The 230686-nt window shown below is 53.1% G+C and carries 196 protein-coding genes, 1 tRNA gene, 2 pseudogenes and 2 other annotated features (2 of these 201 only partly in view); of the genes and pseudogenes, 120 read left to right on the plus strand and 79 right to left on the minus strand.

Annotated elements, in window-relative coordinates; all coding sequences use genetic code 11:
* On the plus strand, positions 1 to 240 hold the 3' portion of the coding sequence (locus G544_RS0101605) for a type II toxin-antitoxin system HicB family antitoxin (RefSeq protein WP_027272966.1). Its footprint begins 93 nt before the window's first position; only the last 240 of its 333 coding nucleotides appear in the window; the start codon falls outside the window, past its left edge; its stop codon occupies positions 238 to 240.
* A 47-nt stretch (positions 241 to 287) separates the two neighbouring features.
* Here G544_RS0101605 and G544_RS19710 read toward each other — a convergent pair whose 3' ends face one another.
* From G544_RS19710 to G544_RS0101655, 10 genes are all read right to left on the minus strand, one after another.
* Complete coding sequence (locus G544_RS19710) at positions 288 to 1337, minus strand: DUF695 domain-containing protein (protein ID WP_036023051.1); 1050 nt, start codon at positions 1335 to 1337, stop codon at positions 288 to 290.
* Between the two features lie 270 nt (positions 1338 to 1607).
* Complete coding sequence (gene hisIE, locus G544_RS0101615; RefSeq protein ID WP_027272967.1) at positions 1608 to 2228, minus strand: bifunctional phosphoribosyl-AMP cyclohydrolase/phosphoribosyl-ATP diphosphatase HisIE; 621 nt, start codon at positions 2226 to 2228, stop codon at positions 1608 to 1610.
* Positions 2222 to 2998 (minus strand): imidazole glycerol phosphate synthase subunit HisF, encoded by a 777-nt coding sequence (hisF, locus tag G544_RS0101620; protein WP_027272968.1) that lies wholly within the window; start codon positions 2996 to 2998, stop codon positions 2222 to 2224. The genes hisIE and hisF overlap by 7 nt, the downstream gene beginning before the upstream one ends.
* Positions 2980 to 3717 (minus strand): 1-(5-phosphoribosyl)-5-[(5-phosphoribosylamino)methylideneamino]imidazole-4-carboxamide isomerase, encoded by a 738-nt coding sequence (gene hisA / locus G544_RS0101625; protein WP_027272969.1) that lies wholly within the window; start codon positions 3715 to 3717, stop codon positions 2980 to 2982. Before hisA ends, hisF begins: the two co-directional genes overlap by 19 nt.
* 6 nt (positions 3718 to 3723) lie before the next feature.
* On the minus strand, positions 3724 to 4311 hold the full coding sequence (hisH, locus tag G544_RS0101630; RefSeq protein ID WP_027272970.1) for an imidazole glycerol phosphate synthase subunit HisH: 588 nt from the start codon (positions 4309 to 4311) through the stop codon (positions 3724 to 3726).
* A complete protein-coding gene (gene hisB / locus G544_RS0101635) occupies positions 4311 to 5378 on the minus strand; it encodes a bifunctional histidinol-phosphatase/imidazoleglycerol-phosphate dehydratase HisB (RefSeq protein WP_027272971.1) in 1068 nt (355 codons plus the stop codon). Before hisB ends, hisH begins: the two co-directional genes overlap by 1 nt.
* A gap of 12 nt (positions 5379 to 5390) precedes the next feature.
* On the minus strand, positions 5391 to 6452 hold the full coding sequence (hisC, locus tag G544_RS0101640; RefSeq protein ID WP_027272972.1) for a histidinol-phosphate transaminase: 1062 nt from the start codon (positions 6450 to 6452) through the stop codon (positions 5391 to 5393).
* Complete coding sequence (gene hisD / locus G544_RS0101645) at positions 6446 to 7756, minus strand: histidinol dehydrogenase (RefSeq protein ID WP_027272973.1); 1311 nt, start codon at positions 7754 to 7756, stop codon at positions 6446 to 6448. The genes hisC and hisD overlap by 7 nt, the downstream gene beginning before the upstream one ends.
* Positions 7757 to 7760: 4 nt before the next feature.
* Entirely contained in the window at positions 7761 to 8660 is a 900-nt protein-coding gene (hisG, locus tag G544_RS0101650) for an ATP phosphoribosyltransferase (protein ID WP_027272974.1), read from the minus strand.
* A 50-nt stretch (positions 8661 to 8710) separates the two neighbouring features.
* Positions 8711 to 8837, minus strand: a sequence feature (His leader region).
* Positions 8838 to 9033: 196 nt separating this feature from the next.
* Positions 9034 to 9666: a glycoside hydrolase family 19 protein gene (locus G544_RS0101655; RefSeq protein ID WP_027272975.1), complete on the minus strand. Its 633-nt coding sequence runs from the start codon at positions 9664 to 9666 to the stop codon at positions 9034 to 9036.
* A gap of 383 nt (positions 9667 to 10049) precedes the next feature.
* On the opposite strand from G544_RS0101655, the gene G544_RS0101660 reads away from it, so the two are divergent.
* A complete protein-coding gene (locus tag G544_RS0101660) occupies positions 10050 to 10868 on the plus strand; it encodes an SDR family oxidoreductase (protein ID WP_027272976.1) in 819 nt (272 codons plus the stop codon).
* 39 nt (positions 10869 to 10907) lie between these two features.
* Here the strand turns inward: G544_RS0101660 and G544_RS0101665 are convergent, their stop codons facing one another.
* The 6 genes from G544_RS0101665 to G544_RS0101690 all read right to left on the minus strand — a co-directional run bounded on the left by G544_RS0101665 (position 10908) and on the right by G544_RS0101690 (position 17792).
* The gene (locus G544_RS0101665; protein WP_027272977.1) at positions 10908 to 13643 is read right to left on the minus strand and encodes an autotransporter outer membrane beta-barrel domain-containing protein; all 2736 of its coding nucleotides are present in this window, start codon (positions 13641 to 13643) and stop codon (positions 10908 to 10910) included.
* A 531-nt stretch (positions 13644 to 14174) separates the two neighbouring features.
* Positions 14175 to 14840, minus strand: a complete 666-nt coding sequence (artM, locus tag G544_RS0101670; protein ID WP_027272978.1) for an arginine ABC transporter permease ArtM — start codon at positions 14838 to 14840, stop codon at positions 14175 to 14177.
* 2 nt (positions 14841 to 14842) lie between these two features.
* Positions 14843 to 15544, minus strand: coding sequence for an arginine ABC transporter permease ArtQ (artQ, locus tag G544_RS0101675; RefSeq protein ID WP_027272979.1), 702 nt, complete (start codon positions 15542 to 15544; stop codon positions 14843 to 14845).
* A gap of 12 nt (positions 15545 to 15556) precedes the next feature.
* Positions 15557 to 16288: an arginine ABC transporter substrate-binding protein gene (gene artJ / locus G544_RS0101680; RefSeq protein ID WP_027272980.1), complete on the minus strand. Its 732-nt coding sequence runs from the start codon at positions 16286 to 16288 to the stop codon at positions 15557 to 15559.
* A gap of 17 nt (positions 16289 to 16305) precedes the next feature.
* Positions 16306 to 17034, minus strand: a complete 729-nt coding sequence (artP, locus tag G544_RS0101685; RefSeq protein WP_027272981.1) for an arginine ABC transporter ATP-binding protein ArtP — start codon at positions 17032 to 17034, stop codon at positions 16306 to 16308.
* A gap of 167 nt (positions 17035 to 17201) precedes the next feature.
* On the minus strand, positions 17202 to 17792 hold the full coding sequence (locus G544_RS0101690; RefSeq protein ID WP_027272982.1) for a phosphatase PAP2 family protein: 591 nt from the start codon (positions 17790 to 17792) through the stop codon (positions 17202 to 17204).
* 296 nt (positions 17793 to 18088) lie between these two features.
* On the opposite strand from G544_RS0101690, the gene nikR reads away from it, so the two are divergent.
* Both nikR and G544_RS19715 read left to right on the plus strand, forming a co-directional pair.
* Positions 18089 to 18571, plus strand: coding sequence for a nickel-responsive transcriptional regulator NikR (nikR, locus tag G544_RS0101695; protein WP_027272983.1), 483 nt, complete (start codon positions 18089 to 18091; stop codon positions 18569 to 18571).
* A gap of 34 nt (positions 18572 to 18605) precedes the next feature.
* Complete coding sequence (locus tag G544_RS19715; protein ID WP_051155523.1) at positions 18606 to 19520, plus strand: tetratricopeptide repeat protein; 915 nt, start codon at positions 18606 to 18608, stop codon at positions 19518 to 19520.
* Between the two features lie 58 nt (positions 19521 to 19578).
* Here G544_RS19715 and yqhD read toward each other — a convergent pair whose 3' ends face one another.
* Complete coding sequence (yqhD, locus tag G544_RS0101705; protein ID WP_027272984.1) at positions 19579 to 20736, minus strand: alcohol dehydrogenase; 1158 nt, start codon at positions 20734 to 20736, stop codon at positions 19579 to 19581.
* 232 nt (positions 20737 to 20968) lie between these two features.
* Between yqhD and G544_RS0101710 the strand changes: the two genes are divergently transcribed.
* A complete protein-coding gene (locus G544_RS0101710; RefSeq protein WP_027272985.1) occupies positions 20969 to 21181 on the plus strand; it encodes a YccJ family protein in 213 nt (70 codons plus the stop codon).
* Between the two features lie 48 nt (positions 21182 to 21229).
* Here G544_RS0101710 and ade read toward each other — a convergent pair whose 3' ends face one another.
* From ade to G544_RS0101725, 3 genes are all read right to left on the minus strand, one after another.
* Positions 21230 to 22969: an adenine deaminase gene (gene ade / locus G544_RS0101715; protein ID WP_027272986.1), complete on the minus strand. Its 1740-nt coding sequence runs from the start codon at positions 22967 to 22969 to the stop codon at positions 21230 to 21232.
* A 70-nt stretch (positions 22970 to 23039) separates the two neighbouring features.
* Positions 23040 to 24845, minus strand: a complete 1806-nt coding sequence (locus tag G544_RS0101720; protein WP_027272987.1) for an adenine deaminase — start codon at positions 24843 to 24845, stop codon at positions 23040 to 23042.
* A gap of 17 nt (positions 24846 to 24862) precedes the next feature.
* Positions 24863 to 26173, minus strand: a complete 1311-nt coding sequence (locus G544_RS0101725; protein ID WP_027272988.1) for an NCS2 family permease — start codon at positions 26171 to 26173, stop codon at positions 24863 to 24865.
* 339 nt (positions 26174 to 26512) lie between these two features.
* On the opposite strand from G544_RS0101725, the gene G544_RS0101735 reads away from it, so the two are divergent.
* Complete coding sequence (locus G544_RS0101735) at positions 26513 to 27403, plus strand: VanW family protein (RefSeq protein ID WP_245614579.1); 891 nt, start codon at positions 26513 to 26515, stop codon at positions 27401 to 27403.
* A gap of 46 nt (positions 27404 to 27449) precedes the next feature.
* Here G544_RS0101735 and G544_RS0101740 read toward each other — a convergent pair.
* Positions 27450 to 27659 (minus strand): annotated as a pseudogene (locus G544_RS0101740) (2-hydroxymuconate tautomerase family protein); the annotation flags it as partial.
* A 164-nt stretch (positions 27660 to 27823) separates the two neighbouring features.
* Between G544_RS0101740 and G544_RS0101745 the strand changes: the two are divergent.
* Genes G544_RS0101745 through cobT form a run of 5 tightly spaced genes read left to right on the plus strand, consistent with a single transcriptional unit; the run spans position 27824 to position 32370 of the window.
* A complete protein-coding gene (locus G544_RS0101745) occupies positions 27824 to 29371 on the plus strand; it encodes a cobyric acid synthase (protein WP_027272992.1) in 1548 nt (515 codons plus the stop codon).
* The gene (gene cobU / locus G544_RS0101750) at positions 29368 to 29928 is read left to right on the plus strand and encodes a bifunctional adenosylcobinamide kinase/adenosylcobinamide-phosphate guanylyltransferase (protein ID WP_027272993.1); all 561 of its coding nucleotides are present in this window, start codon (positions 29368 to 29370) and stop codon (positions 29926 to 29928) included. The genes G544_RS0101745 and cobU overlap by 4 nt, the downstream gene beginning before the upstream one ends.
* Positions 29929 to 29933: 5 nt before the next feature.
* Positions 29934 to 30686 carry an adenosylcobinamide-GDP ribazoletransferase gene (gene cobS / locus G544_RS0101755; RefSeq protein ID WP_036023052.1) on the plus strand — a complete coding sequence of 251 codons (753 nt, stop codon included), beginning with the start codon at positions 29934 to 29936 and terminating at the stop codon, positions 30684 to 30686.
* Positions 30687 to 30689: 3 nt separating this feature from the next.
* On the plus strand, positions 30690 to 31298 hold the full coding sequence (locus tag G544_RS0101760; RefSeq protein ID WP_027272995.1) for a histidine phosphatase family protein: 609 nt from the start codon (positions 30690 to 30692) through the stop codon (positions 31296 to 31298).
* 22 nt (positions 31299 to 31320) lie between these two features.
* Positions 31321 to 32370, plus strand: coding sequence for a nicotinate-nucleotide--dimethylbenzimidazole phosphoribosyltransferase (gene cobT, locus G544_RS0101765; protein WP_027272996.1), 1050 nt, complete (start codon positions 31321 to 31323; stop codon positions 32368 to 32370).
* 236 nt (positions 32371 to 32606) lie between these two features.
* On the opposite strand, the gene G544_RS0101770 is transcribed toward cobT, so the two are convergent.
* Positions 32607 to 33317 carry an autoinducer binding domain-containing protein gene (locus tag G544_RS0101770; protein ID WP_036023053.1) on the minus strand — a complete coding sequence of 237 codons (711 nt, stop codon included), beginning with the start codon at positions 33315 to 33317 and terminating at the stop codon, positions 32607 to 32609.
* Between the two features lie 281 nt (positions 33318 to 33598).
* On the opposite strand from G544_RS0101770, the gene G544_RS21525 reads away from it, so the two are divergent.
* Complete coding sequence (locus G544_RS21525; protein WP_071783227.1) at positions 33599 to 34006, plus strand: DUF4902 domain-containing protein; 408 nt, start codon at positions 33599 to 33601, stop codon at positions 34004 to 34006.
* Positions 34007 to 34107: 101 nt separating this feature from the next.
* A complete protein-coding gene (locus tag G544_RS0101780) occupies positions 34108 to 34665 on the plus strand; it encodes an acyl-homoserine-lactone synthase (protein WP_027272999.1) in 558 nt (185 codons plus the stop codon).
* 62 nt (positions 34666 to 34727) lie between these two features.
* Here G544_RS0101780 and cobO read toward each other — a convergent pair whose 3' ends face one another.
* Positions 34728 to 35327: a cob(I)yrinic acid a,c-diamide adenosyltransferase gene (gene cobO / locus G544_RS0101785; RefSeq protein ID WP_036023055.1), complete on the minus strand. Its 600-nt coding sequence runs from the start codon at positions 35325 to 35327 to the stop codon at positions 34728 to 34730.
* 270 nt (positions 35328 to 35597) lie between these two features.
* On the opposite strand from cobO, the gene G544_RS0101790 reads away from it, so the two are divergent.
* The 4 genes from G544_RS0101790 to G544_RS0101805 all read left to right on the plus strand — a co-directional run bounded on the left by G544_RS0101790 (position 35598) and on the right by G544_RS0101805 (position 42564).
* Positions 35598 to 36794, plus strand: coding sequence for an amino acid aminotransferase (locus tag G544_RS0101790; RefSeq protein WP_027273001.1), 1197 nt, complete (start codon positions 35598 to 35600; stop codon positions 36792 to 36794).
* A gap of 587 nt (positions 36795 to 37381) precedes the next feature.
* The gene (locus G544_RS0101795) at positions 37382 to 38476 is read left to right on the plus strand and encodes a NapC/NirT family cytochrome c (RefSeq protein ID WP_027273002.1); all 1095 of its coding nucleotides are present in this window, start codon (positions 37382 to 37384) and stop codon (positions 38474 to 38476) included.
* Positions 38477 to 38533: 57 nt separating this feature from the next.
* Entirely contained in the window at positions 38534 to 40975 is a 2442-nt protein-coding gene (locus tag G544_RS0101800) for a trimethylamine-N-oxide reductase 2 (protein ID WP_027273003.1), read from the plus strand.
* Between the two features lie 272 nt (positions 40976 to 41247).
* On the plus strand, positions 41248 to 42564 hold the full coding sequence (locus tag G544_RS0101805) for a M20/M25/M40 family metallo-hydrolase (RefSeq protein ID WP_027273004.1): 1317 nt from the start codon (positions 41248 to 41250) through the stop codon (positions 42562 to 42564).
* A gap of 84 nt (positions 42565 to 42648) precedes the next feature.
* Here the strand turns inward: G544_RS0101805 and G544_RS0101810 are convergent, their stop codons facing one another.
* The 4 genes and pseudogenes from G544_RS0101810 to G544_RS0101825 form a co-directional block, all read right to left on the minus strand.
* Positions 42649 to 44370 carry an amidohydrolase gene (locus tag G544_RS0101810; RefSeq protein WP_027273005.1) on the minus strand — a complete coding sequence of 574 codons (1722 nt, stop codon included), beginning with the start codon at positions 44368 to 44370 and terminating at the stop codon, positions 42649 to 42651.
* Between the two features lie 151 nt (positions 44371 to 44521).
* Entirely contained in the window at positions 44522 to 45874 is a 1353-nt protein-coding gene (locus tag G544_RS0101815) for an APC family permease (protein WP_027273006.1), read from the minus strand.
* A 539-nt stretch (positions 45875 to 46413) separates the two neighbouring features.
* Positions 46414 to 47190, minus strand: a pseudogene (gene phsC / locus G544_RS19720) (thiosulfate reductase cytochrome B subunit); the annotation flags it as partial.
* 13 nt (positions 47191 to 47203) lie between these two features.
* The gene (locus tag G544_RS0101825; RefSeq protein WP_027273007.1) at positions 47204 to 47842 is read right to left on the minus strand and encodes a 4Fe-4S dicluster domain-containing protein; all 639 of its coding nucleotides are present in this window, start codon (positions 47840 to 47842) and stop codon (positions 47204 to 47206) included.
* Positions 47843 to 48515: 673 nt separating this feature from the next.
* On the opposite strand from G544_RS0101825, the gene G544_RS0101830 reads away from it, so the two are divergent.
* Both G544_RS0101830 and ccmI read left to right on the plus strand, forming a co-directional pair.
* The gene (locus G544_RS0101830) at positions 48516 to 50477 is read left to right on the plus strand and encodes a heme lyase CcmF/NrfE family subunit (RefSeq protein WP_027273008.1); all 1962 of its coding nucleotides are present in this window, start codon (positions 48516 to 48518) and stop codon (positions 50475 to 50477) included.
* Positions 50474 to 51367, plus strand: a complete 894-nt coding sequence (gene ccmI, locus G544_RS19725) for a c-type cytochrome biogenesis protein CcmI (RefSeq protein WP_051155524.1) — start codon at positions 50474 to 50476, stop codon at positions 51365 to 51367. The genes G544_RS0101830 and ccmI overlap by 4 nt, the downstream gene beginning before the upstream one ends.
* A gap of 246 nt (positions 51368 to 51613) precedes the next feature.
* Here ccmI and G544_RS19730 read toward each other — a convergent pair whose 3' ends face one another.
* The gene (locus G544_RS19730; RefSeq protein WP_071783231.1) at positions 51614 to 52081 is read right to left on the minus strand and encodes a rhodanese-like domain-containing protein; all 468 of its coding nucleotides are present in this window, start codon (positions 52079 to 52081) and stop codon (positions 51614 to 51616) included.
* Positions 52082 to 52353: 272 nt separating this feature from the next.
* Positions 52354 to 54369 carry a cytochrome c3 family protein gene (locus G544_RS0101845; RefSeq protein ID WP_027273009.1) on the minus strand — a complete coding sequence of 672 codons (2016 nt, stop codon included), beginning with the start codon at positions 54367 to 54369 and terminating at the stop codon, positions 52354 to 52356.
* A gap of 799 nt (positions 54370 to 55168) precedes the next feature.
* Here G544_RS0101845 and yajD point away from each other — a divergent pair.
* Complete coding sequence (yajD, locus tag G544_RS0101850) at positions 55169 to 55510, plus strand: HNH nuclease YajD (RefSeq protein ID WP_027273010.1); 342 nt, start codon at positions 55169 to 55171, stop codon at positions 55508 to 55510.
* 37 nt (positions 55511 to 55547) lie between these two features.
* Here the strand turns inward: yajD and G544_RS0101855 are convergent, their stop codons facing one another.
* From G544_RS0101855 to dsrO, 4 genes are all read right to left on the minus strand, one after another.
* Positions 55548 to 56039 (minus strand): hypothetical protein, encoded by a 492-nt coding sequence (locus G544_RS0101855; RefSeq protein ID WP_027273011.1) that lies wholly within the window; start codon positions 56037 to 56039, stop codon positions 55548 to 55550.
* Positions 56040 to 56169: 130 nt separating this feature from the next.
* Positions 56170 to 59262, minus strand: coding sequence for a tetrathionate reductase subunit A (locus G544_RS0101860; RefSeq protein WP_027273012.1), 3093 nt, complete (start codon positions 59260 to 59262; stop codon positions 56170 to 56172).
* Positions 59255 to 60349, minus strand: coding sequence for an NrfD/PsrC family molybdoenzyme membrane anchor subunit (gene nrfD / locus G544_RS0101865; protein ID WP_027273013.1), 1095 nt, complete (start codon positions 60347 to 60349; stop codon positions 59255 to 59257). Before nrfD ends, G544_RS0101860 begins: the two co-directional genes overlap by 8 nt.
* On the minus strand, positions 60346 to 61095 hold the full coding sequence (dsrO, locus tag G544_RS0101870; RefSeq protein ID WP_027273014.1) for a sulfate reduction electron transfer complex DsrMKJOP subunit DsrO: 750 nt from the start codon (positions 61093 to 61095) through the stop codon (positions 60346 to 60348). Before dsrO ends, nrfD begins: the two co-directional genes overlap by 4 nt.
* Positions 61096 to 61318: 223 nt before the next feature.
* Here dsrO and G544_RS0101875 point away from each other — a divergent pair, with 223 nt between their 5' ends.
* Entirely contained in the window at positions 61319 to 63115 is a 1797-nt protein-coding gene (locus G544_RS0101875; protein WP_027273015.1) for a sensor histidine kinase, read from the plus strand.
* Between the two features lie 11 nt (positions 63116 to 63126).
* Positions 63127 to 63726, plus strand: a complete 600-nt coding sequence (locus tag G544_RS0101880; RefSeq protein WP_027273016.1) for a response regulator transcription factor — start codon at positions 63127 to 63129, stop codon at positions 63724 to 63726.
* Between the two features lie 106 nt (positions 63727 to 63832).
* Here G544_RS0101880 and G544_RS0101885 read toward each other — a convergent pair whose 3' ends face one another.
* Positions 63833 to 64975: an alanine racemase gene (locus G544_RS0101885; protein ID WP_027273017.1), complete on the minus strand. Its 1143-nt coding sequence runs from the start codon at positions 64973 to 64975 to the stop codon at positions 63833 to 63835.
* 91 nt (positions 64976 to 65066) lie between these two features.
* Here G544_RS0101885 and G544_RS0101890 point away from each other — a divergent pair, with 91 nt between their 5' ends.
* From G544_RS0101890 to G544_RS0101905, 3 genes are all read left to right on the plus strand, one after another.
* Entirely contained in the window at positions 65067 to 65978 is a 912-nt protein-coding gene (locus G544_RS0101890) for a LysR substrate-binding domain-containing protein (RefSeq protein ID WP_027273018.1), read from the plus strand.
* Positions 65979 to 66408: 430 nt separating this feature from the next.
* Positions 66409 to 66837: a universal stress protein gene (locus G544_RS0101895; RefSeq protein ID WP_027273019.1), complete on the plus strand. Its 429-nt coding sequence runs from the start codon at positions 66409 to 66411 to the stop codon at positions 66835 to 66837.
* 458 nt (positions 66838 to 67295) lie between these two features.
* Entirely contained in the window at positions 67296 to 67688 is a 393-nt protein-coding gene (locus tag G544_RS0101905; protein WP_027273020.1) for a hypothetical protein, read from the plus strand.
* A gap of 145 nt (positions 67689 to 67833) precedes the next feature.
* Here G544_RS0101905 and uriT read toward each other — a convergent pair whose 3' ends face one another.
* From uriT to G544_RS0101925, 4 genes are all read right to left on the minus strand, one after another.
* Positions 67834 to 69246, minus strand: a complete 1413-nt coding sequence (gene uriT / locus G544_RS0101910; protein WP_027273021.1) for a uridine transporter UriT — start codon at positions 69244 to 69246, stop codon at positions 67834 to 67836.
* Positions 69243 to 70190, minus strand: a complete 948-nt coding sequence (uriH, locus tag G544_RS0101915) for a uridine-preferring nucleoside hydrolase UriH (protein WP_027273022.1) — start codon at positions 70188 to 70190, stop codon at positions 69243 to 69245. The genes uriT and uriH overlap by 4 nt, the downstream gene beginning before the upstream one ends.
* Positions 70191 to 70226: 36 nt before the next feature.
* The gene (locus G544_RS0101920; protein ID WP_027273023.1) at positions 70227 to 71453 is read right to left on the minus strand and encodes a PfkB family carbohydrate kinase; all 1227 of its coding nucleotides are present in this window, start codon (positions 71451 to 71453) and stop codon (positions 70227 to 70229) included.
* A 178-nt stretch (positions 71454 to 71631) separates the two neighbouring features.
* On the minus strand, positions 71632 to 71862 hold the full coding sequence (locus tag G544_RS0101925; protein ID WP_027273024.1) for a DNA polymerase III subunit theta: 231 nt from the start codon (positions 71860 to 71862) through the stop codon (positions 71632 to 71634).
* A 779-nt stretch (positions 71863 to 72641) separates the two neighbouring features.
* Between G544_RS0101925 and G544_RS21955 the strand changes: the two genes are divergently transcribed.
* The 7 genes from G544_RS21955 to G544_RS0101970 all read left to right on the plus strand — a co-directional run bounded on the left by G544_RS21955 (position 72642) and on the right by G544_RS0101970 (position 80235).
* Positions 72642 to 75296 carry an autotransporter family protein gene (locus G544_RS21955; RefSeq protein ID WP_161624098.1) on the plus strand — a complete coding sequence of 885 codons (2655 nt, stop codon included), beginning with the start codon at positions 72642 to 72644 and terminating at the stop codon, positions 75294 to 75296.
* Between the two features lie 299 nt (positions 75297 to 75595).
* Entirely contained in the window at positions 75596 to 75748 is a 153-nt protein-coding gene (locus tag G544_RS22065; protein WP_154656325.1) for a hypothetical protein, read from the plus strand.
* 144 nt (positions 75749 to 75892) lie between these two features.
* Positions 75893 to 76243, plus strand: coding sequence for a purine nucleoside phosphoramidase (gene hinT, locus G544_RS0101950; RefSeq protein ID WP_027273028.1), 351 nt, complete (start codon positions 75893 to 75895; stop codon positions 76241 to 76243).
* A gap of 10 nt (positions 76244 to 76253) precedes the next feature.
* Positions 76254 to 76829: a penicillin-binding protein activator LpoB gene (lpoB, locus tag G544_RS0101955; protein ID WP_027273029.1), complete on the plus strand. Its 576-nt coding sequence runs from the start codon at positions 76254 to 76256 to the stop codon at positions 76827 to 76829.
* Positions 76830 to 77016: 187 nt separating this feature from the next.
* Positions 77017 to 78051: a beta-N-acetylhexosaminidase gene (gene nagZ, locus G544_RS0101960; RefSeq protein WP_027273030.1), complete on the plus strand. Its 1035-nt coding sequence runs from the start codon at positions 77017 to 77019 to the stop codon at positions 78049 to 78051.
* Positions 78052 to 78122: 71 nt separating this feature from the next.
* Entirely contained in the window at positions 78123 to 78662 is a 540-nt protein-coding gene (gene ycfP, locus G544_RS0101965) for an alpha/beta hydrolase YcfP (protein ID WP_027273031.1), read from the plus strand.
* 268 nt (positions 78663 to 78930) lie between these two features.
* The gene (locus G544_RS0101970; protein WP_027273032.1) at positions 78931 to 80235 is read left to right on the plus strand and encodes an NAD(P)/FAD-dependent oxidoreductase; all 1305 of its coding nucleotides are present in this window, start codon (positions 78931 to 78933) and stop codon (positions 80233 to 80235) included.
* Positions 80236 to 80279: 44 nt separating this feature from the next.
* On the opposite strand, the gene G544_RS0101975 is transcribed toward G544_RS0101970, so the two are convergent.
* Positions 80280 to 81164, minus strand: a complete 885-nt coding sequence (locus G544_RS0101975) for an endonuclease/exonuclease/phosphatase family protein (RefSeq protein ID WP_027273033.1) — start codon at positions 81162 to 81164, stop codon at positions 80280 to 80282.
* Between the two features lie 224 nt (positions 81165 to 81388).
* Entirely contained in the window at positions 81389 to 84835 is a 3447-nt protein-coding gene (gene mfd, locus G544_RS0101980; protein WP_027273034.1) for a transcription-repair coupling factor, read from the minus strand.
* Positions 84836 to 85252: 417 nt separating this feature from the next.
* Here mfd and lolC point away from each other — a divergent pair, with 417 nt between their 5' ends.
* Genes lolC through G544_RS0102025 form a run of 8 tightly spaced genes read left to right on the plus strand, consistent with a single transcriptional unit; the run spans position 85253 to position 92000 of the window.
* Positions 85253 to 86455 (plus strand): lipoprotein-releasing ABC transporter permease subunit LolC, encoded by a 1203-nt coding sequence (gene lolC, locus G544_RS0101990; protein WP_027273035.1) that lies wholly within the window; start codon positions 85253 to 85255, stop codon positions 86453 to 86455.
* The gene (gene lolD / locus G544_RS0101995) at positions 86448 to 87152 is read left to right on the plus strand and encodes a lipoprotein-releasing ABC transporter ATP-binding protein LolD (protein ID WP_027273036.1); all 705 of its coding nucleotides are present in this window, start codon (positions 86448 to 86450) and stop codon (positions 87150 to 87152) included. Before lolC ends, lolD begins: the two co-directional genes overlap by 8 nt.
* Entirely contained in the window at positions 87152 to 88405 is a 1254-nt protein-coding gene (lolE, locus tag G544_RS0102000; protein WP_027273037.1) for a lipoprotein-releasing ABC transporter permease subunit LolE, read from the plus strand. Before lolD ends, lolE begins: the two co-directional genes overlap by 1 nt.
* A 24-nt stretch (positions 88406 to 88429) precedes the next feature.
* Positions 88430 to 89341, plus strand: a complete 912-nt coding sequence (gene nagK, locus G544_RS0102005) for an N-acetylglucosamine kinase (RefSeq protein WP_027273038.1) — start codon at positions 88430 to 88432, stop codon at positions 89339 to 89341.
* A gap of 51 nt (positions 89342 to 89392) precedes the next feature.
* Positions 89393 to 90244, plus strand: a complete 852-nt coding sequence (gene cobB, locus G544_RS19735) for a Sir2 family NAD+-dependent deacetylase (RefSeq protein ID WP_051155525.1) — start codon at positions 89393 to 89395, stop codon at positions 90242 to 90244.
* 29 nt (positions 90245 to 90273) lie between these two features.
* Positions 90274 to 90726: a GNAT family N-acetyltransferase gene (locus tag G544_RS0102015; RefSeq protein WP_211218891.1), complete on the plus strand. Its 453-nt coding sequence runs from the start codon at positions 90274 to 90276 to the stop codon at positions 90724 to 90726.
* 11 nt (positions 90727 to 90737) lie between these two features.
* Positions 90738 to 91307: a transglycosylase domain-containing protein gene (locus G544_RS0102020; protein WP_051155526.1), complete on the plus strand. Its 570-nt coding sequence runs from the start codon at positions 90738 to 90740 to the stop codon at positions 91305 to 91307.
* A gap of 48 nt (positions 91308 to 91355) precedes the next feature.
* The gene (locus tag G544_RS0102025) at positions 91356 to 92000 is read left to right on the plus strand and encodes a YcxB family protein (protein ID WP_027273041.1); all 645 of its coding nucleotides are present in this window, start codon (positions 91356 to 91358) and stop codon (positions 91998 to 92000) included.
* Positions 92001 to 92069: 69 nt separating this feature from the next.
* On the opposite strand, the gene G544_RS0102030 is transcribed toward G544_RS0102025, so the two are convergent.
* The 3 genes from G544_RS0102030 to G544_RS0102040 are packed head-to-tail and all read right to left on the minus strand — an operon-like array spanning position 92070 to position 94760.
* Positions 92070 to 93413 carry an MFS transporter gene (locus tag G544_RS0102030; protein WP_027273042.1) on the minus strand — a complete coding sequence of 448 codons (1344 nt, stop codon included), beginning with the start codon at positions 93411 to 93413 and terminating at the stop codon, positions 92070 to 92072.
* Between the two features lie 10 nt (positions 93414 to 93423).
* Positions 93424 to 94065: a 4-carboxy-4-hydroxy-2-oxoadipate aldolase/oxaloacetate decarboxylase gene (locus G544_RS0102035; RefSeq protein ID WP_027273043.1), complete on the minus strand. Its 642-nt coding sequence runs from the start codon at positions 94063 to 94065 to the stop codon at positions 93424 to 93426.
* 23 nt (positions 94066 to 94088) lie between these two features.
* Positions 94089 to 94760 (minus strand): RraA family protein, encoded by a 672-nt coding sequence (locus G544_RS0102040; RefSeq protein ID WP_027273044.1) that lies wholly within the window; start codon positions 94758 to 94760, stop codon positions 94089 to 94091.
* A gap of 86 nt (positions 94761 to 94846) precedes the next feature.
* On the opposite strand from G544_RS0102040, the gene G544_RS19740 reads away from it, so the two are divergent.
* Positions 94847 to 95740: a LysR family transcriptional regulator gene (locus G544_RS19740; protein WP_071783233.1), complete on the plus strand. Its 894-nt coding sequence runs from the start codon at positions 94847 to 94849 to the stop codon at positions 95738 to 95740.
* An 87-nt stretch (positions 95741 to 95827) separates the two neighbouring features.
* On the opposite strand, the gene G544_RS0102050 is transcribed toward G544_RS19740, so the two are convergent.
* The 6 genes from G544_RS0102050 to potA form a co-directional block, all read right to left on the minus strand.
* The gene (locus G544_RS0102050) at positions 95828 to 97069 is read right to left on the minus strand and encodes a Zn-dependent hydrolase (RefSeq protein WP_027273045.1); all 1242 of its coding nucleotides are present in this window, start codon (positions 97067 to 97069) and stop codon (positions 95828 to 95830) included.
* Positions 97070 to 97268: 199 nt separating this feature from the next.
* On the minus strand, positions 97269 to 98192 hold the full coding sequence (gene rihC / locus G544_RS0102055; RefSeq protein ID WP_027273046.1) for a ribonucleoside hydrolase RihC: 924 nt from the start codon (positions 98190 to 98192) through the stop codon (positions 97269 to 97271).
* 124 nt (positions 98193 to 98316) lie between these two features.
* Positions 98317 to 99363, minus strand: coding sequence for an extracellular solute-binding protein (locus tag G544_RS0102060; protein WP_027273047.1), 1047 nt, complete (start codon positions 99361 to 99363; stop codon positions 98317 to 98319).
* 64 nt (positions 99364 to 99427) lie between these two features.
* Positions 99428 to 100204, minus strand: coding sequence for a spermidine/putrescine ABC transporter permease PotC (potC, locus tag G544_RS0102065; RefSeq protein WP_027273048.1), 777 nt, complete (start codon positions 100202 to 100204; stop codon positions 99428 to 99430).
* Positions 100201 to 101076 (minus strand): spermidine/putrescine ABC transporter permease PotB, encoded by an 876-nt coding sequence (gene potB, locus G544_RS0102070; protein ID WP_036023216.1) that lies wholly within the window; start codon positions 101074 to 101076, stop codon positions 100201 to 100203. Before potB ends, potC begins: the two co-directional genes overlap by 4 nt.
* Positions 101060 to 102178 carry a spermidine/putrescine ABC transporter ATP-binding protein PotA gene (gene potA, locus G544_RS0102075; protein WP_027273050.1) on the minus strand — a complete coding sequence of 373 codons (1119 nt, stop codon included), beginning with the start codon at positions 102176 to 102178 and terminating at the stop codon, positions 101060 to 101062. The genes potB and potA overlap by 17 nt, the downstream gene beginning before the upstream one ends.
* A gap of 415 nt (positions 102179 to 102593) precedes the next feature.
* On the opposite strand from potA, the gene pepT reads away from it, so the two are divergent.
* The gene (gene pepT, locus G544_RS0102080; RefSeq protein WP_027273051.1) at positions 102594 to 103823 is read left to right on the plus strand and encodes a peptidase T; all 1230 of its coding nucleotides are present in this window, start codon (positions 102594 to 102596) and stop codon (positions 103821 to 103823) included.
* Positions 103824 to 103898: 75 nt separating this feature from the next.
* Here pepT and G544_RS0102085 read toward each other — a convergent pair whose 3' ends face one another.
* Positions 103899 to 105023 carry a ribosomal protein uL16 3-hydroxylase gene (locus G544_RS0102085; protein WP_027273052.1) on the minus strand — a complete coding sequence of 375 codons (1125 nt, stop codon included), beginning with the start codon at positions 105021 to 105023 and terminating at the stop codon, positions 103899 to 103901.
* A gap of 285 nt (positions 105024 to 105308) precedes the next feature.
* Here G544_RS0102085 and rnm point away from each other — a divergent pair, with 285 nt between their 5' ends.
* The 15 genes from rnm (at position 105309) to G544_RS0102160 (ending at position 119544) form a co-directional block, all read left to right on the plus strand.
* The gene (rnm, locus tag G544_RS0102090; RefSeq protein WP_051155528.1) at positions 105309 to 106190 is read left to right on the plus strand and encodes an RNase RNM; all 882 of its coding nucleotides are present in this window, start codon (positions 105309 to 105311) and stop codon (positions 106188 to 106190) included.
* Positions 106191 to 106253: 63 nt separating this feature from the next.
* Entirely contained in the window at positions 106254 to 106874 is a 621-nt protein-coding gene (locus G544_RS0102095) for an L-threonylcarbamoyladenylate synthase (protein WP_027273054.1), read from the plus strand.
* Positions 106875 to 106891: 17 nt separating this feature from the next.
* Positions 106892 to 107257 carry a DUF5071 domain-containing protein gene (locus G544_RS21225; RefSeq protein ID WP_134389057.1) on the plus strand — a complete coding sequence of 122 codons (366 nt, stop codon included), beginning with the start codon at positions 106892 to 106894 and terminating at the stop codon, positions 107255 to 107257.
* A 198-nt stretch (positions 107258 to 107455) separates the two neighbouring features.
* The gene (gene rluB / locus G544_RS0102105; RefSeq protein WP_027273055.1) at positions 107456 to 108325 is read left to right on the plus strand and encodes a 23S rRNA pseudouridine(2605) synthase RluB; all 870 of its coding nucleotides are present in this window, start codon (positions 107456 to 107458) and stop codon (positions 108323 to 108325) included.
* Positions 108326 to 108751: 426 nt separating this feature from the next.
* Entirely contained in the window at positions 108752 to 109084 is a 333-nt protein-coding gene (locus G544_RS0102110; protein ID WP_027273056.1) for a hypothetical protein, read from the plus strand.
* Positions 109085 to 109107: 23 nt separating this feature from the next.
* Entirely contained in the window at positions 109108 to 109473 is a 366-nt protein-coding gene (locus G544_RS0102115; protein WP_027273057.1) for an SFCGS family glycine-rich protein, read from the plus strand.
* Positions 109473 to 109769, plus strand: coding sequence for a DUF4312 family protein (locus G544_RS0102120; protein ID WP_027273058.1), 297 nt, complete (start codon positions 109473 to 109475; stop codon positions 109767 to 109769). Before G544_RS0102115 ends, G544_RS0102120 begins: the two co-directional genes overlap by 1 nt.
* A 32-nt stretch (positions 109770 to 109801) precedes the next feature.
* Positions 109802 to 110599, plus strand: a complete 798-nt coding sequence (locus G544_RS0102125; protein WP_027273059.1) for a DUF4311 domain-containing protein — start codon at positions 109802 to 109804, stop codon at positions 110597 to 110599.
* Between the two features lie 24 nt (positions 110600 to 110623).
* Positions 110624 to 111274 (plus strand): DUF4310 family protein, encoded by a 651-nt coding sequence (locus G544_RS0102130; RefSeq protein ID WP_027273060.1) that lies wholly within the window; start codon positions 110624 to 110626, stop codon positions 111272 to 111274.
* Positions 111275 to 111300: 26 nt separating this feature from the next.
* The gene (locus G544_RS0102135) at positions 111301 to 112440 is read left to right on the plus strand and encodes an amidohydrolase/deacetylase family metallohydrolase (protein WP_027273061.1); all 1140 of its coding nucleotides are present in this window, start codon (positions 111301 to 111303) and stop codon (positions 112438 to 112440) included.
* Positions 112424 to 113536: a DgaE family pyridoxal phosphate-dependent ammonia lyase gene (locus G544_RS0102140; protein WP_027273062.1), complete on the plus strand. Its 1113-nt coding sequence runs from the start codon at positions 112424 to 112426 to the stop codon at positions 113534 to 113536. The genes G544_RS0102135 and G544_RS0102140 overlap by 17 nt, the downstream gene beginning before the upstream one ends.
* A 3-nt stretch (positions 113537 to 113539) precedes the next feature.
* Positions 113540 to 114280, plus strand: a complete 741-nt coding sequence (gene dagF / locus G544_RS0102145; protein WP_027273063.1) for a 2-dehydro-3-deoxy-phosphogluconate aldolase — start codon at positions 113540 to 113542, stop codon at positions 114278 to 114280.
* Between the two features lie 105 nt (positions 114281 to 114385).
* Complete coding sequence (locus tag G544_RS0102150) at positions 114386 to 116323, plus strand: BglG family transcription antiterminator (protein WP_027273064.1); 1938 nt, start codon at positions 114386 to 114388, stop codon at positions 116321 to 116323.
* A 591-nt stretch (positions 116324 to 116914) separates the two neighbouring features.
* On the plus strand, positions 116915 to 118222 hold the full coding sequence (gene dcuC, locus G544_RS0102155; RefSeq protein ID WP_027273065.1) for a C4-dicarboxylate transporter DcuC: 1308 nt from the start codon (positions 116915 to 116917) through the stop codon (positions 118220 to 118222).
* A gap of 50 nt (positions 118223 to 118272) precedes the next feature.
* On the plus strand, positions 118273 to 119544 hold the full coding sequence (locus G544_RS0102160) for an amidohydrolase (RefSeq protein WP_027273066.1): 1272 nt from the start codon (positions 118273 to 118275) through the stop codon (positions 119542 to 119544).
* A gap of 77 nt (positions 119545 to 119621) precedes the next feature.
* On the opposite strand, the gene G544_RS0102165 is transcribed toward G544_RS0102160, so the two are convergent.
* Positions 119622 to 120383: a YciK family oxidoreductase gene (locus tag G544_RS0102165; protein WP_027273067.1), complete on the minus strand. Its 762-nt coding sequence runs from the start codon at positions 120381 to 120383 to the stop codon at positions 119622 to 119624.
* Between the two features lie 311 nt (positions 120384 to 120694).
* Between G544_RS0102165 and sohB the strand changes: the two genes are divergently transcribed.
* Positions 120695 to 121741, plus strand: coding sequence for a protease SohB (gene sohB / locus G544_RS0102170; RefSeq protein WP_027273068.1), 1047 nt, complete (start codon positions 120695 to 120697; stop codon positions 121739 to 121741).
* A 298-nt stretch (positions 121742 to 122039) separates the two neighbouring features.
* Positions 122040 to 122246, plus strand: coding sequence for a Blp family class II bacteriocin (locus tag G544_RS0102175; RefSeq protein WP_027273069.1), 207 nt, complete (start codon positions 122040 to 122042; stop codon positions 122244 to 122246).
* 125 nt (positions 122247 to 122371) lie between these two features.
* Here the strand turns inward: G544_RS0102175 and G544_RS0102180 are convergent, their stop codons facing one another.
* Entirely contained in the window at positions 122372 to 122620 is a 249-nt protein-coding gene (locus tag G544_RS0102180) for a YciN family protein (RefSeq protein WP_027273070.1), read from the minus strand.
* Positions 122621 to 123009: 389 nt separating this feature from the next.
* Here G544_RS0102180 and topA point away from each other — a divergent pair, with 389 nt between their 5' ends.
* Positions 123010 to 125595 (plus strand): type I DNA topoisomerase, encoded by a 2586-nt coding sequence (gene topA / locus G544_RS0102185; RefSeq protein WP_027273071.1) that lies wholly within the window; start codon positions 123010 to 123012, stop codon positions 125593 to 125595.
* Between the two features lie 213 nt (positions 125596 to 125808).
* Positions 125809 to 126783, plus strand: coding sequence for an HTH-type transcriptional regulator CysB (gene cysB / locus G544_RS0102190; protein WP_027273072.1), 975 nt, complete (start codon positions 125809 to 125811; stop codon positions 126781 to 126783).
* Positions 126784 to 126840: 57 nt separating this feature from the next.
* Here the strand turns inward: cysB and ribA are convergent, their stop codons facing one another.
* On the minus strand, positions 126841 to 127431 hold the full coding sequence (gene ribA, locus G544_RS0102195; protein ID WP_027273073.1) for a GTP cyclohydrolase II: 591 nt from the start codon (positions 127429 to 127431) through the stop codon (positions 126841 to 126843).
* A 206-nt stretch (positions 127432 to 127637) separates the two neighbouring features.
* Between ribA and pgpB the strand changes: the two genes are divergently transcribed.
* The 9 genes from pgpB (at position 127638) to htpX (ending at position 135590) form a co-directional block, all read left to right on the plus strand.
* A complete protein-coding gene (gene pgpB / locus G544_RS19750) occupies positions 127638 to 128369 on the plus strand; it encodes a phosphatidylglycerophosphatase B (RefSeq protein WP_051155531.1) in 732 nt (243 codons plus the stop codon).
* Between the two features lie 206 nt (positions 128370 to 128575).
* The gene (locus G544_RS0102205) at positions 128576 to 128884 is read left to right on the plus strand and encodes a LapA family protein (RefSeq protein ID WP_027273074.1); all 309 of its coding nucleotides are present in this window, start codon (positions 128576 to 128578) and stop codon (positions 128882 to 128884) included.
* A 6-nt stretch (positions 128885 to 128890) separates the two neighbouring features.
* Positions 128891 to 130060 carry a lipopolysaccharide assembly protein LapB gene (lapB, locus tag G544_RS0102210; RefSeq protein ID WP_027273075.1) on the plus strand — a complete coding sequence of 390 codons (1170 nt, stop codon included), beginning with the start codon at positions 128891 to 128893 and terminating at the stop codon, positions 130058 to 130060.
* Positions 130061 to 130121: 61 nt separating this feature from the next.
* Positions 130122 to 130829 carry an orotidine-5'-phosphate decarboxylase gene (gene pyrF / locus G544_RS0102215; RefSeq protein WP_027273076.1) on the plus strand — a complete coding sequence of 236 codons (708 nt, stop codon included), beginning with the start codon at positions 130122 to 130124 and terminating at the stop codon, positions 130827 to 130829.
* Positions 130826 to 131146 carry a stress response translation initiation inhibitor YciH gene (yciH, locus tag G544_RS0102220; protein ID WP_027273077.1) on the plus strand — a complete coding sequence of 107 codons (321 nt, stop codon included), beginning with the start codon at positions 130826 to 130828 and terminating at the stop codon, positions 131144 to 131146. Before pyrF ends, yciH begins: the two co-directional genes overlap by 4 nt.
* A gap of 57 nt (positions 131147 to 131203) precedes the next feature.
* Complete coding sequence (locus G544_RS0102225; protein WP_027273078.1) at positions 131204 to 131668, plus strand: GAF domain-containing protein; 465 nt, start codon at positions 131204 to 131206, stop codon at positions 131666 to 131668.
* Between the two features lie 128 nt (positions 131669 to 131796).
* Positions 131797 to 132456, plus strand: coding sequence for an RNA chaperone ProQ (gene proQ, locus G544_RS0102230; RefSeq protein ID WP_027273079.1), 660 nt, complete (start codon positions 131797 to 131799; stop codon positions 132454 to 132456).
* 19 nt (positions 132457 to 132475) lie between these two features.
* Positions 132476 to 134512, plus strand: a complete 2037-nt coding sequence (gene prc, locus G544_RS19755) for a carboxy terminal-processing peptidase (protein ID WP_036023059.1) — start codon at positions 132476 to 132478, stop codon at positions 134510 to 134512.
* Positions 134513 to 134717: 205 nt separating this feature from the next.
* Positions 134718 to 135590: a protease HtpX gene (gene htpX, locus G544_RS0102240; protein WP_027273080.1), complete on the plus strand. Its 873-nt coding sequence runs from the start codon at positions 134718 to 134720 to the stop codon at positions 135588 to 135590.
* A gap of 59 nt (positions 135591 to 135649) precedes the next feature.
* Here htpX and G544_RS0102245 read toward each other — a convergent pair whose 3' ends face one another.
* From G544_RS0102245 to purR, 3 genes are all read right to left on the minus strand, one after another.
* Positions 135650 to 137473 (minus strand): aryl-sulfate sulfotransferase, encoded by a 1824-nt coding sequence (locus G544_RS0102245; protein ID WP_027273081.1) that lies wholly within the window; start codon positions 137471 to 137473, stop codon positions 135650 to 135652.
* A 268-nt stretch (positions 137474 to 137741) separates the two neighbouring features.
* Positions 137742 to 138185 carry a hypothetical protein gene (locus G544_RS19760; RefSeq protein WP_051155532.1) on the minus strand — a complete coding sequence of 148 codons (444 nt, stop codon included), beginning with the start codon at positions 138183 to 138185 and terminating at the stop codon, positions 137742 to 137744.
* Positions 138186 to 138336: 151 nt separating this feature from the next.
* A complete protein-coding gene (purR, locus tag G544_RS0102255; protein ID WP_027273082.1) occupies positions 138337 to 139353 on the minus strand; it encodes an HTH-type transcriptional repressor PurR in 1017 nt (338 codons plus the stop codon).
* Positions 139354 to 139663: 310 nt separating this feature from the next.
* Between purR and cydH the strand changes: the two genes are divergently transcribed.
* The 13 genes from cydH (at position 139664) to btuD (ending at position 151342) form a co-directional block, all read left to right on the plus strand.
* On the plus strand, positions 139664 to 139753 hold the full coding sequence (gene cydH / locus G544_RS22070) for a cytochrome bd-I oxidase subunit CydH (protein ID WP_134389056.1): 90 nt from the start codon (positions 139664 to 139666) through the stop codon (positions 139751 to 139753).
* A 178-nt stretch (positions 139754 to 139931) separates the two neighbouring features.
* Entirely contained in the window at positions 139932 to 140477 is a 546-nt protein-coding gene (locus G544_RS0102265; protein ID WP_027273083.1) for a YniB family protein, read from the plus strand.
* A 173-nt stretch (positions 140478 to 140650) separates the two neighbouring features.
* Positions 140651 to 141523 carry a fructosamine kinase family protein gene (locus tag G544_RS0102270; RefSeq protein ID WP_027273084.1) on the plus strand — a complete coding sequence of 291 codons (873 nt, stop codon included), beginning with the start codon at positions 140651 to 140653 and terminating at the stop codon, positions 141521 to 141523.
* Between the two features lie 781 nt (positions 141524 to 142304).
* The gene (gene thrS / locus G544_RS0102280) at positions 142305 to 144233 is read left to right on the plus strand and encodes a threonine--tRNA ligase (protein WP_027273086.1); all 1929 of its coding nucleotides are present in this window, start codon (positions 142305 to 142307) and stop codon (positions 144231 to 144233) included.
* Positions 144234 to 144236: 3 nt separating this feature from the next.
* Entirely contained in the window at positions 144237 to 144779 is a 543-nt protein-coding gene (gene infC, locus G544_RS19765; RefSeq protein ID WP_071783235.1) for a translation initiation factor IF-3, read from the plus strand.
* A 94-nt stretch (positions 144780 to 144873) separates the two neighbouring features.
* Positions 144874 to 145071 carry a 50S ribosomal protein L35 gene (gene rpmI / locus G544_RS21530; RefSeq protein WP_034861980.1) on the plus strand — a complete coding sequence of 66 codons (198 nt, stop codon included), beginning with the start codon at positions 144874 to 144876 and terminating at the stop codon, positions 145069 to 145071.
* A gap of 38 nt (positions 145072 to 145109) precedes the next feature.
* Entirely contained in the window at positions 145110 to 145466 is a 357-nt protein-coding gene (rplT, locus tag G544_RS0102295) for a 50S ribosomal protein L20 (RefSeq protein ID WP_027273088.1), read from the plus strand.
* Between the two features lie 131 nt (positions 145467 to 145597).
* Positions 145598 to 145721 (plus strand) — a sequence feature (Phe leader region).
* Positions 145603 to 145647, plus strand: coding sequence for a pheST operon leader peptide PheM (pheM, locus tag G544_RS22075; RefSeq protein ID WP_134389264.1), 45 nt, complete (start codon positions 145603 to 145605; stop codon positions 145645 to 145647). It overlaps the preceding feature by 45 nt.
* A 93-nt stretch (positions 145722 to 145814) precedes the next feature.
* The gene (pheS, locus tag G544_RS0102300; protein WP_027273089.1) at positions 145815 to 146798 is read left to right on the plus strand and encodes a phenylalanine--tRNA ligase subunit alpha; all 984 of its coding nucleotides are present in this window, start codon (positions 145815 to 145817) and stop codon (positions 146796 to 146798) included.
* A gap of 16 nt (positions 146799 to 146814) precedes the next feature.
* Positions 146815 to 149202 (plus strand): phenylalanine--tRNA ligase subunit beta, encoded by a 2388-nt coding sequence (gene pheT / locus G544_RS0102305; protein WP_027273090.1) that lies wholly within the window; start codon positions 146815 to 146817, stop codon positions 149200 to 149202.
* 4 nt (positions 149203 to 149206) lie between these two features.
* On the plus strand, positions 149207 to 149503 hold the full coding sequence (ihfA, locus tag G544_RS21535) for an integration host factor subunit alpha (protein ID WP_071783237.1): 297 nt from the start codon (positions 149207 to 149209) through the stop codon (positions 149501 to 149503).
* Between the two features lie 92 nt (positions 149504 to 149595).
* The gene (gene btuC, locus G544_RS0102315; protein ID WP_036023064.1) at positions 149596 to 150600 is read left to right on the plus strand and encodes a vitamin B12 ABC transporter permease BtuC; all 1005 of its coding nucleotides are present in this window, start codon (positions 149596 to 149598) and stop codon (positions 150598 to 150600) included.
* Complete coding sequence (gene btuD, locus G544_RS0102320; protein ID WP_027273465.1) at positions 150584 to 151342, plus strand: vitamin B12 ABC transporter ATP-binding protein BtuD; 759 nt, start codon at positions 150584 to 150586, stop codon at positions 151340 to 151342. The genes btuC and btuD overlap by 17 nt, the downstream gene beginning before the upstream one ends.
* Positions 151343 to 151375: 33 nt before the next feature.
* Here the strand turns inward: btuD and G544_RS0102325 are convergent, their stop codons facing one another.
* From G544_RS0102325 to G544_RS0102335, 3 genes are all read right to left on the minus strand, one after another.
* Positions 151376 to 152047 (minus strand): MmcQ/YjbR family DNA-binding protein, encoded by a 672-nt coding sequence (locus tag G544_RS0102325; protein WP_027273092.1) that lies wholly within the window; start codon positions 152045 to 152047, stop codon positions 151376 to 151378.
* 133 nt (positions 152048 to 152180) lie between these two features.
* Positions 152181 to 152256, minus strand: a tRNA-Thr gene (locus G544_RS0102330).
* Positions 152257 to 152434: 178 nt separating this feature from the next.
* On the minus strand, positions 152435 to 153295 hold the full coding sequence (locus G544_RS0102335) for a hypothetical protein (RefSeq protein WP_027273093.1): 861 nt from the start codon (positions 153293 to 153295) through the stop codon (positions 152435 to 152437).
* Between the two features lie 746 nt (positions 153296 to 154041).
* On the opposite strand from G544_RS0102335, the gene G544_RS0102340 reads away from it, so the two are divergent.
* The gene (locus G544_RS0102340; RefSeq protein WP_027273094.1) at positions 154042 to 154431 is read left to right on the plus strand and encodes a DUF1090 domain-containing protein; all 390 of its coding nucleotides are present in this window, start codon (positions 154042 to 154044) and stop codon (positions 154429 to 154431) included.
* A 47-nt stretch (positions 154432 to 154478) separates the two neighbouring features.
* Here G544_RS0102340 and G544_RS19770 read toward each other — a convergent pair whose 3' ends face one another.
* A complete protein-coding gene (locus G544_RS19770) occupies positions 154479 to 154946 on the minus strand; it encodes a hypothetical protein (protein WP_051155534.1) in 468 nt (155 codons plus the stop codon).
* A gap of 55 nt (positions 154947 to 155001) precedes the next feature.
* Positions 155002 to 156081 (minus strand): AI-2E family transporter, encoded by a 1080-nt coding sequence (locus G544_RS19775; RefSeq protein WP_051155535.1) that lies wholly within the window; start codon positions 156079 to 156081, stop codon positions 155002 to 155004.
* A 219-nt stretch (positions 156082 to 156300) separates the two neighbouring features.
* Between G544_RS19775 and G544_RS0102355 the strand changes: the two genes are divergently transcribed.
* Both G544_RS0102355 and yidD read left to right on the plus strand, forming a co-directional pair.
* On the plus strand, positions 156301 to 157446 hold the full coding sequence (locus G544_RS0102355) for an HD domain-containing protein (RefSeq protein WP_027273095.1): 1146 nt from the start codon (positions 156301 to 156303) through the stop codon (positions 157444 to 157446).
* A gap of 212 nt (positions 157447 to 157658) precedes the next feature.
* Complete coding sequence (gene yidD, locus G544_RS21540) at positions 157659 to 158015, plus strand: membrane protein insertion efficiency factor YidD (protein WP_071783239.1); 357 nt, start codon at positions 157659 to 157661, stop codon at positions 158013 to 158015.
* 30 nt (positions 158016 to 158045) lie between these two features.
* Here the strand turns inward: yidD and ltaE are convergent, their stop codons facing one another.
* Complete coding sequence (gene ltaE, locus G544_RS0102365; protein WP_027273097.1) at positions 158046 to 159107, minus strand: low-specificity L-threonine aldolase; 1062 nt, start codon at positions 159105 to 159107, stop codon at positions 158046 to 158048.
* Between the two features lie 425 nt (positions 159108 to 159532).
* Between ltaE and G544_RS0102370 the strand changes: the two genes are divergently transcribed.
* The 4 genes from G544_RS0102370 to lplA all read left to right on the plus strand — a co-directional run bounded on the left by G544_RS0102370 (position 159533) and on the right by lplA (position 162299).
* Positions 159533 to 160000 carry a C40 family peptidase gene (locus G544_RS0102370; RefSeq protein WP_027273098.1) on the plus strand — a complete coding sequence of 156 codons (468 nt, stop codon included), beginning with the start codon at positions 159533 to 159535 and terminating at the stop codon, positions 159998 to 160000.
* 9 nt (positions 160001 to 160009) lie between these two features.
* Entirely contained in the window at positions 160010 to 160699 is a 690-nt protein-coding gene (locus G544_RS0102375; RefSeq protein ID WP_027273099.1) for a helix-turn-helix transcriptional regulator, read from the plus strand.
* Positions 160700 to 160799: 100 nt separating this feature from the next.
* The gene (locus G544_RS0102380; protein ID WP_027273100.1) at positions 160800 to 161165 is read left to right on the plus strand and encodes a VOC family protein; all 366 of its coding nucleotides are present in this window, start codon (positions 160800 to 160802) and stop codon (positions 161163 to 161165) included.
* Positions 161166 to 161279: 114 nt separating this feature from the next.
* Positions 161280 to 162299 carry a lipoate--protein ligase gene (lplA, locus tag G544_RS0102385; RefSeq protein WP_027273101.1) on the plus strand — a complete coding sequence of 340 codons (1020 nt, stop codon included), beginning with the start codon at positions 161280 to 161282 and terminating at the stop codon, positions 162297 to 162299.
* A 59-nt stretch (positions 162300 to 162358) separates the two neighbouring features.
* Here lplA and G544_RS0102390 read toward each other — a convergent pair whose 3' ends face one another.
* Together G544_RS0102390 and ppsR are read right to left on the minus strand one after the other, a co-directional pair.
* Positions 162359 to 163405 carry a 3-deoxy-7-phosphoheptulonate synthase gene (locus G544_RS0102390; RefSeq protein ID WP_027273102.1) on the minus strand — a complete coding sequence of 349 codons (1047 nt, stop codon included), beginning with the start codon at positions 163403 to 163405 and terminating at the stop codon, positions 162359 to 162361.
* A gap of 195 nt (positions 163406 to 163600) precedes the next feature.
* Entirely contained in the window at positions 163601 to 164422 is an 822-nt protein-coding gene (gene ppsR / locus G544_RS0102395; protein WP_027273103.1) for a posphoenolpyruvate synthetase regulatory kinase/phosphorylase PpsR, read from the minus strand.
* 301 nt (positions 164423 to 164723) lie between these two features.
* Here ppsR and ppsA point away from each other — a divergent pair, with 301 nt between their 5' ends.
* Together ppsA and G544_RS0102405 are read left to right on the plus strand one after the other, a co-directional pair.
* Entirely contained in the window at positions 164724 to 167114 is a 2391-nt protein-coding gene (gene ppsA / locus G544_RS0102400; protein ID WP_027273104.1) for a phosphoenolpyruvate synthase, read from the plus strand.
* A 326-nt stretch (positions 167115 to 167440) separates the two neighbouring features.
* Positions 167441 to 170329: an autotransporter outer membrane beta-barrel domain-containing protein gene (locus tag G544_RS0102405; RefSeq protein WP_027273105.1), complete on the plus strand. Its 2889-nt coding sequence runs from the start codon at positions 167441 to 167443 to the stop codon at positions 170327 to 170329.
* Between the two features lie 84 nt (positions 170330 to 170413).
* On the opposite strand, the gene ydiK is transcribed toward G544_RS0102405, so the two are convergent.
* Positions 170414 to 171517 carry an AI-2E family transporter YdiK gene (gene ydiK, locus G544_RS0102410; protein ID WP_027273106.1) on the minus strand — a complete coding sequence of 368 codons (1104 nt, stop codon included), beginning with the start codon at positions 171515 to 171517 and terminating at the stop codon, positions 170414 to 170416.
* Between the two features lie 299 nt (positions 171518 to 171816).
* On the opposite strand from ydiK, the gene ydiJ reads away from it, so the two are divergent.
* The 3 genes from ydiJ to zntB are packed head-to-tail and all read left to right on the plus strand — an operon-like array spanning position 171817 to position 176334.
* The gene (ydiJ, locus tag G544_RS0102415; protein WP_027273107.1) at positions 171817 to 174870 is read left to right on the plus strand and encodes a D-2-hydroxyglutarate dehydrogenase YdiJ; all 3054 of its coding nucleotides are present in this window, start codon (positions 171817 to 171819) and stop codon (positions 174868 to 174870) included.
* 23 nt (positions 174871 to 174893) lie between these two features.
* Positions 174894 to 175316, plus strand: a complete 423-nt coding sequence (locus G544_RS0102420; RefSeq protein ID WP_027273108.1) for a hotdog fold thioesterase — start codon at positions 174894 to 174896, stop codon at positions 175314 to 175316.
* Positions 175317 to 175350: 34 nt separating this feature from the next.
* Entirely contained in the window at positions 175351 to 176334 is a 984-nt protein-coding gene (gene zntB / locus G544_RS0102425) for a zinc transporter ZntB (protein WP_027273109.1), read from the plus strand.
* Between the two features lie 50 nt (positions 176335 to 176384).
* Here zntB and ttcA read toward each other — a convergent pair whose 3' ends face one another.
* Positions 176385 to 177308: a tRNA 2-thiocytidine(32) synthetase TtcA gene (gene ttcA / locus G544_RS0102430; RefSeq protein WP_027273110.1), complete on the minus strand. Its 924-nt coding sequence runs from the start codon at positions 177306 to 177308 to the stop codon at positions 176385 to 176387.
* A 459-nt stretch (positions 177309 to 177767) separates the two neighbouring features.
* On the opposite strand from ttcA, the gene G544_RS0102435 reads away from it, so the two are divergent.
* Positions 177768 to 178055 carry an IS1-like element transposase gene (locus G544_RS0102435; protein ID WP_027273111.1) on the plus strand — a complete coding sequence of 96 codons (288 nt, stop codon included), beginning with the start codon at positions 177768 to 177770 and terminating at the stop codon, positions 178053 to 178055.
* A gap of 126 nt (positions 178056 to 178181) precedes the next feature.
* Here G544_RS0102435 and nifJ read toward each other — a convergent pair whose 3' ends face one another.
* Complete coding sequence (nifJ, locus tag G544_RS0102440; protein WP_027273112.1) at positions 178182 to 181718, minus strand: pyruvate:ferredoxin (flavodoxin) oxidoreductase; 3537 nt, start codon at positions 181716 to 181718, stop codon at positions 178182 to 178184.
* A gap of 524 nt (positions 181719 to 182242) precedes the next feature.
* Here nifJ and G544_RS0102445 point away from each other — a divergent pair.
* The gene (locus tag G544_RS0102445; protein ID WP_081650716.1) at positions 182243 to 182482 is read left to right on the plus strand and encodes a DUF333 domain-containing protein; all 240 of its coding nucleotides are present in this window, start codon (positions 182243 to 182245) and stop codon (positions 182480 to 182482) included.
* Between the two features lie 58 nt (positions 182483 to 182540).
* On the opposite strand, the gene G544_RS0102450 is transcribed toward G544_RS0102445, so the two are convergent.
* Both G544_RS0102450 and G544_RS0102455 read right to left on the minus strand, forming a co-directional pair.
* Positions 182541 to 182972, minus strand: coding sequence for an META domain-containing protein (locus G544_RS0102450; RefSeq protein ID WP_027273114.1), 432 nt, complete (start codon positions 182970 to 182972; stop codon positions 182541 to 182543).
* Between the two features lie 70 nt (positions 182973 to 183042).
* The gene (locus tag G544_RS0102455) at positions 183043 to 184029 is read right to left on the minus strand and encodes a 2-hydroxyacid dehydrogenase (protein ID WP_027273115.1); all 987 of its coding nucleotides are present in this window, start codon (positions 184027 to 184029) and stop codon (positions 183043 to 183045) included.
* A gap of 186 nt (positions 184030 to 184215) precedes the next feature.
* Between G544_RS0102455 and G544_RS0102460 the strand changes: the two genes are divergently transcribed.
* From G544_RS0102460 to G544_RS0102470, 3 genes are read left to right on the plus strand one after another with little or no spacing between them, the layout of a single operon-like run.
* Positions 184216 to 186840: a YdbH family protein gene (locus G544_RS0102460; protein ID WP_027273116.1), complete on the plus strand. Its 2625-nt coding sequence runs from the start codon at positions 184216 to 184218 to the stop codon at positions 186838 to 186840.
* Positions 186841 to 186850: 10 nt separating this feature from the next.
* Complete coding sequence (locus G544_RS0102465) at positions 186851 to 187027, plus strand: YnbE family lipoprotein (protein WP_027273117.1); 177 nt, start codon at positions 186851 to 186853, stop codon at positions 187025 to 187027.
* Positions 187028 to 187036: 9 nt separating this feature from the next.
* Entirely contained in the window at positions 187037 to 187360 is a 324-nt protein-coding gene (locus G544_RS0102470; protein ID WP_027273118.1) for a YdbL family probable chaperone protein, read from the plus strand.
* Positions 187361 to 187411: 51 nt separating this feature from the next.
* Here G544_RS0102470 and G544_RS0102475 read toward each other — a convergent pair whose 3' ends face one another.
* Positions 187412 to 188017 (minus strand): FMN-dependent NADH-azoreductase, encoded by a 606-nt coding sequence (locus G544_RS0102475; RefSeq protein ID WP_027273119.1) that lies wholly within the window; start codon positions 188015 to 188017, stop codon positions 187412 to 187414.
* 205 nt (positions 188018 to 188222) lie between these two features.
* On the opposite strand from G544_RS0102475, the gene hrpA reads away from it, so the two are divergent.
* Positions 188223 to 192110, plus strand: coding sequence for an ATP-dependent RNA helicase HrpA (hrpA, locus tag G544_RS0102480; RefSeq protein ID WP_027273120.1), 3888 nt, complete (start codon positions 188223 to 188225; stop codon positions 192108 to 192110).
* Positions 192111 to 192182: 72 nt separating this feature from the next.
* Here the strand turns inward: hrpA and ydgH are convergent, their stop codons facing one another.
* A complete protein-coding gene (ydgH, locus tag G544_RS0102485) occupies positions 192183 to 193139 on the minus strand; it encodes a DUF1471 family protein YdgH (RefSeq protein ID WP_027273121.1) in 957 nt (318 codons plus the stop codon).
* 467 nt (positions 193140 to 193606) lie between these two features.
* Here ydgH and pntA point away from each other — a divergent pair, with 467 nt between their 5' ends.
* The gene (pntA, locus tag G544_RS0102490) at positions 193607 to 195139 is read left to right on the plus strand and encodes a Re/Si-specific NAD(P)(+) transhydrogenase subunit alpha (RefSeq protein ID WP_027273122.1); all 1533 of its coding nucleotides are present in this window, start codon (positions 193607 to 193609) and stop codon (positions 195137 to 195139) included.
* 14 nt (positions 195140 to 195153) lie between these two features.
* Complete coding sequence (gene pntB, locus G544_RS0102495) at positions 195154 to 196560, plus strand: Re/Si-specific NAD(P)(+) transhydrogenase subunit beta (protein WP_027273123.1); 1407 nt, start codon at positions 195154 to 195156, stop codon at positions 196558 to 196560.
* 76 nt (positions 196561 to 196636) lie between these two features.
* On the opposite strand, the gene uspE is transcribed toward pntB, so the two are convergent.
* The 3 genes from uspE to fnr all read right to left on the minus strand — a co-directional run bounded on the left by uspE (position 196637) and on the right by fnr (position 200148).
* On the minus strand, positions 196637 to 197581 hold the full coding sequence (uspE, locus tag G544_RS0102500) for a universal stress protein UspE (protein WP_027273124.1): 945 nt from the start codon (positions 197579 to 197581) through the stop codon (positions 196637 to 196639).
* A gap of 165 nt (positions 197582 to 197746) precedes the next feature.
* The gene (locus tag G544_RS0102505; RefSeq protein ID WP_027273125.1) at positions 197747 to 199204 is read right to left on the minus strand and encodes an AMP nucleosidase; all 1458 of its coding nucleotides are present in this window, start codon (positions 199202 to 199204) and stop codon (positions 197747 to 197749) included.
* Between the two features lie 194 nt (positions 199205 to 199398).
* Complete coding sequence (gene fnr / locus G544_RS0102510; protein WP_027273126.1) at positions 199399 to 200148, minus strand: fumarate/nitrate reduction transcriptional regulator Fnr; 750 nt, start codon at positions 200146 to 200148, stop codon at positions 199399 to 199401.
* A gap of 666 nt (positions 200149 to 200814) precedes the next feature.
* Between fnr and G544_RS0102515 the strand changes: the two genes are divergently transcribed.
* The 10 genes from G544_RS0102515 to G544_RS0102560 all read left to right on the plus strand — a co-directional run bounded on the left by G544_RS0102515 (position 200815) and on the right by G544_RS0102560 (position 210900).
* Positions 200815 to 202725, plus strand: coding sequence for an FTR1 family iron permease (locus G544_RS0102515; protein ID WP_036023067.1), 1911 nt, complete (start codon positions 200815 to 200817; stop codon positions 202723 to 202725).
* Between the two features lie 94 nt (positions 202726 to 202819).
* Positions 202820 to 203347 (plus strand): iron transporter, encoded by a 528-nt coding sequence (locus G544_RS0102520; RefSeq protein ID WP_027273128.1) that lies wholly within the window; start codon positions 202820 to 202822, stop codon positions 203345 to 203347.
* 133 nt (positions 203348 to 203480) lie between these two features.
* Positions 203481 to 204851, plus strand: coding sequence for a Fe-S-containing protein (locus G544_RS0102525; RefSeq protein ID WP_027273129.1), 1371 nt, complete (start codon positions 203481 to 203483; stop codon positions 204849 to 204851).
* Positions 204852 to 204853: 2 nt separating this feature from the next.
* On the plus strand, positions 204854 to 206134 hold the full coding sequence (locus G544_RS0102530; RefSeq protein ID WP_027273130.1) for an ABC transporter permease: 1281 nt from the start codon (positions 204854 to 204856) through the stop codon (positions 206132 to 206134).
* Between the two features lie 10 nt (positions 206135 to 206144).
* Positions 206145 to 207257 carry an ABC transporter permease gene (locus G544_RS0102535; RefSeq protein ID WP_071783270.1) on the plus strand — a complete coding sequence of 371 codons (1113 nt, stop codon included), beginning with the start codon at positions 206145 to 206147 and terminating at the stop codon, positions 207255 to 207257.
* A gap of 5 nt (positions 207258 to 207262) precedes the next feature.
* Positions 207263 to 207982, plus strand: coding sequence for an ABC transporter ATP-binding protein (locus tag G544_RS0102540; protein ID WP_036023229.1), 720 nt, complete (start codon positions 207263 to 207265; stop codon positions 207980 to 207982).
* On the plus strand, positions 207972 to 208478 hold the full coding sequence (locus G544_RS0102545) for a TlpA family protein disulfide reductase (protein ID WP_245614578.1): 507 nt from the start codon (positions 207972 to 207974) through the stop codon (positions 208476 to 208478). Before G544_RS0102540 ends, G544_RS0102545 begins: the two co-directional genes overlap by 11 nt.
* On the plus strand, positions 208475 to 208792 hold the full coding sequence (locus G544_RS0102550) for a c-type cytochrome (protein ID WP_051155537.1): 318 nt from the start codon (positions 208475 to 208477) through the stop codon (positions 208790 to 208792). Before G544_RS0102545 ends, G544_RS0102550 begins: the two co-directional genes overlap by 4 nt.
* A 267-nt stretch (positions 208793 to 209059) precedes the next feature.
* Positions 209060 to 210043 (plus strand): helix-turn-helix transcriptional regulator, encoded by a 984-nt coding sequence (locus G544_RS21230; protein WP_027273135.1) that lies wholly within the window; start codon positions 209060 to 209062, stop codon positions 210041 to 210043.
* A gap of 194 nt (positions 210044 to 210237) precedes the next feature.
* Positions 210238 to 210900 (plus strand): DUF3313 domain-containing protein, encoded by a 663-nt coding sequence (locus G544_RS0102560; protein WP_027273136.1) that lies wholly within the window; start codon positions 210238 to 210240, stop codon positions 210898 to 210900.
* A gap of 859 nt (positions 210901 to 211759) precedes the next feature.
* Here the strand turns inward: G544_RS0102560 and G544_RS0102570 are convergent.
* From G544_RS0102570 to G544_RS0102590, 5 genes are all read right to left on the minus strand, one after another.
* Positions 211760 to 212371: a response regulator transcription factor gene (locus tag G544_RS0102570; RefSeq protein WP_027273137.1), complete on the minus strand. Its 612-nt coding sequence runs from the start codon at positions 212369 to 212371 to the stop codon at positions 211760 to 211762.
* Positions 212372 to 212815: 444 nt separating this feature from the next.
* On the minus strand, positions 212816 to 214381 hold the full coding sequence (locus G544_RS0102575; protein WP_027273138.1) for a TolC family protein: 1566 nt from the start codon (positions 214379 to 214381) through the stop codon (positions 212816 to 212818).
* The gene (locus tag G544_RS0102580; protein WP_027273139.1) at positions 214382 to 215596 is read right to left on the minus strand and encodes an HlyD family type I secretion periplasmic adaptor subunit; all 1215 of its coding nucleotides are present in this window, start codon (positions 215594 to 215596) and stop codon (positions 214382 to 214384) included.
* Between the two features lie 41 nt (positions 215597 to 215637).
* Positions 215638 to 217731 carry a type I secretion system permease/ATPase gene (locus G544_RS19785; RefSeq protein WP_051155538.1) on the minus strand — a complete coding sequence of 698 codons (2094 nt, stop codon included), beginning with the start codon at positions 217729 to 217731 and terminating at the stop codon, positions 215638 to 215640.
* A 111-nt stretch (positions 217732 to 217842) separates the two neighbouring features.
* The gene (locus G544_RS0102590) at positions 217843 to 221445 is read right to left on the minus strand and encodes an Ig-like domain-containing protein (RefSeq protein ID WP_027273140.1); all 3603 of its coding nucleotides are present in this window, start codon (positions 221443 to 221445) and stop codon (positions 217843 to 217845) included.
* Between the two features lie 1038 nt (positions 221446 to 222483).
* Between G544_RS0102590 and G544_RS0102595 the strand changes: the two genes are divergently transcribed.
* From G544_RS0102595 to G544_RS19800, 7 genes are all read left to right on the plus strand, one after another.
* A complete protein-coding gene (locus G544_RS0102595) occupies positions 222484 to 223569 on the plus strand; it encodes an HlyD family secretion protein (RefSeq protein ID WP_161624100.1) in 1086 nt (361 codons plus the stop codon).
* 21 nt (positions 223570 to 223590) lie between these two features.
* Complete coding sequence (locus tag G544_RS19790; RefSeq protein ID WP_071783241.1) at positions 223591 to 225771, plus strand: peptidase domain-containing ABC transporter; 2181 nt, start codon at positions 223591 to 223593, stop codon at positions 225769 to 225771.
* A gap of 88 nt (positions 225772 to 225859) precedes the next feature.
* Positions 225860 to 226390 (plus strand): hypothetical protein, encoded by a 531-nt coding sequence (locus tag G544_RS0102605; protein WP_027273142.1) that lies wholly within the window; start codon positions 225860 to 225862, stop codon positions 226388 to 226390.
* A gap of 1 nt (position 226391) precedes the next feature.
* Positions 226392 to 227936, plus strand: coding sequence for a TolC family protein (locus G544_RS0102610; RefSeq protein ID WP_027273143.1), 1545 nt, complete (start codon positions 226392 to 226394; stop codon positions 227934 to 227936).
* Positions 227937 to 228199: 263 nt separating this feature from the next.
* Positions 228200 to 228487 carry an IS1/IS1595 family N-terminal zinc-binding domain-containing protein gene (locus tag G544_RS19795; protein ID WP_036023075.1) on the plus strand — a complete coding sequence of 96 codons (288 nt, stop codon included), beginning with the start codon at positions 228200 to 228202 and terminating at the stop codon, positions 228485 to 228487.
* Positions 228488 to 228644: 157 nt separating this feature from the next.
* The gene (locus G544_RS0102620) at positions 228645 to 230573 is read left to right on the plus strand and encodes a peptidase U32 family protein (protein ID WP_027273144.1); all 1929 of its coding nucleotides are present in this window, start codon (positions 228645 to 228647) and stop codon (positions 230571 to 230573) included.
* 53 nt (positions 230574 to 230626) lie between these two features.
* Positions 230627 to 230686, plus strand: the 5' portion of a protein-coding gene (locus tag G544_RS19800; protein WP_081650717.1) for a DUF3772 domain-containing protein. 2391 nt of this gene lie beyond the right edge of the window; only the first 60 of its 2451 coding nucleotides appear in the window; the start codon lies at positions 230627 to 230629; the stop codon falls past the right edge of the window.

Raw genomic sequence — 230686 nt, forward strand, 5'->3', positions numbered from 1 at the left:
TTTGTCGCCGATAGCATTAGCGCACTAAAACGCGAAGGCGAGATTTCTCTACATGAGTATCTGGAAGACTGTAAAGTGCACGGGATCGAGCCGTATGCCCGAAAGGAAAAGCAAAGGACGTTTACGCTGCGCTATCCTGAATGGTTCGGCGAGCAGTTGGAGCATGCCGCCGCCGCGTCTGAAGTGTCGTTGAATTCGTTTATTGTTGAAGCGTTGAAAGAGCGGCTGTCGCGCCATTGAGGATAGTGAAATTGTCCCCCGAAGGGGACGTCTATTTCTTGTAAGGCTTAAGCATCGCGAGGAACGTGCACCGCATAGCCGAAATACTGCTGCCACGACGGATCGTATTCGCTGTTCAGCTCAAACTGCTCAATGCCCGCCCGCTGCAGGGCCTGACGGATAAGCCGCTCGGTTTTCGCCGCGTCGCCGGAGTAATACGCCGCTTCGCGAAAGGGCGCCTGCAGCTGCGAATAGGCCATCACGCCTTCGCGTTGAGATTCCAGATAGGCGTCAATTTCGTCCTGTAGGTCCTGAACGGTTTCCAAGCCGTTATCCGCCACGTCGATTTGTAGCCGCGTGACCCAGCCAAGGTCGGCGCGCATGGCCACGTTTCTGGCGCTGTCGTGTACCGTCACCAGCAGCTCGCCGTCGTCCGTTTCCGCCCGCAGGCCGCACCACCTGCGCTCTTCGCCAACGGGGAATACGCCGGTATAACCGGAAACGCCGCGCCAGAAGCGGTCAAAAATGGCGGGAAGCTGACCGAGCGGCGTCCAGGTGAGGCGCTGCTGCTGTTCTTCACTGAGATCGAACTCGACAAAGCCGGTCTTAACGGCGAAGTCGTATTCACCAAGCACGTGGTCGAGAGTGATATAAGCCATATTCTGTATGCGATTGCGCATATCGTACGGCACCTCAAAGTCGAACTTCAGGTACAGGCCGACCTGCCCGCCGTCCGCCTCGCAGGCGAAGCTCATCTTTTCTGCGCTCAGTTCAAACGGGTTATCCATCATTCGAAAGGCAAAGCGTTCAGGATTCGCCATCCGTTGACGAAAGGCGACGACCTGATGATATTGCAGCGTCGGCGCTCCTGCGACGAGTTCCATCACTAGCGGAAAGCGATCGCGCACGCCGTGAGCGGTGAAAATCATCTCCATCGGTTCATGTTCCGGCGAACCGGCCATTTCCAGCGCAATGTCGGAGAAATAGGTCGCCAGAACCTCATTGGCTTTGTCAAAACGCTCCCGCGAAGAGAGGCCCTTAAGAGAGGGTTCAAGCGCGACGAAATCCCGCCAGAATTGTGCGACTGCGTCGTTTGTGTCGTTTGTGGTTAATTCCATTTTTTATTTAACTCCGTTTTTAGATTCCTGGCTTAACGTAATAAATAATCAACCAATGTGCAATTTATCAAATGGATTCTGTCGTCCTAGATATTATTGTGAATTTGAAAAGACGGCTAGAGTAAGTGGCTTAAAAAGGGATTTGAAGGGAATGATATTCGTCATGCTATGAGTATGTACGGCTAAGAATATCCAAATGGCAGCAGGTGTTGGAAAAGCAGAAAATAAAAACCGGCGGCGTTCCATAACCCCAAAACGCCGCCCGTTCCATCAACTATGCCTTTCCCTCAGCCTTCCTATCACCGCACTGAGATCCAAATCCTGATCCTGCAGCAGAACCAGCAGGTGGTAGACAAGATCGGCGGCTTCGTTGGTCAGCTCTTCGCGGTCGTGCACGGTGGCGGCCAGCGCGGTTTCTACGCCTTCTTCACCCACTTTCTGCGCGATGCGCTTGGTGCCGCTGGCGTAAAGCCTTGCGGTGTAGGAGCTTTCCGGCGAGGCGGTTTTGCGATCGGCCAGAAGCTGTTCCAGCTTGTAGAGGAACGTCCACTCCGGCTCGGCGGGCGCGAAGCAGCTGTCGGTGCCGTTGTGGCAGGTAGGGCCATGGGGTTTGGCCAAAACCAGCAGGGTATCGTTGTCACAGTCCGGCGTAATGCTGACGGCGTCAAGAAAGTGGCCCGAGCTTTCGCCCTTGGTCCACAGCCGCTGCTTGGTGCGCGAGAAGAAGGTGACCTTTCCGCTTTGTTCGGTGGCGTGCAGGGCTTCCTGATTCATATAGCCCATCATCAGCACTTCGCCGGAAACGGCGTGCTGTACGATGGCGGGCATCATGCCGTCGGTTTTTTCCCAGTCGAGCGCCTGGCGCTGTTCTTGCGTTAATTGCGTTAACATAGGCGTATCTCCACTTTCTTATCGGCCAGATAGCGTTTCAGCTCGCCGATATTGATAATCTGTTTATGGAACACCGAGGCCGCCAGCGCGCCGTCGACGTTGGCGTCGCTAAAGGCGTCATAGAAGTGTTCCATCGTGCCCGCGCCGCCGGAAGCGATAAGCGGTACGTTACATACGCTCCGCACTAGCCTTAGCTGCTTGAGGTCATAGCCGTTGCGAACGCCGTCCTGATTCATCATGTTTAGCACAATTTCGCCCGCGCCGCGCGCCTGCACTTCCTGAACCCAGTCGAGAGTTTGCCAAGCGGTTGCCTTGGTGCGGGCTTCGTCGCCGGTAAACTGATAAACCTGATAGCTTTCCTGCTCGGCGTTGTACCAGGTGTCTATGCCTACGACGACGCACTGAACGCCGAAGCGATTGGCAAGCTGAGTTATCAGCGACGGGTTGGCCAGCGCCGGTGAGTTGATGGAAATTTTGTCCGCGCCGAAGGCGAGAATTTGCCCTGCGTCCTCAACGCTTTTTATGCCGCCCGCGACGCAGAAGGGGATATCTATCACCTCCGCAACCTTGGATACCCAGCTTTTGTCCACCACGCGGCCGTCGGAAGAGGCGGTGATGTCATAAAACACCAGTTCGTCAGCGCCTTCTTCGGCGTAGCGCTTGGCCAGCGGCACAATGTCGCCGATGATCTCGTGATTGCGAAACTGAACGCCTTTAACCACCTGGCCGTCCCGAACGTCCAGGCAGGGAATTATCCGTTTTGCCAGCATGAGATGGCCTCCTCTACGGTAAATTTGCCTTCCAGCAGGGCGCGCCCAACGATAACCCCGGCAACGCCGCTGCCCGTGAGCGCCGCAATGTCGTTTAGGTCGCCGATGCCGCCGGAAGCCTGAAAGGCGATATCAGGATAGCGGGCACAGGTTTCGCGATACAGCTCAACGTTAGAGCCGGCAAGCGTACCGTCGCGGGAGATATCGGTGCACAGCACGTGCCGCAGCCCGTAGGGGCGATAGCGCTCTATGACTTCCTCCAGCGTTTGGTCGGAATTTTCCTGCCAGCCGCTGACGGCGACGCGCTTTTTGCCGTCTTCGCCGATGCGAACGTCCAGCGCCAGCACCAGCGCGTCTGCGCCGAAGCGCTTAAACCAGCCGGTGACTAGATCGGGCTGCTTCACTGCGGTGGAACCGATTACGACGCGGGTAGCGCCGGCGTCCAGCAGGGCGCAGACGTCCTCTAGGGTGCGAACGCCGCCGCCGACCTGTACTGGAACGCTGACGCCGGCCAGCAGCTTACGCAGCAGGGGAATTTGTCTGGCGCTGGGATCTTTGGCGCCGGTCAGATCGACTAAGTGAAGCAGTTCGGCGCCCTGTTGCTGATAGCTTTGCAGACGCGGCAGCGGGTCGTTTCCGTAGTCGCGCTTTTGTCCGTAGTCACCCTGATGCAGGCGCACGACGGCGCCGTCAATCAGGTCTAGTGCGGGTATGATCATCTGGGCTTACATCTCCAAAAAGTTTTTCAGCAATTGAGCGCCGGCCTGACCGGAGCGCTCCGGGTGAAACTGTACGCCGAAGAAGTTGTCCTGTTCGACCGCAGCGGTAAACGCGCCGCCGTAGTCGCTTTGCGCGATCGTCGCCTCACAAACCGGCATGGCGAAACTGTGGACGAAATAGAAGTAGGCGTCATCGTCGATGCCGCGAAACAGATGATGGCCCGCCAGCGGCGTAACGCGGTTCCAGCCCATGTGGGGCAGGGGAAGGCCGCCGGTCTCCATCCGATTAATAGGCGCGTCGATGATGCCGAGCGTATCGACGTTGCCCTCTTCGCTGCGCGCGGCCAGCAGCTGCATGCCGAGGCAGATGCCCAGCACGGGCTGGGTGCAGGCCTTAATCAGCGTAATGAGGTCGCGCTCTTGCAGCATGTTCATCGCCGCCGGCGCAGAGCCGACGCCGGGCAGAAACAGCTTGTCGGCGCGCAGCACCACGTCAGGCTCGCGGCTGACGGTGGGCTCATAGCCCAGCCGTTTGATGGCGTAAGCCACCGAAGCCAGGTTGGCGCAGCCGGTGTCCAGAATGACGACGTCCATCACAGCACTCCTTTTGAGCTAGGCAGCGCGTTGCCCTCAACGCGAATGGCCTGGCGCAGCGTGCGGCCGAAGGCCTTGAACAGGCTTTCGACCCGGTGGTGATCGTTTTTACCTTTGGTTTTCAGGTGCAGGGTGACGGCCATCGAATAGGCCAGCGAGTGGAAGAAGTGTTCGACCATCTCGGTGCTCATATCGCCGACGCGCTGGTGCTTAAATTCGGCGTTGTACTCAAGCCACGGGCGGCCGGAGATGTCCAGCGCGCAGCGCGCCAGGCATTCGTCCATCGGCAGCACGAAGCCGAAGCGGCCGATGCCGCGCTTGTCGCCCAGCGCCTTTTTCAGCGCTTCGCCCAGCGCCAGCCCGGTATCTTCAATCGAGTGGTGATCGTCGATAATCAGGTCGCCCTTCACGTTGACGTTCATGCGAAAGCCGCCGTGGGTGGCTATCTGGTCCAGCATGTGGTCAAAGAAGCCGATGCCGGTGTTGATTTGGCTACCGCCTTCGCGGTCGAGCCACACTTCAACGTCGATGGAGGTCTCTTTGGTGGTGCGAACGACGTGAGCATGGCGGTCCGGCTGGGTGAGCTGCTTGACGATTTGATTCCAGCCCGCCTCATCGCGCTGGTAGCGGATACCGCCGATGCCCATGTTGGCAGCCAGCTGAAGGTCGGTTTCCCTGTCGCCGATGACCCAAGAGTTAGCGTAGTCCATTACCTCACTGTTCAGATAGCGTTCGACCAGCTTGGTTTTCGGCTTGCGGCAGTCGCAGCCGTCGGCGGGCATGTGCGGGCAGATAAGCACGTCTTCAAAGCGAACGCCCTGAGATTCGAAGATTTGCATCATCAGGCTGTGGGGCGGCAGAAAGTCTTCTTTCGGAAAGCTGGCGGTGCCCAGCCCGTCCTGATTGGTGATCATCACAAGCGTAAAGCCGGCTTCCTGCAGCTTCAGCAGGGCGGGAATGGCGAACGGCTCCATCGCCAGCTTGTCCAGCCGGTCGACCTGAAAGTCGACGGGGGGCTCGGCAATCAGCGTGCCGTCGCGGTCAATAAAGAGGTATTTTTTACTCATTGGCGCTTTTCCTTACAGGGCTTTCAGGGCGTCGATGACGGCGTCGCATTCGCGCTGCGTACCGATGGAAATACGCAGGCATCCCTGCAGACCCGGCTGTTTGTTCTGATCTCTAAGTATAATCCCCTTATCCCACAGCGCTTTAAATACGCGCTCGGAATCCGTGAGCTTAAACAGCAGATAGTTGGTTTCGCTGCCGTAGGTCATCGTTACGTCGCCGCACTCTTTCAACTGCTGCTGTAGGCGGTCGCGGCGAGCGTTGAGGGACTCGACGCGCTTTCTCATGGTGGATATGCCCGCTTCGGTCAGCGCCTGGGCGGCGATGTCGGCCACCGGCGTGGAAAGCGGATAGGGGGCGATAACCTTAAGCAAAATGCCGATGATTTCTTCGCTTGCCAGCGTAAATCCACAGCGCAGCCCGGCCAGGGCGAAAGCTTTAGAGAGGGTGCGCAACACCACTAAATTCGGATATTGCTTCAGCCAGCTTACCACGCTGGCCTGCGGGCAGAACTCAATATAGGCCTCGTCGACCACCACCAGCGCGCGGCCTGCTGTCATGTCGAGCAGCGTGCGGATATCGTCCGGGTTGATGAGGTTGCCGGTCGGGTTGTTGGGGCTGCAGACGTAAAGGAGCTTCACGCCGTCGAGCGCGCGCTCAATGGCGGGAATGTCTAGCTGCCAGTCGGCGGTGGCGGGCACCGTGCGGCGCTCTACGCCTAACGTTTCCGCGCTGACGCTGTACATGCCGTAGGTCGGCGGGCAGTAGAGCACGGCGTCTTTTCCCGGTTCGCAGAAGGCGCGCATCAGAAGTTCAATGCCTTCGTCGGCGCCGCGGCTGACCAGCACCTGCTGGGGCTTGACGCCCGCATAGGCGGCGTAGCGTTCAATCACCTTAACGGGCTGGCACTCCGGGTAGCGGTTAAGGGTCTGTTCCGTCAGCTGGTAGGCCGTCGCTTCCGGATATTCGTTGGCGTTGAGCCACACGTCGCCTTTACCGCCAATGCGGCGGGCGGACTGATAGGGAGTCAGTTTTCTGACGTTATCACGGACAAGCTGCTCAATGTTACTCACGATGACGCCTCCTGATTTAGCTGATTTAATTTTTCTACCCGCAGCGAAACGGCTCGACGGTGGGCGGTAAGCTGTTCTGCCTGCGCCAGCGTTTCTATCGTCGGCGCTAGCGCCATAAACCCTTCGGCGGTAAGCTTTTGTACGGTCATGCGCTTTTGAAAGTCGGCCAGGCCCAAACTGGAGTAGGTTGCCGTATAGCCATAGGTTGGCAGCACGTGGTTAGTGCCGGAGGCGTAGTCGCCGGCGGATTCCGGCGACCAGTCGCCGAGGAACACCGAGCCGGCGCTTGTGATGCGCTCAACCAGAGATTCGGGATCGCGGGTCTGCAAAATCAGGTGCTCAGGCCCGTAGCGGTTGCTGATTTCAACGCACTGATCCAGGCTTTCCGTGACGATAAGGCGGCTTTCCGCCAGCGCCTGAACGGCGATTTTTTTTCGTGACAGTGTCACTAGTTGTTTATCCAGCTCTTCCGAAACCGCCTGAGCGATGTCTTCGTCCGGCGTCAGTAGGATGACCTGCGAATCCGTGCCGTGCTCCGCCTGCGACAGCAGGTCGGCGGCGATAAATGAGGGCGTTGAACCGCCGTCGGCGATCACCAGCACTTCTGACGGCCCGGCAGGCATGTCGATGGCTGCGCCGCCGACCGCTTGGCTGACCTGGCGCTTGGCTTCGGTAACGTAGGCATTGCCGGGGCCAAAAATCTTATCGACTTTCGGCACGCTTTCGCTGCCAAAGGCCATGGCGGCAATCGCCTGCGCGCCGCCAACTTGGAAGACGTCTTGAATTCCGCACAGCGTCGCCGCATAAAGAATCTCATCGGCAATGGGCGGCGGCGAGCAGAGCACCACCTTACGACAGCCCGCCAGGCGTGAAGGAATGCCGAGCATCAGTACCGTTGAAAGCAGCGGCGCGGTGCCGCCGGGGATATAAAGGCCGACGGCGTCAATGGGGCGCGTCACCTGACGACAGCGCACGCCCGGCTGGGTTTCAACGTCAACGTCGGGCAATACCTGTGCGCGGTGAAAGGTTTCGATATTGCGTGCGGCGATGGCCATCGCCTGCTTGATATCATCGCCCAGGCGGGCCGCTGCGGCGTCGATTTCCCGCGGGCTCACTCGCAGGCTGTCGGTCTGGATCTTATCAAAGCGGGCGCTTAACTCTAAAAGCCCGCGATCGCCCTGAGACTTCACCTTTTCAATGATGTCGCTGACGGCGTCACTGATGCGCGCTGACGCATTGACCGCCGGGCGCGACAGCAGCTCGCGCTGCTGCTGTGGGTTACACTGCTGCCAGTATGTCAGTTGCATGTTGTTACTCCATCATCTTCTCGATTGGCAGTACCAGAATGGAGCTGGCGCCGAGGCTCTTGAGACGCTCCATCGTTTCCCAAAACAGGGTTTCACTGCTGACCATGTGCATCGCCACGCGATTTTGGTCGCCCGCCAGCGGCAGGATGGTGGGGCGCTCAGCGCCCGGCAGCAGCGAGACGATTTCGTCTAAGCGGTCGTTAGGCGCGTGCAGCATGATGTACTTGGATTCTCTGGCTTGAATGACGCCCTGAATGCGGGTCAGCAGCTTGTTGATAAGCTCCTGTTTGTCATCGGACATTTCGCCTTCGCGCTGAATCAGCGTTGCCTTGGAGCGATAGATAACTTCGACCTCGCGCAGGCCGTTGGCCTCAAGCGTAGCGCCGGTGGAGACCAGATCGCAGATGGCGTCAGCCAGGCCGGCGCGGGGAGCGACTTCAACGGAGCCGTTTAACAAACAGGACTTGAAGCGAACGTTTTGTTCATCCAGATAGCGTTTCATCAGGTGAGGATAAGAGGTAGCGATACGTGAGTTTTGCAGGCTTTGCGGGTCGGTGTATTCGGCGTCCAGCGGCATGGCGATAGAGAGACGGCAACCGCCGAAGTCGAGGCGGCGCAGGGTGTTGTAGCGAGGATCTTCGCCCTGGGCGCGGCGGTTGAGCAGCTCTTCTTCCAGCACGTTCTCGCCGACGATCCCCAGATCGACCACGCCGTCCATCACTAGCCCCGGAATATCGTCATCGCGCACGCGCAGGATGTCCATCGGCATGTTTTCAGCGAAGGCGATCAGGCGCTGCTGCTGAAGGTTGATTTTGATGCCACAGTTGGCAAACAGCTTTTGTGATTCTTCGCTCAAACGGCCTGACTTTTGAATGGCTATCCGTAAACGGCTTTTGTCTAACATGGTAATCCTCTTCTTATCGCTCTGTAGGTTGTGATGTTAAAACGGCGGACATAAAAAAACCCTCGGAAGAATTCTTCCGAGGGCTCTCTTTGTTAACGCTTGTCCGCCGCTGGAAGAATCGAGTCGTCTCCCAGCACCAATCGCCTGAAAGACTAGTCAGGGTGATGGTGATGATGGTGGTTGAACAAAACGCTGAACATGATTTTTTGCGCCTTTAAACGTAATAACGGGGTTAATAATTATGCACTGCCGATTAACCTACTCTATATCGCCCCATAATGGCAACCGTTTTTTTCATTCTTTTTATTTTTGTTTGGGTTAGCGCGTAAAAGAGGAACCGACTAGGGGGAACCGGGCGTTCCCCACGCCCGTTCTATTTAGTTGGGAGCAAAACGCTCTCGGCCAGCTTCCATCTTTTTATCCTGTCTTCCTGTCCGTTAAGGCCGCCATTGATAGCCTTGGTAATCTTGGTGAACTCTCCCTCGTCTGCAAACGCGTTTAGCTTCCTCGAGTCCCAATACCATCCGGCAGAGCGGGCGGCATATTCTTCCCATTCAAGCAGTTCTGGCTTGCTTATGAGGTCGACGCCCAAGCCTTTACCACAGTCAGCATAGTTATTTTTGAAGGTGATCTGGATTAGTCCCCGGCCTCTGAACTTCCAGCCTTCGTCTGCGCCGTTGCCATAACGATTGCCATAAACCAGATTGGCGATTTTTATCTGCCGCTCTTTAGGCACGGTTTTCTCTCGAGTCTGGCGGCCTAATTCGTTTCGCTGTGCTGGCGTAAGATATTTACTGAAAATGCTTAACCCGGAAACGCTGTAGTTAAAGCTTTCCGCTATTCTGGAAAAGCCTCCGGATTCATGGCCAACCTGCGCCAGAAACGCCGCCTGCCTTTGTGGCGTGGTTATTTTGAATTCATTCATAGCCGAAATAATGCTGGGATACCACCTGTCGGCTAAAGCGTCGCTGATGCCTGCCGCTTTCCTGAACTGGTCGCGAGTCATTGGATTTCCTCCATAATAGCCATTCTTAAGGGCTGTTAATAATTTATCTATATGAAAATATTTATGATTTATTCAGCCTTGATGCTTTTTCCTACCGTTTCAGCATATAGCGTTTGAACTTATATTTTGCGATGGAGTTCAAATGTACACAGGAAGAGTGACTAAATTTGGCATCGATTTTTGTCGTTAAATCAAATTGATACGTTAATCTTATAAAACGGAAGAAAGGAATGGGTGCGTTCTCACTTTAGGCCGCTCGTTAAAGGCGCCTGTTCTGTCCGCAATGTCATGTTATTGATTGAAAAACAGGGGATTTGTAGTTTAGAGGCTATAGTATATAAAATGAACTCATGGCCAACCAAAAACGAGACGGGCAACAGACGATGAAAACAATTTCAATTATTGGACTGGGGTGGCTCGGCATGCCGCTGGCACTGACTTTAATGGGGCAGGGATATCGCGTTGTCGGCAGCAAAACGACGGCGGACGGCGTGGAAGCGGCGCGGCTGTCGGGCATAGAGGCCTATCCGCTGGTCATGGAGCCCCAGCCCTTATGCGAAGAAGAGGACTGGCAGCAGCTGATGGCGTGCGACGTATTAATCATCACGCTTCCCGCGGGCAGGGATGAAGAGAGCGCACAGGCCTATCGGCAGTCCGTTCAGCTCTTGGTCGACGGCGCGCTAAGCCAGCGCGTGGGCCGGATTATTTTTATCAGCTCTACGTCGGTATACGGCCGTGAAGAGGGGGAAGTGACCGAAGCGTCGCCCAGGCATCCACAAACCGCCAGCGGCCGTGTGCTGGCTTCGCTGGAGGACTGGCTGCACGGTCTGCCCCATACGTCGGTAGACATTCTTCGCCCCGCAGGGTTGGTGGGGCCGGAGCGACATCCTGGGCGCTTTATGGCGGGTAGGCAGGAACTGCCGGAGGGTAACTGCGGCGTAAATCTAGTGCATCAGGAGGACGTGATGGCTGCCATCGCGCTGTTGCTGCGACAGGAGAACGGCAGCCGGATTTATAACCTGTGCGCGCCGGACCACCCCCGCAAGCGTGACTTCTATCCCGCCGCGGCGAAAAGCCTGGGGCTGGCCGAGCCGACCTTTACGCCGACGGAGAAAACCTCTTTGGGGCGTATCGTTAACGGGCAGGCGATTTGCCGCGAACTGGGGTTTGAATACCGCTTTCCGGATCCGATGAGAATGTAAGGCCGACGGGAAGACGGCCTTACGACGGGCGCTTTGGGATTAAAACGACCATGAACCGCCAACGCCGACGGCCCACGGCGACTCTACGCCGCTGCCCTGCATATATCCTGCATCAACGTGCAGCGACAGGCTCGGCGTTAGCCGCGCGTTGACGCCGAACTGATATACGCCGCGCGTGCCGCTGAGGTCGTTAACGAAGCGATCGTCATTGACCTTTACGTCGTTGCCGTTAGCAAACTCTTGAACCGCCGCAAGCTTTAAATAAGGAATAACGCTGGCGCTTTTCACGCTGAACTCATGCCCCACGTTGATGCCGCCTTCCGCCAACAGCGAGCGTTGGGCGTCTATGCGAGCCTGCATGCCGTTAGAGAGCCGATAGCGGCTGCTGTCAGTCATAAATCCAGTGATGGACAGATAGGGGGCGAAGTAGGTTTTACCCGCATAAAAGTATTTCCCACCCTGAACGCTTGCGCCGATCCCGCTGGAGTTGTAGCTGCCGTCGGCGGAAGCGCCGCTGGTCATTCTTGCGTTAACGTCGTTTTCAAATCGGTTGACCTTAACGATGCCGTCGAGATAGAAGCCGTCGTTGTGAAGGTAGCTGGTATAGGCGCCGATAGAATAGGCCGTGACGTCGCCGCTGCCCTGACGATCGAAATCGACGTCGGAGCGGCTATAGGAAAAGAATATGCCCTTGGTCAGTGCGCCGCTGTCGGTATCCAGGGTTGCGTCAGCGCCGACGGCGAGGCCGTTGAGATCCATATCGTAACCAGCGCCAGCGCCGCTGTTGACGCTGATTCGACGCGTAATATAGCTTCCCCATGCGTCAGCGCCGTGCGCATGCGTGCGCGTTTGGTCGAGGCGCGCTCGCACCGGATTTAGTTCGGTTTCAAATATCATCGGCGCCGTTGTCGCCATTGACAGCACCGCCGCCGTACTGGGCGTTATTGAAGGAGCTGGCGGTGTTAGAGGCGCAGGGGCGGGATCCGGAACTGAATCGCCGTCTGACGCGGGATCTGGCTCTGGCTGCGGCTCTGGCGTCGGAGCCGGGGGCGCGTAGGCCGTCAGCGTCCAGGCGCCGTTTCCATCACCCACAAGCCGGTATTGGTAGGTCCCCAGATCGACAGCGGCTCCGGCGTTAGCCAGCGTAAAATCGGCGTTTCCTCCGCCGGTTTTAACCAGCAAAAGGCCTGCGTCTGAGGTAGGGCTTACGCCGGTATCGGCGACGTGAACGCCGAAGCTCCCGTTGGCCTGGCCGGTGACCTTCAGCAGGTTGCCCCGCAGGCCGGCCAGGCTGGTGTTCATTATGAATTGCCCCGAGCCGCTCAGGCTATCGAGCGTCAGGGTGGCGTAATTTGCAGGCGTATTGCCGCTCTTCGGTTGCATAAAGACGATGCGTCCTCCGTTAAGCGTTACTGCGTTTAACGCATGAGTCACCGTGAAAGCGCCGTCGCTGAGATAAATGGCGCCGGAGTCGGATACCGTAAAGTTTGCTCCCAGCGCGTTGATGCCGGATGACAGGTTGAGCGTCCCGCCTTCGTTCACCGCGAAGTGGCCGAGCAGGGTAGACGTACTTTCGGGCGCTGAGGGGTCTGCGGTGACAAACATTGCGCCGCCGATCTCGGCGTCCGTCAGCGTACCTGAATAAACGTCGGCGCGGCCGCCGTCGTTAACCGTAAGGTGAGAGGACGATGCGCTCAACGTACCGCCAAGCGAGTACGAGCCGCTGTTCACCACGGTGTTGACGTCTTGGCCTGAAACATTGCGCATGATGCCGCCGTTAATGACGATGCCGTTTGCCGTACCCTGTGTTATTTGCAGGCTGCCGCCGTTAACCGTACTGTCTTTAATCGAGGCCGTCGCGCTGTTAACGTCGGCGCGGCCCTGAATGTTCCAGCCCGCGGCTACCGCGTCTTTATACAGCGTAGCGCCTCCCCCAGATTCGATGACGGCATCATAGGAGGTGGCTATTCTGTTGTCGACTGCGTTTCCCGTCGCTGTATACTGGCCGCCGGATTTAATAACCGTCGCATTGTCTACAGCGCCGCTATTGTTCATCACGCCGTAGACGATGGAACCGTTAGCCGTACCGTATTGCGTTCCGGCAGTATCCCAGGAAAATTCTTTATGGGTGTCGTATTTGACGGTAAGAACGCCGCCGACGTTAACCGTGCTGCCGTTGCTGGTTCCGCCATTGTCCACCGTTTGTCTGCCGTTTGCGTTTATGACGGCGTTGTTGGAAATAGCGCTGTTTTTCCAGCCGTAGTCCGTGGTGGTGCCTGTTTCAAGCAGGCCGCCTGCGTTGACAACGGTGTCGTAATCAATGCCGAAGCGGTTAACCAGCTGGGCTGCGTTTGATAGTACGGCGTTGTGAAGCTGGCCGGCCGCATAGGGATTCGTTGCGCCGCCTTGACCCGCGTTAACGATGACCTTTCCTCCCGTCGCCGTAATTCCGTTGAGCACGCCGTTAATCTGCACCATTCCACCGTTCAGGATGACTTCATTTGAAGTTCCACCTGCATAAATACTCTGCTGGCCTGCGTTAATGGTCGTATTGTTGGCGACGCCTCCGGTTTGGATAGACTGCGTGCCCATCATAATCGTCGTGTCGTTGGCCGTACCGTGTACGTTCTGGACTGCGTTTGTGCTTCCGGTAATGGTCTCACCGTAAACCGTAGCGCCTTTAGCGACGGTGGCGGTATAGGCTAATGCGGGGCATTCAAAGAGTATTGAACTTATGGCAATAGATAATAAAACGGGTTTTGTTTTCAGGTTCATATAATGACTAAAGAATAATTCCATTAAATAATAACTTGTCATCCGGCCGAATTTAAAAATAAAACCTTAACGCTCAATGTGTTAATTGAACGCTTTTATTAATAAATTTTGGGGCCTTTATCCTGCTGTGGAAGCGCCGCGAGAGCAGCCTTAGCATGGGCGAATTATACTTATTTATGCTGTGTTGTCTCTTTGTGTTGGATGTTTACCAGTATATCTATGTAACCAATCGTTAATGGCAGTGTGAGTTAATGAATGGATTAGTCCATTTTTGGATTTGTATTTTTTTTGTTTTATTTAAGTGAATTGAATTGAGATTTATTTTTTAATGCGTTTGATATTTTATTAATTCATTTTGTTTGAATTAATAAAAATAACTCTTTATGAGTATTTCCGTTTAATGAAAAGTAGGACGGATAAAAAATACGATGACGTTTCGGATGTGCCGATCGTATAGGAGAGGCGCTTAAAATAACGGCCCGGAACAGGGTTCAGGGCCGTTAGCGGGGGGAAGATAAACCGAAAAACTATCTAACGTTGTTCAAACGCCAGCGCTTTTTTCTCAATCACGCGCATCATCAGCGTTAGCCCGCCGTTGACGCACAGGTAGATAAGGCCCGCCGCGCCGTAAACCATCACGTCATAGGTGCGGCCATACATCAGCTGGCTGTAGCCCATGACGTCCATCATCGTGATGGTGAATGCCAGAGAGGTGCTTTTGAACACCAGCACGACTTCGTTGGAATAGGACGACAGCGCGCGCTTAAAGGCGTAGGGCAGCAGGATGCGCAGCGTTTGCCCGCGAGACATCCCAAGCGCATGGCAAGATTGCCACTGGCCGTCGGGAATCGCCTTGATGGCGCCGTGAAACAGCAGTGTCGAGTAGGCCGCGCTGTTAAGCGCCAGCGCCACTATAGCGCAAAGCCAGGGCTGAGATATTATGAGCCAAAGCTTGGGATAGTCCTGTAGGCTTTCGAACTGACCGGGGCCGTAATAAATAAGAAAGATTTGTACCAGCAGCGGCGTTCCGGTGAACAGCGCGATGTAGCCTTTGACCAGCTGAGTTATCACCGGCGTTTTTAGCGTGAGTACGACGGTGAACAGCAGTGCTAAAAACAGGGCGAGAACCAGTGAAATCAGCGTGAGCAGCAGGCTGACGTGCAGGCCTTGCAGGACGTCGGGTAAATATTTCAACATGGTTACGCCCTCCGCTCAAAGCGGACGATCCGCCGTTCTATATAGGCCAAAAGGCGCTGGCTTATGAGCGTAATGACCAGATAAATCAGCATGGCGATGATGAACCAGTTGAAGGGTTCCTGAGTGCGGATAGCAATGCTTTTGGTTTGCATCATCAGATCGTTAACGCTGATAAGCGACACCAGCGCCGTATCCTTTAGCAGCACCAGCCACTGGTTGCCTAATCCGGGCAGGGCGTGGCGCCACATCTGGGGCATGATTAGGCGAAAGAAGATCGCCGCCTTACTTAGCCCCAGCGCCTGACCCGATTCCCACTGGCCGCGCGGAACGGCCTTAAGCGCGCCGCGAAGCGTCTGCGAGCCGTAGGCGGCGTACAGCAGAGAAAGGGCGATAACCCCGCACAGGAAGGGGCTAACGTCGAAGTTTTCAATCTCAACCTGAACGGTGACGCCAAACAGCGTGAAGCCGTCGGCCAGCGTGATTAAAAGCTGCGATGCGCCAAAGTAGATAAACAGCACGACCAGTATCTCGGGCAGGCCGCGCAGCACCGTGACGATTACCGTGGCGATAAGCGCGACGACGCGCACGCGCGCCAGTTCCCAGACGGCGAACAGCATGGCCAGCGCCAGTCCTAATACCAGCGAACAAACGGCAAGGCCAACGGTCATGCCGGTGGCGCTTGCTAGGGGCAGTATTTCATTCATCTATGGGCTTACTTACTTTTGAAACCATTTATCATAAATAGCCTGGTAGGTGCCGTTTTGCTTAATTTTTTCCAGCGCCCCGTTTAGCTTATCGCGAAGGTCCGTGTTCTTTTGGTTGACCGCGATAGCGAAACCGGTGCCAAAGTAGGTGTTGTCATTGATCTTGTCGCCGACGGTTTCAAGGTCGTCGTTTTTCTTCAGCCACTCGGCGACGACGGCGGTATCGCCGAAGACGGCGTTAACGCGGCCGCTTTTTAGGTCAAGAATGGCGTTTTGATAGCTGTCATAGGCAACGGGAGTCATCTCGGTGTGCTTGTCCAGCAGGTACTTCTGATGAGTTGTACCGTTTTGCATACCTACGCGCTGGCCTTTCAGCGCGTCAATGCTGGCGACCTTGCCCTTGATAGCAATAAACTGCGCGGAGTTGTCATAGTAGGTATTAGTGAACGCAACCTGCTGTTGGCGCTCCGGTGTGACGTCCATTGCGGCGATCGTGGCGTCAAAACGGCGGAACTTCAGGCCGGGGACCAGGCTGTCAAAACCTTGGTGGGTAAAGGTGCATTCCGCCTGAAGTTCTTTACACAGCGCGTTAGCCAGGTCGATATCAAACCCCTGAATTTGGTTATTGGCATCCATAAACTCAAACGGAGGGTAGGAGGCTTCGGTTGCAAAGCGAATTTTTTCCGCAGCGGCGGCGGAGAGGCTCATTCCGGCGATTAGCGTAGCGATCAGCAGTTTTTTCATAACGAGCTCCAGAGAATTTAGTGAGAAAGATATCCGGCAAACGCCTCGGTTTGCGGGTGGGTAAACGCCTGGGCGTCGCCGTATTCGACAATGTGCCCCTGCTCCATATAGACGACGCGGCTGGCGGTCTTCTTGGCGAATTCCACTTCGTGAGTCACGATAACCTGAGTAATGCCAGTATCGGCCAGTTCGCGAATAATGCTAACAACCTGTGCGGTGATTTCTGGGTCCAACGCCGCGGTGGGTTCGTCAAACAGCAGAATTTGCGGTTCCATCATCAGCGCCCGCGCAATGGCGACGCGCTGCTGTTGGCCGCCGGAAAGGTGTAAAGGATAGCGTGCGCTAAATTCACCCAGCCGCAGGCGGGCTAACAGCTTTTCCGCTCGATTGATGGCTACGTCTTTAGACAGGCCAAGCACGCGGCAGGGCGCTTCAATCAGGTTTTGCATTACCGTCAGATGGGGCCACAGGTTATATTGCTGAAACACCATACCGACGTTACGGCGTAACTCGCGAATGGCGCCTTCAGAAGGCGGCACGCTGAAGTTAAAGTCGTTGCCGGCAATGGAAAGCTGGCCTGAACGCGGCATTTCCAGCAGGTTAAGCACGCGAATCAGCGAGCTCTTGCCGGCGCCGCTCGGGCCAAGCAGAACCAGCGTTTCACCGCTTGGGCAGTCTAACGAGATGTCAAACAGCGCCTGATGGTTGCCGTAGAAGCAGTTAATGTTTTTTAAGTGAATACTCATGCGACATTAATGAATAGTAATGAATGCGGTAATGGTATCGTCGACGGGATGGGGATGCAATCAAAGCCGGATAAATTTTATTGCTATTTGATGAAAAGCGGTCTTTAGGAAACGGACGGTATGAAAGAAATAACGGCAGCCAACGACGCGGCCGCCGATAAAGAAGGTTACATAATCAGGCAGTGGATCTCATAAGCAGCCCAGCCCAGCGCGGCGCCTGCCGGCAGGTCGAGGAGGTAATGCTGCTTGGTAAAGGTGCACGAAAGGGCTATAAGCACCGGGAACAGGAATACCCACGGGCCTAACGTACCGTAAGCCAGCAGCGCGGTCAGCGTAGCGACGGAAACGTGCATGCTGGGGAAGCAGTTGGATGAATCGTCAAACTTCTGAACGAACAGCAGGAATTTTTCCGACCAGCTTTTGCCGGTGTTGATGCTCCGCCAGTGCTTGGGCGTTGAAACCGGGAACAGGGAGAAGAACGTCATCTGCATCACCAACAGGATGATGTAGCTAAAGACTATCATGATGAAGTGGCGAGAGTCTTCTACGATCCAGTTGATATAAAGAATGGCCGGATAGTAAAGAAAGCTGTAAATCCACGACCACCAGGGCCAAAAAGGGATTTTTTCATCAATGGTGGAGTTGAATTCACGTGGCTTAACCAGCATGTGTCGTTGGGTGAAAAAGTAAAACTGATAAACGCCAACGATCAGAATTCCGCTAAGTATTAAGTGAATAGCATAATCAATGGGACTCACGGGTTATTCCTTTAACTTGATTTAATGTTATAGAGCCGAGTAGATCCGACGATGGTATATAAATCCTCGGAACTTGGGTATTAAAATCCCTTAAATGGAGAAATAAAGAAACGTGTTATTTGTTTCAAAATATAAAAATTGTTTATATTTACAATAGGTTAATTTTTGTAACATGAGTCGCTCATTTTTATGCCGCTGTAAACGCGACAAATAGGGTTCGAACCTCGACGGCCCCGGCGGCAAAGGCTATGATATCCGTTACTTTATGACGGTTCCCTACGGCAGGAGGAACGGAAATGCAGCGCATTACGATTTCTATCGATGACGATCTGATGGAAGAGATTGATAACATCATCAAGAAAAAGAACTATCAGAATCGCTCAGAGGCTATTCGCGATTTAGCGCGTGCGGGCATTCAGCACTCGTCCTCTGCGGTAGAGGGGAATCCGCCCTGCGTGGGCGCACTGGTGTATGTATACGATCATGAATCCAGAGAGCTCTCCAAGCGGCTGACGCGTACCTTCCATGAGCAACACGATCTGACGCTGGCCAGCCTGCACGTGCACCTCGATCACGGCAGCTGTATGGAAGTGTCGATGCTAAAAGGCGAAGCCGATCGGGTTAGCCAGCTGGCGGAGCAGGTGATCACCGAGCGCGGCGTCAGGTACGGCAAGCTTATTTTAGTGCCGGACAACACCGGCGGACACGAGCATTCTCATCACGGACATTCCCATTCTCACCATCATCATGAGCACGATGTGCCTGAGGCTGACGACTAGGAACGTTGGCTGTTTCTATAAGGACTGTAGAACTATGATCTTTCTCTCTTCTATTGCAGCGCGTGGCTTCAAACACGTGGCCGCCGCGCTGGCGCTTATTGGTGCGTTGCTGAGCTTTTGCTCGTCGGCGCAAGAAACGCTGGATGAACTACAGCGTCAGGCCGATCTGGGAAGCCCCGTCGCACAGTACAACCTGGCGCTGAAATATCGTCACGGAGAGGGCGTTGCGCAAGACGACGTGCGGGCAGTTGAATGGTATCGAAAGGCGGCGCAACAGGGATATGTCGACGCACAGTACAACCTCGCGATTATGTACCGCAAGGGGGTGGGCGTTGAGCAAAACAATGAGCAGGCGGCTGAATGGTACCGAAAAGCGGCCGAGCAGGGAGATTCGTATGCCCAATTTAACCTCGGGCTGATGTTCCGGCGCGGGACTGGCGTGGTACAGGATGACGTTGAGGCCGTAAAGTGGTATCGAAAGGCGGCCGAGCAGGGACTTGGACGGGCGCAAAGCAATTTGGGCTTTATGTATGAAAATGGGTATGGCGTTGAGAAGGATGAGGTCATGGCGGCAGAGCTGTATCGCAAAGCTGCCGAACAGGGGACTATCGACGCTCAGTATAATCTCGGCGGGCTTTATAGCAGCGGCCGCGGCGTCCCCAAAAGCGACAGGTTGTCGATGATGTGGTATCTCAAAGCGGCGGAACAGGGTGATACCGACTCTTGTTACAATGTTGGCATTTGTTACTACAACGGAAGAGGCGTAGACAAAGATTACGCACAGGCCTACGTCTGGTTCTCGCTGGCGGCCCAGAGCGGAGATGAAGACGCATTGACGATGGTTAAGCGCTGTGAAGAAAAGATGACGGCGGATGAGCTGAGTAAGGCGAAGGCCGCGCTTGCCGAGGCGTCGAAAAGGGCTAATAACGGCGCGAAGGGCACTGAATAAATAACAACGCCGCCGAGGATAACCCAGGCGGCGTTTCTTTTACACTTCGCTTATGCCTTTAGCGAGCCGCCTCATAAATCTTCCGGCTCTCTTCCAGCGTAACGTCGCGTCGTTCCCCGAGCTGGGTCATGCCGTGCTCTTCCAGCTTTTTCACCAGCGCCGGGATGGTGCTGCCGTCCAGGCCGTAGTCGGAAAGGCGGGTCGGTGCGCCCATCTGCTGGAAAAATTTCTCCGTCGCCTTAATGGCGGCCTCGATGCGCTCGTCTTCGGTCCCGGTATCAATTCCCCAGACGCGCTCGGCATACTGCAGCAGTTTTTCCCACTTCTGGGCCTTTCTCGCCCGGAGCATTGACGGCAGCACGATGGCCAGCGTCTGTGCGTGGTCAAGGCCGTGCATGGCGGTCAGCTCGTGGCCCAGCATGTGGGTCGCCCAGTCTTGTGGTACGCCGGCGCCGATTAGCCCGTTAAGCGCCATCGTTGCGCTCCACATGATGTTGGCGCGCACCGCGTAGTTTTCCGGCTCTTTCAGCGCCTTGGGGCCTTCTTCAATCAGCGTGAGCAAAAGCCCTTCTGCAAAGCGGTCCTGCACTTTGGCGTCAACCGGGTAAGTCAGGTACTGCTCGACGGTGTGGATAAACGCGTCCACTACGCCGTTAGCGACCTGACGCGGCGGCAGGGTGTAGGTGGTCAGCGGATCCAGAATGGCGAAGCGCGGCAGCACGTAGGGGGAATGAAAGGCCTGCTTGTCGCCGGTTTCTCTACGGCTGATGACTGCGCCGCTGTTCATTTCGGAACCTGTTGCCGGTAGCGTCAGTACGCTGCCGATGGGCAGCGCGTCGGCCACCTTTCTTCCGCCGCTGCTGATAATGTCCCAGGTGTCGCCGGCATATTTTGCCGCCGCGGCGATAAACTTGGTGCCGTCCAGCACGGAGCCGCCGCCGACCGCCAGCAGATAGTCTACCTTGTTGTTATGAACCGCTTCCACGGCCTTCATCAGCGTTTCATAGGCCGGGTTAGGCTCAATGCCGCCGAACTCGAACAGCTGGTAGCCTTCCAGCGCGCGATGGACCTGATCGAGCACGCCGTTGCGCTTGATGCTGCCGCCGCCGTAGGTAATCAGTACGCGGGCGTCAGCAGGAATAAGCTTGGGAAGCTGGGCTATCTGCCCTTGGCCAAAGACGACTTTCGTGGCGAGATGAAGCGTGAAGTTATTCATACGATAGGCTCCCTGATGGAGAAAAGGTGATAAGGCACGGGGTGTCCATAGTGGATTTTATGCCTTTGATAGTACGTTGACTGCCACAAAGTATGGGGGTCGGCAGGTGGAATTTCAATGTCGAAAGGTGGCTTTTTCCTAAGGAAAGCATGTTATGCCCGTGCAAATTCCGCTGATTGGGCAATACTTTATAGGGGTACATCCTAACTATGATTTTTCAGGAGAAGATGGAATGCCGAATACCAACGTTAAAGAATGGGCCAAAGTACGCGAAACCTCGATTGAGATAGCGGAGGCCATTTTCGAACTGGCGAATAATGATGAAATAAAGGCTCAGCAAATTTGGGAAGAGGGCGTAGATGAAGTGCTGCCGCTGGCCTTCAGTAAAACCAAGGCTGACGTGCTCTATTGGGGTGAAGAAACCGTCGAACGTAAAAACGTTTAACGCCTGAATCCTTAAGGGCCGCCGGCATGTGTCGGCGGCCTTTTCGCTTTAATCCGCCAGAGAAACTTCGACCGGTTGGAACTTAACCACGTCAAACAGCCCGTTGGACGTTAACTTGAGCTGCGGGATCACCGGCAGCGTCATAAATACCAGCGTCATCAGCGGCTGGATTTCTTTGTTAATGCCAAACTCATTGCTTGCAAGCAGCAGCATGCGCTCGATTTGCTCGGCCACTTCCTGCGCGCTTTTGTCCGACATCAGACCGCCTACCGGCAGCGGCAGGTGCGCTAAAATCTTGCCCGCTCGGCACAGCGTAAAGCCGCCGCCCATCGCCTCAACGTCTTTAACCGCTGCCAGCATGTCAGCATCGTTATCGCCGACGACCACGATGTTGTGGGAGTCATGCGCGACGGAAACTGCGATTGCGCCGTTCTTAAGGCCGTAATCGGCCAGAATGCCCAGCCCCATGTTGCCGGTAGCGTGGTGGCGCTCAATGACCGCCAGCTTGTTGAGGCCGGGATTACGTTCGCAGGTGAACTGACTCCGCTCGTCAAGATTGACCTCCATCGACAGGCCTTTAGTGACGACGCTCTTGGGGATAACGCCGATAACGCGGGCCTGACGGCTGGTTAACGTTAGCTGGAAGTCTGCCTCGCAAAGCGGCGCCAGGCGTACGGTGTTTAGCACGGCGTCGGAAACGTAGTTGGGCAGCTCGACCAGCATTTTACCGTCGCGGGCGACTTCCTTACCGGCGGTCAGCACGTGTTTGGCGCTGAAGTTCTTTAGGTCGTCGACGATAAGAATATCCGCATCATAGCCCGGCGCCAGCGCGCCTTTGCCGCGCAGGCGGAAGCACTCGGCGGCGTTCAGAGTCGCCATGGTGATGGCCAGCATCGGATCCAGACCCGCCTCGACCGCCAGGCGCAGGTTTTTATTGATGTGCCCGGTAGTCAGAATGTCGGACGGCTCGCGGTCATCGGTACACATCACGCAGCGGCGGGCGTTGGCCGGGGTGATTTCCGGCAGCAGGTTGAGCAGGTCTTTGCAGGTTGAGCCTTCGCGCAGCAAGATATACATCCCCAGCCGCAGGCGGGCTATCATTTCTTCGCGATGGCTGCATTCGTGGTCGGTCATGATGCCGGCCATCGCGTAGGCGGTCAGGTCTTTGCCCTTGACGCCGGGGCTGTGGCCATCAATCACTCGGTCATGGCGCTTGGCCATCATGAGTTTTTCCATCATCGACGGCGCGTGGTTGATGACGCTGGGGTAGTCCATCACTTCGCCAAGGCCGAGAATGCCGTCTTCGTCGATAAGTTTGACCAGATCTTCCGCTTCAAGCACGGCGCCTGCCTGCTCAAACGGCGTAGCGGGTACGCAGGAGGGCAGCATGACCTTCACGTTCAGGGGAAGCTCGCGGGAAGCGTCCAGCATGTAGCGAATGCCGTCAAGGCCGCAGACGTTGGCGATTTCATGCGGATCGGCAATGATGGTGGTGGTGCCGTGAGGCAAAATGCAGCGGGCGAACTGCGGCGGCGTCAGGGAGGAGGACTCGATGTGCACGTGGCCGTCGATAAGGCCCGGCATTACGTAGCCGCCTTTGGCGTCGAGAATCTCTTTGGCTTCGTAGTCGCCACAGCCGACGACTTTACCACAGCCGATGGCCAGCGGGCCGTCTATCAGCGTTTGGTTGAATACGTCGACGACTTTACAGTTAACGATAAGCAGGTCTGCGGGAATGCGGCCCGCAGCCATATCTATCAGGGTTGCCAGCTGGTCTTTATCGCTCACGGTGTACCTCGGGGAATGCGTGTAGAATTTGCGGCGCACCCAGGCGCGCCGCGGTTAAAACAAATGATGATTAGTGCTTGTGCAGCTTGCCGTGGCTGCAGCCGCAGCGTAAGACCGGGTCGAAGGTCTTTTGCTGGTGGAAGTCAATCACGCCCAGATCGGTAATGGCATAGTCCGGAATGGCGGTAATCTGTAGACAGCACATGTAGAACAGCGGGTCAGGCAGATCGCAGCCCAGCTCGCGGGCAATTTGCAACAGCTTCTCTTCTTCTGCCGCCATGACCTCCGGCTCAAGGTCGGACACGATACCGCAAATGGGCAGCGGCAGGAAGCCAAGAATGTTACCGTCGCGAACGATAACCTGACCGCCGCCGTTCTCCGCTAAATGGTTTATCGCCAGCGCCATATCTTCCGAGTTGGTTCCGATGCAGATGACGTTGTTGTCGTCAGGCGCGCAGGAGCTCGCCATCGCGCCGGCCTTTAGCTTCCAGCCGGAGCAGAAGCCGACCGCCGGCTTAGTGCTGGTTTTGCCGAAGCGCTCGACCACGGTAGCATACAGCACGTCGTTGGCGACGTCCGGCATGACTACGCCGTCAACCACGTCCAGCTCGACGTTGCGGCCCTTGCGAACGAACGGCACGTTGAAGTCGACGTCCAGCGACAGGGCGTGAACGCGCGGCGCGTCGAGCGTCGTGCGCACCTTCATGTCGGCGGCCGCGACCGGCTTAAGCTTCATGCTTTGCAGCAGCGTGGCGCTGCGAACCGGAGGCTGGAGATCGTAGGCCATCTTGCCGCCTTCTACCGTAAGCTTGCCTTTAGCGATCACGGTATCGATGTTGAATTCGCGCAGGTCTTCTACCAGCAGGATGTCGGCGAAGCGCCCCGGAGAGATGGAGCCGACCAGGTGGTCTATACGGTAGGCCTCTGCCGAGTTGATAGAGCCCATCTGGATGGCCGTAATGGGGTCTACGCCGCAGGAAATCGCCATGCGGATAAGCTTGTCCATGTGGCCGTTAGTCATAATGTCGGAGGCGATGACGTCGTCGGTACAGAAGCTGACGCGGCGAGAGATACGCGGATTCAGATGCGTCACGATCTTCATGTTTTCACGCATGAAGTGGGAGATGGAGGATTCGCGGATCAGCACGTACATGCCTTTGCGCACTTTCTCCATCATCTCCTGATGATCGTAGCTTTCGTGGTCCAGACGCAGGCCAGCGCACAGGACGGAGTTCAGCTTCTTGCCGCGGGTCATCGGCGCGCAGCCGAATACAGGCAGGCGGTTTTCGCGCGCCAGCTCAATGGCCTTCATCACGTCGTCGTGCTGGTTTTCTACGAACTCGGATACGGTTTCCCATACGCCGAACACTTCCGGCCACTTTTGTACTTCGCGGTGGGTTTCAGCCGTGACGTTAAAGCCGACGTTGCTTTGGGGCAGGGTGTAGGGCGTGATGAACGGCAGCCCCCAGAATACCTTCAGCGGGCCTTGGTCGATTTCGTCAAGCACTTCGCGAATGCCCTCAAGCCCGGACGTGACAACGTACTGATCCAGACCGGAAATAATGCTGGTGGTGCCGTGTGGTACTACCGCCTTGGCGAAGCTGGTCATGGAGAGCTTGCTGCATTCGATGTGCAGGTGGCCGTCGATAAGCCCGGGGACCAGATACTTGCCCTTGGCGTCGATGCGCTGGGTATTAGGGCCGATATAGTCGGACACATCGCCGGTGGCGACGATTTGCGAGCGATAGATAGCCACGTCGGCCGGATAGATTTCCGCAGAGTTTACGTTGACCAACTGGCCGTTGCAGATAACCAGATCCGCAGCGCGCTTGGCGGCGCCGGCGTCGATCATTTCACGTAAGTCTTCTTGTAACATGCCTGATACTCCAGTTTTTATAAAAAGATGTAGCGTCCTAAGAACAAAAGGGTCATTACCGCGGTGCAGGCGGAGACTTCACGCCAGCGCCCGGTACCGAGTTTCATAAACGAGTAGACGACGAAGCCTGCGGCGATCCCTTCGGTAATGGTGAAGCTAAACGGCATCATTACGGTCGCAACGAAGGCCGGGACCGACTCGGTCAGGTCGTTCCAGTCAATGCGGGTCAGGTCGGACATCATCAACACGCCGATGTAAATCAGGGCGCCGGCGGTCGCGTAGGCGGGCACCATTTCCGCCAGCGGCGAGAAAAAAATCGCCAGCAGGAACAGCACGCCGACGCCGACCGCCATCAGGCCGGTACGGCCGCCGACAACGACGCCGGAGGTGCTTTCGATATAGGCGGTCACCGCAGACGTGCCCATAAAGGCGCCGCCGACGGAGCTCAGGCTGTCAATGCACAGGGACTTTTGCTGATTCGGGTAGCAGCCTTTTTCATCGGCCAGGCCCGCTTTATCGGTGACGGCGATAAGCGTACCGGAGGATTCGAACAGATTAATCAGCATCACAGAGATGATGATGCCCGCCAGCGTCATATTGAGCGCGCCGCTCAGATCGAGCTGGCCGACGACCGGGGAGATATCCGGCGGGACGCTCAGCACGCCTTTGTATTGTACGTCGCCCAAAAGCCAGCCGATAAACGTGACGACGGCGAAGGAAATCAGCACCGCCGCGTGCAGGCCGCGATAGGCAAGAACGGCAATCAAGAGAAAGCCCAGGCTGCCCAGCGCGAAGGGGATGGACTTGACGTTGCCGATGGTGACCATAGTGTCGGGGTTAGCGACGATGATGCCGGCATTATGAAGTCCGATCAGCGCAATGAGCAGGCCGCATCCGCTGCCGATGCCGATACGCAGCGAGAGGGGAATATTCGATACCATCCAGTAGCGAACGCGGAATATGGACAGCAGGAAAAAGCCGACCGCGCCGAGAAAGACAATCGTCATCCCGGTTTGCCAAGCAAGCCCCATACCGGCGACCAGCACGTAGGCAAAGTAGGCGTTGATGCCCATGCCCGGCGCTACGGCTATCGGAAGGTTGGCGATAAAGCCCATCAGAATGCAACCCACGGCGGTGATAAGCGCGGTGGTAACGAACACGGCCTTCATGTCCATGCCGGCGGCGCCGAGGATCTGCGGGTTGACGAAAATCACGTAAACCATCGTGATGAAGGTAGTAAAGCTGGCGATAAGTTCGGTTCTTACCGTTGTGCCGTGTTCTTCGAGCTTGAACAGGCGCTGTAAAAGCGAACGCTTTGGCTTGATCATGGATACGCTGCTTGCGACATCGGCCACTTTTTTTCTCCGTAGGCTGTTTGAACCGGGTGTGCTATTTCCCTGATTTCAGAGGCCTTAAAAAAGAAAAATGCCGCTACACATAGTGTAGCGGCACGACCGTAATCAGGGAGATTAAGTTTTTATAAAACCAACCAAAAGGACGGTTTTCATCGTTTTTTTATCTTCTGCGCGTAGCATAGCAAACGTTTTCGTAAAAATGCAAACGTTTGCTTTCAGTTTATGAGATAGATGTCTGAAGATGCTATGAAACAATTTGATGTATAAGACATTATTTCTTTTTGAAACAAAGAACCGCGCCAAAAAGGAGATTTGACCGGCGTACTTCATGCCCAGCACACAAACGTCGGCCAGTATGCCTCACCGCTTCCCGTTAATGGACTAACGCCCGTGCGCAAACCGCTGTCTTCTTATCATCCCGTACTTTATCGGCTAAGGGTCGAACAGCGCAGGCTGTTTCGGCGGTTAAGCTGGCGCTTCTCCTCTCGCCGGTATGCAAGCCGCATCGATCCCAATCGCCTTGAATATCGCTTTATCAAGCATACGTCCAAGCTTATCCGCAGGCTGGGAGACTGCGACATGGCGTTGCAGCATAACAAAGTAATTAACCTGCGCCTGGCGACGGCAGCGACCAGCGGCATCGTTATCGGCCCCGGTGAGTACTTTTCTTTCTGTAAACTGGTAGGGAAGCCCACCCGCAGCCGCGGCTTTGTGGAAGGCATGGAGCTGTCGTTTGGCGAAGCGAGGAGCGGCGTCGGCGGCGGAATTTGCCAGTTAAGCAACCTGATTCACTGGATGGCGCTGCATTCGCCGCTGAAGGTGGTTGAGCGAGCCAATCACAGCTTCGATCCTTTCCCTGACGAAGGGCGCATTTTGCCGTTTGGCTCCGGCGCCGCCATTTTTTATAACTATATCGATTTGGTGCTCTATAACCCAACGCAAGACACCTTCCAACTGGTGTTTAACGTCGCCGAACATCAGTTGGAGGGCGAGCTGCTGTGTACCGTGCAAAGAGACGTTAAATATCACGTTTATCAAAAGGAACACCGGTTCGTGCGCGAAGGGAAGGCGGTGTATCGTCACAACGAGATCTGGCGGGACATATCAACCAAAGGGCAGGATCCGCAGATCCTGACGTCAGAGCGCCTGTACCACAATCGCGTCATCGTTAAGTATTCGGTTGATGACGCGATGCTTTCCTGAAACCGCCGCGCTTGCGCGAGGTCGAGAAAGCGCGACGGTGGTTAACTCAGCGCGGGATTTTTCTTAGCTCGGTAACGGGAACGCCGCCGATACCCCAGTTGTCGGTATCGACCTCGTCAATCACGACGACGGTCGTGGCCGGATTTTTATTCAGCACGTCCACCAAAAGCTGGGTGACGCCTTCTATCAACTGCTTTTTCTGTTCCTGAGTTGCGCCTTCGCGCGTGATTTTGATGTTAACGTAGGGCATGAAAAGGCTCCGTTTAGTTGTATAACACTTTCTTTTGAAGTATGACTAAGGAGGTCGCGTTTCTCCATAGCTGGCTGTGTCAGTTGGGCGGTAGCGCAAAAAACGGTATTCTAACGTTGAGACCACGCTTTCATTTTGTATTTTTCTTAGCGCAAGGGTAGCCGCTTTTTATGACCTTATCCATCATGTTGCAGGGAACCGCGTCGGACGTTGGTAAGAGCGTCTTGACCGCAGGCCTGTGCCGTATTTTCCGACAGGATGGCCTTCGCGTTGCGCCGTTTAAATCGCAAAATATGGCGCTGAATTCAGGCATTACGGCCAGCGGGGAAGAAATGGGGCGAGCCCAGATCTTTCAGGCCGAAGCCGCAGGCATTGCCCCCGACGTGCGAATGAACCCCATATTGCTTAAGCCGACCAGCGACTGTCGGGCCCAGGTTGTGCTGATGGGGAAAGCGCTTAGCGATATGGAAGCCCAAAGCTACCACCAGAGCAAACCGCGCCTGATGGAAATCGTTGAACGGGCCTACCGCAGCCTGGCGGATGAATTCGACGCAATCGTAATCGAAGGCGCAGGCAGCCCGGCGGAGATCAACCTGCGCGAAGGCGATCTGGTCAATATGGGGCTGGCCGAGCGAGTCGATGCACCGGTTATTTTAGTCGCCGATATCGATCGCGGCGGCGTTTTTGCCGCCATTTACGGCACGCTGGCTTTGCTGTCGGAAGAGGAACGCACCAGAATTAAGGGCGTTATTATCAATAAGTTTCGAGGCGACATCGCACTGCTGGCGCCCGGCGTTGACGCCATTGAAAAGCTGACCGGCGTACCGGTACTGGGCGTAATGCCGTTTATGACGCTGTCTTTGGAAGACGAGGACAGTGTAGGCGTTAGCCAAAACAAGTACCGGCAACTGCGGCGAGCCAAAGGCGAAGAGCTGGACGTTGCCGTCATTCACCTGCCGTATATGTCTAACTTCACCGATTTTAATGCACTGGCCGCTCAGCCTGACGTCCTTTTGCGCTATGTGGCGCGCGGAGAGACGATTGGTTATCCGGATCTGCTGATTATTCCCGGAAGTAAAAATACGATAGGGGATCTGAACTATCTGCACGACAGCGGATTGGCGGATGAGGTACGCAGGCTTTCTACGCTCGGCGTACCGATCGTGGGCATTTGCGGCGGCTATCAGATGCTGGGGCGGCGCGTATTCGACGGCGTGGAGTCCGGCATTGAGGAATGCGAGGGGCTGGGGCTGCTGCCGATTGAGACGCGTTTTTTCCCGCAGAAAACGACGGCGCAGGTGAGTGCCACAATTGATTCACCGAAGGGAACGGGCATTTTTTCCTCGTTTGGTGAAATCCCTATTACCGGTTATGAAATTCACATGGGGCAGACGGTGGGCTGTGCGCCCTTATCTTCATTCTGCCGCCTGAACGCCCGTAACGGAGCGGCCGTTTGCGAGACGGACGGCGCGATAAACGCGGAAGGCAACGTGATGGGCAGCTATCTGCACGGCCTGTTTGACGAAGGGCCGTTTGCCAGAACGTTGCTCAACCGGCTTCGACTGCGCAAGGGGCTCGCGCCGCTTGCGCAGGATAGCGGCTTTAGCGCCTTCAAAGAGCAGGAGTACGAAAGGCTGGCGCGCCAGATGCGCGCCAGCATCGATATCGAACGGATCTATCGTATTATGCGACAAACCGCCGCGGTGGAGCGGTTATGATTTTGATTACCGGCGGAGCCCGAAGCGGAAAGAGCAAAACGGCGGAGCGACTGGCTAACGAAGCGGCTGCAAGGCTCGGCCGAGACGTACTGTATATCGCGACCGCGCTGCCTACTGATGAAGAGATGGCGGAAAGGATTGCTCGCCACAGGCGGTCAAGGCCGCAGGGATGGCATACTTATGAAGGCCATAGCCGGTTGGGCGATGCGGTGCGCGAACGGTCAAATACCCATTCGGTTATCCTTTTGGAATGCGTGACGACCCTGCTGACGAACCTGCTGTTTGACTGGGCGGACGGGCGAGATCCGCAGTCGTTGGACTACGGGGCTCTGGAGCGCTGGCTGGCGGTTGAAATTGACGATCTGCTGGAGGCTTGCCGTACGGTGGACGGCGAGGTGATTATTGTCACTAACGAACTGGGGTGGGGCGTCGTACCGGATAATACGCTGTCGCGGCGGTTTATCGACATCGCCGGGCGAGTAAACCAAAAGATGGCGGAACGGGCGGACGAGGTCTACCTGACGGTGTCCGGCATCGAGGTAAAAATAAAGGGCTAATTATCATGAGAGCATTCTTCAGGCTGTTTTTACTGTCGCTACAGTTTCTTACTCGAATCCCCGTTCCAGGGCGCTATACCGATCCGGTCCCGCTCGCTGACTATCGCCAAATGATTAAAGCGTTTCCCCTCGCAGGACTGGTTGTCGGCCTGTGCAGCGCGTTTGTGTTTTCAATCACTCAACTGTGGTGGGGGAACCTGCTGGCGGCGGCCTTTGCGGTGCTTACCGTCGCAATGATAACCGGCGCTTTCCACTTGGACGGCCTAGCGGATACGGCTGACGGCATTTTCTCTTCCCGCCCCAGGGAACGCATGTTGGAAATTATGCGCGACAGCCGTATCGGCACGCAGGGCGCGCTGGCGCTGATTTTTAAGGTTGTGTTACACGTGCTGGCGATTTATCAGATAGCGGAAAGTAAACCTTCCGCTATCGGGCTACTGATTGCCGCGCCCGTGGTCGGGCGTTCGCTTGGCGCGTTGCTGATGTATCGGCAGCGCTATGCGAGAGAAAGCGGCATGGGAAATCTGTTTATCGGTAATATCAGCGCAGGTGAATTTTACACGGCGCTTATTTTGGGGGCGATGTTGACGTTCCTTTTCGCCGGTGGCTACGGCGTGCTGATGGCGGCGGCAAGCGGCGTTTTCCTGCTGGTGTATCGCGCCATGATTCAGAATAAGCTGGGCGGCCAAACCGGAGATACGGTGGGCGCCGGTATTGAAATTTCGGAACTGGTGTTCCTTTTGCTGATGGCGCACTGACGGATGCGGATTTACTTTGTGCGCCACGGCGAGACGCAGGTCAATCAACGCGGCGTTTATGCGGGCCTAACCGATTACGGACTTAATGAAAGCGGCGTAGAGCAGGGGAAGCGCTTGGCGAAAGCCATCGGCCACCTGCCGTTTGACGTCGCCGTTGCGAGCGGCCTGCGGCGAACCCGGCAGACGGCGTTTCTGATTGCGCCGGACGCGCGCTGTGAGCCGATTGAAGAATTCAACGAGATAGCCTTTGGCGAATGGGAAGACCGTCACTATCAGGAAATTGCGCTTAACGACGCAGAGAACTATGAAAAATGGTGCGCCGACTGGCAAAGCGTCGCGCCGCCTGCGGGCGAAAGCTTTGAGCATTTTTCCGCGCGTATTGCACAGACCTTTAGTGCATGGTTAAAACGGGCGGAAGAGGCCTCGTTCGAAACGGTGCTGTTCGTCGGGCACCAGGGTACGCTGCGCTGTATTCTTCTTTCCCTATTGAACATGCCGCCGGGCGCGTTCTGGCACTTCACCTTTTCTCATGGCGCTTACAGCGTCGTGGACATTCATCATGGGCACGCGGTTGTTCGTCAGCTAAACGTTGACGCCTTACCGCACGCTTAACGCAACATGAAGGCGACCGTACATGCAAACGCTTAACCACATTATTAACGCGATTAACACACCGAGCGACGCCTGTGAAAAGGGGATGGCGGAACGCCTGAACGGCCTGGTTAAGCCGATTGGTAGCCTCGGAAGGCTGGAGTCGTTAGCCATTCAACTTAGTGGGATATCTCATACGCTTGCCCCCGCTTACCCACGTAAACAGATTATCGTAACGGCGGCCGATCATGGCGTATATGATGAGGACGTATCGAGCGCGCCACAGGTCGTTACCCGCATGCAAATGGTCAATATGGTTGAGGAAAAGGCGGGCGTAAACGTGTTGGCGAAGCAGGCCGGCGCGGAGGTGCTGTTGGTGGATACCGGCATCAAGGGCGATACGATTGACCGCGTGCTTGATTTTCGGGTTAGACAGGGAAGCGACAATATTGCGATGGGGCCAGCGATGCGGCGCGATGAGGCATATTGTTTAATCGAGCGGTGTGCGAACCTGGCTATTGCGCAGGTCGAGAAAGGCGTAAGCCTGATTGGCGTGGGCGAATTGGGGATGGCGAACACGACGCCGGCGGCGGCGATGGTTAGCGTTATGTGCCACGCCGCACCGGAGCTAACGGTGGGCGTCGGCGCTAATTTTCCCGAGCGGCGGTTGCAGCATAAGGTTGAGGTCGTGAACCGAGCGATAGCCGTTAATCGCCCGGATGCGCAGGACGGCGTTGACGTTCTGGCGAAGGTGGGGGGATTCGATCTCTGCGGCATGACTGGCGTCATTATCGGCGCGGCGGCAGCGGGCGTCCCCGTCGTTCTGGACGGATTTCTTTCCTATGCGGCGGCGCTGGCGGCGGTGAAAATTACGCCACGGGTCTATCCTTATTTAGTGCCGTCTCATTCTTCGGCTGAAAAAGGAACGCTGATTGCGTTAGCGGCGTTGAAACTGCACCCGGTGCTTAATATGGGTATGAGGCTGGGAGAAGGCAGCGGTGCGGCGCTGATGTTTCCTATTATTGATGCTGCGTGCGCAATTCCTGCAAACATGGGAACGCTGGCGTCGGGTGATATCGCACTGTCCAAGTAGCCATGCATTATTGGGCGAATGCCCAATAAGTGGGGAAAAAAATTCACCTTTCTGCCAATTGCGTTTTGAGGGTTTTAATTAATTTATTATTTTTATTGATTTATTCGATCGATTCGATCGTTATAATTAATAATATAGATTATTATGCTATTTTGTTTGGGCGGGCGTGAGAGTCCGTAGGAATATTTTGATCCCGATAATGGAAAAGAGTTTTTCTTTTTCGGCAATAAGGCGCCTTAAAGAAGATTAAGTACTAACGCTTTTACCGCCGCCGCGGTTTTATTTGGAACGGATAGTTTCTTAATAATATTGTTTATATGGAAATTAACGGTTCTGTCGCTGATAGACATAACGATAGCAATCTCATTTGACGTTTTGCCTTCCGCAGTCCAGCGCAGAATATCTTTCTCGCGCTTGGTGAGCTGATAGTCGGTTTCACCATTTTCCAGCGGCATTAAATAATCGGACAGACGGGCATGGGCTATCTGGGAAAGCCAGATAAGAGAAGGCGCATGGACTAACAGACTTTTGGCGTCCATATGGTTGTTTGCGCTGGCGAAGGAAAGCATGCCGATACGGCCAAAGGCATCTTTCTGGGATTGCGACATGCCATAATTGATACCAAAGGCTTTCGCCTCTTCCCAAAATATGGGAGCTTCCTTGTGGATGCTTTCCTCCCACAAAAAGGCTTGGGTAGAGCGCAGGCCGTGATGTACGGTAGGGTCGATCTCAAAATAGTTATTTAGCTGGTACGTCAAGTTCCAGTCGTCTGGATAATTATTTATCACGTGGGTCTTATTAGACGAAACGGGATAGGTAGATCTAACGCCATAAGCGCAATACTCGAATCCCAAATTCTGCGCCGCTTTTTGAAGCGTAGAGAAAAATGCATCCTTACTTTTAGACTTTGATAGGCTCTCATAAGTCTTATATAAATTGATTTTCAATATCAGTCCTTTTGTAGCTGTACAGGCGGTAGGCCAAAGAGAAACGCCAAACGCCATTATATTATAACCGATATAGCCAATGTGTTACTTACTCTATAGGTAGTATAAGTATTGTGCAAATTCACAAAACTGGTTTTACATATTCTCGACGGTAATAATTGAACGAGTGACATATTAAGGTTACTAGCATACTAATATCATAATTGAGAGCTGTAAACGAAGGAAGTTACAATAGTCACATTTGTTATGTAGGATCTCAGCAAACCGTAGGAGAGAGTTCATTGGAGAGTCAGCGAGAGGTGGAACAGAGAGGATGTGGGCTGGATTGCCGCGTATATATCAACGTGGATGATTTTTACAACCTTCAGTTCTCTCATCTGTATTCTGCCGCCTATGAAGAACCAGAATGGTTGCATTCTACAGGAGGCGTTGTTACAACGATTGGCGGCTATACGGAGTGGGTCAGCGGCGATTCCCCAACAGTATCTCTTGGATGGGACTGGGAGCTGCGCTATGAAAACGCAGTCTGTAGATTTGTAAAATCCGGCCCGGTGTTTAGCAACGTAGCCTTTCAACGATATGAAGGCGAAGGGCTTATCCTTTGTGATGAAGAATACCTGCAGCGAGTTTTGACCAGTAAGCTTGATACGATGAGATGGGAGCACGAAATATTTCATCATATCACCTGATAATTGCGATTTATAGCTAGTAAAACTGTCAGGTTACCATTGGTAATGCGATGTTATTAATATGTTTTTTCCCAACAGTTAATAATATTGGAGCATTTACAATGGAATTTTTAACCGGTTCTACAAGCACACTACCCCGCGGTTTAGAACATGAACTGGCCGCCTATCGGTATCGCGTTTTTGTCGAAAAATTGGGCTGGGAACTGGACACCCCGGTCGGATACGAAAGGGATCAGTTTGATAAGCCCGATACCATTTACGTTGTAGCCAGAAATGAAAAGAAAGAGATCGTCGGATGTTCAAGACTTCTACCTACCAGCGAACCTTATCTTCTCAGCGAAGTTTTCCCCCAGCTGCTTAACGGCAATCCACCTCCTCATTCCCCCTTCATCTGGGAGATATCGCGCTTTTCCGCACTGGATTTGAATGCGCCAAGTTTAGAAAAGCAGAAAGGGAGCCTTTCTTCAACGGTAGCCGCAGGGCTATTAAAGGCATCGGTTGACTATTTGGCAAGGTATAACATCACGACCATCGTTACCGTTTCACCGCTGGCGGTCGAGCGGCTGATCAGGGGATTAGGTTACAAGGTACACCGGGGCGGGGCTCCGGTGAAGGTCGACGGCCAACCGGTTATCGCCTGCATTATTGATTTAACTTAACGAGGTATTTTTAAGTCGTTTTTCGATAGCCAGCCGGTGAAAAAGGCTGGCTATCGTCGTTTCTACCAGTCAATGCCGCGTCGTGCCGCTAATCCGCTATCGAACGCGTGTTTTATCGGACGCATTTCGCTAACCGTATCGGCCATGTCGAGCAGAGTGCGGTGGCAGCCGCGACCGGTAACGATGACGGTTTGTTCTGTCGGGCGACGTTGAACGGCGTCGATGACTTCATTAAGATCGACATAGTCGTAGGCGACCATATAGGTGAGCTCATCGAGCACGACCAGGTCAAGGTCGCTGTCGCTCAACATGCGCTTGGCGTGCTGCCAGACTTCCTGCGCAGCCTGACGGTCCGTTTCTTTATTTTGGGTTTCCCAGGTAAAACCGGTAGACATAACCTGAAACTCCACCCCGCACTTTGCCAAAAGGTCACGTTCGCCGCACGGCCATTCGCCCTTGATAAATTGAACGACGCCGGCTCGCTGACCGTGCCCTACGGCACGGGTCACTGTACCAAAGGCTGCGGTGCTCTTGCCTTTTCCGTTGCCGGTGAAAACGATAAGCAGCCCGCGCGACTCGGTTGCGTCGGCGATGCGCTTGTCGACCTGCTGCTTGATTTTCTGCTGGCGCAGCTGATGGCGTTGCTGGTTTTGCGCATCCATAAATATAGGCTCAAAGCTCCTGAATAAGGATTGAAGTAAACGTTGCTGTATACCGCTTGCGGTTTACGATTTACCGTGCGGTATCGTCTAAAGGGTAGCATGAAGGCCAAAAAGAGAAACGATTTCTGAACATTATTAGCGGCGGGGCTATCGCTCTGGCGGGCTCTTATGGTATTAGAATGGAACGTGTTTCGTAGGGGCGAAGGTCTGAAAGATTAAAAACGGCGTAAATGAGCCTGCCGTCTATACATATAAGGAAAGGGGTAAGGAATGTTTGAACATGTTAATGCGTATGCCGGGGATCCAATACTGTCCCTGATGGAAGCGTTTTCTAAAGACGAGCGGCAGAATAAGGTCAATCTGAGCATCGGCCTTTACTATGATGAGCAGGGAAGGGTGCCGGTGCTGAGTTCCGTTGCCGAAGCCAGGGAGCGCCTGTTTAAGCAGCGGGATACGCCGCTGCTCTATCTGCCGATGGACGGCATGCCGGCCTATCAGGCCGTAACCCAACGCCTGCTGTTGGGAGAAGAGAGCGCAGCGCTTGAGGCGAAGCGCGTAGCGACAATCCAGACGCTGGGCGGCTCCGGCGCCTTGAAGGTTGGCGCTGACTTTCTTAAGGCCTATTTCCCCGATTCTCAGGTGTGGGTGAGCAACCCCACTTGGGATAACCACGTAGCGATTTTCGAGGGGGCAGGCATTAAGGTTAACCGCTATCCCTATTTTGACAGCAAGACCGGCGGCGTGGATTTTGAGCAAATGCTGGCGACGTTGGAAACGCTGCCGCCAAAAAGCATCGTTCTGCTGCATCCGTGCTGCCATAACCCGACCGGCGCCGATATTTCTCCCGCGCAGTGGGATCGCGTCATCGCCGTACTGGCCAACCGTGGCCTTATCGCCTTTATGGACATCGCCTATCAGGGATTTAGCAAAGGCCTGGACGAAGACGCCTACGCCATTCGCGCTGCGGCTGACGCCGGTATTCCTTGCCTGCTGTCTAACTCCTACTCTAAAAACTTCTCGCTTTACGGCGAGCGCTGCGGCGGGCTATCGGTATTCTGCGACAGCGCCGACGAGGCTGCCAGAGTTCAGGGGCAGCTCAAGGCAACGGTGCGCCGCAACTATTCCAGCCCGCCGATTAACGGGGCGCAGATCGTCGCTACCGTGCTGTCCGACCCGGAGCTGAAGGCCGTGTGGGTAGACGAAGTGGCGCAGATGCGTACCCGCATTTTGGCCATGCGCCAGCGAATGGTTGACGTGATGGCCGAAACGCTGCCGGGTCTGGATGCTTCTTATTTGGTGAAGCAGACCGGCATGTTCAGCTATACCGGCCTTTCGCCTGAACAGGTCGATCGTCTGAAAGAAGAGCACGCCATCTATCTGGTCAGAAACGGGCGTATGTGCCTGACGGGGCTTAATGGTCGTAACGTCGATCGCGTCGCGCAGGCGTTTGCCGCCGTTCTGGCGTAATTACTTTTCTTTTCTCTATCGGCGGCCCGGCAAATTTGTCGGGCCGTTTTATATAGGGCTTCATAAATGATAAAAATGAATTCAGGTGAAATTATATGTTGAGAGCACCTGACTGTTTTTTATTATAAATTATTAATGCTGACCATAAGGAGGTTAGATATATTTATACGGTTTTAATCTTCGTGCTGTTGTTATTTTGTGATTCAAATGTTTTTTTATCAACACATTTTAATACACTATGGAAAACATCCGTTTCTGAAAAATTGTGATGAATGTCACATTCATTTGATTTAATTTAATTCACAATAATAACAATTATTACTAATAATTATTGTTTTATATCAATTAATAACGAATTTTTATGGCCATGAGAATGAAAGGGAGATAGCCTATGTGATCCTTCTGGTGATTCCGTCAGGCACAAGGAAGTTAAAAATGATTTTATATGTAAAGTAGTTTTTATATGTCAAATATATCCATCTTCAATTCCCGCCTGTAAAAATCAATAGAAGTTAGATCTGTTATTTATAGCCCGACTGTCATATTCAATCATGGGCATTTTATTAATGAAAGAGAAGAGCTTTATTATGAAAATAAGGAAGTCCAGGCTTGCCTTTGGCATTATATTAGGGATCGTTATTGGCGTACTCGGATTTGGCGGCAGTTCTTATATGCTGCACAAAACGTCAGAAACCAGCTTCTGCCTCTCCTGCCACACCATGCAGGCGCCGTATGAGGAGTATCAGGGCTCCGTCCACTTCAAAAATCAGAAAGGCATTCGCGCCGAGTGTTCCGACTGTCATATTCCTCAAGCGCCTCTCGACTTCTTCGTCGCCAAGATGAAGGCCAGCAAAGACGTCTACCACCAGTTCGTCAGTAAAAAAATCGACACGCCGGAGCTTTATGAAGAGCATCGTTTGGCGATGGCCCAGACCGTTTGGGACCAGCTAAAGGCGAACGACTCCGCCACCTGCCGCTCCTGCCACACCTTTGATGCTATGGATCTTGCTTCGCAAAGTCAGGACGCGCAGAAGATGCACAATCTTGGTATCAAAGAGAGGCAGACCTGCATCGACTGCCACAAGGGCGTTGCTCACTTCCCACCGGAAATCAAAATGGACGATAAGGCGCTGGACGAAGTGATGAACGTCGCCAAGCAAACCGCTGCCGACGCCAGAGTGGTCTATCCAGCGACGCCCGTCAAAATGGGCGACCTGGCGACCGTATACCCGGCTACTGCGCTAAAGGTAATGAAGGCAAACGGTGCTACGCGTGAAGTGGAACTGAGGGGCTCCCAGATGAAGGGGGCAGAGCAGGTTATCTATCTGGAAAAAGGCCAGCGTCTGATCCTCGCAAGCTTAAGCGAAGCAGGGCAGGCGGCACTGAAGGTGCAGGGCGACTACGTTAAGGATGATTATGGCAACGAGTGGCGCCCGGTCAGCCTGGCGGGAACGATTATCGAGCCGGTATTGGCCGACAGAAAAGCGCTGTGGGGCTATGCGGAAAATCTGGACACCGTTTACTGCTCCGGCTGCCACGCCAAGATTTCATCTAAACACTATACCGTTAACGCCTGGCCTGCCGTAGCCAAAGGTATGGGGGACAGGACGGACATTACGCCACAGAATCTGGACATTTTGACCCGATACTTCCAGTACAACGCGAAGGACATGAAACAGTAAGAAAATCAGTAAGAAGTAAGACATGAAGTCATTATTAATAATAAAAGAGGATAACCTATGAACGTAACGCGTCGAGGTTTTATTAAGGGTGCAGGAGTAACGGCTGGGGCTATGGCGATATCCTCAGCAATCCCTCTTCCGGCATGGGCCGAGGCCCCTGCCGGAACCGTACTGACAGCCGCTCACTGGGGGGCAATGTACGTAGAGGTCAAAGACGGGAAGGCGGTTTCTTCCAAAGGCGCATTGGCGAAGACGATACCAAACAGCATGCAATCGACCGTGGTCGATCAGCTTTATACTAAAGCGCGCATCAAGTATCCGATGGTGCGCAAGGGCTTTATGGCGAACCCAACCACGCCGGACGGCAAGCGCGGCAGCGACGAGTTTGTCCGCGTCTCCTGGGATGAGGCGTATAAACTCATTCATGAGCAGCATATGCGTATTCGTAAGGCGTACGGCCCTGCGTCCATATATGCCGGTGCGCCAGGATGGCGTTCCAGCGGCGTACTCCACAAGGCGCAACCGTTGATGCAGCGCTATATGAGCCTGGCGGGCGGTTATTGTGGCTATATGGGAGACTATTCAACGGGCGCGGCGCAGGTCATTATGGCACACGTGGTGGGTTCCGTTGAGGTTTACGAACAGCAGACCTCTTATCCGCTGATCCTAGAGCATTCTCAGGTTGTGGTGCTGTGGGGCGTTAACCCGCTCAATACGCTGAAAGCGGCGTATTCGATTACCGATGAGCAGGGGCTGGAGTTTTTTAACCAGCTCAAAAGCTCGGGCAAGAAAGTGATCGCCATTGACCCGATGCGCTCTGAAACGATTGAATTTTTCGGTGATAACGCTCAGTGGATTGCGCCTCACGTCGGTACCGACGTAGCGATGATGCTGGGTATTGCCCATACGCTGGTCACCAAGTCGATGCACGATAAGGCGTTTCTGGATAAGTACACCACCGGTTACGACAAGTTCGAAGAGTACCTGTTGGGCAAAACCGACAAGACGCCGAAGACCGCGGCCTGGGCGGCTGAGATCTGCGGCGTGCCGGCCGAGCAGCTTGAGCTGCTGGCGGAAATTTTCAGCAAGAACCGCACTATGATCATGGGCGGTTGGGGTATTCAGCGCCAGCAGTACGGCGAACAGAAACATTGGATGCTGGTGACGCTGGCGGCGATGCTGGGCCAGATCGGTACTGAAGGCGGCGGTTTTGGCTTCTCCTTCCACTATGCGAATGGGGGCAATCCAACTCGCGTCGGCGGCGTGTTGCCGTCAATGTCCTCTTCTGTCGCGGCGGGGAGTGACTGGCCGGTGACTGAAGTCGTCGCGAGTTTTCCGGTAGCGCGTATCGTCGATGCGCTGGAAAAGCCAAATACAAAAATTCAGCATAACGGCCATGAAGTTACGCTTCCTGACATCAAGATGATTTGGTGGACCGGCGGCGCGAACTTTACCCACCATCAGGACACTAACCGTCTGATCAAGGCCTGGCAGAAGCCGGAGATGATCGTAATCTCTGAATGCTACTGGACGGCAGCGGCCAAGCATGCGGACATCGTGCTGCCGATCACCACCTCGTTTGAGCGCAACGACTTGACCATGAGCGGCGACTACAGTAACCAGCACCTGGTGCCGATGAAGCAGGTTGTTCCTCCGATGTACGAGTCGCGCAACGACTTTGACGTGTTTGCCGATATGACCGAGCTGCTCAAGGCTGGCGGCCGCAAGGTCTTTACCGAAGGCAAAGAGGAGATGGATTGGCTGAAAGAGTTCTATGACGCAGCGCAGAAGGGCGCACGCGCTCAACGCGTGGCGATGCCGATGTTCAGCCAGTTCTGGCAGGAAAACAAGCTGATTGAAATGCGCAAGAGCGACAAAAACGCAAAGTTCGTGCGCTACGCCGAGTTCCGCGCCGATCCGGTAATGAACCCGCTGGGGACGCCGAGCGGCAAGATAGAAATCTACTCCAAGACCATTGAAGGCTTCGGCTATAAGGACTGCCCGGCGCACCCGGCTTGGCTTGAACCTAAGGAATGGAAAGGCTCGGCAAAAGAGGGACAGCTGCAGCTTATTACTTCGCATCCGCCGCATCGTCTACACAGCCAGCTAAACTATGCGACGCTGCGAGAGCAGTATGCCGTAGCCGGTCGCGAACCTATCGTGATTAATGCTGACGATGCTAAAGCGCGTGGCATCGCTAACGGCGATCTGGTTCGTGCGTATAACGATCGCGGCCAAGTATTGGTCGGCGCGGTGGTTACCGACGGCATTAAGCCGGGCGTCGTTTGTATTCACGAAGGGGCCTGGCCCGATCTGGATCCGGCGACGGGAATTTGTAAGAACGGCGGCGCTAACGTGCTGACAGACGATATTCCATCCTCCCAACTGGCCAACAGCTGTTCTTGCAATACTTCGCTGGTTTCCGTTGAGAAATATACCGGCCCGGCGCTAGCGGTAACGGCGTTCGATCCTCCGAAAGGTGAACCAGTATCCGCTTGAGGTTTTAACCTGACGTAACGTCAAAGCCTTTTGGCATTTAGCCAAGAGGCTTTGTCTTATCTGATGGAACACCTTTACAGGCGTTGGTCAGCCACCGCATCCCATCCATTCTCGGTATGTTCAATATTTGCTCTTATGATTTATTTGTCATTAAAAATAAATTTATATTCACCATTTGCCATGATATAAACATAAAAATTCGCCGATGTGGAACATTCGTTACCATCGGCGAAAAAACAACAATAACGATACGGAGAATCAAGTAAGTGAAAATGCATAAGCTGGCGGTGGCGCCTTTGCTGTTGGGCCTGAGTTTTTCCTCTTTTGCCGCGCTGGAGGCCGAGCGCGTCAAGCAGGTGGTCGGCGACGCGTTCCCCGCCTATCTGGCCGATCATAAAACGATTACTGAAATTGAATCGCCTACCGGTAATCTGGAAGGCAGCAAAAAAATGGCCGAATGGGTGAAGGCGCAGTTTGAAGCGCTGGGTTATCAGGTCGAGTTTCGCCAGAACGAGCAGGGAACTCACGTTATCGCCAATATTAAGGGCAACGGCAAGCTGCGCGTGCTGCTTCTGGGGCATACGGATACCGTACAGCCGGTCGGCAGCCTGGCAAAGCAGCCCTACGGCTATGATGAGTCTACCGGGCTAGTGAAAGGGCCAGGGGCTGGGGACAGCAAGGCATCCGTTGCGCAGCTGCTTCACTTTGCCAAATCGCTCAAGCAGCTCGGCTTCACTAATTTTGCCGAGATGACCTTCTACTTTGACGCTGAAGAAGAAACCGGCTCCGCAACGGAAGACAAGATCCTCGAAGAGCTGGCCAAGCGCCACGACCTGACGCTGTCCGTCGACTCCTCTCCGACCGGATGGGGCATGAACACCCAGCGTAAGTGGGTGGTGAACTATGAAATCAACGTCGAAGGGCTGACGGGGCACGCGGGCAACAGCGCGCAGTCAAGCGCCAGCGCAACCGTTGAGCTGGCTAATCAGATTACCCGCATCATGAAGCTGGCGACGCCGCTGCCGGGAAACCCCGCTGATTACACCGCCGAGGCGCTGAAAAAGCGCGGCGTTGTCGACCATGGCCAGTTCCTGCCTGAGATTACTATCAACGTCGGCGTTATCAAAACGGGCAATACCAAGGTCAACGCCATTCCGAAAGATGCCTACGCCAAGCTGGATATCCGCGGCTTCAAGAGCGCGGATCGCGACAGAATCGACGCCGAACTTAAAAAGATTGCCGCGTCGCCGACCGTGAAGGGGGCGAAGGTAACGCTGGTTGGGCCGTCAAACTCCATGCCTGCAATGGAAAAAACGCCTCAGGCGGCCAAGCTTGCGGATATTTACAAGAGCATTGCCCACAAGCAGTACGGCGCCAACGTGGTTGAATGGGCGACCGGCGGCGTTTCTATCGGCAACTTTACCTCTCGCTACATTCCTACCATCGATGGTCTGGGCGTAGAGACCAGCAATGCGCACGATCTGGAAAACGAGCGTGCCGACGTGCGCACCTTCGTTCCCCGTACGGTGGTGATGATCATGACGCTGGATAAAGTCGTTGAAGAGGGCGTGATTGCTCCCGCCAAGTAGGGCATAGCTTTTCTGCCAACGTAAAAAAACCGCCTCTGCGAAAACGCAGGGGCGGTTTTTTATTTATTAGCTACTTGATGCGCATTACTCCGCGCGGTATACGGTCTTTCCACCCACGACGGTGCAAAGCACCTTCACGTTCTCGATGTCGGCCGCGGGAATTTGGAACACGTTGCGGTCAAGTACGATCATGTCGGCGAACTTGCCGGGTTCCAGAGAGCCGATAACGTCTTCTCGATGCTGAGCGTAGGCTGAGTCGATAGTCGCTGAACGTAAAACTTCGGTTACGGTCAGATTGCGATCGTTATCCAGACGCGGCGGCGTTACGCCGTTTACCGTACGGCCCTGACGGGTAGCGGCAACTTTCAGGTCGAACCACTCGTCCAGCGCGTCGATTGGCCAGTCGCTGCCGAAGGCGACGACCGCGCCGGCGTCAACAAATTTGGCGATGGGCTCCAGGTTTTCCATGCGCTTTTCTCCCAGCATCATGGTTTCCGCAGCGATAAGCTCCGTCGTCGGCGCAGCCCACTGGAAGGACAGGCAGGCGATAGCGCCAAGGCGGGCAAAGCGCTCAAAGTCTTTCTCGTGAACCAGCTCGTTGTGGGCCAAACCGGGACGGATGTCCTTACCGGGATGGGCCGCTCGCATCTTTTCAATAGCATCCAGGGCAATGGACACTGCGCCTTCGCCGACCGTATGAAGATGAGGATCAAAGCCTGCGGCTGCGATTTTCACCATCAGCTCGTCGAGGATCTCCGGCGTGAAGTAGAGATCGCCGTAGCGTTCGGTCTTTTGCCAGTTTGGTTCAGCTTCGGTTCCGAAGTTGATGGTGTAGGGCTCAAGCAGCGAGGCGGTCATGGTCGGCGGCTGAAGCACGCCGTCGACAAACATCTTGATGTTGCGCAGGCCAATGCCCGGCGCCGGCGTCCACTCGGCCTGATGGTAGCGGTTTGCGAAGGCTACGGCGTTATCCACCGCTTTACCGACCGCTTCAACGCTGTAGGCGTCGTCCGGCGTAATTTCTTTCGCCGCTTGGAAACGAACCGTCAGCTCGCCGGACTTTTGCAGTTCGCTGAAAGCGTCCAGTTGAAGGGGGGAAACGCGGGCGTCCATGACGGCGGTTACGCCCTGTTTGTTCAGCTCGCGCTGCACCATGGCGGCAACCTTGACGGCCTGAGCGGCGTTGAGAGACGGAATGCTGTCGGCGGCGCGCATGGCGGGCGCGTCTTCCAGAATGCCGTTAAGTTCGCCGTTTTCGTCTTTGCCGATTTTGCCGTCGCTTGGCTCCGGCGCGTTTTTATCGATGCCAAACAGCTCCAGCGCCCGGCTGTTTGCCAGCAGGGTGTGGCAGTCGTTGGAAAACAGAATAACGGGGCGTTTGGTGTTTAGGCGGTCCATGTCCGAACGGTACATGTTAACGCCCGCGGGCAGCATGCCCTGACGAAGCCAAGCGGTTACTTTCAGCCAGTCGTTTTCGCCTTCTAATACGTCTTTGTCCAGGTGCTGCTGCACGCGCTCAAGAATTTGTTCGATGGTGAGCGATTCATAGTTTAGGTGGCATCCGGAAAGCTGTTCACCGCCCCAGAAGGGATGCATATGGCCATCGATGATGCCCGGCATCATCATTCTTCCCTGTAAATCGATTTGCTCGGTATGTGAGCCGGCGAATTGACCCATCTCTTCGACGCTGCCACAGGCAAGCACTTTACCCGCTGCGATAGCGATAGCGTCGACAACGCGGTTTTGCGCGTCGGCAGTATAGATATAGCCATTATGATAAATGGCGTCGGCCACGGTTTTCGTCATTATCGAAAGTCCACTTATGTCAATGTTGATACCCACCGGCAGGGCGACAGGGCTACCGGCGTTTCCCGCGACAGGGCGGGTGTCTTAAATAGTAAAACGGGGGGAAACTGAATTCCCCCCGTTAGGCTTTACTGGCGTAACCGCAGGCGGATTAGCCGATAATCAGATCGACTTCTTCAGCGGAGATTGACGGCGGCGTCTTGCGGAAGCCGCGCGTAATAAACGTGAGATACGCCGTACCTATCGCTAGCCAGATAATTCCCACCGTCAGCGCTTCTTTATCAAGACTGGTCCAGAGCCACAGCGTGAGCAGTACGCCGATGGAAGGCAGCACCAGACAGGTAAACAGCTTTTTCACGCCGTGGCGCTCTTTGCTGTCGATGATAAAGTGCTTGATAACCGACAGGTTGACGAACGTGAAGGCGATAAGCGCGCCGAAGCTTATCATTGACGCAACCATGCCGAGCGACAGCACCAGAGAGAACAGCGAGACCAGGCCGACGAAGATAATCGACAGCACCGGCGTCTGCAGCTTCGGGTGTATATAGGCAAATACCGACTTGGGCAGTACGCCTTCGCGGCCCATGGCGTAAAAGATGCGTACGATGCTTGCCTGAGACGTCATGGCCGAAGCGAAAACGCCGATCACGTAAGCCATGATGAAGCTGAACGCCAGCATCGTTCCGCCTACGCGTTTCATCACCTCAATGCTGGCGGTGTCCGCGTTCGGAATGAAGTCCTGCCACGCCGGGTAGGTCAGGTGGGCGAAGTAGGAGATGACGATAAACAGCGCGCCGGCGATAAATACGGTGTACATAATCGCACGCGGCAGGGCGCGTTTGGCGTCCTTCGTCTCTTCGGCCATGGTTGAAATGGCGTCAAAGCCCAGGAAGGCGAGGCACAGCACCGCCGCACCGGCAAACAGGCCTGAGACCTGATCGGTCGCGAACAGAATCGGCCGCAGCAAAACTTCCGGATCGAAGGTGAATGAAGTCTTCACGCAAAGATATAAGAAGATGCCGATAAAGACGAGCTGCATAACGATGATCAGCATGTTCATCATCGTGACGAGTTTGATGCCGAGAATGTTCAGCATGGTCACGACGAAAATCGTACTGCAGATAATGACGCTCATCGGTATCGAGGGGAAAGCCTCGTGCATATAGATGCCGATAGCGATGTAGTTAATGATCGGCAAAAACAGGTAGTCGAGCAGCTGAGTCCAGCCGACCAGAAAGCCCAGATTGCCGCCAAAGGTCTTTTGTACGTAAGAGTAGGCTGAACCCGACAGTGGGAGCGCGCTGGTCATACGACAGTAGCTGAGTGCTGTGAACAGAACCGCAGCGAGCGTAATCACGTAAGCTACGGGCAGGTGGCCTTCGCTAAGTACGGTGACTTGTCCGTAGGTAGTAAAGATGCCGAGGGGAACCATATAGGCCAGTCCAAAGAATACCAGCGCGGGGGCTGTAAGTACTCTTTTCATTCGTACCGCGTTTTGTTGCATTATTTTCCAAGCCCTTCCCAAAAGCCCTATTCAATGTGGGTAAAGATGTTATTCATCAATATCCACACCTGAAATAATCAATTCCGCACTCATTTTCAGAGAACCTCCGAATTATCGGCGTCAATCGTTTACCGATAAGACATGCTTCAATGAAACGTCGGTGATAGCGATGCTATCTCCATCCGCTGGGGTGAGCGCAGGGGGCGTACCATATAGCACTTATTACGCTTTGGCAATCCTTCACAATGGCAAAAATTACCTCCGCTAGCGCAGGTTGCCTTCAGGCCAGGCGTAGCAAGGCTTTGCGCCGGATTCATTTTGTAAATAAATGTTGTTGTCTCAGAATAAAATATTGGACTAAGGCTTCTTTTTCTATGAAATATCTTTCTTGTAAAGCATCGCGCCAGATACGTATGAAGTACCTGGCGCGGCGGCTTTTTTGTTTGTTTACGCTTACGCTACGGCGTCACCGTTTGGCCGGTAGCGCGCCGTTGCGCCGCTTCCACCGGCTTATTTTCACTGATAATTTCAATGTCATGATGGCGATGATAGCCGTCGATCATTGAGTGAAAAGAGGTGGTCGGCGTATCGCCCGTCGTACAAAGATACAGGTGGCCCAGCATAAACATCAGGCCCGCTAGAGCCAGCACAAAGTGAAGCTTCAGCGCCCAAAATCCCATTCCCGCAGCCAGCCCTAAGGAGGGATACAGGCACAGAAAACCGGTTAGCAGCAGCGCGGGCACCAGAAGATACATTATGGCGACATAGGCCGCCTGTTGCAGAGGATTAAACTTATTTTCCTCATTGGATTCGAAAGGGTGGGGTTCTCCTTTCATGATGCCGAAAAGATAGAACCGGGTTTGTTTAACCGCACGGCCCACAAATCCTTTGAAGCGAACGATATAGTGGTGGCCGTTTCCGCCGTAGGCGTTGATTAGCACAAAACCTATCCAGCTTATTAATAGGAGGAAGCCGGCGATTTTATGTACCTGAACCAGCGTCGCCATGAGCTGATAGGGGCCTACCGCGAAGTGGTTAAGCAGGCCGCTGGCCAGCAGTACGACGAACAGCGCCGCGTTGCTCCAGTGCCAGGCCCTGACGCTGATGGGGTACAAATAGCTTTTATGCTGATGCCCAAGCCTGATTTTGGGGGCAAGCTTATAGCGTAAAAAGGCGTGAAGCCCCAACGCGGCCAGCATGCCGACTATCGCCAACGCGATTAAAATCAGCCAGGTAGGCCAATAGTCGGGCGTATACACCGTAACGTGGGAGGAGAGTTGAGACTGAAACTGCTCGGCGTTCCATGAGTGGCTCATCGTTTGCCTCCTTTTATAAAGAAACGATGCGGTAAATATGGGGCTTACCGACGTTTTTCAGCTGATGGACATAGTAGGTGCCGACGCGCAGCTGGCGCTGAACGTCTGCGCTTTCTTCTTCGCCGAAAAACAGCGCGTTTTTCGGGCAGATTCTGACGCAGACCGGCATAAATCCCTGACTCAGGCGCTTTTCACTGCAAAAGTCGCACTTATCGGCGACGTGCTTAACCGGATCGATATAGCGCACGTCGTAAGGGCAGGCCGAAACGCAGTAATCGCATCCTAAACACAGCGCCTTATTAATTTGTACGATGCCGTTTTCATCCCGATAGGAGGCGCCGGTCGGGCAGACGCTGATGCAGGGCGCATCGTCACACTGTTGGCAGGAGTGGCGAAAGTAGCGTTCTTCATTGTCGTTCTGCTCGGATTTGGGCAGAGGGATCATGCTAAGGCGCGAGTAGCCAGCGGTAACGTCGTTGGCCTTGGCGCAGGCGACGGCGCATTCATTGCATCCGATACAGCGGGTTTCATCGTGAATTAACGCGTAGCGCTTGCCCTTTTGAGTTATGGCGTTGGCGATCGCTCTTCCCGAACCTGCTATTAATACGGCGGATCCGACGGCCAGTAAAAAACGGCGGCGAGAGTGGCTCATGGCATTCTCCTTTTACCGGTTTTGGCGAGTTCCTGCGCTTGCTCTACGATCCTTGGCGGAAAAGGGGAGGCTGTAGGTATTGACGACAGAGGCTTAAATAGAAAAACGGGGGTCATTGTTTTTTCCTCTTAACACGATTCCAGTCTTTTTTAATTTTTATAAAATAGTGAAAAATAAAAATGACTACTCCATAAAGGAATAGAAAAATGCGTTATAGGGATAATTGTTATCCGCATTTCATATATTGGCTTTACTTGTTTTGGCACCTGTTTTTGGTATTAAAAGCCAGTTAGTACTTTAGAGTTATTTATAGCGACTTTGATTGATCTATCTCAATTTAACATTTGGTATGAAAAATAAACTTCATTCATCCAGGATGGGCGGATTTATTATTTGATGTGGAGCAATAAAGCGAAATAATGCGGTTTAAGCATTTTGCCTTTGCCGATACTATCTCAAAGACAATTTAATATATTAGATAAAGTGGTTAGTGTTATCGATTTTACTAAGATTTGGCCAGAATTGAACCTCGACTGGACCAAAATAATAATGAGATAAAAGATTCTATATCGATTTTTTTAATAAATACTTTTCTGTGAAGGAAGCGATAGATGAAGCACTCTGCGTATATCTGTGTCAGCAAAAAGCGTGTTAACTCCGGGAGAGCGCCGTCATGATACCGGAAACGGGCCACTTTTTCCTGGCGCTCTCTTTAGCCTTGGCGGCATTGCTTAGCGTTTACCCTCTCATCGGTGCCTATCGCCAACATCAACAGATAATGAATACGGCACGGCCTTTGAGCTATGCGCTGTTCGCATCAACGATGATTTCCTTCTTGTGCCTGGTTTATTCACTGATTAACAATGATTTTTCGGTGGTATACGTCGCTAACAACTCCAACAGTGAACTCCCGGTATATTACCGCATTGCCGCCGCCTGGGGGGCGCATGAAGGATCGCTGCTGCTTTGGGTCGTTCTGCTGTCGTCCTGGACGCTGGCCGTTGCGCTGTTCAGCCGCCGCATGCCGCTTGAGGCGGTTGCCAGGGTGCTTTCGGTGATGGGAATGATCAACGTTGGCTTTTTGCTGTTCGTGACGCTGACCTCTAACCCGTTTGAGCGTTTGCTGCCGTTTTTCCCTATCGACGGGCACGATCTGAATCCGCTGCTACAGGACGTCGGGTTGATTTTCCACCCGCCGCTGCTCTATATGGGATACGTCGGCTTTTCCGTCGCGTTTGCCTTCGCCATCGCTTCGCTGATGAGCGGGCGGCTCGACACCGCCTGGGCCAGATGGTCAAGGCCTTGGACGCTGGCCGCCTGGATATTCCTGACGTTGGGCATCGTGCTGGGGTCGTTTTGGGCCTATTACGAGCTTGGCTGGGGTGGATGGTGGTTCTGGGATCCGGTGGAAAACGCCTCGCTGATGCCGTGGATTTCAGGAACGGCGCTGCTGCACTCGTTGGCCGTCACCGAAAAGCGCGGAACCTTCAAGGCTTGGACGGTGCTGTTGGCGATTGTGTCGTTTTCGCTCTGCCTGCTGGGAACGTTTTTGGTGCGTTCGGGCATTCTGGTGTCGGTTCACGCCTTTGCCTCCGATCCGACGCGCGGCATGTTCATTCTGGGCTTTCTGGTGCTGGTTATCGGCGGCTCTCTGCTGCTGTACGCCTTTAAGGGCGGGCAGGTGAACAAGAGCCGAGTACGCTATGACCTGTTTTCCAGAGAGACGATGCTGCTGGCCAACAATATTCTGCTGACGGCCGCCATGCTGGTCGTACTGCTGGGAACGCTGCTGCCGCTGGTGCATAAGCAGCTGGGATTGGGCTCGATCTCTATCGGCGAGCCGTTTTTTAACACCATGTTTGTCTGGATTATGGCCCCGTTTGCGCTGCTGTTGGGCGTTGGCCCGCTGGTGCGCTGGCGCAGAGACTCTCTGTCACCGCTGACCAAGCGGCTGATGATTGGGGGGCTGCTAACCGTCGGCATCTCCTGGGGCCTTTTGCTGACCGAATCCCGCTTTTCGGTGATTGCGTTTATCGGGCTCATGATGGCGATATGGGTAGCCACGCTCAGCTGCTTTGCCTTTTACGAGCGCATTACCTATCGGCATTCGTTCTGGCAAGGCGCCCGCAGGCTGTCGGCCGGCCAGTGGGGTATGTTTCTTGCCCATATGGGACTTGCGGTAACGGTTATCGGCATTGCTTTCAGCCAAAACTACAGCATTGAAAGAGACGTGCGCATGAAGCCCGGAGACAGCGTGGCGCTGGAAGGATATAGCTTTAAGCTCGTCGACGTTAAGCTTATCGACGGCCCCAACTATACGGCGGACGTGGGTACGCTGGTCGTCACAAAAGGCGACGGTCAGGTTGCGACGCTGACGCCTGAAAAACGCTATTACGCAACGACTAAAATGGTGATGACGGAAGCGGCCATTGACGCCGGCATTGGCCGCGATCTTTACGGCGCGCTGGGAGAAAATCTGGGTGACGGGCAGTGGTCCGTTCGATTGTACTATAAGCCCTTTATGCGCTGGATTTGGTTTGGCGGCCTATTTATGGCATTGGGCGGCATTCTGTGCATGCTGGACGCCCGATATCGTCCCCTTAAGGCGGCAAAAAGAGAGGTAGTCGCATCATGACGTCACTGATATTGACCATCGTACTGGCGCTCTTGATAGGCGTTTTTGCCTTTGTCTGGCCCCTGTATCGTCGCAGTGAAAAAGCGCAATCATCGCTGGCGCGAGACGAACTGAACAAGCGCTTCTATCAGCAACGGCTGGACGAACTTGCCCGCGAAGAGGGGCAGGGTCTGGTTGCGGACGCTGCGCCGATGGTAGAGGAGCTGCAGTTCAACCTGTTGGAGGACGTGCCGCAGAAGGAGAAAAAGGCGGGGCCTTCCTCATCCTCGGCAAACCACCGGCTTATGCTGGCGCTTCCCGGCGTGGCGCTGCTGCTTGCGGTTTCTATCGGCGTTTATTGGCTAAACGGCAGCTATCAAAAGGTGGACGAATGGCGCCAGGGGGTGAACCAGCTTCCCGCGCTGCGTCAAACGCTGATTGAATCCGGCGTTGAGAGTATGGACAGGCAGCAGCTGGCGACGCTGGCCGTAGGGCTTCGCAGCGAGCTTGCGGAGCATCCTGAGCGGGTTGACGACTGGGTTATGTTGGGAAGACTGGGGCTGTATATGCGCGACATGACCACCGGCATAGAGGCGTTTGCCGAAGCCAGCCGCAGAGCGCCGGGAAACGTCGATATCCAATTGGGATATGCGGAGCTTCTGGTGCGCTCCGAAGAGCGTAATGACAATATACTCGCCAGCGAGGTACTGGTCGGCGTATTGAACAAGGATGGCGATAATATTCAGGCGCTTAGCCTGTTCGGCTATAACGCTTACGAACTGCAGGATTACGTGCAGGCTGTTCGCGCCTGGAAGCGTTTACTGCATCTGCTGCCGCCAAATGACAAACGCATCGCGGCGATAGAAGAGAGCATACGTCTGGCGCAGTCCGGTGGAAAAGCGCGCCCTTAACGCCGCATAGCGTGAGAAACATAAGGCCATTCGTGAATGCGAGTGGCTTTTTTCTGCCCGCGCATTATTGCTTGCCGACAAAGAATGGCGGCGTTTAAGCCGCCTAATGAAGCCGTAGCGCCTGAAAAATAGAAGCGCAGGACTGGGAGTCGGATTTCTCAAAAAAGCGCAGAAACGTACGCTAAAGGCCAAATGCGGGCAATGAAAAAAGGGCGCATTGCGCCCTTTGGATACAAGGATAGGAAATTAGCTCTTTCCTGGCGTAAAGTCCGTTTTAGGCATTTCTCCTCGTTCGAGGTCTTTCCCTGACTCCATCCATCCGAAAACGCCGTCCGGCATGGTGTATACGTGCGTATAGCCAAGCTTTTTCGTCTCTCGGGCTGCATCGGTGCTGGCGGTACAAAGCTTATTCATGCAGTAGAAAATAAGCGTTGCGTTCTTGTCCTTGGGGAGAAGGCTTTGCCACTTTTCCTGATTGATGTGGATAGCGCCGGGAACATGCCCCTGATTCCAGATTTCATCGGGATTAACGTCAAGAAAGTAGACGTTTTTTTGCCCGTGCATGGCTTCAGCCTGATTCAGCGTGATGTGCATCGGCGTGTATTCATCAAGAACGCGTTCGGGCGCTTCCATGCCGCCAGCGTAAGACAGTGGCGAGAGGGCGACCGCGCCAATGAGCGCCAGTGCGGGAATAAGCGTATGTCGAATTAACATAGAACGTCCTTACCGGTTGAATATACACGTCATACTTCAAGTTGCATGTGCGTTGGCTGCACTCGTTCACCCTAGTCACGTACTTATGTTCGCTCTTAGGGATTCTCGAGCTTGCCGCGTGATTCGTCCCTACGGGACTCACCCTTTCAGGGCCAGCGCAAGCGCTGTTCAAAACGCCGTAGGCGTTTTGTCCTGCAACTCGAATTATTTAGTGTATATGACGGCGCCCCTGCGGGCGCCGTTGACGTAGTTCAACGAGTGATGGCGCTGAATTACATTTTACCTTTATTTTTGCGGGCTTCGCCGCTCAGAATAGCCTGAGCCTGTTGAATATAGGCCTGGCCTTCCTCAATACGGCTCTTGGTGTAATGTGGGCCATGGACGCCCCACGAACCGTCTTTCTTGACCGCATTGGCAATTTCTCGAGCCTGCTTGGCAAACAGCTGAACTTGAACTTTTTCGTCCAGGCTCAGGCCGCTCTTAGGCAGCTTTTTGTCGATAAGCTTCAGTCCGTTTTCGATCTCGGCGTAGCCGGTTTTAACCGGGGTCTGCCACTCTACAACCTTGCCGTAGATGGTTTCCTGATCTTTGAACTGCAGCCTTTCAGACAGCACGGTCTGCACCGGACTGTGACAGCCGCCGCCTTCAGCAACGTCGATATCGCTGAAGCTGGTGCGTCCACAGGACCACATCAGGTCGATATAGCCTTTACCGTCCTGCTTGGCGATGGTCCAACCTTTGACGCTAGAATCACGCGGCTTTCCTTCCGGCGGGTTCAGCGTTTTCGCCTTTTCGTCTACGTTAATCTTCCAGATATGCGATTTACGAACGTTGTCGAAGCCGGCCATATCGGGGAACTGGATCGCCGCGAAGTTCTCGCAGCTGCCCATATTAGGCATGTGACAGGCGGTACAGTTGTTTTTGCTGTGGGTGTCCCCTTGAGCCATAAACTGCTTTTGCTGTTCGTGGCAGTCCGTACACTGCTTCTTCAGGTTGGTGCGGGTAAAGCCGGACTTCCAGTCGTTGGAAGTGACTTCATGCGGATCGTGACAGGTAGAACAACGCATCCCTTTTTCATAGTGGGCGGTGTTGAACATCTGCGAACCTTCCGTACCGCAAGCCGGACAGGCGGACTTGAAGTAAGAGTTGAACGGATTTTTAGGGTTCTTCTCGGCGTCTTTAGGGTCCCAGGCGAAACGCTGGTGGCAGCGTTCACAGTTAGAAGGCATCCCCGCGCCGCGCGCGCCGTAAAGGTGTGCGCCCGCACCGTGACACTCTTCACAGGCGATGCCTTTACTGATGGTATGCTTCCTAAGCTCTTCCGGCTTGCCGAGAGCGGCGAAGAATTCATTCGAATTCTTAAAGTCGAACTTGAAGGTATGGCACACTTCGCAATAGGAACTGGCGGGCTGGAACAGGAAGTTTTTCCGGTCGGACGCGCCGTAAGACGTCATGCCCCATACTTCAGAGCCTCGGATACCAAAGTCTTCCGGCTTGGTGGGGAAACCCGGTACGTAGCTTGCGATCTTCTTCACCATTTCTGGCGTTAAGGTCTCCGCCCAGCCGCGAGAGAACTGGTTTCCGCCGGCGACCAGCGTACCGGTGCCGTCTTTTAACAGTCCGTCTTTAATGTGGTAGGTTCCGCGAACAAGGTAGCTGTCAACAAAGCCGTATTTGGTACGCGGCGTACCGACGATAGCGAAGATAGCGTCGTGCGTAATCCCCTGTGGAAGAATAGAGGCTTTACTGCCGTACATGCCTTTATGGAAGTCCTTATCCGGCACTTCGTCCATCTCGCTTGGGAAGCGAATGGTCTTGGCGTGGCGCGAGCGCTCCCACTTTTCATACTGTGCCGGGTGACATTCTCCGCACTTCTCCGGACCAACAAACTTGTTGGGTAAATCCAGAAAGGATTCTGCGCCCAGGCGATAGGTGATGGAGGTCGGCCGCCCGTGTTTTTCCGCATAGGCTTTGCCGCCGCTAATCTCTACAAACTCTTCACCCCGGTCGCTAAGCTGGGGTTCGCCTACTATTCGGCCTGCGGCCTGATATTTGAAAACGGGATGGTTTTTAAGCAGATAATCCCAATAATCTTTTTCCTGAACTACGTATCCTTCCAGCGTGCGGGGAGGATACGGTTCAACCGGCGGTGTTGCCGCCTGTTGCGCCGGTGCTCCTGACGTAGCGGCGGGCGCGGCGGAGGGCTGCGCTTGCGCTACGGTGGGAGGCAACATTACTCCGAACGAGAGTAACAGCGCACAGGAAAGCGATCGTCGACGTATGCTCATTGTGGGCCCCTTGGTATAAGAATAAATGCATTGCTTCTTGGGTGCTGACACCCTTTGTCGGCTATTTTTATTAGCCAGCCCGCGCCGGGGAGGCGGCGGGGCTGAAAGTGATCCTTGCCTTAAAAATTAATCACAAAGAGGTATCACCGAAGCATAAGATAACCATAAAGACTGAGTGGTTTTTGATTTTAGTCATTAATTTTAAGGGGATAAGCCTGATGGAAAGCGTTTGTGGGGGAATGCCAAAACGCTTATTGTTTCTTTTATTTAACAATTAATTAATTTTCCATAAATCGGAAAAGGATTATTCAATTTTCATAAGATCTATTCCGTTATTAAATTCTGTTTATATGCGTGTGAGAAGATCATTTCAGAAGTTTTTTGATATATCTATATTTAAGGTAAATGTTATTTGTTTTTCTTGTATGCATGCTTTTTTCATTTTCATTACATATTCCACTTTCCTTTGGTTTTATATTTTTGTGATCTGTGTCATTAATTATTTTTACGGTTCTTTACGATTTCGAGATTAATTAAATATGCATTTAATATATTTATAATTAGATTTCTCGATTAAGCTTACCGGTGTAGCTAATATAAAGAAGTAAATGGAAACGTTCCTGTTAATTCTTTCTTAATTAAAAAACGAAGAAGGCGATTAATCAAAAAATCGCAAGGGGAAATAGGAACGTGTTGCGCGCTGACGCTAAGTGAGAGCGGGCCTTAACGCCGACTGTTCACCCGGTTTTTTTAGCGTTAAAATGGCGCTTTCTATCGAACATTAATGAGAACGGGGCTTATGGCTTACATTCCTAAAAACTATGCCAGGCTGGAGAGCGGCTATCGGGAGAAGGCGTTGAAGCTTTTTCCCTGGGTGTGCGGGCGGTGCGCGCGCGAATTTACCTATTCAAACCTGCGCGAACTGACGGTTCACCACATCGATCACGACCATTCCAATAATCCGGAAGACGGTAGCAACTGGGAAATGCTTTGCCTGTACTGCCACGACCATGAACACTCGAAGTATACGGAAGCGGAACAGTATGGTACGACGGTCGTTGCCGGCGAAGATGCACAGAAAGAGGTAGGCGAGGCGACCTATAGCCCCTTTGCAAACCTGAAGGATTTAATGAAGAAATAGCCTTTTTCCATATAGCGCGCCGCGCTGCCGCGGCGCGTTAGCTTTTCGCCTCGATCTTCTTTTTCAAGTATTCGTACGCCTCGGTGAACGCCGCTTCGTTTTTCATCATGCCTTTTTGAATCACGTGCTTGCCCTGCAAAGTGGTCACCGCCATAGCCTCATTAAACTGCGCGTTAACCCGCTCGATGCTGATGATATCCCGATAGGGGACCTCAATCGTTTTAGGAAACACGTGCCCCTTTGGATAGCTGACGGCACTATCGCCGAAGATCAGGCGGCAGCGTGAGGAAATAAAGCTGTTTGCCAGAGCGATAAGAGACATTATGGTGAGCAGAGCAAATATGGCCGTGGTTGCGGCCAGCAGCGTTTTGGTCTGTTCTACCGTGAGGGTCGCCGAACGGCCGACTTCCAGCCAGTTAGAGGTTTGGTCTATCTGCTGGTAGGAAAAGCCGGTAAACCAGCCAAAAAACAGGATGCCTAACAAAATCGCGCTGCGTTTAAGATGATAGGCGTATTTTACCTCGGTCACCGCTTTCCCCTCTTAAGCCGTTTGTGTGGGGATATGGTAGCAGAAGGCGAAGAGTGAGGATGTGTTTTATACGGCATAAACGCAAACCGCCCGGCGGGCGGCTTGCCGTAATAAACGCGTCGAGGAGGGATTAGCTGCGCGATATCTTCGCTGGCAGCGCCTGTCTTGCAGCAGAGCCGACCACCCAGTCGAGCAGGACGCCTTTTCCTTCTCGAGTCGGATCGGTGAGGCCGATGTCGTTAATATTGACGCCCTTAACGTCATCTGTGCGCGGTTCCTGCGGCCTATCTCCAACGGTATGGGCTCTGGCTCCGAGTTCTTTATGGCCGAATCCGTGCTCTATCGCCAGCGTTCCGGGGATAACCCCTTCCACGACGATGGCGGCAGCTCGCATTTCTCCGCCCGGCGTTGCAATGGTAAAGGCGTCGCCGGTAGAAATAGCAAATCGCTCGGCGTCCTGAGGGTGAATGTAAACCGGGTTGGCGCCCTTAACGCAGTTAAGAAGCGGGGATAGCTGAGAAACGCTGCTGTGGACGTTGGATTTAAAGCTGGTCAGCAGCAGCGGCCATTCGCCCTCAGGATAAACCTGTCGAAGCGGCGTGCCGTCGGCCGTCAGCGGCGGATACCAGGTAGGGCAGCCGACATAGCGTTTGCCTGACAGACTGTTTCTGCTGGTTGCCAGCGTTTCATTCCAAACGGCCAGCGGCTTTTTCCAGCGGTGTTTCATCCTATTTCCCTGATAGCGTTCCGAAGCGTTTTCAAAGCGGCCGCCGCGGGCAAGCACGTAGGCGACCTTGAGCAGCTCGTCGGGCGCCAACGTTTTTTCCATCGCGGGGAGTAAACGCTCAAGGCCGGACAGCTGAACGTCTTCCATGCTGGCGTTGGGCACGCCGCCGTCAATGAAGGCGAGATTGGCAGCCGCCATCAGATAGTAGTCTTCCGCGCTGTGAATATCGCGCCAGCTTCCTTCGGCGTCCTGTATTGCCTTTTCGCCAAAGCCGCCGAGCTTAAGCCGCTTGGCGATATCAATAATCACGTTCTCCATGTTGATAGGGCGATCGTCGGGCGTATGTGCATTCAGGCAGTTCACTACGGGCCAGCGGGCGGTGGTGGCTTTTGTCGGCACGCCGTGCCACGGCGCGGCCATGCCCCAGCTTTCGTAGGTTACGCTGTCAGGGATGAGATAGTCCGACAGCGCGCCGGTTTCGCTGATAAAGGGATCGATAGTGATAATGAGCGGCAGCTGCTGTGGGTCTTTAAGTTTTTCTTCCAACAGCGCGGCAATTCCCGGGATAGCGTACAGCGGATTGGCCATGTGGTTTATCCAGGCCTTTAGCCTATAGGGATAGCCGTCTATAGCCGCGCTTAGCTGTTCGGTCATCAGCGGCTGAGAGAACGGATACCATGGGGCGCGGGTGGGATAGGGGGATTGGCCCGCATCGACTCTGCGCCGGTATTCGCTGGTGTTCTCATACTTAAATCGGTTGCGGGAAATGAAAACGCCTTTAGGAACAACTTTGTTGGGAAACTGCGCAAAATTATATCTCGGCCCCTTTCCGCTGGTAGGGTAGCGCCCGGCCTTGGCCATCACGCCGCCTTTGACATTCAGATTGCCGATCAGCGCATTGAGCATCAGGATGGCATAGGCGGTATAAAAGCCGCTGCTGTGCATGGTGCCGCCGTGGGTATCGACGGCGGCCCGATCTCCGTGGCTGGTGAACCGGGTGGCCAGCTGGATAATCTCCTCAACGGGGATGGCGCACTCTCGGCTGTAGAAATTCAGGTCGTACTTCATCGCTTCTTCTTTTAACAGCTGGAGCGAGGACTTCACGTGAACCGTTCCCGACGGTGTCGCTATTTTCGTATCAACAAACAGCTGAGCGGGTGCAGGCTGCGTGCTTAGTGTGAGTTGCCCGCTCGCGTTGTCGATAACTAAAGGCACATCGTCGTCGGACAACGGTTCGCCGCCGTAGGGCATATTCATTTCAGACGCGCGCAGAAATGCGCCGCACCTTGGGTGCTGTTCGTCGCAGATAACTAAGTGAGTGGCGTTGCTCCAGTGGGCCGTATTGGCCACCGCCATGGCAGCTTCGCCGGGCTGAGATAAAAACAGGGCGTTGAAACGCTCATTTTCGATTATCCAGCGGATCATGCCCATCACCAGCGCCGCGTCGGAGCCGGGTCTTATCGGCAGCCAGCGGTTGTTGTCGCCGGCCGACAGGCTGGACGACGCGGGCAAAGAGGGAGACACAACGACGTATTCGAAGTCGGGACGGGTTCTGGCGCTGGCAAGCTGTCGTGCCTGGCGCTTGAACGGATTACCCGCCTGGGCCGGGGACATGCCGATAAACAGCGCGAACTTAACGTTTTCGATATCGGGCTTAACGTGAGTATAGTTATCCAAATCGTTCATCAACGCGCCCGACCCCGCACGGAATGAAAAGCCACAGTAGGCGCCGTGGTTACTGAAGTTGCGCGTGCCGAAGCCGTTAAACGTAAAGCGTTTAAGAATATCGTCGCGGCCCTCATCGCTGGCGTTGGTAACCAACAGCTGGTTGGCCTTCGGGCCGTACTCTGGGTTTTGAGCGTCCAGCGGCGTTTCAATATCGCGGATTGCCCGCAGGCCGTCGACGTGGCCTTCGCCGAACAGGTCTCCTCCTTCGATGATCTCATTTAAGAGTTGTTCATAGCTGATGGGGAGCCACTTGCCTTCTCCTCTTTTCCCTACTCGCTTCATCGGTTGAGTAATGCGATAAGGGCTGTTGCGCAGCGCTAGCATCGCATTGCCGCGGGCGCAGGCGGTGGAACGGCCGTCACCCGAGCCGGACTCCCCGGTCAGAGACAGATAGGCCCGTTTTATCGGCGTTTCAAACGGGAGCTGTTGCTCTTGAGAAAGAGGATGATAGGGGTTACCGGAAATGCGCAGTATCTCGTCCGTTCTGTTGTCGATTCTCACCCGGACGCCGCACAGCGTCCAGCAACCCAGGCACATTGACGGACTTACGCGCTGATTGGGATTGGCGATCAGGCGCTCCTTGTGCGTTATCTGGTATTCCGGCTCAAGCGAATTGCCGAAGTGCGCATGTTTAGGCTTTTCTCCAGAAGAGCCGGTAATGACGCCCTCCAGTATGTGTTTAGCCGTTTGCCCATAACCGGCGATAAACGCGGAGGTTCCACCGACGGCCAGCCCGGCTTTAAGAAGGTTGCGGCGATTCTTATTCATGGCGGTCACCTTGAACGGTTGAAACGTTGGATAAACGGGAGGGTGACGTATCGTTAGCGATGACGCCTGACGTTACGACGGCAAGCGCGAGCCAAAGTCCGGCCATACCGACAATGCCTAAAACGCCGGACGTTCCCCAGTCCAGGGCATAAGGGTAAAGACCGGCGTCGTAGCGAGGCACGCTTTGAACATTCAACAGCGTTACCCAGCGAACGAACCAGCAGGCCGCAATAGAAAGAAGGCCGAGCGCAGCGGCCCACCGGCGAGAAAGCGTAGAACGGCTAGCGGCAATGAAACAGGCGATAAGCAGCGCCATAACGCCCCCGATGCGCCAACGCCAAACGTTATGAATCATTAGATTCATTCCCTGACCGTTGATGAGCCAAAGCGGAAACAGCAGGCTGCTCAGTAGTGCAGAGATGGGGATCGCCCTGCGGATAAACGACGCATCGGACGCCGAAAAGCGGCTAAGGGTCGACAGCATCAACAGAGTCAAACCTGATGTTCCTAAAAAGGCGGTGACAAACCACAGCAGTGGGGATGCTGGCTGATGCCAAAGCGGGCGGCTGGCGACAGCGGCGACTTCTGCGCCGGTATAAAGCGCAACGCTGAGCCCTGAAATCACGGTAATCAAAGCAACGAGCGTTAAGGTGCGCGGCGACGTAGGCCATTTTCCCAGCGACAGGAGGGCGAGTCTGCGCATCCTTGAATTAGGGTGTTGTTCTAGGGCGCGTATTGACGGACGCAGGTAAAGCCAGGCGGTCAGTACCGCCAGTAAAGAAAACAACGGCAGTAAAACGGCGCCCCGCGACATCCACGAGCTGGGGGTCAGATGAGCGAAAAAGTGCCACGCCCGACCTGGCTGATGCAGTTCGGCCGTAAGGGCCAAAGGGCCGACGGCGGCAGAAATGGCTAATACCAGCGCCAGCGAGCTTCTTAACGCCGGTGAGGTTTGGCGATGACGCAGCAGGGACAGCGTAAACAGAATGGCTGCCCCGTAAGCTGACCCAATATAAAAAAAGTACTGAACGGCCCACGGTAGCCATGCGGTTTCCTGGGCGGGAACAAGGATTTCAGTGATTATCATAGCGTTTCCCCCTGGGGCGCATAGGCGACCGGGTTACCCTTTACGTGAGAGGTAAATTCCTCGCTCATGCCGATATAAAAAACGTGCGGCGCGGTTTTTTGCTCAGGCTTGAGCACTTTGATATCCGCCGCGTTTTCTTTCAAAAGCCGATTAATTTCGCTTTTGGGATCGTTTAGATCGCCAATTACCCTTGCGCCACCGACGCAGGTTTCCACGCAGGCGGGCAGCAGGCCCGCTTCCAAACGGTGCGCGCAGAAGGTGCACTTATCGGCGGTTAGCGTGCGTTCGTTAATAAAACGAGCATCGTAAGGGCAGGCCTGTACGCAGTAGGCGCAGCCCACGCAGCGCTGGTTGTCAACCATTACGATGCCGTCTGCACGCTGGTAGGTAGCCTGAACCGGGCAAACCGGTATACAGGGCGCATCGTTGCAGTGGTTGCACAGGCGCGGCAGCATAAAGGCTTTGACCTGGCCGGGGGTGATATCGGTTGGGGGGATCGAAACCTGATACTGTTTAACCGTTGTGCGAAACTGCCCCAGCGGCGCCTGATTTTCTATAGCGCAGCCGACGGTGCAGGCTTGGCAGCCTACGCACTTGCGCAGGTCAATCACCATTGCAAAGCGTTTGCCGCGTATTCCTTCTCTTGGTCCGCCAGAGGTCGAGGCCGCCCGCGCGGTCGGGATCAGCGCGGCGCCGGCGGTGATTAAGCCGAGGCCGGAAAGTAAATGGCGTCTGTTTTTATCCATAGCGAAATCCCGTTAACTGACAGTGAAAGTGTGTGATTCGATACGGGGCTATTGTTAACGTCGCAGGCTTTTTCCGACTATTGTGGTTTTCCACATGTATCGGGCTTTCTTGATCTACAACAAAGGAATCGAAGGGGATTTTTTCGCTCAGACGGATTAAAGCGGGTAACCTTAGGGGACTGCTCAACTGGAAAGGCCGTTTGGCGATCGATATGGGATAGCCATGTTTAAACAGATACAAAAGAGGATGATTTGGCTTGCGTTGGCGTTAGGTATCGCCGTTTCAAGCAGCGCAATGGCACAGCCGCATCCCGAAGCGGCGGATGAAACGATAGACATCGGCGTGCTGGCGACGCGCGGGGATCTCGCTGCGGTTGAGCGCTGGCGTCCGATGATGGCGTGGCTGTCACAGCGCGTTGGCAACGTTCGCTTTGAGTTGCATCCCTATACGCTTGAACAGATGGCTGACGCAGTTAAGTTGCAGAGCGTTGACTTTATTATCACCAACCCCGGGCAGTCGGTCCAATTGGGGCGGCAATATCCGTTTTCCTGGCTGGCTACGCTGCGAAGCCGTCAGCAGGGCGGAACGACCCACGCCATCGGCTCCGCCTTCGTTGTCAGACAGAATTCGCCTTACCGCCACCTCAGCGATATGAAGGGGCAAAAAATCGCCGCCGTGTCGGAAATGGCGTTCGGGGGCTACCTGACGCTAAAGCGAGAAATGCAGCAGGCGGGGAACGATCCCGCCCGCTTCTTTTCCTCTATTGAGTTTGACGGATTCCCGCTGGACGCCATTGTTTATCGACTGCGCGACGGTAAGATTGAAGGCGCTATTTTACCCGTTTGTCAGCTGGAGAACATGATCCGCGAAGGGCGCGTCGAGGTGAACGGCTTTCGAGTGCTGGACAATCAGGCACCGCTGGGATTCGCCTGTCAAACGTCAACCAGGCTTTATCCCAACTGGTCTTTTGCTAAAACGGGCAAGGTATCGGACGCCATGGCAAAGCGCGTTACCGCCGCTCTGCTGGCCTTGCCTGAGAATCATCCGGCTTCAGTCGCCGCTGACTCGCTGGGGTGGACGACGCCGGTTAGCCAGCTAACCATCGACCGGCTGTATCAGGATCTGGATATGCATCCTCTGCAAAATCCGTGGTGGAAAGAGGCGCTGGTCTGGCTGAAGGCTAATCAGCAGTGGGGCTGGTTGGCAATATTGCTCATTGTGGTGCTCAACGTTTACCACTTCCTGCTGGAGTACCGCTTTAATAAAAATCAGCGTCGCCTGCAGCAAACGCAAAACGAACTAAACGAAAAAATCGCTATGCTGGAACACGCGCAGCGGGTCGCCGTCGTCGGCGAACTTGGCGGCAGCATTGCGCACGAGCTTAGTCAGCCCTTGGCTGCAATCCAAAATTACAGTCAGGGGGGGCTGATGCGCATTGGTAAAGGGAAGCCTGCCGCCGAACTGCTGCCGGTGTTGGAGCAGATTCAGCATCAGGTTAGCCGCGCCAGCGATGTCGTTTTGCGCCTGAGAGGGCTGATTAACAAGCGCGCCAGCATGAAAGCGCCGAGCGATATGGCGGCAATTATTAACGACACGCTGCTGCTTTTAAGATATGAGTTGGACAAGCATCGCATATCGGTAACGTTTCATCGCGACGGCGAAGAGCGGCAGGTCTTTATCGACCCGGTAGGGTTTCAGCAGCTGATCCTTAATCTGATAAAAAACGGCATCGACGCCTGCCGTCAATACGGTCAATCTTCCGCGTTTATTACTGTCTACCTGCATTTTTCCTCTCGGGAAGCCACGGTCAAAATCGTTGATAGCGGAAGCGGTATGACGGCGGAGCCCGAGCTGCTGCAAAGCGCGTTTTATTCCACGAAAGACGAGGGGCTGGGGCTGGGATTGGCGATATGTAGAGACGTGGTGAAAAGCCATCATGGGCGGATGACCATGACTAACGTTCTGCCTCACGGCTGTGCCGTTGAGATTGTATTTCCTCTTACTGACGGGCCGGATTAACCGGTAGAGATATGGCAAATATTCATATTGTTGATGACGATGACTCCGTTCGCAGTTCGCTTGGATTCATGCTGGAGGGGTACGACTTTCAGGTTGCAGTTTACGCTAGCGGAGAGGATTTTCTAAGCCGCGTCGATCTTGAACAAGCGGGCTGCGTCATATTGGACAGCAGCATGCCGGGCCTGAGCGGCCAGCAGGTTCAGCGTATTTTGAATGAGAAAGAAAGCCCGCTGAGCGTTATTTATTTAACCGGGCAGGGCGACGTTCCCATGGCGGTGGATGCTTTTAAAAAGGGCGCCGTCGACTTTTTCCAAAAGCCGGTGGACGGCAACGCTCTTGCCGCAGCGCTTGAGAAAGCGCTGCTTTTGTCTGAACGGCATAAACGCATGTGGGAATATCGCCGATTGGTGAACCAGCTGACGGCGCGTGAGAAAGAGATGTTTTCTTTGATTACGCAGGGTTATAAAAACCAGCAGGTGGCCGATAAAATGAATATTGCCGTCAGAACGGTAGAAGTCCACCGGGCCAACCTGATGAAAAAGCTGAACGCCAAGACGGTCTCCGAGCTGGCGGTAGTTTATTCGATGTTAAACGAGAATGAGGTCATTTAAGCCCATTTAGTTACGCTGTCACTTAAATCCTCGTTGTTTTGACATGCGTTGAGCCGCATAGCTGCGGCTCATTCTTATAAACAAATGTTCTTGAAAGCGCACGCGACTACCAGCCGGTAATGCGCGTCCATACTTCCCGAGTTCCTTCCTTTTCGTCAATGGCCTGATACTGCAGGTGCATGGCGGTTGTCGCGCAGGCGTGGTTCGGCAGAATGCGCAGGCGGCTGCCGATAGGGAAACGCTCAAGTGCGCAAGGGCCGTCGGCGGGCAGCTCGATAAGGCCGTGCTCCTGATTGGCGGAATTTACTCGAACGCCGGGCAGGGGCGTACCGGACATATCGCACACCTGACCGTAAAGGTAGTCCTGCTTTTGCGAGGCCGTTCCGCGATCGCGGGAAAGGGCCATCCAGCCGGCGTCGATAAACAGCGTGTTGCGACGCTTATTGTGGCCGATAACGGTGGCGACAATGGAAATGGCGATGTCGTCCATGGCGCAGACGCCGACGTTATGCATAAAGAGGTCGAACAGAGTGAATACGCCCGCTCGAACCTCAGTGATGCCCGTCAGATCGTCGGCGAAGTGGGCGGTAGGCGTGGAGCCTACGCTGAGCGTTGGGCTGGCGATTCCCTGGCTTTGCAGCAGTTCGGCGGTTTGTAGCAGCGCGCCGCATTCCTGACGCGCCGCGGCGCGAATGCAGTCCGGCGTCGAGCAGGAGTAGGACTCTCCGGCATGGGTCAACAGCCCCTGAAAGCAGGCCCCCGCGCCGGACAGGCGGCGGGCGATATCAACAACCGCAGGGTCGGCAGCCGGCAGGCCGCCCCGATGTCCGTCGCAGTCAATTTCGATAAAGGCGCTGAACGTTACGCCGTGAGCAAGGCCGTACTCGGCGACCTCTGCGGCCTGCTCCAAGCTGTCCAACAAAATGTGCAGATTAACGCCTCTGCGTAAGAGCGCAGCGGCTCTTTCCAGCTTGTTGGCGGAAATGCCGACGGCGTACAGCAGGTTGTTATAGCCCGCATCGGCTAACGCCTCTGCCTCGGCCAGCGTTGAAACCGTAGCCGGCGCGCTGCGGGTTGGCAAAATAAGCGCGGTCGCTTCGAGAGAGCGGACCGTCTTCAGATGCGGGCGCAAAACGGCGCCCAGGCTCTCAATGCGCGTTTGTAGGCGGTGGACGTTAGCCTGAAGTTTGTTTTTATCAATAAGCAAAAAAGGCGTTTGAAGGCCGTCGGTCAGCTGGTCTGCGTTCATAGTTCCCCCTGTAAAAAGAGTTTGTAGTTTTTCATCATTCTCATAAGATGAAAATAAACGTTAAGTTAGTTATAGGTTAAGGTGAAACTTAATGATAAGCAGCGACGATCTGCGCTTTGTGCGGGAGTTGTCCTCACATCCGAGCCTGGCCTCTGCGGCAAGATACCTGGGCGTATCGGCTGCGTCCGTTACGCTTCGGGTGAAGGCGCTAGAAAAACGCTTGGGCGTTCAGCTTATTCAACGACCGGCGCGGGGGCTGCGTTTTAGTGAGGAAGGGCGGCTGCTGCTGGAGCGTGCAGGCAGAATACTGGACGACATGGATGAGCTTCAGGCATTGTTGGACGACCGTTCGCAGAAAGTGTGCGGCACGCTGCGCGTGCTGGCGCCCCTGGGCTTTGGCAACCGCTACGTGGCGCCCCTGCTGGGTGAATTTAGCTGTATGCATTCGGAGCTCCGCATTGAGCTTTCACTTTCCGACGCGCCGGACTGGTCGACGGCGCAGGATTGGGACATCGTTATCTATATCGGTGAGCTGAGAGACTCTTCGCTTAAGCGCGTTTTGCTTGCTAGAAACGCGCGCTACCTGTGCGCGTCGCCGGAATATATCGCCCGTATGGGCATGCCGCTTTCGCCGGACGATCTTCATCACCATCACTGTATTGCATTAAGAGAAAACAGCGAAGACGTTACGCAGTGGCGTTTTGCCGATCCCGCTACGGGAAACCGGGTAGCCAAACGCATTCACCCTCTGTTAGCGAGCAACGACGGGCAGGCGGTTAAACAATGGGGACTTTTGGGAAACGGCATCATCATGCGCTCCGAGTGGGACGTGGCGCCGCAGATAAAAGAGGGAACGCTGATAAGAGTGCTTGCAGATTATGCCTTGCCGGATGCGGACATCGTCGCGCTGGTGGCGGGGGAACAGCGGCGCAGTTCGCCTAAAGTCGACGGTTTCATCTCCCTGTTAAAAGAAAGGCTTTCCGATCGCCCATGGCGAAAATGACGCTGCCTGACGATAACGGGCGTTTAGGCATACGGTAAAAAAAAGCCCACGCGTAAAGCGAGGGCTATCACCTTGGTATAGCTGTCAATTTATTATTATAAACGCAGAGATAGAATTAACGCTGCTGAATTTAAAGTGTCACAGGTCCCGGTTAGCGACAAATTAATAATAGTGATGGATTGGCGTTTTCATTAAGCGAGGCTTAAGTGCAGTAGATAACAGGAAGAAACGCCTTTTCTTTAGCATCATGGCTCGCTATGCAACGTATATCCAGATGAATGTGAGGACGTTGCAGAAACGATATAGCAAATTTTTTTCATTGCCGATTCGGTTAGCCGGTTCACAAAAAAATTTCCGTAGAGTGAATATAGTTAAAAGGTATCTTTTTACATTTGAAATAGGGTCATGTATCAATAGAGGAGAGTGCGCTATGTACCGGTCTATTTTAGTCCCTGTGGATATTCTGGAAGAAGAACTTACCAACAACGCCATTAAGCACGCGGTTTATCTGGCGAAGCTGACGGGAGGCAAAATCCACCTGCTCCACGTTTTGCCTATTTCAACGGCCATTATTAACTCCTATGCGCTTGGATACCTGGAATTTAAGGACAAGGCGTCAATTAAGGCCGAAGAAGAGCTGAAAAAGCTGGCCGATTCGATAGACCTGCCCCGGGAGTCCGTCTCTTATTCTTTAGCCTTTGGTTCGCCAAGGGATGAGATAGCCGTTACCTGTTCAGAGGTTTCGGCTGACCTAATCGTCATTGGTTCAAGACGGCCGAACATCACGACTCACCTGTTAGGATCCAACGCTTCAGGCATCGTTCGTTACGCGACGACGTCGGTGTTGATTGTGAGATAGTTTCTGGGATAGAGAAATAAAGCCACTTCTGTGGCTTTATTTTTTAGTCTTTTCAACCCCTTCGCCGGGAATATCATAGAAGGCAGGCCTTGATAGCGCATTAACCAGCCGATTCAGGCGGGAAAATAGGTTTTGTATTGTCTTCATCACGCATTCCTCTCTATATCATGTGATGAAAATCACTTATTACAGTGTATGTTTCATTAATTAATTTATTAAACGTGATTTTAATCACGCGAATGCCGTCAGCAAAGTGGAGGCCGGGAAAAGCCTTTTTAGATGGCGTATAGAGAAATTAACGAAAGTGGATAAGAAAGCGTACAAAAGGAAGAGGGGTATTTCTACGTACAGAAAAAAACGCAATGAAAAATAGAGTTAATACGCTTACCGGTATTGACTAATTGGCGCCGTCAGATAATGATTCCACCTAATTTCTTTATTAATCAGGGATGAAGCTCATGTTTAAAAATACGCTTTTACTGTGCGCCGGGCTATTTATCAGCGGAGCGGCCTTTGCCGCCAACAGCGGCTATGTCGAGGCTTGCGCGGATATGCAGCAACAGGCGAACTCGAAAATTACGCGCAGCCAGGCCGTGAAAGTCTGTCAGTGTATTGAATCTCGCCATGAGAAAGACGTTGAAAAGATTCAGTCGATGGACAACCCAACCCAGGCGAAAGTCCAGAAAGTGATGACCGATACGGCTAATTACTGTATTAAAAAGGCGGGTATCTCCGCCAGCGGCAGTAAAGCGGGAAGCGCGTCGACCAATGGAAGCAGCCAGTCTGAAGGCAGCACTATGCCCAAAACGGGGTCAAAGGTTGGTGGAATTACTATCCGCGGCATACGTTAATCCGTTGAGCGGATTTCAGACGGAAAAAGAGACGCAGAGCAGTCGGAAGTCAACGGGTAAATAAAAAGTAAGAATCGAGAAAACAAAAAAGAGGGCGTGGATAAATCTACGCCCTCTTTGCGTAATAACCAATATGTTGGGCCGCTTAAGATTTCACCTCTGCGTCGACCGGCCTTGGTATCAGGCAAGAGCTCAGCAGGGCCAGAACGGTGATGCCCAAGCCAACCAGAATGCCGTTGAAATAGCCTTCAGGCGTTGAGCCTCCCGTCGGCGTCGTCATGATTTGAACGGCGGGCAGCAGGGCGAAGCTCAGGCCTGCGCCTAGGTTAAACGCGCCGGCGTTCATACCGGGTAGGAACCCAGGGTTATCCTTAGGCGACAGCACGATGCCGAGTCCGTTAAGCATAATGTTGGCAACGCCCGCGTAGCTAACGCCTATCAGCAAGACGGCGGCGATAAGCCAAGGCAGCGAGTTAAGCCCCATCAGCATCATCAAGCCTAGGGAAATAAGGCTGCCTATGAGTCCGAGGCGTAAAACGCGGTTATAGCCCAGCGTAGGCGCAAGTCGACCTGAGAAGGGGCCAACCAGCCAACCGATAAGCGCATAGGGCGTTAAGAATGCGAGCGCCGCGGTATCCGCGCCCATGCCGAAACCAACGGCCTGATTTTGGGCAAACGACATCACCAGCCCGTTAACAACGGCAAAAATACCGGTCATGGTCAGCGTAGTGGTCAGCAATAACGCCCAGGTGCTGCGCTGCTTCAAATAGTAGGTAGTGACCAGCGGCTGCGGGCTGCGCTTTTCTACCTGCCAGAACGCAATGAACATGGCGATAGAAAAGGCGGCTAAGCCGAATACCAGCGGCCAGTTTACAGCGGCCAGATTACCGGCCTGTCCGAGCGCAATCAGCATGGCCGCCAGAGACAGAACGAGCAGAATAACGCCCGGCCAGTCCATTTTGACGCCTTCGGAAGGTTTTGACTCCGGCGCCCACTTCATCACCATCAGAGTAGCTATCGCCGCAATGACGGTAATGGTCCAGAATACGGAGCGAAAGCCGAAGTTAGCGGCTAAAAGCCCGCCGGCAATGGCGTCGATTCCCGCGATGCCGCCGTTTACGGCGGTGACTATCCCCATCAGCGTGCCGTAGGTTTTTGCGTCGGAAATCTCGTGGCGCAGCATCAATAGACACAGGGGGACCACCGGTCCGGAAACGCCCTGTATAACGCGAGCGATATACAAAACGGTGATGTTGGGCGCCAGCGCGGCCAGTACGGTTCCTACTGTCATGATGGCGAGCATCCAGCTCAGCACCTTTTTACGCCCTTTGATATCGCTCAGGCGGGGTAAAAATAGAGAGAACAGCGCCGCCGCGGTAAAAAATGCGGTTTGCGACAGGGAGACGGCGGCTTCGTCGGTGTGCAGCTCTTCCGCGATAGTGACCAACACCGGGCCAAGCATGCTGGCGTTAAGCTGGAATGCCACACAGGCGGCCAGCAGTGCGGTCATCAGGACCGACGCGCTGACCTTTGTTCCTGAAGACGGGGCTGCGGTCATACGCGTACCTCTCCGATGCGCTTAAGCGCGTCGACTACCATGTCCCAGAACTTCTCGTGATCGAGCTTGACCGCAACCTGCGTGTGGCAGTCGGCCGGGGCCGGAGCGCGGAAGTCGGCCACCGTCATGCCGAGCGTCAGCGTACCTGTCAGCTCAATGTCGACCGGGACTTTCTGTACGGTCATCACTGAAGGGTCGATAACGTAGGCGACGGCGCACGGATCGTGAACCGGCGGGTAGTCGAAGCCCTGGGCGTCTTTGTACATTTTGCCAAAGAATTCCAGCAGCTCCAGTACAAACTTGGCGGGCTGGGTGCCGACGGCCGTAATCTTCTCTACGACGTCCGGCGTTGCCAGAGCCTGGTGGGTCAGGTCCAGGCCGACCATCGTCAGCGGCCACTTTTCGTTGAAAACAATGTGGGCGGCTTCGGGGTCGATCTTGATGTTGAATTCCGCAACGGCGCTCCAGTTACCCACGTGGTAACCGCCGCCCATCAGCACGATTTCTTTTACGCGTTCAACGATACGGGGTTCCATGCGCGCCGCCAGAGCGATGTTGGTCAGCCCGGCGGTGGGAACGATGGTTACCGTTTTGGGCGGGTGAGACATGATGGTGTCGATAATCAGATCTACCGCATGGCGCTCATCGAGAGAAAGCGTCGGTTCCGGCAGCACTGGGCCGTCCAGGCCGGAATCGCCGTGAATGTCCGGTGCGGTTTCTACCTGACGCACCAGAGGGCGCGCCGCGCCGGCGGCAAAGGGAACGCCGGTGATATTAGCAATGCGGGCGACCGCCAGCGCGTTGCGGGTGACTTTCTCCAGCGTCTGGTTGCCGACGACGGTAGTCACCGCTAACAGCTCGATGTCCGGATTGCCGTGGGCGAGAAGGAGAGCGATCGCATCGTCATGCCCGGGATCGCAGTCGAGAATAATCTTCTTGGTCATTTTTTACACTCCCTTTAAGTTAAGGATGAAAAAGGCCTATTGGCGAACGGTTTGAGACAGGCGGTGTAAAACCTGCTCATGAGACGGCATATTTGCAGCGCCTTCCCGCTCCACCGCCAAAGAGGCGAAGGCGCAGGCGTAGGTCGCCGCCCAGCGGATGCTTTGCCCAGAGGCAACGGCCGCCGTCAGCGCGCCGGTGAACGCGTCGCCGGCGCCGGTCGTGTCTACGGCGACGGCGGGAAACGCGGAAACTTCATAAAAGCGCTGATTCTCATAAATCAGCGCACCCTGGTTGCCCATGGTGATAATAACGGTCTTTACTCCCTTGCCGGCAATTTCTTGCGCCGCTTTCTTGGCGCTCTTCCAATCGGTGACTTCGATGCCTGAAAGCAGCGAGGCTTCCGTTTCGTTGGGCGTAATGATGTCGACCAGAGAAAGATGCGGCAAAATTTCATGAGAATAGGGCGCCGGATTCACGATGATGCTGACGCCTAAGGCGCTGGCAATCTTCATAGCGTTAAGCGTAGCGTCAAAGTTGTTTTCCAACTGGACCAGCAGCACGTGAGACTGCGCCAGCCGTTCGTGTATCGCAATAATTTCGCTCTCGGTTATCGTCTGATTGGCCCCTGAGTGTATGGCTATCATGTTTTCGCCGTTTTGCTGGGAAACGTAGATGATGGCGTTACCGGTAGGGACGCTCTCTGACTGATAAAGCGTAAAGGAGTGAATATCGGATGCGGAAAGGTGCTCATAGGCTAACTGACTGAAGCGGTCTTTACCGACCTTGCAGACAAAGTGCACGTCGGCGCCGGCCTTGCTGGCCGCCAGCGCCTGATTGGCGCCTTTCCCGCCCGGCCCTAGTGCGCTGTCGACGGCCATAATGGATTCACCGCCTTTGGGAAAGCGCTCAACCTTCGCCACGATGTCGACGTTAAACGATCCTAAAATGCAGACTTTTCCACCGGTCAACTGACCCGTGCGTTCAACGCGCGCCGCGCGGGGCTTTTTCCGGTTAATTTTTCTTAACAGCGTCTCGATGTTTACGCTGTCGGACGAGCCGATAAGGTCGGACTGGAACGATTTGCGGACGATCTGTGCGCCGCCGTGACAGCGCTGAACCAGCCCTTGATTCGCCAGAGCGTTGAGATCGTGACGGATGGTTTCTTTAGAAAGAGAAAACAGGGCTGCCAGTTGATTCACCGTAGCCCGCTCGTTTTTATCAAGAAAAGCCAGAATGTGGGTTCTTCTTTCTTCTAAGAACATCGCATCTCTCCCTTTTAGTATGGAGATCATAGTCAAGCATCGAATAGTAAAGAGTGATAACAGTCATATGACCGGAATAGAATCGGAATTAAACGGAAGTAAACGGAAAAAACAGGGATAAAAAGGAGGACAGAAAGAACGCAGCGCTGACGGACCGCAACGCCGCGTGCGTTAGGCGTTATTTTTCACCGGGATTGTAGGGAAGCTTTCCCAATCGATAGGGGTTAGAGCGGAAAAATTCAACGCGCTCTTTAAAATAGTCTAACTGCGCCTTCGGGATGATGGCCTCGATGTCCCGGTAGTTGAACGGCATCCCGTAGCGTTCTTTATAGGCAATGCCTGATGCGTGCAGGTCGATGTCGACCTTTTCGCGATCTTCAGCGTTGAGATCGGCAAGGTTGTGGGTCATGGTGGTTCCTCCGTTTTGAACGCAGTATATAACAACGCAAAGGTGATTTCATTGCGTGGATTATCAGCCAGCTATTGCAAGGGGGAAACAGGAAGCGTGTTTAATAACCAAGGTGATAATCAGATTAATAGAAAAATACTGGAGGAAAAAAAACATTTTTTGTGCACGGTACTTCACCAATTTAAAGAAGAATATCGCAGGAAACGATCGAATGAGAAAGAAAATGTGGGAATATTATTTTATCAATATAGATAAATATTGTTTTCTATAAAATAGAATCAATGGTTTTAATTTTTATCGGCTATCCATTCATGACTGTTTTTATTTTTCAATATGCAGTGTACTAAAATGCAGGTGAGCAGTTTTTTTTCTTTATTTTTTATTGGTGAGGGCTATAGTTTTAAGGTTTTTATACAGTCTTTATATAAATATTAAATAGCATTTGAAGTGTTTTCGCTCTAAGCTTTATTGCATGTTCGTTTTTTATTTTATCATATATTTCATATTGTTAATTAATTTTGGTGGAAAATTACATCATTGTAAGTAAATTTTTAGATATTGGCTTAGTCCTTGTAAGGAAAATAATCGGTTAATATATGGGCATGTGATACCTTAATGTCTTTTTTAAAGTTATTAGATCATATGTTTTTTGTTCGTAGTTAATAAGTTTTATACACATATTGGCTTTGGTTTCTTATTAGCTAGCCAATATTTAAATTTTATGTACATAGGGATTGGAAGTGATGAAGAGGAATAGGTTTAATCAATCACATTTTAGAATGAAACCGCTGTCGTTATCTCTGTTATTAGCATTGCCTATGGGGATTGTAGAGGCAGCAACTCCAACATCAATAAATGTGACGTCAGATGCTGACTTAAAAGATTTTCCGTCGCTTGCGGTACAACCTGGCGGAGAAGTGGTAAAAAATGGTCAGTCATTTATTCTTGCCAATAGTGTAGATGGGCAGCCGGAGGATTCAGGAGATGTTATTGATAGCGAAGGTATAGTCAAAAATGTCACCATTACGGCAAATGATGCCTATATTTTGACTGCATATGGTGGTGGAACGATCACCTTAGGTAGCCTTGGCGAGCCGAACTCAATGAAGATAACGGGTGACACTGTAGCCGGTATAAATGTTAACTCGGACGTTAATAATGCATCTGGTAATACCTATACCCGAAGTGCCGTACATCTTATAAATTCGGATTTTAAGCTTGAGATCGAGGCATCTGGTATTGGGACTAATACCGGAATTAATGTTGAGAAAAGCGGTCATTTTATCATCGATAATACAATGGAGATTGTCAGTAGTGGTAATCGCGGCCTCAGTCATTATATTTCGGTAAAAGAAGGGAGTTCAGCAAAGTTTGGTGCGTTGAATATGTCGGTGACTGCCGGGAAGGGCGTTATCGTTCAGGACAGTGGGACGACGGTAGAGATTGGGAATGGCTCACTGAACAGCTTAATTACTATTGATTCCGGTGCCGATCTTGGGATTTTTGTCTCTGGGGGAACGCTTAAAGCGAACAGACTGACTTTAGATATGAATACGTCAAAGTCAAGTACAGGCGTCGATATTGGCGCGCTGCAAATATTATCAGGCACGGCTGATTTTACTAATTCAACAATAAACTTATCCAGTAGTGATTCTAAAGCAGTACTGTTAACTGCTAATGGTGTAAGTAATGGTGGTGCTCTGAATTTTAGTTCGTCTGTGATAGATGGAAGTGGCAGTGGTAAGGTCGGGGTACTGTTGACCGAGGGCACATGGAGCGCTGCGTTTGATAACAGTACGGTAACGGCGGAAAAGGCCTTTAGCGTTGTAGAAGGCAGTGTGAAAAATGCAGAGCTAACGTTAGATGTTAAAAACAACAGCACTATAAATGGTGCGATTGATGGGGGGACGCTATCAAACGCAAATATTCTCAAAGCCAACCTAACCAACTCCACGCTTAACGGCCAGGCGAACGGCAACGTTGCGCTTAGCCTGACGGACAGTACCTGGAATGATGTCGGCGCCGGCTCGTCCATTTCCAGCCTGGCGTTAAATAACGGTACCGTTAAGTTTGCCTCGCAGAGTAATCCTACTAACCCGGCTGCGTATAGCCCATTGACCGTACAGCGACTGACGGGGAACGGTAGTTTTTACATGAGCCTGTTGGCGGATGCCGGCGTGTCAAAAAATGGCGATTTGCTGCGGGTTACGGACAGCGCATCCGGCACCCATACGCTGTATATCACGATGGTTGACGATGGCGTAGTGCAAACTGATTCCGGCGAATACGAGGTTGTTGACATTCAGGGGAATCAGGCTGCCGGGTTAGTTAAGTTTTTACTGCCTAAAACCTCTCAAGGCACAACGGGTTTTGTCAGCGCAGACGCGTTCGAATATTACCTGCACGAAGGCCAGGAAAGCGGTAGCGATCTTAACAACTGGTATCTGCGCGCTGAACTACCGGTAGAACCGGAGCCATCGCCATCACCGACGCCAGCGTCAGATAAACCCTATCGCGAAGCCGTGCCGAATTACATCGTAGCACCCTATATGAACATGTATTACAACTACAGAACAGTAGGCAAACTACATGAACGTCAGGGCGATACGCTAAAAGATCCTATGCAGCACGGAGCCGCATGGGCGCGTATGGAAGGGGAAAGCACCTCTTTTAACGCGGGGCGGTTTGGCTATGATACCAACTACTGGTTTGCGCAGTTCGGCAAGGATCTGTATCAGAAGCAGCTTGATAACGGCACGTTGGTTTACGGCGGCGTAATGGTTACCCTCGGTAGCCAAAATACGGACAGCCAGGACGACGTTCGTCGTTTAACTGGGCGTGACGTAGACGCCGGTTCAGTGCGTTCTGATGCTTACTCTGTAGGTGGCTATTATACGCGTTTTGCGCAGGATGGGAGCTACGCAGACTTTGTCGGCCAGTTCACTTATTACCATAACGTCTATGAAAGCGATGTGCGCGCGAAGCAAAATGCGTACGGCGCGCTGGTATCAGCTGAAGTAGGAAAACCTTTTGAGTTAGGGCGTAGCTGGTATGTTGAACCGCAGGGGCAGTTGGCTTACCAATACTATTGGTCCGAAGACTTTGACGATGACATTTCTTCGGTCGATGGCGTGAATAAGAACTGGCTGTTGGGACGTGCAGGGACTCGCGTTTACCATGAGTCCGGCAGGGCATTTAAGCCTTACCTGACGGCTGATGTACTGCATAATTTTACTGACGCGCCGAAAGTGACCGTGGGCACTACCGACGTCAGAGCGGATGATTTAGCGCAGGACTGGTGGCAGGTGGGCGCAGGCTTCACCTACTCAGCAACAAATAACACTTCTTTCTATGGCGAAGGCAAATATATCAAGGGATTTAGTAACGATATAGAAGGTAGCGTGTTCCAGGTTGGCGTAAAAGGGCGGTTCTAATCCTATCGATATAAGAGAAATATAGTCCCATAGACGTCCGCTGCTATGCAGGCTGCCTGAGATATACCGGCAGTCTGCGTTCAGCGGGCGTTTTTTTATCGGCTGTTTTTGACGTTACATATTCTTTATGTTTGCTAGTGAGCTACGGCTCACGAGTCAAATATCTCGGCGCTATAAAGCGCTTGCCAATCGGCCTTTGGGCGTGCTCCACTTGCATTATCAGTAAGTGAACGATAAGGCTATAGTCATTGGATGTTTCTATAGTCGTGCGTAACCATATCAGTAATAGGTAAATAGAAGTGGACTCTGAAGACCTTTTTCGCATTGCAATCATCATCGGTTGTCTGGTTTTAGCCGCCAGAGGGACCCGTTTTCACGTGCGCTATTTTTTGATAGCCATCGCCGCCATTGCCGGCCTGACGCTGTTTATCGACTTTTTCGGTCTGGCATAGGCCCGGCATAGGCGCGTTTACTCGGTAACGTAAGGCTATAAACGTAAGGTTATAAAGGGACTTACCGCTTGAAAGCGTCGCATTATCTACTCATACTGGGGCATACGCTTTTTTGTCAGTACAATCATTTAAGAGGCATACCACATGGCTGAAGAGACGATTTTCAGTAAAATCATTCGCCGGGAAATTCCGGCCGACATCGTGTATCAGGACGAACTGGTCACCGCGTTTCGCGACATCTCTCCCCAAGCGCCTACCCATATTCTCATTATTCCCAACGTGCTGATCCCGACGGTTAACGACGTCAAAACAGAACACGAGGTGGCGCTTGGCCGCATGCTGGTTGTCGCCGCCAAGATTGCCGAGCAGGAAGGCATTTCAGAAGACGGCTATCGCCTCATCGTTAACTGTAATCGTCACGGCGGTCAGGAGGTTTATCATCTCCATATGCATCTGGTCGGCGGTCAGGCGCTGGGGCCGATGCTGGCGCGCTAAAGGAGCTGGTATGAAAAAGACGCATTGGTTTTTTCTGGGCGCTGCGATGCTGGCGCTGGCTGGCTGCCAGGTTAACCAGCCGCAAAATAAAGCGCCGGTAGTGGTCGTTCCGCCCGCTCCGCCGCCTTACGAGCCGCCGCCAACTCCGCCGACTCTGCCGCCGCCGGAGACCGCGATTAACTGGGCTGCGAGCGTAGAGCCGCTGGTGGCTAAAATGGTCAGCACCCCGGGGATAGAAAGCGAGAAGGGGATTTTGCTGCTCGAGCAGATGAAAAACAACACCAGCGGGCGGCTGGCGGCGTCCGTAGCGACCGACGCGCTGAAAGACTCCCTGCAGTCCACCGCGCGGTTTGATTTAGTGCCGGACGACAAGCTGCAGGCCGCTCGCCAGGCGTTGGGCATTCAGGGCGACGATAGCCTGATTTCTCGCAGTAAAGCGATGAGCCTGGCTCGCTATCTGGGCGCAAAGTACATCGTTTACGCCTCGGCGAGCGGTAGCCCTAGCGCGCCGGAAATCACTATTCAACTGATGCAAACCTCAACCGGCGAAATTATCTGGTCCGGTCAGGGTAACGCGCAGCGTTAGCCGTACTAAAACAAACGACGGAGGCCCGAACTTCATCGGGCCTTTTTCTTAACGGACGTTTGTTTCGCACAGATTTGCCAAAAGCGCTATTTCGTTATTTTCATACCCCAATTAGAATGAACGGCGTTTTCTACGTACGGTTTGTACAGCGCGCTAATCAATACGATCGCAGATAAGAGAGGTAAACGTGGGCCCGGTAATGTTGGACGTCGTCGGTTATGAACTGGATGCGCAAGAGCGTGAAATTCTGCAGCACCCGTCGGTGGGGGGCGTTATCTTTTTTGCCCGCAACTTTCACGATCCGGCCCAGTTGGCCGAGCTGGTTCGCCAAATAAGAGCTGTGTCGAAAAGCCGCCTTCTGCTGGCCGTCGATCAGGAAGGTGGTCGCGTACAGCGTTTTCGCGAAGGGTTCACGCGCCTGCCTGCCGCCCAGTCGTTCGCCGCGCTGCTGGACAATGATGAGGCCGAAGTCGCCGCCAGAGACGCGGGATGGTTGATGGCTGCCGAGCTGGTAAGTCTGGATATCGACGTCAGCTTTGCGCCGGTGCTGGACGTCGGCCACGTGAGCGCCGCCATTGGCGAACGTTCCTTTCACAGCGATCCGCAGGTGGTTGCCGTTATGGCGTCCCAGTTTATTCAGGGAATGAACGAGGCGGGCATGCGGGCGACGGGGAAACATTTTCCAGGGCACGGCGCGGTCTCTGCCGATTCTCATAAAGAGACGCCGGTGGACCCACGTCCTTATCAGACGCTGTATGAGAACGACATGGCCGTATTTCGTCGCCTGTTCAGCGCTGGCCTGCTGGACGCCGTTATGCCGGCGCACGTGATTTATCCCGACGTTGACGACCGTCCCGCCAGCTGTTCTTCCCATTGGCTGAAAACAATTTTGCGCTCGCAGCTAGGCTTTGGCGGCGCCATTTTCTCTGACGATCTTTCAATGGAAGGCGCTGCCATTATGGGCGGCTATGCCGAGCGCGGCCAGGCGGCGCTGGACGCAGGATGCGACATGATTCTGGTATGCAACAACCGCGACGGCGCCGTTGAGGTGCTGGACGGGCTGCCGCAGGGAATGCACCCGGAGCGCGTAACTCACCTGCTGCACGGTGCGAGAATATCGCGCAAAGAGCTTTTGGCAAGCGAACGCTACAGGCACATTAGTAAAAGCCTGACCGAGCTTAGCGAACGCTGGGATCTGCACAAACAGCAGCTGGCAAGATAAAAGGGTTGAATAAAAACCGGCTTTTTGGGCAAGATAGCAATCAGGTACAAAAACAGCAGAGTGAGGCTTAGATGATTATTTATTTGCACGGCTTTGATTCAACCAGCCCGGGAAATCATGAAAAGATCTTACAGCTGCAGTTTATCGATCCCGACGTGCGCTTTATCAGCTACAGCACGCTGCATCCGCGCCACGATATGCAACACTTGCTCAAAGAGACCGATAAAGCGATACAGCAGTCTGACGATCCGAACCCGCTGATTTGCGGCGTAGGCCTTGGCGGCTTTTGGGCTGAGAGGATTGGGTTTCTTTGCGGTATTCGCCAAACGATATTCAATCCAAACCTGTTTCCGCATGAAAACATGCCGGGGAAAATCGACCGCCCGGAGGAGTATCTGGACATTATCACCAAGTGCGTCGAAGATTTTCGCGTTAAGAATCGCGACAACTGCTTGGTGATCCTTTCGCGTCTTGATGAAGCGCTGGACAGCCAGCGCAGCGCCCAGCAGCTTTCTCCCTACTATCCTATCCTGTGGGATGAAAAGCAGGGCCACAAGTTTAAAGAGATATCCCCCCATCTGCAGAAAATTAAAGCGTTTAAGCTTCGCTGATACTTCACGTGAAGACGACAAAGCCCCGCCGGGCTAAGCCTGGCGGGGCTTTGTCTTTCTGGTAACGACGAATTCCGGCGTCTATAATTTATTTCAATGCGTGTTTATTTTATCAAAATTGATTCAAATCATTTTTAATGTAACCAAATTGTCAAATATGATAATCTGCCGCCATTAGTGTGATGGCGGTCACGTGCCAGGCGTATTTATGCCGGCGCATTGCGCCATGACCAACCGAAATTGATGGCTTATTGAGGTGGAAATCAACGTGCAAAGCGAAAAGAAAAAAATAGTGATTGTCGGGGGCGGCGCCGGAGGGCTGGAGCTGGCGACGCGTCTGGGTAAGAAACTGGGGTGTAAAGGCAAAGCGGAAATCACGCTGGTGGACAGAAACCAAAGCCACCTGTGGAAGCCGCTGCTGCACGAAGTGGCGACCGGCGCGCTGGACGACGGCGTTGACGCCCTGAGCTATTTGGCCCACGCCAGAAATAATGCGTTTCACTTCCAGCTGGGAACGCTTATCGGCATTGAACGCGAGGCCAAGCGGATACGCCTGGCGCGAATCAACACGGAGCAGGGCGAAGAACTGGTGCCCGAACGCGAGATCCCCTACGACATTCTGGTGATGGCGCTGGGCAGCGTGTCCAACGACTTTGGCACGCCGGGCGTGAAAGAAAACTGCATTTATCTCGATAACCCTAAACAGGCGCAGCTGTTTCACAACCGCATGCTGGATCTGTTTTTGAAGTTCTCCGCGCATTCGGGCGAGCGGGAGCGGGTGAACATCGCCATCGTCGGCGGCGGTGCGACCGGCGTGGAGCTGTCGGCGGAGCTGCATAACGCGGTGAAACAGCTACACAGCTATGGCTATAAGGGGTTAGACAACAGCGCGTTAAACGTCACGCTGGTTGAGGCCGGCGAGCGCATTTTGCCCGCACTGCCGGTTCGCATCTCTTCAGCGGCGCATCAGGAGCTGATTAATCTCGGCGTCAACGTGATGACGCAAACCATGGTCACCAGCGCGGACGCAAACGGGCTGCACACGAAGGGCGGCGAATTTATTCAGGCGGATTTGATGGTATGGGCGGCAGGCATCAAGGCGCCGGACTTTATGAAAGAGCTGGGCGGTTTGGAAACCAATCGTATCAACCAACTGGTGGTTGAGCCTACCTTACAAACGACGCGAGATCCGTCTATTTTCGCTATCGGCGACTGCGCAAGCCTTATGCAGGAAAGCGGCGTTCCCGTACCGCCGAGAGCGCAGGCCGCTCATCAAATGGCGACGCTCTGCTACCAGAACGTGCTGGCCGTGCTGAATGGGCAGGCGTTGAAGAACTACCGCTATACCGACCGCGGTTCGCTGGTATCTTTGTCTAAATACAGCACCGTCGGCAGCCTGATGGGCAACCTGACGAGTGGCTCAATGATGATTGAAGGGCGGCTGGCGAGGCTTGCCTACATTTCGCTGTACCGGATGCATCAGGTCGCGCTGTTTGGCTATGTGAAAACCGGACTGATTATGCTGGTGGGCAGCATTAACCGCATTATTCGACCCAGGCTCAAGCTGCACTAGACAGCGCTTTCCGGGCGGCCGTTCGGGCCGCCCAACGTACCTTCTTATTGTTCCATTAGCTTCAGCTTTGCGACCACCGGCACGTGATCGCTGGTTGCCGGCCAGTCAACGCCTTGCCACTGCGCTTTCTGATTCGGAACGACCAGCGATTCGACGGACCACCGCTGCCCGCGGAAGGTGAAGATGTGGTCTAAGTCAAACGCCGGGTTGGCCGCCGGCCAAGATCGCATGTCTTTATCTTTTTGCAGAACGGGCGTCCACTGATTCTGCAGCTCGTTGATAACGGCGCTGCCGCTAACGTCGTTAAAGTCTCCGGCCAGGATTTTGATGCGGGAAGCGATTTCAGAGAAGGAAGAATCCGTACTGCCGCTGACGATGTTTTGAATTTCTCGGATCTGCTGCTGGCGCAGCATTGGATCCGCCTGCCAGTCCAGGTGCGTAGTCATAAACAGCACAGGCTCGTCCAGCCCCGGTTTTTTAACCTGAACGATCAGCAAAACGCGCTGCTCGGTATCGCCGGAAGGCAGAGGGAAGACCTGCTGCTTTTCGATAGGATAGCGAGACAAAATGGCGACGCCGTACTGTCCGCCTTCAAAATCAATCGCCCGGCCAAAGGCGCCGTGCATACCGGTCATTTTCGCCAGTTCGCCGAGCTGATCGACTTTCCCACTGCGCTGCGTGTTGACGTCGACTTCATTGAGCGCAATAAGATCGACGTTCAGGCTTTTTATCGCCTGCGCCACCTGGGTAAGGTTTGAAACCCGCCCGGCGGCCATATTGTAAGTGGCAACCGTCATTGTCGGTGCCTGAGCCGCGGTGAAGACTTTATTCGGCGTACCGCCTTTTTCTGGCGTCAGCACTTTTGTTTCTGCATTAACGCCAAAGCTGCACAGCGCCGCCAGTAGGAGCAAGGGGAGCTTCTTTTTCATTTTTGATTAGCCTCTTTTCGAGTAGAGGCTACAGGTATACTTAATACTCAAGGATAAAAAAGTGCCGGACGTCACAAACAATATGCTGCGTTTATAAAAATTTTTTATAAAAAATGCCTTTCAGGTAGGGGGGACTCTGATGAGGATAATCGGTTTTTTCCTAAAGAAAAAAATGGTGGCGAGGTCGGAAACACGCCCGCCGGGGAAACCGGCAGGCGGTGGAGTTAGCCGATGCGGTGCTGTTCAAACTGCTCCAACAGCTCGCTGACAAAGGTCAGGCGCTTGGGGCGAGCGCTCAGGTCGAGATTAAACCTGAGCTTGCTGGGGCCATCGAGCTTATAGCGCTGCGGCTGTTTTTGCAGCAGGCCGATAAGGAAGGTCGGATCGACGTGGTTGCTGTCGCTGAATTCGACGAACCCGCCTTTTTCATGCCCTTCGATGCGCCGAATTCCCAGACGCTTCGCCCGTAACCGCATGGCCGCCGTTTGCAGCAGGTTGCGGGCCGCATCCGGGAGCAGGCCAAAGCGGTCGATAAGCTCCACCTTCAGCTCGTCCAGCTCTTCGTCGGACGCAGCGCTGGCGATGCGCTTATAGAATGACAGGCGAGTGTTTACGTCCGGCATATAGTCATCCGGCAGCAGCGCGGGAACGCGCAGCTCGAGGTCGGTCTGGCTGGCGGTCAAGTCCTCCAGCGACGGCTCTCGACCCGCCTTCAGCGCATCGACGGCGCTTTCTAAAAGCTCCATATAGAGCGAGAAGCCGATAGAGGCGATTTGACCGCTCTGATCTTCGCCCAGCAGCTCGCCCGCGCCGCGGATTTCCAAATCGTGGGTTGCTAGCGCAAATCCGGCGCCGAGATCTTCCAGCGAAGCAACGGCCTCCAGGCGCTTCACGGCATCCGGCGTCATGGCTTTTGGATGAGGCGTTAGCAGGTAGGCGTAGGCCTGGTGATGCGAACGACCTACGCGGCCACGCAGCTGGTGCAGCTGCGCGAGGCCGAAGCGATCGGCACGCTCCATGATGATGGTGTTGGCGTTGGGAATGTCGATGCCGGTTTCAATAATCGTGGTGCAGACCAGCACGTTAAAGCGCTGGTGGTGGAAGTCGGACATCACGCGCTCAAGGTCGCGTTCGTGCATCTGGCCGTGGCCGATGGCGACACGCGCTTCGGGAACCAGCTGCGACAGGCGTTCCGCCGCTTTGTTAATGGTCGCGACGTCGTTATAAAGGTAGTAGACCTGCCCGCCGCGCAGCACTTCGCGCAGAATGGCTTCGCGAATAATCAGGTCGTCGTACTCGCGAACGAAGGTTTTCACCGCCAGCCGGCGGGCCGGTGGCGTAGCGATAATCGACAGATCGCGCATGCCGCTCATGGCCATGTTCAGCGTACGCGGAATAGGGGTCGCGGTCAGCGTCAGGATGTCTACGTCGGCGCGCATGGCTTTGATGCGCTCCTTTTGGCGAACGCCGAAGCGGTGCTCTTCATCGACGATTAAAAGCCCGAGATCCTTCCAGCGGATGTCGCTTTGTAAAAGCTTATGGGTACCGATAAGAATATCGACCTTGCCTTCGCTGGCGTCCTGCAAAATGGCCTGCTGCTCTTTGGCGCTGCGAAAGCGCGACATGACTTCGATGCGTACCGGCCAGTTGGCGAAGCGGTCGCGGAAGTTGTCATAGTGCTGCTGGGCGAGCAGGGTGGTTGGCACCAGCAGGGCGACCTGTTTGTTGTTTATGGCGGCCAGAAACGCGGCCCGCATCGCGACTTCGGTCTTGCCAAAGCCGACGTCGCCGCAGACCAGTCTGTCCATGGCTGACTTGGCGCACATATCCCCCAGCACTGCGCCGATGGCGTTTTGCTGATCCGGCGTAGGGGAATAGGGGAAGGATTCGCAAAACAGCTGGTACTGCTCTTTGTCCTGCTTGAAGGCGAAGCCGGGCTTTGCCTCTCGCTGCGCGTAAATATCCAACAGCTCCGCCGCGACGTCGCGCACCTTCTCCGCCGCCTTTTGGCGCGCCCGGCTCCAGGCGTCGCCCCCCAGCTTGTGCAGCGGTGCGTTTTCCTCTGCGCCGCCGGAATAGCGGCTGATTAAGTGCAGCGAAGAAACGGGGACGTACAGCTTGTCTTCCCCTGCGTAGGTTAGAATCAGGTATTCCGCCTTGATGCCGCCGGCTTCGAGCGTTGTCAGCCCCGCATAGCGGCCGACGCCGTGCTCAAGGTGAACGACGGGCTGGCCTGGGCGCAGTTCCGCCAGGTTGCGGATAAGGGTGTCGGTATTGATCGCGCGGCGGCTGTCCTGGCGGCGAGGAGTTACCCGTTCGCCGAGCAGGTCGCTTTCGCAGATAACGGCAAGCCTGCCTTCGACGTCTAAAAATCCGTGCTCACAGGCGCCTATCATCAGGTAGTGGCCCGGCTTATCGGCCTGCTGCAGCGCGTCTATCGAGCGAGGCTTGAGCTTGATGCGGGCCAGCAGCTCCGTAAGCGTTTCGCGCCGGCCTTCGCTTTCGACGGAGAAGACGATGCTGCCGTCAAAGCTTTCGGTAAAGCGCCGCAGGTTGTCTAACGGAGACTTGCTCTGATGCTGAACGGAGAGGTCCGGCAGGGGGCGATAGTCCAGATTGATGCTGCCGGCCTTCTCTGTGACGTCGTCACTTTTTAACCGCATTTGGGGCCAGGCCTTCAGCTCGCCAAACAGCCTGTCGGTCGGCAGCCAGAGGGCGTCTGGCGGTAGAAGCGGGCGCATTGGGTCAATGCGGCGGCTTTCAAAGCGCTGGTTTGCATCCTGCCAGAAGCGTTCGGCGGCGCTTTCGATATCACCCAGCGTCACCAATAGCGTATTGGCGGGCAGGTAGCTGAACAGGGTTGGCAGCGGTTGGCTGAAGAACAGCGGCTGCCAGTACTCGATACCGGACGGCCAAACGCCTTTGCTGACCTGCTGATAAACGTGTTCCGGATCGCGCCTTACCTCAAAGGTCTCTCGCCACTGGCTTCTGAAAAGCTCGATGGCCGCCTTGTCCGTTGGGAATTCGTGCGCGGGCAGCAGGTTAATGGCGTCGACTTCCGTAAGCGTGCGCTGGGTATCAACGTCAAACAGCCGGATGCTGTCAATTTCGTCGTCAAAAAAGTCCAGCCGGTAGGGAACGTCGCTCCCCATCGGAAACAGGTCGAGCAGCGCGCCGCGAGTGGCGAATTCGCCGTGTTCCAACACCTGGTCGACGGCGCGATAGCCCGCCTGTTCTAACTGAGTGCGCAGGCCGTCTCTGGATAAGCGATCGCCTTTCTTTGTCACCAGCGCGTGGCCCATCAGGAAAGAATGGGGGCACACCTTCTGCATCAGGGTGTTGACCGGCAGAATAGTGGCGCCGTTTTGCATCTGCGGCAGTTGATAGAGGCTTAGCAGCCGCGATGAGACAATCTCCTGATGGGGAGAGAAGCTGTCGTAGGGCAGCGTTTCCCAGTCCGGCAGCGCAGTGACCGGCTTTTGGGTAAACTGCTTGAGCTCATCGTTTATGCGCAGCGCCAGCTGCATGTCGGCGGCAACGAGCAGTACCGGGCCTGGATGGCGGTCGATAATTTCGGCGCAAACGAGCGCGGAAGAGGAGCCGTATAAATGGCCGATTTGCCTGACGTCTGTGGCGCGCACGGGCAGAGTAAAGCGGTGTTGAGAAGGCATACTGTCATCAAGTCTCTTTATCAAACTGGCAGATTGGGCGGACAAATAGCGTCCGCTGGGCGCGGCGATTTGCCGCTATCCCATTCTGTCGGGTCTTACGTTTTCTTCGCCCCATTCTTTGTTTCAAACGTCATTTCAAAACGGTCAGGCGAGGATTTGGTACATATAGTAATCCAACCCTAAAGGCTTGTCTGAAAAAATAGCGGCCTGCCATCGGCGGGATTATCAGCCTACCGCGCCTAAGGTATAGAAAACGGGGATTTTTCCAGCGGCATAACGATGATAAACTTACCGTCGCCGTCGGATACCGAATGCAAAAACGACATCGAATAGCCGGACGAAAGGCCGATGTCTCTAATTGGTCGCGCCGCTTGCCAAGCTTTGCGCAAGCGTCGATAAACTGAGTCACATACCTTAATGTATCAACCCGTTGCGTTATTTATAGGTCTGCGCTACATGCGCGGGCGAGCGTCAGACCGATTCAGCCAGTTCGTTTCCTGGCTTTCCACCATAGGCATTACGCTTGGGGTTATGGCGCTAGTGACCGTGCTGTCGGTCATGAACGGCCTCGAACAGGAGCTTGAAAAAAGCATTCTCGGCCTGATGCCGCAGGCGCTGGTGACGACGCCTCAGGGCAGCCTGAATCCCCAAACCGTTCCCGCGACCAGTCTGAAAACGCTGACCGGCGTAACGCGCGTTGAGCCGCTGACCACCGGCGACGTCGTGATGCAGAGCGCTAAAGGCATCGCCGTCGGCGTCATGCTCGGCATAACCAAAGAGGATAACGACCCGCTGGCGGGCGACGTTTACAGCACCAGCGTATCCGCGCTGGAGCCCGGCAGCTACAGAGTGATTCTGGGCGAGAAGCTGGCGGAAAAGCTTGGCGTACGTCTGGGCGATCGGGTGCGCCTGATGGTCACCGGCGCCAGCCAGTTTACGCCAATGGGCCGCATTCCCAGCCAGCGCCTGTTTACCGTGATCGGCACCTTCGCCGCCGGCAGCGAAGTTGACGGCACTCAACTGCTGGTGAACCAGCAGGACGCTTCGCGCCTGATGCGCTATCCGACCGGCAACGTCAGCGGATGGCGCCTGTACCTGACGCGCCCGCTCGATATTGACCGCGTAAGCCAGCAGCCGCTTCCCGAAGGGCTGGTGATGAAGGACTGGCGGGAGCGCAAAGGCGAATTGTTCCAGGCCGTACGGATGGAAAAAAACATGATGGGCCTGCTCATCGGGCTGATTATCGCCGTCGCGGCGTTCAACATTATTACTTCGCTTAGCCTGATGGTGATGGAGAAAGAGGGCGAAGTGGCGATTCTACAAACCCAGGGGCTTAAGCGTCGCCAAATAATGAGTATTTTTATGGTGCAGGGCGCTACCAGCGGCATCATCGGCTCGCTGCTGGGAACCGGCCTGGGCCTGCTTCTTTCCAATAAGCTTAATGCCATAATGTCGTTCTTCGGCATGTCGCTCGGCGGCGCGAAGCTGCCGGTGCTTATTGACTACTCTCAAGTCATTACTATCGCGCTGTTCTCTATGGGGCTGGCGCTGCTTTCCACTCTTTACCCATCATGGCGGGCCGCCGCCGTTCAACCAGCAGAGGCGTTACGCTATGAGTGATTCTTTATTGTTGCAATGTGTAGACCTTTGCAAAACCTATCAGGAAGGCAAGCTTAAGACGGACGTGCTTAAAAGCGTCAACTTTTCCATGCGTCCGGGCGAGCTGATGGCGATTGTCGGCAGCTCGGGTTCCGGTAAGAGTACGCTGCTGCACCTGCTGGGCGGGTTGGATGCGCCAACCTACGGCGACGTGATTTTCAACGGCCGCTCGCTCAGCCGTATGAGCGCTTCCGAAAAGGCCGAGCTGCGCAATACTCAGTTGGGCTTTATTTATCAGTTTCATCACCTGCTGCCGGACTTCACCGCGTTGGAGAACGCCGCAATGCCCCTTTTAATCGGCAGCAAAAAGCCGTCTCAGGCGTTGGAACAGGCGCGCGCCATGCTGGCGGCGGTAGGATTGGAGAAGCGGGCAGCCCACCGGCCGTCTGAGCTTTCCGGCGGCGAACGCCAGCGGGTGGCGATCGCTCGCGCGCTGGTGAATAACCCGGCTCTGGTGCTGGCGGACGAACCGACGGGCAACCTGGACAGAAACACGGCCGACAGCATTTTTGAGCTGCTGGGCAACCTTAACCGCCAACAGGGTACGGCGTTTCTGGTGGTGACGCACGATCTGGAACTGGCGCGGCGCCTCGACAGGCAGCTTGAGATGCGCGACGGCGTGTTGAGCCAGCGGGCCAGCGTGCTGGAGGTTGAGTAATGTCGGCGCTGCCTCTTTCGCTAACCATCGCCCTGCGGTTTATTCGCGGACGGCGTCGAAGCGGCATGGTGTCGCTCATCTCCGTTATTTCGACGATAGGCATTGCGCTGGGCGTCGCGGTGCTGATTATCGGCCTGTCCGCCATGAACGGCTTTGAGCGCGAGCTGAAAAACCGCGTACTGGCGGTGGTTCCTCACGGTGAAGTTGAGCCGGAGCAACCGTTTAACGACTGGCCTGCGGCCCAAGAGCGTATGTCTCACGCGCCCGGCGTGGCCGCCGTTGCGCCGTACGTGCTGTTTACCGGGCTGGTAGAGAGCGGCACACAGCTTAAGGCCATACAGATCCGGGGCGTCGAGCCGAAGGATGAAGAGCGCTTAAGCGCTTTGCCGCAGTTCGTGCTGAATGACGCCTGGAAGTCCTTTAAAGCCGGCGAGCAGCAGCTGATTTTAGGCAAGGGCATTGCCGACTCGCTAAACGTGAAGCAGGGCGACTGGGTAACGGTGATGATCCCCAACAATGACGGCAGCGGCGACGAGCTAAAAATAGGCCAGCCTAAGCGCATTCGCCTGCACGTTACCGGCATTTTGCAGCTTAGCGGCATGCTGGATCACAGCTACGGCATGGTGCCGCTCGGCGATGCGCAGCAGTATTTGGATATGGGTGACAGCGTCACGGGGATTGCCTTTAAGGCCGACAACGTGTTTGCCGCCAACGTCGTGGCGAAATCGGCTGCGGAAGCGAGCGGGAAGTATGCCTACTATCGCAGCTGGATTGCCTCTTACGGCTATATGTACCGCGATATCCAGCTGGTGCGCAGCGTGATGTATCTGGCGATGATTTTGGTCATCGGCGTCGCCTGCTTTAATATCGTCTCAACGCTGATTATGGCGGTAAAAGACAAGAGTTCGGACATTGCGGTGCTGCGTACGCTGGGGGCGAAAGATCGTCTTATTCGCGCCGTGTTTATTTGGTACGGCCTGCTGGCGGGGCTGGTGGGCAGCCTGTGCGGCGTGGCGTTTGGCGTGCTGGTATCGCTTCAGTTGACCGCCATCATCAAGAAAGTTGAAGTGCTGGTCGGGCACCAGTTTCTTTCCGGCGGCGTTTACTTTATTGACTTCCTGCCGTCAGAACTTCATCCGCAGGACATTATTATCGTACTGGCAACCGCCATTGCGCTGAGCCTATTGGCCAGCTGGTATCCGGCCCGCAGGGCCAGCCGCATCGATCCGGCACGGGTATTGAGCGGCCAGTAAAACGATAAGACGAGGAGGTACACCATGTATTACGGTTTTGACATGGGCGGTACGAAAATCGAGTTTGGCGCTTTTGACGCACAGCGTAACCGGCTGATACAAAAGCGAGTTCCCACCCCGCGCGATGACTACCAGGCGCTGCTGGATGTCTTTACGAGCCTGACGCTGGAAGCCGACTCCGAACTGGGCCTTGTCGGCTCCGTTGGCATCGGCATTCCCGGTATGCCGGATGGCGAGACTGGCGCGCTGTTTACCGCCAACGTTCCGGCTGCGATGGGAAAGCCGCTGGCAAAGGATTTGTCGACCCGTATCGGGCGACCGGTCAAGGTTGAGAACGATGCAAACTGCTTTGCGCTGTCGGAAGCCTGGGATGACGCGATGGTCGACTACCCGAGCGTGCTGGGGATTATCCTTGGCACCGGCGTCGGCGGCGGGCTGATTATTAACGGCAGGCCGTTCTCCGGCCGTAACCATATCGTCGGCGAGTTTGGCCACCTTCGCCTTCCCGTTGACGCATTGGAGCTGTTGGGCAGAGACATTCCCCGCGTTCACTGCGGCTGTGGCCACGACGGCTGTATAGAAAACTATATTTCCGGGCGCGGATTTGAATGGCTTTATCAGCACTTTTATCAGGAACCGCTGACGGCACAGGCGATTATCGAACGCTACAGGGCTAAGGACGCACGCGCACAGGAACACGTAGCGCGCTTTATCGACGTGTTGGCGGTGTGCCTGGCGAACGTGTTTACCGTGCTCGATCCGCATGCGGTCGTGTTGGGAGGCGGGCTGTCCAATTTTGATGAGATGTATTTGCTGCTGCCGGAGCGCATTCGCCCCCATTTGCTGAGCGTGGCCCGCGTGCCGCCGATTGAGAAAGCGCGCTGGGGCGATTCCGGCGGCGTTCGCGGCGCGGCCTTTCTTAATCTCGGCGTTTAAGACAGAATAGAGGGCCGTTATGCCCTTCAGGATGAAAAGGAGTTTTGCGCCATGCGCATTCACCGACGTTTGCATCACCGTAAGATGAAGCGTGCCAGCCATAGGCTTCGGCGCATGCGCTACTATTCCGGCCGGATTTACGCGGAGTGCAGTGAAATGAAGGCCAGCATTTATCCTTCCGTTGTCGTTCTTACCGGTGCGGGCATTTCCGCCGAGTCCGGCATTCGCACCTTTCGCGCCTCTGACGGCCTTTGGGAAGAGCACCGCATTGAGGACGTCGCAACGCCGGAAGGCTATGAGGCTAACCCCGAGCTGGTGCAGGCGTTTTACAACGCCCGCCGCCGCCAGCTGCTTAGCCCAAACATCGCACCCAATGAGGCCCATAAGGCGCTGGCGAAGCTGGAGAACCTGCTGGGCAGCAAGTTTCTTTTAGTCACGCAAAACGTAGACAACCTTCACGAGCGGGCGGGTAATCTGCGGGTTGTCCATATGCACGGCGAATTGCTGAAGGTGCGCTGCACGTGCTCTGAGAAAGTGTTTGACTGGAAGGGCGACCTTTCCGTTGACGACCGCTGCGACTGCTGTACGCCGCCGCAGCCGATGCGTCCTCACATCGTTTGGTTTGGCGAAATGCCGCTGGAGATGGGGCAGATTAGCAAGGCGCTGGCCGAGGCGGACTATTTTATCGCCATCGGCACGTCGGGCCACGTTTATCCGGCGGCCGGGTTTGTGCGTACGGCAAGCCTGTCCGGAGCTCATACGGTAGAGTTAAATCTGGAACCGAGCAAGGTGGGCAGCAGCTTTGCCGAAACGCACTACGGCTTAGCCAGCCAAACCGTGCCTGAATACGTTCAACAAACGTTTCTTGACGCGTTTTCTTTTGACTGCTGTAAAGATAAATAGCGTAAGAAGCCTAGGACCATAGATTAGACATGAGCTTTATTAAGATTGATACCGTTTCACCTGACGAATATCCGGCGCTGACCGCGCTTTGGGAACGCTCGGTGCGCGCAACCCACCACTTTCTGCCTGAGGCCGACATTCTGGCGCTCAGACCGCTGTTGCTAAACGACTTTTTGCCGCAGGTGACGCTACGCTGCACGCGCAACCAACGCGGCGAGCCCACCGGCTTTATCGGCCTGTCGGACGATAAGGTCGAAATGCTGTTTATTGACGACGCCTGCCGCGGGCAGAGGCTGGGAAGGGCGCTGATGGACTACGCGGTCAACGAAGCCGGTATCCGCAAGGTCGACGTCAACGAACAAAACCCTGATGCGCTGGCGTTTTATCAGAAATATGGTTTTAGCGTGATAGGGCGTTCCGAGCTGGACGGCATGGGAAAGCCGTATCCGCTGCTGCATTTGGTGCTGGATAACCGCACATAAGGAATGTTGCCATGGAATGGCTATTGGGATCGTTAAGGCTGCTGGGCGCGGTGCTGATTTGGGGCTTTCATCAGATGGCTGCACTGATATGCGCCGTTTATCTTTGTATGACGGCCTATTATTGGTTGGAAATTCGTCCCGTTGTTCAGACGTCGCTTGCGTCAGCTCAGCCCTATTTGAGCGATGAGCCTGTAATGAAGGCGCTGCGGGAAACGGCGATAAAAATAACCGGTAATTCGCTTGGTTATATTGTCCGCGTGATAAAACCTCCCGCTAAAAAGCATCTATATCGTCATTTGGAAGCCGTCGTTTGGACTTACTGGTTGAGCGCTCTATACGATGACGATTCTTTGTATTCAATGACGTTGGCTAAAGCTTATTTTGGTCAGGACGCTCAGGGTAACGCCGTTTACGGCGCTCGAGAGGCGGCAGAGAAGCTGTTTCATACCACGCTGGAGAAGACCTCGTGCGAACAGCAGGTGCAGATGGTGGTTATGCTAAAGGCGCCTTCGCTTTATAAACCAGGCTCAGAGCGCTTGGTTAAAGGAAGCCAGCGCTTCATGTCCCTTTGTGCGCTTTAATCGTTACCCGAGAAATAGTTACCCACGTTACGTTAAGGAATGACGCCAATGTCAACGGAGTTTGATAAGTCCTATTTTTTCGATGAAGCGAGCGAGGCTCGATATCGTATCGCTATTCCCGCAAAGTCCTTATCGTTTAGCGACTATCAGGTCGGCGGCTGGCTTGCCTGGAATAAAAAGAAATCTCATCACCGCTATTTAGGCTCCACAAAAAACGTTATTTTCGGCTTGATATGCGGCCTTCTGGCCATTCTCGCCTGTGAGTTTCTGTTTTCCGTAAAGGGCGTCAGGCTGAATCTTTCCGGCTGGTACAACGGTTCATCCGATTGGCTGTTTCGGGCGCGGAATGCTCAGGTGCTGTTTATTCTTCTCTGCGCCTTTATCTTAGGTTCTCTTCTTCGTTCTTTTGTATTTAAAAGGAGGTATCGAAAAAATCTCCAGCGGCTTTACCAAGTTAATGACAGCATACAGGGCGGTTGCCTGCTGGAGTTAACGGAAAAGGGAGTTCGCTGCGCCAATGCAAAGGCCAGCAGCTGTATTAGCTGGCAGAAAATCCAGGGCGTCATTAGCCATAACGACATTGATTATATCTTGGTAGAAGAGGGATTGTTTTTGTGGATCCCTGCGGCGCTGGAAGGATATCCACGCGATGAGGTGCTGGCATTTATTGAGGCAAAGCGTCGTGAAGAGTAGGGAACTGCAATAAGAGCACGTTGCCCCGCCGAACTATCGGCGGGGGTATATTAAAGCACGCTGAACGCTTTAGGCGTTAGCCTTCATCTTCATCGGTTCATGAATGGTTAACAGAATAATGAACGTCAGAATCGAAATTCCCGCCATGAAAAAGAACACGTTGTTCCAGCCGTAGTGGTCAAGGATTAGGCCTCCAATAAACGGTGTCGCCGCACCGCCCAGCTGTCCGCCCATGTTGACCAGTGCGTTGGCGACCGGGAACTTTTCTTTGGCGATAAACGACATCGGGTACACCATGTAGGCGGAGAAGCCAATGCTTAACAGCAGGCCGGTCATAAACAGCAGCAGGGCGCAGACTGCGGGATTAGCCGGTGTATGGATTAACAGCAGCATCATGATGGAAGTTGAGATCGCTGAAATCATCATGCCCGGTTTTCTCCGCTTGCCCAAAAACTTGTCTGACAGCACGCCGCCGAGCAGGTTGCCCAACACTGCGCCGACCCAGGGGGCGGCGGCGACAAAGCCCATGCCGATAACGGAAAGGTTCTTCTCCGTTAGCAGATAGGTCGGGATCCAGGCGAGAAGCAGGCTGGAAATCCCTAACTGGAAGCAGTAGCCTAGGCTGCATCCCCACACGTTCCACGACTGGCAGATGCCTTTAGTGGTCTCCAGTAGCTTGATCTCTCTTACTCTAATGAGTGAATCCAGTACGGCGATCTTTTTATACTCGTCCTTTTTCGATGCTGTGCTTTCGGTACCGTTCGCCTTTTCGTTAATCAGGTCAACTTCGGCCTGATTGGTGAATTTTGAGCGTTCGGGGCGGTCGGCGACGAAAGTATACCAAAACAGAGGAAGCAAAATGCCGGAAATGGCGAAGAAAAGAAAAACTTCTTTCCATCCCCAGGCGGCAATGATGACGGCGCCGACGATGGGCGTAATAACCGGCCCCAGCTTGATGGAGGAAAGGAATATGCCGGAAGCGATGCCTTTCTCTCGAGAGGGAAACCAGTTATTGATAGTTGACGTGACGCCAATCGGCAAGGGGCCTTCGGCAACGCCTAACAGAACGCGGCATATTTTAAGCTGCAGAATGGAACTGACCATGCCGGTCATTCCCGTCACCAGCGAAGTCAGAACCATGGAGGTAGTAAAGACCTTGCGTACTCCGAATCGGGAAATTAACCACGCTGACGGCAGTTGGATTAGCGCATAGGCTATGAGGAACAGGCTGACCAGCGCGCCTGCTTCGGCGTTAGTCATGGAGAATTCCTTTCGGATAAACGGCAGGGCGACGCCCAGGTTGGCGCGGTCCGCTGCCGCCACCGTATAGATTAGGAAAAAGAGGGTTGCCACCCACCAGCGATGGTGCGTTGGCTTTGTTGGCGCAAGAACGCCGGTAACGTGAGTGCTCATCGCGGTAGTCCTATTGTAGGTTTAAGAGGCGGAAGGTTTCGCTAAGGTTCATCAGTTCAGCCGTTGTTGCGCCCTGAGCGATTTTTTCTTTAAACGCCCCCTCTTTGCTTTCCCGCGCGAGGGCTAGTTCAAGCGTACGTTCAGCGCTACTGGCAGGCACAATCGCAACGCCGTCTCTGTCTCCGATGACGATGTCGCCGGGAGAAACTGTGACGTCGCCTATTGTGACCGGAACGTTAACCCGGCCCGGCTGCGTTTTGCCGGTTCCCTTAATGGAGAGTCCGCGAGAAAAAACGGGGAAGCCTAGGTGTGCGATGGCGTCGGCGTCCCTCACGGCGCCATTCACCACGATGCCGGCCAGGCCGATCTTTAAGGCTTGGGTGGTTAATACGTCGCCCCAAACGCCGGCTTCAATAAAGCCTTTGCAGTCGATGACCAAAACGTCGCCAGGCTGTGCGTGTAACAGGGCGTAGTGGATCATGAGGTTATCGGCGGGACGCATGTCGACGGTAAACGCGGGGCCAGCCAACTTCATATCGGCACAGATGGGCTTGATGCCAGCATCGAGCGCGCCAAATGCTCCCTGTGCTTCATAAACGGTGGCCGAGCCCAGCGCTATTAATTGCTGGGCGATAGCTTCTTTATTATTCATAGAGTAATGTCCAGAGTATTTCTTTATTTATTGGGATTGCGTTGTAGAAGGTGATAATTATGTTTTTTTCTGGCCTGTGAAATTGATATGCCATTTAATACGTCATTTAAAATATCGTTTTCTACCGATTGCATAATCAGCGCTCTGTCGATAACGGATTTTATATGGCTTCTGGCTACGACGACGGCGCCGTCAATATCAGCAACGATAAGGTCGCCCTGTTTAATCAATACGCCGCTGATAGTGATGGGCTGACATACGGCAGCGACCTGTACACGGTCTTTCCCCGTGCGCATATAGCGCCCAAGCGCATAAAGCGGATAATTAACGGCATTGGCTTCCTGCGTATCGCGGCATACGCCGTTAATAACCGTTCCTGCGATGTTTCGCTTGGCAGCCAGTTGACTTAGAATGCCGCCCCAGACGGTGCAGTCCGGGCGCGCGGCGTTATCAATAACAACCACGTCACCAGCCTTAACGTCGTCGATGAAGTCGCCAACGGTACCCATGTTATCTCTGTCTATGGCGGTGTATCTGACGGTCCAGGCGGTACCGACAACCGCATTTTTACCGGCAATGTGCTTTATTCCCAATAGCGAACCTGGCAATGAAAAATAGTCCAATGCGTCGGATATTTCCGGCGTCGTCAATTTCTTTGCTTTTTCTATATAATCGTTTATATCTAAATCAGACATCTTAATCTCCTTCGTGTTTTTTGATGATGATTAGATATAACCCCATATTGTACAAGCAGTTAAAATTGAGCATAGGATAAGAAAAAATGAACTTAAAACAGCTTGTCTATTTCTGTAAGGTGGTTGAATCCGGAAGTATTAGTCAGGCGGCGAAATTACTATTTGTCGCTCCGACGGCAATTAGCATGCAAATTTCGGCTCTGGAGGAGCAACTGGGTGGTGAGTTATTAAATAGAAGCACCCGCCCAATGGCATTGACCAAGTTAGGTGAGTTTTTTTATTCCAGATCGCAAGAGTTAATCTATGACTTTAATAAGCTGGAGTCGGACACTGAACTATTTATTAATAATAAGTCTGCTGTACTTAATATCGGTTTCACCCGCTCTGTTATGTTTAATATCCTACCCGAGGCGATTAAAAAATTTAAGGAACGTTACGCTCACGTACAGATAAACCTGACGGAAGTACTGTCAGAATATCAGTCGGAGATGTTGATCAATGGCGCTATCGATATCGGCATCACTCGCGAACTGGAGAACGATAACTTTGTATCCGAGTCCCTCGAACACCGGCTTATCCTCATTGACCCAATGGTGGCCGCGATCCCTAGGGATCACTATCTGTCCAGAAAGCTTTTCCTGACTCTGAGGGATTTTGTTAATTCGCCTTTTATTATTTATCCAAAGGATGACCGCAGCGGCTTTGCGGGGAAATTTTTTGATATGTTTATTCAGCGCCAGTGTCAGCCTATGGTTTCCTATCGCGCAATTGAAATTCACACTGCGCTAGCATTAGTCGGCGCCGGGTTAGGCGTTACTCTGGTAGGGAAATCAACCATTCCAAATAACAGGCAAGACGTTCTCTTTCTGCCTATTCAGGATTTTAATATCTCTAGCTATATTTATTCCGTTTGTCGGTCTGATAATAATAATTCTTTGATTGCCGATTTTATTGATGTGCTGGAAGGCGTGTCCGGATAACAGACTAAAGAGGCAGTGGTGTAAATAAAAGCCGGGCTTTTTTACCCGGCTTAGCGTTACGTTTTTCTCGCTGGTACGTGACTTCGATCACGCGTCAGCCAATTCCCCCAGCGCCTGCTGCAGAATTTCCGCCGCCAGAATAACGTCGTCAAACTCGCTGTATTCGTCCGGATGGTGGCTGATGCCCTCTTTGGACGGAATAAACAGCATACCGGCGGGGAAGTCCTGCGCCATGTACATGGTGTCGTGGCCTGCGCCGCTCATCATGGTGACGGAAGAGACGCCCTGTTCCTGACAGATGCGCTCAAGGCGGTGAACGATATCGTCGTTCATCAACACCGGCATATCGTTAGCCAGTTCGTGTACGTGTATGACGACGTCCTGTACGGACTTGGCGTGCTCAACGGAGGCCAGGAACTTGGCGACCACGCGGTTGACGCTGGATTTATCGACGCCGCGGATGTCGACGTAGAAGGTCACGTCGCCGGGGATCACGTTGATGGCGTTCGGCGTGACGTCCAAGCGGCCGACGGTGCCAACCGTTCCGTAGGCGGACTCATAGCAGGCGGCGGTGTTGATGTCGGTAATGATGCCGGCGCTTGCCACCAGGGCGTCGTGGCGCTGGCTCATCGGCGTTGCGCCGGAGTGGTCGGCGTGGCCGTGAACCTCTACGCGGTAGCGGCAGGGGGCGGCGATGCCGTTAACGACGCCGATGCGTTTTTGCTGATGCTCTAACACCTTGCCCTGTTCGATGTGGGTTTCGATAAAGGCGGAGAAGTAGTCGGTCGGCAGGCGACACTCTTTCAGCTTCTGGCTTTGATAGCCGCAGTTATCCAGCACTTGGAAAATATTGTTGCCCTGGCTGTCGGTGTTTTTCGCCCATTTGTCAAAGTCGGCCTGGCCGGCCATCACCTTACTGGCCATACAGGCGAAGCCGAAGCGGCTGGACTCTTCCGCACGGAAAATCACCAGTTCAAGAGAGCGCTTGAGCTGCTGCGGCTTGAACTGGGAAATGGCATACAGGCCAGCCATAACGCCGATAACGCCGTCGTAGGCGCCGCCCTGCGGCACGGAGTCGATGTGAGAGCCAGTGCCGACGGCGGGCAGTTCGGGATTTTTACCCGGCAGGCGGGCAAAGACGTTGCCCATGGCGTCCTGACGCACCTCAAGCCCCAGCTCGCGGCACTTTTCTATCATCAGCCGGTGAGCCTGTTCATCCTCTTTGGAGTAGGCGAGGCGAGTAATGCCCGGTGAGCCGTCGTTAAGGGTAAAGGCGGTGATTTGTTCGAAAAGATCGAGCGCCGATTGTTTAGTGAGAGCTTGAGCCATTCCAGTATCCTTTATGTCTGTTGTTGCCTGAATATTTGGAGGGGGATGCCCGTATTCCAAACTGAAACCTTTAGCGTCGCAGGGTACCAACGCTTTTGAACATCATAACAGTATAAGAGATTAAGACCTTAGTCTAATTCACGGCGAGCTTGATATAGGTCATACAAAGGGGAAAAGGCTCGCCGTGCCGATGCGTTGGCTAATGACACCGCTTCAAGGCGGCTAAAAACCAGGCCTTGAACAGTTCCTCGTCGATATCTACGCAGACCTTGCAGTTTGCGGCTTTGCCGAGAGAAGCTTTCAGGTCGATAACCGTCGCGCCCGAGGTGTACTCGCCTTTCGTCTCGACGGCGACAAAAACGTTTTGAACGGTAAACATTTCTGGTTTTAAAAGGTAGGCAATAGCGCAGCTGTCGTACATTTTTAATCCGGTATTAAAGCTTCCGCCGCGATATTTCCTAAACAGGCTGTACATCATGTCGCCCGTTTGATTCATTTGCTTGATTTCTTCGCTGTCCTGCGGGTAAACCAGCGCTTTCAGGCCAACGTCAAGGGGCGTCATGGCGATAGCCAGACCGCTTTCAAAAACGATTTTTGCCGCTTCCGGATCGACGGCGATATTAAACTCGGAAAGTACGCCAAAATTGCCTCGTCCCAGCGCGCCGCCCATGAGGACGATTTCGGCTATTTTTCCCTTTATCTCAGGGTATTCCCTTAACAGCAGGGCGACGTTCGTCAGCGGCCCAATCGCGACAATCGTGATTTTTTCTTCTGATTCTTTTAGCGTTTGATACATTGCCTGAACGGCGGTGATGTTTAGCAAATTTCCCCTATTGGGCTCTGGAAATTCATAGCCCTCCATTCCGGTAACGCCGTGTACTTCGCTTGCGTCTCTGACCTCGCGAAGGAGTGGCCGGGCGGCGCCTTTGGCGACGGGGGTGCTTAGCGTCCAAAACGTGAGTAGCTTAAGTGCGTTGTTGGTCACGTGCTCAATGCCGACGTTACCGGAGACCGTGGTGATAAGCTTGACGTCCAGCTCTCTAGCAAACAGCGCAATCCCCAGCGCTACGGCGTCGTCAATGCCAGGGTCGGTATCAATAATAATTGGCCTCTTGGCGCTCATTTTATTCTCTCCTCATCTGATGGCCTGCGTGACCCCATCTTATTAGAAGGCCGTTGCCGGAGGGAAGAAAAAATAAACCCCGCCGAGAGGCAGGGTTTGCAGAAATTACGGCATGAGTGAAGTATTAGCCGCCGGCTTTCAGGTTTTGAAACAGCGTCTCGTACAGCAGCCCGGCTTCACCGACGGAGCCCAGCCACTGTCCCTTTTCAAGCACTTCCGGATCGGGATAGAGGGACTTGTCTTCGGTCAGCGACTTGGGAAGCAGCTTTCTCGCTTCGATATTCGGCGTTGGGTAGCCGATTTCATTGGCTATCCTGGCTGCGACTTCCGGACGAAGAAGGTAGTCGATAAGCTTGAGCGCGCCTTCGACGTTCTTGGCGTTAGATGGAATCGCCATGCTGTCCATCCAGAAAACACCTCCCTCTTTGGGCCAGATGTACTGAAGGTGAACGCCTTCCTGACGCGCCATGTACGATGAGCCGTTCCACAGCATGCCGATATCAATATCCCCCTCGATATAAGGGTTGGCGGGCGCGTCGGAGTTGAATACTACGACGTTATCCATCAGCTTGCGCAGCTCTTCATAGCCTTCTTTAATCTGCTTGGGATCCTGACTGTTTATCGGATAGCCCAGCTTAAGCATGGCGATGGGGAACACTTCGCGAGCGTCATCGAGGATCAGGATGCGGTCCTTGAAGCGAGGCTCCCAGAGGTCCGCCCAGCCGGTGACGGTTTTCGGATCGATAACGTCAGTATTGACCGCGATGCCGGTTGCGCCCCAGGTATAGGGGATTGACCACTCGTTGGTGGGGTCAAACGGCTTTGACTGCAGGGCAGGGTCGATATTCTTGAAGTTTTTAAGCTTGCTGGTATCGATTTTTTGCAGCATGCCTTCGTCGCGCATCTTGGCGATAAAGTAGGCGGAAGGGACTACCAGATCATAAGCGCCGTCTTTATAGGTCTTAAGCTTGGTGTACATGGTATCAATGGATTCAAACGACGAGTTGATCACCTTGATGCCGGTTTCTTTGGTAAAGTCGTCCATCAGGCCGGGCGGAACGTATTCCGACCAGTTGTAGAAGTAAACGACGTTTTCTTCGGCTTGGACTGGCGCCGCGCCGAAAGTGAGCAGCAGCGTACCTGCCGCTAACAGACGAGACCACTTTTTCATGTAGGCCGTATCTCCAACATCGGATAAAAAACGTCGCCGACGAACGTGACGTCGGCGATAAACACTATTTTCCGCTGCGATCGCGCTGAATAAGCTGGCTAACCAACACCAGTATCAGCGAGAAGACCAGCATGATGGTCGCCAATGCGTTTACTTCCGGCGACATGCCCACTTTTACCATCGAGTAAATCTTCAGCGGTAAAATTTCGTAGGACGGGCCGGTGACGAAGGATGACACGACCACGTCGTCCATCGACAGCGTGAAGCTCAGAAGCCAGCCGGCGACGACGGCGGGCATGGCGAGAGGCAAAACGATTTTACGCATAATGGTAAATTCGCCCGCGCCCAGATCGCGCGCGGCCTCCAGCATCCTGACGTCAAAGCCCTTCAAGCGAGAGTAGACGGTGATCGTCACAAAAGGCAGGCAGAAGGTGATGTGCGCCAGCATCAGCGTCCAAAAGCCCAGCGACAGGCCTAGCAGCATGTAGAGCGCCAGCAGTGAGATAGCCATAACGATGTCCGGCGACATCATAACCACGAACAGCATGCCGCTAACGAAGGGCTTACCGCGAAACTGATAGCGGTAAAGCGCCACTGCCGTGAGCGAGCCGATAAGGGTGGCGAACGTCGCCGACAGAGAGGCTATGACCACGGAGTGGCCCGCCGCCTGCAGCAGGCTGTCGTTATTCATCAGGATCTCGTACCACTGGGTGGTGAAACCGCGCCAGGTGACGCCGTATTTAGCGACGTTGAACGAGTTGACGATCAAAATAACGATCGGGATGTACAAAAAGGCGTAAACGGCGGTCATAAAGCCGCCCCGGAAAAGGCGTCCAATCATTCCAGTTCATCCTTTCGGTTAAGTAGCTTGCCTACGCGGTAGTAAACGAACAGCATCAGCCCCATCAGCACCGTTAAGACAATGCTGGTCGCAGCGCCGAACGGCCAGTCGCGCAGCCGAAGAAACTGGTTTTTAATCACGTTGCCGACCAGCAGGTTCTTGGCGCCGCCCAGCAGGTCAGCGATATAGAACATGCCCATTGCCGGCAGCAGCACCAGCAGGCAGCCGGCGATGATGCCCGGCGTGGTGAGCGGGATGATAACGCGCGTAAAGGTTTGCACCTTGCCCGCGCCCAGATCGCGCGCCGCTTCAATGTAGGACTTGTCCAGTTTTTCGATGCTGGAGTAGAGCGGCAGTACCATAAAGGGCAGCAGAATATAGACCAGACCGATAATGACCGCTTCCTGCGAGTACATGATGCGCAGAGGCTCGTCGATAAGCCCGATGCCCAGCAGGATCTGATTTAACACGCCTTTGGTGCTGATGAAGATCTTCAGCCCGTAGGTGCGAATAAGCGAGTTGGTCCAGAAGGGAACAATCAGCAGAAACAGCATGACGGGCTGTATCCGCTTGGGCATATTGGCGATGATGTAGGCGAACGGGTAGCCGACGAGCAGACAGAAAAACGTGGCGATAAGCGCCATGTTTAACGAATGCAGCAGCACCTGCGCATACATCGGGTCAAACAGCCGGGTATAGTTGTCCAGCGTAAAGACCATCGCCAGCAGGTTGGCGTCGTCACGGGTCAGAAAGCTCGTGCCGATAATCATCAGGTTAGGCAGGAAAACGAACAGCACTAACCATGAGACGATAAGCGTAATAGAGAGCTTCTGAAACAGCTTGCGCTGTGAAGGCTTATTGAGCGCTGTCATCATCTGGCAGTACCACCTCCCAACGTTCGGTCCAGGTTATGGCGACCTTGTGATTTATCGAGTGGTCGACGTCCGGATCGTCTTCGTTAAAGAACTCGCTAATCATCACCATTTTGCCGTTTTCCAGCTCAACGATAGAGTCCAGCGTCATTCCCTTATAGTTGTGCTCGCGAATGTGGCCGATAATTCCATCGACGCTTTCGCCTTCTTTTACCGCTACGACCGACAGGTCTTCAGGGCGCAGCAGCACTTTGACTTTGTCGCCCGGATTGACTTCAAGGTCTGTCAGAATGCCGCATTCACGGCCTTCAACGTTGGCCAGAACGCGCTTATCGTCGATGCGATGTAGAACGATGGCGTCAAACACGTTGATTTCGCCGATAAAGCGAGCGACAAACATGTTCTTCGGTTCTTCATAAATTTCCCGCGGCGTGCCGTCTTGCTCGATGCGGCCGTTGCGCATAACGACGATGCGATCGGACATCGTTAGCGCTTCTTCCTGATCGTGGGTAACGAAGACGAAGGTAATGCCGAGCGTACGCTGCAGCGCCTGAAGCTCGTTTTGCATCTGCTTGCGCAGCTTGTAATCGAGCGCAGAGAGCGATTCATCCAGCAGCAGCACTTTGGGCTTGTTGACCACGGCGCGGGCGATAGCGACGCGCTGCTGCTGGCCGCCGGACAGCTGATGGGGTTTACGCTGGGCGAAGGCGTCCAGCTGTACCATCTTCAATGCTTCCATTACGCGCGGCGTAATTTCAGCCGACGGCGTTTTCTGCATGCGCAGGCCGAAAGCGACGTTGTCAAATATGGTCATGTGGGGGAACAGCGCGTAGCTTTGGAAAACCGTATTCACGTGCCGTTGTTCGGCGGGCTGATGGGTAATGTCTTGCCCGGTCAGCATGATTTGTCCGTCATCAACGGTTTCAAGCCCGGCGATAAGGCGCAGCACCGTCGTTTTCCCACAGCCCGATGGCCCGAGAATAGTCAGGAATTCGCCGTCGTTAATCGTTAGGTTGAATTGGTTGATGATATCGCGCCCGTCGAAGCCCTTACGCAGGTTCTTAAGTTCGACGACAGGTGAAAGAGAGGAGTTTTCAGTCATTTTTTTCTGTCACTCTATCCCATATGGTTAGTAAGCAGATAGAACCCCACCGCTGCAAAAGACTGCATGAAAGAACACAAAACCGTACTCCACAATTATAGACGGTTTAAGCCAAAAAGGGCTTCCTTGTGTAATTCAAAACTAGCGGCACCCTTCGAAATTTTCGAAGCGCGGATAATAGACCGACTGGGTAATAAATGAAAGCTTATTTGGCCAAAAGAGGCTTTTTTTATAGCCATATGTTTAGACGGGAATTATCGTCGCTTACGGAAAGGTAAAAATGAGAGAAGAAAGCCCGTTTTCTTATTAATGATACTCCTAATGAGTGCGAGTAAATTAGGCTCAAGCTGACTTAACGCAATATTTTAGCTCTTAGGATACGCATAATGTTTAAAGCATATTCGGGGAGAAAAAAATGGAACGGTTACTGGATCGATTCTTTCACTATGTTTCGTTCGATACGCAGTCAAGGCCAAACGCTCGCCTAGCGCCCAGCACGGAAGGCCAAACCATGCTGGCGGAGTCCCTTGCGCGTGAGCTTATAGAGATGGGACTGAGCGACGTAGAGCTCAGTCCTTACGGTTGTTTGACGGCGACGCTGCCGTCTAACGTCGGCTGGTCCGTTCCTACTATTGGCTTTTTAGCCCACATGGACACCTCTCCGGACGTTTCCGGCAAGGGCGTCAGGCCGCAAATCGTCGATAACTATCGCGGAGGCGATATTGCGCTGGGCATCGGCGATGAGGTGCTGTCGCCGGTCATGTTCCCGGTGCTGCACCAACTTCACGGTCAGACGCTTATCACCACCGATGGGAAAACGCTATTGGGCGCTGACGACAAGGCCGGCATCGCGGAAATCTTGACCGCGATCGCGCGCTTGAAGGGAAGCGACCGCCCGCACGGCGACGTTCGAATTGCGTTTACGCCGGATGAGGAAGTGGGAAAAAGCATGAAGCATTTTGACATCCAGCAGCTTGGCGCGCAGTGGGGGTATACCGTAGACGGCGGCGGAGTGGGCGAACTGGAATGTGAAAACTTCAACGCCGCTCAGGCGACCGTAAAAATCGTCGGTAACGGCGTGCACATTGGGCGCGCCAAGGGCGTAATGATTAGCGCCTTAACGCTGGCGGCGCGCTTTCAGCAGATGCTGCCGGCAGATGAAACGCCGGAGAATACCGAAGGCTATGAAGGCTTTTATCACCTTAACGCCATTCGCGGCAGCGTAGACTATGCGGAAATGAGCTATAGCATTCGCGACTTTGAGCGAGACGGTTTTGAAAAGCGCAAGCGTACTATGATTGAGGCAGCAAAAGCTGTGGGAGAAGGGCTTCACCGCGATTGCCATATAGAAGTGACGATTAAGGATTTGTACTACAACATGCGCGAAGAGGTCGCCAAGCATCCTCACGTGGTGGAGATTGCTCATCAGGCCATGTTGGATAACGGCATTGAACCACAGATCGTGCCGATTCGCGGCGGAACGGACGGCGCGATTCTTTCGCAGCGCGGCCTGCCGTGCCCGAACATATTTACCGGCGGCTATAATTCCCACAGTAAGCACGAATTCATTACCGTTGAAGGGATGGAGAAGGCGACTTCCGTCATTATGCGCATTGCGGAAATCACGGCGGAGCGCGCCCGTTAATATAGCAAGAGAGATAAGAAAAGGCCCATCGTTACACCGTAACGATGGGCCTTTCTTTTTGAGCGGCTAAGTCGACTAATAGTCGTTGAAGTACCAGTATCCGCAGTTGACCAGGCGCGCAAGTTCGGCGACGAAGGCCGGATCTTCCAGCGCATCGCCCAGCTCTTTCTGGCCGATAAGCGGATAACGACACAGAGCGTCGGCCGCTTCAATGCGGTCAGTATCGATAAGCTCGCCGTTGGCGTAGCATCGATCGCCGATGCGTAAAACCCGCAGCCCGCTCAGGCGAATCAGCTGCTCGCCCTGAACCAGCGAGTCGTAGATCTCATCGGAGCGATAGGGAGGCTCTGCGGGGGCGATGTCCAGCTCGTGGCGTGATGTCGTCACGAATTGGCCGAACCAGGCGTTAAAGGCCTCAGGCTGGTTAATTAACCCGATCATCATATCGCGAATGCGCGCCAGCTCGTGTTCCTGAACTTCTGAAGGATTGGTGCGAAGCGTCAGGTCCGGATCGCTATAGTGTTCGCCACCGAGGTCGTGTTCCAGCACGTAGTCGGCAAAGTTGCTGATAAGGTCGCGCCCGTTGGGGCCGCGATAGCCGACGGAGTAGTTCATCGCCGTTTCGTGGGTAAAGCCGTCGTGCGGGAATCCGGGCGGAATGTAGAGAATGTCGCCGGGCTCGAGGTCTTCATCGATGATGGGGTCAAACGGCTCAACGTGCAGCAGCGCAGGGTGCGGGCAGTACTGCTTCAGCGGCAGCCTGTCGCCGACTCGCCAGCGGCGGCTTCCCATGCCCTGGATAATGAAAACGTCGTACTGGTCGATATGCGGACCAACGCCGCCGCCTGGCACGGAGAAAGACACCATCAGATCGTCAAAGCGCCAGTCGGGGAGGTTGCGGAAGGGGCGCACCAGCGCCGCAGAGGGCATATGCCAATGGTTAACGGCCTGAACCAGCAGCGACCAATCCTTTTCTCCCAAATGGTCGTAGCTTTCAAACGGTCCGTTGCTGGCCTGCCAGTGCCCGTTAGGGCGGCTAACCAGGCGACTGTCCACTTCATTTTCCATCGCGAGCCCCGCCAGTTCATCGGGGGAGATGGGATCGATAAAGTTCTTTATCACGTTTTTAAGAACGACCGGGCGTTTTTGCCAGTAGCGTTCAAGAAAGTCGTTCCAGTCTAAATCCAGTTGATAATCCATGGTATAAGTCGCCTTGTAGTGGGAACTGGCGTGATTATATATGAGGTAAATGGAAAATACCGGTATGGAATCTCACTTTTTATCTTCGTCTTTCGCAGGCAAACGATAGCGTAGGTCTAAAAAGACCATAGGAATTAACTGTTAGTGCAAAGCGACGTTAGGCGCTATGATTATTCGCTATGGCTGAGGGCTACCGTGTTTAACCGCTTTGCCGCCATTCTCCAGAACCGTTTGAGCGCTCAGCCCCGATAAACTATCCGTACGTTGCGGATTAACCGAGTTTTAATGTCTTCTGAACTAACTGAATTAAAAGGATGCGGGGAGTCGGCGTTCTTGCTTTACGATCTCCACAGCCATACGCAGATGTCTGACGGTAAATTAACGCCGCAAGAGCTGGTTCTGCGGGCCTGCGAGATGCGCGTAGGGGCGCTTGCCATCACCGATCACGATACGACGGATGCGCTTGAGGCCGCCGCTCGGGCGATTGCAGAGTTGAACCTGCCGCTTCGTCTGATTAACGGTGTAGAAATATCCACCGCGTGGGAAAGCTTTGACATTCACATCGTCGGGTTGAATATTTCACCAAAAGCCGAGGAAATGGTCCGGCTTTTAGCCGCTCAGTCGCAAAAGCGCGCCGAGCGGGCGCAGGAGATTGGTCGGCGGTTGGAAAAGGGCCGAATTCCCGATGCCTTAGCGGGCGCTCGTCGTCATGCGGGCGAAGCAGGCATTACCCGGGCTCATTTCGCGCGTTATATAATGGAAACCGGATTTGCTTCGGATATGGTTCAGGTTTTCAAAAACTATATGGTTAAAGGGAAGCCCGGCTACGTGCCGCCGCCGTGGTGCTCAATGGAAGAGGCTATTCTGGCTGTCCACGCGTCGGGCGGGCAGGCGGTGCTGGCGCATCCGGGGCGATACGGCCTTTCCGCCAAGTGGTTAAAGCGCCTTATCGTTGACTTTAAAAGCGCGGGAGGGGATGCGCTGGAGGTGGCGCAGTGCCAGCAGCCGCAAAACGAACGCGCGCAGTTGGCCGCCTATGCGCGGGAATACGGCCTGTTGGCTTCCCAAGGTTCGGACTTCCACTATCCCTGCGCCTGGGTGGAGCTAGGGAGAAAGCTTTGGCTGCCTGCGGGCGTTACGCCCATTTGGCAGGACTGGCCGCGTTAATTTATCGTCGTTCGCTGCTCAATCTGGCGCATAGCCGAAGAGCGGCGGGCTTAAGGAGTTTTTATGTCACAGTTTTTTTATATACACCAAGATAACCCGCAGGCTCGGCTGATAGGCCAGGCGGTAGACATTTTACGCAAGGGTTGTGTGATTGTTTATCCGACCGATTCGGGCTATGCGCTAGGCTGCATGCTGGAAGACAAGCATTCCATGGAGCGCATTTGCCGCATCCGACAGCTGGACAGCAACCACAACTTTACCCTGATGTGTCGCGATCTGTCTGAGCTGTCTACCTATGCGCACGTAGACAACGCGGCGTTTCGCCTGATAAAGAACAACACGCCGGGCAACTACACGTTTATCCTCAAAGCGACGAAAGAAGTACCCAGACGCCTGATGAATGAAAAGCGCAAGACCATTGGCCTAAGGGTTCCGTCGAACCCCATCGCGCTGGCGCTGTTGGCCGAACTGAACGAGCCGATGATGTCAACGACGCTGATGCTGCCCGGCAACGCATTTGCCGAATCAGATCCGGAAGAAATCCGCGATACGCTGTCAAAGCACGTCGACCTGATTATTAACGGCGGCTACCTGGGACAACAGCCGACGACGGTTATCGACCTGACGGAGGAGTCTCCGGTGGTGGTGCGTGAAGGCGCAGGCGATCCGACGCCGTTTCTTTAACGTTGGAAGAAAAGGGCATGAGTCAGGTGCAGCTTCCGGAGCATAAGGCGGATGTCGACAAACTGCCCGCGCTTGCGAAATTGCCCTTGACTGCCGAACAGCTGCCGCCGCTGCAGGATATGAATTGGCCGGTCGCGGAGGGCGTTTCTCACCTGCTTTCGGCTTATCCGGCCGCGCTCGTTCCCCATATAATCAATGTTCTTCATTCCGACGATGCGATGTGGATATATAACGTGCTTAACCGCATAGTTTTGCACTCTCCGCCGGAGGTCCAGCGGCGCTACCGGACGTCGCTGATTCGTTTGGCGACGACGCCGACCAACGATGAAAGAGGCGAAGAGGTCGATATGCTCGCCGCGCGTATTTTGGGCGAATTAAAGTAAAGCGTGTTTTTACGTGAAGATGAATGCGGTCAAATGAATCAATTCATCTAAAAATCGTGTAGTATATTCGCCAAGTGACGGATATTTTTCTATTTTTCATGTAATCCTTTGATAAAGAAGCTATTTCTTCCCGTTATCAAATTAGACGTTTTTTAAAAGCACACAGACGCCTGTGAAGGCGACAACAGAGGTTGCTCGATGAGCGAAAAGCTACAAAAGGTATTGGCCAACTCTGGCCACGGTTCCCGCAGAGAACTTGAGGCGATGATTCAGGCCGGGCGCATCAGCGTTGACGGCAAAATCGCCACGCTGGGCGATCGCGTTACCGTGACGCCGGGGATGAAGGTGCGTATTGACGGCCACGTCGTTTCTATTCGCGAAACGGAAGAGACTATTTGCCGCGTGCTGGCCTACTACAAACCTGAAGGCGAACTTTGTACCCGTAAAGATCCGGAAGGCCGGCCAACGGTATTCGAACGCCTGCCTAAAATGCGCGGCGCCCGCTGGATTGCCGTAGGACGACTGGACGTCAACACCTCAGGCCTGCTTCTGTTTACCACCGATGGTGAACTGGCAAACCGCCTGATGCATCCCAGCCGCGAGGTTGAGCGCGAATACGCGGTTCGCGTATTCGGTCAGGTTGATGACGAGAAGATAAAAAGCCTGAAAGAGGGCGTTCAGCTTGAAGACGGCGTTGCCGCGTTTCGCAGCATTAGCTATCAGGGCGGTGAGGGCATGAACCAATGGTATAACGTGACGCTGACCGAAGGGCGTAACCGCGAAGTTCGCCGCCTGTGGGAAGCGGTTGACGTACAGGTCAGCCGCCTTATCCGCATACGCTATGGCGATCTTGACCTGCCGAAAGGCCTGCCGCGCGGGGGATGGATTGAACTGGAGCTGGAATCGGTCAACTATCTGCGCGAAATGGTTGGACTGAAGCCGGAAACGGAAACCAAGCTTGCTCCAGAACGCGATCGTCGTCGCACAAAGGCTAATCAGATCCGCAGAGCGGTGAAGAAGCACAGCCAGCGTCCCGCCTCTCGGCGCGGAAGCACTTCTCGGCGATAAGCGAGATAAAAAAGGCGTCTGGAAGGCGCCTTTTTTATGTCTAAAAAACGATATTTTATCTTTTATTTCATTTTGTTACTTATCCCTGTTTAGGCTAAGCCCTCGGCTCAACGCTGCCACTTTTCTTATTCCTCTCGTTAACCCATTTCCGCTTCACTTTGTGATCTATGCCCACATTTCCAGTTTATTTCCACTTTAAAGCGGAAAAACTCGGTCTCCTAACGTGGCATTAACGCGTGTACTGTGACGCCATTGGAAAAGGCAGATGGGCATCTCACATTATATGCGGCCTATACGGAATTTAATGGTCATTGCATCGATGAAGGGCCTTATAAATAGCTGTCTGTAGATAAATCCTCGGATGTGTCGATGCTGGACCCATCCTTTTCGTGACTATATTTACCTTTGAATCTAGAGATGTATTGCATGAGTAATATTCGTTTCAACATGGTTGAAGACAACCTTAAGCCGGAAGAGGTTACGCAAACGCTTTTAGCGATTATCGACGGCTGGCTGAAAGAAGAAGGCGCCTATACCACCGACGTACAGGGCCAGATGCTGGCTTCTCACGTCAAGGCAATGGTGACGCGGGCTAAAACGGGTGAGCCTTTGCCGGAAGTGGATCGGTCGCTGTTTGAAGAAATTTCCGACGAGTCAATGCGGTTGGCTGAACGGGCGGTAGACATGCTGCCGGGGCTGCCGATTGAAGAGGCTTACTTACTGTCCGTCCACTTTGAAATTGCGCGTTCAAACGCATAACCACCCCTACTGGAGAGAAAAACATGAAACAAGTTGTTGTCGTTATTGGCGATCGTTTAGGTAAAGGCCAAAAGGTCGCTGCTGGAGTAGAAGCCGCAGGCGGTAGGGCAGTCGTTGTTCCCGGCGTGGCGGCGGACATGAAGCTTGGCGACGTCATGAAGGCGGAGAATGGAGATATCGGCATCTCTTTCTGCGGCAGCGGCGGCGCGGGCGCGATTACGGCCCAAAACAAGTATGGCTATAAGGTGCGACACGGCATGCGCTCTATTGAAGAGGGCGAGACCGCTATCGCAGACGGCTGTACGGTGCTCGGCTTTGGCTTTATGGATAAAGAAGAGCTGGGCGAGCGCCTGGTGAAGGCCTATATCAAAAAATACGGCGAAGCGTAATGAAAGAACGTCTTGAAACATCGGTTCGCGTCAGCGGTCGCGGAGACACAAAACAAAAAGCGATTGCCGACGCGTTAAGCGCCGTACAGCGTACGGTTTTAAAAGAGAGCAGCAATATCATCCTTCGTATTGAGCCCGTAAACGTAGAGGTTGTACAGGCAACGGTGAAGACGTCGCACGAGAAGTTTCTGTTTTTCTTTTTACCGCGCAAACGTGAACTTTACTCCGTTGTTTTAGACGTGGCTTTAGACGTAACCCTACTCAATGTACAAGAGATTCATTTCGAGTCGGCGTAGCTGCCTGTCGGAATGCTTTTGAGGAAAAACCAATGGATGCATCTACCACTGTTTCTGTGTTTGAGATCCTGATTAAGTCTCTGATTATCGGCGGTCTCTGTGGCTTCGGCCTGGGAGCAGGCGCAGCGCGCATGTTCCACGCGCCGACCATACAGGGAATGGGCGCGTTTCGTACGCTAGGGGAACTTAACTCCTGCGAAGGCGATCCTGCTTCTCACTTCTCCTTCGGCCTCGGCTTCTTCTTTAACGCCTGGGCGTCATCGGTCGCGGCCGGTGCGTTCACGCAGGACGTCGATCACCGCATTATCCCTAACTGGGGCGCGGCGGCGCTGATGATTAAAAATCGTAACGTCGCAGAAACGCTGCACAATCCGAAAAAAATGGCTATCGCCTGCGGCGTGATCGGCGCAGTCGTGGTGGCTTTCCTTAATACCACCGCGTCCGCCGTGCCCCCGTCTTTGCAGACGACGGCAACCAACGTGCTGGTTCCCGCCGCTAACCTGCTGGTAAACACCGTGATGCCCGTGATTTTCTGGCTGGCCGCGATGGATGCGGGTCGTCGCTCCGGCTTCTGGGCGACGCTGTTCGGTGGCTGCGCTCAGCTGATTATGGGCAACGCCATCCCCGGGCTGGTTCTGGGCATTCTTATCGGTAAGGGCGTAGACGACAACGGCTGGAACAAGGTCACTCGCACCATGATGATCGCCGTGATCCTGCTATTCGTCCTCAGTGGCTTCTTCCGCGGCTTCGATATCAAGCTGCTGCAGTCGTTCACGCTGGGCGTGCCGGACTGGTTACAACATGTTCATAACGTATTGAGCGGTAAGTAATTCTACTAAACGCGGGATTGAATAATGAATACAGAATTAAAAAACGACTTTTGGTACGCGGAGTGGACGTTCCCTCTCTTTGTTGGACTACTGTCTGCGGGCGTCTTCGCCGGGACGCACATGTACGTGGTTCACGGCTTCGGCGCGTTTAACGAAGTGGCGTTCGTCGCCATGCTGCGTTCCGGTATTGATACCGGCGTTTACGGCGCGGTAGCGGCGTTCGGCGCGAGCTTCCTGTTTGCGCGCATCATTGAAGGTTCCCTGGTGGGGATACTTGATATTGGCGGCGCGATCCAGACCGGTATCGGACTGGGGGTTCCTGCGCTGCTGCTGGCGGGCGGCTTTGACTATCTGGTCACCAATTTCTACATCTCGCTGGTGGTAGGTTTGGTGCTGGGCATCGCGGTGGGCGCGATTATTATTTTGGCGCGTAAGTTCACCATCGGTCAGGGCAACTCAACCTTCGGCGCGGACGTCATGATGGGGGCGGGCAACACCTCCGGCCGCTTCCTCGGTCCGTTGATTATTCTGGCGGCGATGGCGGCGTCGATTCCTATCGGTATCGGCTCCTTGATTGGTTCGCTGATTTTCTACATCTGGAAGAAGCCGGTCGCCGGCGGCGCAATTCTCGGCGCGATGGTGTTTGGCTATTTCTTCCCGCTGGTTGCGGCATAAATTGAAAGACGAGGTGAGCAGACATCATGAATGATTTAATTATCAGGCAGGCAAAGCGCGTAGAGGGCGACGTTGTTGACGTCGTCATCCATGAGGGAAAAATCCGCGCCGTAGGGCCCGAGGCAGCCAAGGGACAAACGGCAAAAAAAGAGATCGACCTAAGCGGAAAATACTTTATCAGCGCTGGCTGGATCGACGCTCACACTCACTGCTGCCCGTCTTCGCCCATCTATTTTGATGAGCCGGACTTGGCCGGCGCCGCCTGCGGAGTGACGACCGTCATTGACGCAGGCAGCGTCGGCGCCGACGACGTGGACAGCTTCTTTCTACAGGCCCAAAAGGCCAAGACCAACGTCTATTCTTTTTTAAACATCGCTCGTATCGGCATTATCGCCCAGAACGAACTGTCGGACATGAGCAAGATAGATAACGATGCGCTGCAAAAGGCGGTGAAGCGCCATCCGGATTTCGTTGTCGGCATCAAGGCGCGCATGAGTAAAAGCGTCGTCGGTGAAAACGGCATTAAGCCGCTGCTCGCCGCCAAAGAAATGCAAAAGGAAAACGGGCTGCCGCTAATGGTGCACATCGGCAACAATCCGCCGAATCTGGATGAGATTGCCGACCTGCTGAGCAAGGGCGACATTATCACCCACTGCTTTAACGGTAAGCCAAACCGCATTCTGGACAAACAGGGGCAGCTTAAGGCGTCCATCAAACGCGCTCTGGCGCGGGGCGTCATATTAGACGTCGGCCACGGCGGCGAGAGCTTCAGCTTCTCCGTCGCCGAACAGGCGATGAGGATAGGCACCTATCCGGACATTATCAGCTCCGACATTTATCACAAAAACCGCGTCAACGGCCCGGTGTTTAGCCTGGCGGCGGTCATGACCAAATTCCTGTGTATGGGATTTAACCCCAAGCAAATCGTCGACTGCGTGACCGTCAAGGCCGCCGACCTGCTGCGCCTGAAAGGGAAAGGGCGCCTGACCGTCGGCGACGACGCCGACGTTACCGTCTTCGATATTAAGGAAGAGCGCATTGAGCTCTCTGATGCAGAAGGTCAGGTAAGAACCGGTACACATCGATTTATTCCTCTGGCGGCGGTCGTCGCGGGAGAAAGTATTGCAACCAAAGAAGGTGAGTCCGACTATGCCATCAATTTATGAGAAGTATCATTTACGCGAAGTGATTAACGCCTCCGGACGCATGACGGCGCTTGGCGTATCTACGCCTAAACCGGAAGTGGCGGACGAGGTTCACTTCGGCCTGAACCAGTATTTTGAAATGAAGGATCTGGTCAATAAGACAGGCGCTTACATTGCCAACCTGCTGGGCGTCGAGAATGCGGTTGTCGTTTCCTGCGCCTCTGCGGGTATCGCTCAGTCGGTTGCCGCAGTGATTGTGAAAGACGACGCTGACCTGCTTTTAAACCTTCACAGTTCAGACAAGCAGGTGCCTCGCGAAATCGTCGTGCCAAAAGGGCATAACGTCAACTTCGGCGCTCCGGTCGATACGATGATTTCTCTGGGCGGCGGCAAAGTGGTTGAAGCGGGCTTCGCTAACGAGTGCAGCGCAGGCCAGCTGGAAGCAAAAATTACCGCTCAGACTGCGGCCATTCTCTACATTAAGTCCCACCATACGGTACAAAAAAGCATGCTGTCGGTGGCCGAAGCGGCCGAAGTCGCTAAAAAGCACGGCCTGCCGCTTATTGTCGATGCCGCAGCGGAAGAGGATCTGCACGCCTACTACAACATGGGCGCAGATCTGGTCATTTACAGCGGTGCGAAAGCGATTGAAGGACCGACCAGCGGGTTGGTTATCGGTAAGAAACAGTGCGTTGAGTGGGTTAAGTTACAGGGTAATGGAATCGGCCGTGCGATGAAGGTCGGGAAAGAGGGCATTCTCGGCCTGACGCTGGCGATTGAGCTTTATCTGACGGCAACCAAGGAAAGCGGTCAGGAAATGGTGGAAAAGATGACGCCGTTTATTGCCGAGCTTAACGGCATCAAGGGCATTTCCGCCAAAGTGGTTTGGGACGGCGCCGGTCGCGATATCGCTCGAACTGAAATTTCCTTCGATGAAAAAACAATCGGCAAAAAGACCGTAGACATCATGAAGGCGCTTAAGCAGGGGACTACGGCCATTTACTTCCGTGAATATAAGGCGAATGCGGGCATCGTTGAAGCCGACGTGCGCAGCGTGTCAGCGCAGCAGCTTACCGTTATCGCCAGCGCCATTCGCCAACAGGTTACCGGAGCATAACTGATGAAATTGACCCCAAACTATTATCGCGATCGCGTCTGCCTTAACGTTCTGGCAGGCTCAAGGGAAAATGCCCGCGAGGTGTATGCCGCAGCACAGAAGCACGTGGTGGTCGGCGTCCTGTCGAAGAATTATCCCGACTTGGCCAGCGCCATTGAGGATATGACCAAGTACGCGAACGATATTGAAAATGCCATTTCCGTAGGGCTGGGCGCGGGCGATCCTAACCAGTCCGAGATGGTGTCGCAAATCTCCAGAGTTATTCAGCCGCAGCACGTAAATCAGGTATTTACCGGCGCTCCCATTAGCCGCGCGCTGCTCGGGCAGAATGAGACCGTGGTCAATGCGCTGGTTTCGCCTACCGGAAAAGTAGGACTGGTGAAAATTTCCACCGGCCCGCTGAGTTCGACCTATCCTGATGCGATAGTCCCGGTAGAAACGGCTATCGCCATGCTTAAAGACATGGGCGCAAGCTCAATCAAATTCTTTAATATGCGCGGCTTAGCCCATAAGGAGGAGTACGCCTACGTCGCCAAAGCCTGCGCGGAACACCGTTTCTACCTGGAGCCGACCGGCGGCATCGATCTGAATAATTTCGAAGAAATTCTGAAGATTGCGTTGGACGCAGGCGTGGAAAAAGTGATACCCCATGTCTATAGTTCTATTATTGATTCGGCGACGGGCAATACCCGCCCTGAAGACGTAAAAACGCTGTTGGCCATTGTCAAAAAGCTTGTTGCCTGACGTGCAACGCTTTTGTTGATGTCTGAAAGCCTTTCGTTCAGAAGGGCTTTCGTTTAACACAATTATTCTATTTTTATAATATCTATTGGGTTAAAAGGGTGGTTCGTGGCGCTATTTCCTTATCAACGCCTTGCCTATTTGTTTGACGCTATCCGATCGGAGACGCTGCCGCAGGACGAACTGGCAAAGCGCTTCAACGTTTCAACCAGAACGATACGCACCGACGTATCGGCACTCAACGACGTGCTGTCCGAATATGGGGCGAACGTTGTTTATGAGCGAGGCCTGGGATACCGGCTTTCTGTCACCGATCCGCTGCGTTATGGCGCGTTGCCGATGCAAAAACATCAGGTCAAGGCGATACCCCGCTCGTCGAAAGAGCGAGTCGATGCGCTGCTGCTAAAGTTTTTACTTGCGCCTTTGCCTATCAAACTCGACGACATTGCCGAAGAGTGGTTTGTCAGCCGAGGGACGCTTCAGCACGACATGTCGACCGTCAGAGAACTGTTGGAGAAGTATCAGATAGTCCTGGACACCATACCGCGGCAGGGTATCAAGCTGGTTGGCGCCGAGCAAGCCATTCGCGCCTGCATTACCGACATTTTGTGGCAGCAGTTTTCCAGCGATAACGAACGCTCGCTAAACAGCTTTAAACAGGACATTCTGACCAATATCGATCTCGGCTATATCGAAAAGGTGTTGGAAAACAGCGTGAGCCGTTTTGATATTCGCCTGACGAATGAAGGGCGCCAGTATTTGATCTTCAACTGCGCCGTTTCTATTCTGCGTATAACCCGAGGCCATGAAATTATTCACTATGCCGCCGAAGGCGTAGATGACGTGATAACGAACGCCGCGGCGGAAATCGCCAAAGGGTTTGACTATTTCCTCGGCGGTGAGCTTTCCGGCTCCGAAGAAGCCTACCTCAGCGTTCAAATTTCCGCTCAGCGCATACCCAGCGGCGACGTTGAAAGCGCTCAGGACAGCGAACGCTATAGCGACGAGCTGGTAGACTATATCCTCAGCTATATTAATGACTCCTATAACTACGACCTGCGCCACGATAAGAAGCTAAAAGCCGACCTTTCCTCCCATCTGGCGGCGATGCTGACGCGCGTCCGCTATCAGCTCAATACCAAAAACCCTCTGCTGTCCGATATTAAGCAGTACTATCCGTTTGCTTACGACGTAACCCTAAGCGCCATGGCGAACGTAGAGCATCAAATTCCTTACGCCATCAGCGAAGACGAGTTGGGCTATCTGGCGGTGCATATCGGCGTAGGCCTTGAGCGCAATTACAGCGTCGGCTATACCCGGCACCCCCATGCGTTATTGGTGACGGACGCGGGCAATTCGACTATCCGAATGATTGAGGCCAAGATCGTACGGGAATTCCCCCAAATGAAGGTACAGCGGGTTATCTCTCTTCGGGACTACGAGGAGCTTGACGGCGTAGCCGAAGATTTTGTGATTACGACCGTAAGGCTGGTGGAAAAAAACAAGCCCATCGTAAAGATCGCGCCTTTTCCAACGCCGTATCAGATTGAGCAGATTGGCCGCCTGGCGATGGTTGATCGCACGAAGCCTTATATTCTGGAGCGCTTCTTTGATGAACGGCACTTTATGATAGTCAAAGGCAAGATGACGCAAGAAGCGCTGTTTAAGAAGGTGTGTCAAAAGCTGGAGGCGGATGGCTATGTCACCAAAGAATTCTATCCATCGCTGGTTGAACGAGAGTCTATCGTTTCTACTTTGCTGGGTGAGGGGATTGCGCTTCCCCATTCTTTGGGGCTTCTGGCCAATAAAACCGTGGTTGTGACAATCCTTGCGCCTAACGGCATAGAGTGGAACAACGAGAAAAAGGAAGTGGCCAACGTCGTTTTCCTGCTGGCCATCAGCAAGGCGGAATATGAAGAGGCGATGGCTATTTACGATCTGTTCGTTACCTTCGTGCGAGAGAAGGCCACCAAGCGGCTGTTGAACAGTAAGAGCTTTAACGACTTTCAGGCCATCGCGAAAGACAGCCTGGGAAGAAGCGCCTGAAGGGGTGATGTAAATGAATGATAATAGCTAAATATGTTGTAATTTGTGTTTATCACTCATTTTTTATACAGCGACTAAATATTAAGAATAATAATAAAACCCTGCTAATTGCAGGGTTTTTGCCGAATAGAAACGCATAATATCGTTATGAGAGAAGATATATTTTTTGTACTGTTACCGCATGTAAGAATTAAGAATGTATGTATCCAATGCGTATTGTTACTTTTTTGTTATCAGGGATGGCGTTAATGAAATAATGAGGTAAGTAATTTTTATTTAAATGGAGTAATGATGTTTATTATTCGTCAACACGCTTATTTGAAAGAAAGACGTTTATTTTCCATCTTTGTGATGCATCTAACTGTTTCGGTACTAACACCCGCCTTTTTTGACATCCATCAACGATATCGAAGTATCAATTGCTATAGTGAGCCCGTGCAAAACAAGCCTTTTGAGATTATAGTTTAATCGTCATTGACAGTTTTATTGCTATTGGGAGCATTAACTTTTTATTGCATAATTATATTTGTAATATAGGTGTGGACGCGGCAAGGTTATTGCCGTTTTGATGAGTTAAATAGTGAGAATAACATGATTACACAAATCATAGCCTTGGTGGTTGTTGCAATCACCGTTTACCTGTTGATAAAGCAGTATGAAACGCGAATGGTGCTGATTGGCTCCGGTCTGGTTATGGGCCTGCTGGCGCTAAATCCAATGGCCGGCCTTGACGCGTTCGCCAAGAGCATGACGTCCGCCAGCCTGATACAAGCAATCTGTGCGAGTATGGGTTTTGCCTACGTGATGAAGTTTACCAAGTGCGATATGCACCTGGTGAAAGCATTGACCGGCATGATGACGCGTTTGGGCTTCTTCTTAATCCCAGCGACCGTTGTTGTGACCTACTTCATCAACATCGCTATTCCTTCTGCGGCTGGCTGTGCGGCAGCGGTAGGGGCAACGATGATCCCTCTGCTTATCGGCGCGCGCATCCACCCGGCTATCGCCGGCGCAGCGGTGCTGAGCGGTACCATCGGTTCTTTCCTTAGCCCGGGTATGTCTCACAACGCCTTCGTTTCCAACCTGTATAACGAAATCATGGTGGGAACGGACGGCTTCACCAAGATGGAAGTTATTGACCTTATCAAACACCATGCGCCGTTCAGCATTGCTATCGGCGCTATTGGCGCAGTATCTCTTTCTATCGTCGCGCTGGTTCGCAAAGAGTTCCGCATTCAGCCTGTTGAAGGCGAAGCGGGCGCTGGCAAGGCAGATGCGAAAGACGAGGGCGGCGCTAACTATCTTTATGCTACCGCACCGTTTATTCCGCTAATCCTGCTGTTGATTGCGGGCACTACGAACTGGTTTGGCAGCGTGAAGATGACCGTTCCGGCGGCGATGGTTATCGGCGCCATTTATGCGCTGGTTATTACTCGTTGCAGCCCAACGAACATGACCAAGCAGTTCTTTAACGGTATGGGCAACGCCTACGGCGACGTTCTGGGCATCATCATCGCAGCAGGCGTATTTGCTGCCGGCCTGAATGCGTCTGGCCTGATTGACAGCTTCATTTATTTCCTGACTCACCATCCTGAATTGGCCCGCTGGGGCGGAACAATCGGTCCGTTCCTGATGGGGATTATTACTGGTTCCGGCGACGCGGCTGCTCTGGCCTTTAACGAGACGGTAACGCGCCACGCGGCGGCATTCGGTTACACCATCCCTGACCTGGGCATGGCGGCTGCAATGGGCGGCGCACTGGGACGCACGATGTCTCCTATCGCGGGTGTGACTATCGTATGTGCGGGCCTGGCCGCGGCTAACCCGGTAGAACTTATCAAGCGTACGGCTCCGGGCATGATCGTTGCGGTGATTTTTGTCGCTCTGGTAATGCTGTAATCGTGCGACCGAGTAGACCGCAAGTTAAGCAACAAAGAAGGATATAAGTAATGTCGACAGTTGATTTAGAACAGTTAGTAACGTGGCGCAGAGAGCTTCACCGCTTTCCTGAAATCGGTTGGTCTGAGTTCACGACCACAGCGCGCCTGATCAAAGAGCTGCGCGCAATGGGGCTGGAAGTGTTTGCAGGCCCTAAAGTGATCAACCGCGAATTTGTTCGCGGCCGCAAGGCTGAAGTCGTTGAGAAAGGCTTGGCGCTGGCGAAAGAGCGCGGCGTTGATGAAGCGCTTTTGGCTGAAATGGAAGAATTGACCGGCTGTATGGCCGTGTATGACAGCGGAAAGCCTGGACCGACGGTTGCTTTACGTTTTGATATTGACTGCGTGAACGTGCAGGAATGCGCTACCGCCGAACACGTCCCGAACAAGGATGGTTTTGCGTCAAAGAGCGCGGGCCTGATGCACGCCTGCGGCCACGACGGCCATATGTCTATTGGTCTGGGCATTGCCAAGTGGCTGGTGGAAAACGGCAGCAGCTTGTCTGGTAAAGTCAAGCTGCTGTTCCAACCGGCTGAAGAGGGCGTGCGCGGCGCAAGCGCGATGGCGGCAAGCGGCATCGTTGACGATGCGGACTATTTCCTCGGTATGCACCTGGGCTTCATCGCCAAGACCGGTGAAATCGTGGTAAACCCGAACAACTTCCTGTGCACCACCAAGTTCGACTTCCGTTTTTACGGCGCTCCGGCTCACGCTGGCGCAGAGCCTCACCTGGGCCGCAACGCTCTGGCAGGCGCTTGCCATGCTGCTACGCAGATGCTGGGCATTTCCCGCCACGGTAAGGGAATGTCTCGTATCAACGTCGGCGTTATTAAAGCGGGCGAAGGCCGTAACGTTGTTCCGGCATACGGTGAACTGCAGGTTGAAGTTCGCGGTGAAGACGAAGCCATCAACACCTTCATGGCCGAGCAGGTTCAGCGCATGGCCGAAGGAGCAGCACACAGCTTTGAGCTGCGCCTTGAAAGCGAAGTAATGGGTGAAGCGGTAGATCTGGTTAACGACAAAGAGCTGGTCGACCTGCTGACCGGCGTTGTTAAGCAGCACGCTGAGCTGACCGTTGTGCCTGAACGTTCGTTCGGCGGCAGCGAAGACGCTACCATTCTGGCCAAGCGCGTGCAGCGTAACGGCGGGAAGTCCATCTACTTCATCGTCGGCGCCGATTTGACTGCGGGTCACCACCAGGCAGGATTTGACTTCGACGAGAAGCAGCTTAAAACCGCGGCGGATCTGTTTATCGGCTGTCTGCAGAAGCTGATGAACAAGTAGTTTTTCCTACGCAATACGTCAAAACCGCCTCACAGTGAGGCGGTTTTTTTATTTCTGTTCTTCTCCGCTTTTTATTTCTATTTTGCGGGACCGGGGGTTCTTCCCGGCTGCGCGTCAAGGCTGGCGCCATTCTCATGTAGGCTATCGTCGCCCATCAGGTATAGATAGGTCGGCATAATGTCGGCCGGCGTTTTCAACAGGTTTGGGTCTTCGTCAGGAAACGCGTGAGCGCGCATGGCCGTTCGCGTTCCTCCCGGATTAATACAGTTAACGCGAAGCGTTGTCCCCTGATATTCATCGGCCAGCACCTGCATCAGACCTTCGGTAGCGAATTTAGATACCGAATAGACGCCCCAGCCGCGTCGGCCTTTGCGCCCTACGCTGGAAGAGGTGAAAATAAGCGACGCGCGGGGCGATTTAAGCAGCAGGGGAAGCAGAACCTGGGTCAGCATAAAGCCGGCGTTAACGTTAACCTGCATGACCTGATGCCAGGCTTCAGTATCCTGTTCGGCAATCGGTGCGATTTCGCCTAAAAGGCCGGCGCTGTGCAGCAGGCCATCCAGATGGTCCACCTCTTTCATAAGCTCTTCTTGCAGCATGGCGTAGTGCTTGGGCTGTGCGGTTAAAAGGTCGTAAGGAAAAATAATGGAAGGCTTTCCACCCTCTGCGGAGATCGTCTGCTGTACCTGCTTTAGCTTATCTTCATTGCGGCCAAGCAGAATGAGCCGGGCGCCGTGCCGCGCATAGCTTAGCGCGGCCTCTTTGCCGATACCGTCGCTGGCGCCGGTAACCATAATGATCTTTTCATTGAGCAAATCGCGCGGTGCCTGGTAGTGCATACTCTCTCCTTACGGTATATTTATCCGGTTTATACCCGTCATAATTCAAGCTGCATGTGCGTTGGCTTTGTATATTTGGCTATTCACAGATCTCACCTTTTCAGGGCCAGCGCAAGCGCCGTTCAAAACGCCGTGGGCGTTTTGTCATGCAACTCGAATTACTTAAGGGACGTGGGGTGGCTGCATTATGATGTTAATCATAGCTGAAATAGGCAACGATATCAGTCTGTCACGGTGAAAGAGGCTATACTTTTACCGCGTTGAATGCGTACATCGTTACCCGGTTTTATTAACCCGATAGGAAAAATGCCGTGGAGTGGATTTCTCAATATGGTTTATTTTTGGCGAAGATTGCGACGTTTGCCGTCGTAGTCGCCGCCGCTGCGCTGTTTATCCTTAGCGCAACTCAGCGTAAAGGCAGCCGTCGAGGCGAACTGACGCTGGTCGATTTAGGCGAGCAGTATCGCCACATGCAGGAGGAGATGCAGGTGGCCCGCATGCCGCAGGCGGAACAAAAGCTGTGGAATAAGGCGCAAAAGAAAAAGGATAAAGCGGAAGCAAAACTTGCCAAGCAGGCGGCTAAAAGCGGCGAACAAAGCAAGCAAAAGCCCTGTTTGTTCGTGCTGGAGTTTAAAGGCAGCATGGATGCCCATGAGGTTGAGGCTCTTAGGGAGGAGATAACGGCCGTACTGGCGGTCGCTAAGGCGGAAGATGAAGTTTTACTTAAGCTCGAAAGCCCGGGCGGCGTAGTGCATGGCTATGGCTTGGCTGCATCTCAGCTCGATAGGCTGCGTAAGGCCGGCGTTCGGTTAACGGTTGCCGTGGATAAAGTTGCGGCCAGCGGCGGCTATATGATGGCCTGCGTAGCCGATCGCATCGTTGCCGCGCCGTTTGCCATTGTGGGGTCTATCGGAGTGGTTGCGCAAATTCCGAACTTTCACCGACTGCTGAAGAAGAATGCGATTGACGTTGAGCTGCATACCGCCGGTGAATTCAAGCGTACGCTGACGCTATTGGGTGAGAATACGGAAGCGGGGCGAGAGAAATTTCGCGAAGAGCTGAACGAGACCCACCGGCTGTTTAAGGCGTTCGTCAGCGAACAGCGTCCGTCGCTGGATATTGACGCCGTAGCGACGGGAGAGCATTGGTTTGGCGTTCAGGCTAAAGAAAAGGGGCTGATTGACGAAATAGGCACCAGTGACGATCTGCTCATTGCCCAGTTAAGCAAACGCGACGTCATTGGCGTGCGCTATGCCCAGCGAAAGCGCCTGATTGACCGGCTGACGGGAAGCGCGGCGGAAAGCTGCGATCGTCTTCTGTTGCGCTGGTGGCAGCGTGGACAAAAGCCCACTCTTTAATTGAAACTCTCAGTCGGCGCGTTCCTGCATTAATGGTTAGGGCCTGATGAATGCGGAATGCGCCGACGTTTTTTAGACATAATGTGAAGTTAACTTAGGCGTTTTTTAGTGATGTCTATAACGCGGTGAGTCCGTATTTAATTCCAATCTCTGTCTTGATTACAGAGCGATTAGTAAAAGATAATTTTAGTAAATTCCCCTTAATTTTATAAAAATTAGCATGGTATATTTCAGATGAATTCTGTTTGTACGTTATTGTTTCTTATTGCAAATATTTAAATGATATTGAGGTGTGAAGATGCGTGAATTAAATAAAAATGAAATGGAAGCCGTTAACGGTGGCTGCATTGAAGGCGCACTGGACGGCGCGGCCTGTGCTTCAGCTATTGGGCAAAGTAAAGGGTGGGACGGTTTTAGCAGCTTCGTATTTTCTGCCTTTGGCGCCGCGGTAGGCGCTGTTGTCGGCAGTGACGCAGCTACAAAATTCTTGAAGCTTTTCGCTTAAGTACCCAAGGCTCTCCACTTAAGCCAGAAGGCTTTTCAGAAAGCAGAGAGAGGTTCTCTCTGCTTTTTTACTATTGTAAAACTGCATTAAGCACAGTTTTTATATCAATCGTTACCCGCCAAACGTTATTCCAAATGATATTTGTTTGAAAACACGTGGGCCAGATGTTTGAACATATTGAATACGGCCGTCGTTTTGGCGGTCGGCAGCCCGTCTTTGTCCAGGAAGTACTCTCCCCGAAAAACGAGAACGCTGCCTTTTTGCTCTACGTCGGTAGCTTCCATTCCGTGAATGAAGTCTTCATGGTCGCGGATAAGTTGATTCGCTTCTTTTAATAGCGCTTGGCGCGATATAGGCGTAGTCTCGGTTTTCATTATTTACTCCAATGTACTCAAATTACGTACTTAAACCATTCACGCATTTTATCGCTCAGACCCTGCCAGAGCAATGCGTCAGAACTTATGCAGGATAGCGTTTTTTCTCCTTGGAGCCGCTCGTTTTTATCGATAAAAAACGGTTATTCTCGCTAATTTTGTTGCGTAGTGCTTTTTATCAGGTAGAGTTATGGGCTTTCGGAACAAACGAACGCAGCGTAAAGCGTTGAGAAAATCGAGCGTTTACGGCTACATACGAACGAGGAAGAAAGCGAGGGCTTGACGTTTCGCATTTTGACCTCAACATTAAACGCGGCGTTTTTGTGATGTTCTGCAAAATTCGCTATGTTGTATTTTATTGAGAAGGGCCAATTTAGGTAAACAACGTTATGGGTAAATCGCTCGTTATTGTGGAATCCCCGGCTAAGGCCAAAACAATTAATAAATATCTGGGCAGTGACTACGTGGTGAAATCCAGCGTTGGTCACATCCGGGATTTGCCGACGAGCGGTTCGGGAACGAAAAGCAGCGCTTCGACAAAAGGCGCCAAGGTCAAAAAAGATGCGCAGCAGGCGTTGGTTAGCCGTATGGGCGTTGATCCATATCACGACTGGGCCGCTCACTATGAAATTCTTCCCGGCAAAGAGAAAGTTGTCGCAGAGCTGAAAGCCTTAGCCGAAAAAGCCGATACTATTTATCTGGCAACCGACCTTGACCGCGAAGGGGAAGCCATTGCATGGCACCTGCGGGAGGTCATCGGCGGTAACGACGACCGGTATCGTCGCGTGGTCTTCAATGAAATCACCAAAAACGCAATCCGCGAGGCATTTAAAGAGCCTGGCGAACTCAATATGGATCGCGTTAACGCTCAACAGGCGCGCCGCTTTATGGATCGCGTGGTGGGCTATATGGTTTCTCCGCTGCTGTGGAAAAAGATTGCCCGCGGCCTTTCTGCCGGTCGGGTTCAGTCCGTCGCCGTTCGCCTGGTGGTCGAGCGCGAGCGTGAAATCAAGGCCTTTGTGCCGCAAGAGTACTGGGAGCTGCACGCAGACCTCGATCACGGAAGCGACGCTCCGCTGCAAATGCAGGTAACGCACTATCAGGACGGGGCGTTTAAACCCGTTAATCAGCAAGAGACTCAGGCAGCGGTCGCGCTGTTGGAAAAGGCGCGTTATGAGGTTTTAGAGCGAGAAGATAAGCCAACTACCAGCAAGCCCTCCGCGCCGTTTATTACGTCTACGCTGCAGCAGGCGGCCAGTACCCGGCTGAACTTTGGCGTAAAGAAAACCATGATGATGGCGCAGCGTCTGTATGAAGCGGGCTATATCACCTATATGCGTACCGACTCAACCAACCTGAGTCAGGATGCGCTCAACATGGTCAGAGGTTACATTGGCGAAAGCTTTGGCGATAAGTACCTGCCGGCGCAGCCAAACCATTACAGCAGTAAAGAAAACGCTCAGGAAGCGCACGAAGCCATCCGTCCTTCTGACGTGAACGTCCTGGCTGAGTCGCTAAAAGATATGGAAGCGGATGCTCAGCGCCTGTATCAGCTCATTTGGCGTCAGTTTGTTGCCTGCCAGATGACGCCGGCGAAGTATGACTCTACGACGTTGACGGTTAAAGCTGGAGACTATCTCCTGAAGGCTAAAGGCAGAACGCTGCGCTTTGACGGCTGGACTCGCGTACTCCCTGCGCTGCGCAAAAACGATGAAGATAAAACGCTGCCTACGGTAGAGGTCGGCGCGACGCTGGATTTAGTGCAGCTGCTGCCGAGCCAACACTTTACCAAGCCGCCCGCGCGCTTTAGCGAAGCGTCTTTGGTTAAAGAGTTGGAAAAGCGCGGCATCGGCCGTCCTTCAACCTATGCGTCGATTATTTCCACCATTCAGGACAGAGGCTATGTTCATACTGAGAATCGTCGCTTCTATGCCGAAAAAATGGGTGAAATCGTTACCGATCGCCTGGAGGAAAACTTCCGCGATCTGATGGACTACGACTTTACCGCCAGAATGGAAGATAACCTCGACAGCGTGGCGACCAATAAAGCCAACTGGAAGGGCGTGCTCAACAACTTCTTCTCTGACTTCAGCCAGCAGCTTGATAAAGCCGAGCAGGATCCGGAAGTAGGAGGGATGCGTCCTAATCAGGTGATCTTGACCTCTATCGATTGCCCGACCTGCGGACGGAAAATGGGGATAAGAACCGCCAGCACCGGCGTATTCCTCGGCTGCTCCGGCTATGCGCTGCCGCCCAAAGAGCGCTGTAAGCAAACTATCAACCTGATCCCAGAATCTGAGGTCTTGAACATTCTGGAAGGCGATGATGCGGAAACCAATGCGCTGCGCGCGCGCCGCCGCTGTAGCAAATGTGGAACGGCGATGGACAGCTATCTTATCGATCAGAACCGCAAGCTGCACGTCTGTGGTAATAATCCGTCCTGCGACGGTTATGAAATCGAAGAAGGTGAATTTCGCATTAAAGGTTACGACGGTCCGGTGATTGAGTGCGATAAGTGTGGTTCCGAGATGCATCTGAAGATGGGGCGTTTTGGTAAATACATGGGATGTACCAACCCTGACTGTAAGAATACGCGCAAGATCCTGCGCAACGGCGACATCGCGCCGCCAAAAGAAGATCCAGTTCCATTGCCAGAGCTGCCGTGTGAAAAGTCTGACGCCTATTTCGTCTTGCGAGACGGCGCGGCAGGGGTTTTTCTGGCTGCTAATACTTTCCCGAAATCGAGGGAAACGAGGGCGCCTACGGTAGCTGAACTACAGCGCTTTAAAGACCGACTGCCGGAAAAATTGCGCTATCTGGCCGATGCGCCGGCAGCGGATCCCGAAGGCAACGCGTCTATCGTGCGCTTTAGCCGTAAGACCAAGCAGCAATATATTTCATCAGAGAAAGACGGTAAGGCGACCGGATGGTCATTGTTCTATACCGACGGCCAGTGGCGAGAAGTAAAAAAGTAATACTCTGAGCAGGAAGAATAATTACTTGCTATCTAACGCCCTGTATGTTCATTTAACTACAGGGCGTTTTTATTCCGCTAAATCGCAGGGAGAGGCGCGGAATGAAAGCAGAGCCGGGTTGCGTAGTTGTAGGTAGCTCACGGCTTGGCGCGATAAACAGCACGGATGCGATTTTATATTAACCATGATAGTTATTGAGTAGTGGTGTAACGTATGAAACTGCAGCAACTTCGCTATATCGTTGAAGTGGTCAATCATAACCTGAATGTCTCATCTACCGCGGAGCGGCTTTATACCTCTCAACCGGGGATCAGTAAGCAGGTAAGAATGCTGGAAGATGAGCTTGGCATTCAGGTCTTTACTCGCAGCGGTAAACACCTAACGGAAGTGACGCCTGCCGGGCAGGAAGTTGTACGCATCGCGCGGGAGATACTGTCCAAGATTGACGCTATCAAGTCCGTCGCTGGTGAACATACCTATCCCGATCGCGGGTCGCTGTATGTCGCCACTACGCACACTCAGGCTCGCTATGCGCTGCCTAAGGCGATTAAGGCCTTTATCGATCGCTATCCCAAAGTTTCTTTGCACATGCATCAAGGATCGCCGACCCAGATAGCCGAAGCGGTATCAAAGGGCAACGCGGATTTCGCTATTGCGACGGAAGCGCTGCACCTGTATGAAGATCTCGTCATGCTGCCTTGTTATCACTGGAACCGCGCCATCGTCGTAAAAGACGATCATCCGCTTGCTTCAAAGTCGCATATTCCTATTGAGGAACTGGCTTCATATCCGCTGGTGACCTATACCTTCGGTTTTACCGGGCGTTCTGAGCTGGACATCGCTTTTAATCGCGCAGGGCTGACGCCGAAAATCGTGTTTACCGCAACGGATGCTGACGTGATTAAAACCTATGTGCGGCTAGGACTGGGGGTTGGGGTGTTGGCGAATATGGCGGTGGACGCATTGGAAGATCCCGACCTGGTAGCGATCGACGCCAGCCATATTTTTGCTCCGAGCACGACTAAGATAGGCTTTCGCCGCACGACGTTCCTGCGTAGCTATATGTACAGCTTTATCGAGGGATTTGCCCCCCATTTAACCAGAGACATCGTGGATAAGGCTGTCGCATTAAGATCGCCGGAAGAGGTAGAGGCGCTGTTTAGCGATATCGAACTGCCGGTTCGGTAGCGGGCTCTCAGACTCCTCGCCGGATGCAAAGCGCGTCAGGCGAGGAGGTAGTACGGACTATTTGGACAGCAGGTGGCCCATTTTTGCGGCCTTGGTGTCAAGATACTTTTCGTTTTTAGGGTTACGTCCTACCAGTAATGGAACGCGTTCAACGATGTTGATGCCGGCCTGAGTCATAATTTCAACTTTCTTTGGATTATTGGTCAACAGCCTGACAGAGCTGACGTTTAGCAGCTTGAACATGTCAGCGCACAGCGTAAAGTCACGCTCGTCCGCAGCAAAACCCAACTGGTGGTTAGCCTCAACGGTGTCTGCACCCTTGTCCTGAAGCGCATAGGCGCGAATTTTATTCAAAAGGCCAATATTACGGCCTTCCTGACGATGGTAGAGCAGTATGCCTCGGCCTTCTTCAGCAATGTGCTGCATAGCGGCTTCAAGCTGGAAGCCACAGTCGCAGCGAAGGCTGAACAGCGCATCCCCCGTCAGACACTCGGAATGAATACGCGCCAATACGGGATTATCATCGCTGATGTCGCCAAACACTAGCGCAACGTGGTCATGCCCGGTGGCCAACTCTTCAAACCCGACCATCAGAAAGTCTCCCCAAGGGGTCGGTAGTTTGGCTTCAGCCACTTTCTTTAACTGCATGATGTTCTCCAATGACGATTGACTCTGCTTTTGCTGTTTGCGCTTAGATTGACGGATGCGTCACTACGGCATGAAACGCCATATTATAAACCAATTACGGCGCATTGTTGCCAGTTAGTTAATAAATAATGCGCGATAGTTTTATCGTTTCGGACATTTTTATGGAATTATAGTCAGCCGTTATAAGTACAGGAAGACGTTGTTGTATGCTGAGCCGTTTGACCGGGCGCCTTGCCGTTGGCGTTTTGCTTTTACTGATTTTACCGCTGGCGACGCTTTGCGTCGGCTGGCGCTGGTATCCGGGAGAGGGAAACGCATTTCTCCTTCCTTTATTTTGGCTCACAGAGACAGCCAGTTCGCCTTGGGGGGCGATAACCAGCGTTATTCTTGCGGTTTGGTTTATATGGCGACTGTCTTTGCCTAGGCGTCAGGCAATTGCCGTCGTTGCGCTGCTGGCTGCGGTTATCGTAGGAGGACAGGCGATAAAATCCGTGGTTAAAGAAACGGTAGCAGAACCAAGGCCTTATGTGCTCTGGATGGAGAATGAGTACCATATTGACGATCGCGCCTTTTACGAGCAGGGTCGAAAAACGCGAGCGAAAATGATTGAACAACGGCTAGGCCAAGAGGCGAGAGTGCCCCTGTGGCTGTCCGACCATTGGCAAAGAGAAACAGGATATTCATTTCCCTCTGGGCACACGCTGTTTACGGCTTCTTGGGCGCTGATGGGCATCGGTTTGCTGCTGCCGCGTCGCCGCTATCTAGACGCCGGCGTTTTGATGGCGTGGGCCGTTTCCGTTGCGGGAAGTCGGCTCCTGTTGGGGATGCACTGGCCTATAGACTTAATTGTTTCAACGCTATTAAGCGGCCTGCTGGCGTTGAGCGCCTGCTGGGTCGCCGAGCGGAAGATATTTGCTAAGGCCCGGCGGGATGAATAATGCACCGTTGAAAATCGCCGACGTTTTGCGTCGGCATCGTGCATAAATAAGGGATACGGCCTAGTATTTTAAAGCAATATCAGTGAAAATCAGGCTCCTGTGCTGCGCGCATTTTTCGTTCAGCGTGCAGAAATGCTAAGTTAAAGGACACGGCCAAGCATTCTTGGTATAATTCATCCGTTTATCTCTATGTTTTGGATAGCAATGTGAAATATTTACTGATTGGATTAATCGCCGTCGTTATTCTGGTTATCGCCGTCACGTTGGGAGCCCACAACGAGCAGGTTGTAACTTTCAACTTTTTGATTGCGAAGGGCGACTACGCGCTATCTACGCTGTTGGCCGTTTTGTTCGGCGGAGGCTTTATTCTCGGCTGGCTGGTCACAGGCATATTCTATTTGCGTTTACGCTTACGTCTTGGACGTGCGATGCGCCAGATCAAGCGCTTACAAAACGAGACGACGGCGCCCGTTGAAGCCGCTCCCGTTATGCAGCAGATCGCCGAAAAGGAATAGCGCTGTATGCTTGAACTGCTGTTTTTGTTATTGCCCGTGGCCGCAGCCTATGGCTGGTATATGGGGCGTAGGGGCATACAGCAGGAGCGCCAGCAGGAAGCGAATAAGCTGTCTCGCGGCTATGTGGACGGCGTAAACTTCCTGCTTTCTAACCAGCAGGACAAGGCCGTCGATCTGTTTGTCGACATGCTGAAGGAAGACAGCGGCGCCTTTGAAGCTCATCTTACTTTAGGCAACCTGTTTCGCTCCCGGGGCGAGGTTGACCGAGCCATCCGAATTCACCAATCGTTAATCGAAAGCGCCTCACTGTCGTTTGAGCAGCGGCTTTTGGCTACGCAGCAGCTAGGCTGGGACTACATGGCGGCCGGTTTATACGATCGGGCTGAACGCATGTTTTCCCAGTTAGTCGACGAAGAGGACTTTCGCCTACCGGCGTTAAAGCAGCTTTTAACTATTTACCAAACGACCAGTGACTGGCAGCAGGCTATCGACGTGGCCGAAAAGCTGGTAAAGGCCGGCAAAGACGCATACCGAGTCGAGATTGCCCACTTTTACTGTGAGCTCGCGCTGCAGGCGATGGGATCCGACGATCTGGATAAGGCGATGGGGCTTTTGAAAAAGGCTTCTGCGGCCGATAAAAACTGCGCCCGCGTATCGATTATGTCCGGCCGGATTTGGATCGCCCGCAGCGACGACGCTAAAGCAATAGTCGAGCTGGAAAAAGTTATCGAGCAGGATAAAGACTTTGTCAGCGAAACCCTGCCTATGCTCTACGAATGCTATCAGCGTCTGGGGCAGCAAGACCTCTGGGTCGCCTATCTTAAGCGCTGCGTGGCGGAGCAAACGGGGTCAGCCGCAGAGCTTATGCTGGCGGATATGCTGGAACTGCGCGAGGGGCGAGACGCCGCTCAGGCGTACGTCAACCATCAGCTTCAAATTCACCCGACGATGCGGGGCTTTTATCGCCTGATGAATTATCAGCTGGCGGAAGCGGAAGAAGGGCGCGCAAAAGAGAGCCTGATAGTGTTACAGGAAATGGTGGGCGAACAGATCCGTTCTCGCCCGCGCTATTGCTGTGAAAAGTGCGGACTGACCGCCAACTCGCTTTACTGGCACTGCCCGTCGTGTAAGGCCTGGTCGACGGTAAAGCCGATCCGCGGTTTGGACGGCCAATAATGCAGTCTATTGATGTAAAAACAAACTGATTTAACCGAAAAGAAGAGAACAGGAAAACACTATGTCGACGTCGACTTCTCCCGTTATTGTTGCGCTGGATTTTGACACTCAGCGCGAAGCTCTTGAGCTGGTCGATAAAATTGACCCGGCGGACTGTCGTTTAAAAATAGGAAAAGAGATGTTTTCCCTGTGCGGGCCTGAGCTGATTCGCTCGCTGCAGCAGCGTGGATTTGACGTTTTCCTTGACTTAAAGTTTCACGATATTCCCAATACGGTCGCCAGAAGCGTCTCTGCCGCCGCCGAGCTGGGCGTATGGATGGTTGACGTACACGCCTGCGGCGGAGCGAGAATGTTGGAAGCGGCTAAAAGCGCGCTGTTGCCGTATGGAAGCGATGCGCCAGCCCTTATCGCCGTAACGGTGCTTACCAGCATGGAAGAAAGCGAGCTGAAAGCAATCGGCGTTCAGGGTTCTCTACAAGATCACGCGGAGCGATTGGCCCGTCTAGCCAAAGATAACGGCCTTGACGGCGTCGTATGCTCAGCCCATGAGGCTACACACTTAAAATCGCTGCTCGGCTCATCGTTTAAGCTAGTGACGCCGGGCATTCGCCCCGTCGGTAGCGAGCTTGGCGATCAGCGTCGCGTAATGACGCCGCCGCAGGCGATGGCCGCCGGCGTCGACTATATGGTTATCGGGCGCCCAATTACCCAATCTGCCGATCCGGCTCGGGCGCTTCGCGATATTTTGACCAGTCTGAGGCCGCTATGAGCGACAGCCGCTTAGTTTATAGTACAGACACGGGGCGCATTAAGCCGCAGGAAGAAACGGCGGAGCGCCCCAAGGGCGATGGCGTTGTGCGCATTCAGCGCCAAACCAGCGGCCGGAAGGGAAAGGGCGTTTGCATCATTACCGGCTTGGATCTGGATGATGACCAACTGCAAAAGCTGGCCGCCGAATTGAAGAAAAAGTGCGGGTGCGGCGGTGCGGTAAAAACGGGGCAGATTGAAATTCAAGGCGATAAGCGCGATGAGCTAAAAGTCTTGCTAGAATGTAAAGGTTTCAAAGTAAAGCTGGCCGGCGGTTGACGTGAGTCTAAAGATCGATAACAGGGTGCGGTATATTTAGCGGTATCTATTGATAAAATGAATAAAAAAGCGTTCTATACCGAGTTGGAAAATACGCTCGCTTCGTTGCTAAGCGGCGAACCCGATCGAATAGCCTCGCTGGCAAACGCCAGCGCTCTGTTGTTTGAACGTCTGGACGAGGTCAACTGGGTCGGTTTTTATTTACTAAACGGCCCAGAACTGGTTCTGGGGCCTTTTCAAGGAAAGGTTGCCTGTACCAGAATTCCGGTCGGAAAGGGCGTATGCGGCACGGCAGTGCTAACTGCGCGCATTCAACGAGTAGACAACGTTCATCAGTTTGAAGGCCACATTGCCTGCGATAGCGCAAGCAATGCGGAGATTGTGTTGCCGCTGTACTGCGGCGACGCGATGATTGGCGTACTGGATATAGACAGTACCGTATTTAGTCGTTTTGACGGCGAAGATGAAGAAGGACTGAAGGGGATAGTCCGATGCCTTTCACGGCATTTGTCTCAATGTTAAATGGCGATTTGTTGTGGTGTAGTTAAACTTGAAGTGCGGAGAGCGTGGCTTTTACCCGCACTGCGATTATAATGGCGCCTGATTTGCGCCTGCATGTTCGGGCTAGTTTGTTGTCATCAGGAAATTTCATGGAAAATCAACCCAAGTTGAACAGTAGTAAAGAAGTTATTGCCTATCTGGCTGAGAAATTCCCGCGTTGTTTTACGCTTGAAGGTGAGGCTCGGCCGCTTAAGATCGGCATTTTCCAGGACGTGATAGCCCGTCTGCCGGAAGAAACGCTGTTTAGTAAAACCCAACTGCGTACCGCTCTACGCCTGTACACTTCCAGCTGGCGCTATCTGCACGGCCTGAAGGCCGACGCTCAGCGCGTCGATCTGGACGGTACGGACTGCGGCGCATTGGAAGCTCAGCACGTGGAGCATGCGCGCAAGCAGCTGGAAGAGGCTAAAGCGCGCGTTCAGGCTCAGCGCGCAGCACAGCGCAAAGAAAAAGAAGGCAAAGAAAAAAGCGATGCTCCGGTACGTCGTTCTCGCCCTGCGGTGAAGAAAGGCGCAGAGGCAAAGCCTGCCGCGCCCCGCGCCCCTCAGCCGAAGGCTCCCGCCAAGCTACAGCCGCGCACAACGCCCGTCGGCGATATCGGTTTATTGAAAATCGGTCAGCCGGTGCAGGTTCTTGCCGGTAAGAGCGCCATGGATGCAACCGTTCTTGAAATCGCGAAAGACGGCGTACGCGTTCAGCTGGCTTCCGGGTTAGCTATGTTAGTTCGCGCCGAACACTTACAGTTCTGAGGTAGAGGTCAGCCAACGCATGAATAACTTAGTCCGACTAACGGCCATTGCAAGCTTATTTCTAGCAGGATTAAGTTATGCGAAAGAGGCGACTTTCCGCATTGAGCAAATTCCGGATCTCCAACAGGAAGTCCAGCATGCGGCGGTGAGTGAGCGCGTGACCGCTCGTTTTACGCGTTCACACTATCGTCAGTTTACGCTCGACGACGCTTTTTCAGAGAAGATCTTCGATCGCTATCTGAACATGTTGGACTTTAGCCACAACGTGCTTTTGGCATCGGATATTGAAAAGTTTGCCGATAAGAAAAAGTCGCTGGATGACGAGCTGAAGTCGGGCCAGCTTGATACCGCCTATGCGCTTTATAACTATGCTCAGAAACGTCGCCTTGAACGCTTGAATTACGCGCTGTCGCTGCTGGATAAGCCGATGACGTTTGATGGCGATGACGCCATTGAGGTCGATCGCAGCAAGGCTCCGTGGCCTACTAGCGAAGCCGAGCTGGATAAGCTTTGGAACCAAAAGGTCAAATACGACGCGCTGAACCTGACGCTTACCGGCAAAAAATGGCCTGAAATTAAAGAGATTTTGACCAAGCGCTATCAGTCCGCCATTAAGCGGCTGACGCAGGCCAAGAGTGAAGACGTTTTCCAAACCTTCATGAACGCTTTCGCTCGGGAAATCGATCCCCATACCAGCTATCTTTCCCCTCGCAATACGGAACAGTTCAATACAGAGATGAGCCTGTCTCTTGAAGGGATTGGCGCCGTACTGATGATGGAAGACGACTACACCCAGATTAACTCGCTGGTGCCCGGCGGGCCGGCGGCCAAAAGTAAAGCGATTGCCGTTGGCGATAAGATTGTCGGCGTAGGCCAACAGGACAAACCTATTGTTGACGTCATCGGCTGGCGTCTGGACGACGTTGTCGCGCTGATCAAAGGGCCCAAGGGCAGTAAGGTTCGCCTGGAGATTTTACCGGCAGGAAAGGGCGCTAAGACTAAGGTTGTCACTATCACCCGCGAGCGAATTCGTCTTGAAGATCGCGCGGTTAAAATGACGCTGAAAACGGTAGGCAAGAAAAAAGTTGGCGTACTGGATATTCCCGGGTTCTACGTCGGCCTGACTGAAGACGTTAAGACTCAGCTGCAAAAGCTGACGCATCAGAACGTTGACAGCATTATTATCGACCTGCGCGGCAACGGCGGCGGCGCCTTGACTGAAGCGGTTTCTCTTTCCGGGCTGTTCATTCCCAGCGGGCCTGTCGTTCAGGTTCGCGATAATAACGGCAAGGTCCGTGAGGACAGCGATACCGACGGCATCGTTTATTATAAAGGGCCGCTGGTGGTGCTGGTCGATCGCTTCAGCGCTTCCGCGTCGGAAATTTTCGCTGCCGCAATGCAGGACTATGGCCGTGCGCTGATTGTCGGCGAACCGACGTTCGGCAAGGGCACCGTGCAGCAGCATCGCGCGCTGAACCGGATTTACGATCAGATGCTTCGCCCTGACTGGCCGGACCTGGGCTCGGTTCAGTATACGATTCAAAAGTTCTATCGTATTAACGGCGGAAGCACCCAGCGTAAGGGCGTAACGCCAGATATCGTGATGCCTACCGGCGTCGATCCCGCAGAAACCGGGGAGAGCTTCGAAGATAACGCACTGCCGTGGGATAGCGTAGCTAAGGCCGCCTATACGATGCAGGGTAACGAGGCTCAGTATGTACCGACCTTGATTAAGGATCATGATGCGCGCATTGCTACGAATCCCGAGTTCCAGTACATCATGCAGGATCTCGCTCGCTATAAGGCCAATAAGGACAAGCGTGGCTCGATTTCTCTGAATCTGGCCAAGCGTGAGAAGGATAGCGCAGAAGAGGATGCTACTCGCCTGACGCGCATCAACGAACGCCTGACTCACGAAGGCAAGAAAAAGCTGAAGTCGCTGGAAGACCTGCCTAAGGACTATAAAGAGCCCGATCCTTATCTGGATGAGACGGTTCAAATCGCCTTGGATCTGGCGTCACTGGAAAAAGCCAACGCGGCGGCAGTGAAAAAATAGTCCGATCGAGTTATCGGTTATTACAGGCGCCTTCGGGCGCCTTTTTTGTCCCGGCTGTTAAAGCCTGTGATGAAAAATGTAGACTATTGTAAAGTTATGACCGAATTGTTAAGTGGCGCGCGTTGGCGCTTGAAATTTGCTTCAGAGCCCATAAGATCTATGGGTAAGAAACATTTTTTTACTTCTTTGAGGAAGCAATAAACCTATGATGCGTATCGCGCTCTTTTTACTAACAAACCTCGCGGTTATGTTTATTTTCGGCATTATCCTGAGCCTGACGGGCATTCAGGGCCGCAGCGTACAGGGGCTGATGATTATGGCCGGCCTGTTTGGCTTTGGCGGCGCGTTGGTTTCGCTGATGATGTCAAAATGGATGGCGTTGCGCTCCGTCGGCGGTCAGGTCATTGACCAGCCGAGCAATGAAGTGGAGCGGTGGCTGGTTGAGACGGTTAGACGCCAGTCTGAGCAGGTCGGCATTGCGATGCCTCAGGTTGCCATTTATCACGCTCCCGACATTAACGCCTTTGCGACCGGCGCGCGCAGAGACGCTTCTCTGGTAGCCGTAAGTTCCGGGCTGCTGCAGAACATGAGCCGGGACGAAGCGGAAGCCGTTCTGGCCCACGAAATTAGCCATATAGCTAACGGTGACATGGTCACAATGACGCTGATTCAGGGCGTTGTGAACACCTTCGTTATATTCGCTTCTCGCCTTATCGCTCAGGTGGCGTCGGGCTTTATGAACCGAGACGGAGAGAGCTCCTCTTCGGGGAATACGATGGTCTACTTCGCCGTTTCCATGGTGCTTGAGTTAGTGTTTGGCATTCTGGCCAGCATCATTACCATGTGGTTCTCTCGCCACCGTGAGTTCAAGGCGGACGCCGGTTCGGCTAACCTGGTTGGCCGCGAGAAGATGATTGCGGCGCTACAGCGGCTGAAGACCAGCTATGAGCCGCAGGAAGAATCCAGCATGATGGCGTTTTGTATTAACGGTAAGGCGAAGACCTTCAGCGAGCTGTTTATGTCCCACCCGCCGTTGGATAAGCGTATTGAGGCCCTGCGGGCCGGTAGTTACAAGTAACGTGGAATAAAAATGGAAAGCCCGAACAGACGTTCGGGCTTTTTTTATGCGCTTAGGCTCTATTTGCTAAAGGCTTTTGTCAGGCTAAACGGCATTGCCTGATAGCCGCGCGTTCCGTGTAGCTGAATTTCAACGGAAGGTTCGGTTTCTCCCCACTTGAACTCTTCAATATAGGGATTAGGCAGGCTGGTGAAGGCGCCAACGGCAAGGTCAAACGAGCCGCCTGCGGTTGCCGAGTAGACGAAAACGGAATTTTTATCCTGCTGGTATTCGGTGATTGAAGTGACGGGGCTGAACCACTCATTGCCGCGTTCTTTACCGTATTCCCACACCTGCTGTACCGTTTTATTCTTTTGGTCAATCTTATAAATGACCGCTCGGCTGTACTTCATGCTGGGCATCGCAGGCTGTTCCATGCCGCGTCCGTCACCGTTGTCAAAGGCGGAAACGTAGATGGAGTCGCCTTTACTCATGCTGTCGATTTTAAAGGCCGTATGCTGAGTCCAGGTCCAGTCGAAGCCGCCTTCACAGACGCTGTTCTCACATTTGATTTTCTGCCCCTTGGCGTCAACGGGGGTCAACACGGCTGAATCAAAGGGCGCTTTCCATCCTTCGGGCGCGCTGAGGATCCATTTCACCTTCTTGTCGCGGCCAATCTTTATAATGGCGCTCTGGTGGCGGGAGCTAATGATAATGGAGTCGTCTTCGCTGTCATAGTCAACGCTGTTGACGTGAGCCCAGTTGCGGCCCGGCCCGCTGCCGACAATATCACCGAACTTGTCTGAGGAGTCCAATGCGGCCAGATCTTCCGCGCTTAAGGTATGGCCGGCCTGGCTTGCATCGATATTCAGGCAAACGGCGCCCTGATCGAGGGTTTTCATCACAACGTCGCGATAGGGGTCAAGGATGTCAAACAGCCGCCATTCGTCCACCACTACGCCGTTTTGATCGACTTCGGCAATCACGTCGCGCACGGTGCGAACGTTCTTACCGTCGGCGCGCTTATGGTTGGAGCTGGCTACGCGCAGGAAGTAATGGCCGTTGGCGGCGTTATCCATCGAGTGGGAGAAGTCGTTGTAGTTGTCGGGCAACCGGCGATTAAAGATTTCTCTTCCCATGATGTCATACTTCACGTAGCGCTGGCCGTAGCCCCAGCTTAGCGCACCGTCGTCGTTTTGTTTAAAGCCCATCATTACGCCGGCTTTATAGATAGATTTCAGATCGTAAATAGGATTGGCGAACATATACCAGCGGATATCGCCGGAAGTGTCGATAATGGCGTTGACAGGGTAGAAATTCCACTCAAGCGCGCCGCCAACGGGGTTATTCCATACGGTGCGGGTGCCGTTTCCTGACTTGTCCTGTAGATTGTTGAGCAGATAGAGTCGGTCTTTAAATTCAGGGGCGACTTTTTTAACGTTTACGGTGAAAAATGAAGCCTGTTCCTCTTTGGTTCCAGCTGATTCCGTATAGGCAGGAGGAGCATAGACGGTGTAGCTTTCTTTAATTTTTTCACTTTTTTCGCCGTAGAGGCGGGTATATTCGACTTCAATCGTGTTGACGTAATCGGGATAAAGGCCGAAAACGGGGATCCCGCCGTAGGTCAGAAGGTATTTATTGTTTACCTGATATTTGATTTCCTGACCGTTCGCCTTAGGCACAATACGAACCGATGCGTCTCTTAGTACGTAACCGCCGTTGCGGATAATTGCCGTCAGTGGCGCAATATCGTATGGGTTCATGACGACTTCGCCTATTTGACCTTGAACCTGATAGTCCAGCTTTGCTCCGCTCGCTCCACCAATAGCCAGTGCCGTAGAGGGCAAAGCTGATAATAAGGCTGCCGACAGCGCAAGGGAGGTTAACGCATATTTAAATTTCATAACATTCTCCAGTTACTTGAACGTAAATCCGTCTTATCTATTCAATCTTTCTCAAGATATTTGAGTGACTCTTTGTAATTGGTTGTTGCTGGATGTTTTTAAATATGAAAATAATAATATTTGGTTACAATTGACTTGAATATAATTACTTTTGACAATAAAGAGAATCGCCAATTTGCGAATAATGATTTTTCGAAAATCGAAATATAGGGATGAAAAACAAAGAGAAGGCCTCGTAGAATGGAGGCCTTAGGGATGAAGAGATAAATCAATTAACCGCGTATACGTCGCCGTCGCGAAACTCCAGCTTAATCAGACGTGAACGCTCAAGCTCAAGGCGATGGGCTCCTTTGCTTTTATAGTTGGCGAACAGAAATACGTTATCTGCGGGTTTACCGTAAAGGGGAACGTTTCTAAGCGTTACCGACGTTCCGGGCCGAACAACGATTGGCCAGACGATGAGTCCCTTGGCGTTTTTTTTCAGAAGGTCGCTTTTTTCTTTAAACCATTGTTCAGACGTATAGTGTTCCAATTGAGCGGTTAACCTGCCACCTTCAACGGCAACAAAGTCGACAAGGATTGGTTCTCCTTCGTTAGCTTTGGGAGTAACGCTGTATTCCAGATTATTCATCCGAACGCCGGGCAACAGAGAACAGCCCGTCATCAGCGCGACGAATAAACTAATGGTTGCTGTACGCTTAACTAACCTCATAGGACTATCACCGTGTTGGCATCGGCGGCGCTTTTATTACATCCGATGCGGTAAAAGGGCGTCCTGAACCTGACTGCTTCTCAGGTTTAACTATAGGAAGAGAATGGCGGAGGGGCAAACGAAAAGCCCGCCAGAGAGGCGGGCCTGCGAACTATTTCTTCTGATAGGGACCATCGGCAACGGAATTGCGCTCAACCAGCTCAGGGTGCAGTTCAATCGAGTGGTAGGTTTCGCGCTTGTTGATTATGCGATCGAGCAGCATGTCCAGCGCCATCTCCGCCAGGTTTTCTTTTGGCTGTTGAATCGTCGTCAAGGGCGGGTTGTAAAAACGCGTATTGCGAATGTCGTCGTAACCGATGACGGAGATATCGTCGGGAACCCGTAACCCCATTTCGCCAGCGGCGCACAGCGCACCCATGGCGATGACGTCCCCACCGCAAAATAGCGCCGTTGGGCGCTTTTGGGCTTTTAACAGCTTCATCATACCGTCATACCCTTCCTGCGGCTGGAAGTCCGCTTCAACAATCCACTCATCGGGGATGTCGATGTTGGCCTCCTTCAGCGCGTGGAGGAAGCCGTTATGTCGCTCCCGGCCGGTAAATTCATTTAGCTGGCCGGTAATGGTGGCGATATCTCGATGGCCTCGATCTATCAAATAGCGTGCGGCCAGATACCCGCCGTGGAAGCCGTTATCTTCGATATTGTCGGTAAAGTCGCTGTGTTTACCCCAGTCCATCACCATCATGGGAATATGCTGATAGTCGTTTAGTAGTTCAAGCAGGGGGGGATGATACTCAGAACACATTACTAAAAGGCCGTCTACGCGCTTTTGCGCCAGCATGGCCAGATAGGCCTGCTGTTTTTCAAGATCGTTTTGAGTATTGCAAAGGATAAGCGTATAGCCCTTTTTATAACAGGCCGACTCTACGGCTTGAATGACTTCGGCGAAGTAGGGCGAACCGCTGCTGGTCGCCAACAGCCCCAACGTTTTAGTACTGTTAACCTTCAGGCTGCGGGCGACGGCGCTGGGCGAATAGCTGAGTTCTTTTATGGCGGCCCAGACGGCAGTTTTAGTATCTTCCGCAACAAAACGGGTTTTATTGATGACGTGGGATACCGTCGTCGTTGAAACGCCGGCGCGTTTCGCTACGTCTTTAATGGTTGCCATAAAAGCGGGTTCTCCTGTGCCTATACCGTTCGTTGCTCAGATGACAGTGTAAGCGGGTAAGTTAACGTTTGCCTTTTCAATTACACATTAAAAGCAAAACGGTGTAGAATTTGTATCATACGCACTGGCGCTAACTTACGTTATCGTTATCAGTGATGCTTGGCGATGAATTTTGGCGCATTTAATTCAAAAGTAAAAGGGCTGTAGCGGAAAGAACGCAACGTTTTTTGCGGTTTTCGCACCTTTAGCCGAAATAGGGCTGATAAACTCACGTTAACATTACCCCCAATTAGTAAAAAAGGAGTTCAAGATGTCTGCTGAATTAAAGTGGTCTTTAAGCACGGTCGTTTTTGCTTTGTTCGTTATCGTGACTTACAGCCTGATTGCCGTTACGCACTAATCGTTTTTAAATACCCGACAGCGCCGATGTCGGGTATTGTTTTTAATGACGTCAAAGCGCAGCGATGGAACGTCGCGTTTTCAGGTTAGCGGTTTGTCGGTGAGTGAGAATGTTCCCTTGTGGAACATATTTTTTTGAAATCAATAGAGTAAAATCGGTGTTTCAACATGGAGGCAGAATGACTCACCATAAGGCTAGAGCGTTGGCTTTAGTGAAGCGGATCGTCGGGATTGTTATTTTTATACCTGCGCTGATTTCGACGGTGATATCCGTACTTAAGTACCTGGTAGCGCCTAAAAGCCAGATGCAGGAAATGACGGCGACTATCATGGATTTCTTGCAGGTGATGTTCAACATCGTGCGCCAATATACTTCTTTTCTTGAGTACTTTTGGACTAACTCGCCGGTGCCGAATATTCAAAACTGGACTGCATCCAACACCGTTTGGTTTATCGTTATCTTTTTGCTGATTTTCGTTGGGCTAGCGCTCTCTGCCTCCGGCGCAAGGTTAGCCAAGCGAGTTTATAACGTGCAGGAAGGCGTAACGGAGCGAGCGATCCTTGAAGCGATGAACGGTGAACAGGCCCGTTCGAAGCAGGAGCTGCAGAAGCTGATTTCGATTCCAAACACCTCCATTTTTGCGCAGATAACCGAGCTTTACGTGGCGCCGGTGCTGTGGGGCGCATTCATCTATGTGATTTTACGGCTCATCAATATGCTTTAGTTTTTCCGTATTTTATACGCATTGAGAACCGACGTTTATCGTCGGTTTCTTATTATCTGGCGATATGCCGCGCAGGCCGCATGTTTAGCGCAAAGCTGTGCTTTAGATCGACGTTTCGCTATAGTCAAAAGGTTAACCTGAAACCGTCTTGATAATAACCTTGAGGTGATGTCATGTGGCAATCCGTCGGTCGTTTATTGAGTGAGTATCTGGGCGAGACTTATACAATTATCGAAAAGGAGGAGTTGCCGGGAGGGGATATCCACCACGCACGCAGGGTCAGTAACGGCGTAACTGAGGTTTTTGTTAAGTACGATACGCGCGATATTTTGCCTATTTTCACCGCCGAATCAGACCAGCTGGCGGCCTTGGCGAAGAGCGGAACGGTCCGCGTACCGAAAGTTTACGGCGTGGGTTACGACAGGGACTATAGCTTTCTTCTTTTGGAATACCTGCCGCTTAAGCCGCTGGATGCCCACTATGCATACTGCCTGGGCCAGCAGCTGGCCAGGCTGCACCAGTGGAGCGAACAGCCCCAGTTCGGCTTTGATTTTGACAGCGATTTGGCGACCACCCCTCAGCCTAACCGCTGGCAGCGCCACTGGAACGCGTTCTTTGCCGAACAGCGCATTGGCTGGCAGCTTCAACTGGCGAATGAGAAAGGGTATAACTTCGGCGATATAGACAAGATTATCGCTATCGTTAGCCAGCGCCTGAAAGGGCATCATCCTCAGCCTTCACTGCTGCATGGCGATCTCTGGCCGGCCAACTGTGGCGTGAGCGCTGCCGGTTCGGTTATTTTCGATCCAGCCTGCTACTGGGGGGATAGAGAATGCGATCTTGCCATGCTGCCTCTCTACCCTGAACTTCCTCCCCAAATCTATGACGGCTATCAGAGCGTTTGGCCGCTGCCGACCGACTTTGTCGACAGGCAGCCGCTGTATCAACTTTACTACCTGCTTAACCGCGCCAACCTGTTTGGTAAGGAGAACGTTGACGAGGCTGAGCGTGCCGTTGAAGCGCTGTTTGGCGACGAGAGATTCTAATTGAGCCACCGTTGTCTGTGTTGGACGGCGCGGCCTTCTGCTGCGCCGTTTTCGTTTTCTTTTTTGTCTGACGCAGAGTAAGAAATAAATAAATGAGCGCTTGTATTTCTTAGTATTGGTTTAAATATTAAATAAATGACTAATGTTATTTATTATCCATTCGTGTAGCTTGGCTCCCGCTTAATTAAGTAACTATTTGATTGTTTAAATAATTATGGGAGATCTTCAATGAGAGAATTAACGCTAACCGAAATGGAAGCTGTGGACGGTGGTTTTGGGCTACTTGCCGTTGCGGGGGGAATTGGACTGGCCGTTTCTATACCGACAATTGTGCTAGGGGCGATCGCGGGAGTACCTACTTTAGGCCTGGGTTTTGTGGTTATGGCTGCGGGTATCGTGGGTACATCTCTATCTGGGGCTGCAATAATTACAAGCATGGTTATATAAAGCGGCTAATTTCTATGGAGAGCGAAAATGCGCTCTCCATATGGCTTCATCTGGTTTAGTTATTCTTATATTGATCTACCTCATCCAGCCCTCGTTGCAGCCGCAGCCGCCATATTAACGCCCTGAACTTAATGCAAAGTCATTGCTTTTGGTTTAACATAGCCGATCGGAAGATGCGCTAAGGTTCGATTAGCGCTTTTTTTCATTCGGATATCAGGCCGTGCGCCAATTTGATAATGTTGATCAGATGGCATCGCGGCCTCTTGTATTTTAATTGAACATATCGTTTACACGTGATCTGTCGTGTGGGTCACCACTGTAATAAGGAACTATCATGCCAGTAATTACTCTTCCTGACGGAAGTCAACGTCAGTACGACCATGCCGTATCCGTAATGGATGTTGCGCGCGATATCGGCCCAGGCTTAGCCAAGGCCTGCATCGCCGGTCGTATCAACGGTGAACGAGTCGACGCCTGCGATTTGATTGAGAGCGACGCTAGGCTTGAAATCATCACGGCGAAAGATGATGACGGTCTGGAAATTATCCGCCATTCATGCGCGCACCTGCTGGGCCATGCAATCAAGCAGCTGTGGCCGGATACCAAGATGGCGATTGGCCCGACTATCGATAACGGCTTTTATTACGACGTTGATATCGACAGAACGCTAAATCAGGAAGATCTGGATCTGCTTGAGCAGCGCATGATGGAACTGGTCAAGAAAGACTACGACGTTATCAAGAAAAAGGTGAGCTGGCAGGAGGCATACGACACTTTCGCCGCCCGCGGGGAAATCTATAAGCAGCGCATTCTGGATGAAAACATTAGCCGCGATGCGTTTCCTGCGCTTTACCACCATGAAGAATATGTCGACATGTGCCGTGGGCCGCACGTGCCGAATATGCGCTTTTGCCATAATTTCAAGCTGCAGAAAGTTTCCGGCGCCTACTGGCGCGGCGACAGCAACAACAAGATGCTGCAGCGCATTTACGGCACCGCTTGGGCTGACAAAAAGCAGCTAAGTGCCTATTTACAGCGTCTGGAAGAGGCCGCCAAGCGCGATCACCGCAAAATCGGTAAACAGCTTGACCTTTACCATATGCAGGAAGAAGCACCGGGTATGGTATTCTGGCACAACGACGGATGGACTATCTTCCGCGAGCTTGAAGCCTTCGTGCGTATGAAGCTTAAAGAATATGACTATCAGGAAGTGAAAGGGCCTTTTATGATGGACCGCGTGCTGTGGGAAAAAACCGGGCACTGGGAAAACTATAAAGAAGCCATGTTCACCACGTCGTCAGAAAATCGCGAATACTGCATTAAGCCGATGAACTGCCCTGGTCACGTGCAAATTTTTAATCAGGGGCTAAAATCCTATCGCGACCTGCCGCTGAGAATGGCGGAATTTGGCAGCTGTCACCGCAACGAGCCTTCGGGCGCGCTGCACGGCCTGATGCGCGTTCGCGGCTTTACGCAGGACGATGCCCATATCTTCTGTACGGAAGAGCAGGTGCGTCAGGAAGTCACCAGCTGCATTAAGATGGTGTACGATCTTTACAGCACCTTCGGCTTTGACAATATTAGCGTGAAGCTGTCTACTCGCCCTGAAAAGCGCATTGGTTCCGACGAAATGTGGGACCGTGCGGAGCACGATCTGGCAGAAGCGCTGACGGCGAACGGCCTTGAGTTTGAATATCAGCCGGGCGAAGGAGCGTTTTACGGTCCGAAAATTGAATTTACGCTGCACGATAGCCTCGATCGCGCTTGGCAGTGTGGTACCGTGCAGTTAGACTTCTCGCTGCCGGGCCGCCTGAGCGCCTCTTTCGTTGGCGAAGACAACGAGCGTCACGTACCGGTGATGATTCACCGTGCGATTCTTGGCTCGCTGGAGCGCTTTATCGGTATACTGACCGAAGAGTGCGCCGGTTTCTTCCCAACCTGGCTGGCTCCGCAGCAGGTCGTGGTGATGAATATCACCGACGATCAGGCCGATTATGTCAGCGATTTAGCAAAAAAATTGCAGGCAGCGGGTATTCGTGCGAAAGCGGACTTGAGAAATGAGAAAATAGGCTTTAAAATCCGCGAGCACACTCTAAGGCGCGTCCCTTACATGTTAGTTTGCGGCGATAAAGAGGTGGAGGCCGGCAAAGTTGCCGTTCGCACCCGCCGCGGCAAGGATTTGGGTAGCCTTGACGTTGATTACGTTATTGAAAAACTGCAACAAGAAATTCGCAGTCGTAGTCTTAACCAACTGGAGGAATAAAGTATTAAAGGCGGAAAAAGAGTTCAAACAGCGCGTCCTAATCGCATAAACACAGAGATTCGCGCCCGTGAAGTTCGACTGACAGGTATAGACGGCGAGCAGATAGGGATTGTTAGTCTGAATGAAGCGCTGCAAAAAGCAGAGGAAGCGGGTGTCGATCTGGTTGAGATCAGCCCGAATGCTGAGCCGCCCGTTTGCCGGATTATGGACTACGGCAAGTTCCTCTATGAAAAGAGCAAGGCTACGAAAGAGCAGAAGAAGAAACAAAAAGTTGTTCAGGTCAAGGAAATCAAATTCCGACCTGGTACCGATGATGGCGACTATCAGGTAAAACTCCGCAGCCTGGTTCGCTTTCTGGAAGAGGGTGATAAAGCCAAGATTACGCTCCGCTTCCGCGGTCGTGAAATGGCTCACCAGCAGATCGGCATGGAAGTGCTTAACCGCGTTCGTGACGATCTTGCAGAACTGGCCGTTGTTGAATCCTATCCAAGTAGGATTGAAGGACGCCAGATGATCATGGTGCTCGCCCCGAAGAAGAAACAGTAAGGCTTGCAAGTAATAACGTCCGGGCGTTCCGAACGCCCGGATTTTATTCGCCCAACTGGTTCGTTTTATTAACAATGCGAAGTGGATATAAAAAATGCCAAAGATCAAAACAGTGCGTGGCGCAGCTAAGCGCTTTAAAAAGACTGCTTCTGGCGGTTTTAAGCGTAAGCATGCCAACCTACGTCACATTCTGACTAAGAAAGCTACCAAGCGTAAACGTCATCTGCGTCCAAAAGGCATGGTCTCTAAAGGAGATCTGGGTTTGGTCGTGGCGTGTCTGCCATACGCATAACTTTTTAATTCAGAATTTAAGACGATAGGAGAGAGCATATGGCTCGCGTAAAACGTGGTGTAATTGCACGTGCACGTCACAAGAAAATCATGAAGCAGGCGAAAGGTTACTACGGTGCCCGTTCGCGCGTTTACCGTGTTGCCTTCCAGGCAGTAATCAAAGCAGGTCAGTACGCTTACCGCGACCGTCGTCAGCGCAAGCGTCAGTTCCGTCAGCTGTGGATTGCACGTATCAACGCCGCTGCTCGTCAAAATGGCTTGTCTTACAGCCGTTTCATCAATGGCCTGAAAAAGGCTTCTGTTGAAATCGACCGTAAGATCCTGGCTGATATCGCCGTATTCGATAAAGTGGCTTTCGCTGCTTTGGTTGAAAAAGCAAAATCAGTTCTGGCGTAAGCCGGATGAAAGAGGGGGCGTAGCTCCCTCTTTTACTTTTTATTTCATTTAAATACGTGAAATCCATATTGATTCATAGTATTGTACAGTTTTCCACCAACGTTTAAGCGTCAAAAAATTATAAGGTAACGCAAGTATGAATCCTGCTATTTTCCGTTTCTTCTTTTACTTTAGCGCCTGACATCAGGAGGCTTTGCGCGTAAGAGAAGAAACGAAAACTAGCGCCGAAAGCCTCCGTCTGGAGGCTTTTTTGTTATGCGTAGTTAAAAAAGATCAATTCATTTAAGTATATCGCCGGGTTTTATGACCCTATTATCAGAACTTCAGAGCAGGAAGAAGAGGAATAGAATGCCACATCTCGCTGAACTGGTAGCCAATGCCAAGGCCGCTATAGCGCAAGCCAATGACGTTGCCGCGTTGGATTTGGTGCGCGTGGAGTATTTAGGCAAAAAAGGGCACCTGACGCTGCAAATGATGTCGCTGCGCGACGTTCCCGCCGAGGAACGCCCGGCGGCTGGTCAGGTTATCAACCAGGCCAAGCAGGATGTTCAGGAAGCGTTGAACGCCCGTAAAGAGACGCTTGAAGCCGCTGCGCTGAATGCACGCCTGTCCGAAGAGACTATCGACGTATCTCTACCGGGACGCCGTATGGAAAACGGCGGGCTGCATCCTGTTACCCGCACCATTGACCGCATTACCGACTTCTTTGGCGAGCTAGGGTTCTCCGTCGCCAACGGGCCGGAGGTGGAAGATGACTATCATAATTTCGATGCCCTGAATATTCCCGGCCATCATCCGGCGCGCGCCGATCACGATACCTTCTGGTTTGACGCCAAGCGCCTGCTGCGTACGCAAACCTCAGGCGTACAGATCCGCACAATGAATGAAAAGCAGCCGCCGATCCGCATTATTGCGCCGGGCCGCGTTTACCGTAACGACTATGACCAGACCCATACCCCGATGTTCCATCAGATGGAAGGGCTGATCGTTGATAAAGATATTAGCTTTACCAATTTGAAAGGCACGCTGCATGACTTCCTGAAGAACTTCTTTGAGGAAGACCTTCAGGTTCGCTTCCGTCCTTCCTACTTCCCGTTCACTGAGCCTTCCGCCGAAGTGGACGTGATGGGTAAAAACGGCAAGTGGCTGGAAGTGCTGGGCTGCGGCATGGTGCATCCGAACGTGCTGCGCGGCGTAGGCATCGATCCGGAAATTTATTCCGGCTTTGCCTTTGGCATGGGTATGGAACGTTTGACCATGCTTCGTTACGGCGTCACAGATTTGCGCGCCTTTTTTGAAAACGATCTTCGTTTCTTAAAACAATTCCAATAATAGCGGGAGCCAAAACATGAAATTCAGTGAGTCCTGGTTGCGTGAATGGGTCAACCCCGCGCTCAGTCGTGAAGAACTGTCAGAACAAATTACTATGGCCGGCCTGGAAGTCGACGGCATCGAGCCGGTTGCCGGCGAGTTCACCGGCGTCGTCGTGGGCCGGGTGGTTGAATGCGCTCAGCATCCTAATGCCGACAAGCTGCGCGTAACGAAAGTGGATGTGGGCCGCGGTGAGCTGTTGGACATCGTATGCGGCGCTCCAAACTGCCGTAAAGGCCTGACCGTCGCCTGCGCCACCGTGGGCGCGGTACTGCCCGGCGATTTTAAAATCAAGGCGGCCAAGCTGCGCGGAGAGCCTTCCGAAGGCATGCTTTGTTCATTTTCCGAACTTGGCATCAGCGACGATCACAGCGGCATTATCGAGCTGCCGGAAGACGCGCCGCTGGGGCAGGACGTTCGTGAATACCTGAAGCTTGACGACGCGACGATTGAAATCAGCGTTACGCCAAACCGCGCCGACTGCCTGGGGATTATTGGCGTCGCTCGCGACGTGGCGGTAATCAACCGCCTGCCGCTAAATGAACCCGATACGTCTGCCGTTGCGGCGACGGTATCCGATACGCTTCCGATTCACATAGAGGCGACGGACGCCTGTCCGCGTTATCTTGGTCGCGTAGTGAAGGGCATCAACGTTAAGGCCGCTACGCCGCTGTGGATGAAAGAAAAGCTTCGCCGCTGCGGAATTCGCTCCATCGACCCGGTCGTTGACGTAACTAACTACGTGCTGCTGGAGCTCGGGCAGCCGATGCACGCATTCGACCTTAGCCGCATTGAGGGCGGAATCAACGTGCGCATGGCAACGCCGGGCGAAGAGCTTGTGCTGCTGGACGGCAACAAGGTAACGCTGAGCGATGACATTCTCGTTATTGCCGACCATCAGAAGCCGCTGGCGATGGGCGGTATTTTCGGTGGTGAACACTCAGGCGTAAATGAAGAAACGCAGGACGTCCTGCTGGAAAGCGCCTTCTTTAACCCGCTATCAATAGCGGGCCGCGCTCGCCGTTTCGGCCTGCATACGGACGCGTCTCACCGCTATGAGCGCGGCGTTGATTCGGCTATGCAAGAGCGCGCAATGGAGCGAGCAACCAAGCTGCTGGTAGAGATCTGCGGCGGTCAGCCGGGGCCGGTTATCAGCGCCGTAGCTCAAGACAAGCTGCCTAAGCCTGCGACTATCGTCCTGCGTCGCCACAAGCTCGATTCACTGATTGGACATCACGTTGATGATGAGCAGGTGACGGATATTCTGACTCGCCTGGGCTGCCACGTCGTTCATCAAGGCGACAGCTGGACTGCGGTCGCGCCGAGCTGGCGTTTTGATATGGCCATCGAAGAAGACCTGATCGAAGAGGTCGCTCGCGTTTATGGCTATAACAGTATCCCTAACGTGCCGCTACGTGCCGATCTGGTGATGGCGGAACACTGTGAAGCGGAGCTTTCTTTACGGCGCGTGAAAGAAATGCTGGTCGATCGCGGCTATCAGGAAGCCATTACCTATAGCTTTGTCGACCCTAAGATTCAGCGTTTGCTGCACCCGGAACAGGATGCCCTCATTCTACCAAGCCCGATTTCGGTTGAAATGTCCGCTATGCGTCTCTCTCTCTGGAGTGGGTTGCTGGGGGCCGTGGTTTACAACCAGAACCGTCAACAGAGCCGCGTTCGCCTGTTTGAGAGCGGTTTACGCTTTGTGCCTGATGAGTCAGCGGAATTTGGCGTTCGTCAGGAGCCGATGCTGGCCGGCGTTATTACGGGTTCTCGCTACGATGAACACTGGAACCTTGCGCGGGACGCGGTTGACTTCTATGATTTAAAAGGCGATCTTGAGGCTGTACTGGCGCTTACCGGTAAACTGTCCGAGATTGAGTTCAGAGCGGAAAGCAATCCGGCATTGCATCCAGGACAAAGCGCAGCGATTTATCTCGATGGCAAACACATTGGATACATCGGCGTTGTGCATCCTGAACTGGAAAAAAAGCTCTCTTTGAACGGTCGTACCGTGGTGTTTGAAGTGTTGTGGGATCGGCTTGCAAACCGCCGTGTGCCGCAGGCTCGCGAGGTTTCACGCTTCCCGGCGAACCGTCGTGATATCGCCATTGTTGTCGCTGAAAACGTACCTGCTGCCAATGTATTAGATTTGTGTAAAAAAGTTGGCGTAAATCAGGTGGTTGGCGTAAACTTATTTGACGTATATCGCGGCAAGGGAGTTGCAGAGGGCTACAAGAGCCTCGCAATCAGCCTGACGCTGCAAGATACCGCACGTACTCTAGAAGAAGAGGAAATCGCCGCTACCGTTAATCAATGCGTAGAGGCATTAAAACAGCGATTCCAAGCATCCTTGAGAGATTGAACCTATGGCGCTTACTAAAGCAGAAATGTCTGAACACTTATGCGAAAAGCTTAATCTGAGCAAACGCGATGCCAAAGATCTCGTCGAACTTTTCTTTGAAGAGGTTCGAAGGGCTTTGGAAAATGGTGAACAAGTCAAACTTTCCGGGTTCGGTAATTTTGATCTGCGTGATAAGAGTCAACGCCCTGGGCGTAATCCCAAAACGGGCGAGGATATTCCAATCACCGCACGCCGGGTTGTAACTTTCCGTCCGGGACAGAAATTAAAGAGCCGGGTTGAGAACGCGACACCAAAAGAATAAAGATAACCAAGCCAAAAAGGCCGCTTTTATGCGGCCTTTTTCTTTAATATAGTTGCTCTTCTCGTTAACTAAATTTGGAATCGATAGGGACGATGAATTCGCACTTTTCCACGCTACGACAGCGGCAGCGCTATCAGGACAAGAAGACGTTCCTGCTGCTGCTGTTGCTGCTGTCTATTGTTGCGATCGTCAGCCTGTCGGTAGGGGACGTTTGGTTGCCGCCAAGCCGCTGGTTTAATGACCCGCAGGCGGATCTGTTCGTTTGGCAACTGCGGCTGCCGCGAACGCTGGCGGTGATGATGGTCGGCGCCGGGCTTGCTATGTCCGGCGCGGTCATGCAGTCCCTGTTTGACAATCCGCTTTCTGAGCCTGGGCTTTTGGGCGTTGCTAACGGCGCCGGCGTGGCCCTGGTGCTGACGATCCTTATCGGCGGCAGCCTGCTGCCCGTCTGGCTGCTAAGCATTAATGCGATCGTCGGCGCGCTAGCGCTAACGCTGGTCCTGTTGCTGCTTGCGCGAAAACGCTTTCTTTCCGGCTCAAGATTACTGTTGATAGGCTTCGCGTTGGGCATAGCCTGTAGTGCGGTAATGACCTGGGCAGTCTATTTTAGTACCAGCATGGACCTGCGCCAGCTGCTGTATTGGTTGATGGGCAGCTTTAGCGGCGTCGGCTGGCAGCAGCGTTGGCTGTTATTGGCGCTGTTGCCCATTCTGTTGATTCTGGCGGCACAGGGAAGCCGACTTAACCTGCTCTCATTAGGGGAAACGCAGGCCCGTCAGCTGGGCGCGCCGCTGGCGCTTTGGCGCAACGGCTTTGTGCTGGCGATCGCCTGGACAGTGGGCGTAAGCGTCGCGCTGTCGGGCATCATTGGCTTTATCGGGCTGATTATTCCCCATATGCTTCGCCTGATTGGGATTACCGATCATCGATTCCTGCTGCCGGGCTGTGCGGTTTCCGGCGCCGCACTGCTGCTGGCGGCGGATTTAATTTCCCGCATCGCCTTACCGTCAGCGGAACTGCCCATTGGCGTGATTACTTCAACCATCGGCGCGCCGCTGTTTATCTGGATGTTGATACGCCATGCTAACGCTGACTAATCTCTCAATTGACCGCAGGCTTACTGGTGTTAACGTAACGGCTGCGCCCGGAAGGCTGGTGCATATCATTGGCCCTAACGGCGCAGGGAAAAGCACCCTGTTGGCCGCCGCTGCGGGGTTATTGCCCCATCGCGGCGATGTCCTGCTCTGCGGCGAAAACGTCGCTAAGCTTTCGGCCCGCGAACTGGCGCGCAGGCGGGCCTATTTAGCGCAGCAGCAGGACAGCAGGGCGATGATGCGGGTCTTCCAGTATCTTGAGCTGCATCTACCGGAAGGCGCTGAGGCCGAGCATATAGAAAGCGTTACGGCATGGCTTGCCGAGCGTCTGGAGCTCAGCGATAAACTCGACAGGCTGCTGACCCGCCTTTCCGGCGGTGAGTGGCAGCGCGTGCGCCTGGCGGCCGTTTTTTTACAGGTTTGGCCCGGCCTGAATCCCGATGGTCGACTTTTGCTTTTGGATGAGCCAATGAGCAGCCTCGACGTTGCTCAGCAGGATGCACTGGACAGGCTTCTACGCCAGTTTTGCCAGAGCGGAGGAACGGCCATCGTCAGCGTTCATCATCTAAACCACGCCCTAAGCCATGCTGATGACGTCTGGTTGTTAAACGAAGGCCGCCTCATCGCGGAAGGCGCACCTTCCGAGGTTATGATGCCTGAGCGCCTGTCGTCAGTATTTGGCATTGGGTTTGAACTGCTGGAAGCGGGTAAACAGAAGTGGTTAAAGACGCAACCGCTACTTTAAGAAGATCTACACGGGCGTTAAACGCGAAGAATATTACTTCACTGCCAGCGCATAGCTTTCGTCAATTCGGCAAAAGATCTCTTCCAGAGGGACGGAATCATCAAGGCAAATAGTGACCCAGTGCTTTTTGTTCATATGAAACCCGGGAAAGTAGCGATTGTTATCTACGCGCCCGTTGACGTCTTCCGGCTTCATGCGTAAATCGATAATTTCAATGGGGTCGTCCCCGCTTAGCCCTAGCTTTCCTTTCTGTACCGTCAGCAGGGCTGCATACCACTTTGCGCTGTCCTGCCGCCTGAATATTGCGTTGTCAGGAAAACGGGGCCACAGAAACTCTAACTCATCCTGATATTTTTCACGGATATACTTGATAATCCGTTTTGCGCCTTCGCTTTTAAATACGTCGGGCTCAAAACAGGCATTGGCTATCGCCACGAGGACTTGGTCATGTTCCTCCCGAACTCGACCGACGAAGGCTCCGGTAGCGCTGGAAATACGATGAAGAACGTAGCTTTCACCCGTCGAGGTATCTACCAGCTCCGTCGATACGAGCCCCTCTTTTGTGACGGTAACCGTCATGTCAAACTGACCGTCAATCAGATGGGTGGAATAGGTATAGCCGTTCTTATTCTTGACGAATCCGAAGGGCGGCAACCGTGCTGCGTTGAGCTTACGCCTTTTAAACAGCGCGTCGATATCCGTCATGGCGCTAACCTTTTATCGAGCGTAGGTAATTATGAAGTATGCTTCAACGGCGGTAAAAAACAAAGCGGATTAGTTCTCTAAACGAATTTGGATATGCATTGAATTGATTTAGAGAGATTGAAGAGAAAGTAAATGGTGCCGGTAATAGGAGTCGAACCTACGACCTTCGCATTACGAATGCGCTGCTCTACCAACTGAGCTATACCGGCTTAGGGATCTGCGGTGTCTTGCGACAGGTGCATAACATAGTGAAATTCTGACAGAGCGTCAAGCGATTCTAAGGCTCGGAATTATCTCTTGGTTATTTAAGCATCATTACGAGGAAGAGGGCTGACAGAGCGGAATGCTTTTTAACGGCATACCGCATCCGTCAGCGTAATAACGGCGCTATTTTTCTCCGTTAGCTGTCGGCGATTGTTCCTGCTGCTCCGCCTTTTTTACGGCCTCTTCACCATACATATTTATCATACGGGCTCTGACTATCGATTTTAGAAAAATATCGTTAAACGCGTCGGTCGTTTTCCAGACGCCGTCTTTTTGTATCAGGGGAAGATCGATATACAGCTTAAGGCTGGAGTTCCTTCCCAGTGCGTTCAATAAGTTATCGTAAAAGCCAACGATGAGCGGGCAAGTATAGCCGTCGGCTTGTTTTATGCATTCACCGTTCAGGGCTGTCCATTCAACGCTTTCCGACATGGTTTTTATCTTTTTAGGCATCGCGCGCGACGCGCCGTCCAGTTTTTTGACGCTGGCCATCAATGCATCTTTAATTTTTTGTTCATCAATGGGAGAGGCCGATTTTTCACTCTTTTTACCATATGCGTGAGTAATATAGTCCTTATCTTTCATCTGGATCTGAAAGTCGTCGCCTTTCGGGCTGATGATATATCCGATATCGTAGTCGACGGTTTCTCTCTTTTGGCTCTCGTCCCTTAAGATAAACATCGCCGTTGCCGTGCAATAGCGCGTTCTTGTGGTGCTATCGTACGAGACCTCTGCCTGATTTTTTAACTTATAAAATATAGGCCTATTATCAGACGAAAGCGCTCTGCCGGGGTTTGAGATAGCGTCTTCTATATTGGCCCGCAAATACATCTTGGACAGCGTTTCATTTAGTGATGGTTTAGAACAGCTGGGCGGAGAGGAGGGCGTTGCAATATAAAATGCGATCCCCCCAACAATAACGGCCGCGAGAATAAAAAGAATAGGTTTATGAAAACGTTTAGTTTGAGCGTTTGAGTCCGTCACGGTTGTCCTTTCCAATTGATGCAGATGCCTTCTTTTATTGGCTAAGTCTACACAATATTCAGAATAAACAAAGGGACGTATTTGAGCTATTCCAAAAAGCATTAAGGGATAGGAATAGCTTCCCGTCCCTTAAGATTGTCTATATTCGCTTTTACCTATGAAAAAAGCTTAAAAGAAGTGAGGCGTTGACAGCTCCACAACGGTATCGGAAATACGTGCGAACGTTGACTTAATGAGCTTTGCCATGATGATTCCTCCTTTTATGTAAGTGGGTTATCGGTATCTAATCTCTAAGTGTGATTTTAATCACATAAACGGATTCATCAAGCCTTCATAAAATAAAGTTTAAAGCTTAAAAAATGCTTTAAGTAAAGGCGGGTTTGCACTCGTACTCTTTACTTTACAGGTAAATAACGCGGTCGTTTTGACCGTATTGTTCAGCGGTACGTTATGACTATATGTCTGAACGCCGTTCTAAATCGCTGTGAATCGATTTCTTCATTAATTGACCTTACGCTTATCGTCGGCGTTATTTCGCTATTGTTTACGACGTTTTGTTATCAATATATGAGCTGAATGGAAAATAGTGAAACACGTTAATGATTTTATTTGTTGATTATTACTCTCTGTTTTTCCCGTGAAGGTGCAACGCTTAATGTGTGTATTTTGCTTTAAGTTTTAGTTAAGATCTTTGCGTTAGACTCCATATCGAAGTCTGATGATATTGATATAAATAAGGGAGAATTATGAATTTCAAAGTTATGGCGCTGGTCGCCTGTGCATTCGCTTTTTCTGTTTCCACCTCCGCGCTGGCGGCTGAGGGGCTGACCGGATGCGCCGCCAAGCAGCATGAGGTTGAACAGCAGATTGAACAGGCTAAAAAGTATAATAATGCTCATCGGGTCGCTGGGTTGGAAAAGGCCCTGCAGGAAATTAAAGACGGCTGTAACGATGCCACGTTGAAAGCGCAGCGCGAGCAGGATATCGCCGAGAAAAAGGCGAAGGTAGCCGAGCGTAAACAGGAGCTGCAGGAAGCCCAGGCCGATGGTCGAAGCGATAAGGTCGCTAAAAAGCAAAAAAAGCTGGACGAAGCGCTTGAAGAGCTGAAAGAAGCACAAGCAGAGCTGCTTCGCTAAGCGAATACGCAATGCTCATCTCGGCCTCGCATTAGTGCGGGGCTTTTTTATTTATCTTTTTCTGTCAGGCGGATATGGTCAACGTTCCAATGGTGGAGCAGCTCTCTGACAATCAACAGAGTAGCGGTAAATTCAGCGTCATAGGGAATTGCTTTTCTCAATGCCGGGCTGCCGTTAACGATATCCGCAAGCTGGTTAAAAACGTCCTCAACCTGTTCAACGCTGACGTAGTTTTCCCGTGTGGAATTTATCGCGGTCAGGGTAGGGATGCGCCTGATAACCGCGCTGTCGGTCGTTAACGCTATCTCACCGGCCAGCTTTTTTCTTTCCGGCATAATAACGTCTTCAACGATTTCAATGCCAAGTTCCAGCTCAGCGGCCAGCGCAGGCTCATGCTGAAGCTGGAAATGAGAAAGCCGCTTGGCGCCTATCGGCATGCGAATTTCGCTGTCCGGCATTTTTACTATCGTCTCTTCATCGTTAATGAGGAGTTTTCCTACCGCAATGTTACTCATGCTACGTCCGTGAACGCGTATAGCGCCTAATGTGTGTTATTTATATATTCTAATGTTAACGTTTCTTTTGATTAATGCCGAAATCAGAACCTTCATTTTGAGCGCTGTCAGGCAAGTCGCTTAAGAGTACGGCAATATTATGCCCACCGTTGGTTTGTTCCAACGTTATCTTCAAGACGATAGTTAAGGGTACCGAAAGCAGCATGCCGACCGGCCCCAACAGCCAGCCCCAAAAGATGAGAGAGAGGAATACGACCAGCGTTGAAAGCCCTAAACCCCGGCCCATCACCCTTGGCTCAAGGATATTCCCCAATACCAGATTTACGGCGAGATAACCGCCCGTGACGAGCAGCGCTTCATAAGGGCCGATAAATACCAGCGTTTGCAGGACGGGAGGAATGGCGGCCAGTATAGAACCGATAGTGGGAATAAAGTTAAGCAAGAAGGCCAGCAGGCCCCAGATAAACGCAAAGTGAACCTCAAGCAAAACCAGCATGCCCCATACGACCAGGCCGGTAAGCAGGCTAATGGCGGTTTTTAACGCCAGATAGTGCGTCACGTCGTTAACGGCTTGGGCAATGGCGTTCATGCCTTCCGCAGGGCGCGACATCACCTGCCGCAGCTTGCCGGGAAGCTGTGGTACCTCCAGCAGCATGAAAACGACGGTGAGCAGTAATAAAACGACCGACGTCATCGCATTGGATAGCTGAGCCACCGTTTTGGTCAGCACAGACATCGCCGCACCGGGATCGAAGTACTTGGTGAGGTCCTCTGCCGACACGGCAATTCCTGCGTCCTGTAACCAAAGCGCAAGCTTCTGCAGCGGTGCAAAGAGCGAGTCGCGATACAGCGGAAGCGTTCTCGCCAGCTCATTGAGCGCGGCCCCAAGATAGGACGTCAGCAGAAAAACCGTAACAACGAGAATGGTCAACAGCAAAAAAACCGCAAGCACGCGCGGAATGCGCAACTTTTCCAGGCCGCGGACGACCGGATTAAGCACGACGGCGATAAACAGCGACAGAATGAGCGGGACAACGATAGCGGCCGCAACCTTAACGCCGGCTAAAATGATAACCAGCATGGCCAGCATAATAACGATCTTTAGGCCATCTGACGTGATTATCGATTTAGACATAGGGAAATCTCCACGTTAACGGCCGCTTTTGCCTTAACTCGTTGCTTGATTGTGCTGTTCACTAAATAAATGGGTGTGCATTTTAATCGAAAACCGGTTTGAGCGTCCCGCTTTTTATTCGTCATAAAACCGTCACCGAGCTTTCACGCTACCGTTATAAACCGCAGTTAATCTCTCTTTGCCTTTAAAAAAACAAACTTAATCAATAAGGAATGAGCGATGAAAAGCGACTATAATCGGCGGCTATTTATTAAAAGCGCGACCGTAGCGACGGCGGCAATGCTGTTTTCTCAGGCTCCTGCATGGGCCCAGGGGACGTCTCGCCGCATAACTCAGGCGATTAACCCTATTTCACTTAACGCCTGTAAGGCGCTTTCGCCAGAAGAGATGGCGACCGGATCTTCTCTGGTTCAGCACGCGCGAAGCTATCTGGAACAGCAGATCGGCACGGTAAAGAACGGTGATTTGCGCCGAACGATTGCAACTATCTATAGCCAACCGCAGCCATTGTCCGTCATACGGCTGGATGCCGATAGCCGCCGGGAGGTTTGGCAGACGCTTAGCGCCAAAGGATACACAAAGGCTGACGAGAAAAGCTTTCTTCCCCCAATGCCCACAAAGCGCAAGGACGGTGAGGCGTTTTTCAGCGCGCCGGGGAGCGGTTATCAAAGCCACCACGCCTATCCGGGCGGGCTGGCGACGCACGTTGCGGCCAACGTGTTTATAACTAATGGCATCGTTGATACGTACGTTGACGTCTATAACTATCAGGTAGAGCGGGACATTGCGCTGTCCGCACAGCTTTTACACGATCTCCATAAGCCATACGTTTTTCAGTGGCAGGAAGACCGCTCCAGCCGCCAGGAGCAGGCGCTGGCCGGGACCGGGGAGCACCATATTTTATCCGTCGCAGAGCTGATATATCGAAAAATGCCTGCCGAGCTGGTCGTTGCGACGGCGTGCGCCCATCAGGCGCCAACGGCGGAAAACGACGAGGCGCAAATTGCCGCATGGCTGGACGCCGCCGCGATTATTGCGGGTACAGACCCCGTTTCCTACGGGCTGGTGGTGAGAAAGGGCGACGGCGTGACGCTGGCGAATATCGCTCGCCAAGAGGGATATATCTGCCACCTAGGGGATCACGACTTTGTGCTGTCAGTACCGGCGGTTAAGCAGACACTGCCGGTCATAGAAAAGATCGCGAAGCAGGATTACCAAATAGCGCCGAACGACGCCGCGGCCTTTAATGCGCTACGAAATCGCCTCTATTCGACGTACAGCGCTATGCGCGTTCACTATGCCTACGCTACGCAGGGGGAAGAGGCCATCAGGGCGTTGATGCACGGTGTGGTTATGCCAGCTTAGCAGTTAGAAATGACCGATAAGGGCGTTACCCGGATGGAAACGTCTTTATCGTATTCAATAAATGCAATAAAAAGTAAAAAATCGCCGCTAGCAGTTTGATATTTATTGATATGATAAGATGTTTACCATAGTTTTTCGATTTTCTGGATGATAGGGATATTCTCAATGAAAAAGCGTTCATATATGAAAGTTGATAGAGTGGGGGACATCAAATGTTCTCTTTCTTATTAATAAGAACAATAAAATTTTATCAACGCGCCATTTCTCCCCGCAAAGGTTTTTGCTGTGCCTATCGGTATCACACAGGAAAAGCGTCCTGTTCTGGATTTGCTCTGAAAATGACTCAGCGCAAGGGAGCCATGATCGCGCTAAGGTTTCTTCCCCGCCAGTTTTCCCGCTGTCGTCATGCCTATCTGGCGATGCGTCAGAATCAGCTTGAGATGCAAAAGAAAAAGTCCGGAAAGAAGAAGGGACGCCCAGACTCCAACTGGGACTGTTGTCAGGTTGACTGTTGTCAGGTTATTGAGTGCTGCTCTTTTGACGTTTTGCTTTTTCTGCGTCGCGGTTGAGGGCAATTGCCCTCAACCGCGGTATTTCAGTTACCCCTCGTAAATCGCCCTGGAAGCCTGGCCTGAGCCAGAGCCGGGAACGGCCATCAGCCGCTTAAACTCGCCCCACAGCTCGGCGACGCGCTGCAGGTCCTCTTTTGATACGTCGAGGTGAGTCACGATGCGCGTGACCGGGCCGGCGTTAATCAGAACGCCGCGCTGCTTCATCCAGGGGCCGAGCTGGTTAGCCTCATTGGCGGGGATGCGGACGAACAGCATATTGGTTTGTGCGCCGGAGCCAATAACCTCGACGCCCATGTCCTCAAGGCGCTGCGCGAGCCAGCTGGCGTTGTCGTGGTCTTCCCTAAGGCGTTCGACGTTATGGTGCAGGGCATAAAGCGCGCCCTGAGCGAGGATGCCGGCCTGACGCATCCCTCCGCCGACCATTTTTCTCCAGCGGCGTGCGCGCTTGATGTACTCGGCGCTGCCGCAAAGAAGTGAACCCACCGGCGCGCCAAGCCCCTTAGACAGGCAAATCGTCAGCGTATCGCAGTACTGCGTCAGGGTGGTCAAAGGCACGTTCATCGCCACCGCGGCGTTAAAAATACGCGCGCCGTCGACGTGAAGCGCCAGCTTTTTCTTGCGGGTAAACGCCCACGCCTGATGCAGGTAATCCAACGGAAGCGCCTTGCCGTTGTGCGTGTTTTCCAGACAGAGCAGGCGAGCCTGCGCAAAGTGGAAGTCGTCCGGCTTTATGACGCTGGCGACCGTTTCCAGCGGCAGCGTACCGTCCGGGGCGATATCGATAGGCTGGGGCTGGATGCTGCCCAGTACGGCGGCGCCTCCGGCCTCAAACATGTAATTATGGGCTCTTTGCCCGACGATATACTCATCGCCGCGCTGACAGTGCGTTAACAGTGCCACAAGGTTGGCCTGCGTACCGGTAGGTAAAAACAGCGAGGCTTCTTTGCCGGACATCGCAGCGGCTTCCTGTTCAAGCTGGTTGACGCTAGGGTCGTCACCGTAAACGTCATCACCCACGGCGGCGTCCGCCATGGCCTGTCGCATAGCCTTACTGGGGCGGGTTACGGTATCACTGCGCAAATCGATCATAAGAACACCTCGGTCTGTGGGTAGGGCGATTGACGTTATTTACGCCTGTTGTATCACGACAGAGGGGAGAAGAAAAAGTGAAAAGGAAAGAGGAGATGCTCAACCGCTAAACTGACTATGGAGATGCACTCGGCAATATCGCAGTAAATAAGCTCCAGAGTGAAAAGCTGACTTCCCAAAAGCGTTTTATTTCGTTAAGCGAGGTAAGGGCGCGTTAGCATGAGGCATCGTTCGCCTTTTATTAATTTTCGCCAACCCAGAAAGGAGGATCTTTACGATCCTTGAGGGAGAAAAGGCGATCAAATGCGCCCTGTTGCCAAAAAATGCGTAATAACTCGATAAAATGGACAGATATCTTGTTTTCTTTCGATAATTAGGCTAATTAAACATCTGTAGTAGAAATAATCAGTGGAGAAGAGAACCCGATGCGTTTACGTCATTTATTCGTGCTGGCTTTGCTGGTGCTCGCGGGCTGTTCCAGCCACAAAGCGCCGCCGCCGAGCGGTAAGCTCTCCGATCCCATCTACGTTTTGGCCCAACTTAAAGAACAGCATCGAGAATGGCGCGGCGCACCTTATCATTACGGCGGCCTGTCGCGCAGCGGCGTGGACTGCTCTGGTTTCGTTCTTTTGACCTTTCAGGACAGATTTAATATCAATCTTCCCCGTACGACAAAGCAGCAGGCGAGCATTGGTTCGCCCGTTTCTCGCGATGAGCTGATGCCGGGCGACCTCGTTTTCTTTAAAACCGGCCGGGGTGAAAACGGTCTTCACGTCGGCATTTACGATGCCGATGGCACTTTCCTTCACGCATCCACCAGCAAGGGCGTGATGACGTCCTCTCTGGACAGCCCCTATTGGAAGAGCGCCTATTGGCAGTCTCGACGACTGTAGGAAGGGCTTATGTCCCGCTCTGAACGCCTGCTGTCCCTGCTGCAGCTTCTTCGTAGCCACCGTTATCCTATGAGCGGCAAAGCGCTGGCGGCTAGCCTCAACGTTAGTCTGAGAACGCTGTATCGCGATATCCGAAGCCTGCAGGCTCAGGGGGCGGCGATAGAAGGCGAGGCGGGCGTAGGCTACGTTCTGAAAGAAGGTTTTCTGCTTCCTCCCCTGATGTTTACGCCACAGGAGATTGAGGCGCTGACTCTCGGTGCTCGCTGGGTGAAAGAGCGCGTTGATGACGAGCTGGCCACTGCCGCGACGCAGGCGCTGGCCAAGATTGCCGCCGTCGTTTCGCCGCCGCTTCGCTATCGGCTTGAGAGCGCGCCTTTGCTCATTGGGCCTTCCGACAGAACGCTTCACTGTCAGGAGATGATTACCCGCCTGCGCGGTGCCGTTGAGAATGAGCGTAAAATCGAGATGAGCTATATGGACAGCTCCGGTCGCGCAACGCGCCGAACCGTTTGGCCGTTTGCGATAGGCTTTTTTGACGACGTTCGCCTGCTGCTTGCGTGGTGCGAGCTGCGCAACGAAGTGCGAAACTTTCGGGTCGATCGTCTGAGCGAACTGCGCATTCTGGATGAACGGTATCCGCGGCGCCGCCAGGCGTTGTTAAAAGAGTGGTATCGCCATAACGGCATCACGCAAGATTAGCCGACTACTGACACAAACTGTCACTTCACCTCAGTATTCTCCTCCTTGAACTCACCAGGTCGCTGATATGGCCTGCAATCTGTACATCAAGGAGATAAATATGTTAGACGCCAATATGTTAATTTTGTATGTGGATAGTCCGGAAGCAAGCTGCACGTTTTATGAGAAACTGCTGGGGCGTCAGCCGCTGGAGGCATCCCCCACGTTTGGCATGTTTCGCTTTGAGTCCGGCGTTTTGTTCGGGCTTTGGTCAAAGCATACGGTAGAGCCCCGCGCCGGGGAAATTACTGCCAGCGGCGAACTGGCCTTTGGCCTTGAGTCGCGTCAGGACGTCGATCTCTACTACCGACAGTGGAAGGAAAAGGGCGTCAAGATCCTACAAGCTCCGGTGCTTATGGACTTCGGCTATACCTTCACCGCCTGTGATCCCGACGGGCACCGCCTGCGCGTGTTTGTTGCCGAATAGATTACCGGGCAAAGGCGTATCTTTATGGCCGGGAATTCATGCCCCGGTCCTGAGGACGAAAGATTTGTGATAAAATAACAGGATATCTATCTATTTTGGTTAAAGGATACCCGTATGTCGTCCTCACTGCGCCTGTTGATTTCCGACTCTTATGACCCTTGGTTTAACCTTGCCGTTGAAGAGTGCATTTTTCGCCAGATGCCCGCGACACAGCGGGTATTATTCCTGTGGCGCAATGCCGATACGGTGGTTATCGGGCGGGCGCAAAATCCGTGGAAGGAGTGCAACACGCGCCGGATGGAGGAGGATAACGTTAAGCTTGCGCGGCGCAGCAGCGGCGGCGGCGCGGTCTTCCACGATCTTGGCAACACCTGCTTCACCTTCATGGCCGGCAAGCCCGAATACGATAAAAGCGTTTCTACCGCGATTGTGGTCAATGCGCTCAACTCGCTTGGCGTAAAGGCGACGGCCTCCGGGCGTAACGATCTGGTGGTGGAAACGGAAGAAGGCGAAAGAAAGGTGTCCGGTTCGGCCTACAGGGAGACAATGGACCGGGGCTTTCACCACGGAACGCTGCTGTTAAGCGCTGATTTGAGCCGCTTGGCCAACTACCTCAATCCGGATAAAAAAAAGCTACAGGCGAAGGGAATTGCGTCCGTAAGGGGAAGAGTCACTAATCTGAGCGAGCTGCTGCCGGGGATCACTCACCGGCAAGTATGTGACGCCGTCACGGAGTCTTTTTTCAGCCACTACGGCGAACGAACCGAAGCGGAAGTCATTTCACCTGACGCGCTGCCCGATCTGCCGGGTTTTGTGGAAACCTTCGAGCGTCAAAGCAGCTGGCAGTGGAATTTCGGACAGGCTCCCGCGTTTACCCACCTGTTGGACCAGCGCTTTGTCTGGGGCGGCGTTGAGCTGCACTTCGACGTAGAAAAAGGACGCATCAGCAGAACGCAGCTGTTTACCGACAGCTTAAACCCCGCGCCTTTGGAAGCACTGGCCGAAAGGCTACAGGGCTGCCAATATCAAAGCGAAGCGCTTAAGAAGTGCTGCGACGAAGTTGCGGTGGACTTCCCTGAACAGGCGAAGGAATTAGCCGAACTTAGCGGCTGGATGGCAGATATTGTTCGCTAAGAGAAGCGCGGCGCCGATTGAAGAAGGCGCCGCAGCATTGGGCGAACAGGCTCGCTAATTTAGAAACGGCTCTCTACCGCGCGCGCCAGCGTGCCCAGCATTTTTTCCGTATCGCTCCAGCTCAGGCACGGATCGGTAATTGACTGACCGTAGGTCAACGGCTGTCCGTTTTGCTGCTTCTGGCTTCCTTCTACAAGGAAACTTTCCGCCATTACGCCCACGATCGCTCTTGAACCCGCGTCAATTTGCTGACAGACGTTATCACAGACGTCCAGCTGACGCCGATGCAGCTTTTGGCAGTTGCCGTGGCTGAAATCGACCACCAGATGCTCCGGAAGGTCAAACTGGCGCAGGTTGTCGCAGGCAGAGGCGATGTCCGCCGCGTGATAATTTGGGGTTTTACCGCCGCGTAAAATAATGTGGGCATAAGGGTTGCCGCGGGTGCGATAAATGCTCATTTGGCCACGCTTGTCCGGCGAGAGGAACATATGGCTTGAGCGTGCGGCGCGGATAGCATCAAGAGCGATACGCGTGCTGCCGTCGGTACCGTTCTTAAAGCCGACCGGGCAGGAGAGCGCTGACGCCATCTCCCTGTGCACCTGGCTTTCCGTCGTACGGGCGCCGATAGCCCCCCAACTGATGAGGTCGGCAATATACTGCCCGATCACCATATCTAAAAATTCGGTCGCCGTCGGCAGACCAAGCTGATTTATCTGGATAAGCAGCGCACGGGCCAGCGCAAGCCCTTTATTGACCTGAAATGAACCGTCCAGATTGGGGTCGGAAATAAGGCCTTTCCACCCAACGACGGTGCGCGGTTTTTCAAAATAGGTGCGCATGACGATTTCAAGCCGGTCCTGATATCGAATTCTAAGCTCGCTCAGCCGCCGGGCGTATTCCTGCGCGGCGTCGGTATCGTGTATGGAACAGGGGCCGACGATGACTAAAAGGCGAGGATCCTCCCCGTGAATAATGCGCTCAATCCGCTGGCGGGAGGCGGTTACGTTGGCGATGATGTCCGCGTTAATCGGATAGCGCAGCGCCAGTCCCTCAGGCGTCATCAGGCTGTCAACCAGCGAGGTCCTGAGTTCATCTGTTTTGTGCATGGTTTTTCTCTAAAAGCGGTTCTTCTCTTCGGCGATATGCCGGGAAGTGATGGACATCACAATAACGGAAACCAACCGCCTTGCAAATAGGGAAAGAAATGAATTCGTTTCAAGCGGTAAAAAACGCGTGATGAAGCGAGAAACCGCATGCCTAAAGGGAACATGCGGTAAAAAGCACTGTGTTTAACGTCGGGTTTAATACATTCGTCGGGTCATACCCAGAATGTCCAACAGCTTGGTGGAGATCTCTTCTACGGAATAGTTGGTGCTGTTGAGAAAGCGGATGTTGTGCTTTCGATAGAGGGCTTCGACTTCGGTGACCTCAATGCGGCACTGGCGCAGCGACGCATATCGGCTGTTTTCACGGCGCTCCTGACGAATGGCGGACAGGCGCTCCGGCGAAATGGTCAGCCCAAACAGCTTGCTGTGGAAAGGCTTCAGCGCGGGGGGAAGCAGCAGGTTGTCCATGTCGTCGGAAGTAAACGGATAGTTGGCCGCCCTGATGCCGAACTGCATCGCCAGATAGAGGCTGGTGGGCGTTTTTCCGCAGCGGGATACGCCGAGCAGAATGACCTGAGCGTCTTCAAGGTTGCGTAAAGAGATGCCGTCATCGTGGGCCAGCGCGTAGTCGATAGCGGCAATTCTGGCGTCGTATTTCGTCAGGTTGCTTGCCGTTAGACCGTGTATGCGATGCGCGGCGGGTATTGGCGCGACGCCCAGCTCCTGTTCAAGGGGCGTCACCAGCGTGTGGACGATGTTCTGACAGTAGCCGTGGCTTTTTTCTATGATCGCGCGAATGTCAGGCGATACGATGGAATAAAATACGATGGGCCTTTGTCCGGTTTTTTCGTAAACGCCGTCGATTTGCTGGCAGACTTCCTGCGCTTTAAGCGTATTTTCGACGAACGGTATGGTGTATTGATTAAAGTCGACGGGAAACTGAGAGAGCACCGCGTGCCCCAAGACTTCGGCCGTAATGGCGGTACCGTCGGAAATAAAGAAAACCGTGCGTTCCATAAAAAAATCGCTCCCACTGGCCGTGTCGTTAATAGGTAGCAATCAAATCATTCTCTATTTCTTTCGTCAACACGCTTTAACTTTTCCCCATTTAATTGTTGAAATCGAGCATATGAAGAGCGATTGCGAACAAATTAACGCGTTGATTCGGACAGGAAAACTTAGTTAACGCGCCGAAACGATTAACCATTTCATAAGTCACGAATTGCTGTGTAAGCTTTTAAGGGTAGGGGCAAATTTGTTGCTTCTATGGATCTTCTTGTTATTAATCCATCCTGATTAAACTAATGGGACACTGCTAATGCCTGCTATCGATAGCTGTCAACAATATGTTGTTTGGTATAACCAATTGGGAATGCATGATGTTGATCGTGTTGGAGGTAAAAACGCCTCTTTAGGTGAAATGATCGCTAATCTGAGTGAACTGGGCGTTTCTGTTCCTAACGGGTTCGCCACGACGGCCCAGGCGTTTAACGACTTTCTTGAGCAAAGCGGCGTGAATCAGCGTATTTATCAGCTGCTTGATAGCATTAACGTAGACGACGTCAAAGCGCTGGCCGATGCAGGTTCCAAGATCCGCAGCTGGATTGTCGATACGCCTTTTCAGCCCGAGCTTGAGCAGGCTATTCGCAGCGCCTACCAGACCCTTTCCGAGGGAAATGAGGGCGCCTCTTTTGCCGTGCGCTCCTCCGCAACGGCGGAAGATATGCCCGATGCCTCCTTTGCCGGGCAGCAGGAGACGTTCCTGAACGTACAGGGCATTGATGCCGTGATGGTGGCGATTAAGCACGTGTTCGCTTCGCTGTTTAACGATCGCGCTATCTCTTACCGCGTACATCAGGGGTACGATCACCGGGGCGTGGCGCTTTCCGCCGGCGTGCAGCGCATGGTGCGTTCTGATTTGGCCTCTGCGGGCGTAATGTTTACGCTGGATACGGAGTCCGGCTTCGATCAGGTGGTGTTTATCACCTCGGCCTACGGCTTGGGTGAAATGGTGGTTCAGGGCGCGGTAAACCCGGACGAGTTTTACGTACACAAGCCAACGCTGATGAACGACCGTCCGGCCATCGTTCGGCGCACGCTGGGTTCTAAAAAGATCCGCATGGTTTACGCCGACAGCCGCGAGCACGGCAAGCAGGTGCGGACCGAGGACGTCGAAGAGGCCAAGTGCAATCGCTACAGCCTGGAAGAGGACGAGATCCACCAGCTCGCCCGTCAGGCGATGATTATCGAGAAGCACTACGGTCGGCCAATGGATATCGAATGGGCGAAGGACGGGCAGACCGGTAAGCTGTATATCGTGCAGGCAAGGCCGGAAACCGTACGCGCCAACGAGCAGGTGATGGAGCGCTATCAGCTGCACAAGCGCGGCAACGTACTGGTGGAAGGCCGTGCGATCGGCCACCGCATCGGCGCCGGTCCGGTGAAGATTATTACCGACCTGAGCCAAATGGACAGGATCCAGCCGGGGGACGTTCTGGTGACGGACATGACCGACCCGGACTGGGAGCCCATCATGAAGCGCGCGGCGGCGATTGTCACCAACCGGGGCGGGCGCACCTGTCACGCGGCCATTATCGCCCGCGAGCTGGGCATTCCTGCCGTCGTGGGCTGCGGCCACGCAACCGACGTGCTGCGAGAAGGGCAACAGGTCACGGTTTCCTGCGCTGAAGGCGATACCGGCTTTATCTATCAGGACGCGCTGGAGTTTAAGGTTCAAAGCTCTCAGCTCAACGCGCTGCCGGACATTCCGCTGAAGATCATGATGAACGTCGGCAACCCCGATCGGGCGTTTGACTTTGCCCGACTGCCGAACGAAGGCGTCGGTCTGGCTCGCCTTGAGTTCATCATCAACCGTATGATCGGCGTACACCCGCGCGCGCTGCTGGAGTTTGACCAGCAGGATGCCTCGATAAAAGAGGAGATCCGCGAGCTGATGATGGGTTACGACGATCCGGTCGAGTTTTATGTCGGTCGACTGTCTGAAGGCATCGCGACGCTGGCCGCCGCCTTCTGGCCCAAGCGCGTGATTGTGCGCCTGTCTGACTTTAAGTCTAACGAATACGCCAATCTGGTGGGCGGAAGCCGCTATGAGCCTCACGAAGAGAACCCGATGCTAGGCTTCCGAGGCGCTGGTCGCTACGTTTCTGACGACTTCAAAGCCTGCTTTGCGCTGGAGTGTGAGGCCGTTAAGCGCGTGCGCAACCGCATGGGGCTGACCAACGTCGAAATCATGATCCCATTCGTTCGCACCGTAGAGCAGGCGAAAGCGGTCGTTGACCAGCTGGCGCTTGAGGGGCTAAGGCGCGGGGAAAACGGCCTTAAGGTCATCATGATGTGCGAAATCCCCTCTAACGCGCTGCTGGCCGAACAGTTCCTGGAGCACTTTGACGGTTTCTCCATCGGTTCTAACGACATGACACAGCTGACGCTAGGGCTGGATCGCGATTCCGGCGTAGTTTCAACGCTGTTTGATGAGCGTAACGAAGCAGTGAAAGCGCTGCTAGCCATGGCCATTCGGGCCGCGAAGAAGCAGGGGAAATACGTCGGCATCTGCGGACAGGGGCCTTCCGACCATGAAGACTTTGCGGTCTGGCTGATGGAGCAGGGTGTCGACAGCATCTCTCTTAACCCGGATACGGTGATTAAGACCTGGCTGGCGCTGGCGGAAAAAACCTCCGTTTCGGCCTGACGCAGAGACGGAGTAAGATAAAAACGCCGCCGCATTTTTATGCGGCGGCGTTTTTTCGCTATGAGAAAACCATTCTCATGACGCTCTTATGAATAGCTGTTTCAACATAAATAATTCTTATCATTGATCGCTTTTAGCGATCTATAGGGATGGTTCGATCGTTTTAAACGATTTTATTAAAGCTAAAACGCTATCTATTATTTCTAAGTTTTAACCTTCTGTTATGACATGAAATTTTTATTAAAAACATTGTTTTTAAGGGGTTCCTGCGCACTAAAAAAAGGTGAATGAGGAACACTTTTTATTGTTACAAGGAGTATGGAAATATGAGTAACGTATTACGAGCCATTTCAGCCTATCCGAAAAGGAAAAAGGTTGCGCTGTCGCTTTCTATTGCGCTTTTGGGCAGCTTTTCGGCCCATTCGGCAACGCTTAACGTTGACGGTACGACAGAAAGCAGCAGCGGTAACGCAAGCTACACCAATACGTCAGTTTCTCCAGCGATACGAGTCACCGGCGGTGGGCAATTAACGTTGAATCACGATACAACGGCCAATACTAACGCCCCTACGGCCAAAGCCATTGTCGTCGATGGGAATAGCGCATCGTCGCTTACCGTTAACGCTCCGCTGAGTATTGATCTGGGAAGCAATACGGATACCGTTGGGCTTAGGGTCGATAAAGGAACGTTTACCGTGATGAACGGAGGTTCACTCGTTATCAATTCTACGTCGACAGGGACGATGGGAACGTCTGCCGTAGGGGTTGACGCCAGAGATGGCGCCACGGTTAATTTGGGAAGTGGCGCTATCATTACGACCGGCTTGGCCGGCTCTGAGCTACCGTCGGGATTCGGCATCCGCGTACAGAACGGCTCTGCGGGAGCAAACGACACTAAAGTAACGGCGAACAACGTACAAATAAGCACCGGCGGTAAAGAGTCCTACGGGCTCTGGGTGTGGAACTCGGTTCCTGCGACGGGTTCGGCCAACACAAAAGACGGTTATATCATACTGACCGGCGAGAACAACGCGATAGAAACCCATGGCGATGCTTCTCACGGTATGGCTACAGGGACGACAAGCCACGGAATGTCCCACATTCTTATTGGCGATGCGCTTGCGCCTTCCTCTGTCTCGGTGACAACGCATGGTAACGGCGCCCATGGCGCGTCTGCCGCCGTCAATACCGAAATTGTTCTAACCGGAGACAAACAAAGCATAGTGACGCAGGGCAACAACGCCTACGGCATCGTCGCCGATGCTTCTTTAGCTTCCAGCTCGGGCGTTAGTCCAACAATAAAAATTGACGGCAATGCCCACAGGATTGAGACATCAGGTTCTCAGTCTCACGCGATTTATGTCAATAAAGGAGGGCTGGTTTCTATTTCTAATACCGGTACTGTCAGCGGCAGCGACAGTGCGATTAAAGCAAACGGCGCGGATGCTCACGCGGTATTTGCCGTTGGACAAAAGAGCAGCGGAGATCGAACCTCTGTCATTAATATTACCCAATTTGGCGGCATGATTGAGAGCGCACAGGGAGATGCATTCAACGCGCAAGGTTCCGCTATTAGTGCAAATTTAAACGGCGTTAACGTTAGCGCGACGAACGGTAAACTCATTAACGCAACGATCGTACCAAAGAGCTCCGCTTCGGGTCTTGATGGAACGATTGGCAGCTCGGTTAGCCTGATTGCCGATAATGCCAGCCGCCTGGTCGGCGACGTTTATGCCGATATAAAAAGCAGTGCGAGCGTATCGCTCAATAATGACTCCGTTTGGTTGGGAAGCGCGCAAAACGCCAAAGTGACCACCGCTGGCGGCGGGCAGTGGAGAATGACCGACAGTTCTGCTGTTACCGAGTTAAGCAACGGCGGCGTTACCTCATTTGAAAACGATCCCAACAGCCCTGCTGTGACAAGGTTATTCCGTACGTTAACGGTAAGCAATTCGCTCAGTGGAAACGGTACGTTTGTCATGCGGGCCAATTTACAAAACGGAAGCGGCGACAGGCTTATTGTGAACGGTACAACGTCCGGCAGCCATACGTTGAACGTACTTAGCGATGGAAGTCAAAGTACTCACGGTACGGAAAGACTGACGCTGGTTGAAACCGCCGACGGCGGCGGTAGCTTTACGCTAACGAGCGGTACGGTAGATATGGGGGGATATACTTATCAGCTGCAGAAAGAGGCTAACGGTAAAAACTGGCAACTGGCCGCCGCGTCAAGCGGCGGTGGAAATAGCGGAAGCAACGGCGGCTCCCCTACGCCGGGTGGAAATGGCGGTAATAAAGCCCCCATTACTTCAACGGCTGACGCCGCGGCCAACTTTATTAATGCCAATTACTTAATGAGCTACGCTGAAACACAAACGCTGTTGCAGCGCATGGGCGAATTACGTCAGGACAAGGGGCAGGGCGACTTTTGGGCGCGAGGTTTTGCGGGGCGATTTGATAATTTCGCTAAAGGGCAGCTTAGCGGCTTCAATATGAACTACCACGGCTTTCAGCTAGGTAGCGATATAAGGCTCGATGCTCAGGATAACGATATTTATCTGGGCGTCATGTTCGGCGCATCCAACGCGAGCCAGAGCTATAAGCAGGGCGATGGCGGCCTTAATGCGCAGAGCTTTGGCGCCTATGCTAGCTATATGGACGCCAGCGGGCTCTATTTTGACGGATTGATTAAGTATTCGCGAATGAAGAACTCGTTTAACGTGACTGACAGCAGCAGCCAGCGCGTCAGCGGAGACGATTCAAGCAACGGCTTTAGCGCCTCATTAGAAGCCGGAAAACGCTTTTATTTTTCGCCGGATGCCGACGGCGTTTATCTGGAACCACAGGCGCAGCTCAGCTTCTCCTATCAGGATGATATGACGATAAAAGCCAGTAACGGTCTGATTATCGACACGGACGCCTATCATTCCACGCTTGGCCGCGTGAGCGCGCTTGTGGGCTATAGCGCCAATAGCGGGATGCCGGTTAATGTCTATCTAAAAACGGGCTACGTGACGGAGCTTGACGGCCGAGTTAGCTATCGGCTCAATGACGCCAAGGAAAGTCACGTTAACCGTGGGGGATGGTGGAATAACGGCATTGGCGTGACAACGCAGCTAAATAACCAGCACAGTTTTTATTTGGACGCTGAAAGCTCGACCGGACACCGGTTTAATCAACGTCAGATTAATGCAGGCTATCGCTTTAGCTTTTGATGAGTAGGGCTCAATAGTAATGAAACAAGGGACGCCGTTCAGAGAGCGTCCCTTGTTATTTATCCATAAGCGAGAATAAATAAGCTACTTGCCGTCTCCCAGCGTCTCTTCAAGGTCCGGCACTCTGTCTGAAGGCTCCGGCACTTCGTCCATCCAGGCGGATATAAGCCTGTATGATACCGCCAGCACGACGGGGCCGATAAACAGGCCAATCATGCCAAACGCCAACAGGCCGCCGATAACGCCCGAGAGAATAAGCAGCAGAGGCAGGTTCGCGCCCATACGAATCAGCGCCGGACGCAGGAAGTTGTCCAGTGAAACGACGACGCAGCTCCAGACCAGCAGCACCGTTCCCCAGGTGTTGTCACCGCTCCAGTAGAGCCAAATCACCGCAGGGAAAAGAACCAGGCCGGGGCCAATCTGGGCCAAACAGCAGATGACCATCAACACGGTCAGCAGCGTTGCATAAGGAATGCCAGCAACGGCGAGCCCGATGCCGCCCAGCAGCGCCTGAACCATTGCCGTAACCACGACGCCGAGCGCAACGGCGCGAATCGCCTGAGCCCCCAGAATCACCGCTGCCTCTCCGCGCTCTTCCGCCAGGCGCAGTGCAAAATGTCGAATGCCTTTAGCGACCGCTTCGCCCTTGGCGTAGAGGATGGCGCTAAAGACCACCATCAGCGTGCCGTGCAGCACAAAGCTTCCCACGTGGGCGGCCTGAGACACAAACCAGGTCGTTGCCGCGCCGGCATAGGGCTGCACCTTCGCGACCAGCGATTTTCCGCCGTCGGAAATCAAACTTTGCCAGCCATGATGAAGGCGCTCGCCAACCATGGGAACGTCTTCCAGCCAGTTGAGGCTTGGAATGTGCCAGTTCTGAGAGTCGCCCAGCCAGCTGACAAGTTGGCCGCTGTTATCGACAATGCTGTTGATGACCAGGCTGAACGGCAGTACGAACAGCAGCACCAGCAGCAGCGTCATAATCACAACGGCCGGCGACCGCTTGCCGCCGGTGAGCTTTTGTACGCGCAGCAGCAGCGGCCAGGTCGCGATGACCACCATTCCTGCCCAGGCAAAGCCGAGTACGAAGGGGCGGATTACCCAAAGGCTGGCAACGATAAGTATTGTGATAAACAGTACGCCAAACATCAGGCGGGCAAGATCTAAGCGCTTTTGTGGTTGAGTCATGAACCATACTCGTTGTAGATGAATGGGTTATTGTTGATATTATCAACGATAGGCGGTACTTGCGCCACCGTAATTCATGACGGGAAAAAATTCTCCTTTTTGCCATAATGTTAATGATGTGTTGTTTCAAGGTTTAATGCTGAATGGCGTCGTTTTGTCACCGGGATAATTTTCTCTACGGGCTACGCAAACGGCGGCAGCGTGTGCTAGTCTGCGGGATTGGGTAATGTTTTAAGAATGCCTCGTTAAACCTGTCGAGGCAGATGAATAGATAAGAAAAAAAGAAGAGATTAACGGCAATGATTCCTCAGCTCAAACAGGCGCCGGGCGTCGATGCACTGGTGAACGCGTATTTAGCGGCGCTGAAGCGCTCAGGCTTTAGCGGCGACGTAGCGACGCAGTTTGCCGATCGCCTGACGATGGCGACCGACAACAGTATTTATCAGCTTTTGCCTCAGGCGATCGTTTTCCCCCGTTCTACCGCTGACGTGGTGCTGATTGCGCGCACGGCCAGCGCGGATGAATACCAAAGCCTGCGCTTTACGCCCAGAGGCGGAGGTACGGGAACCAACGGGCAGTCGCTAAATGACGGCATCGTGGTGGATATGTCCCGCTATATGAACCGCATTCTGGAGCTGAACACGGAAGAAGGGTGGGTTCGGGTTGAGGCCGGCGTGATTAAAGACCAGCTCAATCAGTACCTCAAGCCCCATGGCTTTTTTTTCTCGCCGGAGCTTTCCACCAGCAACCGCGCCACGCTCGGCGGCATGGTCAATACTGATGCGTCAGGACAGGGCTCGCTGGCCTATGGCAAAACGTCCGATCACGTTTTGGGGCTGCGAAGCGTGCTGTTAAACGGCGAACTGCTTGATACGTATCCTATGCCGGTTGCGCTGGCCGAAGGGCTGGCGGCGCAAAAGACCCGCGTCGGCGAGGTTTATCGCACCGTAATGGAACGCTGCCGAACCCAGCGCCAGCTGATTTTGGACAAGTTTCCAAAGCTGAACCGCTTTCTGACCGGCTACGATTTGAAGCACGTCTACAGCGACGACCTGCAAACGTTCGACTTAACCCGAATCTTAACCGGTTCTGAAGGTTCTTTGGCGTTCATCACCGAAGCCCGCCTAAATATCACTCGCCTGCCGTCGGTTCGGCGGCTGGTTAACGTCAAATATGACAGTTTCGATTCCGCGTTGCGCAATGCACCGCTGATGGTCGAGGCCAAGGCGCTTTCTGTCGAAACCGTAGACTCCAAGGTGTTTAACCTGGCCCGCGAGGACATCGTTTGGGAGTCGGTAAAAAATCTCATTACTGACGTGCCCGGTAAAGACATGCAGGGCCTTAACATCATTGAATTCGCCGGCGACGATGAGGCGCTTATCGCCCGTCAGGTAGAGGCGCTTTGCGCCAGGCTTGACGAACTGATGGAAAATAGCGAGGCCGGCGTTATTGGCTACCAGCTGTGCAGCGACTTGGCCGACATTGAGCGCATTTACGGCATGCGTAAAAAGGCGGTAGGCCTTTTGGGTAACGCCAAGGGCTTGGCAAAGCCGATCCCTTTTGCAGAAGACACCTGCGTTCCTCCCGAACACTTAGCCGACTATATTGCGGAGTTCCGCGCGCTGCTGGACGGCCACGGCTTGGCCTACGGCATGTTCGGGCACGTTGACGCCGGCGTGCTGCACGTTCGCCCCGCGCTCGACATGTGCGATCCGCAGCAGGAACGCTTGATGAAGCAGCTGTCCGACAGCATCGTCGCGCTAACGGCCAAGTACGGCGGATTGTTGTGGGGTGAGCACGGTAAGGGCTTCAGGGCTGAATACAGCGCCGAATTCTTCGGTGAGGAACTCTATGCAGAGCTTCGGCGGATTAAAGGCGCTTTCGACCCGCTTAATCGCCTTAATCCAGGGAAAATCTGTACGCCACTGGAGAGCGATGCGCCGCTGTTGAAAGTGGACGCCGTTAAGCGGGGGACCTACGATCGGCAGATCCCTTTAGCGGTAAGAACGTCGTTTAAAGGCGCGATGGAGTGCAACGGTAACGGCCTGTGCTTCAATTTCGATGTGAACAGTCCGATGTGCCCCTCGATGAAGGTCAGCGGCGATCGCGTTCATTCGCCGAAGGGGCGCGCGACTCTGGTAAGAGAATGGCTGCGCCAGCTGGCGGAGGCGGGCGTAGATCCGTTGGAGATTGAGCAAAAGCTGTCGCAGCGGCGCTTGAGCTGGCGCGAGCTTTTGGCCAAAACGCAAAACGCCTTGGCTAAGCATAAGGGAGAGTATGACTTCTCCCACGAAGTTAAAGCGTCGATGTCCGCCTGTCTGGCCTGTAAGGCTTGCTCGACCCAGTGCCCGATAAAGATTGACGTGCCTGCCTTCCGCTCTCGCTTTTTACAGCTTTACCACACCCGCTATTTCCGCCCGGCCAGAGACTATCTGGTGGCGTCGGTTGAGAGCTACGCGCCGCTGATGGCCAAGGCGCCCAAGGTGTTTAACTTCTTCATTCGACAGCCGTGGATGCAGGCCATTGGCGCAAAGGGCATCGGCATGGTCAACTTGCCGCAGCTGTCAACGCCTACGCTGAAACAGCAGCTGCAGGGGCACCGCGCCTGTTCTATTACGCTGGAACAGCTCGAAACCATGGCCGTCGAACAGCGTCAGCGTCACGTGCTGGTGGTTCAGGATCCGTTCACCAGCTATTACGACGCGGCGGTAGTGGCCGACTTTGTCCGGCTGATAGAGAAACTGGGCATGACGCCGGTACTGCTGCCGTTTAGCCCCAACGGCAAGGCGCAGCATATTAAGGGCTTCCTGCGGCAGTTTGCGCAAACCGCTAAACGCACGTCAGAAGCCTTAAACCGAGTGGCAAGGCTGGGGATCCCCATGGTGGGAGTCGATCCGGCGCTGGTGCTGTGCTATCGAGATGAATATAAACAAATTCTTGGCGAAGCTCGGGGCGAGTTTCAGGTTCTTCTCGTGCATGAGTGGCTGACGGCTAATCTTCACCTGCTGCCGGAAAAGGCCGTAGCGGCGGAGCCGTGGTATCTGTTTGGCCACTGTACCGAAAGCACCGCGCTACCGAACAGCGGCCGACAGTGGCAAGGCCTGTTCGGTCGAGTCGGCGCTACGCTGAATACGATAAATTTGGGCTGCTGCGGCATGGCGGGAACTTATGGCCATGAGGCCGACAATGCCGAAAATTCGGCGGCGATTTACGCGCTGTCCTGGCAAAAGGCGCTGGCGGGTAAAAGCGCAAGCCGCTGCCTGGCGACCGGCTATTCGTGCCGCAGCCAGGTGAAACGGTTTAATCAGGTTGTGTTAAAGCATCCGCTCCAGGCGCTGCTGGAGCTGGTTTAATTGATGAGATGAGGTAGTGCAGTATGTGGAAACGCCAAACGACGCTGGAGGCGCTAAACCAACTTTCCAAAGGCACGATGATGGAGCATATCGACATCGTCTTTACCCAAATCGGGCCGGATTTCCTTGAGGCGACCATGCCGGTCGACCGACGCACCACGCAGACGTTTGGCCTGCTGCACGGCGGCGCGTCCGTCGTTCTGGCTGAAACTATCGGCTCGGTAGCAGGTTATCTTTGTACCGAGGGCGACAGGCTGGTTGTCGGCGTCGAAATTAACGCTAACCACGTCCGCTCCGCGCGCCAGGGGCGGGTGCGCGGTGTCGCTAAAGCGGTGCATTTGGGGCGTAGCCAGCAGGTATGGGATATCCGTATTTACGACGAAGCCGACAAGCTGTGCTGCATTTCCCGGCTTACAACGTCCGTTTTGGATAAAAAGGCCGATTAATTCAGGAGACGACGCTCAAAAAAAGGTGGTCTACGTGGAGAAGATAACCGGTAAACAGCTGTTGGTTTCTCAAGCAATACACGCCTGGCAGCTGGACGGCAAGGGGGGCGTACTCCCAATTACGGACGACACGGTGGCGTCCGGCTCTATGCCGTGCTGGCTGCATTTTGACTATGAGCAGCCGGAAAGCCTGGCCTGGTTGAACGCGACCGAGCTGCTGCCGGAGTCCTTTAAGGATGCTCTGGCGGGAGAAAGCTGCCGCCCCAGAGTTTCACGCCAGGGCGAGGGGACGCTTATCGTCTTGAGAAGCGTTAATCTGAACAATGAGTCTTTACCCGATCCGCTGGTTACGCTGAGGGTGTATTTAACCGAAAGCCTGATCGTTTCGACTCGCCATCGACCAATCCACGCCATAGACGAAGTCGGTCAGGACTTGATGAACCACAGCGGTCCGACGCACGTCGGCGGTTGGCTGGTTGATATTCTTGATGCGCTGACCGACAGGGTGAGCGACTTTATTGACGATATTCACGGGCGCGTCATTGAGCTGGAAGACGGCCTGCTGGAGCAAGAAGTTCCTGAACGGGGAGAAATTGCGCTGATCCGTAAGCAGCTTATTGTGTTACGTCGTCACTTAATGCCGCAGCGCGACGTTTTCTCTCGCCTGGCCAACGAACGCTTTCCCTGGATGAGCAATGAAGACCGCCACCGCATGCAGGATATCGCCGAGCGGCTGGGAAGAGGGCTTGACGATCTCGACGCCACGATTGCCCGCACGGCGGTGATTGTCGATGAAATTAACTCGCTGCTGGCGGACGCCATGAACCGCCGAACCTACACCATGTCGCTGATGGCGATGCTGTTTTTGCCGGCGACGTTTCTTACCGGCCTGTTTGGCGTCAATCTGGGCGGGATCCCGGGGGGAGATAAAGGTAACGCCTTTGCCATTTTCTGCCTGTGCCTGGGGGTTCTTGGCGGCGGGGTTCTCTGGTGGCTTAAGCGGAGCAAGTGGCTGTAGCCCGACGGTAAAAAAGGCGGAAATCCGCCTTTTTTCTTTTCAACCCGACGCTATTTAACTTCAACGACGTTAATACCCAGCTCGTTTTCATCCTGAGCCTCAAAGCCTGCGGGATGCAGAGGCAGTTCTTCTCTGTCGAACGCCAGATCGCCGCCGTCGGGAAGATCCATTCCCTGCTTTATTGCCGTGAAGTCAAACAGCTCGCGGTCGCACAGGTGCGACGGCACGACGTTTTGCATGGCGCTGAACATGGTTTCAATACGGCCAGGATAGCGCTTGTCCCACTCTCTGAGCATCTCTTTAATCACCTGACGCTGCAGGTTGGGCTGGGAGCCGCATAGGTTGCAGGGGATGATTGGGAACGCCTTGGCGTCGGCATAGCGCTCGATGTCTTTCTCGCGACAGTAGGCCAGCGGGCGGATCACGATGTGCTTGCCGTCATCGCTGATGAGCTTGGGCGGCATGCCCTTAAGCTTACCGCCGTAGAACATGTTTAAGAACAGCGTTTGCAGCATATCGTCGCGGTGATGGCCCAGCGCGATTTTGGTTGCGCCAAGCTCCGTTGCCGTCCGGTAAAGAATGCCGCGGCGCAGGCGTGAACAGAGCGAGCAGGTGGTTTTTCCTTCAGGGATCTTCTCTTTTACGATGCCGTAGGTGTTTTCTTCTACGATTTTGTACTCAATGCCGAGGGTGGACAGGTATTCCGGCAGAACGTGTTCGGGAAAGCCGGGCTGCTTTTGGTCCAGGTTGACGGCGATAAGCTCAAATTTTACCGGGGCGCTGCGCTGCAGGTTTTGCAGGATGTCCAGCATGGTGTAGCTGTCTTTACCGCCTGAAAGGCACACCATGACGCGATCGCCTTCTTCGATCATTGAGAAATCCGCAATGGCTTCGCCTACGCCGCGGCGTAACCGCTTGTGCAGTTTGTTCAGATTGTATTGCTGTTTTTGGTTTAGCGTAGCGCTTGTGCTCATGACGTTGACTCTGTTCAAAATACCCGGCCGGCGCGGTGGCCGCACGTAAACAATGGGCAGCTATGGTACGGATTATTGCCCTCGTTGTCACTCGCTCATGATGGAGAGAGCGCTTTGTCGTTTTCCTCTTGGTTCTTGTTCGTGCTTATCAAAAGAAAGGCGCTAATAAAAAGCCGGGAATAGCGAGCGACGATTAAATAATCAAAAAAAAGAAAGCTGACTGAACAAATAACGTACGAAAAATAGCGCAAATATAATAATAACTGTCAATTATACCAGTGATGTAAATTTTTCAGATGTATTAAAATCGACAAAGCCAATACAGAGATTCTAAGAAAAATAATGCCGGAATATTCGGCGATACGGTGTTCATTTTTATGAGACGAGTATACGCATGCCGAAGGCGCTTGCTTTATAGGGATGCAATCAGCGGTCAGGGTTGGGAAAAGGAGATGGAAGATGGTAACTATCGAAGTCACATGCCGTCACTGCCATGAGACAAAGCCGGTAAGAAAGCACGGTAAAGGCCGAGGAGGCTATCCTCGCTATTTTTGCAATAACTGTAAGCGCACTTTTCAGCTTTCCTATTTATATCGCGCTCATCAGCCAGGGATGAAAGAAAAAATTCTTGAAATGACCGCCCAGGGCGCAGGGATAAGGCAAACGAGCCGAACGCTGAAAGTCGGGCTTAATACCGTTATGAGATATTTGAAGGCCTCAGAAGGCGAACTTAGCCATAGCGGCTGAGATATGATGGGTTAATTTGTTAAAACGGGCGCTTGCCCAACGTGCTGTACCTTAGAGGTGGTTATTTTAGTTGTAATATTTATAAGGCGCCGAGTTTGGCGCCTTATTTTTTCCCGTCGTTGCTCGCTATTGCGCGCTCGTTTTTTCTTCCGATTTGCCGGCCAGCAGGCTGAGTAACGCATAGCGTTTCTGAAGATCTCTTTGCGCAGCCTGATGCAGCTCAGCGGCGACTTCCGGCTCCTGTGTATCAAGCCGACGGAACCGCTGTTCCTTAAGCAGCGCAGAAGCAAGGCCTTCCACGGGAGGGCGAGAGTCCAGCGTGAGAGCCGGCTTTTCCTCGTCCAAACGTCGCGGATCGAAGCGGTACAGCGGCCAGAAGCCGGAGGTTGTTAACTGCTTCATCTGGTCATGGCTAAAGGCCAAATCGTAACCGTGTTCCTCACAGGGGCTGTAGGCGATAATCAGCGACGGGCCGGGGTAGGCTTCAGCCTCCTGTATGGCTTTCACCGTTTGGTTTAGCTGAGCGCCGAGGGAGATTTGCGCAACGTATACGTGACCGTACATCATGATGCTGACGCCCAGATCTTTACGTCCTTTGCGCTTACCCCGTTCGGCAAACTTGGTTACGGCGCCCATCGGCGTGGCCTTGGACTGCTGACCGCCGGTGTTTGAATAGCACTGGGTATCCAGCACTAAAACGTTTACGTTCTCTGTCAGGCTCATGACGTGATCCAGCCCGCCGAATCCGATATCGTAGGCCCAGCCGTCGCCGCCAATAAGCCAAATAGACTTATCGACCAGGTAGTCTGCGCTTTCGATAAGCTCCTTCGCCTGAGGGGCATCAGCGTTGCGTAAAAGCGCCTGCAGCTGGGCTATTTGGGCGCGTCGGACGTTAACGTCCGCTTCCTCGGCCTTCAGTGCTTCAATCAGATCTGGCGGCAAAGCGTCCGTCAGCTCATCGAGCAGTCGTATCGCCCTGGCTCGGTGTTGGTCGACGGTCAGCCGGAAGCCCAAGCCGAATTCTGCGTTGTCCTCAAACAGCGAGTTGGCCCAAGCGGGGCCTCGACCTTCCGCATTGGCGGTGTAGGGCGTGCTGGGCAGGTTTCCGCCATAAATGGAGGAGCAGCCGGTCGCGTTGGCGATCATCATCCTGTCGCCGTAGAGCTGAGTCAGCAGCTTGATATAGGGCGTTTCCCCACAGCCTGAGCAGGCGCCGGAGTATTCAAACAGCGGCGTAATGAGCTGAGAGGTTCTGATGTCGATGCGTTCAAGCCTGCTCTTGTCAATCTCGGGCAGCTGAAGGAAAAACTCAAAGTGGCGTTTTTCCACCTCAAGATTTTCCAGCCGCGGTTTCATGTTAATCGCCTTGATGCTTGGATCCTGGCGATCTTTTGCCGGACAGACCTCAACGCACAGGTTACAGCCGGTGCAGTCTTCCGGCGCAACCTGGAGAACGTATTTTTGGCCGCGCATGTCTTTGGACTTTACGTCCAGCGACTGAAGGCCGTCCGGCGCGTCGGTCATGGCCTCTGGTGAAACCACTTTGGCGCGGATGGCCGAGTGGGGGCAGGCGGCGACGCAGTGGTTGCACTGGGTGCACAGCGGCGCTTCCCAAATGGGGATATTTTCGGCAATGTTGCGCTTTTCCCAACGGGTGGTGCCAACGGGCCAGGTGCCGTCAGGCGGGAAAGCGGAAACGGGCAGGGCGTCGCCCAGACCGGCCAGCATGGCGGCGGTCACGGTTTTAACAAAGTCCGGCGCGCTGTCTGAAACGACGGGCGGACGATCGGCGGCGTTTTCATCAATGGGCTGCAGCGTAATCTCTGCTAACTCGCTGACGGTAGCGCCCAGCGCCTGCCAGTTGTTTTGAACGACCTCCTCCCCTTTGCTGCGGTAGCTTTTGGCGATGGCGTCCTGAAGCTGCTTTAACGCCGTATCGCCGGGAAGGATCTGGGTCAGGTGGAAGAACGCCATTTGCATCACGGTGTTGATGCGAGCGCCGAGGCGGCATTCGCGAGCGATCTTCGCTGCGTTAATGATAAAAAATCGCGCCTTACGCTGATGGAGCAGGGCCTGAACGTCTCTTGGCAGGCGACGCCAGATTTCGTCTTTGCCGTAGGGCGTGTTGAGCAGGAACGTGCCGCCGACTTTCAGTTTTTCTATCATCTGGTATTTATCGATAAACTGATTTTGATGGCAGCCGACAAAATCGGCCTGCTCAATAAGATAGGCGGAATTAATCGGATGTTCGCTCACCCGCAGGTGGGAAACGGTTAGCCCTCCAGCCTTTTTGGAGTCATAAACGAAGTAGCCCTGGGCGTGAAGCGGCGTACCGTTACCAATGATTTTTATGTTGTTCTTAGTGGCCGATACGGTGCCGTCGCTGCCAAGGCCGAAAAACAGCGCCTCCAACGTTGCTTTTTGAGGAATGGTTTCATCCGTTAGCGGAAGCGACAGCTGGGTTACGTCGTCGAAGATGCCGACGGTAAAGCGGGGGCGCGGCCTGTCGAGCGACAGCTCTTTAAACACGGCCAATACGCAGTCCGGCGCAAACTCTTTGGACGACAGGCCGTAGCGGCCACCGATAACCAGCGGCAGCGACGCGCGCTCGCCGCGAGAAAAGGCTTCCGCCAGCGCGGTCATAACGTCCAGATAAAGGGGCTCGGCCTGAGCGCCGGGCTCTTTAGTGCGATCGAGCACGGCGACTTTTTTCACGCTTGAGGGGAGACGCTCAAGGAAGTGGCGGGCAGAGAAGGGACGGTAGAGCCGAACCTTCAGCATGCCGACCTTTTCACCGCGCGTTAGCAGCGAGTCAATCGTCTCTTCAGTCGTACCGCAGGCGGAGCCCATAAGGATGACAACGCGCTCCGCTTCGGGATGGCCGTAGTATTCAAACGGACGATAGCGCCTGCCTGTTTGCTCGGCGAAGTCATCCATCGCTCGTTCGACGTGGCCGTAGGCGTCGTTATACCAAGGGTTCGTGGCCTCTCGGCATTGAAAGTAGGTATCGGGATTGGCCGAAGTTCCTCTAATTACGGGGCGATCGGGCGTCAGCGCGCGTTGGCGGTGTGCCTTAATGGCATCGGCAGGCAGCAACTGGCGCAGCGTATCGTCGCTCAACGGGACGATTTTGTTGATCTCGTGAGAGGTGCGAAAACCGTCAAAAAAATGAATAAAGGGAATTCGGGCGTTGAGTGAAGCTACCTGAGAGATAAGCGCGAAGTCTTGAGCCTCTTGAACCGACGCGGCGCACAGCATGGCGCAGCCGGTTTGCCTTACGGCCATAACGTCAGAATGATCGCCGAAGATCGACAGTGCGTGAGTCGCCACCGTTCTGGCTGCGACGTGCAGTACAAAAGGCGTGAGCTCGCCGGCCAGTTTGTACAGCGTCGGGATCATTAACAGCAGGCCTTGAGAAGACGTAAACGAGGTTGCCAATGCGCCGGTTTGAAGCGCGCCGTGGACGGTTGCGATAGCGCCGGCTTCCGACTGCATCTCGATAACGCGAGGGGTGTCTCCCCAGACGTTTTTCTGTCCATACTCGGACCAATCGTTAGCCTGTTCGGCCATCGTTGAGCTGGGGGTTATGGGATAAATGGCGATAACTTCGCTTGAACGGTAGGCCACGGAGGCGACCGCACTGTTACCATCGGTAGTAATCATAAACACGACCTTCATTGATTCACATGCCCACGTTCAGGACAAAGAAAATCCTTTTATTGGCACGTCGTTGTCCCGTTTATAGAGTCTTCCAGACTGATAGCCCAGTATATCAGATTGTGTTGCAAGGGCGGCGACTGTTTTGTGTAGTAATGTTATTTCTTCAGTGCGAAAAAAGGCTGAAAATGGGATGAAAGCCTCTATTTTCTGCATTTGAAGATATAAGTATCGTAGACGTACCGCGCCGAATAGAGTAAAAATAGTGGGTTAAAGCGTCATGATGCGTTTCCCGATGTGAAAATAAAAAAAAGCCAGCGATATGCTGGCGAAAGATGGAGTCGGTGAGTTAAAACAGCGGGCTCACTCGTCAATGAGTTAAGTTAATGCATGAATAATAGCGAAAGACTTCACCGCGTGCGGTGCAAAAAATGCTATCAAAATGTAATGAAAATATGTCAAATGCGTTTCTTTTAAGCGAACGTAGAAGTATCCCCATTATTGAAAAAATCAGTCGTTGAGGTGACAGCATGAAGGGAAGGACGTGCCTGTTGGCGTTGAGCTGCATAGTAATTTTAGCCGGATGTTCAAGCGAACCCGATAAGCCGCATCGCTATGTATCCCATCAAAAGATGGAGGCGGTCGCGGAGCCTATGGATGCGGTCGCGCTGGCCAACTGCAGCAGCATGGGCGGAATGCCGACAACCTTGCATAATCTTGACGGCAGCGCGGTAAGCAAATGTCAGCTGTCGAACGGTAAGCGGTTCTGATAGCGAGATGAAAAGGCCGGAAGATATTTCCGGCTTTTTAAGTTGTTAACCTTCGTCGCTATCTGACCCAGTCCATCAGGCGATAGGTGAGGGAGTGGGTCGACGTGCTGAGCGTCAGCGTTCCGTTCTCAAAGCGAACCATCGCGCCTTCGTTAAGCATGCTGGAGACGGTTTGATCGAGCTGGTTTAAGTGTTCGTCCAGACAGGCCATGCGCGTAGAGGCCAGCTGCGGCGCCGTCAAAACGCCGTTTTTAAGCTCGCCTTTGCCCATAAAGCTGTTGCACATGGCGCCGCTGATGTGCATGTTTTCCCCAAACTCGATGTCAAGAGGGCGCTGCTGCCTGCTGGTGTCTTTCATTGCGACGCCGTCGGCATGGGTCAGTACGAATCTGTGATGCATTAAGTCCCGTTCGGTGGTGGGCGGCTTGTGTCCAGAGCTACAGCCGGTTAGAACGGCAAGGGCAAAAAGCAGAGGATATAGTGTTCTCACTCTTTTCTCTCCAAAAGGCGATATTCCTGCGGCCGGGCATCGTGGTTGATAACGGTGCCCGGCCGTTGTTTTACAATAGATTAGGACACGGTTCGCCGTTTTCCAACTGCTGAATGTTTTGCAGCGTTGTTTCAGAGATGCTCAGCAGCGCCTCTTCGGTCAAGAAGGCCTGATGCCCGGTAAACAAGACGTTATGACAGGAGGAAAGGCGGCGAAAAACGTCATCTTGAATGACGTCGTTTGACTTATCTTCGAAAAACAGGTCCCGTTCGTTTTCATAAACGTCCATGCCCAGGGAGCCAATTTTTTGCCTTTTGAGCGCTTCGATGGCGGCGGGGGAATCAATCAGCCCGCCCCGGCTGGTGTTGATAATCATGACGCCGTCCTTCATCTGTTCAAAGGCGGCGGCGTTCAGCAGATGGTGGTTTTCCGGCGTTAGCGGGCAGTGCAGGCTAATAACGTCAGACTGTTCATACAGCGTTTTCAGATCAACGTACTCTGCGCCCAGCTCCAACGCCTGCGCCGACGGATAAGGATCGAAAGCCAAGAGGCGCATGCCGAACCCTTTCAGAATGCGCATCAGCGCAACGCCGATTTTTCCGGTACCGATAATGCCGGCGGTTCGGTTATGCATGTTAAAGCCAATCAGCCCCTCCAAAGAGAAGTTGGCGTCGCGCGTTCTCTGATAGGCGCGGTGAATGCGACGATTGAGGCTCATCATCATGCCGACGGCGTGTTCAGCAACGGCTTCCGGCGAATAGGCCGGGACGCGAACGACCTTAAGCCCAAGCTCGCGGGCGGCGTCAAGATCGACGTTATTAAAGCCGGCGCAGCGTAAGGCCAGCATCTTGACGCCGACTTTCGTCAGCTCTTCCAATACCGCACGGCTGCCGTCATCGTTAACGAAAATACAGACCGCATCGCAGCCTTGGGCGTTTTTTGCCGTTTGTTCACTAAGCTTAAAGTCAAAGAATTCGAGGCTCACGCCAAAACGGCGATTGGCGATTTCAAGGTATTTTCTGTCGTACTGTTTTGTACTGTAAATTGCCAGTTTCATTTAATATCTCCACCAAAGATTTAAAATAAATTTACCAGAGATAATGCGTTGGAACAATTTAACGATATTCCGTATAGGCCAATATTTCGGGTTTAGACAATGTTACCAATATGCTAACCTTGTCGATCATATTTATCGAGTTTAAAGCCCCCATTCGAGCGGTCAGAGCGTGGTCATACAGTGGTCATAAAAAAGCGTATCAAAGCGGCATTTTTTATCGCACTCGCGGTAGCGCTGGCTCTTTGTCTCGTCTGGCAGACCATTGCCGTTTGGCTCCCTTATGTCGCGTCTTACTGGCTTCCCTCCGGCTCTCAGCTTGTGTTTACCCAACGCCCTGAATTGATTAAACGCGGCGTTTCTTTCAAAGGTATACAGGTTTTAGCGCAAGACTGCTTTTTGGCGGACGTTGGTGCGTTCACGTTAACCTATGAAAATCGCCGGTGGAATATAAGCGGAAAATCGCTGGATATCGATACTCACTGTTTGGAAAAGCTTGCCGAGCAGGAGGAAGCGGAGGATGGATCTTCCGAAACGTCGCTGGCGGATATTCAAAAGGCGCTGCCTGCACTCAATGTATCGCTGGAGCGCTTTAGCGTCACGCCTTGGGAATCCTACAGCGGTAAAGTTGCGTTGGCCAGCGGCCAACAGGGGCAGCGTTTGGCTATTTCCGGCGAGCTGCTTTCAGGCGTCGCCACGCTGGACAGCGCGCAAACGCTGACGCTGGAGTCTTTTACGCTACGCTTTCCCGACAGCCCTGAAGTTATCGCGCTTAACGGCGCGGTTAAAGTGCCGCTGAACATGAACTCAATCCCTGAATATGGCGACGTTAACGCTGAGGTGGTTTCTACGGCCGTCGATAAGCCGCTGGACGTCAAACTCGCCTGGCGGCAGCAGGACGGGCATTTGAGCGTAACGCCGAAAGGGGAAGACCTTCTGCTGCTGGACGTCCCGTGGACGCTGTCGGGAAAAACGTTAACGGTGCAGCAGGGGCAGTGGCAGTGGCCTTACTCCGGGCAGGCGTTTTCCGGCGGCGTCAGCATGACGGTAAAAGACTGGAATAAGGACTACAGCGAAGCAAATCTGGAAGCGCGCATTAACGTCGTTACAAAGGGCAGCGCCGGCAAGGGTAACGTCGTACTAAACCTTGCTCCCGGCTTGGCGAGCCTCAAAAATAGCGATCTGCGCTTTCAACTGACGGGTAAGGTCAATGAAGACGACATTTCGTTCTACGCCACTATCCCTGGCGCGCTCACCGGCACGCTGCTTAATCCTACCGTTACTCTGACTTCCGGCGCGCTGCTGCGTGCGACCGGGCCGGTAACGCCGGATATCTATTTGCATGAAGCCCGCCTCCCGCTGGCGGGGATCCGCCTGACGGATAAAGGCGTTACCGGTCGGCTGCAGACAATTATTAACGCCAGCCATCGCTACTGGGGAAAATACAGGCTGCACCTGGACGGCCGGGCGCATGAGTTTTTATTTGACCAAGGCCGCTGGGAGTATAACTTCTGGGGTAACGGCAGCATGCCTCCGCTTCAGGCTCAGTGGGACATGTCGGGAAAGGGCGCATGGGAGGGAAACCAAATCAGCCTTCAGTCGCTGTCGACCGGCTTTAATCATTTGGCCTATGGCCGCGTTACGGTAGACAAGCCGCGCCTGACGCTGTCGGAGCCGCTGGTTTGGGATCGCGCGCAGAATACCTATGAGGCCGGCTGGCTGCTGCAAACGCAGAAGGTGTCGTTTACCAACGGCGGCTATTTACCCACCTCAACGCTCAACGTGCGCTTTTTCGGCCATAACCCGGCGGACTTTCAGTGGAAGGGCGATTTGAGCGCAGGGCGGGTTGGCCCCATCAACCTGAACGGACGCTGGGACGGAGAGCTGATTCGCGGTGAGGCGTGGTGGCCGCAGCAGTCGCTGGGCGTATTCCAAACGCTGCTGTCCCCCGAGTTGGGATTTAAGATCCGCAGCGGTACGCTTTACGCGCAGGCTGCCTTTTCAATTTCAGAGAAAAACGGCATCGAGGCCGGCGGTCACTGGGTGGTGAAGAACGGTGGCATGTGGCTGAAGGACGGAGAGCTCAGCGGTCTGGACTTCGTGATGTCCTATCGTTTGAAAGATCACGTTTGGCAACTGGGGCCGAAGGGGCCGGTTCAGCTGCGGGTTAAGCGGCTCAATAACCTGTTTGATATGCAGAATATCAGCGCCGATCTGCAAGGCTTTTTCCCCCATTCGGCCAGCCGCCCGCTGCGCTTAACTAACGTAGGCGTCGATATGCTCAGTGGGCATATCGGCATGAAGGCGCTGAATTTCCCGCAGAAAGCGCCCGCCGTACTGACGCTAAAAGGTATCGATCTGAGCGAACTGTTTACCATTCTTAAGCCAAAGCAGTTTACGATGTCCGGTAAAGTGGACGGAGAGCTGCCGCTTTATCTAAATCACCCTGAATGGGTGGTGCGTAACGGATGGATTGAAAATAGCGGCTCTTTAACGCTTCGTCTGGACAGAGACTTAGTGGCGGCCATCAATGAAGACAATATGGCGACCGGCGACATTATGGACTGGCTGCGCTACATGGAAATCAGCCGTTCCCGTGCGGACGTTAACCTGAATCATCTGGGCATGTTGACCATGGAGGCGCAGATTAAAGGCTTTAACCCGACCAAAAACGCCGAACGGCTGGTCATACTTAACTATCATCATGAAGAAGACATTTTTCAGCTGTGGCGCAGCCTGCGTTTTGGTGACAACCTGCAGGACACGCTAGAACAGTTTTTCTCATTGCCCAAGGAGCAGAAACCTCGTGAATAAATTCGAAGGGATAGTAGCGACGGCGTTCGCCGCGATTTTCCTTGGCGGATGCGTACCGCGTATTGAAGTCGCCCCGTCAAAGGAGCCGATCGTGATTAATATGAACGTGAAAATTGAACACGAAATTCATATCAAGGTAGATAAAGACGTTGAAAAAATGCTGAAAACGCAGTCAGACATATTTTAGGAGGATGCGATGAAGGCTATCTACGCTGGAATTACCGCGTTCTTTTTACTTTTTAGCTCCGCTTCATGGGCCTTGACGCTACAGGATGCCAAACGGCAGGGACTAGTGGGGGAAACCCTGAGCGGCTATCTGGCGCCGGTAAACGAAAGCGCACAGGCAAAAGAGTTTGCCGATAAAATCAATCAGGCGCGCCTTGAGCAGTATAAGAAGGTCGCGGAACAAAACGGCCTTCGCACCGAAGACGTAGCCAAAATGGCGGGGAAAAAGCTCATCGACCGCGCGCCGAGCGGAGAGTACGTTAAGGGTATTAACGGGCTATGGCTAAAAAAATAGTTAATGCGACGAGCAGGAACGAAAGCGGGGCATATCGCCCCGCTTTTCACATCAGGCAGTGATATATTGCGCAATGAAGGACTTGGCGTCGTCCTGCGCTTTTTTCGCAACGTCAGGGCCGTAGGCCACGCCTTCCTGATAGATGAACTCGACGTCGGTAATGCCGATAAAGCCCAGAAATACCTTCAGGTAAGGGGACATCAGATCGGTCGGCGAGTCTTTATGAATGCCGCCGCGGCTGGTCAACACATAGGCCTTTTTGCCTTTGACCAAGCCTTCCGGGCCTTTTTCCGTATAGCGGAACGTCACGCCGGCGCGGGCAATCAGGTCAAAATAGTTTTTTAACTGAGTAGGGATATTGAAGTTGTACATCGGCGCGCCGATGACGATAATATCGTTACCTTTTAGCTCTTCAATCAGCGCATCGGACAGCGCCAGCGCTTCACGTTGACGAGGCGACAGTTCCTGGCCGCTTGGGCGCATTGCGCCAACCAGCTCGCCGTCTAATACCGGGATTGGGTTTGCGGCCAAATCGCGAACGGTAATGACGTCAGAGGGGTTTTCCCTTCTCCACTGCTCGACAAAGTAGTCGGCCAGAATGTTAGACTGAGAATAATCCGCCAGAATGCTTGATTTTAGAACTAATACGTTACTCATGATAAATCCTTGTTTATGTCGTTCATCTTGGTATGCATCGCATTCTATTCACTCGGCGCCAAGGTTGATAGCATAATTATTAGAAGGTGTTATTCAGTTTTTTTGAAGGATAAAGAAAGCCGCGTCGGCACTGACTTTGTCAGCTTTATGGTAAGATGCGCTGCGCAAAAAGTTTATCCTCTTATTCAATACAGGACAGCAACTCGTGAAATCCCCCTTTGCCGCCTTATCCGACCGGCTTTCAATGCTGATGCTCGGCGATAAGAGGCGTTTACAGCGCCGCCTGGACGGCGTGCGCCGCATTCGGCAGCCAGAGAAACAGGCGTCAGCGCTTTCTGAAATCGAACGAGACATCGAACGAAGCCTGCTGCGGGTCGCCAACCGCGAAGCCGCACGCCCGGCTATCAGCTATCCTCCGTCGCTGCCGGTTAGCGAAAAGCGTGAGGCGCTGCTGGCCGCCATTCGCGATCATCAGGTCGTTATTATCGCCGGTGAGACGGGGTCTGGAAAAACGACGCAAATTCCGAAGCTGTGTCTGGAGCTTGGGCGGGGCGTCAAAGGCGTTATTGGCCATACTCAGCCGAGAAGGCTGGCGGCGCGGACGGTAGCCAGCCGCATTGCCGACGAGCTGAACGTTCCCCTGGGCGACGCCGTTGGCTATAAGGTTCGCTTTAACGACAAAATCGGCGACAACACGCTGGTCAAACTGATGACCGACGGCATCCTGCTGGCTGAAATTCAGCAGGATCGCCTGTTGACGCAGTACGATACGATTATTATCGACGAAGCGCACGAGCGAAGCCTGAACATTGACTTTATCCTAGGCTACTTGCGACAGCTGCTGCCAAAGCGCCCCGACCTCAAGGTTATCATTACGTCGGCGACCATCGATCCGCAGCGTTTCTCCCGCCATTTTAATCAGGCGCCGATAGTCGAGGTTTCTGGCAGAACCTATCCTGTTGAAGTACGGTATCGCCCGATTGCCGAGGAGAGTGACGACGGCGATCGCGATCAGCAACAGGCGATTTTGGACGCGGTCGACGAGCTAATGCGCGAAGCGCCGGGAGATATCCTGGTGTTTATGAGCGGCGAACGGGAGATCCGCGACACCGCGGACGCGCTGAACAAGCAAAACCTGCCCCATACGGAAATTTTGCCGCTGTACGCCCGTTTGTCCAACGCCGAGCAGAATCGCGTATTTCAGTCCCACGTTGGGCGACGCATCGTGCTGGCGACGAACGTCGCCGAAACCTCTTTAACCGTTCCGGGCATTAAGTACGTTATCGATCCCGGTACGGCGCGCATCAGTCGCTATAGCGCCAGGACAAAGGTTCAACGGCTGCCGATTGAGCCTATTTCACAGGCGTCTGCCAACCAGAGGAAGGGGCGCTGCGGGCGCGTTTCCGACGGTATCTGCATTCGCCTTTATTCCGAGCAGGACTTCCTTTCCCGCGCCGAGTTCACCGATCCGGAAATTTTGCGTACCAATCTGGCGTCAGTCATTTTGCAAATGACGGCTATTGGGCTTGGCGACATCGCGGCGTTCCCGTTCGTTGAAGCGCCGGACAAGCGCAATATTCAGGACGGCGTCCGCCTGCTGGAAGAGCTGGGCGCCATTGAGTCTTTTGACGAAGGTAAAAGTCGGCTTACCGCCGTTGGTCGCCAACTGGCACAGCTGCCCATCGACCCTCGCCTGGCGCGCATGGTGATAGAAGGGCAAAAGAACGGCTGCGTGCGCGAGGTGATGATTATTACCTCCGCGCTGTCCATTCAGGATCCCCGCGAGCGGCCGCTGGAAAAACAGCAGGCGTCGGATGAAAAGCACCGCCGCTTTAGCGATAAGGACTCAGACTTTATCGCCTTTGTGAACCTGTGGAACTATCTTGCCGAACAGCAGAAGGCGCTTTCGTCGTCTCAGTTCCGTAAGCTGTGTAAAAGCGATTACTTAAACTATCTGCGCGTGCGGGAGTGGCAGGACGTCTACACCCAGCTGCGGCAGGTCGTGAAAGAGCTGGGGTTCCCGGTTAACAGCGTGCCGGCCGAATACCGCGAGATACATATGGCGCTGCTGTCCGGCCTGCTGTCGCACATTGGCCAAAAGGACGTCGAAAAGCAGGAGTTTACCGGCGCTCGCAATGCCCGCTTCGCTATTTTTCCCGGCTCCGGGCTGTTTAAGAAGCCGCCCAAGTGGACGATGGTCGCCGAACTGGTGGAAACCAGCCGACTGTGGGGAAGAACGGCGGCCCGCATTGAGCCGGAGTGGGTTGAGTCGTTAGCGCAGCACCTTATTAAGCGTTCCTATAGCGATCCCCACTGGGAAAAAGCGCAGGGCGCCGTGATGGCCAGTGAAAAGGTTACGCTGTACGGTCTGCCGATCGTCGCTGAGCGCAAGGTCAACTACGGCAGCATCGATCCGGTCGTAAGCCGGGAACTGTTTATTCGACACGCGCTGGTTGAGGGCGACTGGCAGAGCAAGCATGCGTTCTTTAAGGCTAACCGTAAGCTGATCTCCGAAGTTGAAGATTTGGAAAATAAGTCTCGCCGCAGAGACATTCTGGTCGACGATGAGACGCTGTTTAATTTTTATGAACAGCGCATTGGTCAGGAGGTCGTCTCCAGCCGCCACTTTGACAGCTGGTGGCACAAAGCCTCTCGCGAGCAGCCGGACCTGCTGAATTTTGAAAAATCGATGCTGATTAAAGAGGGTGCCGGCAAGGTAAGCGCCCTTGATTACCCGAATACCTGGCAGCAGGGAAACCTGCGCCTGCGCGTCACCTATCAGTTTGAGCCTGGCGCCAACGCCGACGGCGTAACGGTGCATATTCCTCTGCCGGTGCTTAATCAGGTTCAGGAAGAGGGCTTTGACTGGCAAATTCCCGGCCTGCGTAGCGCTCTGGTTATTGCGTTAATCAAGTCGTTGCCTAAGCCCGTCAGGCGCAACTTTGTGCCTGCGCCCAACTATGCGGAAGCCTTTCTTGCCCGCACAACGCCGCTGCAGAACGGTTTGCTTGATTCGCTGGAGCGCGAGCTTCGCTTGATGACAGGTGTGACGGTGTCACGTGATGAGTGGCAATGGGATCAGGTGCCCGATCATCTTAAAGTCACCTATAGAGTCGTAGACGACAAAAACAAGCCGTTGGCGGAAGGGAAAGATTTGGCAGCCCTGAAGCAAAAGCTGAAGCAAAAAGTGCAGGAAACCCTCTCCGACGTAGCCGATGACGGCATCGAACAAAGCGGCCTGCACCTGTGGTCCTTTGGTTCGTTGCCAGAACGCTACGAACAGAAACGGGGAGGTTACTCCGTGAAGGCCTATCCGGCGTTGACGGATGACAAGGACAGCGTGGGCATTCGCCTGTTTGAAACGGAGCAGGAGCAGCAGGCCTCCATGTGGCAGGGCACTCGGCGGCTTTTGTTGCTGAATATTCCTTCGCCGGTGAAATATCTGCACGAAAAGCTGCCGAACAAGGCCAAGCTGGGCCTCTATTTCAACCCGTTTGGCAAAGTGCTCGACCTGATTGACGACTGCATCGACTGCGGCGTCGATAAACTTATTGCGATGAACGGCGGCCCGGCGTGGGGCGAAGAGGGCTTTGAAGCGCTAAAAGAGCGTGTACGTGCCGATTTGAACGACTGCGTGGTGGATATCGCCAAGCAGGTTGAACAAATTTTAACGACAACGCACGCGATCAATAAGCGGCTGAAGGGGCGCGTTGACGTTTCGCTGGCGTTGGCGCTTTCGGACATCAAGGCGCAGATGGGCGGCCTGATTTATCGGGGATTCGTTAGCCACAGCGGCTGGCGGCGGCTGGCGGACATTCTTCGCTACCTGCAGGCCATTGAGCGACGCATGGAGAAACTTCCGGTCGACCCTCACCGCGACCGCGCCCAGATGCTGCGGGTTGAAAGCGTACAGCAGCAGTATCAGGCGCTGTTGAACAAGCTGCCGCCACATAAGGCCGCTCCGCCGGAAATTGCCGAGATCCGTTGGATGATTGAGGAACTTAGGGTCAGCTACTTTGCCCAGCAGCTGGGAACCCCGTATCCCGTATCGGATAAGAGAATTCTTCAGGCGATTGAGCAGGTGACGCTGTAACTAATTCTATGCATAGATAAGAAAAAAGGGCCGTTTTAATAACGGCCCTTTTTTATCAATATCAATGCGCTATTACTTATAAATATCCGCCGATACGGTAACCACGCCGCCCTGTTTTTCCCACTGGCGGGTAATGTGGTAGTACTTGCCGCCCTTGGCCGCAGTCCGCTTGGCGATCTGCTCGGACATATCCACCGAGTTGCTGAAGTTATCGGTAATGGTGACGGAGTCGAACGGCGTCATCTTGGCAGCAGTGGCGTTATTCAGCTCCTGGATTTTGGTTCCGTCGCGCAGCGTGATGGTATAGCGAGAGCCTTCGGTGCTGGTTTGGGTTTCAAAGAAGCGGCCAACGTCAGTGCTAAACGACGTTGAAGAAGCGACGTTTGGAATCTCTACGTCTTTAGCCGCTTCACCGCCGGCGGCCAGCGCGGCGCGCCCTGCGTCAGAATCGGCGGGGATTGGGTTGTCCTGAGTCTGGATTTTACGCATCGGCGCGTCTTTCTTATAAATGAAGGCCGTTACGTACTGGTTGGCGCCGCGGTTGGCGTCAACCTGCCGCACGATGTAGAAAGAGTAGGCGCCTTTTTCCTTCGCTTCTTTAGTGATGGCGTCATTGATATCGTCCTGCAGCGGGAAATAGCCGCGAATGGAGACGGTATCAAACGGCTCAAGCTTAACGGCCTCTTCTTTAGGGAGTTCACGAACGCCGTTGAAGACGCGGTATTCCGTCTCTTTGGTTGACACAGCCGCGTCGGCTTTATAAAGGTCTACGATAATGCGCCAGTTTCCGCCTTCAGAGTTTTGGTCACTGATGTCGCGCACGTAAAATGAGGCCGCGCCGACTTTGTCAGCCCGCTTTGAAGCCGCCTGATTGGCTTCAAAAATGCTGCTGTAGTGACCTGTAAAGGTGATTCTGTCGAAAGGAACTAACCGATCGGCATTCTCGGGTGTTAACTCTTGTGCTGCAAATGCAGAAAAAGCCATCCCGGAAAGCAGAGCTGTAGTCATTAGCGTTGTTTTCAGCTTCATAAAGGATCCTTTACGCCTTACTTTTTATTAACGTCGTGAAATTGCTACCGCCAAGGGTAAGCGATTATGTCACGGATTGACAGGGAATACGCTAGCATTTTTTCATTATTTCAGCACGCTGAATGCGCGTCTGCGGTTTTTGTGCCGACGCATAAAAAGCGCTTGGCGCCGGTTAAGCTTAAAAAATCAACAATAGATCTAATTTTTATAACAAGTTGATAAAAAAACGTGAGAATAACGTCGGAGACTATGGATCGCCGAGTATATTTTCAGTAGGTTATAGGCTGCTGAATTGACCGGGGGCAATTGATAAGACATTACGATTATTCAGCTTCTCGTGTACTCGGCTTAAACACGTCAGGAAAATTCAGATTATACCCTTACGCTCTGGGCTGCCGTTCGCTGGCAAAGCGGGGAAAAGGGCATAACAAACGCTTATCATCCACGATTGATGAAAAGGGAAAAATATGCAAATTGGTGTACCAAGAGAGCGGTTGGCCAATGAAGCCCGAGTAGCTGCAACGCCGAAAACGGTAGAGCAGCTGATTAAGCTCGGGTTTTCTGTGGCGATAGAACAAGGCGCGGGCAAGCTCGCAAGCTTTGATGACTCAGCGTATGAGGCCGCCGCCGCAACGATTGTATCAAAGGACGACGTCTGGAAATCCGACATTATCCTTAAAGTCAACGCGCCGGACGACGGCGAGGTGGAGCTGCTTCGGGAAGGCACCACGCTCGTCAGCTTCATTTGGCCTGCGCAGAATCCTGAACTGATGCAGAAGCTGGCGGATAAAAACGTCACCGTATTGGCGATGGACTCTGTCCCCCGTATCTCTCGCGCCCAGTCAATGGATGCGCTGAGCTCGATGGCCAACATAGCGGGCTATCGCGCAATCGTGGAAGCGGCCCATGAGTTCGGTCGTTTCTTTACCGGCCAGATCACCGCTGCCGGTAAGGTTCCCCCTGCGAAAGTCATGGTTATCGGCGCAGGCGTTGCCGGGCTGGCGGCCATCGGCGCCGCGGGCAGCCTGGGCGCTATCGTTCGCGCTTTTGATACGCGTCCTGAGGTTAAGGAGCAGGTGCAAAGCATGGGCGCCGAGTTCCTTGAGTTGGATTTCGAGGAAGAAGCGGGCAGCGGCGACGGCTATGCCAAAGTGATGTCTGAAGCCTTTATCAAGGCGGAAATGGCGCTGTTCGCCGCGCAGGCGAAAGAGGTGGACATTATTGTCACTACCGCGCTCATTCCAGGTAAGCTGGCTCCGAAGCTGATTACTGAAGAGATGATCGCCTCCATGAAGGCCGGCAGCGTTATCGTTGACCTGGCGGCGCAAAACGGCGGTAACTGCGCGCTGACGCAGGCTGATAGAGTGGTTGAAACCGAGAACGGCGTAAAAATCATCGGCTATACCGACTTGCCTAGCCGCCTGCCGACCCAGTCCTCCCAGCTTTACGGCACCAACCTGGTGAACCTGATGAAGCTCCTGTGCAAGGAGAAGAACGGCGAACTGGATATTAACTTCGAAGACGACGTTATTCGCGGTGTCACCGTCGTTAAGACCGGCGAAATTACCTGGCCGGCTCCGCCGATTAAAGTATCGGCTCAGCCTCAAAAGCCAAAGGCGCAAGAGCAGGCCGCAGCGCAGGTCGTTGAGAAAAAGAGCTCTCCAGTGAAGAAGCTGGCTCTGCTGGCGCTGGCGATTATTCTGTTTGGCTGGCTGGCCAGCGTGTCTCCGGCAGCGTTTCTGTCCCACTTCACCGTCTTCGCGCTTTCCTGCGTAGTCGGCTACTACGTGGTTTGGAACGTAAGCCACGCGCTGCATACGCCGCTGATGTCGGTGACTAACGCCATTTCCGGCATTATCGTCGTCGGCGCGCTGTTGCAAATCGGCCACGGGGGATGGGTTACGCTCTTCTCCTTTATCGCGGTTCTCATCGCCAGCATTAACATCTTTGGCGGCTTTACCGTTACCCAGCGCATGCTGAAAATGTTCCGGAAGAACTAAGAGGAGTAGCAAATATGTCTGGAGGATTAGTTACAGCCGCATATATTGTTGCTGCCATTCTCTTTATTTTCAGCCTTGCCGGGCTGTCCAAGCATGAGACGTCGAAGCAGGGGAATACGTTCGGCGTCATCGGTATGGCTATCGCGCTTGTCGCTACCATCTTTGGCCCTTATTCCAGCAACGTTGGCTGGATCCTGGCTGCGATGGTTATCGGCGGCGCAATCGGTATCTATCTGGCCAGAAAGGTCGAGATGACGGAAATGCCTGAACTGGTTGCCATCCTGCACAGCTTTGTAGGTCTGGCTGCCGTTCTGGTCGGCTTTAACAGCTATATCGTCGGCCCACATCTGGAAGGCGTTAGCCCGCAGGAGCTGCAGGTTGTTCTCAACATTCACCACGTAGAGGTTTTCCTCGGCATCTTTATCGGTGCGGTGACCTTTACCGGGTCAGTGGTGGCGTTTGGCAAACTGCGCGGCACGATCTCCTCCAAGCCGCTGATGCTGCCTCATCGCCACAAGCTGAACCTTGCGGCTCTGGTGGTTTCATTCCTGCTGATGCTGATGTTCGTTAACAGCGAAAGCGTCGGCATTCAGGTCTTCGCCATGCTGATCATGACCGTCATTGCCCTGGCCTTTGGCTGGCACCTGGTGGCCTCTATCGGCGGCGCGGATATGCCGGTGGTTGTATCCATGTTGAACTCCTACTCCGGTTGGGCGGCGGCGGCGGCGGGCTTTATGCTGAGCAACGACCTGCTGATCGTGACCGGTGCGCTAGTGGGTTCTTCCGGTGCGATCCTGTCTTACATCATGTGTAAGGCAATGAACCGCTCCTTTATCAGCGTTATCGCCGGCGGTTTCGGTACCGATGGCTCGTCTACCGGCGACGATGAAGAGATGGGAGAATACCGCGAAACGACGGCGGAAGAGGTTGCCGAACTGCTCAAGAACTCAAGTTCTGTCATCATCACGCCGGGATACGGCATGGCGGTGGCGCAGGCGCAGTATCCGGTAGCGGAAATTACCGCCAAGCTTCGTGAGAAGGGAATTAAGGTTCGTTTCGGCATCCACCCGGTTGCCGGGCGCCTGCCTGGCCACATGAACGTACTGCTGGCTGAAGCTAAAGTGCCTTACGATGTAGTGCTGGAGATGGACGAAATCAACGAGGACTTCCCGGATACCGATACCGTTCTGGTTATCGGCGCGAACGATACCGTTAACCCGGCAGCGATGGAAGATCCGCGTAGTCCAATCGCCGGCATGCCGGTCTTGGAAGTGTGGAAGGCGCAGAACGTTATCGTATTCAAGCGCTCAATGAATACCGGCTATGCCGGTGTGCAAAACCCGCTGTTCTTTAAAGAAAATACCCAAATGCTGTTTGGGGATGCGAAAGCCAGCGTAGACAACATCCTGCGCGCGCTCTAAGCGTTCGTCTGAATTGTCAAAACCAAAGGGCCGCAAATTGCGGCCCTTGTTTTATCTGGCGCTAACGATGAACGCGTCAGTCTTCGTCGTCGTGCTCGTCGTGTTCAGCGGTGTCATCCGGCTTAATGGCCAGCAGATCGCAGCGCAGATGGCCTATCACTCGCTCAGCCGTATTGCCGATAAAAGCGGCGGAGAGCCCGGTACGGCCCACGGTGCCCAGCACAACGATACCGGCTTTGATATCCTCGGCAACGGCCGGGATGACGTCTTCCGGCAGGCCGCGCTCAACGTGAGTCAACTCCTCAGGAATGCCAAACTGCTGGCGAAGCGCCTTCATCGCCACAAGGTATTGGCCGCGAATGGCGTTGTTATACACCGTCGGGTCGAACTCGGGCAGCTCAATGGCGATATTGATAGATGTAGTGGGATAGGCGCTGACCAGATGCACTTCGGTACTGTCGGCGAAGGTAGCCAGTTCCAGCGATTCCTTGATGAGCTTATGGTTAAGCTCGTCGTGAAAATCCTCTTCGCTGGCCAGGTTGACCGAAACCAGCGCTTTGCCCTGTTCAGGCCACGGCTGGTCTTTTACCATCCATACCGGGCAGGAGCACTTACGCAGCAGGTGCCAGTCGATGGGAGTAAAGATAACGGATTCCAGTCGGTCCTGTTGGTGAGCGGCCTTCAGCAGCAGGTCGTGACCGAATTCGGCGACTTCTTCAATCACCGCTTCATGATAGCGCTTGTGCCAAACGACCTTAATCTCTATGTCTACGCCGGACTCAATGTAATAGTGGCTCAGCTGGCGTATCCAGGCAACCCGCTGGTCTATTGCGCTTTGGCGCATGGCCATTCGCTCATCCTGTGACAGTAGGCTTGTCACTTCGTAGGAAAAATCGAAGATAGGCAGGAACGCTTTGATTTTTCCCCCGTTGCGGCGAACCAGATAAACCGCACGCCGTAGGGCAGCCTGATCCTCTTCGTCCGGATCGATTGCCACGATAAGATTTTGGTAGTGTGCCATAGCGTCCTCCCAGCCATTAATAAACGTGACTAACTAAATTAGTAAATAAAGAGTAAACCATACAACAAAAACATAACAGCGCGATAATCAGACTCGGATCAATCTTTTGCCATCTAGCTGATTAATATGAGTCCGTATCGCGCAGGATTGGCGATAGTTTAACCGCTAGCGGAAGGGCGGCTCGTTAAACGTCCTCAGCTTACGAGAATGGAGGCGTTCACCTTCAGTGCGTAAGAGGTCTATCGCGCATATGCCTATCTGTAAATGCTCGGAGATAGCGCCTTCGTAGAAGCGATTCGCCTGCCCAGGCAGCTTGATTTCGCCGTGCAGAGGCTTGTCTGATACGCACAGCAGCGTTCCGTAGGGAACGCGAAAACGGTAGCCCTGAGCGGCGATAGTGGCGCTTTCCATATCAATGGCGATAGCGCGACTGAGGTTAAAGCGTCGCGCCGAGGCGGTATAGCGCAGCTCCCAGTTGCGATCGTCCGTTGTCACTACCGTTCCGGTGCGTAAGCGCTGTTTGACTTCGACGCCGGGCATGCCGCTGACCAGCTTGGTGGCGTCGTAAAGCGCGCGCTGTATCTCCGCAATGCTGGGGATTGGGATATCCGGCGGCAGAACGGCGTCCAATACGTGGTCGTCTCGCAGGTAGGCGTGGGCCAGCACGTAGTCGCCGATAGATTGGCTTTCGCGCAGGCCGCCGCAGTGGCCAATCATCAGCCAGACGTTGGGGCGCAGCACGGCCAGATGGTCGCAGATAGTTTTAGCATTAGAAGGCCCGACGCCGATGTTGACCAGCGTGATGCCCTGACCATCTTTCGTTATCAGATGATAGGCGGGCATTTGATGATTTTTGCCGCTGAAGTCGAAAGCGTCGGCCTGTAGGACGTTGTGTTCATCAATCAGTATGCCGCCGGCGCAGGAGAGCGTGACGTAGGGGGAATCCGCGTCGGCGATTTGCCCGCGCCCCCAGCGGACGAATTCGTCAACGTAGCGCGTATAGTTGGTAAACAGAACAAACGGTTGAAAGTGTTCTACGGGCGTGCCGGTGTAATGACGCAGGCGCGCAAGCGAGAAGTCGATGCGCCGTGCGTCAAAGTGTGAAAGCGGGCTGAAGTCCGTCGGTTGGAAAAGGCCGTCGGCCATTTCATCGCCTATTTGGGACAGTTCGGTTGTCGGAAAGTGGCGCGTTAAGTCGGCGCTCATCGATCTGTCCAACGACAGGCTGGCGCCGTCGATGACGTAGGGATAGGGGATCTCGTGGTGAGAGGGTACAACCTCGATGTTAGCGCCGTAGTCTTCCTGTAAAAGCGTCAGCTGTTCTTCCAGATAGGCGCGAAACAGCGACGGGCGGGTGACGGTCGTTGTGTAGCAGCCTGGATGGGTGAACCGGCCATAGGCGCGGATCTTCTTCGGCGATTGGGATACGCCGTTCCAGCTGACTTTCAGCTCCGGATACACAAACAGGCCCGCTTTACGGGCGCTATCGTCGGGAAGGGCGCCGGTCTCGATAAAGGCGGCGATGGAGCCGCGCAGCGCTTCGACCGATTCGTTATACATGGCTTCCAATCTGTCCAGCGCCTGGGCCGGAGAGAGTTTTTCGGCGCCGCGTTCAAGGCTCATAGGATTTCCCCTGTTCGTGTAGTTTGTATCGTTGTAAGTGGCGAAACATAGCCTAATTATGTCACGAAGCGCTAAGAACGAAAGGCACAATCAAGAGAAAAGTGAAATGAATTCAGAAGGAAAGAAGAAAGAGAAGAAGAGGGAGATTCACGCGACGGCCAGGCAAGCGCATCGCGTGAATATAACCGATATGACTATTCGGGCTGATTCTGCCCGGCCAAGTCGGCCAGCGTGTCAATATCCTGAATCGTAATGTATTTACCCTTCACGCTCAGAATGTCGCTTTTCTGGAAGCGCCCAAGCAGGCGGCTGATGGTTTCTACGGTCAAACCGAGGTAGTTGCCTATGTCTCCCCGCGTCATCGTTAGCCGGAACTCCCTGGGGGAGAAACCGCGCTGGGCAAAGCGGCGGGACAGGTTATAAATAAAGGCGGCCAGCCGCTCTTCGGCATTTTTCTTGGAAAGGAGCAGGATCATATCCTGATCGCCTTTAATCTCGCCGCTCATCAGGCGCATGATTTGCTGGCGCAGGCTGGGCATCTTTCCGGACAGGTCGTCTAATATCTCATAGGGAATTTCACACACCATCGACGTTTCCAGCGCCTGAGCGAAGCTAGGATGGATGTGCGTGCCAATGGCGTCAAAACCAACCAGATCGCCCGCCAGATGAAAGCCGGTAATTTGCTCATCGCCCTGTTCGGTGATGGTATAGCTCTTGATCGTGCCCGAGCGAATGGCGTACAGCGACTTAAGCTCGTCGCCGGCCTTGAAAAGAGCCTGACCTTTCTGGATAGGCTTTTTACGCTCAATGATGTTGTCAAGTTGATTCAGTTCATGCTCATTCAGCGTAAAAGGGATGCATAGCGGACTGATGCAGCAATCCTGACAGTGAATTGCACATCCGCCTGACTGTATGCGCCGAATTGTTCGCTTTTCCGGAATCATAGGTTGTAACTCTGATTTATTTGACGTGAGTCAATTTTACCAGCTTTTTTTATAATAGGTAAGGCTTCACCAAAACTCCGAGATGTTCCCTTATGTTAAAAGGAGCATTTTGGAATAACGCTTTGTTTTAAATGTATTTTGATTCTTTTGCCTTTAAAGCGTGTGACTTAGGTGAATTAAAGTGAGGGATGAAACGCTTATTTTTTGAGCGATAAATGCGTTGGCTTGTTAAGAGAACGGGAACAAACAGGGGCTTAAACTATAGGGTGAAGTGAATTCAAGATGAAACGCTGCGTAAGCGGTGATAAAACAAAGATTATTTATCTTTAATTTAACAAATCTATCATGATTGAGAGATATCGCGTAAAAACGGGAAGGAACTGACAGCATATTGGCAATATATCGACATACCCTGCATTACTTCCGCTCAACTTTAAACCCACTAATTATTCCACATCGCCGTCGGGCGAGAAACGTAAAACAGCGTTTTCTTTGATCGCTAACAATCCCACGCGTTTAAGAAAGCCGTTTTACCACTCTACAAAGGCATCCAATTTGCCGCAGCAGCTTCTCCTGTCCCCATAGTTTGACAAAGATCAGGTTAATTATTTTCTCTAAGTCAGTATAATGAGAATAACTATCATTGTAATAGCTAATATCATAACTATGTCTATCTTGAAAAAAACGATTTTTCTTCTGATTGGATGGTGTGCGTTTAGTGCGATTGCTATGGCAACGGATTACCAACGGCTTACGGACGACATTCGTCAGCGCTTGGATAAAACCTCTCAGTTTTATCAGCAGCAGCAAATTGCCGAAGCCCGCACGGAAGTGCAGATGGCCTATTTTGAGGTTTTTGAGAACCTTGAAGGCCCCATTCGCATCAACATCTCCGCCCAAAAGAGCTATCAGATGGAAGCCGCATTTGGCGAAATTCGCAAAATGATCGGCGAAGGTAAGCCGCAGGCCGACGTTGACGCCAAGATTAACTGGCTGAAGGGCGAGTTGGACAGCGTTTTACCCGTGTTGAAGGATGGACATAAACTCAGCGCAGAGCAGCAGCACGGTACGTACGACAACAGCGATATTGCGCCGTACTGGCAGCAGAGCTTTAAAACGATTGACGATTTGCTGGCGGAAGCGATAACGCTTTATCAAAACGGAAACTATGCCGAGGCTCGCCGCAAAGTGCAGCAGGCGCAGTATGACGGCTTCAAAAATTCCGAAATGGAAATGTCCGTTCGTCAAAATCGCTCTTCGCAGCAGGCCGGCGATATTAACCGCCAGTTTAACGAGCTGATTAATATCAGCGGCGAAGCCGACAGGATGAATGACGTCAGCTACCGCATCACCACGCTGTTGCAGGATCTTGAAGACCTGCTGCCGGGTCTTCCCATCACGCGCGAAGAGCAACAGGCCGTCGCCGCGGCGGATACCGTTGCCGACAGCGTTCCGGACGCTGACTGGTCCAAGGTCGTCACTGATATCGACGCCGCCGTTAAGGCCGCGCTGGCGCAGTATAAGGGTGGAGACGGCAAAGGGGCGATGATGGCCATACAGGACGCCTACTTCGATCTGTTTGAAGCCAGCGGAATGGAGAATAAGATTGGTTCCCGCGACGCCGCATTTAAAACCCAAATAGAAAACCACTTCACCCGAATGGTTAGCCAGATTAAGGCCGGTCAGCCAATAGAGAGCGTAGAGCAGCAGTCTCAAGCGCTGCAGACCGATCTTATGGCCGCCGTCGAGATGCTGGGCAGCGGCGCTCAAACGAGCTGGAGCCTTCTCATCTATAGCCTGCTTATTATCGTGCGCGAAGGGCTGGAGGCGCTGCTTATCGTGGCCGCCATCGTAGCCTATCTGGTGAAAAACAACCATCAGGACAAGCTTCCTCTGATCCGCCAGTCGGTCTACGTTGCTCTGCTGGCAAGCGTAGTGACGGCGGTGATATTCCAGTGGCTGTTTTCCAACTCCGGCGCCAGCCGTGAACTGCTGGAAGGCGTGACGATGCTGATTGCCGTAGTCATGCTGTTCTCCATGAGCTACTGGCTGCTGTCAAAAGTCGAAGCGAAGCACTGGAAAGCCTACCTGGAAGGCAAGCTTTCAAACTCACTGTCTACGGGCTCTATCGTTGGGCTTTGGCTGACCAGCTTCCTGGCGGTGTATCGTGAAGGAGCGGAGACGGTGCTGTTCTACTTTGCGCTGATGGGGGATTCGACAAGCGTCAGCGGGCATCTTTCTATTCTGGCAGGTTTCCTTATCGGCTGTGTGATCCTGCTGATTGCCTACGTGGTTATGCGCTTTAGCGTAGTTAAGCTGCCGCTTAAGCCGTTCTTTATGTTTACCGGCTGCTTTATGTATCTGATGGCGTTTGTCTTCGCCGGCAAAGGCGTATTGGAGCTGATAGAAGGCAAGCTGTTCCAACCCACGCTAATAGCAGGAATGCCGGAAATCGTGTGGCTTGGCGTCTACCCCTATGTTGAAACGTTGATACCGCAGGCGGCGCTGATCGTTGCGGCGCTGATTGCCCTGTGGGTAATGAAAAATAATTCGTCTCGCAAGGCGATAAATAACTAGAAGCAATGTGGGCAATTCTACCTATGCCTTTAGTACCGCTTCTCTGGGGCGGCTAACGGATGTAATGATTGTGACGATAAAGAGGATGGAAAAAATGGCAATGAAGAAAACGTTTGTTACCGGTGCATTTATCGCCGGTTTGTTGACGGCGCCGGCGGCATTCGCTTTTAAAGAGTACCCTGCGGGTGAACCGGTAAAAATGAATGAGCTGGAGATCGCGGCGGTTTATTTGCAGCCGATAGACATGGAGCCGCGCGGAATGGGCCTGCCAGCCGCCAAGTCCGATATTCACCTGGAAGCGGATATTCACGCCATTGAGGGGAATAAAAACGGCTTCGGCGCCGGCGAATGGATGCCTTATCTGACTATCTCCTACACGCTGGTTAACACCGATACCGGAGAGAAGCAGGAAGGCACATTCATGCCGATGGTTGCCGGCGACGGCCCGCACTACGGCGCAAACATCAAAATGATGGGCGTGGGCAACTATAAAGTGACCTATCACATTGAGCCGCCCTCAAAAGCGGGCATGCATCGTCATACCGACAGCGAAACCGGCGTTGGCCGCTGGTGGAAGCCTTTTGACGCCAGCTTTGAGTTTAAGTACGTCGGTCTGAACTGAAATAGCGCGTTTAGCCGGAAGGGTGTGAAGCCCTTCCGGCCGTATTCTTTAATCACTGTGATTGCAGTGGTCGCCATAAAAATAGGGGAAGCGTTCCGGCCTTTGCGGTCTGGGCGTGAAACAGATATCTATGATGAACTATTTTCTGGTTTCGGTTCTGCAGGCGTTTTTACCCGTTTCTCTCCTGCTGGGAGTTAGCTGGGCGCCACGTCAGGCGCCGGGACTGCGTCCCGTCGTGTGGTTAAGCCTGTTGGGCTTTCTGGTCGGGGCGTTCGCCGGCATTCATTTCCCCCGTTCACAGCAGTGGACGCTGTTTTTTACGCTGTTCCAACTGGCTTCCATCGTGCTGTTTTTAGTAAGCCAGCGCGTTTCTTCACGGCGAGTCGGCTATTTCTGGCTGTTTATCCTGATTCTTCTCTCCTCCGTACGCTGGGGCCAAACGCCCAACCTGAGCGCTATCACCGCGACCGGCGTGGTGAATACGGATCTTATACTCAACGTCAGCGCCGTCCTGGGCGGCATCGCGTTCGTTGCGGCCTCCGCTGCGCTTATCGCCGCCTGCGTTAGCCAACTGCGCTTTTTACGCTGGCCTCTGATTATTGCGCTTGCATTAATTCTGCTGGCGCCGGTATCCGGCGAGCTGATGTTGGCGCTGATGAAGCTTCAGGCGATAGGGCTGACCAAGTCGCTTTTGAGCTATGTGGCTAAGGTCACCAACGCCTGGGCGCTGATTAACTACGTCAGCGCGCTTATTTTACTGATAACCGTGCTGGTTTATCTCTTGCGCGTAGTCATTCCCAGAGCAAAAGAGCGGGTTCAGAGCGACCCTATTGCGCATCGGAAAGCGCTGGCCCGCTATTTCGAGGCCCGTCGAACGATGGTTGTAACGCTGCTTCTGGCCGCCGCCGCCTTTGGCGCTCAGCTTTATTGGGATAAGGTGGCGTCCCAGCCGCCGCGCCTGTCGGAGGCTCAGCCCGTATTGTTGGCTGATGACGGCATGGTTCATATCCCCATTGAGCAAGTAAAGGACGGCAAACTTCACCGCTTCGTCTGGGTCGCTGACGACGGTAAAGCCGTACGCTTTTTTGTCATCAATCGCTATCCGGACAAGCTTCGGCTGGGCGTTGTGTTCGACGCCTGCCTGCTGTGCGGCGATCAGGGATACGTGATGGAAGGCAATCAGGTCATCTGCGTGGCGTGCGACGTACACATTTTTATTCCGTCCATTGGTAAACCGGGCGGCTGCAACCCAGTGCCGATTGACGAATGGTCAATGACGGACACCGAACTGACCATTGGCAAGAAGGCGCTTGAATCCGGGCTTAACTATTTCAATACCGTCATTACGCTGGAGGTTACCGATCCCGTTGACGGCAGCCGTTTGACCAACACCAAGGCCGAACATCGTTACACCTTCGCCGGTAAAACCTACTTTTTCTCAAACGAGGCGAACTTTGAGGCTTTCAGAGACAACCCGGAAAAATACGTTCAGGAGGCTAAGTAATCATGCTATGGCGAATGCTGCGCCAGTCCTGGTCGCGCAACGTAGGCAAAAAATCGCTGGCGGTAGTCACCATTTTTCTGGCAGCCGGACTGATATCCGCGCTGTTGGCAGTATCTATCGATATCGGCGACAAGATGGCCCGAGAGATGAAGTCTTACGGCGCAAATATTCTGATCGAGCCCGCCGGACAGGCGACGCTGCCGGCGCTGTTTGGCGAAAAGAGCAATCCGCTGGCCGGGCAGGAGTTTCTGGACGAAGCCGAACTGCCCAATATAAAGGACATCTTCTGGCGTAATAACATTATCGGCTTTGCGCCGCTGCTCAGCGGCGAAGTTAGCGTACAGGGGCATAGCGTCATCGCGCTAGGCACGTTCTTCGATCGGGCCGTCGACGTACCCGATGAAGAGGACTATCACACCGGTCAGAAAACGGTGAGTCCCTATTGGCAGGTCAGCGGCAAGTGGCCTAAAGAAGAGGGCGATGCCGTTGAAGCGCTGGTCGGGCAACAGCTCGCTCAGCAGACCGGCTGGAAGATCGGCGATCGTTTGAGCGTTAAGGGGCCAAAAGGCAGTCTGGAGGTCGTCGTTAGCGGCATTTTGGCCAGCGGCGGCGATGAAGAGCAGCAGCTCGTCATGCCGCTGGCTCAGGTTCAAACGCTGCTAGGGCTGCCGGGTAAAGTGCAGGCGGTTCGCGTTTCAGCGCTGACCGTGCCGGAAAACGAGCTTTCACGCAAAGCGCGCGCCGATCTGGAGTCGCTGGATGCGGAAGAGTATGACCTGTGGTACTGCACCGCCTATGTGTCTTCCATCGCTCACCAGTTGGAAGAGGCGATTTCCGGCTCGGGGGTTCGCCCCATCTGGCAGGTGGCTGCGTCAGAAGGCATCGTTATCGAAAAGATTCAACTGCTTCTGGCCGTTGTTACGTTAGCTGCGCTGCTGGCGTCGGCGATGGGTATTGCGTCGCTGATGACCAGCAACATTATGGAGCGCACGCGAGAGATAGGCTTGATGAAAGCGCTAGGCGCCAGGCAGTGGCAAATTATGACGCTGTTCTATCTGGAGGCCGCCATGAGCGGCGTTATCGGCGGACTATTCGGCTGCCTGGCCGGATGGGGGCTGGCGAAGGGCATCGGTATGATGCTGTTTGACGCGCCGCTGAGCTTTGCCTGGATTGTCGTTCCCTGCGTGCTGGCGCTGTCGGTGTTGATTGCGCTGGTCGGTACGTGGTTCCCGGCGCGTAGAATCGCCTATCTTTATCCGGTGGAGGTGCTGTATGGCCGCTAAGGCACAAAGCATGTTCTGGCGCCTGGTGTGGCGAGCGCTCAGGCTTCGCATGCAGCGCGTCGTCGTGGTCTTCGCCGCGCTGGCGGTAGGGGCAGCGATAGTGACCGCGATGTCCGCCGTCTACTTTGATATCAACGCCAAAATGAGCCAGGAACTGCGCACCTTTGGCGCCAACTTTTATATCGGGCCGGGGCATGGGCACACCATGGAGCAGGCCGAGTACCAAAAGATTATGGACGGGTCTTCGAAAGATATCGTCAATGCGGGAACGCCCTATCTGTATGGGACAGCTCGAACGGAGCTTGAAAAGGTGGTTGTGATGGGCGTGTGGTTTGAGTCGCTCAAGCAGATCGTTCCTTACTGGCAGGTTACGGGGAACTGGATCGGCGTGAGCTTTGACGATCGTAACGCCATGATAGGTTACAAGCTGGCCAACCGCCTTGAGTTAAAGGTGGGCGATACGGTGGTGTTGGTTGACGGCGACAGAAAAAAGCCGCTGCAGATTAAGGGCATCGTTGAAGCCGGAGACGCAACGGACAACGTGCTGATTATTAATCTGCCGCTGGCGCAAAGCTGGTTGAATCAGCCGAACGTCATCAGCCACGCGCTGCTGAGCGTTAATAATGAACAAGGGCAGGTAGATGCCTTTGCCGAAAGGCTGCAGGCTGACTACCCCAATCTTGAAATTCGCCCCATTCGTAAGGTTTCCGCCTCGGAAGGCCAGGTGTTGGACAAGATCAAAGGGCTAATGGGGCTGGTTTCGTTAGTCATTCTGGTGCTTTCAACGCTATGCGTGAATACCACGCTAATGGCTATCGTCAGCGAGCGTTCTCGCGAGTTCGCGCTGCAAAAAGCGCTGGGCGCTAAGGGCCGCGACATCGTGCGGCAGATTGTAACGGAAACGCTGATAGTGGCCCTGTTTGCCGCCGCCGTCGGCATCGTCATTGGCTACGTCTTGGCACAGATCCTTGGTCAAACGGTATTCTCTGCAGCGATTGGGCTTCGGGTTCAGGTTATACCGCTCACGCTGGCGCTTTCTCTGCTGGTGGCGCTGATCGCCGCCGTTCTGCCAACCTATCGCGCCGTCAAGATTGAGCCGGCTAAAGTATTAAAAGGAGAGTAGCGGTGATGCAACAGCAATCAAATATTCAAGCGCCATCGCCGTGGGTGATAGAAACCCGGCACCTGTATAAGCGTTTTGGCCAGGTTATCGCGCTGGATGACATTAACCTGCACATCAAGCGCGGGGAGTTTGTTGCCATTATGGGCGCATCAGGCTCTGGAAAAACGACGCTGATGAACATTCTGACCTGCCTGGATACGGCTAGCGAAGGGCAGGTGTTGCTGGACGGCGTTGACGCCGCAAAGCTGGATGAAGAGGGACGTCGCGCCTTTCGAGCCGATAAAATCGGGCTGGTGTTTCAACAGTTTCACCTGATCCCGTTTTTAACCGCGTTGGAAAACGTCATGCTGGCGCAACACTATCACAGCGTGGTGGACGAAAAGGCCGCGCGTAAGGTTCTGGCGCAGGTTGGGCTCGATCACCGCGTCGATCATCTGCCTAGCCAGCTTTCCGGCGGCGAACAGCAGAGGGTTTGTATTGCCCGGGCGCTGGTTAACGAACCGCCGGTTATCTTTGCCGATGAGCCGACCGGAAACCTTGACGAACAGAACGAAAAACTGGTTTTGGGGCTGTTAACGGATTTGCACAAGCAGGGCAGAACTATCGTTATGGTTACCCACAACCCGGAGCTGGGGCGCTTTACCGACAGAATTATTCGCCTACAGCACGGAAAATACCTTGGCGAAGAGGTGAATCGTCAGGAGGCAGAACAGCATGTTGGCTGAAATGAACAGGTGGACGGTCGCGGCTTTGCTTGGCGTTTCACTGCTGCTCGGCGGCTGTAAGGAAGAAACGGCAAAAGTGGGGGAGGCTGCGCCGACGCTGGCCGTCTACGATCTGCAGGGCAATCAGGCCTCCCTTGCCCAATGGCAGGGTAAATACGTGTATCTTAACTTTTGGGCTTCAAACTGCGGAGGTTGCCTGGTCGAGATGCCTACGCTTGAAAAGCTCAGCAAGGATTTTCACGACAGTATAGTGGTCGTTGGCATAAATACGGACAGAGGCGACTTTAACGTTGAGGCGTTATTAAACGACTTAAACGTGACGTTTCCTAACGTGAAAGATCAGCTGGCGATTACTCAGGAACGTTATCAGGTTATTGGTACGCCGACGGCCTTTCTTATCGGGCCCGATGGAAAGCTGCTTGCTCAATACGTTGGCATGATGAAAGAGCCTCAGTTGGCCGCCATTTTTGAGCGTACGAGAGGAGTGCAGCCTTGATAAAGCGAATTAGCGTTGCGTTTGCACTGGCGCTTGTATTTCTATGCTCGACAGCGCCGACTCAAGCTCAGGAGATTAAGGGGTTTTATCAGAAAAACTGCGCTTCTTGCCATGGTCGTAATGGTGAAAAAACGGCGCTGAATAAAGCCAGAAAGCTCGAAACGCTCGATGAGGCTCAAGTTATACAAGCACTGAAAACGCGCCGCGATGGAAAGGTAAAGGGCGCGGGGAATATGGTAAAAAAGCGCCTTAGTGACGAAAATATTCAACAGTTAGCAGAGTATGTGCAGACGTTAAGCGATCGCCAACATTAACATTGTTCAAAATATTTTAAATAACGCACGCGAGTGCGTTATTTTTTTGTGCTAATTTCGTTTTTTTTGTTTATAAAAATCCAGAATGTATAATTGCTTTTAAGAGTGTGTCCTAACGTTTCGTTTCTAAATCGAAATTGATTATTAACCTATTTAAAATCAATCAAATAAGCATACCACTATGAATTTGAACTATTCTAAAGAATAATAGGTCATAATGGTATACAGAAAAAACATCTTTTTGATTCCCTTTTAGGGCGACTTACCGTGGAAAAAATCATCTATTTTAAAAGAAATTACAACGGGTTAGATGCCGCTGACTTTGATCTGGTTCAAGGCGGAAATATGGTTCGTCGCCTGGTTAGCTCGCAGAATGATATAGAGAATATAAGCCTCAATCTGGGGCAAACTCGGCTTGAATACGGTTATCGTCGTTCCGGAACGTCGTCGATTTCTGGCCGAGGAAAATTCTCACCTCACTTTGTATACATTGGGTTAACGGTAAAGGGAAACGAATTTACCCGATGTAATGGAATGCCCGTCGGTGAAAGAAACCTGCGCATATTTCCGGAAGGAACGGATATCTTTTACCAATCCCAGGGAGAGTGTGAATGGTTTCTTTGCTCTATACCACGTTATCTACTACAGGCGGCGCTGTCCGCGCATCCTGACGGTTTGACGCTGCCTACAAATCAAATCATAACGATAAAGCTAAGCAATACGACGTTCGAGCACTTAACCGGATTCTTTAAGGAGATGTTTAGCTTTATTGAACCTCTGGCAAAGCCAATGCTGCCGCCAGACGTTATTAATAAGCTTTCTAGCGATCTCATTAACGAGTGCGCAACCGCAATAAGCAAAAATGATAACCAGTGGTTGGGTATTCTTCCCAATCGCTTAAGCCAGCTGCACGGTCAGCTTATTCTGGCCAGTGAAACGCTGGTGCTGTCCAGCGAGAATTACAACATTAAGCTATCCGAACTGGCGGACTCTACGGGATACACTCTGAGAGCCCTTGAAATGATTTTCAAAAATACCGTCGGCATGTCTCCCAAAGGATGGTTTATTAACATGCGGCTAAACGGCGCACTGCGCGACCTGATGACAGCACAAGATAATGATAATGTTGCTAAAACGGCGACTCGCTGGGGATTCCAGCACCTGGCGCGCTTTTCTTCAACTTACCGCAGTACGTTTAGCGAGCGGCCGAGTGAAACGTTGGCTCGCTCACGAAAAAGAAAAATACCTTGAATATCAACAGATGTAACTATTGATTAACTAACTTATTGTCTGGGTTATTTGCTACTATTGTCATTGTGTTACTTTTTCACTGTTGCCCAATCCCTTCTATAATAAAGTCTGAAAGTCCGCTTTCAGGATCGTAGGATATGAATGCGGGGAACTGGCGATACTGTTTACTAACGATGGGACAATAGGGGTTAACTATGTTGGCGATAAAGCATCTGTCTGCGGCGGTCGTTCTTGGCGCTTTTTTATTAGGGGGGTGTACGTCAAAAGTTGCAGATTCTAATGAGTACTCCGGTTTTTTATCTGATTATTCTAAGCTGCACAAAGCGGAAAGCCCAACGGGGCAGACCGTACTGCGCTGGGTTGACCCTGCGCTGAAGATGAATAATTACCAAAATATCTACTATGAGCCGATTGTGTTCCATCCGGCGCCTCAACCCAATGAGCAGATTTCTCAGCAAACTTTAGACCAGATCCTCAGCTTTACTAACCAGCGCGTCAAGACTGCGCTGGGCCAGCGCCTGCACTTAGTCGACAACAAGCAAACGCCGAATACTTTGGTATTCCGCGGCGCGATTACCGGCGTTAGCGCACCAACCCAAGGGCTACATTTCTATGAAGTGATCCCCGTTGCTCTGGTCATCGCTGGCACTATGGCCGCAACCGGGGAGCGCGATGAAGATACCGTATTAATGTTTGAGGGCGAGCTGGTTGACGCCAAAACGGGAAAAACGGTGTTTGAGGTTGTGCGTAAAGGCTTCGGAAAAGAGTTAAGCAACGATAAGCAAAAGGTCACCGTTGGAGATTTACAGCAAATAGTTAGCGATATGGCGACCGATATCGTTCGTTATCAAGATTGATTTCTTTGCTATCATACTGTTTCTTATGAAAAACGCCGCGGCTGCGGCGTTTTTTTATAGCTAAACAGAGGGCATTTTGATTGAGAGCCTGGATCAATAACACTAATAGGTCATTTTTATCATACGGTTTTAATCGCAGTTAATATCGAGAAATATGAATATACTTCCGTTAAATTCCATTAAAAAATGATTTATAGAAAAAGATCTCAAACTGGGCAGTCGCTTTTGTTTTGAAATAAACTTTTATTAAACATTTAATTTACATTTTAGTGACATTTCTTCATTCCTCTCCTAGTCTTAATAGTGAAAGCATTATGGCGTTTATGGTTTTTATGTTTTTAATTGAAACGCTTTTGATGCATACTTAATGTGTCTATTGGTGGAGGAGGCGATTATGAAAGTACTGTTTGCCGTTACGGGTTTTGTCCTGCTCATGTTTTATTCGACGCTTTTTGTTATGTACCTACCTTAATCTATTCCTTGATGCGCCAAAGCGCTGGCAAAAAAAGCGAGCGTTTTGGCAGCCCTCTTTACTCTTTTTCTCACACCACTCACAACGCCGCTTGAAGTCAGTGCGATAGACAGAATGTTCCCATAAGCAATTGGGTTATTGATAAAAAAGCCTATGAGCAGGACAAGAGCAAGAGGCTCATAGGTGACCGGCTCCGAGAGCTATCGTTACTGCTTGAGGAGGCGCTTCTAATGGGGGATGCAAGCTTCCCCGTTCACTTACCGAACGGGAAAAGGGGGTTACCTAATGCTCGGCCAAGCGTGGCGTAAGAACAGCCCTATTCATGAAATAGGCCTGTGGCTGGCCAGTGAGCTTATGAAGCCCGCTTTTCCATAAGCGGGCCTTTGATTATCCGGAAAAGCGTCCCAGCTTGAATAAGTCCAAAGAGTTCTTTATTTCTAATTTAAACATAATGTTATAACGATGAACGCTAACGGTCTTGCTGCTGATGTTTAGTTTTTCCGCAATGTCCTTGTTTGATAATCCTTGAGTAATGAATTGCAGTATTTCTCTTTCACGATTAGTTAATGACGCCGTTTTACTGGTTTTGCTATGGTAAAGCTTGGTCTTAGGAATACACTGAAAACCGTTCATTACTAATCGGGAAACTAATGTAAGTGATTCTATATCATGGGTTTTATCAATAATCCCATCGATAGGGGCTTCCAGCGAGTTGATAATGTCCAGGTTTGAGCTTTCAGAGGTGAGGCCAATGAGCTTGGTTGAGGCACTTTCACCCTGAATCTCTTTTACCAGCTTTTCCTTATCGCTATTAATTAAGTCAATATTGATCAAAACGAGTTGAATGTCTTGCTCTTTAATCATATCAACAATACCGGATGTCGAATGAATCGCACCGACGATGTCAAGAAAATCAGTGTTTTTTAATATCTCACTGATCGCAAAACATACAAACTTATTGTTGTCTACGATCAAGGTCTTTATTTTTTCTTTATCCATTTCAAGCGCCTATCCTATGTTTAGTATAAGAGTTAAGAAGTGTCCTTTTATCACATATGCCGTAAGTAGAAAATCCACTTCCTATCTGGTGTTAGATGTTAAAATGTTAATAGAAATATAATTGCTTAATTCCATTTTGATATAAGTAACGATAAGAAATCTCATTCTTATATATTTTTTATAAAAATATCCTTTTTGTCATTATCAGTGCCGATTTGCGATCTTATTATCCAAGTGGCTACACATTTTGTAGACCAAGTTTGGTTCTGTTTAATTAGCCTTTATACTTTAAAATGCCAAGGTTAACTGTGATTTTTTCCCTTCTGGGCTAAATTGGCACTGCCTTTCTTGAAGGCAAAGACAGTGCCTATTGAAACTTAATATTATATATTTTCTGAATGTAAGCTAAATCAACTATTATTTATCTAGAAATCCTGTATATAATTATTTTTTAATCTGAACGCCAATGAGCGCCAGTGGGTCCTCGATTTCCCGCAATGCCGGGGTTGTGGCATCGGGAGGGGATTGTACACTGATATTTGACGTGGAATTTATATTTTTATCCACTATCTCTTTGATAGGTAATTCCTTGGCTTCCACCTTTTCTTCTTCGCTTGACTTGTTCACTGAAGACGCAATAAGTGAAGCGTCTACTGATGTATTTTCATCCGCCTCTTTTTCAGATCCTTCAGATGAATTATCGCCAAATCCAATAATATCAACAATGAAGTTATTATCATTATTTTCTTTAAAATCAACATTTATATTGAACGCGCTATTTATTTGTCCAAGTTCAGAAAAAATTCGGACAAGCAGGATCTTGAAGTTAAATTCTGAGCTGACTTTGTTGCTCATCGTCTGGAACAGTTCTTGTTCCGCGTTCAAAAGATCTAAAACGGAGCGACGGTTAACTTTGTATTGTTCGTGATAAAGGCTTTTAACTTCCAATGAGTGAGTAATGCGTTGAGAATAAATATCAATTTGCCGTTCCTGACTCAGCGCATCCTGATACATTTGAGAAATCTTTGTTGATAGATCCTCAATGGATTTTTCAATATTCCAACGTGCGCTTTCTACGCGCTGGGCAGCGCCGCGGCTGCGGTAAATGGCGCCGCCGCCGTCAAAAATGTTGCTATTAACGTTTAGCATGACCAGCGTATCGTTCTCACCATAGGTCGTTGTCTTCCCTTGTGAAACCGAAACGCTTAATGCCGGCATCCAGCTTTTGCTCGTGTAGGCGTATTCTGCCGAAGCGGCGTCTTTAGTTGCGCGCATGGCCTGGATACGAGGAGATTCTGAGATTCTCTCGCGCATGTGTCCGGTCAGCTTATTTTTGATAGCCGTTAAGTCTGGATCAATAAGCTCGGAAGGGCGCTTGCCAACTAAAATGTAATAGTCTTCTTGCGCAGCCTTAAGCTGGGCCTCATAGCCGGAAAGATCGGCTTCCAGCCCCTTAATACGAACTTCAACCTGCTCAACGTCACCCAAACTGTCAACGCCGCCGTCAGCTCTCGCTTGAGCAAGATGGAGTATGTTAAGGTGTTCGGCCTTATTTTTATTGGTAATATCGATTATCTGCTGAAACTTAATAATATTTAAATAAACTTCCGCAACTTTAGATGACAGCACCTCTGCTTCGTCATAAGCGCTATATACTTCGGTCGACTTATTGTATTTTGCATAATCAACCCGATCTCCGGTACGCCCAAAATCAAACAGATTTTGCTCAACCTTCACAGAATAGGTTTTTCCATCGTCATTACTGTTGTTGCTGTTTGTATTGGTAAGCTCATTTCCCGTATTGACCGACACGTTGGGGAGCCACCCGCTGCGGGCTTCACCGATAGAGCTGTCCGCTGAGGCTACCTTGCCCTTGTGGTATTTAATCGTAGGTGAACGATTTATCGCTTCTTGCAGCGAGTTCTTTAGCGTTTGTGCATTCGACGGCACGGAAAGGGTGGTAATACCTGCCAGCACAAGGCATAGCATAATCCTGTTATAGTTGATCACTTATCTTTCCCTCAGTGCTTCTTTGGCTTTATTCAATGGTTTAAGCAAATAGTCAAAAACGCTCTTCTGTCCGGTTTTAATGTCGACGGTCGCTAACATTCCCGGGACGATTTCGTGTAGCTTTCCGTCTTTGGTTTCCAGAGCCGCTCGCTCTGTACGAACAAACACCTTGTAGTAGTACTGTTCGCGACGTACCTGATCCTGAATGGTATCTGGCGAAATGCGTTCAACTGCTGCATCCATCGTTCCATAAATAGAGGATTCATAGGCGCTTATCTTCACGATCGCTTTCTGGTGAGGATGAATAAACGCGATGTCGCGAGGGTTAATTTTTACCTCAATCAACAGCTGATCTTCTGAAGGAACAACCTCCATCAGCTTGCCTCCGGGTTCAAGCACACCGCCAACCGTCGTCACCTGAACGTCTTTAACAATGCCTTTTACGGGCGATGTGATGATCGTGCTGGCCAACTGATCTTTTCTTTGCAGCAGTTGGAAATAGATGGAATCCAGCTCGTTTTTCTTTTTCACCAGCTCTTCTTTAGCCTGTTCAAAGTAATGGTTACGCGCTTCAGTAATGCGATTTTTCAAATCGTTTTCTTCTTTTCTCAGGCGAAGCTCTTCAACCTGGCCCACTGCGCCTTTTGCAACGAGAGGGCGGATTAATCCCAGCTCATTGTTAGTTAACTTCAGGCTTCTTTGCAGGCCGGAGACGTTTTCTTCCAGGCTTCTGCGGCGCGATACCAATAGCGACATTTCGTGATCGATAAGCACCTTGTGTTCGTTTAATAACTCCTCGTCGCTGAGCTTTTTATCGTTGGACTCACTGGCATAGCTGCGCAGAAAAGCGATAAAGTCCGGCTGTGCCTTTTCATCTTTAATCTCGGCCGTTAAGCGCGCAATGCTGACGGCTAATGCCTTTACCTTGGCGCCGACTTCATCGTATCCGGCCTTAAAGCGAGTTGAGTCTAGAATGGCCAACTGCTGATTGGCTTCCACTATATCGCCTTCACGAACCATCAACTCTCGAATGACGCCGCCGTCTCTGGCCTGAATGACCTGAGAACGGTTCCAGGTAATGACGGTTCCCTGACCGTGTGTGACTTCATCAAGTTCGGCAAAATAGGCCCAAATGAGCAAAACCAGACATGTTGATAGAATGAACCAAATGATATTCGCGTTTTTACTGGTTTGAGCATCGCCAATCTCAGCCATGTCTTGATTTTTCTTAAAAAGTCTCATTTTTATAATCTCTGCTAGTTCGCTGCCTTCAGCCTTTGTAATACCGCATCTCGCGGCCCGTCGAGAACGACGCTTCCCTGGCTCATAACGATAATCCGGTCTACCAGCCTTAGCGGTGCGTGCCGGTGCGTAACGACAACAAACGTTTTGTCCTTAATGTGTTCGCTCAGAGCGCTAACGACATGATTTTCTAGAGTTTCATCCATATTGGCCGTCGGTTCGTCCAAAAGCAGGATAGGGGAGTCTCGGAGCAGCGTTCTGGCCAGCAAAAGCGTTTGTTTCTGGCCTCCGGAGAGCCCTCGTCCACCTTCTGCTATAGAGAGCTCTAGCCCCTGGCCCGTTTTTAGCAGGCTGGCGGCGCCGGCAATATTGAGCGCTTCGACAATTTTTTCTAATGACGTTTGGGGCTTGCCCATGATCAGATTGTCTCGGATCGTGCCGTGAAAGAGCTGGGCGCTTTGCGGAAGGTAGGCAATATCCCGGCGAACGTCGTTGTTGCTGATGTCCTTCATCGTCAGACCGTCAAGCAGCAGCTCCCCTTCGGTCGTTTCGGCGATGCCTGAAATCAGTCGCAGCAGCGTTGATTTACCCGCGCCAATAGAACCGAGAACGGCGACTTTTTCTCCAGGACTGATTTCCAGCCCGCCGATATCCAGCGCCATCGGCGCTTCAGGATTAAAGCGATACTTAACGTTTTTCAGACTGAAATGACCACGGATTGCATCAGTATGGAGCGTTTCGCTAAACGGTTTCTGGTCCAGCGGCTTTTTCAAAAATTCGTCTAATCCGGTTTTTGCCATTTTGGCATGCTGCCAGCGGGTTAATACCTGAGCCAGCTGGCCAAGGGGCGCAACTGTGCGGCTGGAAAGGATGGAACAGGCGATAAGCGTACCGGTGGTAATGTCATTTTCAATAACCAGATAGACGCCAATAGCGATAACGCTGATGTAGACCAGCTGCTGAACGAACTGGCACCAGTTGGTAATCAGGCTGCCCCAATGACGCTGTTCAAGAGAGATTTGCGCCGTTGTTGCGTTACAGCCGTTCCAGGTACGCAAGAAGCGATCTTCGGACTGCATGATCTTAATGTCTTCCAGGCCTTCGACGGTTTCTACCAGCATGGCGTTACGAATGGCGCTTTCGCGGATCCCCTGTTGCGACAGGCGCGCAAGCGGCCACTGGGCGATTAATCCCGGTATAATGACAAGAGGAATAGCCAGCAGTGGCGCAAAGGCTAAAGGACCGCCGATAAAGGCAATAACGCCGATGAATATCAGAATGAAGGGCATATCCACCATGGCGACGACCGTCGTAGACGTCAACAGCTCTCGGATATGTTCGATTTCTCTGAGCTGAGCAACAAAGGCGCCGGTAGAATTGGGTCTGGCATCGTTCTTCATGCGCAGCGCGCGTGAAAAGAACATTCCCGACATAAAAAGATCCGTTTTCTTACCAATCGCGTCGGCCAAGTGGCTGCGGGCAAGCCTCAGCATCATGTCCATGAGTAGCGCAACGACAACGCCGATAAATAATACCCAAAGCGTATTGTAGGACTGTGCGGGAATGACGCGGTCATATATCTGCATGGAGAAAAGGGCGCTGGAAAGCGCCAGAATGTTGCCGAACAGGGCACCCAGCGCAATTTGTCCATAAAATTTGAGATCTTTTTTTATCAAATTGAATAGCCAGTTTTCTTTATAAGGTTTAAGAAAATCATCTATTCGCTTATCTTCAACTCGCTCTGTGTGATAAATAAGCCAAGCCGGACCCTCTCGCATAGATTCGAGCTGTTCTAAGTCGACCTGGGTTTTTATATCAGGAGATATATTAAAGGAAAGAGTTGCGGTTTTATTTTCATTTATACTATAAATGACAACGGCCTGATCGTTATTTAACGGCACGAAAACCGGAAACAGAAGCTTGGGGATTCTTTCCAGTTTTTCATTGGTTTTTTTGTGGTTTAATCCTATGTAATTTATCATGTTTTCCATTATCTCATCGTGGCTTCCGCCGTTCTGGATAATGTGCTGCAAGTTGTTTGGTGTAACGCTAATTCCCAGCTCTTTGGCAATAATTGTTACGCATTCACTCCACGGTGAAAAACCCATAATCTATCCTTGAGACATTTTATCTTTAATATAAAGGTTATTAATTAATAACTATCCGATTAATAGTGATTAAGTAATAAAAGGGGCGAGAGCTCGCCCCTTAGAGAGTTATTAAATAACGCTAACGCCGTTCTGTACCCAAATCTGTGCGTCTTCGTCTTTGTCGTAGACATACAGGTTGTACTCAACGCCGCCTTTGTTAGCGGTTGCAACGTTGCTCCAGCTGGTCAGATCCAGATCGACCTTATCGTCGGACGTGCCGTTGATGAACAGCTTCTTGTCGTCGTTAAGTTTGATCAGATCGTTATAGCTAACGTCCAATTGCAGAGCGGAAGTTGAGTTCAGGTCGATCTGCTCAATGCTGTGCAGCTTGCTCAGAACGTCAGAACCGATAGTGGTACCGCTTTGATCGTGGAATACCACTGTATCAAAGCCGTCGCTGCCGTTAATCGCGCTGAACTTGTGAGAGTCGACCAGAATGCGATCGTCGCCGTCACCTGCGTTAACATTGCTTACGCCGTTGCGGCCATCGATAACGTCATTACCCGCGGTGCCTTCGGCTGAGTGGTAGTTACCCTCAATGAATTCACCCGGCTTGCTAACGTCGCCGTTGTCGCCCTGATAGCGAGAAGTACCGTCGCCGTTGTAGGTGCGGCTATACAGGTTGCTGTCACCGTTGGAGACTTCAGACCAGGTTACCGCGAAGCCGCCGTCGGCCAGCGACGTGACGGAAGGCAGAGAACAGGTGCCTTCATCGTCAACGCCTTTATCAACCACCAGCTCACCGGTCACAGGTGCGCCGCTAGCGTCATACACGCGGGCCATAACGTGCGATTCGCCGTTAGCGTTAGATGCCCAAGTGACAACATAGTTGCCGTTTTCCAGAACGGAAATGTCGTAAGCGCCGGTCAGCGTGTTCGGCATCAGGCCCTGAGTGCCATCGGTAGACTGATTAGCTACGATAGCGTCGCTCAGCGGATGCAGCTGATCGTTCAACACCTCAAAGCGCTGAACCATAACGTCGCCGCCGTCGCCCTTGGTTGCGCGAACCCAAGAAACCAGGAACGTACCGTCATCCAGAGCAACAATCTTAGGCGCGATGTCGGTAGAGCCGGCAGGCGCATTGGTATTGATTTTTGCCCCGTCGAGAACGATCTTACCCGTTTTGAAGTCAACGACGGACAGCTTCAGATCTACCGGGCTGCTGCTTAACAGCTTGTCCAGAGACCAGTCTTTGCAACCCTGCTGCCATACGACCGCATATTGGTTGTTGCCAATACCGGCGCCGGCAAGGCCTTCGGTATCGCTGCCAGGGTTAGTGCCAAACAGGAAGTTGACGACAGTGTCAAACACGCCGTTATTAGTGGTGATATAGCCGTTTTCATCAAGGAAGCCGCCGAAGTTAGTGTCGGTCGGCGTCTCAATGTTGCTGCTGACCTTAACCAGATTACCGTTGGCGTCTTCCGCATAGCGATAGCTGTACAGGTGTGAACCAAGTTCAAACGCATCGGTATCGATGAGCTTCAGGAAGAAGTCTTCAATCGACTTGATGGGCTCCTTAATCCAGGTCAGTACCAGCTCCGTTACGGTATCAATCAGCTGACCGATAATCGGAATGCCGGACAGGCCCAGCGCTTTGCAAAGGTCGCGAACGAGGCCGGAGATATCCAAATTGTCATTCAGATTTTCCAGGTCCAGGAATTCACGCGTATGCGTACCGGTAAATACGACGCTGCCGTCAGGCATCTGAACGATAGAGGAGCTCATTGCTCCCTGACCGATAATCGCTGAAAGGATATGGTTCGGCAGGGTGTTGACCAGACCGTCGACCAGCGCTTTAAAGTCGGTATTCGGCAGAACGTTCAGGAAGTCGAGCGTCTTGAGCGCATTAGTCAGGAAGTCGGCGATCGGATTAACTATACTGGACAGGAAGCCAGTAACTTGATCCGCGATGCCGTCCGGCAGCCATTCCTTCAAAATGCCGTTAGCGCCACCGAGGTCGTTATGGGCGGAGACCATCTGCGGGCCGCTGGTGATAGGTGTGCCTTCAGCGGTAAAGCGCTCATAAACAACGTCGTGGCCCGTATAGCTGCCGGCCGTATCATTCTTGGCGTACAGTACGGTGATCGCGCCGTCGGTCGGAGAAACGGCAACGTCGAAGTTGGACAGGAACTTCTGCGCGCTTTCTTTGCTGTAGCCGTCGGCAACGTTTTTATCGCCCAGCGTTAAGGTATTGGTCAAATTACCCGCAGCATCGAAGATCTTGATTTTGATGTCGTAGTATTTTGAACCTGCAGATTCCGCTTCCGGATAAGCTACCAGGTAGCCGCCGTTCGGCAGAGCGCGAGTAATAGAAATCGGTGCGTCGATCGTACCGTCAGTTTCGATCTCACGAACGTCTGAATTAGCGACAGACATGTCGTAAGCCTTCTGCTCGTACGTCACGGATACGTCTTTACCTGACTCCGTTACTTTTGTACCTACAACGGTCTGTACGTCAAAGTTGTGCTTACCTGCGTCCAGATTCTCAACCTTGATTGACCAGTTGCCTTTAGCGTCAACTTCGGCCGTGCCGATGACTTTACCGCCGTCCAACAGGTTCACGGTTGAACCGGGAACGCCGCGGCCATGAATAGTTGGAGAGGTTACGTCGGTCGTAGCGGTCAGATCCATTGACTGGCCGTCTTCGCCCATACCCAGTACGGATGCTTTGTGTGAACCGGGAAGCGTGACGCTGGCCGTGTTGCCAAGATCGTCCGCCAGGCTGATAACGCTCGTGCCGGGAACTAATGTCTGGCCTTCATTCAGCGTAATCTTGTAGTTGCCGTTTTCATCGGCAGTCACTTCATAGTCGGCTTTACCGTCGCCGTCAACGTCAAGCTTAACCTTGGCGCCGGGTTCAGTTTTGCCGCTAATGACGTTCAGATCCTGAGATACAACGATGCTCTCTGCTTCTGGCGCCGTGGCGTCAATTTGAGTAGAGACAGGAATTTTTTCGCCCTTGCTGTTTACTACCCATACGGTCACGGTTGCACCGTCGGCAATCGGCGTAGCCGGCGTGAAGGACCAGTTTCCGTTTGCGTCGGTTTTAGTCGCGAAATCGTGGTGGCCGTCGCTGTTAACGTCGATATAAACGGTAGCGTTTTTAGCGTCGCAGGTACCGGACAGGCTGGAACCGTTAGAACGGTTCAGCGTCAGCGTCGTCGGATCGGTTACCTCACTGGGATCTGGCGTAGGCGCAGGGTTAGAAGATGAGTGATCGTTATCATCATCGTCATCATTTGCTGCCCATGCGATAAGACCGGCTACGCCTGCGGCGCCAAGGCCCAATGCAACGAACAGACCGGTATTGTCATCGTCACCAGCCGCAGCCGCTTCTTCGCCGCGGACTTCATAGTAGTCCCAGCCTGAAATAATGTCTTTAAGTTGCTCAGGGGTATAGGCAACAACTTCAGCGCCGTCGTTATAGACGCGCTCATCGCCCAGAACGATCTGCTTTTCCGGCAAACCTGATTCAGGCGTATTTTCAATTGTCAGAGAGCTCAGCCCTTGGTCGGCGGGGCCGAAAAAATTATCAACCGTAACGACATTGCCATCGCTGGTGTTAATAATAAGTCCTGATCCGTTACGAGCCATATGAGAAACGTGACCGTTATTTCCTTCAATAAACAGTCGGGTTCCCGGCGTTGCGTGAATATTCGTTGAAGAACTCAACGAAACCTCTTGTACAGCTTGCCCTGCTTGTTGTACGTATAGTTTCATATCCATAACCTATAATTGAGGTATAAAACCGACTTTCAATGCTGAGGATCCTGTGCGCTTGAAAACCAGTTTTTTCTACTAAATAAATATATGAGTAATTTAATTGGGTGTGTTTATTAACTACTTTTTAATTAACCTTACTATCCTCCTCATATGGTTAATGCTGGTTTTTTCGGTGAAGTTAATCTATCAAAAAAAGATGTTAATGCAAATTTAAAGGGCGGTAGTAAAGCCGGTTTTTATGTGCAAATAAGTCAATATTTATTTTTGGTGTTACTTTTTTTATAAATCCCTTTTTAATCTCAATATGTCCTTATTATTTTTATAAATAATCTTTTAGTATTTGCTAAATTCCACCGTTTTGCAGTGTACTTTAGTAGAGGGGATTCAGCCGCGACAGGAGGTTTGAAGCATTGTAGCATATAATAAGAAACTTTGAGGATTGGTAAGGCGTCGGCGCTGAGAGTGATGTCTTAAATAGGGTGTGTAGGCCGGTAATGCCTTAAAATCATCCAAATAATACACGTTGTTATATAAAATTTTTTATGCGTAAATATTATATCGCTTGATAGTTTAAGAATGTAATAAACAATGGCTAATAATTAAACGTTCATTCTATTGTTCTGAAGGGATTTTCTATTATTACGCCAGCTTGATGGTTATTGATTTTGTGTTTTTAAATTTCTTCATTCTAGTGTAGGGTGAGAATATCTTCCCGTGGGAAATTAATCATAAGTAAAGCTAAGTTTTATTCTTATCTAATATTAAGAATATACTGGCGATTTTTTGGGGTTTATTCATTTTATAAAGGATGGGAAACATATGGGACTGTTTCGCCAGGAGGCGCTTCAGGCAGAAAGGCAGAAATGGCTAGGGAGCGTAATATTAAGTACGCCTTTATCTCTGCGTTTTTTTACTTTTTTTATCTGTGCGGTTATAGCACTGGTTATATTGTTTTGCATTTTGTTTTCATATACCAGAAAACAAACGGTGACGGGGCAGCTTGTCCCCGATAAGGGCGTTATTAAAGTTTATAGTCAACAATACGGCATCGTTATTGAGAAAAAGGTTAAGGAAGGCGACAGGGTCAAACAGGGCGATGCGCTGTATGTTATTTCAAGCGAAAGAGAAGGCGCTAACGCGCTCGGCACTCAGCAAACGATAAGCACGCAGATTCAGGCAAGGTTGGATTCACTTAACGATGAGCTGAATAAAAATCAGGAACAGTTCTCAGCGGAAAAGTCTCTGCTTGAAAGCTACATCGAGAAGTTAAATAGCCAGATTGATGCGCTAAATAAACAAATCGTCAATCAGCGACGCATTCTGGGGCTGGTTCAGCGCCGTCAGCAGCAATATCAGCAGATTTATCAGAAAGAATACATTTCTCTGGAACAGTATGAGCGAGTGAAAGAAGAGGTTCTGCAACAGCAGAGCGCGCTAAGCAGCTATGAGAGAGAAAAGCTCAACACCGAAAAGGAACTGGCCGGTCGTCAATCTGAGCTGGATGGGCTGCTGCTGAAGTTTGAAAAACAGCAGGGACAGCTCGAACGAAACATTTCCAGCGCCAAACAGGAGCTGGCCGAAAGCGAAGCCAAGCGCGAGATCGTTATTCAGGCTCCTCAATCAGGGACAGTGACGGCCGCCGTCGCGCAGGTAGGGCAGTTTGTTGAAAGCAGCAAACCGATGGTCAGCATTATTCCTGAAAACTCGATGCTGCAGGTTCATCTCTATGCGCCCAGCAAAGCGGTCGGCTTTATTCAGGAGGGGGCGGAAGTCTGGTTGCGCTACCAGTCATACCCTTACCAAAAGTTTGGCCAGTATAGAGGCCGGGTGGTTTCTGTTTCTAAAGTGACGCTGACACAGCATGAAATTCAGGCTACGTCACTTACGTCCAATGAACCTTCGTTTTATCAAATTACGGTTAAGCCCGAGAGCCAAACCGTCTTTGCTTATGGCCAAAAGAAAGCGCTTCAGCCAGGAATGGAACTGGAAGCAGACATCACGTTGGACAAGCGCAAGGTTTATGAATGGGTATTGGAGCCACTGTTTAGCATTACGCAAAAGGCAAGCGACTGAGGTTAAGGGGCGAATTGAAGGATGAGTTTTGTTAAAAAAATAAATTTTGGGCTGACCAGCCATCGGCTGCCTGTCGTGATCCAAACGGAGTCTGCCGAATGCGGACTGGCCTGTCTGGCAATGATTGCCGGCTACCATAGTTACAATACCGATTTAGCGACGCTACGCGGTAAGTTCAGTATTTCTCAAAAAGGGATCAATCTAAGCCAGCTTATAGGCATTTCTAAACAGTTAAACCTGAACAGCCGCTCTTTGCGCTTAGAGCTCGACGAGCTTCCTAAGCTGAAACTTCCCTGCATTTTGCACTGGGATTTCTCCCATTTTGTGGTGCTAAAGTCAGTCAAAGGAAATCGGTGCGTAATTCACGATCCCGCGACCGGCGCCCGTCAGTTAACGCTGTCTGAAGTTTCTTCATCGTTTACCGGCGTGGCGATAGAGCTCTGGCCGGATGAAGGATTTAAGCCGCAGGAACAGCGTCGTCACGTTCGCTTTCGCGATTTGATAGGGAAAATCACCGGGCTTAAAAGCAGCTTTATCCAGGTGTTAATACTGGCGTTGGGAATTGAATTATTCAGCATTGTGTCACCGCTGTTTACACAGTGGACCATCGACTACGTTATCGTCTCTAACGATAAAAATCTATTGGTTACGCTGCTTGTCGGCTTTGGCGTTATGATGCTGGTGCAACAGTTTACTTCAGCCGTACGCGCCTGGGTCATGATGTATATTTCGACCTCGATCAGCGTACAGTGGCGCGACAGCGTGTTTCGTCACCTGATGCGTTTACCCATCAGCTACTTTGAGAAGCGCCATCTGGGCGACATCGTTTCCCGTTTTGGCGCCGTCGATTCCATTCAGTCCACGCTGTCGTCTTCCTTCTTCGTCGCTATTCTCGATGGGCTAATGACCATCGTCACGCTGGTGATGATGTATATCTATAGCCCTCTGCTGGCGACCATTTGTCTGATTACCATGATGCTTTACGTCATCGGACGCATCCTGTGGTACCGGCCGCTGCGCATGGCGTCGGAGGAGCAAATCGTCCACGGCGCCAAGCAGCAAAGCCACTTTCTAGAGACGGTTCGCGGCGTAAGAACCATCAAGCTGTTTGAACGCCAGCAGGAGAGAACCGCAGACTGGATGGGGCTGCTTATTCGCCAGATTAATGCCGGCGTGCGGGTGCAGAAGCTGCAAATTTATTACCAGCAGCTTAACGGACTGCTGTTTGGCGTAGAAAACCTGGTGGTCCTGGGGCTGGGGGCCATGATGGTTATGGACCAGACCTTTACGGTCGGCGTTCTTATGGCCTTTACCTCCTATAAAACCCAGTTCAGCCAGCGCATAAGCAGCCTTATCGACAAGTTCTTCGAGTTGAAGATGCTGAGCATCCAAACCGAGCGCCTGGCCGATATCGTTCTTACCGCCCCTGAAGACGCTATTGAACCGGTTTCTGAGACGCAGCAGTCCCGGCCGCCCAAAATTGAGTTCAAAAACGTCAGCTTCCGCTACGCCGATAGCGAACCCATGGTTATTAAGGACGTGTCCTTCGTCATTGAACCCGGAGAGTGCGTCGCGCTGGCAGGCCCGTCTGGCGGAGGTAAAACCACGCTAAGCCAGCTGCTGTGCGGCAGCCTGACGCCCTGCAGCGGCGACATCCTGATTGATGGCACAAGCCTTAAAAAGCTGACGCCGGCCGGGCTGCGGCGGTTTAGCGCGACGGTGCTGCAAGACGACGTGCTGTTTGCCGGCTCAATTATGGACAACATCACCTTTTTCGATCGCGATATCGACAGGGAACGCGTCGTGAAGTGCGCGCTGATGGCGGCTATCCATCAGGATATTGAACAGATGCCGATGCAGTACAACACGTTGGTCGGCGATATGGGCGTTGCGCTTTCCGGAGGGCAAAAGCAGCGGATCCTGCTAGCCAGAGCGCTCTATAAGAGCCCTCAGCTTCTGATTCTGGATGAAGCTACCAGCCATTTAGACGTTCAGCTGGAGCAGGTGGTTAATGCCGCCGTTTCCCGGCTGAAGATCACGCGTCTGGTGATTGCCCATCGCCCGCAGACGCTAGCCTCTGTCGACCGCATCATTGTTATTGAAAACGGCATGTCGACTCAACAACTCACTCCCGCCCAGCTTTTTGGTCAGCCGGAGAGCCCCAAACCCACAACAGAGCCAGTTACCGAGGAGGAAATCTAGGATGAATGGACGAGTGTTTACGGCATTAACCTGTTTTGTCGTAACAATCGGTGTCTGCCACGCAGGCTCAAGGCAGGATATCGAAAAAATGATTGATGAACTTAGTCAGGCCAGAGCGCCCAGAGTAGATGGCAGCGTAGTGCAAAAAGGCGCATCGAAAGGCTATGAGCTTATCTATCAGACCAGGAAATCAACGGCGATGCCGGTAGGGACGCAAAGCAGAGAAATTGAAACGCCGTCGCAGGGGAACATTCGCGTTGAAACAAGCATTCATACGTGGCCTTCGGCGGTGCCAGCAGTACAGGCGACCGGCCGCTATCATTATGCGCCGCCGCCCGTGCCTGAATTTGAAAGCATGGCCTATGGACAAAAGGATATCGTTACCGTCGATGCTTCCCCGCTTCAGATAAAAACGGAGACGCAAATATCTCCACCGGGCGCGCGTTCATCCCGCGTAAGCGGAATGATGCTGCCCAGAATGGGCGCTGCGGCGTCTTGGCAGGCCGTATCTCGCACCAAGAGCAAGAAGCCGCTGTCATCACCCGGTTATATCGAAACGGAAACGGTAATGTCGCCTGCGCCTCCCAAGCGATATTCCATCATGGAGGGGAATAAATAGGATGAGAAACTGGCTTTTAGTATCGCTGATAGCGTCTTCCTGTTTGCCCCTTTGGTGCAACGCCGCGCCTTCGCAGGACGTGATGTCGCTGATTGACGAGCTGTCGTCGTCGAAACCGGCGGCTGGCGCCACCGGCAGTAGCGCCTATGCGCAAAAGGGCGCGCGGCCGGTTATTACGGATGACATGCTCTACAGAAAAGGCCGGGCGGCGGAGAGCAAAACTGCAGCGCCGCAGGCCGCGGCGCTTTCTCAGGAGAACGTTGAACGAGATATATGTATTGACGGTACGGCGCAAAAAGGCGTGTTGAGCTTTTATGACGTCGTCGTTTTGGCCATGTGTAACAACCCGAAGGCGAAGGCAACGTGGCTGAATCTTCATTACTACCAAATTGAGAAAGATAAAAGCTATGCGGGCTATATGCCGACGGTAGATGGGCTTTCTACGTTCGGCCATCAGGAGACGAAAACGCACTATCCGCAGACAACGCTCGACAGCACAACGGAAAACTGGAAAAACACGCTGGAACTCAGCTGGCTGCTGTTTGACTTTGGGCAACGGGAGGCCGGGGTCGACAGGGCGAAAAGCGAACTTAGCGCCATGGAGTTTATGACGCAGTCGGACCTGCAGGACGTCGTGTTGGACGCGGCGCAAAAGTACTTTGCGGTAATCGCCGCTCAGGCGTATCTGGACGCCGCGCGCGACATTGAGCTTATCGCCTATAAAAGCCTACAGGTGACTCAGGGTAAGCGGGAGGCCGGCGTCGGCGTTTTGGCCGATGAACTGCAGGCGAAAAACGCCGCGCTGTCGTCAACCAACTACCGCATTCAGGCTGAAGGCGACGTGCGTAACGCCATGGGCGCGCTGGCGTCGATTATTGGTCTGGACATTACAAAAAACATCACCTTCCAAAAGGGGTTGACGGTTCCCTCTGAGCGTTCTTTGGCCGACATTCAGCGCTTAATTGATAAGGCGCTTAATCAGCATCCCTATCTGCTGTCCGTTAAAGAGCAGATCGCCGTCTCGGAGAAAGAGCTGGCTATCGCTCAGCGCGGATTTTTACCGTCAGTCTACCTGACGTCCCGATGGGGCGACAGCGAGGCGAAGTACGGCCCGACTTATAACACCGACGAGTTTTATATGGGCGTTAGCGTCAAGGTGCCCATCTTTAGCGGTTTCAGTCAGTACAACGCCGTCAGGAGCGCTCAAAACAAACTTGAACGGTCGAAAAACCAGTATGCCCAGTCGCGGCGCGATATCGCGCTTCAGGTTTGGCAGACCTATCAGAGTCTTTCAACGACTCAAAGTAACTTAAAGAACATGAGCGATTTAGTTGCGTCATCGCGACGCGCCTATGACATCGCACGTGGGCGTTATCAATCCGGCGTCGGAAGCATTTTGGAATTGCTAAACACGCAAAACGATCTGTCAGAGGCCGAAATGGATAACGTTAACAGCATGGTGGAGTGGCACCTGTCCAGACTTCGTCTGGCAGCAAGCCTGGGGCAGTTGGACGTAACGGCCGTTAAAGACAGTCCGCTTAACTAAGCGAAAACGGCCTTTGGCACTTTGGGGGAGAAAATATGAGAAAAAATCATAATTAGATCATGTGATACCACTGCTATTTTGTGGCCACTGAATACATAAGACGACTCGTCAGAGGCCGATAGAGATAACGTTAGCGGCATAGTGATGCGGCGCTTGTTTGGACGTCGTCCGGCGGCTGGTCTGAGGCAGTTAAACGTTTATGGCTGTTAAAGACAGTTCGCTTACTTAAGCGAAGCGGCTTTTGACACTATAGGGAGAGGAAGATGAGAAAAAATTATAATCAAATCATGTGCCACCACTGCTCCGAAAAGAGCGGCGTTCGGCGGCATGGCAGAGCGCGTTCGGGGCTGCAGCGTTACTATTGCTCCAACTGTAAACGCACGTTTCAGATAAACTACATCTATCAGGGGAACGAAGGAAAAATCCTTCAGCAGGTCGAGGCGCTGTATGAACAGGGAAAAAGCCGCAGCGAAATTTGCTCTAATCTGGGCGTTTCCCACACCGTGGTCGATCGCTATCTGTACCTGCTGCTTATAGAAGGGGACGCCTAAAACGCGCCGTTTGTCAGCAAGCGCATAGATAGCGCTGCTCCGTCTGAGTTACGCTTGTGGGTTATCTGGAATACTCATCCGGATACGCGGTAGATAAAAAGTAGGTTACAATGCCGCTCGCACAATTTCGATGAACTCAAGGCTAAGCCAGTAACCTATGCGACTTTCAGACAATCAGCTTGAACTACTCAGCCCGGCCCGCACTGTAGAAATTGCCCGAGAGGCGATTTTACACGGCGCAGACGCCGTTTACATCGGCGGGCCGGATTTTGGCGCGCGTCACAATGCGGGTAATTCGCTGAAAGACATTGCGGAGCTGGCGACGTTCGCTCACCGCTATTACGCCAAAGTATTCGTCACGCTGAACACCATCCTGCATGATGAAGAGCTGGAGCCCGCCAGGCGCCTGATTCATCAGCTTTATGACGCAGGGGTAGATGCGCTTATCGTGCAGGATATGGGCATCCTTGAGCTGGATATCCCGCCTATCGACCTCCACGCCAGCACCCAAACCGACATTCGTACGCTGGAAAAGGCCCGCTTTTTATCTCAGATCGGCTTCTCCCAGCTGGTGCTTGCCAGGGAGCTGAGCCTGGAGCAAATCAGGCGCATTCGCCAAGAGGTTGATGCGTCATTGGAATTTTTCATTCACGGCGCGCTGTGCGTTGCGTTTTCAGGCCAGTGCTACATCTCTCACGCCCAGACAGGGCGCAGCGCCAACCGAGGCGACTGCTCTCAGGCGTGCCGGCTTCCCTACACGCTAAAAGACGAGCGGGGCGGCATTGTCGCTTACGATAAACACCTGCTGTCGATGAAGGACAACAATCAGTCTCTGAACCTGAATTCCCTTATCGATGCCGGCGTTCGTTCTTTCAAGATTGAAGGGCGCTACAAGGATCTCAGCTACGTCAAAAATATTACCGCCTACTATCGTCAACGGCTTGACGCCATTATGGCGCAGCGTTCGGATTTGACGGCGGCCTCGAGCGGCAGAACGCAGCATCACTTCGTGCCCAATCCGGATAAAACCTTTCACCGCGGCAGCACCGATTACTTCGTCAACGAGCGCAGGATAGATATCGGCGCCTTCGATTCGCCGAAGTTTATCGGCTTACCCGTAGGCGACGTGTTGAAAGCCAGTGAACAATATTTAGACGTCAGCTCAGAGGCGCCGATAAATAACGGCGACGGCCTCAACGTGTTGATTAAACGGGAAGTTGTCGGCTTTCGGGTCAATAAGGCCGAAAAGCTGGCGGACGGGCGCTATCGCCTTTATCCCAACGAAATGCCGCAGGCCTTGACCAAGCTTAGACCGCATCATCCCCTTAACCGAAACCTCGATCATCAGTGGCAACAGTCGCTGATGAAAAGCTCCAGCGAACGCAGAGTGGGGATTCGGCTACACTTAAAGAGCGGAGAACGTGGGCTGCTGCTGGAGGCCGTCAGCGAGGAAGGTATTTTAGTTACGGTGTCACTTGATGGCGCATATGAACCGGCGAATCAGCCTGAAAAAGCGCAGGCCTCTCTGAAGGAGGGGCTCAGCAAGCTGGGCCAGACGATGTATTACGCCGCAGAGGTCACGCTCGATCTGCCGACGGTGCCTTTTATCCCCAGCGCCCAGCTCAACCAGCTGCGCCGCGATGCGGTGGATAGGCTGACGGAAACCCGACTGGCGAGCTATCAGCGCGGGAGCCGCAGGCCCGTAGGTTTGCCTTTGCCGACCTATCCGCAAACGCATTTAACTTTTTTAGCTAACGTCTACAACCATAAGGCCCGCGAGTTTTACCAGCGCCACGGCGTAGAGCTTATCGATGCCGCCTATGAGGCGCACGAAGAAAAGGGCGAGGTGCCGCTGATGATAACCAAGCACTGCCTGCGCTTTGCCTTTAACCTGTGTCCCAAGCAGGCAAAAGGCGTACAGGGTGTGAAAACCCGCGTAACGCCGATGCAGCTGGTGCAGGGCGAGGAAACGTTGACGTTAAAATTTGACTGTAAATCCTGTGAAATGCAGGTGTGGGGTAAGATAAAGTCCCATATCCTAAAATCGCCGCCGCCGGGAAGCGTTAAGGAAAATGCCGACGATTGAATGGGTGGATACAAAATAGCGACAAGTAAGACAATAAATAGGGGCTTTTCTCTATGTTTGGTTTTTCTATACCGCGTACGTTCATTGTTTCACTGTTTTTTCTTTTTTCGCTC

This window comes from Leminorella grimontii ATCC 33999 = DSM 5078 (assembly GCF_000439085.1).
Taxonomy (GTDB): domain Bacteria; phylum Pseudomonadota; class Gammaproteobacteria; order Enterobacterales; family Enterobacteriaceae; genus Leminorella; species Leminorella grimontii.

Excerpts from the sequence above, each read along its gene's own strand:
- pntB (WP_027273123.1), top strand. The coding sequence starts at position 195,154 with ATGTCTGGAGGATTAGTTACAGCCGCATATATTGTTGCTGCCATTCTC.
- rnm (WP_051155528.1), top strand. The coding sequence starts at position 105,309 with ATGTCTTCTGAACTAACTGAATTAAAAGGATGCGGGGAGTCGGCGTTC.
- G544_RS0102620 (WP_027273144.1), top strand. The coding sequence starts at position 228,645 with ATGCGACTTTCAGACAATCAGCTTGAACTACTCAGCCCGGCCCGCACT.
- thrS (WP_027273086.1), top strand. The coding sequence starts at position 142,305 with ATGCCAGTAATTACTCTTCCTGACGGAAGTCAACGTCAGTACGACCAT.
- artQ (WP_027272979.1), bottom strand. The coding sequence starts at position 15,544 with ATGAATGAAATACTGCCCCTAGCAAGCGCCACCGGCATGACCGTTGGC.
- G544_RS0102610 (WP_027273143.1), top strand. The coding sequence starts at position 226,392 with ATGAGAAACTGGCTTTTAGTATCGCTGATAGCGTCTTCCTGTTTGCCC.
- topA (WP_027273071.1), top strand. The coding sequence starts at position 123,010 with ATGGGTAAATCGCTCGTTATTGTGGAATCCCCGGCTAAGGCCAAAACA.
- dcuC (WP_027273065.1), top strand. The coding sequence starts at position 116,915 with ATGATTACACAAATCATAGCCTTGGTGGTTGTTGCAATCACCGTTTAC.
- G544_RS0102130 (WP_027273060.1), top strand. The coding sequence starts at position 110,624 with ATGAATACAGAATTAAAAAACGACTTTTGGTACGCGGAGTGGACGTTC.
- G544_RS0102035 (WP_027273043.1), bottom strand. The coding sequence starts at position 94,065 with ATGAATAATAAAGAAGCTATCGCCCAGCAATTAATAGCGCTGGGCTCG.
- pepT (WP_027273051.1), top strand. The coding sequence starts at position 102,594 with ATGGAACGGTTACTGGATCGATTCTTTCACTATGTTTCGTTCGATACG.
- lolD (WP_027273036.1), top strand. The coding sequence starts at position 86,448 with ATGAGTGATTCTTTATTGTTGCAATGTGTAGACCTTTGCAAAACCTAT.
- G544_RS0101780 (WP_027272999.1), top strand. The coding sequence starts at position 34,108 with ATGGAATTTTTAACCGGTTCTACAAGCACACTACCCCGCGGTTTAGAA.
- G544_RS0101815 (WP_027273006.1), bottom strand. The coding sequence starts at position 45,874 with ATGCAACAAAACGCGGTACGAATGAAAAGAGTACTTACAGCCCCCGCG.
- G544_RS0102140 (WP_027273062.1), top strand. The coding sequence starts at position 112,424 with ATGCCATCAATTTATGAGAAGTATCATTTACGCGAAGTGATTAACGCC.
- G544_RS19740 (WP_071783233.1), top strand. The coding sequence starts at position 94,847 with ATGAACTTAAAACAGCTTGTCTATTTCTGTAAGGTGGTTGAATCCGGA.
- G544_RS21955 (WP_161624098.1), top strand. The coding sequence starts at position 72,642 with ATGAAACCGCTGTCGTTATCTCTGTTATTAGCATTGCCTATGGGGATT.
- hisB (WP_027272971.1), bottom strand. The coding sequence starts at position 5,378 with ATGAGTAAAAAATACCTCTTTATTGACCGCGACGGCACGCTGATTGCC.
- G544_RS0101890 (WP_027273018.1), top strand. The coding sequence starts at position 65,067 with ATGATAAGCAGCGACGATCTGCGCTTTGTGCGGGAGTTGTCCTCACAT.
- G544_RS0101795 (WP_027273002.1), top strand. The coding sequence starts at position 37,382 with ATGAAAATAAGGAAGTCCAGGCTTGCCTTTGGCATTATATTAGGGATC.
- G544_RS0102605 (WP_027273142.1), top strand. The coding sequence starts at position 225,860 with ATGATTGATGAACTTAGTCAGGCCAGAGCGCCCAGAGTAGATGGCAGC.
- G544_RS0102160 (WP_027273066.1), top strand. The coding sequence starts at position 118,273 with ATGTCGACAGTTGATTTAGAACAGTTAGTAACGTGGCGCAGAGAGCTT.
- cobT (WP_027272996.1), top strand. The coding sequence starts at position 31,321 with ATGCAAACGCTTAACCACATTATTAACGCGATTAACACACCGAGCGAC.
- hisD (WP_027272973.1), bottom strand. The coding sequence starts at position 7,756 with ATGCAACTGACATACTGGCAGCAGTGTAACCCACAGCAGCAGCGCGAG.
- fnr (WP_027273126.1), bottom strand. The coding sequence starts at position 200,148 with ATGATTCCGGAAAAGCGAACAATTCGGCGCATACAGTCAGGCGGATGT.
- prc (WP_036023059.1), top strand. The coding sequence starts at position 132,476 with ATGAATAACTTAGTCCGACTAACGGCCATTGCAAGCTTATTTCTAGCA.
- uspE (WP_027273124.1), bottom strand. The coding sequence starts at position 197,581 with ATGGCACACTACCAAAATCTTATCGTGGCAATCGATCCGGACGAAGAG.
- G544_RS0102515 (WP_036023067.1), top strand. The coding sequence starts at position 200,815 with ATGTCTATCTTGAAAAAAACGATTTTTCTTCTGATTGGATGGTGTGCG.
- artJ (WP_027272980.1), bottom strand. The coding sequence starts at position 16,288 with ATGAAAAAACTGCTGATCGCTACGCTAATCGCCGGAATGAGCCTCTCC.
- G544_RS19785 (WP_051155538.1), bottom strand. The coding sequence starts at position 217,731 with ATGGGTTTTTCACCGTGGAGTGAATGCGTAACAATTATTGCCAAAGAG.
- artM (WP_027272978.1), bottom strand. The coding sequence starts at position 14,840 with ATGTTGAAATATTTACCCGACGTCCTGCAAGGCCTGCACGTCAGCCTG.
- nagK (WP_027273038.1), top strand. The coding sequence starts at position 88,430 with ATGTATTACGGTTTTGACATGGGCGGTACGAAAATCGAGTTTGGCGCT.
- G544_RS0102095 (WP_027273054.1), top strand. The coding sequence starts at position 106,254 with ATGTCACAGTTTTTTTATATACACCAAGATAACCCGCAGGCTCGGCTG.
- G544_RS0101655 (WP_027272975.1), bottom strand. The coding sequence starts at position 9,666 with ATGACTCGCGACCAGTTCAGGAAAGCGGCAGGCATCAGCGACGCTTTA.
- G544_RS0102015 (WP_211218891.1), top strand. The coding sequence starts at position 90,274 with ATGAGCTTTATTAAGATTGATACCGTTTCACCTGACGAATATCCGGCG.
- G544_RS0102120 (WP_027273058.1), top strand. The coding sequence starts at position 109,473 with ATGAAAGAACGTCTTGAAACATCGGTTCGCGTCAGCGGTCGCGGAGAC.
- lolC (WP_027273035.1), top strand. The coding sequence starts at position 85,253 with ATGTATCAACCCGTTGCGTTATTTATAGGTCTGCGCTACATGCGCGGG.
- G544_RS0102245 (WP_027273081.1), bottom strand. The coding sequence starts at position 137,473 with ATGAAATTTAAATATGCGTTAACCTCCCTTGCGCTGTCGGCAGCCTTA.
- purR (WP_027273082.1), bottom strand. The coding sequence starts at position 139,353 with ATGGCAACCATTAAAGACGTAGCGAAACGCGCCGGCGTTTCAACGACG.
- cobU (WP_027272993.1), top strand. The coding sequence starts at position 29,368 with ATGATTTTGATTACCGGCGGAGCCCGAAGCGGAAAGAGCAAAACGGCG.
- ppsA (WP_027273104.1), top strand. The coding sequence starts at position 164,724 with ATGCCTGCTATCGATAGCTGTCAACAATATGTTGTTTGGTATAACCAA.
- G544_RS0101665 (WP_027272977.1), bottom strand. The coding sequence starts at position 13,643 with ATGAACCTGAAAACAAAACCCGTTTTATTATCTATTGCCATAAGTTCA.
- G544_RS0102545 (WP_245614578.1), top strand. The coding sequence starts at position 207,972 with ATGTTGGCTGAAATGAACAGGTGGACGGTCGCGGCTTTGCTTGGCGTT.
- btuD (WP_027273465.1), top strand. The coding sequence starts at position 150,584 with ATGCTAACGCTGACTAATCTCTCAATTGACCGCAGGCTTACTGGTGTT.
- ttcA (WP_027273110.1), bottom strand. The coding sequence starts at position 177,308 with ATGAGCACAAGCGCTACGCTAAACCAAAAACAGCAATACAATCTGAAC.
- rluB (WP_027273055.1), top strand. The coding sequence starts at position 107,456 with ATGAGCGAAAAGCTACAAAAGGTATTGGCCAACTCTGGCCACGGTTCC.
- hinT (WP_027273028.1), top strand. The coding sequence starts at position 75,893 with ATGGCTGAAGAGACGATTTTCAGTAAAATCATTCGCCGGGAAATTCCG.
- G544_RS0102030 (WP_027273042.1), bottom strand. The coding sequence starts at position 93,413 with ATGAGCACTCACGTTACCGGCGTTCTTGCGCCAACAAAGCCAACGCAC.
- G544_RS0102405 (WP_027273105.1), top strand. The coding sequence starts at position 167,441 with ATGAGTAACGTATTACGAGCCATTTCAGCCTATCCGAAAAGGAAAAAG.
- cydH (WP_134389056.1), top strand. The coding sequence starts at position 139,664 with ATGTCTGCTGAATTAAAGTGGTCTTTAAGCACGGTCGTTTTTGCTTTG.
- G544_RS0102355 (WP_027273095.1), top strand. The coding sequence starts at position 156,301 with ATGAAAAGCGACTATAATCGGCGGCTATTTATTAAAAGCGCGACCGTA.
- G544_RS0102040 (WP_027273044.1), bottom strand. The coding sequence starts at position 94,760 with ATGTCTGATTTAGATATAAACGATTATATAGAAAAAGCAAAGAAATTG.
- G544_RS0101920 (WP_027273023.1), bottom strand. The coding sequence starts at position 71,453 with ATGTTCTTAGAAGAAAGAAGAACCCACATTCTGGCTTTTCTTGATAAA.
- potA (WP_027273050.1), bottom strand. The coding sequence starts at position 102,178 with ATGACTGAAAACTCCTCTCTTTCACCTGTCGTCGAACTTAAGAACCTG.
- G544_RS0102225 (WP_027273078.1), top strand. The coding sequence starts at position 131,204 with ATGAATAAAAAAGCGTTCTATACCGAGTTGGAAAATACGCTCGCTTCG.
- G544_RS0102325 (WP_027273092.1), bottom strand. The coding sequence starts at position 152,047 with ATGACGGATATCGACGCGCTGTTTAAAAGGCGTAAGCTCAACGCAGCA.
- G544_RS0101880 (WP_027273016.1), top strand. The coding sequence starts at position 63,127 with ATGGCAAATATTCATATTGTTGATGACGATGACTCCGTTCGCAGTTCG.
- G544_RS0102125 (WP_027273059.1), top strand. The coding sequence starts at position 109,802 with ATGGATGCATCTACCACTGTTTCTGTGTTTGAGATCCTGATTAAGTCT.
- G544_RS0102530 (WP_027273130.1), top strand. The coding sequence starts at position 204,854 with ATGCTATGGCGAATGCTGCGCCAGTCCTGGTCGCGCAACGTAGGCAAA.
- G544_RS19760 (WP_051155532.1), bottom strand. The coding sequence starts at position 138,185 with ATGAGGTTAGTTAAGCGTACAGCAACCATTAGTTTATTCGTCGCGCTG.
- hisG (WP_027272974.1), bottom strand. The coding sequence starts at position 8,660 with ATGTTAGACAAAAGCCGTTTACGGATAGCCATTCAAAAGTCAGGCCGT.
- G544_RS0102060 (WP_027273047.1), bottom strand. The coding sequence starts at position 99,363 with ATGAAAAAGTGGTCTCGTCTGTTAGCGGCAGGTACGCTGCTGCTCACT.
- G544_RS0101975 (WP_027273033.1), bottom strand. The coding sequence starts at position 81,164 with ATGAAAAAGAAGCTCCCCTTGCTCCTACTGGCGGCGCTGTGCAGCTTT.
- G544_RS0102390 (WP_027273102.1), bottom strand. The coding sequence starts at position 163,405 with ATGCACAAAACAGATGAACTCAGGACCTCGCTGGTTGACAGCCTGATG.
- rihC (WP_027273046.1), bottom strand. The coding sequence starts at position 98,192 with ATGAGCGCCAAGAGGCCAATTATTATTGATACCGACCCTGGCATTGAC.
- ydgH (WP_027273121.1), bottom strand. The coding sequence starts at position 193,139 with ATGAAGCTGAAAACAACGCTAATGACTACAGCTCTGCTTTCCGGGATG.
- G544_RS19715 (WP_051155523.1), top strand. The coding sequence starts at position 18,606 with ATGATCTTTCTCTCTTCTATTGCAGCGCGTGGCTTCAAACACGTGGCC.
- ihfA (WP_071783237.1), top strand. The coding sequence starts at position 149,207 with ATGGCGCTTACTAAAGCAGAAATGTCTGAACACTTATGCGAAAAGCTT.
- G544_RS0101825 (WP_027273007.1), bottom strand. The coding sequence starts at position 47,842 with ATGAGCCACTCTCGCCGCCGTTTTTTACTGGCCGTCGGATCCGCCGTA.
- G544_RS0102115 (WP_027273057.1), top strand. The coding sequence starts at position 109,108 with ATGAAACAAGTTGTTGTCGTTATTGGCGATCGTTTAGGTAAAGGCCAA.
- G544_RS0102375 (WP_027273099.1), top strand. The coding sequence starts at position 160,010 with ATGTCCCGCTCTGAACGCCTGCTGTCCCTGCTGCAGCTTCTTCGTAGC.
- hisIE (WP_027272967.1), bottom strand. The coding sequence starts at position 2,228 with ATGTTAACGCAATTAACGCAAGAACAGCGCCAGGCGCTCGACTGGGAA.
- G544_RS0102420 (WP_027273108.1), top strand. The coding sequence starts at position 174,894 with ATGTGGAAACGCCAAACGACGCTGGAGGCGCTAAACCAACTTTCCAAA.
- G544_RS0102570 (WP_027273137.1), bottom strand. The coding sequence starts at position 212,371 with ATGGATAAAGAAAAAATAAAGACCTTGATCGTAGACAACAATAAGTTT.
- G544_RS0102560 (WP_027273136.1), top strand. The coding sequence starts at position 210,238 with ATGTTGGCGATAAAGCATCTGTCTGCGGCGGTCGTTCTTGGCGCTTTT.
- htpX (WP_027273080.1), top strand. The coding sequence starts at position 134,718 with ATGATGCGTATCGCGCTCTTTTTACTAACAAACCTCGCGGTTATGTTT.
- G544_RS19770 (WP_051155534.1), bottom strand. The coding sequence starts at position 154,946 with ATGAGTAACATTGCGGTAGGAAAACTCCTCATTAACGATGAAGAGACG.
- G544_RS19790 (WP_071783241.1), top strand. The coding sequence starts at position 223,591 with ATGAGTTTTGTTAAAAAAATAAATTTTGGGCTGACCAGCCATCGGCTG.
- G544_RS0101830 (WP_027273008.1), top strand. The coding sequence starts at position 48,516 with ATGATACCGGAAACGGGCCACTTTTTCCTGGCGCTCTCTTTAGCCTTG.
- ydiJ (WP_027273107.1), top strand. The coding sequence starts at position 171,817 with ATGATTCCTCAGCTCAAACAGGCGCCGGGCGTCGATGCACTGGTGAAC.
- ccmI (WP_051155524.1), top strand. The coding sequence starts at position 50,474 with ATGACGTCACTGATATTGACCATCGTACTGGCGCTCTTGATAGGCGTT.
- G544_RS0101905 (WP_027273020.1), top strand. The coding sequence starts at position 67,296 with ATGTTTAAAAATACGCTTTTACTGTGCGCCGGGCTATTTATCAGCGGA.
- potB (WP_036023216.1), bottom strand. The coding sequence starts at position 101,076 with ATGACAGCGCTCAATAAGCCTTCACAGCGCAAGCTGTTTCAGAAGCTC.
- G544_RS0102180 (WP_027273070.1), bottom strand. The coding sequence starts at position 122,620 with ATGAAAACCGAGACTACGCCTATATCGCGCCAAGCGCTATTAAAAGAA.
- G544_RS0102085 (WP_027273052.1), bottom strand. The coding sequence starts at position 105,023 with ATGGATTATCAACTGGATTTAGACTGGAACGACTTTCTTGAACGCTAC.
- cobS (WP_036023052.1), top strand. The coding sequence starts at position 29,934 with ATGAGAGCATTCTTCAGGCTGTTTTTACTGTCGCTACAGTTTCTTACT.
- G544_RS0102370 (WP_027273098.1), top strand. The coding sequence starts at position 159,533 with ATGCGTTTACGTCATTTATTCGTGCTGGCTTTGCTGGTGCTCGCGGGC.
- G544_RS0102540 (WP_036023229.1), top strand. The coding sequence starts at position 207,263 with ATGCAACAGCAATCAAATATTCAAGCGCCATCGCCGTGGGTGATAGAA.
- rplT (WP_027273088.1), top strand. The coding sequence starts at position 145,110 with ATGGCTCGCGTAAAACGTGGTGTAATTGCACGTGCACGTCACAAGAAA.
- G544_RS0102470 (WP_027273118.1), top strand. The coding sequence starts at position 187,037 with ATGAAGGCTATCTACGCTGGAATTACCGCGTTCTTTTTACTTTTTAGC.
- artP (WP_027272981.1), bottom strand. The coding sequence starts at position 17,034 with ATGAGTATTCACTTAAAAAACATTAACTGCTTCTACGGCAACCATCAG.
- rpmI (WP_034861980.1), top strand. The coding sequence starts at position 144,874 with ATGCCAAAGATCAAAACAGTGCGTGGCGCAGCTAAGCGCTTTAAAAAG.
- lpoB (WP_027273029.1), top strand. The coding sequence starts at position 76,254 with ATGAAAAAGACGCATTGGTTTTTTCTGGGCGCTGCGATGCTGGCGCTG.
- G544_RS0102435 (WP_027273111.1), top strand. The coding sequence starts at position 177,768 with ATGGTAACTATCGAAGTCACATGCCGTCACTGCCATGAGACAAAGCCG.
- G544_RS0102340 (WP_027273094.1), top strand. The coding sequence starts at position 154,042 with ATGAATTTCAAAGTTATGGCGCTGGTCGCCTGTGCATTCGCTTTTTCT.
- G544_RS0101720 (WP_027272987.1), bottom strand. The coding sequence starts at position 24,845 with ATGTTACAAGAAGACTTACGTGAAATGATCGACGCCGGCGCCGCCAAG.
- G544_RS0101725 (WP_027272988.1), bottom strand. The coding sequence starts at position 26,173 with ATGATCAAGCCAAAGCGTTCGCTTTTACAGCGCCTGTTCAAGCTCGAA.
- nrfD (WP_027273013.1), bottom strand. The coding sequence starts at position 60,349 with ATGATAATCACTGAAATCCTTGTTCCCGCCCAGGAAACCGCATGGCTA.
- G544_RS0102270 (WP_027273084.1), top strand. The coding sequence starts at position 140,651 with ATGTGGCAATCCGTCGGTCGTTTATTGAGTGAGTATCTGGGCGAGACT.
- ydiK (WP_027273106.1), bottom strand. The coding sequence starts at position 171,517 with ATGACTCAACCACAAAAGCGCTTAGATCTTGCCCGCCTGATGTTTGGC.
- ribA (WP_027273073.1), bottom strand. The coding sequence starts at position 127,431 with ATGCAGTTAAAGAAAGTGGCTGAAGCCAAACTACCGACCCCTTGGGGA.
- G544_RS0101895 (WP_027273019.1), top strand. The coding sequence starts at position 66,409 with ATGTACCGGTCTATTTTAGTCCCTGTGGATATTCTGGAAGAAGAACTT.
- G544_RS0102520 (WP_027273128.1), top strand. The coding sequence starts at position 202,820 with ATGGCAATGAAGAAAACGTTTGTTACCGGTGCATTTATCGCCGGTTTG.
- pyrF (WP_027273076.1), top strand. The coding sequence starts at position 130,122 with ATGTCGACGTCGACTTCTCCCGTTATTGTTGCGCTGGATTTTGACACT.
- uriH (WP_027273022.1), bottom strand. The coding sequence starts at position 70,190 with ATGACCAAGAAGATTATTCTCGACTGCGATCCCGGGCATGACGATGCG.
- lplA (WP_027273101.1), top strand. The coding sequence starts at position 161,280 with ATGTCGTCCTCACTGCGCCTGTTGATTTCCGACTCTTATGACCCTTGG.
- pgpB (WP_051155531.1), top strand. The coding sequence starts at position 127,638 with ATGCTGAGCCGTTTGACCGGGCGCCTTGCCGTTGGCGTTTTGCTTTTA.
- nifJ (WP_027273112.1), bottom strand. The coding sequence starts at position 181,718 with ATGATTACTACCGATGGTAACAGTGCGGTCGCCTCCGTGGCCTACCGT.
- G544_RS0102135 (WP_027273061.1), top strand. The coding sequence starts at position 111,301 with ATGAATGATTTAATTATCAGGCAGGCAAAGCGCGTAGAGGGCGACGTT.
- G544_RS0101710 (WP_027272985.1), top strand. The coding sequence starts at position 20,969 with ATGCCGAATACCAACGTTAAAGAATGGGCCAAAGTACGCGAAACCTCG.
- G544_RS0102535 (WP_071783270.1), top strand. The coding sequence starts at position 206,145 with ATGTTCTGGCGCCTGGTGTGGCGAGCGCTCAGGCTTCGCATGCAGCGC.
- uriT (WP_027273021.1), bottom strand. The coding sequence starts at position 69,246 with ATGACCGCAGCCCCGTCTTCAGGAACAAAGGTCAGCGCGTCGGTCCTG.
- G544_RS0102445 (WP_081650716.1), top strand. The coding sequence starts at position 182,243 with ATGAAGGGAAGGACGTGCCTGTTGGCGTTGAGCTGCATAGTAATTTTA.
- G544_RS0101800 (WP_027273003.1), top strand. The coding sequence starts at position 38,534 with ATGAACGTAACGCGTCGAGGTTTTATTAAGGGTGCAGGAGTAACGGCT.
- yajD (WP_027273010.1), top strand. The coding sequence starts at position 55,169 with ATGGCTTACATTCCTAAAAACTATGCCAGGCTGGAGAGCGGCTATCGG.
- G544_RS0101875 (WP_027273015.1), top strand. The coding sequence starts at position 61,319 with ATGTTTAAACAGATACAAAAGAGGATGATTTGGCTTGCGTTGGCGTTA.
- G544_RS0102505 (WP_027273125.1), bottom strand. The coding sequence starts at position 199,204 with ATGAGCCTTGAACGCGGCGCCGAAAAACTCTCTCCGGCCCAGGCGCTG.
- G544_RS0101810 (WP_027273005.1), bottom strand. The coding sequence starts at position 44,370 with ATGACGAAAACCGTGGCCGACGCCATTTATCATAATGGCTATATCTAT.
- G544_RS0102525 (WP_027273129.1), top strand. The coding sequence starts at position 203,481 with ATGAACTATTTTCTGGTTTCGGTTCTGCAGGCGTTTTTACCCGTTTCT.
- hisH (WP_027272970.1), bottom strand. The coding sequence starts at position 4,311 with ATGGACGTCGTCATTCTGGACACCGGCTGCGCCAACCTGGCTTCGGTG.
- btuC (WP_036023064.1), top strand. The coding sequence starts at position 149,596 with ATGAATTCGCACTTTTCCACGCTACGACAGCGGCAGCGCTATCAGGAC.
- G544_RS0102580 (WP_027273139.1), bottom strand. The coding sequence starts at position 215,596 with ATGGCTGAGATTGGCGATGCTCAAACCAGTAAAAACGCGAATATCATT.
- cysB (WP_027273072.1), top strand. The coding sequence starts at position 125,809 with ATGAAACTGCAGCAACTTCGCTATATCGTTGAAGTGGTCAATCATAAC.
- G544_RS0102110 (WP_027273056.1), top strand. The coding sequence starts at position 108,752 with ATGAGTAATATTCGTTTCAACATGGTTGAAGACAACCTTAAGCCGGAA.
- yqhD (WP_027272984.1), bottom strand. The coding sequence starts at position 20,736 with ATGAATAACTTCACGCTTCATCTCGCCACGAAAGTCGTCTTTGGCCAA.
- G544_RS0101845 (WP_027273009.1), bottom strand. The coding sequence starts at position 54,369 with ATGAGCATACGTCGACGATCGCTTTCCTGTGCGCTGTTACTCTCGTTC.
- G544_RS0101745 (WP_027272992.1), top strand. The coding sequence starts at position 27,824 with ATGACCTTATCCATCATGTTGCAGGGAACCGCGTCGGACGTTGGTAAG.
- G544_RS19775 (WP_051155535.1), bottom strand. The coding sequence starts at position 156,081 with ATGTCTAAATCGATAATCACGTCAGATGGCCTAAAGATCGTTATTATG.
- mfd (WP_027273034.1), bottom strand. The coding sequence starts at position 84,835 with ATGCCTTCTCAACACCGCTTTACTCTGCCCGTGCGCGCCACAGACGTC.
- G544_RS0102175 (WP_027273069.1), top strand. The coding sequence starts at position 122,040 with ATGCGTGAATTAAATAAAAATGAAATGGAAGCCGTTAACGGTGGCTGC.
- G544_RS0102050 (WP_027273045.1), bottom strand. The coding sequence starts at position 97,069 with ATGGCTCAAGCTCTCACTAAACAATCGGCGCTCGATCTTTTCGAACAA.
- G544_RS0101790 (WP_027273001.1), top strand. The coding sequence starts at position 35,598 with ATGTTTGAACATGTTAATGCGTATGCCGGGGATCCAATACTGTCCCTG.
- lolE (WP_027273037.1), top strand. The coding sequence starts at position 87,152 with ATGTCGGCGCTGCCTCTTTCGCTAACCATCGCCCTGCGGTTTATTCGC.
- yciH (WP_027273077.1), top strand. The coding sequence starts at position 130,826 with ATGAGCGACAGCCGCTTAGTTTATAGTACAGACACGGGGCGCATTAAG.
- lapB (WP_027273075.1), top strand. The coding sequence starts at position 128,891 with ATGCTTGAACTGCTGTTTTTGTTATTGCCCGTGGCCGCAGCCTATGGC.
- G544_RS19710 (WP_036023051.1), bottom strand. The coding sequence starts at position 1,337 with ATGGAATTAACCACAAACGACACAAACGACGCAGTCGCACAATTCTGG.
- cobB (WP_051155525.1), top strand. The coding sequence starts at position 89,393 with ATGCGCATTCACCGACGTTTGCATCACCGTAAGATGAAGCGTGCCAGC.
- hisA (WP_027272969.1), bottom strand. The coding sequence starts at position 3,717 with ATGATCATACCCGCACTAGACCTGATTGACGGCGCCGTCGTGCGCCTG.
- ycfP (WP_027273031.1), top strand. The coding sequence starts at position 78,123 with ATGATTATTTATTTGCACGGCTTTGATTCAACCAGCCCGGGAAATCAT.
- G544_RS0102380 (WP_027273100.1), top strand. The coding sequence starts at position 160,800 with ATGTTAGACGCCAATATGTTAATTTTGTATGTGGATAGTCCGGAAGCA.
- G544_RS0102020 (WP_051155526.1), top strand. The coding sequence starts at position 90,738 with ATGGAATGGCTATTGGGATCGTTAAGGCTGCTGGGCGCGGTGCTGATT.
- ppsR (WP_027273103.1), bottom strand. The coding sequence starts at position 164,422 with ATGGAACGCACGGTTTTCTTTATTTCCGACGGTACCGCCATTACGGCC.
- nikR (WP_027272983.1), top strand. The coding sequence starts at position 18,089 with ATGCAGCGCATTACGATTTCTATCGATGACGATCTGATGGAAGAGATT.
- hisF (WP_027272968.1), bottom strand. The coding sequence starts at position 2,998 with ATGCTGGCAAAACGGATAATTCCCTGCCTGGACGTTCGGGACGGCCAG.
- G544_RS0101660 (WP_027272976.1), top strand. The coding sequence starts at position 10,050 with ATGAAAACAATTTCAATTATTGGACTGGGGTGGCTCGGCATGCCGCTG.
- yidD (WP_071783239.1), top strand. The coding sequence starts at position 157,659 with ATGTTCTCTTTCTTATTAATAAGAACAATAAAATTTTATCAACGCGCC.
- pheS (WP_027273089.1), top strand. The coding sequence starts at position 145,815 with ATGCCACATCTCGCTGAACTGGTAGCCAATGCCAAGGCCGCTATAGCG.
- G544_RS0102265 (WP_027273083.1), top strand. The coding sequence starts at position 139,932 with ATGACTCACCATAAGGCTAGAGCGTTGGCTTTAGTGAAGCGGATCGTC.
- G544_RS0101885 (WP_027273017.1), bottom strand. The coding sequence starts at position 64,975 with ATGAACGCAGACCAGCTGACCGACGGCCTTCAAACGCCTTTTTTGCTT.
- G544_RS0101860 (WP_027273012.1), bottom strand. The coding sequence starts at position 59,262 with ATGAATAAGAATCGCCGCAACCTTCTTAAAGCCGGGCTGGCCGTCGGT.
- ltaE (WP_027273097.1), bottom strand. The coding sequence starts at position 159,107 with ATGATCGATTTGCGCAGTGATACCGTAACCCGCCCCAGTAAGGCTATG.
- dagF (WP_027273063.1), top strand. The coding sequence starts at position 113,540 with ATGAAATTGACCCCAAACTATTATCGCGATCGCGTCTGCCTTAACGTT.
- G544_RS0102475 (WP_027273119.1), bottom strand. The coding sequence starts at position 188,017 with ATGAGTAACGTATTAGTTCTAAAATCAAGCATTCTGGCGGATTATTCT.
- potC (WP_027273048.1), bottom strand. The coding sequence starts at position 100,204 with ATGATTGGACGCCTTTTCCGGGGCGGCTTTATGACCGCCGTTTACGCC.
- G544_RS0101805 (WP_027273004.1), top strand. The coding sequence starts at position 41,248 with ATGCATAAGCTGGCGGTGGCGCCTTTGCTGTTGGGCCTGAGTTTTTCC.
- G544_RS0102455 (WP_027273115.1), bottom strand. The coding sequence starts at position 184,029 with ATGAAACTGGCAATTTACAGTACAAAACAGTACGACAGAAAATACCTT.
- cobO (WP_036023055.1), bottom strand. The coding sequence starts at position 35,327 with ATGGATGCGCAAAACCAGCAACGCCATCAGCTGCGCCAGCAGAAAATC.
- proQ (WP_027273079.1), top strand. The coding sequence starts at position 131,797 with ATGGAAAATCAACCCAAGTTGAACAGTAGTAAAGAAGTTATTGCCTAT.
- pheT (WP_027273090.1), top strand. The coding sequence starts at position 146,815 with ATGAAATTCAGTGAGTCCTGGTTGCGTGAATGGGTCAACCCCGCGCTC.
- G544_RS0102165 (WP_027273067.1), bottom strand. The coding sequence starts at position 120,383 with ATGCACTACCAGGCACCGCGCGATTTGCTCAATGAAAAGATCATTATG.
- G544_RS19795 (WP_036023075.1), top strand. The coding sequence starts at position 228,200 with ATGAGAAAAAATTATAATCAAATCATGTGCCACCACTGCTCCGAAAAG.
- G544_RS0101760 (WP_027272995.1), top strand. The coding sequence starts at position 30,690 with ATGCGGATTTACTTTGTGCGCCACGGCGAGACGCAGGTCAATCAACGC.
- dsrO (WP_027273014.1), bottom strand. The coding sequence starts at position 61,095 with ATGGATAAAAACAGACGCCATTTACTTTCCGGCCTCGGCTTAATCACC.
- G544_RS0102025 (WP_027273041.1), top strand. The coding sequence starts at position 91,356 with ATGTCAACGGAGTTTGATAAGTCCTATTTTTTCGATGAAGCGAGCGAG.
- pntA (WP_027273122.1), top strand. The coding sequence starts at position 193,607 with ATGCAAATTGGTGTACCAAGAGAGCGGTTGGCCAATGAAGCCCGAGTA.
- G544_RS19730 (WP_071783231.1), bottom strand. The coding sequence starts at position 52,081 with ATGTTAATTCGACATACGCTTATTCCCGCACTGGCGCTCATTGGCGCG.
- G544_RS21225 (WP_134389057.1), top strand. The coding sequence starts at position 106,892 with ATGAGTCAGGTGCAGCTTCCGGAGCATAAGGCGGATGTCGACAAACTG.
- G544_RS0101925 (WP_027273024.1), bottom strand. The coding sequence starts at position 71,862 with ATGACCCACAACCTTGCCGATCTCAACGCTGAAGATCGCGAAAAGGTC.